Genomic DNA, 180199 nt, shown 5'->3' on the forward strand with positions numbered 1-180199 from the left:
GGCCAAGTCTGTAACCGGCAGCCATGATTTCTCCCTGTTCCTTTATGTTCGCTCGGCGGTGATACCTTGGAAGATCCGCGCCCGCATGTTCGCRCCGCTGGACAACGTCATCGAAGACCCGGCGACCGGCAGCGCATCGGCAGCCCTTTCCGCCTATCTCGTCTCGTTGCTGCCGGAAGCTGACATCAGCCAGCACGTAACGATCGAACAGGGCGTCGAAATGGGCCGGCGCAGCATCATCGAACTTGATGTCGTCAAGAGAGCCGGAACCGTCACCGACGTGACGATCTCCGGAAGCTGTGTGCCGGTCATGAAAGGCGAGATCATCCTGCGGGACTGAACCTGCCTATTGCACCAGGAAGTCGCGCGCTAGCAGTGCCACCGCCCAGATGGCAAAGGCAATCAGTGCGATCTTCCAGAAATCCATCCGGCGGCGCAGCCCCGGATAGCCGAGCAGCTTGATGATCTGGATTGCCATGGCAAGGATGAGCAGCAAAGCTATCAGCTTTGTCATGGCTTTATTTTTTCCATCTATCAGAATGTCACAGGACGGACATTTTTTCACGCGAACAGAGAATATCTACACGCCGTAAAGGCATTCCGGGGCACAATCAACATTCTTATGGACTGGGCGGATACAGGTCTCGCCTTATGTCCTTTTCAAAGCGAACACGCCGAGTCTGGGGATATGACAAGAAATCTGCTGTCCGTCGCTGYGCTGCTCTTTGGCACGCTCTTCCTCTTCATGGGCAATGGATTGCAGGGCATTCTGCTTCCCGTACGCGGAAATCTCGAAGGCTATGCAACGACCACGCTCGGCCTGCTCGGAACGTCATGGGCAGCGGGCTTTGTCATCGGCTGCCTTGTCGCCCCGAAGATGGTGCGCCGTGTCGGCCATGTCCGCGCCTTCTCCGGCTTTATCGCCATTATCGCCATCATAGCGCTGGTGAGTGGCATAGTCATCGATCCGGTCTGGTGGGTTATTCTGCGCGCCGTCACCGGCTTCTCAACCGCCGGCACCTCGATGATCATCGAAAGCTGGCTGAACGAGCGGGCGAGCAATGAAAGCCGCGGCGCGATCTTCTCGCTCTATATCGGCATCACCCTGCTCGGCGTCGTGGGTGGTCAGTTGATGATCCCGCTGGAAGACGTGCGCACGCCGGTACTCTTCATGATCTGCGGCATTTTCTACTGCATCGCCATGCTGCCGACGACGCTTTCGACCGCCGCTTCGCCACAGCCGCTGAAGGCAGTGAAACTCGACCTGCCGGCGCTCTATCGCAATTCGCCCGTCTCCTGCCTTGGCATCCTGCTCGTCGGCATCGCCAACGGCGCCTATGGTACGCTCGGCGCCGTCTTCGGCGCGGGTGCCGGCCTCTCCGATACCTCGATTGCGGTGATGATGAGTGCCACCATCTTTGCCGGCGCCATAATGCAGCTTCCGGCCGGGCGCCTCTCCGACCGCATCGACCGCCGTTACGTGCTGGCCGCCATGTCGGCCATCGCAGCCCTTGCCGGCCTGCTGATCTTCCTGCTGCACCCTTCCTCCCCCGCTTTTCTGATCGGCCTAGTCATTCTCTACGGCGCAGTCGCCAACACGCTCTATCCAATCGCGGTTGCCCACGCGAACGACTTTGCCTCATCGGAGGATTTCGTGAAGGTCTCGGGCGGCTTGCTGCTGCTTTACGGCATCGGCACCGTCATCGGCCCGACGATCGGCGGCCCGGTCATGTCCATCATCAGCCCGCATGCGCTCTTCCTGGTAACGGCGCTCGCCCACCTTCTGATCACCGCCTACGCCATCATCAGAAGCCGCATTCGCGCAGCCATTCCGGCGAGCGACCGCGACGCCTATACAACGATCCCGACAGCAACATCTCCCACGCTCACGCCACAAAGCATGTCGCTTGCCGATCGCGGCTCCAACAAGCCTCCCGAAAGCGGCGATCCTGCTGTAAAGTTCGGCTGACGAACTGAAGCGTGTCGCGCAAAACTGTGCAGCGGTTTTGCGATAGCGACATGCTTGAAACAGAAAGCGTGGAAGCGAATCCTGGAGATTGCAACACGGTTTAAAGGAGGAGCGACGATGAGCTTCATGGACGACGACAGACCGCAGAAGAAGATCGCACACGAGATCGGCTCCGATCTCTCCATGCTCTCGGTGGACGAGTTGAAGGCGCGCGTGGAACTCTTGAAAACCGAGATCGCGCGGCTTGAAGCCGAGGCCGCCAAGAAGGCGTCCGGCCGGATTGCCGCCGAAGGCCTTTTCCGATCATAAGACTGTGGACATGCAACTATTGCTTCGAAATTACTTTCGGTAAGTCTTAAATTGGGACGATATTAATAAAAAATTAAGCTTTATAAGATATTACTCATACCGTTCAGATCTTTCTGGACCTCAGACAGTTTTCCAAGCGGTGAATTGGTCTGATTTTTCTCCCTGTTTTACCTTGAGAGCCGCTTTTGCGGCTCTTCTTTTTGCGCTGCCCTACTCCTTTCCACGAAACTGTGGAGATTAACCTTTTCTTAAGAAACGGCTTGCGCATTTAGGTTAAAGCTACCATCTTGAAATCATAAAGACCGGCCTGGGARACTTTTCCACGGAAACCGGCGTTACCTGATAGTAGATGCGTGCAACAGGGATTCTTGAGATGTCGGAACTTGGATTGAATACGATCAGTTTTGCGGGTCGCGCTGCCGCATCCTCGCAGTTCAAGACGCTGTATGCCGAGGGAATGTCGCTCGTCGAAGAAACAGCATCCTACCTCGACGGCCAGGGCCGCGCAGCTGCCAAGGTGCTGCCGCGCATGGCCTCGGTCCTTTACGCTGCTGAATCGATGCGCCTGACCACGCGCCTCATGCAGATGGCATCCTGGCTGCTCCTGCAGCGCGCTGTCAACAATGGCGAAATGTCCCGCGATCAGGTTCTGACGGAAAAGAACAAGGTTCGCCTCGACGGCTTCAACGTTGACCGCAACGCACCGGGTTGGGGTGACCTGCCGGAATCTTTCCGCGACCTCGTTGAACGTTCGCTTCGCCTGCAGAACCGCATCGCTCTGCTCGACCGCGAAATCTATCGCCCGTCGGAAGCTGCGATCGTTCCCGACAACCAGAACAGCGTCCAGGCCCAGCTTTCCCTGCTGCAGACGGCCTTCGGCAACAACTGATCTGGCATCATAGAATTTTATGAAAACCGGTTGCGGCAACGCGGCCGGTTTTTTGTTTGCTCACCGGTATAGGCCCACAAAACAGAAAGCCCGGCACAAGACCGGGCTTTTGAATGTTCCGCGTAACCGGAAACGAATTAGAGGCCGAGGCCGCCGAAACGCTTGTTGAACTTCGAAACACGACCGCCGCGGTCCATCAGCTGCTGATTACCGCCGGTCCAGGCCGGATGCGACTTGGAGTCGATTTCGAGGTTCATGACAGCACCTTCCGAACCCCAGGTCGAGCGGGTTTCGTACTCGGTGCCATCGGTCATGACTACCTTGATGACGTGGTAGTCGGGATGGATGCCTTCCTTCATGACAATCTTCCTGCGATGCCGAGGTTCAATTTGCCGCAGACAGTTGCGGGGAAAGAACCGATTGAATAAATGAAGCCGCAGTCGTGAAGGCTACGGCTTCCCATTAGGATGCGGTGCCTATACATGAAGGGCGCCAGGATAACAAGGGCCAACGAAGCCGCAATACGCGGTCTTGACGGCGATCGGAGACGATTTGGCAGAGCAGGCAGAACTTGGGGAGAAGAAGTCGCGTTCGCTAAGACCGCTCGGCAGGCTGACACCCTATGTGGCACGTTATCGCGGCTTGGTCGCGGGCGCTCTGATCTCGCTGGCGCTCGCCGCCGTCACATCGCTTGCCATACCGCTTGCCGTGCGCCGCATGATCGACCACGGCTTTACCCAGGCCGATGGTACCTTCATCAACAGCTATTTTGCCATGCTGATGATGATGGCCATCGCACTCGCCGTCGCCAGCGCTCTTCGCTATTATTTCGTCATTACCATCGGCGAACGCATCGTTGCGGATCTCCGCCGCGATGTCTTTGCGCATGTCACACGGCTCTCACCTTCGTTCTTCGACGTCAACCAGTCGGGCGAGATCGTCTCGCGGCTGACGGCTGATACGACGCAGATCAAATCCGCCGTCGGCGCCACGGCTTCCGTGGCGCTCCGCAACCTGATCCTCTGCATCGRTGCGCTCGGCATGATGATCATCACCTCGCCGAAGCTCTCGAGCCTCGTCATCATCGCGATCCCGGTCATCGTCTTTCCGCTGGTCGCCGGCGGGCGATCGGTGCGCAAGCGCTCCCGCGCGGCGCAGGATACGCTGGCCGAAGCCTCTGCCTTCGCCAATGAGACGATCGCCGCAACCCGCACTGTACAGGCCTTCAACGCCGAGGTCGCGGCCGCCGATCGTTATGGCTCGGTAGTCGAATCCGCCTATCAGGCGGCACGTTCCGCCGTATCCTCCCGCGCCCTGCTGACAGGCATTGCCATCACCCTGATCTTCGGCAGCGTGGTCGCCGTTCTCTGGTTTGGAGCCCATAGCGTGCTCGCCGGCACGCTTTCGGCCGGCACGCTCGGCCAGTTCCTGCTCTATGCGGTTATCGCAGCCGGCTCGCTCGGCGCATTGTCGGAGGTCTGGGGGGAGCTTTCGCAGGCTGCGGGCGCGGCCGACCGGCTGACAGAACTTCTTGACGAGGTTTCGCCGATTGCCGCTCCCGCGAACCCACAGCCTCTCCCCTCGCCCGCCCAGGGGCGCGTGGAATTCGATGGCGTGCATTTCGCCTATCCGTCCCGCCCCGGCAGATCGGCGCTGCATGGCCTTGATCTCACAGTGCAGCCGGGGGAAACGGTCGCGATCGTCGGCGCATCCGGCGCCGGTAAAAGCACCGTCTTCTCTCTCCTGTTGCGCTTCTACGATCCGCAACAGGGTGGGGTAAAGATCGATGGCATCGACGCCCGCCAGGCAGATCCGGACGCATTGCGCCAGCGCATCGCCATCGTGCCGCAGGATGTCACCATCTTCGCAGCTTCGATCCACGATAATATCGCGTTCGGCTTTCAAGGCGCCACGCGCGACGAGGTGCGCGCTGCCGCAATGGCGGCCCAGGCCGATGAATTCATTAACAGGCTGGAAAAGGGTTACGACACTGAGGTCGGTGAACGCGGCATTACCCTGTCCGGCGGCCAGCGCCAGCGCATCGCTATTGCCCGCGCAATCCTGAAGAACGCACCCATCCTGCTTCTGGACGAGGCGACATCGGCCCTCGATGCCGAGAGCGAAACGCTGGTCCAGAGGGCCCTGGACGGGCTCATGCAGGGCCGCACTACGCTTGTCATCGCCCACCGCCTAGCCACAGTGTTGAAGGCTGACCGCATTCTCGTCATGGACCAGGGCCGCGTCGTCGAGGAAGGCACGCACCAGAGCCTGATCCGCCACGGCGGCATCTATGCGAAGCTCGCCCGGCTGCAATTCGATGCGGCCAACGAGGACGTATTGGCGGCCGCCAAATAAGCTGCCCCCATTGCATAGCGACTAAAGTCTGATCGGCACACTCCCCGCCAGCGGTTGCCTTTGCCGCAACCTGCCCTAACCTCCCTATGCCCAGGAGTGGGGTCTTTGCTGTTGAAATCTATGGGAGGGGATTCGAATGGCGCTTTCCAATATTGTCAGTCGCGCGAGCCTGGTGCTGGGCCTTGGTCTGCTGGCCGCTGCCGCAGGCACTGTCGCATCGGCCCAGAGCTTTCCGGATCGCTCGATCACCATGATCGTGCCCTTCGCCGCCGGTGGTTCGACTGATGTCGTCGCCCGCATCGTCGCGCAGAAAATGTCCGAAGACCTCGGCCAGCAGGTCATCGTGCAGAACGTTGCGGGTGCCGGCGGCAATCTCGGCGCTGACAACGTCGCGCGCGCCGAACCGGACGGCTATACGATCCTGATGGGCACCGTTGCGACCCACGCTCTCAATCCACTGATCCTGAAATCGACGCCCTATGATGCCGAGAAGGATTTCGCGCCGATCTCGTTGCTCGTGGTCGTTCCGAACGTGCTGGTCGTCAATCCGGAACTGCCCGCAAAGAATGTGCAGGAACTGATCGCGCTTCTGAAGGCCGATCCGGACAAATACAGCTATGCCTCATCCGGCAACGGCACGCCGCTGCATCTTTCCGGCGAACTCTTCAAGAGCATGGCCGGCGTAGACATGCAGCATATTCCCTATAAGGGAGCGGGACCGGCGCTGAATGACGTCATCGGCAATCAGGTGCCGATCATGTTCGACAACCTGCCCTCGTCGTCGAGCCACATCAAGGCCGGTACGCTGAGGGCCCTGGCCGTGACGACCGCCGAGCGCGCACCGTCTTTCCCCGATGTTCCGACCATCGCCGAATCCGGCATTCCCGGATATGAGACTTACACGTGGAATGCGCTGTTTGCGCCGGCCAAGACACCGGCCGATATTGTCAGCCGGCTCAACGCCTCGGCAAACAAGGCACTAATCGATCCGGCCGTTGCCGGGCGCATGAAGGAGTTCAGCGCAACGATCGTCGGCTCCACGCCGGAAGAACTCGGCGCCCATGTGAAGGCCGAGCTTGCGAAATGGAAACCGGTCGTCGACGGCGCCCATATCCAGATGGAGTGATTGCAACAAGAGCAGATAGCGTGCCGTTCTCCTCTCCTTCTCTTGCGCTCAATCCAACCGGCGGCAATTGGACGCCATGCAATTGAATTCTAATTAAGGTAGTGGAAAAGCTCGCAATTCTGGGCTAGCTTTCGAAAGGCTGATGCACGATTTCAGCTTACCAGGAGGGATCCATGTACAGATTTGAAGTTTACAAGGATAAGGCCGGTGAATTCCGCTTCCGCTTCAAGGCTTCGAACGGCGAGACCATGTTCTCGTCCGAAGGTTACAAGGCGAAAGCATCCGCAGTGAACGCCATCGAATCCATCAAGAAGAATTCGCCTGGCGCGGATGTGGTGGACCAGACAAAGGCGGAAGCTTGACCGGGAGCGGAGGCGGCATCAGTCGCCTCCAGCACTTCCCGCTCAGCGTATTTTTCGCGCACATTTCTCCTTGATCGATTTTTTTCGACCGCAATGTCGAAATGGGGACGACTGAGACCTCATTGTTTCGGAACGGCATGAGGCCGCGCCGCGGGAACATTGCAGCATGGGCAAATTCGGCCTTACATGCTGCTTGCCCGGTCAAACACCATCAGAGGATCAGGAGTTTCCGATGCAATATGCGCTTATCATCCGTGAATCCGCAGAAGATTTTGTCCGTCGCGGCGACCCCGCCTACCGCGACGGCTGGACGGCCTATACCAAAACATTGGTACAGGCCGGGATCTTGACCGCCGGTGCCGGCCTGACCCCGCCTGAGACAGGCACGATCGTGCGCCGCAAGGGCGAGGACCATGATGTGCAGGATGGTCCCTATCCGGAAGGCAAGGAACAACTCGGCGGCTTCTATGTGATCGAGGTGCCGGATCTCGATGCCGCGCTCGAATGGGCCACACGCGTTCCCGTTTCCGAACAAGGCTCGGTTGAAATACGGCCCCGGTTGCAGGTCGCGTGAGGCCGTTGTGATATCAGATTCGGATCGCGCCGCCGAAAAGGKGGCGCGCCACTCCTACGGCAAGCTCATCGCCTTTCTTGCCGCCCGCTCCCGCAACGTTCCGGCAGCGGAGGATGCCCTGTCCGATGCCCTGGCGGCCGCGTTGCGGGTCTGGCCGGAGCGTGGCGTTCCCGACAATCCCGAGGGCTGGCTGCTCACCGCAGCCCGTCGCAACCTCATGCAGGCTGCGCGCCATCGAACCGTGCGCGACAATGCCAGCGAGACCATTGCGCTGGCCTTCGAAGAAGCCGAGGAGCGTATGAATGATGCGCAAAACGCAGTCTTCCCCGATGAACGGCTGAAGCTTCTTTTTGCCTGTACGCACCCGGCAATCGACGGGTCCATCCACACACCCCTCATGCTTCAGACAGTGCTCGGTATTGACGCAAAGACGATCGCCCAAGCCTTTGTCGTCTCTCCGGATGCCATGAGCCAGCGTCTGGTGCGGGCCAAAATCAAGATTCGCGATGCCGGCATTCCCTTCGCCATTCCTGATCGGCATATCCTCCCGGAGCGACTGGCGGGTGTGCTTTCGGCAATCTATGCCGCCTATGGCTTGGGTTGGGACGGGCTCGATGGCGAGCAGGACAGTCGCATTGGCCTGACCGGCGAGGCGATCTGGCTTGGCCGTGCACTCATGACAATTCTGCCGGAAGAGCCGGAGGTCATGGGGTTACTCGCGCTGATGCTTTATTGCGAGTCAAGAAGACACGCGCGGCGTGATGCCGACGGCGTCTATAGACCGCTCGAGGAGCAGGATACCCGCCTCTGGAACGAGATCACGATGGCGGAAGCCGATACGCTGCTTCGCAAGGCCGGCGCTTTAGACCGCTTCGGTCCGTTTCAGTGCCAGGCGGCCATTCAATCCGTCCACGCCACACGCCGACGGACGGCGGCAACGGACTGGGAAGCTCTCGTCGCGCTCTATCGGGCGCTGATTGCCATGAAACCGACACTCGGCGCGAAGGTCAGCCACGCCGCCGTCATCGGCAGGGTCGAAGGCGCGGCCCCGGCCCTGGTTTTACTGGACAGGCTGGAGCAACGTGCCATTGCCAGCTACCAGCCCTATTGGGCGGTGCGCGCGCATCTGCTCTCCGAACTCGGTGAAAATGATGCCGCGATGGAAGCCTACAGGATCGCGATCGGCCTGAGCGACAGTCCCGCCGTCCGCACCTTCCTCACCGGCAGACTTCAGACCGTTATTTCTCGGTAAGCTTGAGCTCGATGCGGCGGTTCGTGGCACGCGCATCCGGCGTATCGCCGGGCGCAATAGGCTGGAACTCGCCGAAACCTGCGGCCACAAGCCGGTCGGCTGGCACGCCCTGCGCGATCAGGAACTTCACGACAGAGGTTGCGCGAGCCGACGAAAGCTCCCAGTTGTCGCGGTACCGGCCTGAGCCTGACAGCGCGACATTGTCCGTATGTCCGTCGACGCGCAGCACCCAGTTGATCTCAGGTGGAATTTCCTTGGCGAGGTCGAGCAAGGCGGCGGCAAGCTTTGCCATTTCCGTTTGGCCATCCGGATTGAGGTCGGCTCCGCCAGACGGAAACAGCACTTCCGACTGGAAGACGAAACGGTCACCGACGACGCGGATGTTTTCTCGGTCGGACAGAATTTCGCGCAGACGCCCGAAGAAGTCAGACCGGTAGCGGTTGAGTTCCTGCACGCGCGCGGCCAGCGCCACGTTCAGGCGACGGCCGAGATCGGCGATCTTTGTCTGCGAAGTTTGATCCTTCTGCTCGGAGGCTTGCAGCGCGGCCTCGACAGCAGCGATCTGGCTGCGCAGCGCGGCGATCTGCTGGTTGAGAAGATCGACCTGGCTGAGAGCGCGGTCGCTTACCTGCTTCTGCTCATCGAGAGCCTGCGTCAGCGTACCGATCTGCTGCTTTGCCACATCCTGGCCGCCGGTTCCGGCACTGAGCAGCGCCTGCAGCCGCGAGCGATCCCCCTCGGCTGATGCAAGTGAAGCCTGCAAATTGGCGACGGAATCCTGAAGGTCTTGATTGCTGCCTTTTTCAAGAGCCAGCAACTGCGTCAGCTCGTTGATCTGGCCGTTCAGGCGCGTCAGCACCTCGTCGCGGCCGCTGATTTCGCGGCTGAGAATGAATTGGCCGACGACGAAGACCGTGAGGATGAACATGATGGCGATGAGCAGCGTCGACAGCGCGTCGACGAAGCCCGGCCAGTAATCCACCGCACGTTGGTGGCGGCGGTTGCGGGCAAGAGGCATGGCTTACTTGCCCTCGCTTTTTTCGACCTGGCTGGACCGCTCACGCGCTCTCTCGCTGCCGCGGTCCTGCACGCCGATGCGCTCAGCCAGTCGGTCGAGCGTGCGGCGCATCGCCTTCGCCTCGTCCTGCTGCACCTCGATCCAGTCGCGCAGCATCTGCTGCTCGTTACGCATGTTCTTGACGAGGCCCTGAATGCCTTCGGCGAGGCTCGCCATGGCCGCGACCGACCGTTGGCTGGACGGGCCGTCCCCTTCGGCAACCTTGCGCAGATATTCCGACAGCGCCTTCATATCTTCCGACGAGCCGCCGGAAACTCCGTCGAATGCAGACACCGGAATGTCCGAGCCGACATCGGTAACCGAGGAGAGCCAGTTTTCCAGCTCCATGTAGAAACGGTTCTGCGCGCGGCCGGCCTGCAGATCGAGGAAGCCGAGGATCAGCGAACCCGAGAGGCCGAGAAGTGATGACGAGAAGGCCTGGCCCATGCCTGAAAGGGGCGTGGCAAGCCCTTCCTTGAGCGTCGAAAGCACATCACCCGTGCCGTTCGAGCCGGCATCGAGCGACTGGATGACCGAGCTGATCGATCCGATCGTGCCGATGAGACCCCAGAAGGTGCCGAGCAGGCCGAGGAAGACGAGCAGGCCTATGAGATAACGCGAAACGTCCCGCGATTCGTCGAGACGATTGGCGATCGAGTCCAGAATCGAGCGCAACGCCGTGGTCGACAATGCAACCGCGGACTTGCGATTGCCGATCAGCGCCCGCATCGGTGCAAGGAGCCGCGGATTGCGGTTCACCTTGTCGGCGCTGCCTGCTGCGCGAAAGGAATTGAACCAGCGCACTTCCGGGCGAAGCGACAGCACATGATTGAAAACGAGAATAATTCCAACAGCAAGAACGCCGACGATGAGACCGTTGAGGCCCGGATTATGCATGAAGGCGGTCTGTGTCTGCCGGAACAGGATCGCCGCTATGAAGCCCACGATGATAAGGAACAACACCATCGTCCAGAAGAACGACATGGGACTGGAGAGTTTGTAGGCGTAGCCACCGGCCGTCTTCTCAGTGGAGCCGAACTCGGCCGCATTCACATTTTCCATAGATTCCTGGGCCTCCGGACTCATCGCAGCCGGAGACTAGATCAACATTGCGCCGAATTGAAGTATGCGATGCCGAAAAGCGGGACTTTACAACAGGCTGTTTCCGACGCGCGTCAACGGGTCGGAACGGGCCGCTTGACGACTTCCGTCAGGGCCTTGTGGATGTGCTCATTGCCGGCGATGATCGCGCCGGTCTCGAGGATTGACGTGCCGCCATCCCAGTCGGTCGCAAAACCGCCCGCTTCGCGGATAAGCAGAATGCCGGCCGCCATGTCCCAGGGCAACAGCGCCGTTTCCCAGAACCCGTCAAAACGGCCGGCCGCCACATAGGCAAGATCGAGCGAGGCCGCACCCATGCGACGGATGCCGGCGACCTCGCCCATCACGTGGCGAAGCTCGATCAGGAATTTCCCGTGGTTGCTGCTGCCGAGATGCGGTCCACCGCAAGCGATGACGCTGTCGGAGAGCACCCGGCGCGAGGCGACCCGCAGCCGGCGATCGTTCAGGAATGCGCCACCGCCGCGCTCGGCGGTATAGAGCTCGTCCGTTGCCGGATTGAAGACCACGCCTGCGACGATCTCATTGTTGCGCTCGAGCGCGATGGAAACTGCAAAAGCGGGAATGCCGTGCAGGAAATTCGTCGTGCCGTCGAGCGGATCGACGATCCAGCGATGCGCGCCATCCGTGCCCTTGATCTCTTCGCTCTCCTCGCCGAGGAAACCATAGGTGGGACGAGCCTTGAGAAGCTCTTCCTTGACGATCTTCTCGGCCTTGCGATCCGCATTCGAGACGAAGTCGCCCGGTCCCTTCACGGACACCTGCAGGTTCTGCACTTCACCGAAATCACGCCCCAGCGACTTGCCTGCCTTGATGGCAGCCTGAACCATGACATTGAGAAGAGCTGAACGGGCCATGTGAACATTTTCCTTGGATAATACGGGACGCGCTGTCAGGGGCGGGGTATGTCCCTGAACGCCGGAAGCGACAGCGCTGCATAGATTGGCGGCCTCAAGACCACAAAATCACGGAAATTTCAAGGGGATTGCCGCATGGCAGGATTGCAGCATGCATAGTAGCCCAAAATAATTCTGGACAGATCAGTCTGGAAACCCTATTTAGCCCTTATGGCAAGACACAAGGAATTCGATCGCGACACCGCACTCAAGGCGGCCATTACCCTGTTTACCGAACACGGTTACGAGGGCACGTCGACGGATGCTTTGCTGTCGGCCATGAAGATCAGCCGCCAAAGCATGTATGACACGTTCGGCGACAAGCGCAGCCTCTATCTGGCAGCGCTCGACCGCTACAATCTCGACAGCGTCTCTCAACTCGTGGCCGATCTGCGCCGCGATACGACACCGTTGAAAGCCTTGGAAGAGACGCTCATTGCCTTCGCGTCCCGCCCCGAGACCGAAGCCGGTCGCGGCTGCCTCGGCGTCAGCGCCGTCTGCGAGTTCGGACGCACCGACAGTGCAGTCTCGGCACTGACCGACAAGGCATCACGCCTGCTTGCCGCCGCCATGCGGTCGATCCTGGAAGAAGGCAAGAAGCGGGGCGAAGTCGCCGATGATGTCGATACGACCGACGCCGTTCAATTTCTCGGCTCGACCTTGTCAGGCATGAAAGTCAGTGCCCGTAACGGCGCCTCCCCCGAAACGCTCCTCGGCATAGCGCGCCTCGCTGTTCGAAGCCTCCGCTAAAGCAACACCACTCCTAACCGCAATTTGGCGTGCTTAATTCTAGACTAAACAGTCCAAAAACAGAAAGGAAACTACAATGTCCCAGCCACTTTCCGGCAAGATCGCCCTCGTCACCGGCGGCTCACGCGGTATTGGCGCCGCAATCGTCCGCCGTCTCAGCAGCGACGGCGCGACCGTCGCCTTCACCTATTCGGCTTCCGGCGACAAGGCGAAGGCCATCGTTGCCGATATCGAAGCAAAGGGCGGCAAGGCGCTGGCCATCCAGGCGGACAGCGGTGATCCGAAAGCCGTTCAAAATGCGGTCGAACAGACCGTCTCGACATTCGGCGGCGTCGATATTCTCGTCAACAATGCGGGGATCCTGATGCTGAACCCGGTCGATGATTTTCCCCTCGAGGATTTCGACCGCATGTTCGCGGTTAATGTGCGCGCCGTCTTTGCCGGTACGCAGGCGGCCGCACGCCACATGAAAGCAGGCGCGCGCATCATCACCATCGGCAGCATCGTCGCCGAGCGAAGCGGTTTTCCGACCTCCTCGGTCTATTCCATGACCAAGGGCGCCGTCGCTGCCATGACGCGCGGCCTTGCCCGAGATCTCGGTCCGCGCGGCATCACCGTCAACAATATCCAGCCCGGCCCGACTGCGACCGATATGAATCCGAACGAGAAGAGCAACGAGATGCTGCAACAATTGATGGCGCTTGGCCGCCTTGGTGAAGACAAGGAAATCGCAAGTTTCGCCGCCTACCTGGCCAGCCCCGAAGCCTCTTTCATCACCGGCGCCAGCCTGACGATCGATGGCGGCTATCTCGCCTAACAGAAAGCAAATGGCGGCGCATCTGCGCCGCCATACAAGGGCTTCACGTTGGAAGCTCAGGACTTCTGCTGAGTGATCAACACTTCGCGGGCGATCTGGTCAAGCGGCAGAATACGGTCGACGCCGCCCTTGGCAATCGCTTCCTTCGGCATGCCAAAAACGACCGAGGTCGCTTCGTCCTGTGCGACGGTATAGGCGCCGGTCTGATGCATTTCCAGCATGCCGCGCGCACCATCATCTCCCATTCCTGTCATAATGATGCCCATCCCGTTCGAGCCGGCCGAACGGGCAGCGGAGCGGAAGAGCACATCGACGGACGGGCGGTGGCGGGAAACCAGTGGTCCGGATTTTACCGACACGTAATAGCGCGCACCCTGCCGCTCCAGCAGCATATGCTTGTCGCCGGGCGCGATCAGCACATGACCGCGCAGCACCGGATCGCCGTCGGCTGCTTCCTTGACTTCGACTTCGCAGAGACCGTTTAGGCGCTTGGCGAAAGCCGCTGTGAATTTTTCCGGCATGTGTTGGACGATCACCATGCCCGGCGCATTGGCCGGCAGCGCCTCCAGAAATTCGCGCAGGGCTTCCGTCCCGCCCGTCGAGGCGCCCACGCAAACGACCATTTCCGTCGTCTTTGCCATGGCCCGGCCGGTTGGCGGCGGCAGCATCGCATCGGCCGTCAGCTTCTTGGCCGGCCCTTCCGCCGAAGCCGAACGGACGCTGCCCGCAGCGCGGCGCACATTGGCAAGCCGCGCATGTGAAGCGCTCTTGACCACTTCACGGATACGCATCGCATCGTCGGCGAGACTGTCGGCTGCACCGATCTTCGATTTCAGGATGACATCGACAGCGCCGGCCTCCAGCGCCTGAAGCAACGTCTCCGAACCTGCTTCCGTCAGCGAGGAACACATGACGACGGGGATGGGCCGCTGTGACATGAGCTTGCGCAGAAACGTGATTCCATCCATGCGCGGCATCTCGACATCGAGCGTGATGACGTCGGGAATCTCTTCCTGGATCTTGCGCGCCGCCATGAACGGATCGGAGGCGACGCCCATGACCTCGATCTCCGGGTCTTCTTCCAGAACCCGTGTCAGCGTCTGCCGGACACTGGCAGAATCGTCGATGATGAGGACGCGGACTTTTTTGGCCATAGGATCCTCTCAGATGCGCTGGAACACCGTATTCGAAACCTGCTTCAAGGGAAGATCGAAGCCGGTGATCGATTCCGAGTGGCCGATAAACATGTAACCACCCTTCGCGAGGCAATCGCAGAGACGGGTGAGAACACCCGCCTGCGTCTGCTTGTCGAAGTAGATCAGCACGTTGCGGCAAAAGATCAGATGCATCATGTCACCAACAGGATATTTTTCGTCCATCAGGTTCATGCGGGCGAAGCCGACGCGGCTGCGCAGTTTCGGTGAGATGCGAACATCGCGTCGGCCCTGCTGCTTGGCCACCATGACATACTTCTTCTGCAGGTCGCGCGGCACCGGAGCGACCAGATCTTCCGCATAAATACCCCTGCGCGCGGTCTGCAGCACATCGGTGGAGAGATCGGTCGCCAACACGCTGTAGGAGAGATCGCTACGGCTCTCGACGAACTCCGCCAGCACCATCGCCATGGTGTAGGGCTCTGCGCCGGTCGAACATGCCGAACTCCATGTGCGAACGGTTCGCACGCCGCTGTCGGCAAGCGCCGGCAGGGCAACCGTCTGCATATATTCGAAATGCTTGGCTTCCCGGAAGAAGTCGGTCTTGTTGGTCGTCACGACGTCGATCAGATAGACGGTCTCCTGATCGAGCCCGCCGTCGTTGAACAGGAAATCGCAATAATCGTCGAAGCTCGAGTGACGCGTGGCGCGCAGACGGCGGCGCAGGCGGCCCTCCAGCATCGTCAGTTTCGTCGGCGGCATCTTGATGCCGCTATAGTCATAGATGAACCGTGCCAGCTTGTCGAAGTTACGCTTGCTGATCCTGTCACCCGGCAATTGGGTTTCTACCGCTGCCATACTCATAAAACGCGACGCTCCGGATAGGTATTAAGGCCTCAAGCGGCCGATTGCAGGACAGAGGCGTCTTCGCGCGACAGAAGCCGGGCAAGATCGACGATAACGACGAATCCGTTCTCACGGCGCACGACGCCAGCGATGTAGTCCGACCGCCAGCGCACGCCAATATCGGGCGCGGCTTCGATCTGGTCGCGGCGAAACGGCGTCACTTCGAAAACGCGGTCGGCGACGAGGCCGAGCGTCAGAAGACGGCTTTCCATCGGAACGTCGAGAACGAGCACGCGCGTATGTGACGTCGGCACGGTCTTCGACATGCCGAGCTTCAGGCGCAGATCGATCGTCGGCACACCCTGGCCGCGCACATCGCGCAGGCCGAGCAGATAGTCGGGGYCATTCGGAATCTTGAATGCTTCCGCATAGTCGAGGATTTCGCGCACCACCTCCACCGGAACGGCGAAGATCTCCTCGCCGAGGCTGAAGGTCACGAATTGAGCTTCCAGAGATGTTGTTGCCATGATCAACCGCTTTCCTTGGATTCGAGCGTCCCCATTATCGGGGACGCCTGTTAACAGATTGAAAGGACCCGAATGCTCAGGCGCTTTCTTTGAACTCGGCATCCCCGTCGTCGGGGCCACCCATGGAGAGGTCGAGGGCAAAGCCCTTCGCCCGGGCCTGCTGACCGGCGACCGAATTGGCAGCCCCGGTCTTCTTGGCGAGCGGCTTGCGGCCTCCGGTCGGAAGCGGCGTGCGCACCGTAACCTTGGCGGCTGGAGCGCGGGACAGGCGGTTCCCGGCCATATCCACCTTGAAGAAGGCGATCGAGGCCTGCAGTTCCTCAGCCTGCGTGGCGAGCTCTTCAGAGGTTGCCGACATCTCTTCGGAGGCACCCGCATTCTGCTGCGTCACCTTGTCGAGCTGCTGGATCGCTTCGTTGATCTGCGAGGCACCCACATCCTGCTCGCGGCAGGCCGAGCTGATCTCGGCGACGAGTTCCGCAGTCTTGCGGATATCCGGAACCAGGCGGCCAAGCATTTCACCTGCATCCTGTGCCGCCTTCACCGTATCGCCGGACATGGCAGAGATTTCAGCGGCGGCCGACTGGCTGCGTTCTGCAAGTTTGCGGACTTCCGAGGCGACGACCGCGAAGCCCTTGCCGTGTTCGCCGGCACGGGCAGCTTCGACGGCGGCGTTCAGAGCAAGCAGGTCCGTCTGGCGAGCGATTTCCTGAACGATGCCGATCTTCTCGGCGATCGTACGCATGGCAGCGACAGCACGGTTGACCGCTTCACCGGAATTCTCCGCATCCTTGGCGGACTGGCGAGCAATCTTCTCAGTCTGGGCAGCGTTGTCGGCGTTCTGTTTGATATTGGAAGCCATCTCTTCCATTGAGGAGGAGGCCTGCTCAGCGGAGGCTGCCTGTTCTGTCGCGCCTTGGGAAACCTGCTCGGAGCTCGCCGAGAGTTCCTGGCTGCCGGACGAGACGTTTTCCGCAGCGGCGATCGCATCGGCGACGACACCACGCAGGCGCTCCACCATCTGCTCCAGAGCGATACCGAGCGTATCCTTTTCGGAGAGAGGCTTCGGTGAGACAGTCAGGTCGCCGTTCGAGATCTGGTTGGCGATCTGTGCCGTGTTACGCAGGTTGCCGGTCATCCTCGTCATGGAATTGACCAGGTCGCGGATTTCGTCGTTGCTCTTGTGCTCGATGTCCTGTTCGAGATCGCCGATGCTGACGGCATCCGCAAGTTGAACCGCACGCTTGAGGCCACGGGAGATATTGAGCAGTATCCAGATGGCGGCAGCGGAGGATAAGATGATCAGACCGATCGTCATCATCACGAGCACGTTGCGCGACTGGGCATATTGGTCATTTGTGGCTGAGTCCGTCTCGGCCACATTGCCGGTCACCGTGTCGTTCAGCTTTTCGAGAATGCCGAGAAGCTGCGTCGTGACCTGCTGGCCCTCACCCATGGAAATGGTGCCAGCCTGGGTATTGGACTCATTGGTATTCTGCTTGGCGAGATCGGCAACACGGTCCTGCAGCGCCGTCCACCTGCTGTAGAGATCGCCGAACTGGGTCATGCCGTTGCGGATATCCGGATCGGGCGATGTCGCAAGACGGGCCTGCAGCGTCTTGATCTCATCGCGCTGCTGCGAGATTTCATCGACATAGCCGCCGATTTTGGTCGGATCCGTGTTGATGATCGCGTCCTTTTCGGAACGGATCGAGCGCATGACCGCATCGGAGAGATCACCGGAGTCGCGCAGGTTGGCGACCGGACCGGCAACCATGACGGAGATGTCGTCGTTGAGCGACGAAAGATTGTAGATCGACAGACCTGCCATGGCGCAGGTCAGGAGAACAATGAAACCGAAGACCAAGCCCAGTTTCAGTTTGATGGTGAAGCGCATTTGCGAACCTCTTTTAGAATGGCTGCGGCTGTGCCGCGAAACAGGGCCTCTGATAAAAACGCTTCATGCGTCACCGGGTAAATCCGGCACAGACCGGCTTGAACATCGCCGGATGTCGGAGGGGCCACGTTGGGTCGGCCCCTCCCTTGTCGAAGTCGGAAAGTCCTATGCGCTCTCGCGGAAATCGTCGTCCGCGGTATCCGGCCCGCCCATGGACATGTCCAGGGCGAAACCCTTGGCGCGGGCTTGCTGAGCGGCAACGCCGTTGGCAGGAGCCGCCTTACCCGCCGGCTTGCGGGCTGCTGATGGAGCCGGGCTGCGCGTGGTCACCTTGGCGGCCGGGGTACGGCCCTGGCGGCCACTCGTCGCCATTGCCTTGCCGCCCGCTGTATCAACCTTGAAGAAGGCAATCGATGTCTGCAGTTCCTCGGCCTGGGCGGCGAGCTCTTCGGAGGTCGCAGACATCTGCTCGGAAGCGCCCGCATTCTGCTGGGTGACCTTGTCGAGCTGCTGGATCGCTTCGTTGATCTGCGACGCACCGACATCCTGCTCACGGCATGCAGAGCTGATCTCCGCTACGAGTTCCGCAGTCTTTCTGATGTCAGGCACCAAACGGCCGAGCATGTCCCCGGCTTCCTGGGCAGCCGTGACGGTATCGATCGACATGGCGCTGATTTCCGCTGCCGCCGACTGGCTGCGCTCGGCAAGCTTGCGCACTTCCGAAGCGACGACTGCAAAACCTTTGCCGTGTTCGCCGGCACGCGCTGCTTCGACCGCAGCGTTGAGAGCAAGAAGGTCGGTCTGGCGGGCGATTTCCTGAACGATGCCGATCTTCTGGGCGATCGTACGCATGGCCTCGACAGCGCGGGAAACGGCACTCCCGCTCATCTCCGCATCCTTTGCGGATTGACGGGCGATCTTTTCCGTCTGAGCGGCATTATCGGCGTTCTGTTTGATATTGGCTGCCATCTCTTCCATCGAAGAGGAGGCTTCTTCGGCCGCCGAAGCCTGCTCAGTGGCGCCCTGCGATACCTGTTCGGAGCTCGCCGAAAGTTCCTGGCTTCCGGCCGAAACATTCTCGGCGGCCGCAATTGCGTCTGCGAYGACGTCGCGCAACCGTTCCACCATCTGCTCCAGCGCGGTGCCGAGTGTATCCTTGGCCGAGAGCGGCTTCGGAGAAACCGTCAGGTCGCCGGCAGCAATCTGCGTGRCAATGTCGGCAGTGATGCGAAGATTGGTGACCATGCTTTGCATCGCGATGCCGAGCGTATCCTTGGTCGAAAGCGGCTTGACGTCGACCGAGAGGTCGCCTTCTGCGATCTGGTTGGCAACGTCGGCAGTAGAGCGCAGGTTATTCACCATGCCGAGCATGGCAATGCCGAGCGTATCCTTGTCGGAAAGAGGCTTCGGTGTGACGCTGAGGTCACCGTTCGAAATCTCGTTTGCGATGCCAGCAGTATTACGCAGATTGTCCGTCATGACGTTGATCGTGTTCACCAGGTCCTTGATCTCGTCATTGCTCCTGATCTCAACCTTCTGGTTCAGATCGCCGATGGCGACCGCGCTGGCGACGTTCATGATCTTACGCAGGCCGCTGTTGATTCCGAGCGCGATCCACAGCGCGGCAGCGAAAGCGATGACGGAAGCGCCGACAGCCATGCCGATCAGCAGGTTTCTGGTATTGCCATAGAGGATTTCCGTATCGTCGTCGGCTTGGGTCATCGACTTCTGCTGAAGTGCGACGAGCGTCGTAAAGACATCTTCCAGTTCCGTGACGATGGCGCGGACCTCTCCGCCGGAATAAGCCGTGGCCGCTGCCCTGTCGCCACTTTCCTGGATGGAGGCAACTTTGTTGGAACCTTCCGCGAAACGTTTGCCCAGCTCGACCAGCCTGTCCCACGTGGGCTTGCCATCAGCAGTTGCGAGCTGTTGGCCGCCTGTCGCGAATGTGAGCATTTCATCCATGCTCTTCGCCGAGTTCTCGTAGTTCTTCCTGGCCGCTTCGGGATCCATTTCCAAAAGGGCGTTCTTCTGCCATCTGATGGCATTGAGCTCGGCAGCTTTTGCTTCCAGAGCCAATTCCAGTCTTTTTGATGGACCTGAGATCAGGTCGCCGACGGCGTCGTTCAGCGAGCTGAGGCTTATAATTCCAAAGACTGCACTACCTACCAACAACAGTATGACGAAGCCGAACGCGGCGGCGAGCTTGAGCTTGATCGTGATACGCATCGCAATACCCCTATTTGAAAGCGACGTAATAAACGTGGACCGATGGTTCCTGTTGCAGCGTCATGCAGCCAGGCATTCCGGTAGGAAAAGGCAGGTCGCACAAAGGTTTTGCGGCCTTGCGTCCGGCGTTCCTGGTCACCGGAAGCTTGTGCCAGGGGCTGCGTGCGCAACCCCTGGCGGGATAAAGCGCTCAGGCGCTTTCGCGGAAATCGTCATCTGCGGTGTCAGGACCACCCATCGACATATCCAGGGCAAAGCCCTTGGCGCGTGCCTGCTGACCGGCGACCGAATTGGCAGCCGTGGTCTTCTTGGCGACCGGCTTGCGACCTCCGGTCGGAGCCGGGCTGCGCACCGTGACCTTGGCGGCCGGCGTGCGGGACAGGCGGTTGCCGGCCATGTCCACCTTGAAGAAGGCGATCGAGGCCTGCAGTTCCTCAGCCTGGGTTGCCAGTTCTTCGGAGGTCGCCGACATTTCTTCCGAAGCACCCGCATTCTGCTGGGTCACCTTGTCCAGCTGCTGGATCGCTTCGTTGATCTGGGCAGCGCCGATATCCTGCTCGCGGCAGGCAGAACTGATTTCCGAAACCAGTTCGGCAGTCTTGCGGATATCCGGAACCAGGCGGCCGAGCATGTCGCCGGCGTCCTGAGCTGCTTTCACAGTGTCGCCGGACATCGCCGAGATTTCAGCCGCTGCCGACTGGCTGCGTTCTGCCAGCTTGCGAACTTCCGAGGCGACGACCGCGAAGCCCTTGCCGTGTTCACCGGCACGAGCAGCTTCGACGGCGGCATTAAGGGCAAGCAGGTCGGTCTGACGGGCGATTTCCTGAACGATGCCAATCTTCTCGGCGATCGTACGCATCGCAGCAACGGCACGGTTGACAGCGTCGCCAGAGGTCTCTGCATCCTTGGCGGACTGGCGGGCAATCTTCTCGGTCTGGGCGGCATTGTCGGCATTCTGCTTGATGTTGGAGGCCATCTGCTCCATCGAAGCGGAGGCTTCTTCAGCCGAAGCCGCCTGTTCAGTCGCACCCTGCGAGACCTGCTCGGAGCTGGCTGAAAGTTCCTGGCTGCCTGAAGAGACATTCTCGGCAGCCGCGATTGCGTCGGCCACGACACCACGCAGGCGCTCGACCATCTGTTCCAGGGCTATCCCGAGCGTATCCTTGTCGGACAGCGGCTTCGGAGAGACCGTCAGGTCGCCGTTCGAGATGAGGTCGGCCACTTCGGCCGTCGTGCGCAGGTTCGTCACCATGCTGCGCATCGCGATACCGAGAGCGTCCTTGTCCGACAGCGGCTTCGCATCAACGGACAGGTCGCCGGTGGCGATCTTGTCTGCGAGCTCGGCCGTATTCCGCAGATTGGCGGTCATGACGTTGACGGTGTCGATCAGATCCTTGATCTCGTCATTCGTCTTGACGGCGACATTCTGGTCGAGATCGCCGATCGAAACGGCCCTGGCGACCGTTGCAATCTTCTTCAGGCCGTTGTTGATGCCGAGCGTGATCCAGAGAGCCGCACCGAGCGCAATCAGCACGGCGATTCCCGAGGCAGTGCCGAGGATCAGTTTGGTGGAGTTATAGAGATCGTCGTTGGCTTGCTTGGTCGCCTTCATGCCCTTGCGCTGGATTTCGACGAGGGCCGCAATTGCTTCGCCCATGTCGTTCGTCATCTCGCGCAGTTCGCCAAGCGAGAGAGCTTGAGCGCCGGCCTGATCGCCCTTGGCGTCAAGCTGTTGCAGTTCAGCGGACTTTTCGCGGAATTTCGCGCCGAGGCTCTGCAGCTTTTCCCAATAGGGCTTGCCTTCCGGCGAGGCGATTGCGTACCCCTGACCCACGGTCTCAAGCATGGCCTGCAGCTTCTGATCGGCTTCCTTGTAGAAACCGTCGGTCGTCTGCGGATCAGTCGAAAGCAGAGCGTTCTTCTGCGCGCGAATAGCGTCGACTTCGGCCACATTGGCCGTGAGCGCGAGTTCGAGACGGCGCACGGAGCCGTCGATCATTGCACCGCTGGCGTCGTTCAGAGTGCCGAGACTCATGCTGCCGTAAACGGCAATACCGACCAGCAAAAGGGTCATCAGGCCGAAAGCAAGGCCCAGTTTCAGTTTGATCGTGAAGCGCATTTGAATACTTCCTTGAGCTAAATCGACAGATCCGGGGCATTGCGCGACGTCCGGGCATGGACCGTCATTCCGCCATTTACGGCGGCATGCATGCAGAATTATTCGGTTGCTGGAGATCATCGTCGCTTGTTCCGCATGCCCGTCATCACGGACCCTGCCGGAGCTCACGATCGGCCTTTAAAACCGCAGCGCGTCTGACTGCGGAAGATCCCACCTTTCGGAAGGACGCCCTGATGTTCCGCCTGCTCTTGAAGCCTGCAAGCGGACATCTGCCGATCGATACCAACGCATACACACGTTGGGCATTTCCTAAGCCGCGGGCCGGAGGTCCGCGGCGGTTCTCACATCAGCGAAGCGCTCAGGCGCTTTCGCGGAAGTCGTCGTCGCCCGCATCCGGGCCGCCCATCGACATATCCAGGGCAAAGCCCTTGGCACGTGCCTGCTGGGCGGAAACCGTATGGCCGTGATTATTACTATGCGTGGCCGGAGCCGGCTTGCGCGGGGCGGCGGCCGGAGCCTTGACCACCTTGGCAGTCGTCTTCGCAGCGGTCTTCTTTACGCCAGCACGGGTCGCACCTGCCGTATCGACCTTGAAGAAGGCGATCGAAGCCTGCAGTTCCTCGGCCTGTGCAGCAAGCTCTTCCGAGGTCGCCGACATTTCTTCCGAAGCCCCGGCATTCTGCTGGGTCACCTTGTCGAGCTGCTGGATCGCTTCGTTGATCTGCGAGGCACCGATATCCTGTTCGCGGCAGGCAGCGCTGATCTCGGAGACGAGTTCGGCGGTCTTGCGGATATCGGGCACCAGGCGGCCGAGCATTTCACCGGCATCCGCTGCCGCCTTGACGGTATCGCCCGACATCGAGCTGATCTCGGCAGCGGCAGACTGGCTGCGTTCTGCGAGCTTACGGACTTCCGAGGCGACGACCGCAAAACCCTTGCCATGCTCGCCGGCACGCGCTGCTTCGACCGCAGCGTTGAGAGCGAGGAGGTCGGTCTGGCGGGCGATTTCCTGAACGATGCCGATCTTCTGGGCGATCGTGCGCATCGCTTCGACCGCGCGTGTCACAGCCTCGCCGGACGCTTCCGCATCCTTGGCGGACTGGCGGGCGATCTTCTCGGTCTGGGCGGCATTGTCGGCATTCTGCTTGATGTTCGCAGCCATCTCTTCCATCGAAGCGGAGGCCTCTTCAGCGGAAGCCGCCTGTTCGGTCGCACCCTGCGAGACCTGCTCGGAGCTGGCCGACAGTTCCTGGCTGCCCGAAGAGACATTGTCGGCGGCAGACAGGGCGTCGGCGACGACACCACGCAGGCGCTCGATCATGACGTTGACGTTGCCGAGCAGTTCGCCGATTTCGTCATGCGAGGTAATTTCGGCCATCTTCGTCAGGTCGCCTTCGGCAACTTCGCGGACGACAGTGTTGGCACGGCTGAGACCCTTGCTGATGGTATTCGCGATCCAGAAGGCAGTGAAGGCAGCGATCAGCAGTGCCACAGCGGCAACCGCGATCATCATCGTGCGCGTCGTGCCATACTGCTGTTCGGCGCTGTCGTCTGCATCCTTCATGCGCTGTTTTTCGAGCGTCAGAATTTCATCGAGAGCGGAGTCGATATCGTTGGCTGCCTGGCGAGCCGTCGTGACCGAGATATTGTTGGCGGCGTCCATATTGCCGGCCTTCATGAAATCGCGAATCTGGTCGTCGGCCTGGTTGAAGGACTTGGAGAGTTCGGTAACACGATCCCAGCGTGATTTGCCTTCCTCGGTCGCAAGCTTCGTCACAGCGGCGAAGGCGTCGGCAAAATCCTTGCGGGCCTGGTTGCCCTTTTCGATTGCACCGGAAGCGTCATCGGCATTGCGCGCGGTCAGAAGGTTCTTCTGCTGGCGGATGGCTTCGAGTTGGGCGATATTGATCTGCTGCGCGAGGTCCAGGCGCGCGGCAGGACCGGCAAGAAGATTGCCGATCGTATCGTTCAGCGAACCGAGGCTGAAGATGCCGTAGCCGGCGGTACCTATCAGCATGAGAATGATAAAGGTGAACGCAGTCACCAACTTTGTCTTGATCGTCAATCGCATCGTCTTAACCCCTAATGATTGGCCCCCGGCTAGCTGACGGCCCCCGCCGTCTCATGCCTCGATGAGAAAATCGCCTGCAAATTCGGGAGGATGATGAATTCCCCGCCCCGCTTGACCAAGCAATTGATGTAATCCGCGCGCCAGCGCATACCCACGCTTGGCGGCGGTTCGCTGGCGCTTTTCGTCAGCGTCGTCACTTCGTTCACCTTGTCGGTACGCATTCCGACGAGCGTCTGCTCCCCCTGCAGATCGACCTCGATGACGACGATGCGGCTGTCGATCGTCGCTTCCGAGGCTTCCATCCCGAAAGCGAGGCGAAGATCGGCAAGCGGAATAACCTTGCCGCGGAAGTTGATGACGCTGGCGACGAAGGGCTGGCTGCCCGGCACCGCGGTCTCGGGAAGCAGATCCAGGATTTCCTGGACGATGACGGCTTCCAGTGCGAAGGTCTCGCCATTGAGATCGAAGGTCAGAACTTCGACTTCTTCGGCATAATTCCAGTGCTTGTCGAATTTTTCGGCTGTTGCTGCTGTGCTCATCCTGCCACGCGCAATTGCGCCTCCTGTTGCTGACCCGCGGCAACGAGGTGCCCGACGTCAAGAATGAGGGCGACGCTGCCGTCGCCGAGAATGGTGGCGCCAGAGAAGGTCGCCACGTCGTTGTGCAGTTTCGACATAGACTTGATGACCGTCTGGTGGTCGCCGATGATCTGGTCGACCACGAGGCCGACACGTTCGGTGCCTGTCGAAATGACGACCACCTTCTGATGGACGTCCGGCTTGGTGCCGGTGCGGAAGAGATCGCGCAGCCGCAGGAACGGCACCAGACTGTCGCGCAGCGAGATGAAGCTGCGCCCACGCGAGCGGAGGTCTTCTTCCAGCGACAGTTCGAGGCACTCCTCGACCGCCGAGAGCGGGATGACGTAACGCCCGGCGCCGACGCGCACCAGCAGACCGTCGATGATGGCGAGCGTCAGCGGAATGCGCAGCGAGACTTCCGAACCCTGCCCCGGCAGGCTGACGACCTCGATCGCTCCGCGCAGCGCTTCGACCGTCTTCTTGACGACATCCATGCCGACGCCGCGACCGGAGAGATTGGTGATCTGCGCGGCGGTGGAGAAGCCCGGCGCGAAGATGAGCTGCAGCAGTTCCTGATCGGAAAGTGGCTGGCCGGGCGCGATGAGGCCCGAGGATTCCGCCTTGGCGCGAACCCGCTCGCGGTTGATGCCGCGCCCGTCATCCTTGATGGAGATGATGACTTCACCGCCGGACTGGTGGGCAGACAGCGTCACGGTTCCGGCTTCCGTCTTACTGGCAGCAAGACGTTCGGCAGGCGGTTCGAGGCCGTGGTCGATCGAGTTGCGGACGAGGTGGACCAGCGGGTCGGCGAGGCGTTCGATGACGGTCTTGTCGACTTCGGTGGTCTCGCCTTCCGTGACGAGTTCGATGACCTTGCCGGTTTCGCGGGCGAGATCGTGGACGAGGCGGCGGAAGCGCGAGAAGAGCGTTCCGACCGGCACCATGCGCAGCACCATCATCGTGTCACGCAGTTCTCCGGAGAGGCGTTCGATTTCTTCCGAAACCGAGCGCAAGGCGATGTCCGAGCTGGAGCTTGCCAGCTGGCTGAGGCGCGACTGGGCGATGACGAGCTCGCCGACGCGGTCCATCAGCTCATCGAGACGTTCTGCCGGGACACGGACGTTTTCCTGCGCCTTTGCCTGGGCTGCGGCCTGGGCAGGCGCGGGCGTTTCGCGCTTTACCGGAACGGCCTCGACCGGGCGGAACTCCGAAGCAGCGGCTGGAGCCGGTGCAGCGAGTGCTGCGGCGACTGGAGCAGCAGCTACATCCTTTCCTGCCTCGGCCGGCGCGGCCTGCGGACCGGCGATTTCCTGAACGTCGAGCTGCATGTCATCCATGACGAAGATAAAAACGTCGTCGATGGCAGAACGGTCCTGCTCGCTCGTCAGAACAACATCCCATGAAACATAGAGTTCGGTCGGGACCAGATCATCGAGCGGCGGAATGCCTGATGTGTTTGCACGAACTGTGCATTCGCCGAGATCGCGCAGTTCATCGAGAAGGCCGAGCGGATTAGTGCCGTTCGCCATGGAATTCGCCGGTAGGCTGAAACGGATGCGCCAGGTCGTCGTCTTCTTGGCAGGAGCCGCGGCTGCGACAGCGGATGTTGCAGGCGCGGCAGCCTCCTTGGCCTCGGCCTTGCCGCCGACGGCCGCCTGGAGCTGGGCAAGCAGCTTGTGGCCGGTATCGCCGTGATCGGCATCGGGCTGTTCGACGAGCGCCCGCATGTGATCCTGCGCGGCAAGAACGGCGGCAACGAGCTCGGCGGTTGCCGGAACTTCACCCTTACGGACACGGTCGAAGGCCGTTTCGCAATGATGGGTGAAAGCGGCAAGCTGCTCGAAACCGAACATCGAGCCCGAGCCCTTCAATGTATGAAGGCCGCGGAACACCGCGTCGACGAGATCCTTGTTTTCGAGGTCGTGGTTAAGGTCGAGAAGGCCGGCTTCGATCGCCTCGAGGCATTCGGCCGCTTCGGTACGGAATACTGCGACTGGATCGAGCGAGCTCATCTGCCAAGCACCTTCTTCACGATCTTTACGAGATTTTCCGGATCGAACGGCTTGGTAAGCCAGCCGGTGGCACCCGCAGCCTTGGCACGCGCCTTCAGATCCGCATCGGATTCCGTCGTCAGGAAGATGATCGGCACACCGGCCTGGGCGGGCAGCTTCCTTAGTTCCTCGATCATCGTCAGCCCGTCCATGACCGGCATGTTGAGATCGGTGACGATCAGGTCGAAATTGCCGCTCTTGGCGGTTGCCAGGCCCTCGGCGCCATTGACGGCTTCGGTGACCGCGTAGCCTGCATTGGTCAGCGTAACCTTGGTGGTCAGCCGAATGCTGGCGGAATCGTCAACGGTCAGGATGTTTGCGCTCATAACGTCACCTCTTCATGCAACCAGAACTTCTTGTCTTCTTGATCGAAGGCCTCGGTAAATCCGGCGCGCTCAAGGACCTTGAGAAGCGAACCGCTGGCCGGAGCCGAAAGGGTAAAAGTCTTGCCTTTGGCCCTTGCCTGACGGCGGGCGGCTTCGATGAGCTGGAGAGAACTCAGATCCGCTTCCGTGTTTTCGGGAAGACTTAGAGTAATTGTATTATTGTCACGAAATTGATCAATAATCTTCGCGTATACTTCTGAAACATTACGGATGTTCAGAACTTCCGGAAGAGATATAGATTCACAATATTGCACCTGAGTATCCAACGCAGCCTCCAGGGTCGGAGAAATACTTAACGACCATAAAAGGATTCTCATGACAGCCTTAACAGCGCGTAAACGGCGGTTGTAGGAAGTGCAATTAACGCGAGTCCCGACTCCCTGAATTATCATCCAAGATAATTTATACTGAAGCCTTCTCATATTATAAAATACCATATAAAAACAGATAGATAGATAGATGTCCATGGAGGGCTTATCAATTCTTGCCGAATGCCTTCATAGGTTGTTAAGCACAACGTCTACGAGTCTGTGGCGTTTACCTGCCATTTCCATCCTGCGCGTAAAAATAGAGTCAAATTGCCTGTGTTTATAAGTAAAGGTACAAAAGTGACAAACGCGAYGGCATCGGCACAGACTGCGCTCTATGCATCAGGTTCGGATATAAGTCAGACTCTGGAATCGGCTCGTTCCCAGGTCGAGGAACGCTTCCTCGAAGGTGGCACCGTCCTGTTATCAGTCATGGATGTCMTCAATCGTCTTTTGACGTCGTTGGACCAGATCACCAGGGCACTGGACAACAATGAGGCGAGTGACACCAGCGCCGATCTCAATGCGACCGTCCAGAACCTGATCGAGCTTCCGGGGGCGGAACAAAACCGCCAGCAGGCACTGACGGCACTTGCCCAGACAGGTTCGGAACTGCACCGGCATGTCGCGGATATGCAGGAAACAATGCGTTATCTGCGCACCTTTGCGGTCACGGTGAAAATAACAGGCGCCGGCCTCGCCGAATTTGCGGGTTTCGCTCAGGAAATTCTCGAACGCATCTATTCAGGGACCGACGAAGTCAATCGCTTTGCCACCCATCTCGACAGTCTGCAGAAGGAGGTCAAGCTCGCCCTGTCCTTCGGCTATAATCTCGCCAAGAACTATGCCGATACCGTTCCCGCTGTCGCCAGGGCGCTCCAGGACGACGCAAAGAAGATTGCCGATCACCGCCAGAATCTCGGAGCGATCGCCCGCGACGTAGGTGCCATCGCCCGTGGTGTGCAGAGCAAGGTTGCATCCACGCTTTCTGCATTGCAGATCGGCGATATCACCCGTCAGCGCATCGAGCATGTACAAAGCACCTTTTCGCTGCTGCAGGATTTCTTCGCGAGCGAAGACGGCGCCAAACTTAATGCCGATGCACGCAAGCGCCTGATGAACGTCATCCATCACCTGACTGCTGCGCAGATGGCGGACATGTGCACGGATTTCCAGCGGGATTCCCGCAATGTCGTGCAGACCATCGCGAGCTTCAGCCAGGATACGCAGGGAATTCTGAGATTGCGCGACCAGATGAGCGGTCGGAGCGACGGCAGCGACGGCAGCGACGGCAATTTCATGCGTGCGCTGGAATCCAGCGTCTCGGCCGCCCACGAGATCGTCAAGCAGGTCGATGCCGCAAGCCGTCAGGCCGACCAGGTCAGCCAGTCGACGCTCGGCACCGCCGCGACGCTTCTGCACTCCATCGAGGCGATCCGCGCGGTCAAGATCGATATCCACTATATGGCGCTGAACACCAACCTGCGCTGCAGCCGCCTCGGCGAAGAAGGCAAGTCGATCAACGTTGTCACGGGCGAATTACGCATCTTTGCCGGCAAGCTCGATGATTCAGCCGATGCCATCGTCAACGGCCTGCCAGCGCTCGAAGCCTCGGCCGGACGCGTTGCTCCTGCAGGCAGTGCCAAGAACGGCGGCCTTGCCGAAAGCCTCACCTCGGCCGTCGGCACGATCCGCTCCGCCGCCAACCTGATGGAAGACGAGCTCAAGGTGCTTGCCGAACATGGCCGCGAGGTCGCGACCAAGATCAACCTGCTGATCGGCAAGCTCGATTTCCAGCACGATCTCGGCGACGTGCTCGCCCGCTGCGCCGACGTGCTGGAAACCGTGGCCGGCGACCAGATCGCCGATATCTCCGACATTGCCGAAGCGATCGCCCCGCTCGACCGCAAGATCTTCAAGCTCTACACCATGGTGCAGGAACGCAATGTCCATCGCGACATCATTCCCCCCACCGAGGAAACCGCGGCAGCCGCGCCTGTTGAGCCGCAAAAAGCCCAGAGCGACGAAGATCTGTTCGAGGACGCGCTTTTCTAAGGCAAGGCCCGCGCGTCAGTTGGTCCGGCGGAACTTGTTTGCCGCCTCGATCGCCGCCTTCTGCTGATCGTCCTCGATACCGAGGTAGAAATCCTCGAGCAGCGGATCGGTCAGGCCTGCCCGCCGCGACAACACGTACCATTTCGCAGCCTCGATCGGGTTGGGCGGCGTGCCCAGCGCATTGATGTAGAGATGTGCGAGCTTATTTTGTGCAACGACATTGCCGCGGTTGGCGGCAAGCTTCAGCCATTCGAAGCCGCGCACATAATCCTTCGGCCCGCCGATGCCGTTAACCAGCCAGATACCCATGTCGAGCTGCGCCGTATCGAACCCCGCGCGCGCAGCGCGCGCCAGCCACTCGCGGGCCAGAAGCTTCTTTTCGTCCGGCAGATCGGAAAGCTTCTGGTAGATCTGCGCGACTGCATATTGCGCATCGGCGACGCCCTGTTCTGCCGACTTCTCATAATAAGGCAAGGCGAGCTTCAGCCCCTTGTCGCCGGGATTGTCGGCAACGAGCGTCTGCGCCCAGTTGAATTCGGCAGACGGATTGCCCCCATCAGCCGCCTTGCGCATGAATTCGTCGGCCTTCGCCTTGTCGCGCGTGACGTTGTTGCCCTCCATGAGAAGCAGGGCATATTTAAACATGGCCGAGGGATCGCCGCCCTCGGCTGCCTTGCCGTACCAGAAGGCTGCGTTCTTCATGTCCCGCTTGACGCCGAGCCCCTGCGACAGGATTTCCGCGATCAAAGTCTGGGCAGCCGGATCGCCGAGCTGTGCCCGCGGCAGCGCCTTGTCCATGGCGGTCAGGTAATAGCCGCGCTGATAGGCGCCGAACGCCTCGTCGATCTGTCCCTTATATTCCTTTTCAGGCGGCAGGTCGGGTAGCTTCGCACCCATGCGATCAAAAACCCCGACGCCATCGGATGGAATGGTGCCGTCGGGCGGTTGCGGCCGGTCGGTGCGGAATGTCTGGCTCGGAGTTGCGGAGGGTTCGGTGATCGCTTCATTCGCCTGCGCCAGCACGAATTCCGGTTGGACCGCCAACAGGGCGGTCATGCAGAGGAGAGCGCATCTCGAAAGTCGGGCGGGGATCGGCATAAGCGCGATATCAATCCTCAAACCGTGGCGCTTTTTCGTCAAGCAACGCATTGATCTGAGCCACGATCGACCGCGCCTGTGCCGGCTCGGCAAACACGCCCATGTGCATCGCGACGAACTCTGCTCCGGTCTCGGCAACGGCAAGCGCGGAAGCAGGATCAGTGCCGCCCATCACGATGCACGGGATTTCGATCATCGAAGCCCACCACTCGGCAAGCGCCAGGTTCTTCGGATGCGCGTCCGGCTTGATGTCGCCGTCGAGCTTGCCAAAGAAGATGTAGTCTGGCCGTTCCTCGCCCACGGCCAGCGCCGTGTGCCGGTCGGCCGCATTGCCGCCGCCGACGATCAGCTTGTCTGCATAACGATCGATTGCATCGGCAATCTCGCTTGCCGGTCCGGTGATGTGCAAGCCATCGGCCTTCGAACGGCCGACCACGCGGCTGTCGCCGGCGATGAGAGCCGCAGCTCCCGCGTCCTGGATGATGGGTACGAGCTTCTCGGCATGTTTCTGGAAGCTGCCGTCATCCAGATCGTATTGCGGCAGAATGACGGACGCGATATCGCCACCGTCAAGCGCATCGGCGACGATTTTTGCCCGCTCATCGGCATCGGCGATGTCGGGTACAACAAGGACAAGGCGGYAGCGATTTTCCGGTTCGGTCATGAAGTCTTTCCATCTGCGGCGGTTTTTCCAGCTCTATGGCGGATCCGCACTCGTTTTGAGTGAGTAATTCCGATAGAGGGGGCTTGCAAGGGGAGGAGCTTCAAAAGCGTGCCGCAAGATCTGTCATTCTACTACGCCGCAATCCCGGCTGTCATCCTGATCGGGCTTGCCAAAGGCGGGATGGGCGACGCTTTGTCGCTGATCGGCCTTCCCTTTCTCGCCCTCGTCGTCGCACCTGTCGAAGCCGCCGCGATCCTGCTGCCCATCCTCGTCTTCATGGACATGATATCGCTGGTGATCTGGCGCCAGCATGGCGACTGGACGACGCTGAAGATCATGCTGCCGGGGGCTATCCTCGGCATCGCCTTCGGTTGGGCTACCTCCGCCCTCGTGCCCGGCTATGTGCTCCGGATTCTCATCGGTGCCGTCACGGTGGCCTTCTGCCTGCGTTACTTCTGGAACAATTTCGGCCCCGGCAAGGGAAAGATCATGCCGCCGCGTCTCCAGCGCCCGGTGCTGGCGAGCCTATGGGGTACGTTTTCCGGCTACGGCAGCTTCGTCGCCCATGCCGGCGGCGCGCCCTTCCAGATTTACGCCCTGCCGCTCAAACTGCCGCCGAGGGAGTTCATCGGCACGAGCGTGCGCTTCTTCGCAATTCTGAATGCCGTAAAACTCGTTCCCTATTTCGCGCTCGGCCAGCTCGACACCCGCAATCTCTTGGCTTCCGCAACGCTCCTGCCCTTCGCCCCTCTGGCAACGATTACCGGCGCGTGGTGTGTACGGCGCATGAAGCCGGAGATATTCTATCCCTTCATGTATGCCATGGCGCTGATCGCGGCTTTTCTGATCCTGCACGAAGGCATACTCGAATAGGTTTCCGTTCCATTGCGATGCACAATTTCCTTGCTGGAAAGGCCTGTTTGACGTAGCTTTTTGTCATGTCGAACGCGGACCCCTTCACTGCGATTGCCGATCCGAACCGGCGGTTTCTGCTGGAAGAATTGCGGCGCGCGCCAAAGACGGTCAATGAGCTCGCCGAGGGCCTGCCGATCAGCCGCCCTGCCGTGTCGCAACACCTGAAGGCACTGCTTGAAAGCAACCTCGTTTCCGTGACCTCGGAAGGCACGAAACGCATCTACACGGTCAATAACCGCGGCTTCGATAAGCTCAATCTCTGGCTGGATCAGTTCTGGGCCTGAAGGCACCTCTCGTGAAAACGCCAGCCCGATGCCGCATGCATGGGACTGGCGCTTGATCTCGGTTAATCACCGGGTCTTGCTTGATTGTCTGGAAAATTGCGGGGTTTCACCTTTTCTTGCGCAAGACTGATGTCCGGCGATCCTGGAAAGATCAATGGACGGATGACTTGAGACGCTCGATCTCGTCCTTAATACGCAGCTTACGGCGCTTGCATTCGGCAAGTTCAGTATCGGAAATAGAGGGAGATGTTCTCAGGACATGCAACTCTTCCTCGAGAGCAACATGCTTTTTCTGGAGCGATTCAAGATGAGCTTGAACAGTCATTTGACCCTTCCTTCCTCTTACCTCTCCCCAGCCATCCATCGCTGGAGATCCAAGGTGTCAACCAGCGGACTGTGACACATTTTTGAAGGCTTGTCGAAGGCCAAAAGATGGAGACTAAGCGGCAAATTCATGATCAACACTAACTTCCCGTTACCTCTATTTGGTGATAGGAGCTTGCGGAAATTATCGGCAGACCGGACAAGGTCCGAAGACGACTATGGGGAATATTAATGGCCGATCAGGAACAGGCGGAAATCAGGCTCATCGTGGCGCGTCTGCGTCAGGAGCACGAGGATTACGACGCCGCGATCAACGCCATGATTGAAACCGGCTGCGATGCCCTGCGCGTCCAGCGCATGAAGAAGAAGAAGCTGGTCATCAAGGACAAGCTCTCCAAGCTGGAAGACCAGATCATCCCTGATATCATCGCCTGAAGGAACGATTTTGACGATAACAGACAGACCGCCAGTCGCCATTATCATGGGTAGCCAGTCCGACTGGGAAACCATGAAGAATGCTGCCGATACGCTGGAGGCGCTGGAAATCGAGTATGAYGCGCGTATCATCTCGGCTCATCGCACACCCGACCGACTCGTAACCTTCGCCAAAGGCGCGCGTGCCGAGGGCTTCAAAGTCATTATCGCAGGTGCAGGCGGCGCGGCCCATCTTCCGGGCATGACGGCAGCCATGACGCCGCTGCCGGTCTTCGGTGTGCCGGTCCAGTCCAAGACAATGTCCGGTCAGGACAGCCTGCTTTCCATCGTACAGATGCCGGGCGGCATCCCCGTCGGCACGCTTGCCATCGGCAAGGCCGGCGCGATCAATGCGGCCCTTCTTGCCGCTGCCGTGCTTGCCCTCTCCGACGATGAAATCGCCGACCGCCTCGATGAATGGCGCGAGCGCCAGAGCGCCTCCGTCGCCGAATATCCGATGGACGATCTCTGATGGTGAGAACGATAGGCATTATCGGCGGCGGTCAGCTCGGCCGCATGCTTGCCATGGCCGCGGCCCGGCTGAATTTCCGCACGATCATCCTCGAGCCACAGGCCGACGGCCCCGCCGCTCAACTCGCCAACCGGCAGATTGTCGCCGCCTATGACGATGCGGCAGCCCTCGCCGAACTGGCCGAGCTCTGTGACGTCGTGACCTACGAATTCGAGAACGTGCCGGTTGCAGCTGCCGAAAAGCTGGCAAAGAGCGTGCCTGTCTATCCGCCGGCGAAAGCACTGGAAGCCGCGCAGGACCGTCTCGTCGAAAAACGCTTTATCAATGATTGCGGCATCCCGACCGCACGTTTCCATGCCATCGACAGCCAGGCCGATCTCGAATTGGCACTGAAGGATTTCGGCGGTCAGGGCGTGCTGAAGACCCGTCGTCTCGGTTATGACGGCAAGGGCCAGAAGGTATTTCGTTCCCCGGCCGACAGCTCTGACGGCGCTTACGCAGAGCTCGGCTCGGTGCCGCTCATCCTCGAGAGCTTCGTCGCGTTCGAACGCGAGGTCTCGATCATCGCCGCTCGCGCCACCGATGGCACCGTGCTCTGCTTCGATCCTGCCGAAAACGTCCACCGCAACGGCATCCTTCATACATCGACCATACCGGCGGCAATCTCGGCTGCCACCGCCGACGCGGCGCGCAAGGCTGCCGAACAGATTCTCGCCGCGCTCGATTATGTCGGCGTCATCGGCATCGAGTTCTTCGTGCTGGCCGATGGCAGCCTGATCGTCAACGAGATGGCGCCGCGCGTGCACAATTCCGGCCACTGGACGGAAGCTGCCTGCGTCGTCTCGCAATTCGAGCAGCATATCCGCGCCGTTGCCGGCCTGCCGCTCGGCAATCCCAGGCGGCATTCCGATTGTGTGATGCAGAACCTGATCGGTGATGATATCCTTGCAGTTCCGGACTGGCTGAAGCACGACGACACGCTGGTGCATCTCTACGGCAAGACCGAGTCGCGCCCTGGCCGGAAGATGGGTCATGTGACCACGCTGACGGGTAAAGCATCCGGAGCACTGCCCGGGATATCGCCTGAAAACCACGGAAAATAACCTTCACGTGGTTGACACAAGAAAGAGGCCGGGTTATCTGCTCCCCCACCTAAAGAGCGCGCCCAGCTGGCGCGCTTTTGATTGTTAAAAGACACGGGCGAATGTGAATTCCCCCAGAAACATCGCGGATCAGAAAAATGAAGATCAAGAATTCGCTCAAGTCGCTCAAGGCGCGTCATCGTGACAACCGTCTCGTTCGCCGCAAGGGCCGCATCTACATCATCAACAAGCAGAACCCGCGCTACAAGGCTCGTCAGGGCTGATTGCGCGTATCCGGTTTGCCTGCCCTCAGGCGGGCATATCGGTTGGTCGCTTCGGTGATCACGCCAAATTTGTTTGATCTTCTGCGATGGCGGGCTAATATGTCCGCCATGCGTTTTTTTGCTTTGACCTCAGCGGCGCTGCCGCTTGCCCTCACCCTGTTCGCTCCTGCTCTCCCCGCTATGGCTCAGCAGAAGAACGTTATCGTCGAACAGCCGGCCGATTCCGATTCGTCTCCAAAGCAGCGTCTTGACCGGCTCTATGGGCAGTTGAAGCGTGAGCGCGACCCCGACAAGGCAAGCGGCATCGCCAATCAGATCCGCATGGAATGGAACGATTCCAACAGCGCGACGATCAATCTCCTGATGCAATGGGCCGACAAGGCGATCGAGGAAAAGCGCAATCCGGCAGCGCTCGATTTTTTGGATGAAGCCATCGCCTTGAAACCGGCCTATGCCGAAAGCTGGAACCGGCGTGCAACGCTGAACTTCGTGCTCGGCAACTATCGCAAATCGATGGCCGACATCGAACAAGTGCTGAAGATCGAGCCCCGTCATTTCGGCGCCCTGTCGGGCATGGCGGCTATCCTCGCCACCACGGGCAATGACCAGATTACCCTCAAAGCCTGGGAGCGCGTCCTGGATGTCTACCCCGCCGATCGCACCGCGCAGGAGCAGATCGGCACGCTCTCGGAAAAGCTTGCCGGGAGCCGCACCTGACAAATCCGGCGCGCACTTGACGGCGTAAGAAGACGCACGATCTTAGCTCGATGATATGGTCACTGTGCGGTTGAAGCCATGCTTACCGAAGTCTCTGCCCTTCTCGCTCCCATCGCTGCGGCCATTGGCTATTCCTCCTACAAGGCCCGCCAGTTCGAACATGCCTGCCCCAATATCGGCGAACTGACCGATATTGGCGGCTATCGCATGAATGCCGTACATGTTCCGCGCCCCGACACCGCCGATCTACCGCCCCTGGTCTTCATTCATGGCGCAAGCGGCAACTTGCTGGATCAGACCGGCGCATTCCGCAAACCCCTCGAAGGCCGCGCCGAGATGCTCTTCGTCGATCGCCCCGGTCATGGCTATTCGGAACGCGGCGGGCCGGAAAATGCCCTGCCTTCAGGTCAGGCCGACGCCATCGCCAGCCTTATGGAAAAGCGAAGTGTCAAAAGAGCTGTTGTCATCGGCCATTCCTTCGGCGGCGCGATTGCCGCGGCGTTCGGCGTCCGGCACCCGGACAAGACGGCAGGTCTCCTGTTCCTGGCACCGGCCACCCATCCTTGGCCCGGCGGCATCGACTGGTATTATCACGTCGCCACTGCACCGATCATCGGCTGGCTGTTCAATCATGCGGTCGTCGTGCCTCTCGGCCTGCGGCGGCTGGAGCGCGGCACGGTGAACGTCTTCCGTCCCAATCCCCGGCCTGCCGACTACATAGCCAGAACCGGCCCGTCGCTGGTGCTGCGGCCACGCGCCTTTTACAACAATGCCGTCGACTTCAAACGGCTCCACGAATATCTGACGGCCAACGCGCAGCACTATTCCGAGATCGCCGCGCCGACGGTCATCATCACCGGCGACAAGGACGAGATCGTCTGGGAGCACCTGCATTCGCGGGGACTGGCGCGGGACATCAGGGGATCCGAACTCATCACGGTCAAAGGCGTCGGCCACAAGCCGGATTACCTTGCGACCGACGTCGCCATTGCCGCTTTGGAGAAGATTGCCGGCAGGCCGCGCGACCTTGCGGCATTCGCCCGCAAGGCGGAGGAGCGGATGGCCGGCTCTTCCATCGATCAAACCGTCGGAACGGTGCCGCCGTCGATCGTATATTCCGCACCATGAATGGAAGCGGCGCGGGGCGAGGCCAGGAAGGCAACGAGCTCCGCCACCTCTTCCGGGCGACCCGGCCGGCCGATCGATATGCCGCCGAGTGAATCCATCAGCAGTTTGCGACCGCCATCCTCGTCGGTGCCGGCCTCCTCGGCGATACGCCGGATCAGCGCCGTGGCGGCCGTGGTTTCGATGAAGCCAGGTGCTATGGCATTCACCCGAACGCCCTTCGGGCCAACCTCTTTCGACAATCCCTTGCTGTAATTCGACAATCCGGCCTTGGCCGCCGCGTAAGCGAGCGTCGCTTCATACAGGGGCAATCGTCTCTGGATCGAGGAGATATGAATGATGACGCCGTGGCCGCGCTCGATCATGCCGGGCAGAAATACCCGGTCGAGGCGTACCGGCGCCATCAGATTGGCATTCACGTCTGCCTGCCAGTGCTCATCCGTCAACGCGGCAAAACCGCCACTTGGTGCCGATGAACCACCGACATTGTTGACGAGAATATCGAGACCGTCGAAGGCCTCAAGCACCCTCGACGCGACTGCGTTCACGCCTTCCGCCGTGCTGATATCGGCCTGAACGAAGAGCGTCGGCACTTGACCCTCGGGGAGCGGCGAGCGTGCAGTCGTCGCGACCTTCGCGCCGCCTGCGGAAAGTCGCCGCACAATCGCTTCGCCCATGCCCTTCGTACCGCCGGTAACAAGAACACGCTTGCCGCTGAACTCGGTCGGGTCGAACGATAAAGCCGGTGCGACCATCATGGGTTGATCTCCAGATGCGTGATGGCGTCGCCGGAAAGCGTGAAGTGATAATATAGGGTGACAGGGCTGCCCGGAAAATTGCCGGCGACCAGCGCAGCTACAACCGGTTTATCAGCGTCGCCGGAAATCTCCCTGGGATCGACCGTCACACCATATTTGCGCGTCGTCTCCTCCATCCATTCGCGGATTTCGATATGACCGCGCCTGTCCTCGCCCTCATCGTGCACGATGGCATCTGCTGCAAAGCAGGCAAGCATGCTCTCGACATCCTTCTGATTCTTGGCGGCGTAATAGGCGGCCATCGGTTTCGGAAGCTCTATACTCATTCGGAAACTCCTGTTCGGTTGCTCCGCGAAAAGAATGGGCATAGGCTTACCAGATGACAAGAACCTACAAAAAAGTCAGGTACTTACCTGAAAGTAAGGTACTGCGATGACACCTTATTCCGCCGCAACCGGCGTCGAGAACGTATTGAAGATTCTGGAAGGGCGCTGGAAGCTCATCATTCTTTTCCACCTATTCGGCGGCAAGGTGCTGCGCTTTTCCGATCTCGAACGGGCCATACCTGCCATCTCGCAGAAGATGCTGATCCAACAACTTCGCCAGATGGAAAATGACGGCATCGTGCTGCGCATTGTCCATCATCAGGTGCCGCCCAAGGTGGAGTATCGCCTGACTGACTGGGGCCAGGCCCTTTGCCCTGCTTTGGACGCCCTTTTGAAATGGGCGGCCTTGAAGGACAAGGACCTGACCGGCATGGTCTTCATTCCTGAAGAAAGCCTCTGACTTCAACATTGCCGGCTGCAGCCGCGACGCCATATCTTTCCCATCGCCGTCCTTCGAGGGGAAATTCATGGACCGCCATCACAGACAATACATCGCCATTCTCGCCACCATCTCGCTTTGCCTCGCGCCATTGCCGGCCTTTGYCGCTTCGCCCGCGCCCGTCGAGGCTGAACATGGCATGGTCGTGACTGCCCAGCATCTGGCAACCGATGTCGGCGTCGACGTGCTCAAAAGCGGCGGCAATGCTGTCGATGCCGCGGTCGCGGTCGGTTATGCGCTTGCTGTCGTCTATCCGACGGCCGGCAATCTCGGTGGCGGCGGGTTCATGACGATCCGCCTGAAGGACGGACGCACGACCTTCCTCGATTTCCGCGAACGCGCACCACTCGCCGCTACCAAGACCATGTATCTCGATGCCAAGGGCGATATCGTTCCCCGCGCCAGCCTCGACGGCTATCTCGCCATCGGCACACCGGGTTCTGTCATGGGCTTCGAGACCGCACGCGAGAAATACGGCACGAAGCCCCGCGAGGAACTGATCGCGCCAGCCCTAAAATATGCGAAAGACGGCTTCGCGCTGGAACAGGGTGATACGGCAAGCTTTGCCGGCGGCGCCAAGCGGCTCGCCAAGGATGAAGAGGCCGCAAAAATATTCCTGAAGCCCGGCGGCAGCCCCTACTCACCCGGTGAAAAACTGGTGCAGCCGGACCTTGCCGCCGTCCTGCAGTCGATCTCCGAAAAAGGCAGCGACGCCTTCTATAGGGGCGCACCGGCCGATGCGATCGTCAAGGCGAGCCAGGCCAAGGGCGGCATCCTCGCCAAGGAAGATTTCGAGCAGTACAAGGTGCGGGAACTGAAGCCGATCGAATGCAATTACCGCGGCTATGACATCATTTCCTCGCCGCCGCCCTCCTCCGGCGGCGTCATCATCTGCGAGATCCTGAACGTCCTCGAAGGCTATCCGCTCTCTTATCTTGGCTATGGATCGGCCGAAGCCGTGCATATCATGGTCGAGGCCATGCGCTATGCCTATGTTGACCGCAACGCCGCGCTCGGCGATCCTGACTTCATCGACAATCCCGTCTCCAAGCTGCTGGACAAGAGCTACGCCAAGGAAATCCGCTCCAAAATCAATCCTTACAAGGCGGGTACTTCGGCCAATCTGAAGCCGCTCGGCGGCAAGGAAAGCACGGAGACGACGCATTATTCTGTTGTCGATGACGAGGGCAATGCCGTCGCCGTGACCTATACGCTGAACGGCTCCTTCGGCGCCGGCGTGGTCGCTCCCGGCACCGGGGTGCTGCTCAACAACGAGATGGACGACTTCACCTCCAAGCCCGGCGTCCCGAACCTCTATGGCCTTGTGCAGGGCGAGGCCAATGCCATCGCACCGAAGAAGACGCCGCTTTCTTCCATGAGCCCGACGATCGTCACCAAGGATGGCAAGCCCTTCATGGTGATCGGCAGCCCCGGCGGCTCGCGCATCATCACCATCACGCTGGAAGCGATCCTCAACGTTGTCGATTTCGGCATGGACATCAGTCAGGCGGTCAACGCCCCGCGCATCCATCACCAATGGCAGCCGGACACCGTCTACCTGGAGCCCTTTGCGCTCTCTCCGGATACCGAAAAGGCGCTTGCGGAGATGGGTTACAAGCTCGATGGCGGCAATGGTGCTCCGGTCTGGGGACAGGCCGCCGGCATTCTCGTTGGCGGCAAGAGCCTCGCGGCAATCGAGAAGGGCGGCGGCGCTCGCTATAATGGCGCAATGGACAACCGCGCGACCGAAGGCTCAGCCAACGGCTATTGAACAGCCGCCTCAGCGGATCCTGACCCGAACGAAATCGCCGTCGATCTCGACGCGCGGCATGGCACCCGGCACGCTCGGCTGCATGGCATCGACCCAGGAAGCCTTTGCCGTCACCTTGTAGTCCACAGGTACACTGTCTCCGAACCCGAGATAGGCGTCCAGTGCACGAGCGCGGATCGTTACGTTCTCGTCCGCTTCGACTCTGTCGAAATCAAGGGAAGCCCTGACCGCATCGGCGCGGATATCGACACTTCCGGCATGTCCATCGAGGGTGATATCTGCTGCCTTTCCGGCGATGACAAGGTCGGAGAAATGGCCATTGAGCTTGGCCGAGAAAGCATTCTGGTCGATCCTGAGGGCTGCACCCGCCGGCACGTTGGCATTGACCTCGATCATGCAATCGGACGGATCCAGCCAGGACGATGCGGCGATGTCGATATGCAATATCGTTCCTTCGACCCTCATATCGCTGTTGTCGCGGCAATCGGCAAAGTACCAGCTCGAATACCAGGATGAGAACCAGCCCTTCCGTCGCCCGCTGAGTGACGCGCCATAGGGCTGGTCACTTCGCGTGGTGATGTTGATCGAGCTTGCATCACCGCTGATGGCAACCGCCCGCACACCGGAAAGATCGGGAATYGCAGCCGTCGATACCTTGTCCGGCAGAGCGGAAACGGAGGCAGCCAGAAACACCGGCATCACAAGAAGAATGATCATCGAAATCCGTCCATGAATGAAGCCCTCCCGTCGAGGACACTTTCAGGATGGATTTTCTGGCATCATTTCGAGACCTCGATCACGATCCGGGTCGACCGCGAACGCAATCGGGTTCATTCTGAGGCCGATTGCTCCTATCCGGATATTACCGATGATCTTCGTTCCCCTACCCTTCGTCGTGGCTCTGCTGCTTGCCATCCTGCTGATCCGCATGCTGCGGCAGGGGGACGGATTGTTCGCCGAAAAGCGGCCTTTCCTGCTGCTGATCGGGTTCTACATCCTCCAATCCGTGATCATCGGCATCCGCTGGGGTTACGACATAATCGAGATCATGCCGTTGCAGTCGATGATGGCGACATTGATCGCGGCCCTCGCCTGGGTTTGCTTCAAGGGGCTCGCCATGGAAGAGCAGCCCACCCTTGCCAGTTTTTGGCCGCATCTTCTGCCGACGGCCGCAATCGCTATCTTCATCGCCCTCTATCCCGAACCGATCAGCCTTGCCATCATCCTGATCTTTCTCGGCTACGGCGCCGCCCTGCTCTGGCTTGCCCGACATGGCCCGGATGCGCTGGTATCCTCCCGCCTCGATGGCGCCGTGCTCTCCTACCGTTCGCTGCAGATCACCGGCTTTGCCCTCATCGCCTCAGCCATCACCGATGTCATCATCAGCTTCGACTTCACCAAGACCGGCGGCATCCATGCCGGCGCCATCGTCGCACTCGGCAACGTTATCGCGCTGCTGATCCTCGGCACCGCCGCTTCGGTGGCAAGCGGCGGCAGCAGTGTCGAAGCGACATCCGCCGAGCCGCCTCCACCGCCACCGGCAACGGAAGAAGACGGGGCCGTCGCCGATGCCCTCGATACGCTGATGCGCGTCCGTCAGCTCTATCGCGATCCCGATCTCAATCTGACCCGTATCGCCCGCAAGATGAACTTGCCCGCCCGGCGCGTCTCCACGGCCGTCAACCGCATCCACGGCATGAGCGTCTCGCAATATGTGAACGACTTCCGCATTCGCGCCGCCTGCGAGCAACTCATCGGCACCGATCATCCGATAACGCAGGTGATGTTCGACTCCGGCTTCATCAGCAAGTCCAACTTCAACCGCGAATTCGCGCGCATGAATGGCGAAAGCCCGTCCCAGTTCAGAAAACGGCGCGTCCCGCGGGAATCGGGTGGCGCGGCGTCCAATGTCATATTCATGTCACCGTGACAAAGTCGCCGTTCACAAGCAAAGATGCGCGCTCTATGCATGAGCGGCATTCAGCAAAAAGAGATTCCCATGGCTTCCATTGAAATGATCGTTGCCGCCCGGGCTCGCCTGCGCGGTCATGCGCGGCGCACGCCGCTTCTCTCCTCCCCCTTCCTCGATGAAATCGCCGGCCGGCGGCTGTTCGTGAAGGCCGAATGCCTGCAGCATTCCGGCTCCTTCAAGTTCCGCGGCGGCTGGTCCGCCGTCTCGGGCATCGATCCCGAACTGCGCAAGAAGGGCGTCATCGCCTTCTCCTCCGGCAATCATGCTCAGGGTGTGGCACTTGCCGCACGCATGCACGGTATCCCCAGCGTCATCATCATGCCGAGCGATGCGCCGAAGCTGAAGATTGCCAATACACGCGCCTTCGGCGCCGAAGTGGTGCTCTATGACCGCGCCAACGAAGACCGCGACGAGATCGGTGCGAGACTTTCGGCCGAACGCGGGCTGACGCTCATCAAGCCTTTCGACGAACCGCTGGTCATTGCCGGCCAGGGCACGACCGGGCTGGAAATCGCAGAACAAGCGGAGGAGGAAGGCGTCAGGAACGCTGAAGTCCTCGTTCCCTGCGGCGGCGGCGGCCTGAGTTCGGGCATCGCCCTGGCATTGGAAGCAAGTGCGCCGGGCTTCCGCGTCCGTCCCTGCGAACCAGAAAACTTCGACGACACCACGCGGTCGCTTGCATCGGGCAAGATCGAGCGCAACGCCACCTTGAGCGGGTCAATCTGCGACGCGATCATTACGCCACAGCCGGGCAATATCACCTTCCCGATCCTCAAGCGTCTGGCCGGACAGGGTGTCGTCGTGACCGACGATGAGGCATTGCGCGCCGTGGCCCTCGCCTTCACCCGCCTCAAGATCGTCGTCGAGCCGGGCGGGGCCGTTGCCCTTGCCGCAGCACTTTTCCATGGCGATCAACTGGATAGCGATACGACGATCGTTGTCACGTCAGGCGGCAATATCGACGCCGACGTCTTCACCACAGCGCTGGAACGCTTCGGCTAAGAGCCGATAACCGMCCGAAGACCCCGATCGCGATCGGTAACGACCTCAATCGTGATCGGGGTCTCGCTTACCTCGGAAATAGCGAAACCTCGTCTTGCCGTCATGTGGCGGTCTTCGTTCCGAGGTTTCCATGAGACATCTTCTCTCCCTGCTGCTGTCGGCCTGCATCCTCGCCACCAACACCCCGGCCCATGCGGCCGACACAATTGGCCTGTCCTTCCTCTCGGTCGCCGTGCCGGAACGCGGCGGTGTCATGGACGTCACGCTCTGGTATCCGGCGACGGCGGGCGGAACGCCTATCCTCATCGGCGACAGCCCGCTTTTCAAAGGCGAGGCAGCCCAGCACGACGCACCTCCCGCTGCGGGCAGTCACCCCTTGATCCTGTTTTCCCATGGCGGTCTGAAATCCGGACCGTTCATCGGCGCCTGGATGGCGTCGCGCCTCGCATCCAAAGGCTTCGTGGTGGCGATGATGCGCCAACCAGATCCGGAGACGATGACGAGCGAGGAGAGCCTCCACGAAATATGGCTGCGGCCTGCCGATCTCTCGGCGGCGCTGACGGCGATCGAGAAGAACGGCTCACTGCCTGTCCAGATAGACCGTAGCCGCGTCGGCGTGCTGGGCTTCCTTGTCGGCGGAACGTCTGCACTCTCCCTCGCAGGCGGTCGCCTCGATCCGGAAAGCTTCGCACGCTCCTGCGACAGCGACGGCACGGGCGTCGACTGCGCCGAATTCGCCGGCGCCGGCATTGATCTTCATTCCATCGATCCGCAAAATATCGCTCGCTCTCATCTCGATCAGCGGGTGAAGGCAGCTGTCATCGTTGATCCTGAATTCGGCGCGAATTTTGCACCCGACAGCCTCAAGCGCATATCGATCCCGGTGCGGCTCATCAATCTCGGCACACCGGCGAAGATCTGGCCTGGGCTGCGCGCATCGGGCCTGAAGAGCGCTATACCTGGCGCGCACTTCGATCTCGTCACCGATGCTTCGCAATACAGCGCCTTCAGCGAATGCAAGCCGTCGGGCGCCCCCATCCTTCGGGAAGAAGGCGAAGAGCCTCTCTGTGACGATCCCGAGAGAACGAGCCGGACGGTCATCCACGATCGCCTCGCAGAGAATGTCGCAGCGGCCTTCCGCGCGGATCTCCCCCAATAGAAAACATCGTCCGCAGCGACCTGCCGCGGACGATGTCGTTCCCGATCGATCGTCTTCAGGCGATCTTGTAGCGCGGAGCCGGAGCCGAACGCGACAGGTTCGGCATCAGCGCCTGGCGGGCCTGTTCATAGGCAGCAAGCAAGCCGGCATCTTCGAGCGCCGGGATCGTAGCAAATTCACCCTCGGCAAGACCTGCCAGCGAAGCATCGACCATGTTTTCCGCCGACATGACGATCTCGCCCGGCAGATGTTCAACCGGCGTGCCGGCGATGCCCCAGAATTCCGTGGCCGTAGCGCCCGGCAATACGGCCTGGACACGGATATTCTTGTCGGCAAGCTCATGCTTCAGCGACTGGCTGAAGGCCAGCACGAAGGCTTTCGTGCCACCATAGACACCGTTCAGGACCTCGGGCGCGATCGCCACGATCGAGGCGATGTTGATGATCGTCCCACCACCACGGGCAACGAGGCCTGGCGCGGCGGCATAGGTCAGCCGCGTCAGGGCGGTCACGTTGAGTTCGATCATCTCCTGCATCTTGTCGATGTCGGAGTTGAGCAACGGTGCGGTGCCGCCGAAGCCGGCATTGTTGACCAGCAGGGTGATGCTCTGATCTTCCTTCAGGACCTTCTCGACCTTCGCGAGATCATCCTTCTTGCCGAGATCGGCGGAAATCGTTTCGACCGTGCGGCCCGTTTCATCGGTCAGCCGGCTTGCCAGCGCCTTCAGCCGCTCAGTGTTGCGGGCGACGAGGATGAGGTTATAGCCCTGCTGTGCCAGCCGGTGCGCGTAAACAGCGCCGATGCCCGACGATGCGCCCGTAACCAACGCCGTACCCTTATGTTCATGTGCCATGATCGTTTCTCCGTCTCATGCGCCGGCCCGATTGCTTGCGCTTGAGGAGAGTTTTAGGCTCAATTGCGGATGACCCAAATGTCATATATACCACTTTTTAGGACATCCTCTTTTCAGGACATGATGACCATGCAGCAAATCGCTTTCCTGCTCTTTCCCGGCTTTCAGATCATGAGCCTTGCCGCAGTCTCGGCCTTCGAATTCGCCAATATCGAACTCGGCGAGAAGGCCTATGACATCCATTATCTCTCCGAGACCGGCGGCCCGATCGCCAATTCGCTCGGCATGGTCATGGAGACGGAGGCTTTTGGCGATCCCGGCTTCGATACGCTGATTGTCGCTGGCGCGCCTGATATCAAACTGCCTAACAAGGCTGAGGCGGATTTCATTCGCGCCGCACTTCCCGCCACCCGCCGCCTCGCCTCGATCTGCACCGGCGCCTTCCTGCTTGCCGATGCCGGCATTCTCGACGGCCGGCGTGCCACGACCCATTGGTATCTCGCCCGCGAGCTGCAGAATCGTTACCCCGAGATTCGGATGGAAGAAGACCGCATCTACATCATCGATGGTTCCGTCTGGACCTCGGCGGGCATGACGGCGGGTGTCGATCTGGCGCTCGCAATGGTCGAGAAGGATCATGGCCTGGAGATCGCCCGCGCCGTTGCCCGCAAGCTCGTCGTCTACCATCGCCGCGCCGGCGGTCAGTCGCAGTTTTCCGCCCTTTTGGAGCTGGAGCCGAAATCCGACCGTATCCAGAAGGCACTCGCCCATGCGCGCAGCAATCTGAAATCCACGCTCTCGGTGGAGGAACTGGCCGAGGCCGCGCATCTGAGCCCCCGTCAATTCAGCCGTGCCTTCCGCGCCGAAACGGGCCAATCACCGGCAAAAGCGGTCGAGAACCTGCGGCTGGAGGCGGCCCGCCTGATGATGGAACAAGGCCGCCATCCGATCGATACCGTCGCCCGCGAAACCGGCTTTGCCGATCGCGAGCGCATGCGTCGCGCCTTCCTGCGCGCCTTCGGCCAGCCGCCCCAGGCGATCCGCCGGGCAGCACAGCAAGAACTGCAGGCGTGATGTAATCGGCAAAATTGGATGTATCCTCTCCAGCCGCGACGAGGGTGGAGGAGGTGGCGGAGGTTAAATGCGTTTTTCCAAGAGTCGCCGTAAGCGTCGCTACACCAGCTCCATAAGTACCGGAATAAGTGGCTTCCGGCAGGTTTGCCCAAATAACCTCCGCCACCTCCTCCACCCAATTTAAATCAATATATATATCAACATGTTAAGCCGGAGGAGGCAACCTCCGCCGAACCTCCTCCATTAAAGGTGAACCTCCGCCACCAAGCCCCCGTTTGAGCACAAAATGGCGCCCTCTTCTTGTATCAGAGCATCTTGCGGCGGAGGTTCCCTGAAGTGGAGGAGGTTCCGATACGAAGCAACCTCCTCCACTCCTGTCGTGCCGCGCAAAGCTACGCAGCGTTTTACGACACGCCTCAACCTTGCTGGAGCGCCCTGCGGATGACGATTTCGACAGGCGAATAGGCGCCGTCCTCACGCACAAGCTTCAGCGGCTCCGCTGGCGAAAGACCGGGTTGGGCCATGAAGCGCGGCTCCTTGCCGCGATGCATCTGCGCCGCATGGATGAGGAACGGATGGCACAGATAAACCGTGCCCGCCTGCCCCGTCGCCAGAGCAAGCGGTCTGTCCTCGCCGACATGCTCCAGCCACAGATGCGCCATGCCCGCTTCGCCGGCCGGCTCCAGCATCCTTGCTACATCCTTATGCGATCCCACCCGGATCCGCGTCGGCGCGTCTTCTTCGCCGACATCCGAGAACAGGAACAGCATCAGGAGTGCCCGCCCGCGCGAGGTGATGTTCACCCGCCAGGCGGAAAAATCCCGCTGCTCATTCGGGTTGCCTTCATCTCCCGGAAAGCTCAGATCCACATGCCAGCCGGCATCACCCGGATCATCAGGATGCGGAAAACGAACCGGGAAACTGCCGAGGCCGTTGCGCGGCTCCCAGCGCCCCTTGCCGACGAGCTGATCGAAAGCCGAATGCAGCACAGGCGTGTTGACCGCTGTCTCGAACGGGCCGCCGCCATAGCCGGCAAGCCGGACGACCGGCTGCACCCAGCTTTTAGGATCCTCGGGGTCGAAGGGAATATCCCGCCACATGATGGCGCGGGCTTTCGCGGCCACGTCGCGGGGAAAAGCATCATCGATCCGCACGAAGCCGTCTTCGATGAACTGCTCGATCTGCTCGGCGCTGAGCGCCGGCGGGTAACCAGTAGATGTCATGAAATATCTCTCTATCGCCAAACCCTGCCGGCATTGTCCATTGGCCGGATGCGGGGTGGTTACAATCCAAGGCAACGCGCCAGCCAATCGGCTGGTGAAGCGGCCGCATCTTCCTTTGCCCGAAGGCAGAGCCTTAGAGGCTCAAGAAGAAGACCGTAGCGATGTTGAGAGCGATCATTTTCATAGTCACGAAAGGCTATCGGCTTCAGCAGGAAGCGTCAACACTTCACCCGACCCTTCGCAATCCTCTCTCATGATCGGACGGCATGGAAACATCCCTCACCGCTTCATGCACCGACTGTAGCACCAGCTCAGCCAGCCGCGCCGTTGCGGCATCGGGCTCGGCCTCTGCCCGATGCAAGACCAGCCCGAGTTTCGGCAATTCCGGCAGGCCCGCTTCGCCCGGTGCCAGCATCCGCACCTTGGCAGGCAGTCCGATCGGCGTACGCACGGTGATACCCAGTCCCGCCGCGGTCGCAGCCCAGAGACCGCCGAGGCTCGGACTGACGAAAGAGAGCCGCCAGGAAATGCCGGCTTCGTCCAGCACCTTCGTCGCGGCATTCCTGAGCAGGCAGGGCGCTTCGAGCGAAGCAAGCGGCATCGGCTCGCCACTTGCCCTCGTCCATGCCTGCAGGTCATTTGCCGGGCCGATCCAGCGCATCGGCACATCGGCGATATGCTCACAATGCGCGGTCAAGGTGCCGACGCTCCAGGCAAGCGCGAGATCGAGCTTGCCTGTCGTCACGCGTTCCAGAAGCTCGGCATTGCGCACCACGCGCGCTTCGATGCGCACCTTCGGGTGTGCCCGCGCGAAGCGTCCGAGCACCTCGGGAAGCAGGTTCTCGCCAAAGTCCTCCTGCAGGCCGAGCCGCACCCAGCCTTCCAGCTCGACACGCTGAACTGCCGCCACCGCCTCGTCATTCAGTTCCAGTAGCCGCCGGGCATAGGCAAGCATCGTCTCGCCGGCCTCCGTCAGCGCCAGCCCGCGTCCCGACTTGCGAAAGATCGGCGTGCCGGCCTGCTCCTCCAGCTTCTTGAGCTGCGCACTGACGGCGGATGTCGATCGTCCCAGCCGATCCGCCGCCCTGGCGAAATTGCCGAGATCCATGCCCGTCGCAAAGGTCCTCAGCACATCCAGATCGAAGGTAATCCGCCTCATCCAATGATCCCAATTTTCAGGATTATAAGTCCATAAAATTCTGATTTTCTGCATTATCGTGACGTGAGATGCTTTCTCTGTCAAGACACACAACAAGGAGGCTTCCAATGCCGTTCGCTCGCATCTCCCTTCTGAAAGGCAAGTCGCCGGATTATCTGCACGCCCTTTCGGACAGCATCCACAAGGCCATGGTCGAGACCTTCAATGTGCCGCCGGCCGACCGCTTCCAGATCATCCACCAGCACGAACCGGGCGAACTGATCTTCGATCGCAACTACCTCGCGGGTCCGCGCTCGGATGATTTCGTGCTGATTTCGATCACCACCGGCAAGCCGCGCACGACCGAGATGCGCAAGGCTCTCTTCCGCCGGGCAGTCGAACTGCTGCAGCAATCGCCCGGCCTGCGCCCGCAAGACGTGATGATCGTCATCTCGACCAGCGAACCGGACGAATGGTCCTTCGGCGACGGGCTGGCGCAGATGGCCGAATCTGGCTGGGAAGCGCGCGCATCAGGAGTTCCGGTATGAACGAGGCCAATCCCAAGACGATGACGATCCGCCGTCCCGGCAATGCCGTCCGTGCACCCGAGGGCATTTCGAATGCGCCCTTCTGGGTCGAAATGCTGCTCGACAGCCAGATCGATGGCGAAAACACTGCCATGCGCGCAACACTGGATCCTGCCACCGTCACGCATTGGCACACGCATCCGCGCGGCCAGCTTCTCTATGTTCTCTCCGGCGTCGGCTTTGTGCAGCGGGAGGGAAAAGCAATCGAGGAAGTCAGAACCGGCGACGCCATATGGTTTGCAGCCGGTGAGCTTCACTGGCATGGAGCGACACCCGACAGCCCCTTCAGCTACCTCAGTATCCAGGGCTTCGAGAAGGGCCGCTTCGTCGATTGGTCTGACAGAGCGGAACCTCAATCATGATGGCGATGCAATATTCCTTCACCCTGCCTGCCGACTACGATATGGAGATCATCGACCGCCGCATCCGCGACAAGGGTCCGGCGATGGACGGCTTCCAGCATCTCGGCTTCAAGGCCTTTCTGAGCGCCCGCCGCGGTGAATTCGGCAGTCCGGAAAATCTCTATGCGCCCTTTTATCTCTGGGATCAGCCGGAAGGCGCCAGTGATTTCATCTGCGGTCCCGGCTTTGCCGCGCTGACAGATGCCTTCGGCCGGCCGCGCATCCGCCACTGGATCGTTTGGCATGCGCATGTCCTGTCTGACCTTAGTCGCGCCCGTTTCGCCGATAGCGAATATCTCGCCATCGAAGCGAATGCCTGTCTGCCCGATCTCCGACAGCAGGAGATTGATCTGGCAAAGCAGGCAGCCCAGGGCAAACATATACTCGCCTGCATTACCGCCTTTGACCCGCGTGACTGGACGACAGTCCGTTTTGGCCTCTACGCGGAAGCACCGTCCGCGTCAGGCACCAACCAGATCTATCGCGTCGGTCACCTCTCTCGCGGCTAAGAGCAGCAAAGGCAGAATCGAAAAACAAAAAGCGCCCCTCTTTCAAGGAGCGCTTTGTATTCTCAGGCCTGTAAACGATCAGATGCCGCTCTGGCCGTCGGAGCCGATATAGGCAATGCGCAGCATGTTGGTCGCGCCAGGCGTGCCGAGCGGCACACCGGCAGAGATGATGATGCGATCACCCGGCTTGCCGAAACCTTCTGCCGCAACGATGCGGCAGGCGCGGTTGACCATGTCGTCGAGGTCGGTCGCATCATGCGTGACGACGCAATGCATGCCCCAGACGACGGACAGACGGCGCGCCGTCTTGATGATTGGCGACAGAGCGATGATCGGCACCTGCGGACGCTCGCGCGAGGCGCGCAGGCCGGTCGTGCCGGAAGAGGTATAACAGACGATAGCAGACAGCTTCAGCGTCTCGGCGATCTGGCGGGCGGCCAGCGAGATGGCGTCCGCACCGGTCGCTTCCGGTTGGGCGCGCTGCGCGTAAATGATGCCCGGATAGTGCGGATCCTTCTCCACCGTGCTGGCAATCGAGGCCATCATCGAGACGGCTTCGACCGGATAGGCGCCGGAAGCCGATTCTGCCGACAGCATGATTGCATCGGCGCCTTCGAAGACGGCGATCGAAACGTCCGAAACTTCGGCGCGCGTCGGAACCGGCGAGGAGATCATCGATTCCAGCATCTGCGTGGCGACGATGACCGGCTTGCCCGAACGGCGGCAGGACCGGATAAGCTGCTTCTGGATGCCCGGAACGGCCTCGAGCGGCATTTCGACGCCGAGGTCGCCGCGAGCGACCATCAGCGCGTCGGAAAGCTCGATGATTTCTTCGATACGCTCAAGAGCCTGCGGCTTCTCGATCTTCGACATGATGCCGACGCGGCCGCGGGCGATCTTGCGCACTTCGGCGAGGTCATCAGGGCGCTGGACGAAGGAAAGTGCCACCCAGTCGACATCGTCGGTCGCGAGAACGGCATCGAGGTCGACACGGTCCTTGTCGGTCAGCGCGCCCACGCCAAGCAGCGTGTCAGGCAGGCTGACGCCCTTGCGATCGGAAATGCTGGTACCGGCGACGACGGTCGTAACAATGCTCTTGCCGTCGCACTTTTCGGCGCGCAGCGCCAGCTTGCCGTCGTCGATCAGCAGGCGGTGGCCAGGCTGAACGGCTTCGAGAATTTCAGGATGCGGCAGGAACACGCGGGTGTTGTCGCCGGGGGTATCGTTGTTGTCGAGCGTGAATGTCTGGCCGGGCTTCAGCTCCACCTTCACATCGGCAAACTTGCCAACGCGAAGCTTCGGACCCTGCAGGTCGGCCAGAATGCCGATCGGCCGGCCCGAACGGGCTTCGACGGCACGGATGCGCTGTACAAGCGTGCGCATCACGTCATGGCTCGCATGGCTCATGTTGATGCGGAAGATATCCGCACCCGCCTGATGCAGCTTCTCGATCATCGATTCCTCGGAGGAGGCGGGGCCGAGGGTGGCGAGGATTTTAACTTTGCGGTTACGCTTCATCAATTCTGGCTTTCTTGCGTCCCTGGGGTGTCGGAGAGTTGAACCATCCAGCTTCCCTGGCGGCCCGTATCGTATTCCTTGAAACCCATTTTCTGATAACCGCGGGCATAGCAGTCCTGCACACCCGAGATCTTGAATTCATTTTCCGCTACGCACATCTGCACATCACCCGTCCATCGGCCTCCGCGGGCGGCGTCTTCTGCATAGAGGTAATAATAACGCGACTGCAGTTCTCCCTCGATCAACGTGGCGCAGGTCGTTGCCGGTACCTGCCACCATCCCTCCGTGATCCAGCCGTCTTTCGCGCGGTATCCGATCGCAACGCCAACCAGATTTTGCGTACCGTTGCATACACGGAAATCCGCGCGCGCGGCATCAGCGATGAAGAACGGCGAGACGGCTGCAAGAGCGAACAATGCGAGACGGACCAGCGGTCCGGACCGCGTGAGGAAACTTGGCGCGGCTTGGATCAACACGGCTCCCAAATAGCTCCACGGTTATTCGTTATCCGTGTCTTCTTGCGCCGCCGTCAAGCGAAAGTCAACGCAATGCTAATCGATTATATTTCCTTTCATAACCGCCCGTTGGGCGCATTTTGCCGCGCCAGCCCGCCTATCGCGCTTGAACCGACCGAAGGCGCATGCGATCACTGCCCGAAGACGAGAACTGACAATTGGCAATTTCCTGATGCACCGCTTCCAATCCTTCGAAATCCTACCCGGCCAACATGACAAAGGCATGGTGATCCTTGGAGATCATGCCATGAACCGCCTGCCCGAAGGATATGGCCGGCTCGGCCTGCCGGAAAGCGCCTTTGTCAGGCACATCGCCTACGACATCGGAATCGAAGGCCTCACGCGCCGGCTTTGCGCAAAACTGGGCGTCCCCGGTGTTCTCGGCGGTTTTTCGCGCCTGCTGATCGATCCGAACAGAGGCGAGGACGATCCGACCCTGATCATGAAGATCTCGGACGGCGCCATCATCCCCGGCAATCATCCGATCACCGAAGAGGAGTGGAATTACCGGATCGAGGCCTTCCACAGACCTTATCACAATGCAGTGTCGGAGACGATCGACAGGGTGGCGAATACGACCGGCAAAGCGCCGCTCGTACTCTCCTTGCACTCCTTTACACCCGCCTGGAAGGGCGTTCCCCGCCCTTGGCATGCAGCGGTACTTTGGGACAGCGACCGCCGCGCTGTGGCCCCGTTGCTTGAAAAACTACGGGCCGATCCCGATCTCGTCGTCGGTGACAACGACCCATATGATGGTGCGCTGAAGGGTGACACCATGTACCGCCATTGCATGATTACGGGCATTCCGCACGCGCTTCTGGAAGTACGCCAGGACCTCATCGGCGATGAGGCAGGCATCGAGGAATGGGCAGCGCGTCTGGCCCCTGTCTTTGCAGACATGAATGCCGAACCGGCCCTTCATGCATACAGCGTGCATGCTTCACGCACCGGCCCCTATTGACTGAAAGGACTTGGCCCATGACCACGCTCAGCAAGGAACAGCAGACGGAATTCGAGGCTGYCGCCTTCCGCCGCCTCGTTGCGCATCTTCGCGAACGCACCGATGTGCAGAACATCGACCTGATGAATCTTGCCGGCTTCTGCCGTAACTGTCTTTCCAATTGGTATCGGGAGGCTGCGGAGGCCGAAGGTGTCGCCGTCACCAAGGACGAATCGCGCGAGATCGTCTACGGCATGCCTTACGAAGACTGGAAGGACCTTCACCAGAAGGAGGCATCGCCTGTGCAAAAGGCAGCTTTTGAGGTGAACAACCCGCATAAATAGGCTTGTGGCCCGTCAAGAGGCTTGACCACGACGCCGCTTCGCGGCAGTCACGTGCATCCAAAATTAATCATCCCAATCAGGAGAATACGATGTCTGATGCTCATGGCGTCGCCCGCGACCAGCTTCGCGCTTTCATCGAGCGCATCGAACGACTGGAAGAAGAAAAGAAGACCATCGCCGACGACATCAAGGACGTCTACGGCGAAGCCAAGGGAACCGGCTTCGACACCAAGATTCTCAAGAAGGTCATCGCGCTGCGCAAGAAGGACGAGCAGGAGCGTATGGAAGAGGAAGCAATCCTCGACACCTACCTCGCCGCGCTCGGCATGATCGAAGCCCCGCCGGAAGGCTGAGGATAAAAAACTCCACCGCTCTTCATGAAAGCCGCCGTTTACGGCGGCTTTTCTTTTGGTCGGCAACAGTCTCCGCCAATTGTCGCCTTGCCTTCGTCCGCAAAGACAAAAGCCGCCGGACATTGCCCGGCGGCCCCATGCCTGTTCGGAATATAAACGCATCAGCGCGTGTTGAACTTGCGCACTTCCATGAAGTTGACAGCCGTGCCGCTGAAGCGGTCCGGATCGACAGAAGCCGTCTTCACGAAGCCTTCGGCATAGACCGCTGTCGGCTGGGCACGCAGCGTCTGACTGACGAAACGTGGTGCCTGCACCTTCTTGGAAGCCATTTCCAGGCGGGCGTTGGTGAGAGCCCACTGCGAGATCATCTTCTGCGTCAGCTTCGGCTCGGTGCGCATCGTCTGGCGGCTTTCGTCGGCAGCTGCCGCTTCCTGCTTCGTCGGACGACCGCCTTTGGCGGGCAGACCCTGTGCGATCGAGCTGTTGACGACAGCTGACTTCGGCGCTTGGACAGGCTCGGCGAAGCTTGCAGACTTGGTCATCGGCACAAGCGCTGCAAGCTGCAGCGGCGGCTTATCGAGAGCCGGCACCTTTGCAGGCGCAGCAGCGTTGATCGCCTGCTCCACGGTCTGTGGCTCCGAAGGCGCGTTCGCGGCTACCTGCGCTTCACCGGCCTCATCCTGCTGCTTTGCAAGCGCAGCCGCCATGGCAGGCGAAAGCGTATCCTGATCGGCCTCATCCCCTGCCGCTTCCGGATCGGCATTCTGTGCAGCGAGCAGGTTTTCGGCGACGGCTGGGCGTTCGGCCGGGGTCGGAACGCCTGTCGACATCAGGTTCGGATCGACGGAGGCGATCTGGGCATCACCTGGAGCGCGGCGCTGGCCGAGAAGAGAAGGAACCGGAATGCTGTAGGCGCTGAGGTCGGCGAAATGCTCAGGCTCCTGCGGCTGGCCTGCCGGCATGGCGGCAAGCGCCTGCTGGGCGGCATTAGCTGCAGACGGCGGCACCAAAGCATTCGCAACCTCGTTGCCTGCAAGCTGGTTGCTGAAAGCCGGACGAACCTGCGGCACGGGTGCATTCAGGCTTGCGACTTCGGTCTGTGGCTGCGGTTCTGCAGCCGGAACAGCCTCAGCCTTCGGCGGCGTGGCCTTGGCGACAGCCACCGGTGCGCTATCCTCCGAATTATCCTCTTCCTCGTCGGCGCCACCGCCAAACAGGACAGCAAACAGTGTCTTTTGCTTGCGAGGCTCTTCATCCGAAGCAGAACCGGAGGAGCTGGCCATCATGATCTGGCTGCCGTTCGCCACGCGGCGCTTATAATCGGCCATTGCCTGCTGGTAGCCCGGCAGCGGCTTACCGTCGRCTGGAATATGAATGGTGTTACCGTCAGGGAAGAGCCTGACCAATTCGTCGCGGCTCATGCGCGGCCAGGCGCGAACGCCGCCGACATCCATATGTACGAAGGGCGAACCGGACTTCGGATAGAAGCCGACACCGCCAACCTGCATCTTCATGCCGATACCGCGCAGCGTGGCGAGCCTCACGTCGGGAATGAAGAAGTCCATCGCCTTGCCGAGCATGTGCTGGCTCTTTTCGGCGACGCCGGAATTGCGCGAACGTCCACGCAGCATCTCATTGGTGCCTGGCGAACGGAAACCGCAGACGACGTTGATATAATCCCTGGAGCCCGACTGACGATAAACTTCCCAGATGAGATCGAAGAGACGCGGGTCCATCTTCGTCGGCTGATTCTTGCGCCAGTCGCGCAGGAAGCGGTTGAGCTGCTCAAGACCCTTCGGGTCGAACCTTCCGTTGCGCTTGTAGGTGATGACTGCCTTTTCGCCGGTATGGATGAAATAGAGCTTCAGACTGCGGGTGTCCCCGGCGGCCTGAGACGGTGTGCTTACGAATACCGGTGAGGAAACCGCGAGTGCAATCAGGGCGGCCGCTACCGTCCTAATTGCCTTTCCGCCAATCTTGGCGCACGACAAGCGCCAGCTCAAGCGCGAAGGCTTGGTATTCCCATTCAGATTCGGCAACTCGATCCCCGTCAGACAGTCAATGTCCCGTACTGCCTCAAATGGCTGTCAATTGCGGTCACACGATGGCAAAAATGCCACACATGATCAACCTTTTCTTTACATAGTGAACGGGCCGCTAACAAGTGGTTTATGGCGGGTAACCAAACGTGGTTGCCTTATTMTTAATAAAAACGCCTCTATGCCGCATCTTTCTGAGGATTATCGGGATCGATACCGTAATCCTTGAGCTTCCGATAAAGTGTGGATCGGCCAATACCTAGCTTTCTTGCCACTTGACTCATTTGTCCGCGATAAAACTTCAACGCGAAACGAATCAGTTCTTCCTCGACATCGGCAAGACGGCGCACATCTCCGGCCTGATTGACGCTCGGGATCGCGCTGTCGGAGGCCTCGGGCACGCGGCGCATCGTCTCGGCGACGGATACCGCCTGATAATCCTCGGGGAATTCGGCGTCCGGATCGAGATGCGAATTGTCGGCGACAAGTGCCAGGTGATCCACGACCTCGTAGTTCGGAAGCTGGGCGGCAATCTGCGGGAAGTCCGATTCGGTCAGCTCGGGACCCTCGGCAAGCACCACGGCGCGGAAGATCGCGTTCTCGAGCTGGCGGATATTGCCCGGCCAATCATAGGAGGTCAGCATCGCCAGCGTACCCGCATTGACCGTCATGCGGCGGCCGTTCTTCTGCTCGCTCGAGAAGCGGTCGGTGAAGACGCGGACCAGATTCGGAATATCTTCCTTGCGCTTGCGCAGTGCTGGAATGGTGATCGGGAAGACGTTCAGGCGGTAATAGAGGTCTTCGCGGAAGTGGCCGTTCTTGACCTCTTCGATAAGATCCTTGTTCGTCGCCGAGATGAGGCGGACATTGACCTTGTGCGCAGTGCGGGCGCCTACGGTTTCGATCTCGCCCTGCTGAACGGCCCGCAGCAGCTTGACCTGCACTTCGAGCGGCAGGTCGCCGATCTCATCGAGGAAAATGGTGCCGCCGTCGGCTTCCATAAATTTGCCGATATGCTTTTCGGTAGCACCTGTGAAGGCACCTTTTTCATGGCCGAAGAGAATGCTTTCGACGAGATTGTGCGGGATGGCGCCACAATTGACCGTGACGAACGGCTTGTTGGCCCTGTCTCCGGCCGACTGGATGGCGCGCGCCACCAATTCCTTGCCGACGCCCGATTCGCCTTCGAGCACGACCGGGATATTGGACTGCGAGGCGCGCTGCGCCAGATCGATGACGCGGATCATCGCCGGGCTTGCCGAAACGATGTCGTCGAAGCCGACGGAGCCGGCACGCGATCTGCGGCCGACACGGGCCTTCACCTCGCGTTGGTCGAGCTTCATCGCATTGGAAATGGATGTGTTGATGCGTTCCGGAGAGACCGGCTTGACGACGAAATCAAAGGCACCTGCGCGCATGGCCTGCACGACCGTCTCGATGCCACCCTGCCCGGTCTGGACGATGACCGGAATTTGCGTACCGAAATCATGCAGGGCTTCGAGGAATTCGAGGCCGGTCATTTCCGGCATCATCAGATCGAGCACGATGACATTGAAAAGGCCTGGATCGCGCTTCACCATCTCCAGCCCGATGCGGCCGTTCTCGGCCTGATGCACCACATGGCCGCTACGCTCGATCGCGTTCTTGAGCAGACGGCGCTGCACGGGATCGTCCTCGACCACGAGGATCTGCCCTGCTGCTTTGAGCTCATTGTAACCGGTCATTGTCGCCTCACTTCATGCGAAACCTTAGAGCGCACCCTGACAGAAAGGCTTGAACATCCAGTTTTGAGAAACAATTGCATTTTAACTGTTACGACAGGCCGTTTTCGTGCCGTAACAGGGCCTTTCGAGCGCTGGAAACCCCTTGATGCCGGGCCTTCCGGCACCCAGAGCGCCGCGCGTCCATTCGGACGCGCAAAGGACGCTCTGTCTTTTTGAAACTGCGCATCAGGCTTTCCGAAAATCGATTCCGATTTTCGGGCCGATGCTGTAGACAGTCAAACCTGTTATAAAAAGAGGAACCGTCCCATGAGACACACGCTTGCGCACGCCGATCTTCACCTTTCGGCAACGGCTCCCGCCGCAGCGGCAGCCCCGGCTCTGGGCGACCTTCCGACCTGGAAGCTGCAGGACCTCTACCCCTCGGCCATCTCCACCGCCTTCGTCGCCGATATGGAAAAGGCTGGCAAGGCCGCTTCCGCGTTCGAAGACAAATGGAAGGGCAAGCTTGCCGAGGCCGCCGTGAAGAAGGGCGAGGAAGGCATCGGCCAGGCGCTGAAGGAATATGAGGCGCTCGACGACATCATGGGCCGCCTCGGCTCCTTCGCCGGCCTCACCTATTTTTCTGATACCTCCAATCCGGCAAACGGAAAGCTCTACGGCGACGTTCAGACCAAACTGACAGAATATTCCGGCCGCCTGCTTTTCTTCGCGCTGGAGTTGAACCGCATCGACGATGCGGTGATCGATGCCTGCGTGGCGAACGATCCGCTTGCCGGCCATTACCGTCCCTGGCTGGTCGATCTGCGCAAGGACAAGCCCTATCAGCTCGAAGATAAGCTGGAGCAGCTTTTCCTCGAAAAGTCGATGACGAGTGCTGCCGCCTTTAATCGTCTCTTCGATGAAACGATGGCGGAACTGCGCTTCGAGATTGACGGGGAAAAGCTGCCGCTCGAAGTGGCGCTGAACATGCTGCAGGAAAAGGATCCCGAAGTACGCCGCAAGGCGGCGATGGCGCTCGCCGAAACCTTCAAGACCAATATCCGCATCTTCACGCTCATCACCAATACGCTCGCCAAGGACAAGGAAATCGCCGATCGCTGGCGCGGCTTCGAAGACATCGCCGATAGCCGCCATCTGGCAAACCGCGTCGAGCGCGAGGTGGTCGATGCTCTGGCCGCGGCCGTCAAGGAAGCCTATCCGCGCCTTTCGCATCGTTATTACAAAATGAAGGCCAAGTGGCTCGGCATGGAGCAGATGAATTTCTGGGATCGCAATGCGCCGCTTCCGGAAACTTCAAACGCCATCATCTCCTGGTCCGAAGCCAAGGACACGGTGCTTTCCGCCTACGGCAACTTCGCGCCGGAAATGGCTGATATCGCCAGGCGCTTCTTTGATGAACAGTGGATCGATGCGCCCGTTCGCCCCGGCAAAGCGCCGGGCGMCTTCGCCCATCCGACTGTGCCTTCCGCGCATCCCTACGTGCTCGTCAATTATATGGGCAAGCCGCGCGATGTCATGACGCTTGCCCACGAGCTCGGGCATGGCGTGCATCAGGTTCTTGCCGGTGCACAAGGCGCACTCATGTGCCAGACACCGCTGACGCTCGCCGAGACCGCTTCCGTCTTCGGTGAGATGCTGACCTTCCGCGCGCTGCTCAACCGCACGGCTGACAACCGCGAACGCAAGGCAATGCTCGCCCAGAAGGTCGAAGACATGATCAACACGGTCGTGCGCCAGATCGCCTTCTACGAATTCGAGCGCAAGGTCCATACTGCCCGCAAGGCCGGTGAACTGACCGCCGACGATATCGGTGAGCTCTGGCTTTCGATCCAGTCCGAAAGCCTCGGCCCGGCGATCAAGATCTCCGAGGGCTACGAGACCTATTGGGCCTATATCCCTCATTTCATTCATTCGCCCTTCTATGTCTATGCCTATGCCTTCGGCGACTGCCTGGTGAACTCGCTCTATGCCGTCTATCAGAAGGCGGAGAAGGGCTTTCAGGAGAAGTATTTCGAACTGCTGAGGGCCGGCGGCACCAAGCATCATGCCGAACTGCTGAAGCCCTTCGGCCTCGATGCGACAGATCCCTCCTTCTGGAGCAAGGGCCTGTCGATGATCGAAGGGCTGATCGACGAACTCGAGGCGTTGGACAAGGCATAAGGCTGCCCGAGCCCGCACCTCACTGGAAAGGCAATGGCAGCCTCCGAACCATTCATCCTGTTCCGGGACGATACGACCGGCGAAGTCATGCTCTTCGCCGGTCCGCAATGCATGATCGTTGCTCGCACGCACGCCGAATTCCTGCCGGCGCTGGAGCGGATGGAAGAAGCGCGCAGAGCCGGAAAATGGCTTGCCGGTTACATCGCCTATGAGGCTGGCCATCTCTTCGAAAGCAAGCTTGCCTCCTTCGCCGAAGAGAACCGGGAGACGCCCTTGCTGCTGTTCGGCGTCTTCGATGCGCCTCAGCCGGAAAGTCATCCACTCGCGACACCGCGACAGCGGCAGGAAAACGAGGAGTTCCTGACCGCGCCGAAGGCAGCCTGGAATTTCCATATATATAAAGAGCGTTTTGAACGCCTCCACCGCCACCTCCGCCTCGGCGATATCTATCAGGCCAATCTGACGATGCCGATCGAAGCCCGCTGGAACGGCGACCCGCTCGCCGCCTTCTGGTCACTGATCGACCGCCAGCCTGTCAAATACGGTGCGTTGGCCGATCTCGGCGGCCCCATCATTCTTTCCCGCTCGCCGGAACTGTTTTTCCGCATCGACGAAGATGGCTGGATCGAGACGCACCCGATGAAAGGCACGGCAAAGCGGGGTGCGACACCGGCCGAAGATGCCGAAATCGTCGAAGCCATGAAGGCCGACATCAAGACGCAAGCGGAAAACCGCATGATCGTCGACCTGTTACGCAACGATATCTCGCGCATCACCGAAGTCGGCACGCTCGATGTTCCCAAGCTCTTCGAGATCGAGACATATCCCACCGTCCACCAGATGGTGAGTCATGTGCAGGCAAAGCTCCTGCCCGATCTTTCCATACGCGACATATTCGCGGCGCTCTTTCCTTGCGGCTCGATTACCGGCGCGCCGAAGATCCGTGCCATCGAAATCCTCCACGATCTCGAAGACACGCCGCGCGATGCCTATTGCGGCGCGATCGGCATGATCTCGCCGGGTGGCGCCATGCGCTTCTCCGTCGCCATCCGCACCATGACGCTGTTCGATAGGGGCAAGGCGGTCTTCAACGTCGGCGGCGGCATCGTCTTCGATTCCACCGCTGAAGCAGAATATGAGGAATGTCTGCTCAAGGCCCGCTTCGCGGTCGGCGACCAATGGATCGCCCGATGACGGATTTCTCACTGATCGAAACGCTGCGCTGGCAACCGGATGAAGGCTTCATTCGCCTGCGCCTGCATCTCGCCCGCCTCTCTCGCTCCGCCCGCCGCATCGGCTTTCCCGAGCCGCTGGATGCGGCGGCCAAGTTGGAAGAAGCACTGAAGGACGAAAAGGGCCAGCGCCGCGTCAGGCTGACCTTCGATGGACAGGGGTGTATCGATATCACAACAGCTCCCTTCGCTCCGCTTCCGCCCGATGCCGTCTGGACCCTCCGTATCTCGAATACCCATCTCGATTCCGCCGACAAACTGCTGCGCATCAAAACCACGCGCCGCAGCATCTACGAGGCAGCACGCGCCGAATTCACACAGCAACAGGCGGACGAAGTCATCCTTCTCAACGAACGGCAGGAGGTCTGCGAAGGCACCATAACCTCCGTCTTCCTCGATGATGGCTCCGGCATTCTCCGCACCCCGCCGATCTCCTGCGGCCTGCTCGCCGGCGTGCTGCGCACCGAACTCATCTGCCAGCGCAAGGCGCGCGTCGGGCGCATCACGCTCGAGGAGCTACACAAGGGCAGGCTTTACGTCGGAAATTCGCTGCGCGGTTTGATCCGCGCCACTCTGCAAAAGGACTGAACATGTTTATCCTCGCCCTGACCTATGTGAAGCCGAACGAAGAGGCCGACAGGCATATGGAGCCGCATATGGCTTGGGTTAAGGAAGGATATGCCAAAGGCTGGTTCCTCGCCTCCGGCCGCAAGGTGCCGCGCACCGGCGGCGTCATTTTCGCTGTCGGTGACCGCGCCGAGATCGAAGCCTTTGTGGCGGTCGATCCCTTCACCATCTACGGCGTCGCCGAATACGACATCACCGAAGTTGCACTGACGACGGTGACGGACGGGCTGGAGGCTTTGAAGCGCTGATTCACGAACCGCGCCTTTTGCTCGTCAGGCTCAAAAAGGAGCGGCGATGAAACTTCCGACTTATACACCTTATGACGGCTCGGCACGGCCTTTCACCATCGGCCTGATGCCCCTCGATCCCCACCGCTGGATCGAGCCCGACGACGATCTGCAACGCTATCTCAAGGAAAAAGCTCGGCTGGCGGGCGAGCGATTCGACGACATTTTCGTCGCTGAAGAAAGAACGGAAACTGCCCAGCAGGAGGCGTTGGATCTTCTTCTCGCGCACCTTGGCGAGCGGCATCCGGCAATGCGCCGTCACGACACCTCGGCCCTACCGCCCCTCTTCAAGGCCGGTTCGCTCGTTCAGGATGATCTTGTCCTCATGCGCCGCAAGGCCGATGGCTGGCATCTCGTTGCCGCCCACGTCGCCTTTCCTTCTTCGTGGTCGCTGCGCGAAAAGTTCAGCCGCCCGATGCACGAGATCCATGCTGACGTACCGGACTTTAGCCAAGGCACACGCAATGCGGCGCTTATTACCCGCATCTTCGACAATCTGCGGGTTGACCAGCCGGTCGAGCGGTTGAACTGGTCGGTCAACACCACGGCCGATCTCTTCCTCCCCATCTCGAAACATCGCCGGCCGCCTTACACCGAAGCCTTCACGCTGGAGGAACGCTTCGTCCGCGTCGAACGCCAGACCCTGCGCAGGCTTGCCGTGTCAAGCGATATCCTTTTCACCATCCGCATCTATATCGATCCGGTTGCTGTCATTGCCCGCCATCCGCAGGCGCAGAAACTCGCAGCAAGTTTCGCCGATCAGCTGGAATTGCTCGATGATCAGCAGGCTGCCTACAAGGGCCTGACCGTGCAAAGTGCCGAGCTCGTGGGGAAATTGCGGGCGCTTTGTAGGTCCGATATTTGACCTTTGCAGGGGAACGCTCTTTATTGTGACGTCATTTTGTGATTAGAGCCGGTCACTTCGCGACCTTCGTCGCATTTTCACATGAATTCTTTAGGCTGAAAGCCTTCGTTCCCTTCCACAGGAGAAAAGAATGACGGAACAGAACTATCCGGTATATGGCGAAATTACCGGTCCGATCGTCATGATCGGCTTTGGCTCTATCGGCCGCGGCACGCTGCCCCTGATCGAGCGCCACTTCAAGTTCGACAAGAGCCGGATGGTTGTCATCGACCCGCGCACGGACGATGCCCACATTCTGGAAAAGCACGGCGTCAAGCACATCCAGGCGCACGTGACGAAGGACAATTACAAGGAACTGCTGAAGCCGCTCCTGACCGAAGGCGAAGGCCAGGGTTTCTGCGTCAACCTTTCGGTCGATACATCGTCGCTCGACATCATCAAGCTCTGCCGCAAGCTTGACGTGCTCTACATCGATACCGTCGTCGAGCCCTGGCTCGGCTTCTATTTCGACAAGGACATGAAGAACGAGGAGCGCACCAACTATGCGTTGCGCGAAACCGTTCGCAAGGAAAAGGCCAAGAACCCGGGCGGCACCACTGCCGTTTCCACCTGCGGCGCAAACCCGGGCATGGTGTCCTGGTTCGTCAAGCAGGCGCTGCTCAACCTCGCCAAGGATATCGGCCTGAAATTCGACGAGCCGGGCCAGGACGACCGCGAAGAATGGGCAAAGCTCATGAAGAAGGTCGGCGTCAAGGGCGTTCATATCGCCGAGCGCGATACGCAGCGCACCATCCATCCGAAGCCGCTCAACGTCTTCTGGAACACCTGGTCGGTCGAAGGCTTCATCTCTGAGGGCCTGCAGCCGGCAGAACTCGGCTGGGGCACCCATGAAAACTGGATGCCGAAGAACGCCAAGAAGCACAAGAAGGGCAACAAGGCCGCCATCTACCTCGAACAGCCCGGCGCCAACACCCGCGTTCGCACCTGGTGCCCGACGCCCGGCCCGCAATACGGCTTCCTCGTCACCCATAACGAGTCGATCTCGATCGCCGACTTCTTCACGGTCAGGGATAAGGACGGCGACGTCACCTATCGTCCGACCTGCCACTACGCCTATCATCCCGCCAACGACGCGGTTCTGTCGCTGCATGAGATGTTCGGCAACGGCGGCAAGGCACAGCCGGTTCTCCACGTTCTCGACGAGAACGAGCTGGTCGACGGTGTCGATGAGCTCGGTGTACTGCTCTACGGTCACGACAAGAACGCCTACTGGTACGGTTCGCGACTGTCGCTGGAAGAAACCCGCCGCATCGCCCCCTACCAGAACGCGACCGGCCTGCAGGTAACATCGGCCGTTCTCGCCGGCATGGTCTGGGCCATCGAAAACCCGAAGGCCGGCATCGTTGAAGCCGACGAGATGGATTACAAGCGCTGCCTCGAAGTGCAGCTGCCCTATCTCGGCCCGGTTGAAGGCCACTATACCGACTGGACCCCGCTCGACGGCCGTCCGGGCCTGTTCCCGGAAGACATCGACACCAAGGATCCGTGGCAGTTCAAGAACATCCTCGTTCGCTGAGCCCTGCCGTAACGCTGTCGAAAATGCCCGCTGCGAGGCGGGCATTTTTGTAACGCCTGCTGTCTAAATACCGGACGGGCTCTGCCGAAGGCTTGCCTTCGCGGAGGGTCCGCGCCATGTTTTTGGCGACTGTCGCGGATAGTTTCCGCTTAAATTCGCCGGGAGAAGCCTTATGAAAATCAGAACTGGTCTCGTTCTTGCGGTTGCATCGGCAGCTCTTGCCGCCTGCGTTTCCTCCGGCCCGCGCCCCCTCCCCGTGGCATCGGCACCCGCTCCTACCGGTGTCGAGGGAACCTGGGCCGATCCGAACGGTATCGTCTCCACCTTCCAGAGTGGTACCTTCACGACGCGCACGACCGACAGCAACCAGCTTCTGGCCTCCGGCACCTATATCAAGACGTCGCCGACGCTGGTGGAAATCAACATGACCTCGCTGGTTCGCAACACGCAGTCGAAGGTCAATTGCGCCCTCGTCACGACCGGCCAGCTGAACTGCACCTCGGATGCCGGCGCACAATTCGTCCTGACCCGCCGCAGTTAGAGCCTTTCCTGATATTGGCGGGCTTACGGCTTTTTTGCCAGCAGCCCTCTTGGAAAGCCCCATCCTCTTCACAGCTTCCCTCTTGCGGTTGATCCACGCAGGTGGAAACATCCGCGCGCCGGCATCGTCGGTGATGATCCACATGAGGGATGGCCAGGATCAGGGGTACAGATCCTGGCTTTAATCAGGAGAACAGGGATGACGAAGTCTTTCAGCTTCGGTCTTTTGACCGCGTCTATTCTGGCGCTGAGCACAAGCGCCGCATTTGCGGATTACGAACTCAATATTCTTCATATCAACGATTTCCACTCTCGCATCGAATCGATCAACAAGTTCGATTCCACGTGCTCTGCAGAGGACGAGGGCAAGAACGCGTGCTTCGGTGGCGCTGCACGCCTGAAGACAGCGATCGACCAGCGCCGTCAGGCCCTGACGGGCAAGAACGTGCTCCTGCTCAATGCCGGCGACAATTTCCAGGGCTCGCTGTTCTACACGACCTACAAGGGCGCGGCTGAAGCCGAAATGCTGAACCTCATGAAGTTCGACGCCATGACGGTCGGCAATCATGAATTCGACGACAGCGAGGATGGTCTCGCGACCTTCCTCGACAAGGTGCAATTCCCCGTCGTCACCGCCAACGTCAAGGCAAGTGCCGCCTCCAAGATCGGCGACCGCATCAAGCCTTCTCTCGTGCTCGATATCGCTGGTCAGAAGATCGGCATCGTCGGCGCCGTCACCAACGATACGCCGGAGCTTTCCTCGCCCGGCCCGAACGTGACGATTGCCGATGACGTCAAGAGCATCACTGCAGAGGTCGAGAAACTGAAGAGCGAAGGCGTCAACAAGATCATTGCGCTCACCCATGTCGGCTACCCGCGCGACCTTGCCTTGATTGCCAAGATCCCCGATGTCGACGTGGTCGTTGGCGGCCATTCGCACAGCCTGCTCTCGAACACCGACGCGAAGGCCGAAGGCCCCTATCCGACGTTGGTTGACAACCCCGGCGGCTACAAGGTGCCGGTGGTGCAGGCAGCCTCCTACAGCAAATATCTCGGCGATCTCGTCGTGAACTTCGATGACAACGGCGTCGTCAAGGACGCCAAGGGCGATCCGATCCTGATCGATTCCTCCTTCACGCCGGATCCGGCCGTCGCGGCGCGCATTGTCGAACTGGCAAAGCCGATCGACGACCTGCGCAAGAAGGTGATAGGCTCCTCCGAAAGCCCGATCGAGGGCAACAGCAAGGTCTGCCGCGTGAAGGAATGCTCGATGGGCAATCTGGTGGCCGATGCCATACTCGACCGCACCAAGAACCAGGCTGTCACCATTGCCATCCAGAACGGCGGCGGCCTGCGTGCCTCGATAGATGGCGGTGACGTCACCCAGGGCGAAGTCATCACCGTGCTGCCGTTCCAGAACACGCTCGCCACCTTCCAGCTGACTGGCGCCGATGTTGTCAAGGCGCTCGAAAACGGCGTCAGCCAGATCGACCAGGGCGCCGGTCGTTTCCCGCAAGTCGCCGGTCTGAAATTCACTTTCGACCAGTCGAAGCCGGTCGGCAGCCGCGTCAGCGACGTCCAGGTCAAGGACGGTGACAATTTCGTACCGATCGACAATGCCAAAACCTATGGCGTCGCCACCAACAACTTCATGCGCGCCGGCGGCGATGGATATGTCGCTTTCAAGGACGGCCAGAACGCCTATGACTTCGGCCCGGATCTGGCCGACGTGACCGCTGAATATCTCGCCGCCCACTCGCCCTATAAGCCCTATACGGACGGTCGCATCACGGAAATAGCCCAGGCTGCTCCTGCTCCATCCGCTCCGGCCCCATCAGCCGAGCCGGCTCCGGCGCCTACCGCTCCTGCACCTGCTACGGAACCCGCCCCGGCAACGCCTGCACCGGCAGCCGCTGCACCTGCCACGCCCTCGACCCACGTCATCGTTGCCGGCGATACTTTCTGGGATCTTGCCAAGTCCTTCTACGGCGACGGTGCCGAATGGCGCAAATTGTCGGAAGCCAATGGCAGCCCGAACCCCCGCCATCTGCGGATCGGCGAGGAAATCCAGGTTCCAGCCAAGTAAGACGATTTGTCCCGATCATGAGAGCCGGTCCGGGGTTCCCCGGGCCGGTTTTTCTTCTTATAGGGTGAACCGTGATCGGCTGGCTGCGTATGAGCCGGCGAGACACGAAAGCGCGTTGGGGCCAGAATGACAGATACTTCACTCCGCCCGGCGGACCATCCCGCCGTCAAATTCGGCAAGGTTGGCGTCCTGCTGGTCAATCTCGGCACGCCTGATGGCACCGATTATACGTCCATGCGCCGCTATCTGCGCGAATTCCTGACCGACAAGCGGGTCATCGAATGGTCGCCCTGGAAATGGTATCCGATCCTGTTCGGCATCGTGCTCAATACGCGCCCGCAGAAGGTCGGCAAGGCCTATGAGACGATCTGGAACAAGGAGCTGAATGAAAGCTGGCTGCGCACCTATACCCGCAATCAGTCTGATTTCATGGCCGACCGGCTGAAGGACCTGCCAAACGTCAAGGTGGACTGGGCGATGCGCTACGGTACCCCGTCGATTCCCTCGCGCATCGAAGCGCTGAAGGATGAAGGCTGCGACCGCATCCTGCTCTTCCCGCTCTATCCGCAATATGCCGCCGCCACCACGGCAACCGTCAACGACAAGGCCTTCCAGAAGCTGCTCACCATGCGTTGGCAACCGGCGCTGCGCACGGTGCCTGACTATCACGACGACGAGACCTATATCGAAGCGCTGGCGAAGTCGGTCGAACAACACCTGGCTACCCTCGACTGGAAGCCGGAAATGCTGCTCGCTTCCTTCCACGGCATCCCGCTTTCCTATTTCCAGCAGGGCGATCCCTATTACTGTCAGTGCCAAAAGACCGGCCGCCTGCTGCGCGAGCGTCTAGGTCTCACGAAGGAGAACTTCATGGTCACCTTCCAGTCCCGCTTCGGGCCGGAAGAATGGCTGCAGCCCTACACAGATAAGACCGTCGAGAAGCTGACGCAGGACGGCGTCAAGCGCATCGCAGTCATGAACCCCGGCTTCGTTTCCGACTGTCTGGAGACGCTGGAGGAGATTGCCGAACAGGCCGCACATTCTTTCAAGCACAATGGCGGCGAGCAGTTCGCGCATATTCCGTGCTTGAATGACGGAGAGGACGGCATGCAGGTGCTGGAAAAAGTCGTGCGCCGTGAGCTGCTGGGCTGGGCATGACAGACGCGGCGTCAGATTTTCTGGCGACCCGCAATAGATAAAGACGTCCCCCGCTCCAGATCTAAGGAAGGACCGAAGCCGACAACCGCAACTGCGGCGCGCAGGCTCTCGGTCTGCGGCTTTATTCATCTGGACGAATTTCATGATTTCGGGTTTTAGAAAATTGATTGTCCTCGCCTGCTTATTCGTCGTCGCAGGTGGCGGTTACCTCGCGTGGGAGCACTATCAGCGGGTCTATGCCAACGCCCCTCCCAAAGGCATCGTCGGTCAGGTCGCCTGTCAGCTTCGCCTCCGCGATGTCAAAACCAGCAATCTGAAGCCGGACGATCAGCCGTTCCTCACCAATTGCCTGATGGGCGGCTACATCACAAAGAGCGACCTCGATGATGCCGGCCTATCACCCTGATTTGACAGGCGGGACTGTCATTCCTTCCTTGCAAAGAACGTGCTAACTCACCACGTCAGATAGGTGGGCTTAGGGAGGAACATATGCTGCTGGGCGGCTTCGATATCGTCGTGATCGTATTGGTGATTTTCGTCATCATGGTGCTCTTTGCGGGCATCAAGACGGTTCCACAGGGTTATCGCTACACGATCGAGCGCTTCGGCCGCTATACCCGCACGCTGGAACCCGGCCTGAACCTGATCACCCCTTTCATCGAGCGCGTCGGCGCCAGGATGAACGTGATGGAGCAGGTGCTGAACGTGCCGACCCAGGAGGTGATCACCAAGGACAATGCCTCGGTCGCGGCCGATGCAGTCTCTTTCTACCAGGTGCTGAATGCCGCTCAGGCCGCCTATCAGGTTTCCAACTTGGAAAATGCGATCCTGAACCTCACCATGACCAATATTCGCTCAGTCATGGGCTCTATGGATCTCGACGAGCTGCTCTCCAATCGCGATGCGATCAACGACCGGCTGCTGCGCGTCGTGGACGAGGCCGTGCATCCTTGGGGCATCAAGGTCACCCGTGTCGAGATCAAGGATATCCAGCCGCCGCGCGACCTCGTCGACGCGATGGCCCGCCAGATGAAGGCCGAGCGCGAGAAGCGTGCCCAGGTGCTGGAAGCCGAAGGTTCGCGCAATGCGCAGATCCTGAGGGCCGAGGGCGCCAAGCAGTCCGCCATCCTTCAGGCCGAAGGCCAGCGCGAAGCCGCCTTCCGCAATGCCGAAGCTCGCGAGCGCTTGGCCGAAGCCGAAGCGAAGGCGACGAAGATGGTCTCGGAAGCAATCGCCGCGGGCGACATCCAGGCAATCAACTATTTCGTGGCACAGAAATACACCGAGGCCCTCACCTCGATCGGTTCGGCGCCCAATTCCAAGATCGTGATGATGCCGATGGAGGCGTCTTCCATCCTCGGCTCGCTCGGCGGCATCGGCGCGATTGCCCGGCAGGTCTTTGGCGAAGGCAACAATCCGCCGTCTGCGCCGCGTCCAAGCGCAGGTCCGGCACGCTCGACGCCGTCGGTCGGCCCGGCTCCGGCCAATCCCTTCAATCCCAATCCGGAGCGATAAGCCATGCTGGCGAAGATCGTCGGCGAACTTGGGCCGTGGAGCTGGTGGGTGGCAGGCCTCGTGCTACTTGCCGCCGAGCTGATCGTGCCGGGCTTCTTCCTTGTCTGGATCGGCCTCGCAGCTCTTGCCGTCGGCGTTTTGTCGCTGATCTTCTGGGATGCCGCTTTCTGGATCTGGGAGCTTCAGGCGATCCTATTCGCCGTTTTCGCGGTCGTCGCCACGCTCATCGGCCGGCGGCTCACGCTGCGCAACGACACGACGGATGAACCATTCCTCAACCAGCGTGGTGCGAGCCTCGTCGGCCGCACCGCGACGCTGCGCGAGCCGATCCGCGAAGGCCGCGGCCGCATTCGCCTCGATGACACGATGTGGCAGGTCATGGGGCCGGATCTTCCGGCCGGGACGCAGGTCAAAGTGGTTTCGAGTAACGGCCGCGACCTGACCGTCGAGCCGACCTGATCAGGCCACGCCGATCCGCAAGAGATCATGGAAGTGAACGAGCCCGATTGGACGCTGCTCGTCATCAACGACGATAAGTGCGCCAATCTTGTATTGCTCAAGCAGCGCCAGAGCTGCAGTCGCCAATATCGTCGGCCTTACGGTCTTCGGTGCGCGCGTCATGATGTCGTCGACCGTTAGCTGCGCAAGATTGCGGGTGAGGTTGCGCGACATGTCACCATCAGTGACGATGCCGCAAAGCCGGCCTTCGGCATCCAGCACGCCGACGCAGCCGAAATGCTTGTGCGACAGCACTCTGATTGCCTCCGGCACGGACGTGCCCTTCACCACCAGCGGCAAGCGCTCACCGGTATGCATGATGTCGGCAACGTGCATCAAGCTCGCACCGAGCTTGCCGCCGGGATGGAAGACATGAAAATCGGTCGCCGTGAAGCCGCGCGCATCAAGAAGTGCGATCGCCAGCGCATCGCCGAGCGCAAGCTGCATCATTGTCGATGTGGTCGGCGCCAGCCCGTTCGGACAGGCCTCTTCCTCGTTGGGGATCAGCAATGCGATATCTGCGGCCGTCGCCAGCGAGGACTGTGGGCTGCAGGTCATCGCGATCAGCGGAATGGAAAAACGCCGTGTATAGGAAATGATGCTCTTCAGTTCGGCACTCTCACCACCCTTGGAGATCGCAAGGACGACATCGTCGCCGGCGATCATGCCGAGGTCGCCGTGATTGGCTTCCGCCGCATGCACGAAAAAGGCCGGCGTACCTGTCGAAGCGAAAGTGGCAGCTATTTTGGTGCCGATATGGCCGCTCTTGCCGACGCCGGTCACAATCACGCGGCCAGAATTTTGGCCGATCATCTCGACCGCACGGGTAAAAGGTCCGGCCAGCCCATTATCAAAGGCAAGTTCGAGTGCCTCGAGGGCGCGTCTTTCGATGCTGATCGTGCGCTTGCCCGACTCCAGCACGCTGTTTTCGACGAGTTTCACGGCTCTCCTGATCATGGCAATGCGTTAGACCTTTTCACTTTACCTGTCCACCCGACAATGTTTCCGATGTATGAACACGCTGCCGGCAGTGCAACGAATGGTTAACCACAAGGCTTTACGCTTGGGTAAGACTTCGAAGCATTTCAGGCGCGGATTGAATGGGCCAGGGAAAACAGACGAGCAGTGTGACGCCGCTCCGCGCCATGAGCCGTGCCGTCTCCATCACGGCTGTCGGGCTGCTGGTCGCGCCCGCCGCTTTCGCGCAGCAGACGACGTATCAACAAGAATCGGGAAGCACGGCAAATTCCCGCACCGTCGCCACGCAACGTGTGGCCACGAACAATGCGGCGCAGGACTCCGGCGATACGGACGATGCCGCGACGGCGCCTGCCAATGCCCGGGATCAAGACACCGCGGCTGCACCCGCCCCGACGACGCAGCCCGACGACGAGACTACCGGCTCAATCCTCGATGAGGATATGCGCAAGCTGAACACCCGCGAACCGCGCCTGGACGAAACGCCGGCTCGCAGGGTGCCGGAGAGCATATCGACCGAACAGACGCCCGGTATCCCGATCGGCAGCTTCGTGCTGCGCCCAAGCGTCACCCAGACGATCAACAGCGAAACCACGAAAGACGGCGGCACGAAACAGAGCCGCGGTTTTCTCGAAACCGATATGGGCGCGACACTGACCTCCGATTGGAGTCGGCATCAGTTGACCGTCACCACCGAAGGCGCCTGGCAGAAGAACATCAGCGGTGAAGGAGAAGAACAGCCCTCCTTCAAGATCGATGGCGATCTGCGGCTGGACCTGCCGCGTGACACCGTCGCCCATATCACCAGCGGCTACAATTTCTATCGCGAGGATACGGACGATCCGGACGCGATCACCGACGCCGCCCAGCAGTCGGACGTACAGGAATTTACCGGCGGCGCTTCCATCGAGCACGACTTCGGGATCTTGCGCGGCACAGCCGCCGTTGCGCTCTCCCGCTCGATCTATTCGGATGCCGTGCTTTCCAACGGCACGACCGTTTCGCTGAGCGACCGCAACCAGACCACAGGCACGGTGCGCGGCCGCATCGGTTACGAACTCTCGCCGGCGCTCATTCCCTTCATCGAAGCGTCGGTCGGCAAGACCAACTATGATGATCGCATTGATTCTTCGGGCTACCAGCGTTCCGGAGATAGCTACGGCGCCAAGGGCGGCGTGCAGGTCGATATGGGTGAAAAGCTCAAGGGCGAGGTTGCAGTCGGTTATGCAATGGCGGATTTCGATGATAGCCGCCTGAAATCGATCGATACGGCCACGCTCGATGCCAGCCTGCTCTGGTCGCCGATCCGCGGAACGAATGTCAATATCGACCTCCAGACGAGCATCCAGCCTTCGACCGCAGCCGGCGAAAGCGGTTATGTTTCACATCAGCTGACGTCCACGGTCGATCATCAGTTGCGCGACAATCTGGTGGCGACGACCATCAGCGGCGTGACGCTGCGCGATTATCCGAGCGGTAGCACAATAAGTGACGAGACGGTTTACACCGCCTCGACAGGTCTTATCTGGAACATCAACCGCTACCTCGACTTCACCAGCACGCTTGGCTACGAGCTGACGACGCGCAAGGAAGGCGACGACTCGCGGCAATGGCGAGCCGGCGTCGGTGTCAAGGTGAAGCGCTGACGAGACTTACTTCAGGCCCGCGAGCAGTTCCCTGAAGCCGCCTTCGACGCTCGGACGGATATCCGCACGCTCGAGAGCAAAGGCAACGTTGGCGAGGATGAAGCCATCCTTGGCGCCGCAGTCGTAAGTCGCACCCTTGAAGTGGTAGCCTGCGAAATCCTGTTCCTTCAGCAGCTTCAGCATGCCGTCGGTGAGCTGGATTTCGTTGCCCGCGCCGCGTTCCTGAGTTTCCAGGATCTTGAAGACTTCCGGCTGCAGGATATAGCGGCCGTTGATGAAGAAGTTGGAAGGAGCCGTGCCCTTGGCCGGCTTTTCAACCATGCCAGTGATGCGGAAGCCCTCGCCGATCGCGTCGCCGACGCCGACAATGCCGTATTTGTGGGCCTGATCGGGAGCACATTCCTCGACAGCGATAATGTTGCCGCCGCTGTGCTCGTAGAGATCTATCATGCCCTTCATGCAGCCCTTTTCACCCTTCATGATCATGTCGGGCAGAAGCAGCGCGAAAGGTTCGTCGCCGACGATCTCGCGGGCGCACCACACGGCGTGGCCGAGGCCGAGCGGCTCCTGCTGACGGGTAAAGCTCACCGTGCCTGCCTTGGGAAGCTGCTGCTGCAACAGGGTGATTTCCGCCTTCTTGGCGCGCTCCTTGAGCGTCTGCTCAAGTTCGAAATGAATATCGAAGTAGTCTTCGATGACATGCTTGTTACGACCGGTAACAAAAACCAGATGTTCAATGCCCGCTTCAAGTGCTTCGTCGACAACGTACTGAATGATTGGCTTATCAACGACAGTCAGCATTTCCTTCGGAACCGCTTTGGTAGCCGGAAGGAACCGCGTTCCCAGTCCCGCGACTGGAAATACTGCCTTACGAACTTTCTTATGCTGAGCCACACCGATCTCCTGTTTTGACTATACCGCTTTTAACTAAACGCTATATCGATTTGAACTAGTATAGAATTGCTACGGTTTTGCAAATGATGACTGTTCCGGCCGCCTATGGTAAAGAATTTGTTGACTCCGTTCCTGTAATTTCGGCGTAGGGCGGACATGACGTACCGCCTTGGCTAAAACTGAAGATGACGGATACGATTGCCGATGACCCAGAAATACGCAAACTCCCTTCGTGGTCTTGCTCTCGCCATCGTTGTTGCAACCGCGGCTGGATTGGCCCCCAATAACGCAAAAGCCGATGCCCGGTTCCAGAAGTGGATCGCGGACTTCTCCCAAACTGCTGCTCAGAGTGGCATCAGTAAGGCAACGTACCAGAAAGCGTTTTCTGGGGTAAGCGAACCAGATCCGACAGTCCTCGAAAAGGCGACCTATCAGCCTGAATTCACATCGAAGATTTGGGACTATGTCGATTCCCGCGTCAACCCCTACACTGTGGAAATCGGCCGCAAGATGGCAGCCAAACACGCCAGGACGCTCGACGCCATCCAGCGCCGCTTCGGCGTCGACAAGTCGATTCTGCTGGCGATCTGGTCGATGGAATCAAATTATGGGGCAGTTCTCGCTAAAGATGAGCGCCTTCACTATGTGCCGCGGGCGCTGGCAACACTTGCCTATGCCGATCCAAAGCGCGGCAAATACGCCAAGAAGCAGTTGATCGCAGCCCTGAAGATCCTGCAGAACGGCGATGTTCCCGCCAAAGAGATGACCGGCTCCTGGGCCGGCGCCATGGGCCATACCCAGTTCATCCCGACAAGCTATCTTCTCTACGCGGTCGATGCGGATGGAAACGGCCATCGCGACATCTGGAATTCCGTGCCCGACGCGCTGGCGACGTCAGCGAATCTTCTGATGAAGAATGGCTGGGATGCCGGCCGAACCTGGGGTTACGAGGTCGCAGTACCGGCATCCGCTGCCCAGCAGGTCGGCAAGACCCGCACGCTCGCGCAGTGGGCGGCACTCGGCCTGAAGCGTCCGAACGGCAAGGCTTTCAAGGATGGTGATACCCGCGCCATGCTGAAGATGCCGGCTGGTGCGAATGGTCCGGGTTTCCTGATGACGGCCAACTTCTTCACCATCAAAAATTACAATGCCTCCGACAGCTATGCACTCGCCGTCGGCCTGCTTGCAGACCAGATTGCCGGCTTTGGCGGCATGCAGCAGCGCTGGCCGCGCCCGGAAGGCGCGCTCGATATTACCGAGAAGTTCGAATTGCAGACGCGCTTGAAGACACTTGGCTATTATAGCGGCGATGTCGACGGCAATTTCGGTTCCGGCTCCAAGGCGGCGATCGCTGCCGTGCAGGAGCGTATCGGCATGCAGGCGGATGGTGAGCCGTCGCTTTCGCTTCTGCACGCGTTGCGACGCTAGAAGCGGCGAAAGTCTGACCTAAATAGTATGGGTGGAGTGGACGGAAAGCCGGTGCCTATGCAAGATGCCCGGCAGATGCGGAACTGCCCCATGACAAGAAAAACTGACCCAACCCGACGGTTTCGCGGGCTTGCGCTTGCCGCGGCCGCGCTTTCTCTTTGCCTTGGCTCGATGGTGCCGGTGCACTATGCCGAGGCACAGGAGACGCGTTACCAGCGCCGCTCCATCCTCGATTTCTTTCTCGGTCGCCGTTACATCGATGATAATCCGCAACCGGAGATGCGTGACCAACCGCGGCGGCGACAGCAACAACGCAAGCGCCCGCCTGCACAAAAGGCTATGACGCCGACCCGCACCATGCCGGTAGCGCCCGCCGAACCCGTGGTTCAGAAGCTGGACGATGCCCAAAAAATCCTGATCGTCGGCGACTTTCTCGCCGGCGGCCTGGGTGACGGCCTCACCGCTGCCTTTGAGGCGTCGCCCGGCGTCGTGGTCGAAGCCCGCAGTAATGTCTCATCCGGCCTCGTGCGCGACGACTATTACAACTGGCCCGGCGAATTGCCGAAGATGATCGACGAGTTGAAGCCGGCAATGGTCGTCATCATGATCGGCGCGAATGACCGTCAACAGATGGTGACCGATGCCGGCAAGGAGAAATTCCGCACCGACGGCTGGTTCAGCGAATATCAGCGCCGTGTGCTCGCCTTCGGCAAGGAGATTACCGGCCGCAAGATTCCGCTGCTCTGGGTCGGACTTCCCGCCTTCGAATCCGATTCGATGACGGCCGATGCCGTGCAGATGAACCAGCTCTACCGCAATCAGGTGGAAAGCATCGGCGGCGAATTCGTCGATATCTGGGATGGCTTCGTGGATGAGAACGGCAAGTTCATCGTCACCGGTTCTGATGTTAACGGCCAGCAGGTACGTCTGCGCACTACCGACGGAATTAACCTGACACAGGCCGGCCGCCGCAAGCTCGCCTTCTACGTGGAAAAACCGGCGCGCCGCATTCTTGGCACCCAGGCAAGCCCCGATCTCGTGCGCCTCGACCCCGGCAACCTGCCGGCGCTGACGCTGCCGACCAATCCCGTCGAACACACGCAGCCGATCAGTCTGTCCGACCCGAACCTCGATGGCGGAGCAGAGCTGCTCGGTGCCGGCAAGACGCCGCCGGTGACACTGACGAAATCGCCGCGTGATCTTTTGGTCGAACAGGGAGAAATGGCGCCTGCGCCCGCAGGCCGTATCGACGACTATCGCATGCCGACGCTGAAGACGACGGCGGAAGTTTCCGTGAAATGAGAAGGGGCCGCTATAGCGTGTGGTGCGGCCCTCGCTCGATGGTCCGGATTTATTTGGCTGTCGCCTGCGGCCAGGTCAGATAGTAGAAGTCGGAGCCGATCTGGCCGAAATAGGCATTGCTGTTGTCGACCTTATCTACATAGTGACCGGCCTGCTTGACGAACGAAGCGTCGTCGCCCCGCTTCAGATGCGCATTGAGGAAGTCGTTCCAGCCACTGGCCTCGATATTGGTGCCGGTCTTGTTGTTCGTATTCGCTTCATCCGGACTTTCGACATTCCAGGCGGTTATGGAAACGCCCTGCGTCGGATCAACGATCGTCAGCGTGCCGTTCTCGAGAGCAGCCAGCATGTCATGCGCCGAGCCATCAGTGCCTTCCTGTTCGACCGCCTCCTCCAGCTGCTGCTTGAGCATCGCCATGAAGGAGGAACTCGTCACATCGGGATTTTCGCTGGCTGTGTCGGTTGTCTCGACCGGCTGGTCATTCTGCGCCGAAAGCGTGTCGAGCAGGCTTGCGAGCGCATTGTTGGAGAGGAGCGACGACGTATCCGGGTCCAAGCCGTAGCTGCTGAGGATAGTTGAGGCACTGGAGGGATCGGTAGCACTCTGACTGCTGTCGTCATCGGAATCCCGAAGATTCTTCAGGGCATATTGGGCTGAGACCAGCCGCGTACTGTCGATTGCGGAAACCATGGTTTGTCCTTTGTAATGGTCCGCGGCAACCATGTCCCTTGCGCCACGGCCAACAGTGAAACGCCTCACGACTGAACGGGCGGGGCAAGTCCGGCAGTCGCCGCAGACCGGTGCGGGCCTGCAAGCATCAGGAAGCTGCAGTTCGGGAATTGCACGAAGCTTGCCTGAAGCCCCGCCGCGTCAAGCGGTCGCACCACGAAAAACTCCGCCGGGATGCGGCGGAGTTTCTTAATCGATTAACTGTTCGAAGTGGATCAGCGCGGCAGAACCGTCGAGCCCATCAATGCTTCGTCGATGGCGCGGGCTGCCTGGCGGCCTTCACGGATTGCCCAGACCACCAGCGACTGACCGCGGCGCACATCGCCTGCCGTCCAGAACTTGTCGACAGAGGTCTTGTAATCGCGATCATTGGCGACAACGTTTGTCGAACCGCGCTTGTCGGTATTGAGCGTCAGCTTGCCGTCGAGTTCCTTCAGCACGCTATCGTTGAACGGGCCGCTGAAACCGATGGCGATGAAAGCCAGATCTGCCTTGATGATGAAGTCCGTTCCCGGAACCGGACGACGACGTTCATCGACCTCGCAGCACTTCACGCCCGTCAGCACGCCGTCTTCGCCGACGAATTCGAGCGTTGCGACCTGGAATTCCCGGATTGCGCCTTCGGCCTGCGAAGAAGAGGTGCGCATCTTCGTTGCCCAGAACGGCCAGACCGCAAGCTTGTCTTCCTTCTCCGGTGGCTGCGGGCGAATGTCGAGTTGGGTCACCTTGACCGCACCCTGACGAAAGGCCGTGCCGACGCAGTCGGATGCCGTATCGCCGCCGCCGACGACGACGATATGCTTGGCGCCGGCGAGAATAGGATCAGATGGCCAACCGGTGCTGTCGATGTTCTCACGGCCCACGCGCTTGTTCTGTTGCACGAGATAGGGCATCGCGTCATGGACGCCTGCAAGATCGGTGCCGGGAATGCCGGCTTCGCGCGGCGTCTCGGAGCCGCCGCAGTAAAGCACGGCATCATGATCCGCCAGCAACTGCTCGACTTTCACGTCGACGCCGACATTGACGCCGCAATGGAAGGTGACGCCTTCGCCCTTCATCTGCTCGACACGACGATCGATGAAGTTCTTCTCCATCTTGAAGTCCGGAATGCCGTAGCGCAGCAGGCCGCCTGGCTTCGTCTCGCGCTCATAGACATGCACATCATGGCCGGCGCGGCCGAGCTGCTGCGCCGCTGCCATGCCGGCCGGACCGGAACCGATGATCGCGACCTTCTTGCCGGTATGAATCGTCGCCGGCTGAGGACGGATGAAGCCGAGTTCATAGGCCTTGTCGGCGATCGCCTGCTCGACGGTCTTGATCGCGACCGGCGTATCCTCGAGGTTCAGCGTACAGGCCTCCTCGCACGGAGCGGGGCAGACGCGGCCGGTGAATTCCGGGAAGTTGTTGGTCGAATGCAGGTTCTGGATCGCCGCTTCCCAATTGTTGTTGTAGACGAGGTCGTTCCAGTCAGGAATCTGGTTATGCACCGGGCAGCCGGTCGGTCCGTGGCAATAGGGAATGCCACAGTCCATGCAACGGGCTGCCTGTTTCTGCACTTCCGGGTCCGACATCGGGATCGTGAATTCGCGGAAATGCCGGATGCGATCCGATGCGGGCTGATACTTCGCTACCTGCCGGTCGATTTCCAGAAACCCTGTTACCTTACCCATATTTTCGTCCCTTACCCTCATGACCGCCTCGCCCGCGGCCAGTTGTGTGTTCAGCCTCGATCGCGGAGGCAGGTTGTTTGTTTTGACCGTCATTCGAACATATCCCCTGATAGACATCCGCGCGGTTGCGCAAGCTTCAAGCTTGCAGCTGATCGTCGTTGAGTCATTGAGATATTTCAGTCACCCGCCACGCGCTTTTGAGGCGTGGCGGATTGTTCGGTGCAATTACTCGGCAGCGATGCCCATCCGGCTGCGCTCCATTTCCTCAAGTGCGCGGCGGTATTCGACCGGCATGACCTTGCGGAATTTCGGGCGATAGTCGGCCCAATGCTCAAGGATTTCCTTGGCGCGGGTGGAGCCCGTGTAGTGCAGATGGTTGGAGATGAGCTGGTAAAGGCGCTCCTCGTCGTGACGTGTCATGTCACCGGAGACGTCGACACGTCCCTTGTGCATGAGGTCGCCGCCGTGGTGGTGCAGCTTCTCCAGCATATCGTCCTCTTCCGGAACCGGCTCCAGCTCGACCATGGCCATGTTGCAGCGGCTGGCGAAATCGCCGGCTTCGTCAAGGACATAGGCCACACCGCCGGACATGCCGGCCGCAAAGTTGCGACCCGTAGCGCCGAGCACGACGACCACACCGCCCGTCATATATTCGCAGCCATGGTCGCCCACGCCTTCGACGACGGTAATCGCGCCGGAGTTACGAACCGCAAAACGCTCGCCCGCCACACCGCGGAAGTAGCACTCGCCTTCGGTCGCGCCGTAGAGCACGGTATTGCCGACGATGATCGAGTTCTCAGCCACGACCCTCGAATTCTCAGGCGGACGGATGATGATCTTGCCGCCTGACAGACCCTTGCCGACATAGTCGTTGCCGTCGCCGATCAGGTTGAAGGTGATGCCGCGCGCCAGGAAGGCGCCGAAGCTCTGACCTGCCGTGCCCCTGAGCGTGACGTTGATCGTGTCTTCCTTCAGGCCACGATGATTGTAGCGCTTGGCCACCTCGCCTGACAGCATGGCGCCGGCCGAACGGTCGACGTTCTTGATGCCGACCTCGAAAGCGACAGGCGTCTTCGAAGCAAGCGCAGGCTGGGCCTTCTCGATCATCTTGCGGTCGAGAATGTCGTCGATCGGGTGCTTCTGGCGCGTCGTCCAGTAGGTCTCTTCCTTCGGTGCGTCGACCTTGTGGAAGATCTTGGTGAAGTCGAGGCCCTTAGCCTTCCAATGCGCCAGCATCTCATCCTTCTCGAGCAATTCGGCAGCGCCGATAATGTCATCGAGCTTGGTGAAGCCGAGGGAGGCCAGAATTTCGCGCACTTCGTTGGCGACGAAGAAGAAGTAGTTGATGACGTGCTCAGGCGTACCCTTGAAGCGCTTGCGCAGGACGGGATCCTGCGTCGCCACACCGACAGGACAGGTGTTGAGGTGGCATTTGCGCATCATGATGCAGCCCGCGGCAATCAGCGGAGCCGTTGCAAAACCGAACTCGTCGGCACCGAGCAACGCGCCGATGATGACGTCGCGGCCGGTCTTCAGACCACCATCGACCTGCAGGGCGATGCGCGAACGCAGGCCGTTCAGCACCAGCGTCTGCTGGGTTTCCGCAAGACCTATTTCCCAAGGGCTGCCGGCATGTTTCAGCGAGGTAAGCGGCGAAGCGCCCGTACCGCCGTCGAAGCCGGATACCGTGATATGGTCTGCGCGCGCCTTGGCAACGCCAGCGGCAACCGTGCCGACGCCGACTTCCGAGACGAGCTTGACCGAGACATCCGAGGTCGGGTTGACGTTTTTCAGGTCGTAGATCAGCTGCGCCAGATCTTCGATCGAGTAGATGTCATGGTGCGGCGGCGGCGAAATCAGGCCGACGCCCGGCGTCGAGTGACGGGTCTTGGCAACGACCGCGTCTACCTTGTGGCCCGGCAACTGGCCGCCTTCGCCGGGCTTGGCGCCCTGCGCAACCTTGATCTGCAGCATGTCGGCATTGACGAGATATTCGGTCGTCACGCCGAAGCGGCCGGAGGCGATCTGCTTGATCGCCGAACGCTCTGGATTCGCCGAACCATCAGGCAAAGGCATGTAGCGGTCGCTTTCTTCACCGCCCTCGCCGGTGTTCGACTTGCCGCCGATCCGGTTCATGGCGATAGCCAGCGTCGTATGCGCCTCGCGGCTGATCGAGCCGAAGGACATGGCGCCGGTTGAGAAGCGCTTGACGATGTCGATCGCGGGCTCGACGCTATCGAGCGATATCGGCTTGCGACCCAGCGCCTCGGCGCTCTTGATCTTGAAGAGACCGCGGATCGTGTTCATACGCAGGGCCGAGTCATTCACCATATCGGCGAATTCGCGGTAACGGTCCTCGGCATTGCCGCGCACCGCATGCTGCAGGGCAGCGACGGCATCCGGCGTCCATGCGTGGCTTTCGCCCCGCATGCGGTAGGCATATTCGCCGCCAATATCGAGCGTGCTGGCCAGGAGCGGGTCACGTCCGAAGGCTGAATTATGGCGAGCCACGGTCTCGCGGGCGATCTCTTCGAGGTTCACGCCTTCGATGGTCGTTGCCGTGCCGAAGAAGTACTTGTCGACGAATTCCGACTGCAGGCCGATAGCATCGAAAATCTGCGCGCCGCAATAGGATTGGTAGGTCGAAATGCCCATCTTGGACATGACCTTGAGGATACCCTTACCGACCGCCTTGATATAGCGGTAGACGACTTCACTGGCGTCCACTTCCTTCGGGAATTCACCCTTGGCATGCATGTCGAGCAGCGTGTCGAAAGCGAGGTAGGGGTTGATCGCTTCCGCGCCGTAACCTGCCAACAGGCAGAAATGATGCACTTCGCGGGGCTCGCCGGTTTCGACGACAAGGCCGACTGAGGTACGCAGTCCCTTGCGGATCAGGTGATGATGCACGGCAGCGGTCGCCAGCAGCGCCGGGATGGCGATACGGTCCGGGCCGACCTGGCGGTCGGACAGCACGATGATGTTGTAGCCACCCTTGACCGCCGCTTCCGCGCGTTCGCAGAGGCGATCAAGCATTTCCGGCATTCCTTCAGCGCCGCGCTCCACATCATAGGTGAAGTCCAGTGTCTTGGTGTCGAAGCGGTCTTCCGTGTGGCCGATCGAGCGGATCTTTTCGAGATCGCCATTGGTCAGGATCGGCTGGCGCACCTCGAGGCGCTTGGCGTTCGCCATACCCTCGTGGTCGAGAATGTTCGGACGCGGCCCGATGAAGGAGACGAGGCTCATGACGAGCTCTTCGCGGATCGGGTCGATCGGCGGGTTCGTCACCTGCGCAAAGTTCTGCTTGAAGTAGGTGTAGAGCAGCTTCGACTTCTCGGACATGGCCGAAATCGGCGTATCAGTGCCCATCGAGCCGATCGCTTCCTGACCCGTCGTCGCCATCGGCGACATCAGGATCCTGGTATCCTCGGTCGTGTAGCCGAAGGCCTGCTGGCGGTCGAGCAACGAGACGTCGCGGCGCAGCGCGCGCGGCTCGACCGGCTTCAGGTCTTCGAGGATGAGCTGTGTACGGTTGAGCCAGCTGCGATAGGGATGCGCGTTTGCAAGCTGCGCCTTCACCTCGTCGTCGGAGATGATGCGGCCTTCTTCCATGTCGATCAGTAGCATCTTGCCCGGCTGCAGGCGCCACTTCTGGATGATGCTCTCTTCCGGAACCGGCAGCGTGCCGGCTTCAGAGGCGAGAATAACCCGGTCGTCATCGGTGACGAGATAGCGGGCCGGACGCAGGCCGTTGCGGTCGAGCGTCGCGCCGATCTGCTTGCCATCGGTGAAGGCAACGGCAGCCGGTCCATCCCACGGCTCCATGAGGGCGGCATGGTATTCGTAGAATGCCTTGCGCTCGGGCGACATGGACTGGTTGCCGGCCCAGGCCTCCGGGATGAGCATCATCACGGCATGGGACAACGAGTAGCCGCCGCGCAAAAGGAATTCGAGCGCGTTGTCGAAGCAGGCCGTGTCCGACTGGCCTTCATAAGAAATCGGCCAAAGCTTGGAGATGTCCTCGCCGAAGAGCGGAGAGGAGACAGAGGCCTGGCGTGCTGCCATCCAGTTGACGTTACCGCGCAGCGTGTTGATCTCGCCGTTATGTGCGACCATGCGGTACGGATGTGCGAGCTTCCAGGACGGGAAGGTGTTGGTCGAGAAACGCTGATGCACGAGGGCGACGGCGCTTTCGAAGCGCGGGTCCGACAGGTCCTTATAATAGGCGCCGACCTGGTAGGCCAGGAACATGCCCTTGTAGACAACGGTCGTGCTCGACAGCGACACCGGATAGAAGTTGCTCTCCTCGCCGTCGAACTCATCATAGATACGGTTGGAGATCACCTTGCGCAGGGTGAAGAGCCTGCGCTCGAACTCGTCGTTCGTCGCAGCATCCTTGCCCGCACCGATAAAGACTTGAACGTGATGCGGTTCAGTCGCGGCAATCGCCGGCGCCTTGGAGAGCGAGGAATTATCGACCGGTACGTCGCGGAAACCGATGAAGACCTGGCCTTCCTCGGTAATGACGTCCTTGATCACCTTCTTGAAATGCTCGATCTGCTTTTCATCGCGCGGCAGGAAGATATGGCCGACGCCATACTCGCCGGCCTTCGGCAGGGTGATGCCCTGCTGAGCCATTTCCTCGCGGAAAAAGCGGTCGGGAATCTGCACGAGAATGCCCGCGCCGTCGCCCATCAGCGGATCGGCGCCGACGGCACCGCGGTGCGTCAGGTTTTCGAGGATGAAGAGACCGTCCTTGATAATCTGGTGCGACTTCTGACCCTTCATATGCGCGACGAAGCCGACGCCRCAGGCGTCATGCTCATTGCGCGGATCGTAAAGCCCCTGTTTTTTCGGCAGGCCGGAGGCGGATTTACGCGTATTGGCCGTTGCGCGCACGTCTGCTGCTGCGAACTGGTCAATACCCGTGGATGGCGTCATCTTCGTCATCGTTTTTCCTCCTGTCGAAGCCCGCGGGGCTGCGGGCGGCTTTTTGTCGCGCTCCGCACCCTGAAGATAGGTCCGGCGCGTGACAGCGCTGTTGCATTGTGAAGATCCGATCGCAGACAACTGCTTCTCAAGGAAAGCAAACCGTCGCGTTCCGCGCCTGCCATTCGCCTCCGCGCGCCGCCATGTGAAGGCTTTGGCGCTCGAAAGAACTATAGCGTGAAAGCCGCTCTGTGCCAGGGCTTTCGGCGCCTCTTCGGCCGGGAAGGCCAAAATAGGACAGCAACCCTGTCCTAGTTCATCAGCTCAATGCCAGAAACAGTTCCTCTTCGCAAGAGTGTCCTCTTAAAAAAACGTCAATTTACGACGGAAGATTGCCAAATCAGCGAAAAGCGCGACATAAAATTACACAACACTGCATTATTTTGTTTATTGATTGCGCAGTTCAATTTCTGTGATGCATCCCGACTTCCGCCCTTGATCCTGTTAAGCTTTGGCGTAATGTCCCCGTCCGAACCTCCTGCCCCATCTTTCCAATGGTTTCTCCCATGTTTTTTGCTTCCGATAACTGGGCTGGCGCCCATAAATCCATTGCCGAGCGCCTGTTGGCTGAATCCCCCGGATACGCTGCCGCCTATGGCAATAGCGACCTCGACAAAAAGGTGGAAGCTCGCTTCTCTGAAATCTTCGAGCGTGAGGTCTCGGTCTTCTTCGTGGCGACAGGCACAGCCGCCAACTCGCTCTCGCTCGCGAGCGTACAGCGCCCCGGCGGCATCACTTTCTGCCATCAGGAAGCCCATGCGATCCAGGACGAATGCGGCGCCCCCGAGTTCTTCTCCGGTTCTTCTCGGCTGATGCCGGTCGCCGGCGATTTCGGCAAGATCGACCCGGCCGCACTCTCCGCAAAGATTGCCGCCTTCCCCGAGGATGCCGTCCATCACGGCCGCGCCAGCGCTGTTACCATTACCCAGGCGACCGAAATCGGCACTGTCTACTCGCTGCCGGAAATCGGCGAAATTTCCGCCATCGCCAGGAAGCGCAATCTGCCTCTGCACATGGATGGCGCCCGCTTCGCCAATGCGCTCGTCGCACTGAACGCAACGCCTGCCGAAATGACATGGAAACGTGGCGTCGACATCCTCTCCTTTGGCGGCACCAAGAACGGCTGCTGGTGCGCGGAAGCGATCGTCTTCTTCAATCCGGATCAGGCGAAGCAAATGCCCTTCATCCGCAAGCGCGCCGCCCAGCTCTTCTCCAAGTCGCGCTTCATCTCCGCCCAGTTCGATGCCTATTTCGAAAACGGCCTTTGGCTCGATCTCGCCCGCCACTCCAACGGCATGGCCGACGGTCTGCGCGCCGGTATCGGGGCCAGCAACTCGGCTCGGCTCGTTTGGCCGACCGCTTCAAACGAAGTTTTCGCAGTCATTCAGAAATCAGCAGCAAAGACGGCTGAGGACAAAGGCGCAAAATTCTACGAGTGGCCGATCCCGGCCGGCATGCCGGACCTCGCTTCGGAGAGCGAAACGCTGGTCCGTCTCGTCACCAGCTTTGCAACGACCGAAGCCGATGTCGACGGCTTCCTGAAGTGCCTCTCTGCCTGATTTCGCAACTGCCGGAACGCTTGTCCGAAAGAGCCTGTGTTCCGGCCGCTACTGCGGTCCGCGCCACCAGTGCGTTTTTGTCGTAGAGTTCTGATTTCGAAAAATAAAATCCCGCCCGCTCCGGCGGGATTTGATTGAAGGTGTTCAGGCCGACCGCAAACCCCTGACCTTCTTCAAAATATCATCGGAAAGTGCCGCCACGAGCGCCTGATCGGCCCCCTTTCGCGGTACGAGTACAAATTCCACATCCTCCAGCACCGGCAATCTGCCAGAGGCGATTTCCTTCAATCCCGCGGGCGCCATGCTGCGCGGCTGGACGAGCACTCCCATGCCGGCACGCGCAGCAGCCGTCAGCCCGCTCAAACTCCCGCAGGTGCAAACGATGCGCCAGGCTACGCCGTGACGGCCGAGTGCTTCCAGTGCAATGGCACGCGTGACGCTCGGCGGCGGGAAAGCGATCAAGGGAAGCGGACCGGATGCAAGTACATGCTCCGGATCACGCGCCAACCACACCAGCGGCTCGCGATAGACCAGCCGCCCGTGCACGTCACCAAGCCGCCGCTTGGCAAGTACGAGGTCGATCGCTTCCGCATCCTGCATTTCATAGAGCACGCCCGACAGCGCGACCGTCAATTCCAGATCGACCGAGGGATGTGAACGCACGAAGTCTTCCAGAACCGCCGGCAATTGGCTTGTCACGAAATCCTCGGAGACGCCCAACCGCAGGCGTCCGCGCAGGCTGCCGCTCCTGAACAGCGACTGTACCTGCCCTTCGATCGACAGCATGGCGCGGGCATGCGAAAGCAAGGCCTCGCCATCACCGGTCAGCACGACCTTGTGCGTATCGCGCTCCAGCAGCCGGCGCCCGAGCGAGGTTTCCAGCCTTTGTATGTGCTGACTGACTGTCGATTGTCCGAGCTCCAGCCTTTCGGCGGCAAGCGTGAAGCTGCCCATTTGCTCGACGGTGACGAAACTGCGAAGCTGCGAAAGGTCGAGCATGAGGATGATCCAGATTTGTAATAACTGTTATTCCTTGCATCCTGGATCATAATGAGCGACAAAACAATGACTCATTTATCCAGCGAGACTGTCATGCGCCGCTTTTTGCCCGATACCTTCACGATCCTGCTCGTCTGCACCGTCATACTCGCCTCGATCTTCCCGGCGAGCGGCACGTTCGCCGGCTGGTTTGGCGTGGCGACCGATTTCGCGATCGCGCTGCTGTTCTTCCTGCATGGCGCACGCCTCTCTCGTGATGTCGTCATCGCCGGCCTGCTGCATTGGCGTCTACATTTGATCATCCTGCTGACGACCTTCGGCATCTTCCCGATTCTTGGCCTGGCGATGGGCTTCATTCCGAATTCGATCCTGCCGCAGCCGCTTTATTTCGGCATTCTCTTCCTCTGCGTGCTGCCGTCGACGGTGCAGTCCTCGATCGCCTTCACCTCGATGGCCGGCGGCAACGTGCCGGCGGCGATCTGCTCGGCTTCGGCCTCCAACATCTTCGGCATGTTCCTGACGCCGCTGCTCGTCGGCCTGCTCTTCTCGGTCGGCGGCCATGGCGGCTTTTCCTTCGATGCACTCGAACAGATCCTGCTCCAGCTTCTGGCCCCCTTCGTCGTAGGCCAGATCCTCCAGCCCTGGATCGGCGAATGGATCCGCTCGAAGAAGAAGATTCTCATGCCCGTCGATCGCGGCTCCATCCTGATGGTCGTCTATCTGGCCTTCTCGACGGCGGTTGTCGAAGGACTGTGGCATACCTTCACGATAGCCGACATCGCCGCCGTCATCATCGCCGACATGGTGCTGCTGGCCGTCGTTTTGATCATCACCATGTATGGCAGCCGCTGGCTGGGCTTCAACAAGGCCGATGAAATCACCATCACCTTCTGCGGCTCGAAGAAGAGCCTCGCAAGCGGCGTTCCGATGGCAAACGTCATCTTCGCCGGCCAGTCGATTGGGGCAATCGTGCTGCCGCTGATGCTCTTCCATCAGATCCAGCTGATGGTCTGCGCCGTTATCGCCCAGAAATATGCAGCCGCTGCAGCGCGCCGGGCCACCGAAAAGCAGTTGGAAGAAGCCGCCAGCCCGGCCTGACCCCAGCCAAAGGCCTCCTCCAACAAACACAAAGACAAACAAAAACGGCGCCCTCTCGGGCGCCGTTCGCGTCTGATCCGTTAAATCGGATTAGCTGTTGACGACCTGCGCTTCGATGGCCTTCGGAGTATCGACCGGCTCAGCAGCAATAGCAATCTTGCGGGGCTTCAGAGCCTCCGGGATGCTCCGCAGAAGGTCGATGTGCAGGAGGCCGTTCTTCAGCGAAGCGGCGGTCACTTCGACATGATCGGCAAGCTGGAAGCGGCGCTCGAAGGCGCGCTTTGCGATGCCGCGATACAGGAACTCGCTACCATCGGCATTTTCTTCACGCTTTTCACCCTTCACGATGAGCGCGTGGGCATGCGATTCAATGGAGAGTTCGGTTTCATCAAAGCCGGCAACGGCCATCGTGATGCGATAGGTGTTCTCACCGGTCCGCTCGATATTGTACGGCGGATAACTCGGAACCTGCTCCGGCTGGGAGAGGCTGTCGAGCATGGTAAAGAGACGGTCGAAACCGACAGTGGAACGATAAAGGGGAGAGAAGTCTACGTGACGCATGATGTCCTCCTAGGGAAGCGACGTGTTGCGATATCATGCCCTGAAACCCCACTCTTGGCGGCTTCGGGACGGTTGCGCGGACCCTTCTGGCGTCCGCAAAGTTCAGATGGGGATGGCTTTCTGAGACTTCAAGGCCTTCTTCAAAGCACCCGCATTGCTCCGTGAACCCTGTATGAACGACGGGTTCGGCAAAGGTTCAGGCGCTGAGGTCCAGAGATAAAACATCGGGTGACACTAGCCCGAAGGTTGAAGTGTATCGTCCCTTCTTCTTCAGCCTAAATTCGGCCGGCCAAGGGCTCCCTCAGCTCCGCCGGCCTCTTTTCTTCAGGCATAAAGCTCTGCAAACTGATCCTGCGTCGCATCCAGCCTGTCAGCCGCGGCATCCTGATGACTGAGCATGAGAGCGCTGATGATGCGCGACAACGCGGCTGAATCGCTGCTCGAAAATATCGAAAAAGGACTGCCGCTCTCCTTGCCGCCGCTGTTTGAGGGCGGCACTTCGGCAACGATGGAACCGCCGCCCGGCAGCTTCGTGCTGATCGTGAACCCCGCTGCCGGAAAGGCGTCGCGGTTATCAATGATCATCTGCTCGAGCGCGAGAAACTGGCCATTTTCCGGTGAGATGCCGGAATTCTGCGGCATTGCCATGAGTGCAGCATATTCCCGCGCGAAAGCTGCCTGTGACTTCGGATTGTCGCTGAAAAGCTTCAGGATCGCCAGATGCGCTTCCGGCGGATCGATATCGAGATAATCCGACTGTAGATAGTCGAGAACGGACTCCGGCCGCTCCGGACCGGTTGATTGGCGGACGCCGGAATTGACAGACCCGACGGAAGAAACCGAATTCATGGCCAGCCTCCCGGCGCCCCAATCTTCAGTCATGAACGTGCGGATAACCGGCCTCATGCCGGAACAAATCTTTCGTTCGCACTAACCATAGCGTGTCTCTGCTTTCGCGAAGCTTGCCATATAGAAAGATCTTAATGTATTATAGTTAGCTTATATTAAGCGGCAATTTGGCGGTTGATTTTCCTGGCCCCTGCGGTATCCCCTAGTATATCTCTCACGCGAAGAAACATTCTGCCTATGGAACAGGTTCTTTACTCGACCCCAGACAATCCGACGCCGGAGAACCGCACCGAAGGTTTTTTCGAGACCCACGACGGCCATAGGTTGCGTTACGCCGTCTTCCGGTCGCAGACACCGATCGCCCATGGAACGGTGGTCCTCCTGCACGGGCGCAGCGAATGCATCGAAAAGTATTTCGAGACGATCCGCGATCTCACCGCCAAGGGCCTCTGGGTCGCGACCTTCGACCTGCGCGGCCAGGGCGGCTCGCCCAGGCTGATCAAGAAGCGCAACCATGGCCACATCCGCCGCTTTGCGGATTACGAGCGTGACCTCGATACCTTCCTCGAGAAGGTCGTGCTGCCGGATACGCGCCTGCCCTTCTATCTGCTTGCCCATTCCACCGGCGCGCTGATCGCCCTTTCCGCCGCCCCCTACCTTTCGACACGCATCGAGCGCATGGTGCTTTCGGCACCCTTCCTCGGCCTCAGCGGGCAATCTGCGTCTGAGGGTGTCATCCGGACGATTTCGGCCGCGCTCTGCGCCATCGGCCTCGGCGGCCTGCCGCTCGGAAAAATGAAGGAGCTGCAATTCCCCGATAATCTGCTTACGTCGGACGAAACGCGCTTCGAGCGCAACATTGCCGTGGTGAAGTCACATCCGGAACTTGCGCTGGGAGCGCCGACTGCGCGGTGGATGCATGAGTGCATGAAGGCGATCGATCGGGTGACGGAGCCCTACCATCTCTTTTCGATCACCATCCCCTCTGTCGTCATCGCACCGACACGCGATGGCCTGGTGCCTTATACGGCGCAGGAGCGGCTTTCGCGCTACTTCCGCGCCGGTCAGCTCGTGCCGATCAATGGCGCCCGCCACGAGATATTCCAGGAAAGGGATATGTATCGCACCGCAGCCCTTGCCGCCTTTAACGCCTTCATTCCCGGTAGCGATGCCGAAGCGACCGAGGAAGTGACGGCGATCGGCGTCTGAAGCTGCGATTTTACGCATGTCGTTATCGCAAGACCGCTGCACACTTTTGCGCGACATGCTTTAGCGCTGGAGAATGGCGATCGCCTCCTCGTAGACCGTCCTGCTGCCGGCAGCGATGATCGAGCCGCCGTTTTCCGGCCGCCCGCCATCCCAGGTGGTCATGATGCCGCCGGCGCCCTCGATAACGGGGATGATCCCGCCGACATCATAGGGCTTGAGGTTGTTTTCGATGACGAGATCGACATGGCCTGCCGCCAGCAGTGCGTAGGCGTAACAATCGCAGCCGTACCGGAAGAGCCGAACCTGGCTTTCGATCTCCCGATACTTCTCCATTTCCTCGCCAACGAAGAGATGCGGCGAGGTGGTGAAAAGGATGGCTTTGGACACCGTTCCGCAATCGCGTACCTGCAGCCGGCGCTCGCCTTCGGGCCCGCTATAAGTCGAACCATTCTCGTCGCCGAAATAACGCTCGCCGGTGAAGGGTTGTTCGATCATGCCGGCAACCGCCCGGCCGTTCTTCTGCAGGCCGATCAGCGTTCCCCAGACCGGGACGCCGGAGATGAAGGCGCGCGTGCCGTCGATCGGGTCGATCACCCACACATGTTCTCGGTCAAGGCCGACACTGCCGTGCTCTTCGCCCAAAATACCGTGTTCGGGGAAATGCGCCTCGATCAGCGCGCGAATGGCCGTCTCCGCCGCCCTGTCGCCTTCCGTGACGGGATCAAAACCCGATGACAGCTTGTTGGTCACATCGATGCTGGAGCGAAATCGCGGCAGGGTTTCCGCCTTGGCAGCTTCGGCGAGACGGTTGAAGAACGCACGGTCAGGAAGCATGGAGAAATCCATATAGCTGGCGGGAGATGGCGTTTTTCATAGCGAAAAACCGGTGGAATGCAAATGCAACAGGCAATTTCCGGTTGGCTGCCTAAAGATTTTGCAGCGCAATATATTGCTTGACATTTGTGCAATGCAGCAGTAGTTTCCGACCTACAGTCTTCTGACTGTAAATACCCTCCTTGGGTGTTTCCTCCCTAGACTTAGCCGCGCTGACAAAGCGCGGTTTTTTTTGATCTGAAAGCAGGAGTTACTCGGCTGCAAGCGCCCGGTGGTCGCCAGCGAACTTCTCGACATAGTCAGCCATCTGCTGCATGAAGGATGTAATCGCCGTTACGACGGTGGAAAAATCGGAACGCCTCTCCAATGTCACTTCGTCGACATAGATCGAGCGATTCACTTCGATCTGCAACGCATGAAGCCCGCGTGACGGGCGGCCGTAGTGCTCGGTGATGAAACCGCCGGCATAGGGTTTGTTGCGGATCGCCGCAAAACCCATTTCCTCAAGGATACCAATCGCCGTGCGCGACAGCTCAGCCGAAGCGCTGGTGCCGTAACGGTCGCCGATGATGAAATCGGGCCGCGCATTGCTGCCGGCAACGCGCACATTACCCGGCATGGAATGGCAGTCGATCAGAACACCGAAACCAAACTGCACATGCGTGCGCGCAATCAGCCGCCTCAGCGTCGAGTGATAGGGCTTGTAGACGCTTTCGACACGTTCCAGCCCTTCCTGAACGGGCAGCCGGCGTGCATAAATTTCCATATTCTCGGCCACGATGCGCGGGATGGTGCCGAGTCCACCCGCAACCCTTAGCGAGTTGATATTCGCATAGGGCGGCAGCAACCCGTCGAACATGCGCGGATCGAGTTCATAGGGCTCGCGATTGACGTCGAGATAGGCGCGCGGGAAATTCGCAAGCAACAGCGGCGCGCCGAGATCCACAGCCGCGCCGAACAACTCATCGACATAGTGGTCTTCGGAACGGCGTATCGAGATACCTTCCAGCCGGGACTGCGCGATGAATTCCGGTGGATAAATACGGCCGCTGTGAGGGGAGTTGTAGACGAAGGGAATGGTCTGCGACACGGGCTCATGCACTTCAAAAAGCTCGTATTCGCGTATTTCCGGCACTTTCTGCCCTCTTTACCATGTCATCAAGTGGCTGTGACGACCATGTTGCCAGTTGCCTGCCCTTAAGTCCATACTACATACAGGGGATAGCAGTCGCGGCTAGGGCGATTTCACCGGTTGTTTACCGGGCGAAGTCTAGTGTAGATGGCTGGTATCTCATAAAACATCAGTGATCAGCGGTCCGGATTAATGACTCAGAAGATACTTCTCGCCGAAGACGACAACGACATGCGCCGCTTCCTCGTGAAGGCGCTCGAAAAGGCCGGATACAAGGTCCTTTCCTACGACAACGGCGCTAGCGCTTATGACCGCCTGCGTGAGGAGCCCTTCTCGCTGTTGCTGACCGACATCGTCATGCCGGAAATGGACGGCATCGAGCTGGCACGCCGCGCGACCGAACTCGATCCGGACCTGAAGGTGATGTTCATCACCGGCTTTGCGGCCGTTGCATTGAACCCTGATTCGAAGGCGCCGAAGGATGCGAAGGTCCTTTCCAAGCCTTTCCACCTGCGCGATCTCGTGGACGAGGTCAACAAGATGCTTGCCGCATAAGGCTTCTTGGCGGCTCGTCACAAAACTTCAAAAAAGCCTATTGACGGCTCCGGAGGTTTTGTGATCTATGCGCCGCCATCGGATGGGCGTGTAGCTCAGCGGGAGAGCACTACGTTGACATCGTAGGGGTCACAGGTTCAATCCCTGTCACGCCCACCATCCTAATTTGCTGAAAAGCAAGGCCTTTCGAGAAATCGAGAGGCCTTTTTCATTTTGGCGATTTGCGGCTCGCAAATCATCTCACGCCTGCGCAGCATTGCAATTCAATCACAAAGCAGTCCTGCAGACTTCCCCCGAGGGAAGGCTTGACCAACCGGTTGCAATGTTGTTTCGCTCTCCCTCATTGGGGGTGCGCATGAAAATCACTGTTGGATTGATATTGCTGTTGGTGCTGAGCTCGAGCCCGGCTTCCGCAAAGGAAGATATGAAGTTCCGCACGCTGATGGAAAGCAAGCAGACGAGTGTCGTCGAAATGCTGATCGGCGCAGCTGGACTGACACTCTTATTTGTGAACGACGAACTCAAGGATGCAGGCCAACCGCGGCTATACTGCCCACCGCGGGACCGCGCGATTTCAAACGCCGAATATGTTGCCATTGTGAAGAAATATCTGGAAATGCACCCAGATACCGGCGAGGAAACATTCCAGGTTTATCCCTACGTCCTGCTCACGTCGCTCAAGCGAATGTATCCCTGCTGACAGGAGATAAGAGGTCGCACCGAAACCAAATTCAGACACAGAGCCGTGCCATGCGCGATAATGGACCTGAGGCACTGATTCGCCTCGTCAGGACATGGGGTTCGAATCGAAATGAAATTATCAGCGCTTGGCATCGCCGCCTTCTCCACTCTCGCTTTTGCGGCGGCAGCGCAGGGGGAGGACAATTTTCCGGGCGCGCCGGGCGTCATCGCACTCTCCGGTAAATGTCAGAAGCTCGTCGTCGCCAAATTCGATGCCACGAAGGGCTGCAAGGGAGAGCTTGCAAGCGTTACACTGGTCAACGGCACAGTGACCTTCATCTTCACCTCTGAAGGCAAGCTGCTGGGCTTCCAGGGCGATGGAAAGGGCATCAAGCCTGCATCCAATGGCAACGCCCGCCTGCCCCTCAGCCTCGTCACCACTGGCGTCGGCAACAAGATGACGGGTGAAGTGAAGGTTGCCGGCTTCTGCACCTTCGGCAACCCCTATGCCGGCAAGCCGATAGCCATCGAATGCACGGCGGAAAGCAAGGATTCGGCCTTTACGGGCAGCTTCCGCACCAGTGGCAAGGCGCCGGCACGGAAAAATGGTGGAAAATAAGAGATCGTTGGACTGACGGCCTCAGGCGCACCAGGAGCCTGAGGCAGATCCCGGCTTCCTCGCCAAGCCCTCGTTGATAAGGCGCATACCGAAGGAGCGTCCGTCGCGCGAAATGACGCGCGGTGCACCCCGGTCATCCGACTTGCCGGCGGCATCCATGTTGAACGGACCTGCATTCAGCAGCGCGAGCAGCCGTGATTTGGCGGCAAAGGCGATCTTCCGTTCGTCTTCGCAGCGCGCGCGGTCGACATCCGGGCTCACCATATCGGCGACGACGATCTTCTCACCCTTGTACCAGAAGGTGCCGGCATCGCCGACGCAGTTGATATGCTCGCCCTGCCCGCAATATCCGAAAGCAGCCTTGGCGGTTTCCGAAGCGGCCGGGGAAATGGAGGCTGGCACGATCTTCGCCGTCGGCACTGGAGCGGAGGAGGTGAAGGGGATTGCAGCGGGTGGCACAGGATCGTTTGTCTGCCGCGGCTTGGCGGCAGGTGCCGCAACGGCAACCTGCTTCGGCGCCTCCTTGGCTGCCTGCGGTTTGGCATCGGCCGTATCGCGGACGATTGCAGCCGGCGCCTTGCCGAGCATCGGGCGGATGTTATTCCAGTTGTCGTAGGCGGCAATAGTACCCACCGCAGCGAGGCCGATCACCATCCAAGGCAGAGCGCCGCCGGAGGATGCGGTGTTCTTTCTTCTTGCCGGCGCCTTGCGGCGGCCGCGTGTCGCTGTCTTGGCCATCGATCCGATTCCCTTGAATGGGCCGGATTATCGCTGCTCAATCCTTTCGGAAAGGTTGGCAAGGCATAGCCCAGGATCGGTTTCCCAAGCAGGAATCCACCGGAAACGAAAACGCCCGGCACCGGGCCGGGCGTATCATTCAAACTCTGCTATGTGCTCAGCAGCCTTGCGCTGCCGAAGGTACAACAGCGGGTTTTGCAGTTTGTCCACTCGGCGGCACGGATGGCGTTTGGCGCTTGCCGACATCGATCCGGCGTTCGGCCGCTTCGCGCACGGCCTGCCACTCATTTTCGTGCTGGATGAAGATATCGCGCGGCACAAGGTTGATCGTCATTCGTATCTCACTGGCTTGTCGGTTGCGGAACTGGTTTTCAGCGAACGGGCTTAGCGACGTTGGGATCGTCGCTCTTGATATCAGGCCCACCCCTGGAGAGGTCGCTGCCGGTCACGTGCGCCGGCACGTGAATGTCGTGGAGAACCCCCGGCGTCAACGTCAGATCCACCTGATGCGGAGGCAGAACCTGTGCCTTCTGCATACGGTTGGGTTTCGCCCGCTTCATGCGGTCGGAGGCTTCCGTGCGCTTATCGGGAACATGGGTCGAATTATGCATCATCGCCCTCCTTTAAGAGTATCTGAGATGTTTTCATCGGCTCAGCCAGATCGTAACGAGCGAGGGACCGCATGGTTCCAAAGAAATCGCCAACTCTGCTCGAACGGGCATCTTGACTGGCGCCGTAACATCACTACCTAGTGATGCACCCGCCGCCTCATCCAGACATCGGCTGCGGGGGAACCCTGGTGCCGGGCCCCTCTGGCGAGAGTTTTTACGGCGCTCTCGTGATGTCGGTACCGCCTGCAAATCAGCCGGCGGATTTTTCATCGATGAAAAAACTCACCATGCCAAACGCGCATGCCCTTGATGGTATGCGGTTTTCTGCTTTCACCATCTCTTCAGAAACGGTTTGCGGCTGCGAGGTGCAGCCATGAACCAGCTTCAATCCCAAAAATCCTCGCTCGGCTATTTCCGCTGGGCCTTTATCGTCACCGCGCTCGGCCTCGCGCTCGGCGCATTCCTCGGCTGGCAGTCGACAGGCACGCTGGGTGGCATGGCCACCATCTTCTTCATCTGCGCCGTGCTGGCCGTTCTGGAGATTTCGCTCTCCTTCGACAATGCCATCGTCAATGCCAACAAACTCAAGGAAATGACCCCTGTCTGGCAGCAGCGCTTCCTGACATGGGGTATCGTCATTGCCGTTTTCGGCATGCGCATCGTCTTTCCGCTGGCAATTGTCGCCATCGCGGCAAAGATAGGCCCATGGGAAGCACTCGTACTGGCGGCGCGTGAACCGGCCGAATATGCCCGCATCATGAACGACGCGCATCTGCCGATCGCAGCCTTCGGCGGCACCTTCCTGATGATGGTCGGCCTCTCCTACTTCTTCAACCAGGAGAAGGAAGTCCACTGGATCGGCTCGCTGGAGCGGATGATGGCGCGTTCGGCCGCCGTCAAGGGCATCGAGATCGCCTTCGTGCTCCTGCTCATCCTGCTGTTCTCCTATCTCCTGGAAGGCGAAGACGCGACCACCTTCGTCTACTGCGCCATCTACGGTCTCGTGACCTTCCTGGTGGTTGAAGTCATCGGCGGTCTTCTCGATGCTTCGCAGCGTGCGATGAGTGAGGCGGCAAAAGGCGGCCTCGGCGCTTTCATCTATTTGGAAGTTCTGGATGCCAGTTTCTCCTTCGACGGCGTCATCGGCGCTTTCGCGCTGACGCAGAACCTGTTCATCATCGCCATCGGCCTTGGCATCGGCGCCATGTACGTACGCTCCATGACGATCATGCTGGTGGAAAAGGGAACGCTTGCCGAATACCGCTATCTGGAACACGGCGCCTTCTACGCCATCCTGATCCTCTCGGTGATCATGTATGTGCAGACCTTGACGCACATTCCTGAAGTCATCACCGGTCTTGGCGGCGCGGCGCTCATCGGCATCTCGCTCTGGTCCTCGATCCGCTACAACAGGCAGGAACGTCAGAAAGAAGCTGATGTCCCCGAGCGGGAGCGCCTGCACGCCTGATAGTCAAAAAGCCGCGGCGGTCTGGCGCTGCGGCTCGCATAGTCTCAAAAAACAAAGCCCGCGACCAACGGTTGCGGGCTCATTCATTCAATAGATACTTTGATATTCAATCTATGCATTCGCCGCGTCTTACCGGATGACACGGCCGAAGCTTACCGGATCGATACCAAGCTCCTGCAGGTCACGGGCGCGCGGCTTGCGGCCACCTTCGACAGCGGCGCTGACTGCGTTCGCGGCACCGAGCGCTGCAAAGGCACGGGCCAGAAAACCATTGTGGATCGACTTTCTGAAAGCGGACATCTTCTTTTCCTCTCGCTCTTTGGTTGACCCCCTATAGATGGGGGAAGCTGCATGCACCTACAACGCGCAGGAAATCACCGCAGCTATGCAAAAAGCGCATATTTCTTTCGCCGGCGAAAGAACAGAACTCAGCGATGTGGAAAATTTCTTTTATAATTCCCACACTTACGGGGCATGGATTTCCAGATGCCGACAAAAAGTGACAAATCACAAAGAAAAGGCCGGCCATGTCGCCACGGCCGGCCTGAATTAGGGGTCAGGTTGTCTTTTTGGTTTAGTCTTCATTTGCCGCGAGCTGCGAGAGAACCTGGCCGCGGCCCCGCAATCTCAGGATCAGCGGAATCAGGAAGGCCGCAGCCGCGACGATCAGCAGTCCGCAGGCGATGGGTGACATGACGAGCGTGGTCACATCACCCTGGCTGATCGAGAGCGCTCTGCGAAGCTGCTGCTCTGCCAGAGGCCCAAGAATGAGGCCGACGACGGCAGGCGCGATCGGATAGCCGAAGATGCGCATGACATAGCCGAGCACACCGAAAGCGAGCAGCATGCCGAGTTCGAAAACCGACGGGTTTGCACCAATGGTGCCGAGTGTCGCAAACAGTAGGATGCCGGCATAAAGCCACGGCTTCGGAACCGTCAGCAGGCGAACCCAGAGGCCGATCATCGGTAGGTTCAGCACCAGGAGCATCGCATTGGCGATGAGCAGACTGGCGATGAGACCCCAGACGAGCTGCGGGTTGGTTGCAAAAAGCAGCGGACCCGGCTGCAGACCATATTGCTGGAAGCCGGCGAGCATGATCGCCGCCGTCGCAGACGTCGGCAGGCCGAGCGTCAGCAACGGCACCAGCGTGCCGGCGGCAGAGGCATTGTTGGCAGCCTCCGGACCGGCAACGCCTTCGATGGCGCCATGGCCGAACTCCTCGGGGTTCTTCGACAGCCGCTTTTCCGTGGCATAGGAGAGGAACGTGCCGATTTCCGCACCGCCCGCCGGCATGGCGCCGATGGGGAAGCCGATGAGCGTGCCGCGCAGCCACGGCTTCCAGGAACGCGCCCAGTCCTGTGCGTTCATCCAGAGCGAGCCACGGACCGCTTCCACCTTGTCCTCGCCGCGATTGCCCTGGGCGGCGATGTATAGCGTCTCGCCGATGGCAAACATCGCAACAGCCAGCGTCGTCACCTCAATACCGTCGAGCAGGTCGGGAATGCCGAAGGAAAGGCGAGCCTGGCCCGTCTGCTGGTCGATGCCGACCATGGCAAGCGCAAAGCCGATGAAGAGCGACGTGAGACCGCGTAGCGCCGAATCCCCGAAGGCCGAGGAGACGGTGACGAAGGCAAGCACCATCAGCGCGAAATATTCGCGCGGACCGAACACCAGCGCCAGCTTGACGATATAGGGTGCGATGAAGGCAAGGCCGAGCGTGGCAATGAGACCGGCCACGAAAGAACCGATGGCCGCCGTCGCCAGCGCCGGTCCGCCGCGGCCTGCACGCGCCATCTTGTTGCCCTCGAGCGCCGTGACGATCGAGGCGCTTTCGCCTGGCGTGTTCAGGAGGATAGAGGTGGTCGAGCCGCCATACATGCCACCGTAATAGATGCCGGCAAACATGATGAGTGAGCCGCCCGGATCGAGCTTATAGGTGGCGGGCAAGAGCAGCGCCACGGTCAGCGCCGGGCCGATACCCGGCAGTACGCCGACTGCTGTGCCAAGGGTCACGCCGATGAAGGCATAGAGCAGGTTGATCGGCTGCGCAGCAACCAGAATGCCCTGCCAGAGGAATTCGAATGTGCTCATGGTTTTATCCCAAGCGGCGGCTCCTGAGGGGGTACAGGACCGTCCGCGCAAAAAGCAAAGGAACTGATGGCGCCCTGCGCGAGGCGAGCGCTATCAGAAGAACAGGTGTTCGAGCGGACCTGCCGGCAGCGTAAGCTGCAGAAGCTGCGAGAAGATCGCCCAGACGATGAAGCTCATGATGATGCCGACCGGCAGCGAGAACCAGATCTGCCGCTTGCCGAAACCGCGCGCCGTCAGCGCAAAGAGCACGCCTGTCGCGATCGAGAAGCCGGCAATGCGCAGCAGCAGCATCTGCCCGGCAAGGCCCGCGATGACCCAGATGACAGGTGCCACTTCCTGATGCTCACGCTCTGGAAAGTCCCCGCGCCAGGCTTCGATCGCCGTCCAGATACCAAGACAGAAGAGGCCGAGAGCGACGACTTTCGGCACAGTCGACGGGCCGATGCGGTCATACTGCGCGATCGTCTTCAAATGCGAAGCATCCCAGAACACCACGACAGCGACGGCGATAAGGAAAACGGCAATGACCAGCGCCGCCCAATCAGGGCGGCGCGTCATTGGCGATGAGGTATCGGCCTCACTCATTGAACGAGACCAATATCTTTGAGAATGCCTTCGGTAGCGGAGACATCCTTTTCGAGCTGCGCCTTGAACTCGTCACCCGCGAGGTAGGTGTCGGCCCAGCCCTTGGTCTTCAGAGTTTCCTGCCAGGCGGCAGACTTGTGCAGCTTGTCGAAGTCAGAAGCGATCGAGGCGACTTCTTCATCGGTCAGGCCCGGAGCGGCAGCGACCATGCGCCAGTTCTGGATGGTCACGTCGGTACCGGCTTCCTTGAAGGTCGGGGCATCGACACCGGCGATACGGGCATCGCTGGAAACTCCGAGCAGGCGCAACGTGCCGGCCTTGACCTGCGATTCGAACTCGCTGTAGCTCGAAATGCCGGCCGTGACCTGGCCGCCGAGGATAGCAGCGAGTGCTTCGCCACCGCCCGAGAAGGCGACATAGTTGATCTTCGTCGGATCGACGCCGGAAGCCTTGGCGATCAGGCCAACGGCGATATGGTCCGTGCCGCCGGCAGAACCGCCGCCCCAGGAAACGGCGCCCGGATCAGCCTTCAGCTTGGTGACGAGATCGGCAAGTGTCTTGATATCCGACGCGGCCGGAACGACGACGGCTTCATATTCGCCGGTCAGACGGGCGATCGGCGTGACGTCCTTCAGCGTGACGACCGACTTGTTGGTCAGCAACGCGCCGACCATGACATAGCCGCCGACGATGAGAGCGTTCGGATTGCCCGCACTCTGGCTGCTGAACTGGGCAAGGCCGATAGAGCCGCCTGCGCCCGGTACGTTCTGAACCTGGACGCTTTTGGAAATGCCCTCCTGCTGCAGCACCGTCTGCAGCGAGCGGGCCGTCTGGTCCCAGCCGCCGCCGGGCGCTGCCGGAGCGATGATTGTGTAATCGGCCGCATAGGCCGGCAGCGCGATAGCCGCTGCCAAAAGAGTTGCGATGAAAGTGTGCTTCACGATGTGTCCTCCGTGCTGCGGCTGAGCGGACCGCCAGTGCTATTTTTGAAAATGAGGAGAGATCACCGATCGGTGGACGCAATTGTCCTGAYAGCGAGCGGAAGTCCTCCCGGAATTCTTCAACTCTCCGCCTCCACGGAAAGGAAGTAGCCCAAGCCATCATATGAAGCTGTCATTTAGCTGACATCATCAGGATATCCAGTGCAGCAGGACACTTTTTTGCCGTAATTCGGCTGCCTGCCCGCGAAAGGCGACCGGATTAATACATTGTCCGTACTGGACGCCCTCAGGAACTTGGCCGATACTCGGCCACGGAGGGCGATCCGATGGCAAATGGCGGTTACAACCAGTTTTGTCCGGTTTCCAAGGCGTGCGAGTTGCTTGAGCCGCGGTGGACCTTGCTGCTACTCTGCGAAATGTGGTCCGGCTCCACGCGGTTCAACGAGATCCGGCGCGGCGTGCCCGGAATGTCGCCAACCCTCATGGCAAAGCGGCTGCGTGACATGGAGGCAAACGGTCTCGTCACCCGCTCGGAAAACCGTACGACCGGCGAGATCGCCTACAAAACCACCGAGATTGCCAACGAGCTTGAGCCGATCGTGCACGCGCTCGGCACTTGGGCGCATCGCAATATCGACGCCAACGTAACGCTCGAAAAGCTCGATGCCCGCATTCTGATGTGGAACATGCGCCGCAAGGTCAATGCCGCCGCCCTGCCTTTGCGCAAGCGCAGCGTTATCCAGTTCACCTATCCCGAATTGCCGCGCGACGAACGGCATTACTGGCTGGTGGCGCGGCTGGGCACGCCCGTGGACCTCTGCCTCACGGATCCAGGTTACGATGTCGATCTCTTCGTCACCGCCGATTTGAAGGCGATGACCTCGGCCTGGATGGGGCATTCCAGTCTCGATATGGAGATCGCCGGGGAGCGCATCTCCTTCATCGGCGATACGTCACTTGCCGCAAGCATCGGAAACTGGATGGTGCGCAGCTCCTATGCAGCCGCCTGATCCATTTTTTGTACCGGTCCCGGTCCATTTTCTACACTAGGCCTATCGCACATCCCGAGGCACGATCTCGTGTGAGCCGACCYGAGACGCTTCCAGAAGCCGGTCGAACGCTGCGCATACACCTGAATATCATTGCAAAACCGGCGAGCGATCGCACCAACAGCCTGTGCTCGCCGACATGAGAGGAGACATGCCATGCAAACCACGCTCAATACCGCAACACAGCCCGCACCCGATTTCGCCGCGTTGAAGTCGCGCCAGCAGGTCGCCTGGGCATCCGGCGACTATTCCGTCATCGGCGCCCGGCTGCAGATCGTCGGTGAAAGCCTCTGCGAAGCCCTCGACCTGCGGTCCGGTGAAAAGGTGCTCGATATCGCCGCCGGCAACGGCAATGCCACACTTGCCGCCGCCAGGCGCTGGGCCGAGGTGACTTCGACCGACTACGTTCCGGAACTTCTGGAGCGCGGCCGAGAACGGGCGATGGCGAACGGCCTGGCGGTAGAGTTCCAGCAGGCCGACGCCGAAGCCCTGCCGTTCAAGGACGCAAGCTTCGATGTCGTGGTCTCCACCTTCGGCGTCATGTTCACACCGGATCAGGACAAGGCAGCAAGGGAGATGCTGCGCGTCTGCCGGCCGGGCGGGCGCATCGGCATGGCGAACTGGACGCCGGAGAGCTTCATCGGCCAGGTCTTCAAGACGATAGGCCAGCATATTCCGCCAATGCCGGGCGTCAGGTCGCCGGCCCTGTGGGGGACCAAGGCAAGGCTGGAAGAAATGTTCGGAGGCCAGGCCAGCATCGAGGCGACGTCGCTCATGTACAATTTCCGCTACCGCTCGCCCGAGCATTGGCTGGAAGTGTTCCGCACCTGGTATGGCCCTGTCCACAAAGCTTTTGAAGCTCTGCCAGAGCCCGGCAAGGTGGCGCTTGAGAAGGATTTTCTTGCGCTCATCGCCCGCTTCAACCGCGCCAAGGATGGCACCATGGTCGTGCCGGCTGAATATCTGGAAGTGGTGATACGCAAAGGCTGATTGCAGCTATTGCGGCCACATCGCTGCGAAAGGGCGAGGTTCGCCGGAAGCACCCTCGCCCTGATGCATTTCCGACCTAGAACTCGGACCATTCCCGCCTAACGGCGAGATTGGCGAGCGAGATTTTTACTGCGTCCGCAGCACCTCATTCCAGTGCGCAATCAGCCGTGCCCGCTTCACCTGATCGAGATAGACCATCAGACCCGGACTGACGGGCACCGGACGCAACTGTGCGCCAAGCAGTTCCTGCAACGTATTGGCGGTATTCTCACCGGCCACTTCCGGGCTGACGGCCGGGATCTGCAACTCGCGGGCCATGATCGTCTGGCCTTCCTTTGACATGAAGAAGGCGAGATAGCGCCGCCCCAGTTCCGGCTCGGCGGCTGCCTGCGGCACCAGGCCGATGCGCGACATTACAACCGTATAGTCTTTCGGCAGAACGATACCGACGTCAGGGTGACGCGAGGCCCAGTCGGCCGCATAGGAGCCGAGAATATTATAGCCGAGCACGAAGCGCCCGTCGGCCACCCGCTCCAGGATCGCCGAACTCGTGGAATAGAGCTTCACGCCCGCAGCCCCCATCGCCCCGATCACCGACCAGATATCGCCGAACTGTTCCTGATCGCGCGCCATGAACAAAAAGCCCACGCCGGAACGTTCGATGTCATAGGTGCCGATCCGCCCATAGACCTCGTTACCCTTGCGCTTCAGGTAATCGACGAATTCCGCCCGCGAACTCGGCACCGGCTCATGGATGAAACTCGGCTTGTGATAAACAAAAACCGCGGGTTCGAAGGTCAGCGCATAGGCGGTGTTGCGCCAGTTCGCCCATTTCGGCCATTGGGCGCTCATCGGCAGGTTGCTCACCTGCGCATAGCCGTCGTTCGAAAGCTTCACCTGCAGGTCCATCGCAGAGGAGAAGGCGAAGTCCGCAGTCTTATCGCCGGCATCCGTCTCTTTGACGATGCGGTCGTAGATGTCCCCGGTCAGCATGTCCTCATATTTGACCGCCACATCCGGATTGGCCTCCTGAAAGCCACGGATCATCGGCTGCGCCAATGGCTCGTCGAGCGAGGAATAGACAGTCAGCACCGGCGCATCGGAATTGCCCGACTTTGCCGGATAGAAGACCTGATCCGCGGCGGCAAGGCCGGGCACCAGGCACAGGAACAGAATGAAAAGGCTCCTCATCGCGCAAGAATGCCCGAGCTGCTCAGGCCAGACAAGGGTCGGCTTCCGGCGGGCGCTGCAGCCGGACTTCAAAGCTCGCGCTCGAAGAACATCAGGATCGGCTTCAGATCTTCAGGGATCTCGTAATAGGCGTCTCGCTCTTGAAAACCCAGGCGCCGATATAGCTTCTGCGCTGCGATCTGCCGACGGCCGGTATCGAGCCGCATCATCCTGTAGCCATCCTTCCTGGCCTGCGCGAGAGAAGCTTCGCAGAGCGCCAGCGCCGCGCCGCTGCCGCGTGCTGAATCGGAAACGAAGAGCCGTTTCATCTCCGAAATGCCCGGCGCGATCTCGTGCTGCATCACGCAGCCGACAATCTCTCCGCCGAGCCGCGCCAGGAAGATAGCGCCTTGTGGCCTTGCGTGGATTTTCGGCAGGTCGGCGAGCATCGCCTCGAACTTTTCCGGACTGTAATAAAGTTCGATCTGCGCCCGCTCATCCGAATAGTTGTCGTAAAGCCATTGTCGGAAGGCGCGACTGAGATGTCGAACGGCATCGATCTCTTCCGGGCTTTCCGCGAGCGCGACCGATACGTTCCCCATCTGCAAAGCCTCCACGACCCTCCCGCAGTCTATCATGACAGCTTTCACCTACCATCGGTATTCGGCGCGGAGTGAAACTGGTTTACGGCGTCGTGGCGACAGGGCTCGTGATGAACGGGAGCAAATACCATCCTCCGTTCACCAATTCCCAGAATCGCTGTGACATCAGATTGCCATCCCTGATAAACTCGCTGAAAAATCTGGGGAACATCCGTTGCGCATCCTGCTCACCGAAGACAATATTGCACTGGCCGACGGCCTGTCGGCGATCTTGCGCGGCACGGGCCATGCGGTGGATGTCGTCCATGACGGTGCCTCGGCCAATGCCGTCATCGCCGCGGAAAATTTCGATCTCGTCATTCTCGATCTGAACCTGCCGGAGATGGACGGGCTCGATGTGCTGCGCGCCATGCGCGCTCGCGGCAGCCGGGCTGCCGTGCTGATCCTGACAGCCCGCGGATCACCGGAAGAACGTGTGAAGGGGTTGGATCTCGGTGCGGACGACTATCTCATCAAACCCTTCGACATTGCCGAATTCGAGGCACGCGTCCGCGTGCTTCTTCGCCGTCAGGCCGGGCTGCACTCCTCGACGGTCAGTTTCGGATCGATCTCGCTCGACCTTAATTCCCGCGCCTTTTCCGCCGGCGCCATACCGCTCGATATTCCCGCTCGCGAGCTCGGTCTGCTCGAAATCCTCTTCATGCGCGCCGGCAAGGTCGTCGCCAAGGAAGCAATCATGCAATCGCTGACCGCTTTCGACGACGACATCTCCGCCAATGCCATCGAGCAATATGTCAGCCGCCTGCGAAAAAGGCTTTCGCCGCATGGCCTGACGGTCAAGACCGCCCGCGGCATCGGCTACTATCTCGACAAGCTGCCAGAGGCCTCATGACGGCTGCCTATTCACTCCGGCGCCGACTGCTTTTCTGGCTGCTTGTCTCGACCGCCGTCATCGGCACGCTGGCGCTTGCCGATACCTGGCGCGAGGCCGTGCAGACCTCGAACATCGTTTCCGACCGCGTGCTGGCGGGCTCCGCGCTGGCGATTGCCGAACGGGTCGTCGTTGCTGAAGACGGCACGCTCGAGGTCGACATTCCCTATGTCGCGCTGGAAATGCTGACTTCGGCAGCGCAGGACCGCGTCTTTTACCGCGTCGACGGCCCGCCCGGAAATTTCATCACCGGTTACCAGGCGCTGCCGGTATTGAAGGAAACGCAGGGCGATACGGCTGCCTTTGCCGACGACATCTTCCGCGGCGAGCCGATCCGCGTGGCGACGCTCGAACGATCCGCCTCGACCGGCATCCGCTCCGTGCCTTTCGTCGTCACCGTCGCCGAAACCACCATTGCCCGCCGTCAGCTTGCGCGGGCGATTCTCGTCCGCTCGGCGCTGCGTCTTGCCTTGATGATCGCTGGCGCTGCAATCATCGTCTGGATTTCCGTCACCGTGGCGCTGCGGCCGCTCTACAAGCTCGGCGATGCCATCGGCGAGCGCAACCCCGACGACCTGCATCCGATCGAGCAATCCGTTCCGAGCGAAGTGCAGCCGCTCGTCGACACCGTCAACTCCTTCATGGTGCGCCTGCAATCAGCGCTCGATGCGCTCCGCAATTTCACCGGCAATGCCAGCCACCAGCTCCGCACGCCGCTTGCCATCATCCGCACCCAACTTGCCCTCTCCGTCCGGGCCGGCTCTCTGGATGACGCGCAGCATGCTGCCCTCAAGGGCGATCAGGCGGTTGCCCACGCCGAGCGCATCCTTGCCCAGCTTCTGCTGATGGCCAAGATCGATGCCGCAACCGCCAAGGAAGCGCTGACGGTCTCGGCCATCGACCTCACCGCTATCGCCCAGGAAATCACCGGCGAGCAGATCCCCCGTGCCGCCGAAGCCGGCATCGATCTCGGCTTCGAGGGTGAAGGGCCGGCGATGATCCGCGCCGAACCACTGCTGATCGGCGAAATGCTGCGCAATCTCGCGGGCAATGCCATCGCCTATGCGGGCAAGGGCGCGGAAGTGACTGTCCGTATCATGGAGGATGCGGAAACGGTCAGGCTGGAAGTCGAGGATAACGGCCCGGGCATTCTGCCGGAAAAGCTGGAAGCGGTCAGAAAGCGCTTCTCCCGCGGCAATGAATCCGGTGCGCCCGGTGCCGGTCTCGGCCTGCCGATCGTCGAGGAAATCGCCAATCTTTTCAATGCGAGGCTCGTACTGATATCAGGCCGTGGCGGCAGGGGCCTCAAAGCTTCCGTGACATTCAACCGCGCAGCCTGAAAGCGGTCACCACGCTAACCTTTCCGCCTTGCATTCTTTCGCTGCATTGCACACACTGGCCATGGGAACAGCTAAGCCGATCAACGGCAAGCGGATAAAAGAGCAATATGTCGATCAAAGCCAGCATCTATCATCTGACGCATTATCAGTATGACAAACCGATCCGCCTCGGCCCTCAGATCATCCGCCTCAAGCCAGCCTCGCACTCGAAAACGCGGGTTTTGAGCCATTCTTTGAAGGTCACGCCGTCCAACCACTTCGTGAACCTGCAGCAGGACCCTTACGGCAATTATCTCGCCCGCTTCGTCTTCCCCGACCCGGTGACCGAATTCAAGATCGAGGTCGATCTCGTTGCCGACATGACCGTCTACAATCCCTTCGACTTCTTCGTCGAGGAGGAAGCGACGAAGTGGCCCTTCGACTATCCGGAAACGCTCCGCGAGGATCTCTCGATCTACATGATACCGGAGCCGGCCGGCCCGCGCCTGAAGGCGCTGCTGCCGACGCTCGACTGGTCGCCCGATCAGCCGACAGTCGACATGATCGTCGGCCTCAATGCCCGTCTGCAGCGGCAGATCGGTTACGTCATCCGCATGGAAGCCGGCGTCCAGACGCCGGAAGAGACGCTGGAAACCGCCAAGGGCTCCTGCCGCGACACCAGCTGGCTGCTCGTGCAGATCCTGCGCCATCTCGGGCTCGCTGCCCGCTTCGTCTCCGGCTACCTCATCCAGTTGGCGCCGGACCTGAAGGCGCTCGACGGCCCTTCCGGTACCAAGGTCGATTTCACTGATCTGCATGCCTGGGCGGAGGTCTATCTGCCCGGCGCCGGTTGGGTCGGTCTCGATCCCACCTCCGGGCTGCTGACCGGCGAAAGCCATATACCGCTCGCAGCCACACCGCATTACAGCAATGCGGCCCCGATCTCCGGCGGTTATTTCGGCGAGGCCGAAACCGAATTCGACTTCGATATGAAGGTCTCTCGGGTCGCCGAGCATCCGCGCATCACCAAACCCTTCTCGGATGAGAGCTGGGAGGAGCTCAACCAGCTCGGCGAGAAGGTCGACCGCGTCCTCGAAGCCGAGGATGTGCGCCTGACGATGGGCGGCGAGCCGACTTTCGTCTCCATCGACGATTTCCAATCCGAGGAGTGGAACACCGCGGCCGTCGGGCCGACCAAGCGCGAAAAGGCGGACAACCTGATCCGCCGGCTGCAGGAGCGCTTCGCGCCCGGTGGCTTCCTGCACTACGGCCAGGGCAAGTGGTATCCCGGCGAAAGCCTGCCGCGCTGGACCTTCTCCCTCTACTGGCGCCGTGACGGCAAGCCGATCTGGCAGAACCTCGATCTGATCGCCGCTGAAGGCAAGGATACCGGTGTCAAGGCGGAGGATGCCGAAAAGCTCCTGACGGCGATCGCCAGGGAACTGGCAATCAAGCCCGATATGGTGCAGCCGGCCTATGAGGATCCGGCAGACTGGATCATCAAGGAAGGCAGCCTTCCCGAAAACGTCGATCCGTCGAATTCGAAGCTGAAGGACCCCGAGGAGCGCAGCCGCATTGCCCGCGTCTTCGCCCGCGGCCTCACCGTGCCGACGGGGTATGTCCTCCCCGTTCAAGTGTGGAATGCCAAGGCCGCCGCAAGCCGCACCTGGGTCAGCGAAAAATGGCGCACGCGCCGCGGAAAGATTTTCCTTGTACCGGGTGACAGCCCGATCGGTTATCGCCTGCCACTCGGCACGCTGCCCTATGTCCCGCCAGCGCGCTACCCCTATATCCACCCCGCCGATCCGTCGATACCGCGCGCGCCGCTACCTGACGTCTTCGTGCCCGCCGGCCGCGCCATGCCCGAAGCCTCGTTCCAGGCGGAGGAGAGCCACGCTGTCCGCATAGAACAGACCCTTGGCGACATAGGCGGTGCCGTGCGCACTGCCCTGTCGGTCGAACCGCGCGAAGGCAGGCTCTGCGTCTTCATGCCGCCAGTCGAGCGCATCGAGGATTATCTGGAGCTGATCGCCGCTGCCGAAAACGCTGCTGCCGAACTCAAGCTCCCCGTACATATCGAAGGCTATCCGCCGCCGCAGGACGAGCGGATTAACGTCATCCGCGTCGCCCCCGATCCCGGCGTCATCGAAGTCAATATTCACCCGGCCTCCAACTGGCAGGATTGCGTCGACATCACCACGGCGATCTACGAGGAAGCGCGCGCCACCCGGCTCGGTGCCGACAAGTTCATGGTCGATGGTCGCCACACCGGCACCGGCGGCGGCAATCACGTCGTCGTCGGCGCCGCCAATCCGAACAACAGCCCCTTCCTGCGCCGCCCGGACCTGCTGAAAAGCATCATCCTCCATTGGCAGCGCCATCCCTCCCTCTCCTACCTCTTTTCCGGCATGTTCATCGGCCCGACCAGCCAGGCGCCGCGCATCGACGAGGCCCGCCACGACACTCTCTATGAACTGGAGATCGCCATGGCGCAGGTCGGAGCGCCGGGTCGTGGTCAACTGCCGCTGCCCTGGCTCACCGACCGACTGTTCCGAAATCTTTTGACCGATGTCACCGGCAACACTCACCGTGCCGAAATCTGCATCGACAAGCTGTTTTCGCCGGATGGCCCGACTGGACGGCTCGGCCTCATCGAGTTCCGCGGCTTTGAGATGCCGCCGAATGCTCGCATGTCGCTAGCCCAACAATTACTGGTACGCGCGCTGATCGCCCGCTTCTGGACGAACCCCGCCGATGGCAAGTTCGTCCGCTGGGGTACGACCCTGCATGACCGTTTCATGCTGCCGCATTTCGTCTGGACCGATTTCCTCGACGTCCTCGCAGACCTTCGCGAAAACGGCTTCGATGTCAGCCCCGAATGGTTCAAGGCGCAGCTTGAATTCCGCTTCCCCTTCTGCGGAGAGGTTGAATACGAGGGTTCGAAGCTGGAATTGCGCCAGGCGCTGGAGCCCTGGCACGTCATGGGCGAGGAAGGTGCGCCGGGCGGCACCGTCCGCTACGTCGATAGTTCCGTCGAGCGTCTGCAGGTTCGGCTCGAAACGAACAACGCCGCGCGCTACACCGTCACCTGCAACGGCCGCACCGTGCCGCTGGCGCCAACGGGGACATCAGGCGTGTCTGTCGCCGGTGTGCGCTTCAAGGCCTGGAAGCCGGCTTCCGGCCTGCACCCTGTGCTGCCGGTGAATACGCCTTTGACTTTTGATATTTATGATACATGGTCGAAACGTTCGATCGGCGGCTGCATCTATCACGTTGCCCATCCGGGCGGTCGGAACTATGAAACCTTCCCGGTCAACGGCAACGAGGCGGAAGCACGGCGGCTCGCCCGTTTCGAACCGTGGGGACATACGGCAGGCGGTTATATTCCGCGCGCCGAAACGCCTTCGCCTGAATTCCCGCTCACGCTGGATCTGAGGCGGCCGGTCGGAACTTGAAGAAGCTGGGTCTGATGGGCAAGAAGCCTGCACTGGAATTGAGGGACGAGATCGAGGAACGCGCCGGCGCGGATGCAGTCTTCGACTATGCGCCTCTGCCCGGCATTGCAGACGAGATGGTGGACAATAACGGGGCCATCCGTCCGGTCTGGCAGCGCTTCATGGCCCATATGAATGCCATGCCCGAAAAGGAACTGGCCGAGCGTTTCGCCCGCGCCGACCGTTATCTGCGCGACGCCGGTGTTTTCTATCGGGCCTACGGCGCCAAGGGCAGCGGCGAGCGCCCCTGGCCGATCTCCCATATTCCGGTGCTGATCGACGAGCGCGAATGGCAGGTTCTTTCGGCAGGCCTCGTCCAGCGTGCTGATCTCTTGGAAGCGACAATCGCCGATATCTACGGCGAAAACAGGCTTGTGGAGGAAGGCATTCTTCCACCCGCACTGATCGCCGCCAACCCGGAATTCCAGCGGCCGCTGGTCGGTGTAAAGCCTGCGACCGGTCACTACCTGCATTTCTGTGCCTTCGAGATCGGTCGAGGCCCTGACGGAAACTGGTGGGTACTGGCCGACCGCACGCAGGCTCCATCCGGCGCAGGCTTCGCGCTGGAGAGCCGCGTGGCAACCACCCGCGCCTTCTCCGATATCTACGCCGAAACGCCCGTTCATCGCCTTGCCTCCTTCTTCGGCGCCTTCCGCGATGCGTTGCAGGCGATGAAGCATTCCGGTGACGACCGCATCGCAGTCCTGACCCCCGGCCCGGCGAACGAAACCTACTACGAACATGCCTATATCGCCCGTTATCTCGGCTTCATGCTGCTGGAAGGCGAAGATCTTGTGGTGGTCAACAGGCGCATCATGGTGCGCACAGTCGCCGGCCTGAAGCCGATCGGCGTGCTCTGGCGGCGTCTCGATTCCGCTTATGCCGATCCCCTGGAGCTGAACCAGAACTCGCATATCGGCACGCCCGGTCTTGTGGAGGCCCTGCGTGCCGAAACCGTCACCATCGTGAACGCACTCGGCACCGGCGTTCTGGAAACGCGCGCCCTGCTCGCCTTCATGCCCGCCGTCTGTCGCTCGCTGCTGGGCGAAGATCTTCGCCTGCCATCCATCGCGACATGGTGGTGCGGTCAGAAGGAAGAGCGCGACCATGTGGCTGCAAATATCGAAAAGATGGTGATCGGCCCGGCCTATTCCCGCGCACCCTTCTTCGATGACGGCGGCGAATCCGTTCTCGGCTCTTCGCTGCGCGCCACCGCCAAGAACTCGATTGCGGACTGGCTGACGAGCGACGGCGCAAAACTCGTAGGTCAGGAAGTCGTCACCCTCTCGACCACGCCGGCCTGGATCGACGGCAAACTGACGCCGCGGCCGATGTCGCTGCGCGTCTTTGCCGCCCGCACCGCCAATGGTTGGCAGATCATGCCCGGCGGTTTTGCCCGCATCGGTTCGGGAGACGATGTCGCCGCCATAGCCATGCAGTCCGGCGGTGCGGCGGCTGATGTGTGGATCGTCAGCGACAAACCGGTCGAGCGCCACACGCTGCTGCCAGCCGAAGGTAGCTTCACCCGCAACATGCCGGGCAGCCTGCCGAGCCGCGCGGCCGACAACCTTTTCTGGCTGGGCCGCTATATCGAACGCGCCGAAGGGGCGCTGCGCATCCTGCGCGCCTGGCACGCCCGCTACGCCGAAGCCGCCGACCCGAACCAGCCGTTGCTCGCTGACGTCACCGAATATCTTGCCGCCGTCGATATCGACACCGGCGAACCCGTGCCGGAATCGCTGCTGCGCAATATCGACAGCGCCGTCTATTCAGCAAGCAACATCCGTGACCGCTTCTCGCCGGATGGCTGGCTGGCCTTGAATGACCTCGCCAAGACCGCCCGCCGCTTTCACTCGACCATTACATCAGGCGACGACGCCAGCCACGCGATGACCATTCTCTTGCGAAAGCTCGCGGGCTTTGCCGGTCTCGTGCATGAAAACATGTACCGCTTCACCGGCTGGCGCTTCCTCTCGCTAGGCCGATACATCGAACGCGGCCTGCACATGACGCGCCTTCTCGGCCACATGTCCGGCCCGGAAGCGCCCGATGGCGCACTCGACATGCTGCTGGAAATCGGCGACAGCGTCATGACCCACCGTCGCCGCTACAACGTCAACACGGCACGGCTGACGGTGACCGATCTGCTGGCRCTCGATCCGCTGAACCCGCGCTCGGTCCTCTTCCAGATGAACGAGATCCACCGAGAGGTCGAGCAGCTTCCGAATGCGTTTATGAACGGCCAGATGTCGCCCTTCTACCGCGAGGCGATGCGCCTGCATTCCGGCCTCGCCGTCATGACGCCGGAAACCATGGACGGTGATGTCTACCATCGGCTGGAGCGTGAGCTGGAACACCTCTCCGACCTTCTGGCGCAGACCTATCTCGGATGACGACCGTCCTCTACGATCTCACCCTGCATATGGGCTACAGCTATGACACGCCGGCATCCGGCGCGCGCCACATCATGCGCCTGATGCCGCTCTCGCTGCCAAACCGTCAGCGGCTTGTCGCAGGCTCGATCAGCGTCGCGCCCCAGCCGGACGAACAGTCGCATTTCATCGACTTCTTCCAGCATCCGGCGACATCTTTCCTGTTGCGCTCGCCGCATGAAAAGCTGGATATCCGCATGCAGGCCCGCGTACAGGTCGAAAGCCAGGCGATATCCGCAGACTTCTCACCGCTATTGGCCGAGCTGCCGGAGGAGGTTGCTGGAATCTGGTCGCTCGATCCGGAATCGCCTCACCATTTCCTTGGCGACAGCCCGCGCCTGACGGAGACCAAGGCGATCRCTGAATACGCCAAGACCTGCGTCCGACCCTCGCTGACGGTCATGCAGATCGCCTATGCGCTTTGCACCCGCATCAACAAGGATTTCACCTACGATCCGGAAGCGACGACCGTCGAGACGACGCCGCTCGAAGCGTTCGAGCTGAAGCGCGGCGTCTGCCAGGACTTTACCCATGTGATGATCCTTGCGCTGCGCAGCCTCGGCATCCCCGCCGGCTATGTCTCCGGCTTCCTGCGCACCATCCCGCCGCCCGGCAAGGAGCGCCTGGAGGGCGCCGATGCCATGCATGCCTGGGTACGCGTCTGGTGCGGCGAGACGGCCGGCTGGCTCGAGCTCGATCCCACCAACAACATTCCTGCCGGAACCGACCATATCGTCGTCGCATATGGTCGCGACTACGCTGATGTCGCTCCCGTTATCGGTGTACTCAAGAGTTATGGCAGCCAGCGTTCCGTGCAGGCCGTGGACGTGATTGCCCTGAAATAATCCCGAAATTGGAAAAAACAGCCAGTTGTCTAGAATTTTAGGTACTGGCTTTAGCGGCCATTAAAGTCATCCGGTCCATCAATTGCGCCTACTTAAGGCTCTTTTGAAATCGGTGGACATGATGAACACCCTGCATTCGCTTCTCGATCGGCTGCGGCGCGACCGCGGCGGCAATTTCGGCATTATGACGGCTATCTTGCTGCCTGTGCTTGTAGGCAGTGCCGGCTTCGCGATTGATACCATGAATATCATAGCCTCGCAGCGTCAGCTTCAGGAGGCAGCCGACTCGGGAGCACTTGCAACAGCGACCGCGCTTTCCTCCGGCAAGGTCACCACCGATGATCAGGCAAAGGCTTTGGCGAAGGATTTCGTCACCGGGCAGATGGCGAATTATGTCGACGAAGCCACGATCAGCGCGATCAAATCGTCAACCAGTGTAACCATCACGACGACCACTTCCGCAAACGGCAAAAGCTACGGGATTTCCGTCAATGCTTCCTATCCGCTAAGTCTTACGCCCTTCATGAATGTCCTGGGTTTCAAGACCAGCACCATCGCAGCGGCAAGCAAGACGACCAGCGGCATCAGCCAACAGCGCAGCGCCGTCTCAATGACCCTGGTCCTCGACGAATCCGGCTCAATGCTGGCAAATACAGGTACTCAGATTGTTCCAACCAAGAGTTGCCAGCAGTACAATTCCAGCGGCCAGTCGATCGGCACAAAGAGCCCCTGCTACGTCAAGAAGATTGACGCCTTGAAGACAGCAGCCAACCTGCTGCTCGACCAGTTGGACAAAGCTGATCCACAAGCGAAATACGTTCGCACAAATGCAATTGCATGGAGCGGCGCCGTTCAGGATTCGAACACGTTCGGCTGGGGTACCAACCGCACAAGAACAGAGGTCATCAATACGATGTCAGCGGGCGGCAATACCGAATCCGCGGCACCGATGCTGCAAGCCTATAACGACCTTAACAAGACGGACAGCGGCTCCGAATCCAAGATTCAAGCGAACGCAGGCAACACCAGTCTGACCAAATACATCGTATTCATGACGGATGGTGAAAACAACAAGGACCTGTCCGACACGAATACTTTAACGACATGCACCAATGCAAAAAATGCCGGGATAAAGATTTATTCGATAGCATTCATGGCCCCGACGCGGGGGCAGAGCTTACTGAGCAAATGCGCTAGCGGTCCGACATACTACTTTCAGGCGGAAAGCATGAACGACCTGACCTCCGCCTTCCAAGCGATCGGCCAAAGTGCCGCCGCCGACAAGACTCTGCTGACCCAGTAATCAGCGCAACTGCAGCGCAAACAAAAGCCGCTCCGGAACAAACGGGGCGGCTTTTCGTTTAAACTCAGTCCTGCCTATCAGATCGGGAAAACCGATTGAAATCAAGTCCCTTAGGCCTCGTGAATATGAAGGTTTCGCAAATTTTTCGTTTGGCCAATTCCCTTGTTGCAAGTGCTTCGTAACGGTGCATAAACTGCCCTGTCCGCATATATGACAAATCGATTGAATCAGGCGTATCTTACTGTAACCAAATCAAAATTGGCGAGACCTGAGAATGAATACTGTTTCGAAGCCGATCATCCCCGCACCCGCTCCGCGCAGTTCCCGGCCTGAAATCCTCGCTGAGGAAATCATCGAGCGTCTGACCTACCGCATCGGCAAGGACGCCAAGGTCGCCAAGCCTCACGACTGGCTGACGGCGACCATTCTCGTGGTGCGTGACCGCATCATCGACAAGTGGATGGAATCCACCCGCAAGGCTTATGAGACCGGCGCCAAGCGCGTCTATTACATGTCTCTCGAATTCCTGATCGGCCGCCTGATGCGCGATGCTGTATCCAACCTCAACCTCATGGAAGAGGTGAGTGATGCGCTCGCTTCGCTCGGTGTCGACATCAACGTCATCGCCGGGCTGGAGCCCGATGCCGCACTCGGCAACGGCGGTCTCGGCCGCCTCGCTGCCTGCTTCATGGAATCGATGGCGACCGTCGACGTGCCCGCCTATGGCTATGGCATCCGCTACGTCCACGGCCTCTTCCGTCAGCAGATGGCAGACGGCTGGCAGGTCGAACTGCCAGAAAACTGGCTCGCCCACGGCAATCCCTGGGAATTCGAACGCCGCGAGAGCGCCTACGAAATCGGCTTTGGCGGCTCGATCGAGGTCATCAGCGGCCATGACGAGCAACCGCGTTACGTCTGGAAGCCGGCCGAGCGTGTCATCGCCGCCGCCTTCGATACGCCGGTCGTCGGCTGGCGCGGCAAGCGCGTCAATACGCTCCGCCTGTGGTCGGCTCAGCCGATCGATCCGATCCTGCTCGATGCCTTCAACGCCGGTGACCATATCGGTGCGCTACGCGAGAGCAACAGGGCCGAGAGCCTGACGCGGGTTCTCTACCCGGCCGACGCAACGCCTGCCGGCCAGGAACTGCGCCTGCGCCAGGAGTATTTCTTCTCGTCCGCTTCCCTGCAGGACATCCTGCGCCGCCACCTGCAGCAGTATGACGACTTCACCTCTCTGCCGGACAAGGTCGCGATCCAGCTCAACGACACCCACCCGGCCGTTTCCGTCGCCGAACTCACACGCCTGCTTTGCGATGTGCATGGCCTGGATTTCGAACAGGCCTGGGATATCACCCGCCGCACCTTCTCTTACACCAACCACACGCTTCTTCCCGAAGCGCTGGAAAGCTGGCCGGTTCCGCTCTTCGAGCGCCTGTTGCCGCGCCATATGCAGATCATCTATGCGATCAACGCCAAGATACTGATCGAAGCGCGCAAGAGCCGTAATTTCTCCGACACGGAAATCCGTTCGATCTCGCTGATCGATGAAAGCGGCGACCGCCGCGTGCGCATGGGCAATCTCGCCTTCGTCGGCTCGTACTCGATCAACGGCGTGTCGGCACTGCACACGGACCTGATGAAGGTCACGGTCTTTGCAGACCTGCACAAGCTCTATCCCGACCGTATCAACAACAAGACCAACGGCATCACGCCGCGCCGCTGGTTGCAGCAGTGCAATCCCGGCCTGACGGGCCTGGTGCGCGAAGCGATCGGCGATGAATTCCTCGACGATGCCGAGAAGCTGCGCCCGCTTGACAAATTCGCCACCGACCCGAGCTTCCAGCAGAAATTCGCTGCCGTGAAGCGCGCGAACAAGGTGGCGCTCTCCAATCTCGTCGCCAGCCGCATGGGTGTGAAGCTCGATCCGTCGGCGATGTTCGACATTCAGATCAAGCGCATCCACGAATACAAGCGCCAACTTCTGAACATCGTCGAAGCCGTGGCACTTTACGATCAGATCCGTTCGCACCCCGAGCTGGATTGGGTGCCGCGCGTCAAGCTCTTCGCCGGCAAGGCTGCCCCGAGCTACTACAACGCCAAGCTCATCATCAAGCTTATCAACGACGTTGCCCGCACCATCAACAACGACCCATCGGTCCGCGGCCTGCTGAAGGTCGTCTTCGTGCCGAACTACAATGTCTCGCTTGCCGAAATCATGGTTCCGGCTGCCGACCTCTCCGAGCAGATCTCGACGGCCGGCATGGAAGCATCGGGCACCGGCAACATGAAGTTCGGCCTGAACGGCGCACTGACGATCGGCACGCTCGACGGTGCCAATGTCGAAATGCGCGACAATGTCGGCGAAGACAATATCGTCATCTTCGGCCTGCAGGCTGATGAAGTCGCCAAGATCCGCAGCGAGGGCCATAATCCTCGTGCGATCATCGAAGGCTCACGTGAGCTGGCACAGGCGCTGGCCGCCATCAGCTCGGGCGTCTTCTCTCCTGACGACCGCAACCGCTATACCGGCCTCATCGACGGTATCTACTCCCACGACTGGTTCATGGTCGCCGGCGATTTCGATGCCTATGCGGCCGCTCAGCGCGAGGTCGACCAGATCTGGACCAACCAGTCCTCCTGGTATGAGAAGACGATCAACAATACGGCGCGGATGGGCTGGTTCTCCTCCGACCGCACGATCAGACAATATGCCGACGAGATCTGGAGAGCTTGATGAAGCCGCCGAAAGCCACCCCTGAAGTGAAGCTTCCCTGGGAAATTTCGGCGGGCGAAATTGCGGCAATTCTCAACGGCTCGCATGCCGATCCCTTYGCCGTCCTGGGCGTACACCAGGCCGGCGAGGCCTTCATTACCAGGTGTTTCGTCCCCGGCGCAGAAGCCGTCACTGCAATGACGCTGGATGGGACGCCGATCGGCGAACTCAACCAGCTTCATCAAGACGGTATTTTCGGCGGCCAGGTATCGATCACCAAATTCCAGCCTGTGCGCTATCGCGCCCGGCGCGCCGACGCCGAATGGGCGGTGACCGACCCTTACAGCTTCGGCCCGGTGCTCGGCCCGATGGACGATTATTACGCCCGGCAGGGTTCGCACCTGCGGCTCTTCGACAAGATGGGCGCCCATCGCATCAAGCATGAAGGCGCGACCGGCATCCACTTTGCCGTATGGGCACCGAATGCGCAGCGCGTCTCGGTTGTCGGCGATTTCAACAATTGGGACGGACGACGCCACGTCATGCGCTTGCGTGCCGACAGCGGCATCTGGGAAATCTTCGCCCCCGATGTGCCGCTCGGTGTCCCCTACAAATTCGAGATCCGTGGCCAGGACGGCGTGCTGCTGCCATTGAAGGCTGACCCGTTTGCCCGCCGCAGCGAACTTCGCCCCAAAACGGCATCCGTGACGACCGCCGAACTTGTGCAGGAATGGCAGGACGAGCCGCATTTGAAACACTGGCGCGAAAGCGATATGCGCCGCCAGCCGATCAGCATCTATGAGGTTCACGCCGGCTCCTGGCAGCGTCGCCAGGATGGCTCCATGCTTTCATGGGATGAGCTTGCCTCGAGCCTCATCCCCTACTGCGTCGATATGGGCTTCACTCATATCGAGTTCCTGCCGATCACCGAGCACCCCTACGACCCCTCCTGGGGTTACCAGACGACCGGCCTCTATGCCCCGACTGCCCGCTTCGGCGAGCCGGAAGGCTTCGCCCGTTTCGTCAACGGCTGTCACAAGGTCGGCATCGGCGTCATCCTCGACTGGGTGCCGGCGCATTTCCCGACCGATGAACACGGCCTTGGCTGGTTCGACGGCACCGCGCTTTACGAACACGAAGACCCACGCAAGGGTTTTCACCCGGACTGGAACACGGCAATCTACAATTTTGGCCGCACTGAGGTCGTCTCCTACCTCGTCAACAACGCGCTGTACTGGGCCGAGAAATTCCATCTCGACGGCCTGCGCGTCGATGCGGTCGCGTCGATGCTCTATCTCGACTATTCGCGCAAGCACGGCGAATGGATCCCGAACGAGTATGGCGGCAACGAAAACCTCGAAGCCGTCCGCTTCCTGCAGAACCTCAACACCCGCATCTATGGCGAGCATCCGGGCGTCATGACCATCGCCGAGGAGTCGACTTCCTGGCCGAAGGTTTCCCAACCGGTCCACGAAGGCGGCCTCGGCTTCGGCTTCAAGTGGAACATGGGCTTCATGCACGACACGTTGAGCTACATGAGCCGCGAACCGGTGCACCGTAAGCACCACCACAATGAACTGACCTTCGGGCTGCTCTACGCTTATTCGGAAAATTTCGTCCTGCCGCTCTCCCATGACGAAGTCGTGCACGGCAAGGGTTCGCTGATCGCCAAGATGCCGGGTGACGATTGGCAGAAATTTGCCAATCTGCGCGCCTACTACGCCTTCATGTGGGGCTATCCCGGCAAGAAGCTGCTCTTCATGGGACAGGAATTCGCTCAGTGGGCCGAATGGAGCGAGAACAAGTCGCTCGACTGGAACCTCCTCCAGTACCGCATGCACGAAGGCATGCGTCGCCTGGTGCGTGATCTCAACTTCACCTATCGCAGCAAGGCCGCACTCCATGCGCGTGACTGCGAAGGCGACGGCTTCGAATGGCTGATCGCCGACGATTACGAGAACTCGGTCTTCGCCTGGCTGCGCAAAGCGCCTGGCCAGAAGCCCGTCGCCGTCATCACGAACTTCACGCCTGTCTATCGTGAGAACTATTCGATCCGGCTGCCTTCTGCCGGGCGCTGGCGGGAAATCCTCAATACCGATGCCGACATTTATGGCGGCAGCGGCAAGGGCAATGGCGGGCGCGTGCAAGCCGTCGATGCCGGCGGCGAGATAAGCTGCTCGATAACCCTGCCGCCGCTGGCGACAATCATGCTTGAACCCGAGAATTAGTGACTGGTGGGAGGAGAAAATGGTAGAAAAGCGCATTCAGCCACTTGCCCGCGATGCAATGGCCTATGTTCTCGCCGGCGGCAGGGGAAGCYGCCTCAAGGAACTGACTGACCGACGCGCAAAACCCGCCGTCTATTTCGGCGGCAAGGCACGCATCATCGATTTCGCACTGTCGAACGCTCTGAATTCCGGCATCCGCCGTATCGGCGTCGCTACCCAGTACAAGGCACATTCGCTGATCCGCCACATGCAGCGCGGTTGGAACTTCTTCCGGCCCGAGCGTAACGAGAGCTTCGACATTCTGCCCGCATCCCAGCGCGTTTCCGAAACGCAGTGGTATGAAGGYACCGCCGATGCCGTCTATCAGAACATCGACATCATCGAGGATTACGGCGTCGAATACATGGTCATCCTCGCTGGCGACCATATCTACAAGATGGACTATGAATACATGCTCCAGCAGCATGTCGATACCGGCGCGGACGTGACCATCGGCTGCCTTGAAGTACCGCGCATGGATGCGGTTGGTTTCGGTGTCATGCATGTTAATGAGAAGGACGAGATCTTCGCCTTCATCGAAAAGCCGGCAGATCCGCCTGGTATTCCGGACAAGCCGGATTTCGCTCTCGCCTCCATGGGCATTTATGTCTTCCGCACGAAGTTCCTGATCGATGCACTCCGCCGCGATGCCGCTGATCCGACTTCGAGCCGCGACTTCGGCAAAGATATCATCCCCTATATCGTCGAGCACGGTAAGGCGGTCGCCCACCGCTTCGCCAAGTCCTGCGTCCGCTCCGATTTCGAGCATGAGCCCTACTGGCGCGACGTCGGTACGATCGATGCGTATTGGCAGGCCAATATCGACCTGACGGCAATCGTTCCGGCCCTTGATATCTACGACAAATCCTGGCCGATCTGGACCTATGCCGAGATTACTCCGCCGGCGAAATTCGTTCATGACGATGAAGACCGCCGCGGTTCGGCAACGTCGTCTGTCGTTGCCGGCGACTGCATCATCTCGGGCGCAAGCCTCAACCGAAGCCTTCTCTTCACTGGAGTGCGGGCCAATTCCTTTTCCAAACTGGAAGGGGCGGTCATCCTGCCCAATGTGAAGATCGGTCGGCGCGCCCAGCTCAAAGACGTTGTGATCGATCATGGTGTCGTCATCCCGGAAGGTCTTGTCGTCGGCGAGGATCCGGAACTAGACGCCCGGCGTTTCAGACGGACCGAAAGCGGCATTTGCCTGATCACGCAACCGATGATCGACAAGCTGGATATCTGACTTATGAAAGTTCTTTCGGTTTCGTCCGAAGTCTTCCCTTTGATCAAGACAGGGGGCCTTGCCGATGTGGCAGGCGCCCTGCCAATAGCCCTCAAATCCTATGGCATTGAAACAAAAACCCTCATGCCCGGCTATCCCGCGGTCATGAAGGTTTTGCAGAATCCGGTCGTACGGCTGGAGTTCCCGGATCTGCTCGGCCAACCGGCAAGATTGCTTGAGGTGGAGCATCAGGGTCTCGATATCCTTGTGCTCGACGCGCCGGCTTACTATGACCGCCCGGGCGGCCCCTATCTCGATACGACCGGCAAGGATCACCCTGACAACTGGCGCCGCTTCGCCGCCCTTTCGCTGGCAGGCTCCGAGATCGCCGCCGGACTGCTGCCCGGCTGGCGGCCGGATCTGGTGCATGCCCATGACTGGCAGGCCGCCATGGTGCCTGTCTACATGCGCTATTACCCGACGCCCGAACTGCCGAGCATTCTGACGATCCACAACATCGCTTTCCAGGGCCAGTTCGGCGCCGATATTCTCCCCGGCCTGCGTCTGCCGCCCCATGCCTTTGCCACTGAGAGCATCGAATATTACGGCACTGTCGGTTTCCTCAAGGGTGGCCTGCAGACTGCTCATGCCATCACCACCGTCAGCCCCTCCTATGCGGAGGAAATCCTGACCCCGGAATTCGGCATGGGCCTGGAAGGCGTCATCGCCAGCCGCCGCGACGTGCTGCATGGTATCGTCAACGGCATCGACGCCGATATCTGGAACCCGGCGACCGATCCGGTGGTTCACACGCATTATGGCCCGACGACGCTGAAAAACCGCATCGAGAACCGTAGATCGATCGAGGAATTCTTCCATCTCGACCACGACAACGCGCCGATCTTCTGCGTCATCAGCCGCCTGACCTGGCAGAAGGGCATGGACCTCGTCGCAAGCGCTGCCGACGAGATCGTCGCGCTCGGCGGCAAGCTCGTCGTGCTCGGTTCCGGCGAGGTGGCACTGGAGGGCGCGCTGCTCGCCGCCGCCAACCGCAACCCCGGCCGCATCGGCGTTTCCATCGGGTACAACGAGCCGATGTCGCACCTGATGCAGGCCGGCTGCGACGCGATCATCATCCCCTCCCGCTTTGAGCCATGCGGTCTCACACAGCTTTACGGCCTGCGCTACGGCTGTGTGCCGATCGTCGCGCGCACCGGCGGTCTCAACGATACCGTGATCGATGCCAATCATGCCGCCCTTGCAGCAAAGGTGGCCACAGGCATACAATTCGCACCCGTAAACGAAGGAAGCATGCTACAGGCACTGCGCCGCGCCATGCACCTTTACGCGGATCAAAAAGTCTGGACCCAATTGCAAAAGCAGGGCATGAAGTCGGATGTCTCTTGGGAGAAGAGCGCCGAACGTTATGTTGCCCTGTATTCAAGCCTCGTCTCGAAAGGCATGAGCTAAAATGATTAAGTCTGTTCCCACCACGGCCTATCAGGACCAGAAACCCGGCACTTCAGGTCTGCGCAAGAAGGTTCCCGTCTTCCAGCAGCCTAACTATGCGGAGAATTTCATCCAGTCGATCTTCGATTCGCTGGAAGGCTATCAGGGCAAGTGCCTGGTCATCGGCGGCGACGGACGCTACTACAATCGCGAAGTCATCCAGAAGGCGATCAAGATGGCCGCCGCCAATGGCTTCGGTAAGGTCATGGTGGGCAAGGGCGGCATTCTTTCGACACCCGCAGCCTCTCACATCATCCGCAAGTACAAGGCCTTTGGTGGCATCATTCTCTCGGCCAGCCACAATCCCGGCGGCCCGACCGAAGACTTCGGCATCAAGTACAATGTCAACAATGGCGGTCCGGCGCCTGAGAAGATCACCGACGCGATCTATGCGCGCTCCAAGGTGATCGGAAGCTACAAGATCGCCGATTTCGCCGACGTGAATATCGACCGCATCGGCAAGGAAGAGCTGCCGGGCGGCACCATCCTCTCGGTCATCGACCCGGTCGAGGATTATGCCGCACTGATGGAAGAGCTCTTCGATTTCGGTGCGATCCGCAATCTGATCAGCCTTGGCTTCCGCATTGCCTTCGACGCCATGAGTGCCGTGACCGGTCCCTACGCCAAGGAAATCTTCGAGAACCGCCTCGGCGCTCCCTCCGGCTCCGTGCGTAATTTCATGCCGCTGCCGGATTTCGGCGGCCATCATCCGGACCCGAACCTCGTTCATGCGAAAGAACTCTATGACGAGATGATGGGTGAGGACGCGCCCGATTTCGGCGCTGCATCTGACGGCGACGGCGACCGCAACCTCATCATCGGCCGCGGCGTTTTCGTCACCCCTTCCGACAGCCTTGCAATCCTTGCCGCCAACGCCAACCTGGCGCCCGGCTATTCCGGCGGTCTTGCTGGTATTGCCCGCTCTATGCCGACATCAGGCGCGGCCGACCGCGTGGCTGAGAAGCGGGGCATCGGCCTCTACGAGACTCCGACCGGCTGGAAATTCTTCGGCAACCTGCTCGACGCCGGCATGGCGACGATCTGCGGCGAAGAAAGCGCCGGCACCGGCTCCAGCCACGTCCGCGAGAAGGACGGCCTCTGGGCTGTGCTGCTGTGGCTGAACGTGCTGGCCGTGCGCGGCGAAAGCGTGCAGGACATCGTTACCCAGCACTGGCAGACCTATGGCCGCAACTACTATTCCCGTCATGACTACGAAGGCGTCGATAGCGATGCCGCAAATGGCCTGGTCGACAATCTGCGCAACCAGCTTTCCACCCTGCCTGGCAAGACGTTTGGCGATCTGAAGGTCGAGAAGGCTGACGATTTCGCCTATCACGATCCGGTCGACAAGTCGGTCAGCGAGCATCAGGGCGTCCGCGTCCTGTTCGAAGGCGGCTCGCGCGTCGTCTTCCGCCTGTCGGGCACCGGCACGTCTGGCGCAACCCTGCGCGTCTATATCGAACGATACGAGCCGGATTCGACTCGCCACAATATCGAAACGCAGGAAGCGCTCGCCGATCTGATCGCGGCCGCCGAAAGCATCGCCAACATTCGTGAGCGCACGGGACGCAACGAGCCGACCGTGATCACCTGATCCCGGGGGGCACATGGGGGGTAACAGTTCCGCGCAGGGCGGTGCCATCGTCTTCGAGACCGGCGTTGAATTTTCTGTCTGGTCGCATCATGCAGCGCAGATCGATCTCTGCCTCTTCGATGACGACGGCAAGGAATATGCAAGGCTCCCCATGGCCCGCGACAGCGGCCATGTCTTCCGGCTTTTCGTCGACGGATTGAAGGAAGGTGCCCTCTATGGCTATCGCGCCGACGGCATTTACGCTCCGGACAACGGCCTTTGGTTCGACCCTTCCAAACTGCTGATCGATCCCTATGCCAAGGCGGTCGATGGGCCGTTTCACTACGACCCCCGCCTCGGAATCTTCGGCGAAGATACGCAGCACCTGATCCCGAAGTCGGTCGTCACCAAAGACGCGCCCGTCAAAATCCGAAAGCCGCTCTTCAAACCGGGCGGCTTTATTTACGAGGTGGYGGTCAAGCCCTTCACCATCCTCCATCCGGATGTGCCGGAAGCTGAGCGCGGCACGGTCGCCGCGCTTGCCCACCCCTCGGTCATTACTCACCTGAAACGCATCGGCGTCGATGCCGTCGAACTGATGCCGATCACCGCCTGGATCGACGAGCGCCATCTGCCGCCGCTCGGACTGACGAATGGCTGGGGCTACAATCCGGTCGCCTTCATGGCGCTCGATCCGCGTATCGTGCCCGGCGGCATCGCAGAGCTCAGCAACACGGTGGCGAAGCTGCATGACGAAGGCATCGCCGTCATCCTCGACCTCGTCTTCAACCATACCGGCGAAAGCGACCGCTACGGTACAACGCTGTCGCTGCGCGGCATCGATAATCTCAGCTACTACCGCCATGTTGTCGATCGGCCCTCCGTGCTCGTCAACGATACCGGCACCGGTAATACGATTGCCTGCGACCATCCTTACGTCCAGCGGCTCATCATCGACAGTCTGCGCCATTTCGTCCGCAATGCCGGCATCGATGGCTTCCGTTTCGATCTGGCTCCCGTTCTCGGCCGCACGGCAAACGGCTTCGACCGGAACGGTACGCTGGCTGCGTTCCTCGCCGACGATCTGCTCGCCGACCGCATCATGATCGCCGAACCCTGGGATATCGGCCCCGGCGGCTATCAGCTCGGCAACTTCCCTGCACCCTTCCAGGAATGGAACGACCGCGCCCGCGATGACATCAGGTGCTACTGGCGCGGCGATGGCTGGAAAACAGGTTCGCTCGCAACTGTGCTGGCCGGCTCGTCGAATATCTTCTCGGCCAATGGCGCGACAGCGACTCGCAGCGTCAACTTCCTCGCCGCCCATGACGGCTTTACCCTCATGGACCTCGTTTCATACAGCGGCAAGCACAACGATGCGAACGGCGAGAACAATCGCGACGGCCACGACGAGAACCATTCCTGGAACAATGGCGTCGAAGGCGAGACCGCCTATCCTGTCATCCGGGAGCGTCGCAAGGCTGATGTCATGGCGCTCATCTCTACGCTCTTTGCCAGCCGCGGCAGCATCATGCTGACGGCCGGCGACGAAGCCGGACGCACGCAACATGGCAATAACAACGCCTATTGCCAGGACAACGAGATCACGTGGGTTGACTGGAAACTGCTGGACGAAGACCTGGTCGCCCATACCGCCTTTGTCGCCGCGCTTCGCCGACGCTTCTCGGTCTTCTCCGACCTGAACTTCTTTTCCGGCAACGGCGATGTGGAATGGATTTCGCTTTCCGGCGAACCGATGACAACAGGCGAATGGGAAACGCCCTCGCTCTCCACTCTCGGCATGATGCTTGCGACCGGCGATCGCTCCTCCCGTAAGCAGACCCGCCTCGCCGTCCTGTTCAATCGCTCGGAACAACGTCAGCTGTTTATCCTCCCCTCAGTGGGCGAAGCAGCCTGGCGCCAGCTTCTGCCCGGCGAGACGCGGAAAGTCGGTACCCGTGCGACGGTAGAGCCACGTTCCGTCGCCTTTTTTGCGGAAAATTGATCTACACCACCAACCCGCGTGAATCGTTGTCGCAATCGTCATAAATGCACGATAAGGCTTGCGGCTGCGGCTTTTTACGAGGAATGCATGGTGATGGAAATTTCGCTCTCGGATATCCGGGGGCTGGTCGGCACGGAAACAGGATTGTCTGACTGGATTCTCGTCGATCAGAAGATGATTGACGCTTTTGCCGACGCAACCAGCGACCATCAGTTCATTCACGTCGATCCCGTTCGCGCAGCAGCCGAAAGCCCCTTCGGTGGGACGATCGCTCATGGCTTCCTGACACTCTCGCTGCTGTCGACGATGAACTACAACTGCTTGCCCAAAGTGCGCGAGCAGACCATGGGCATCAACTACGGCTTCGACAAAATCCGCTTCATGTCGCCGGTCAAGAGCGGCACTCGCATCCGCGGCCACTTCGTGCTCGCGGACGCCCGCTTCCGCGGCGCAGGTATGCTGATGACCAGCTATGATAGCTCGATCGAAATCGAGAATGAGAAGAAGCCGGCGCTGACCGCCCGCTGGATCACCATTATCCAGTTCGACCCGAAGGATCGTCCGGAAGACGCCTAAGGTTCTCTGCGGGCTTTAATGGCCCGCATCCTCGGCGCCTTCGGCCAGCAGCCCGAAAACATAGTCCGAAAACGACCGCCAGCACTCCACCCGGAACGTATCGTCCTCGGTGCGGAAGAGCACGATCTCGGCCTTGCCGAAGATCGTCCGCGAGCAGGCGCCCACCGGAAAAACCGCAAGTGAGAGGTCTTGCGGGCAACCGGCAGAAAGGGTCGCTTCCGCACCCGGTCCGGAAACGATGACACCGACGTTGCGGTGGGATACATCGACGGCCGAATGAAGAACGCCGACGCCGCTTAGAAGTGCCGGCAGATCAGCCCCGGCTTCCTCGATAACGAGCCATTCGTCCGGTCCGAGCCAGAGGGCCGAAAGCCCTTCCGAGCGACCGGAGGTCTTTGGCGTCGTGGGCAAGGCCAATCCCAGTGCGGAAGAGAGCGTCTGTACCGATTCAGCCGGCGCACGCAGCGCAAGGCGGCTTGCCACCGGCGCCACCGTCAGGCGCACCGTGGCCGAACCGGCAAGGAGGCCGGAGAGAGCCGGTTTGCGAATTGCGACCTCAGCCATGGATACGGCCTCCTTCCTTGTCAAAGAACACCATATCCGTCACCTCGACCGGGATGGTCCGATCCGGCATGGGCACATAGAGTGTTTCGCCCACCATGTTGCGTCCGCCTTCAACCAGCGCAAAGGCGATCGAGCGGCCGCAATTTTCAGACCAGTAGGCCGAGGTCACATGACCGAGCATCTTCATCGGCTTGGGCTGGTTCGGATTGGCGACGATCTGCGCACCCTCTTCGAGCACCAGCTTCGCATCCTTTGTCGCGAGACCGACGAGCTGCTTGCGGCCTTCCTTGACAAGATCCGGCCGCTTCAGGCCGCGAATGCCGACGAAATCCGCCTTCTTTTTTGAGACAGCCCAGGAAAGCCCGGCATCGTCGGGCGTCACTGTGCCGTCTGTATCCTGGCCGACGATGATGTAGCCCTTTTCGGCGCGCAGCACATGCATGGTTTCGGTGCCGTAGACACAGGCGCCGAGCGGCTCGGCATTGGCCCAGACCGCTTCCAGCACCGACTGGCCGTAATCGGCAGGCACATTGATTTCGAAGCCAGTCTCACCGGTGAAGGAGACGCGGAAGAGACGCGCCGGAACACCCGCCACCTTGCACTCGGCAACACTCATGTGCGGGAAAGCCTCGTTGGAAATATCGAGCCCTTCGACCAGTGGCGCCACGATCTCACGGGCCTTCGGCCCCTGCACGGCGATGACGGCCCATTGCTCGGTCACCGATGTCAGCCATACCTTCAGATGCGGGAATTCCGTCTGCAGATAATCTTCCATATGGTGGAGCACACGCGGCGCCCCGCCGGTTGTGGTCGTCACATGGAAACGGTCTTCCGTCAGACGGCCAACGACGCCGTCGTCATAGACGAAGCCATCCTCGCGCAGCATGATCCCGTAGCGGCATTTGCCAGGCTTTAGCGTATCCCAGGCATTCGTGTACATGAGGTTCATGAATTCGGCCGCATCCGGTCCGACGACCTCGATCTTGCCGAGCGTCGAAGCATCGAAAATACCCGCAACCTCGCGTGCCGTGCGGCATTCGCGGGAAACCGCCTGATGCATCGTCTCGCCGGCGCGCGGATAAAACCACGCGCGCTTCCAGTTGCCGACATCCTCGAAAACCGCGCCCCTGGCCTCTTCCCAAGCATGTAGCGGCGTCTTGCGCGTGGGGTCGAACAAGGCACCACGCGAATGCGCGATCAGCGCACCGTAGGTCACCGGCGTATAGGGCGCGCGGAAGGTGGTGAGACCGACCTGCGGAATATCCTTGCCGAGCGTTTCGGCGGCAATCGCCAGGCCATGCATGTTGGAAAGCTTGCCCTGATCGGAAGCCATGCCATTCGTCGTGAAGCGCTTGATATGCTCGATCGAATGCATGCCCTCGCGCACCGCGAGGCGGATATCCTTGGCGCAGACATCGTGCTGGAAGTCGATGAAGGCCTTGGCGTTCGTATCCGGTCCGGCGCCTTCGGCAGCACCGATCATGCCGCCCGTCCAGTCGAAAGCCTGCTCGACGGAAATCCCGATCTTGCTGCCGGCTTCTCTGCCGACGGCCCGTGCCATCAACTCGCCGGCGGCCAGCGATTCCTCGACGGTCTGCTGCAGGCCATCCGTGCCGTTGCAGGCGCCGACGGAAAGGCAGTCCTGCGCATAGGTACCAGGCAGGAAACGCTGCGTCTCGGCATCGAAGGCGACCTTGCCCCGCGACTGCGAGAAAAGGTGCACGGATGGCGTCCAGCCAGCGCAGACGAGCAGCGCGTCGACGGCGATCTTCCGCGGCGAACCGCCGCCATTGCGCGCGACCGTCATCGAAGAGATACGCAGCGCACCCGACGTGTTGACGACCGACTGACCGGTCAGCACATCGATGCCGAGCGTGCGGGCTTCGGCCAACACTGCTGCTCCCGGCGCCTGCCTGCTATCGACGATCGCGGCGATCGAAACACCCGCCCGCTTCAGGTCGAAGGCCACCTCGTAGGCTGAATCATGGGCTGTATAGATGCCGACCTTCTGGCCGACCGCAACGCCATAATGATTGAGATACATCCGCCCGGCCGACGCGAGCATGATGCCCGGCCGGTCGTTATTCGGAAACACCATATGCCGCTCGATCGCACCGGTCGCCAGGATGACGCGCCTGGCGCGGACCTGCCACAGCCGTTCGCGCGGCAGATCGCGGGCGGGGCGGGCAACATGATCGGTGACGCGTTCGACGAGGCCAATGAAATTGTGGTTGTAGTAGCCGAAGGCCGTTGTGCGGGTCAGGACCTGCACATTCTCCATGCCCGTCAGCCGCGCGAGGGTCTGCTGGACCCAGGCATAGCCGTCGAGCCCGTCCACCTTAACGCCGGTGTCGAAGCGCAGCGCGCCACCTGCTTCCGCCTGCTCGTCACAGAGGATGACTTTCGCGCCGGCCTCTGCGGCGGCCAGTGCTGCAGAAAGACCGGCAATGCCGGCGCCGGCGACCAGCACGTCGCAATGGGCGTAACGGCTGGCATAATGGTCAGGATCGTCTTCGGTCGGAGCGACGCCAAGGCCGGCAGCACGGCGGATCATCGGCTCGTACACGCGCTTCCATGCAACCCGCGGCCACATGAAGGTCTTGTAGTAGAAGCCCGCTGCAAAGAAAGGCGAGAACAGGTTATTGACCGCGCCGACATCGAAGGAAAGCGACGGCCAGCGGTTCTGCGACTTCACGATCATGCCGTCGAAGACTTCCTGCACGGTTGCCCTGACATTCGGTTGCTTGCGGGCGCTGTCGCGCGCGACATCGATCAGCGCGTTCGGCTCCTCGGCGCCAGCCGAAAGAATGCCGCGCGGGCGATGATATTTGAACGAACGGCCGACGAGATGCACACCATGGGCAATCAGGGCAGAGGCGACAGTATCGCCTTCGAGCGCCGTATAGCTCTTGCCGTCGAAGGTGAAACGCGCGGTCCTGGCGGGCGTCAGCCGGCCCTTGCCGACAATACGGTTCGCGCCGCTCATTGGGCCTCTCCTTCAACTGCTTCGTAGGTCTCGACCGGCGCATGCGGCTCGGCCGCAGTTCCGATGTCGGGCCTGGGTTCGCCGGCCCTGTAGGTCATGATGAACTTGTCGCTGATAGTATCGCGCGCCGCGTTGAAGAAGCGCCCGCAGCCGTGCATGTGCCGCCAGCGCTCGAAAATCAGGCCTTTCGGATTGTCGCGCAGGAAGAAATATTCCTCGAACTGCTCATCAGAGATTGAGGCTATATTGGCCGGCCGAACGATATGGGCGTCACCGGCACCACGAAACTCGAGCTCGGAGCGCTCTTCCTGACAGTAGGGGCAGTAAATCAGCAGCATGTCGTCCTCCTGTCAGTGCGCGACGGCGGCAGCGGCCGCCTCGTCGATCAGCCGGCCGGAACGGAAACGCTCCAGCGTCAGCCCAGCATTGAACTTGTGCGGCTCGTCGCGGGCGATCAGGTGCGCGAAGAGATTGGCCGAACCTGGTGTCGCCTTGAAGCCGCCAGTGCCCCAGCCGCAATTGACGTAAAGTCCGGGAACCGGTGTCTTCGACTGGATGGCCGAACGATCCGGCGTATTGTCGACGATCCCGCCCCATTGGCGCATCATCTTCACGCGGCGGAACATCGGGAAGAGCTCGCAGATGGCATCGAGTGTATGCGTGATGATCTGCAAGCCGCCGGTCTGCGAGTAGGAATTATACTGGTCCGTGCCCGCGCCGATGACGAGCTCGCCCTTGTCGGATTGCGAGATATAGGCATGCACCGTGTTCGACATGACGACGCAGGGGAAGATCGGCTTCAGCGGCTCTGACACCAGCGCCTGCAGCGGGCTCGATTGCAGCGGCACGCGCACATCCGCCATCCGCATGATTGTTGTCGTGTGGCCGGCAGCAGACACGCCGACCTTCTTTGCGCCGATGAAGCCCCTGTTGGTCTCGACACCGGTCACACGTCCATCAGCGCCGCGGCGGACGCCGGTGACTTCGCAATTCTGGATGATGTGGACGCCACGGTCGGACGCCGCACGCGCATAACCCCATGCAACAGCATCGTGACGCGCCGTACCGCCGCGGCGCTGCAGGGCTGCACCGTTGATCGGATAGCGCGCGGTCGCCGAAATATCGAGGGGCGGGCAATAGGCCTTGGCCTGCTCCGGCGTCAGCCACTCATTGTCGATGCCGTAAAGCCGGTTGGCATGAATATGCCGCTTGAAGCTTTGCGTGTCGTGCACGTTGTGTGAGAGCATCATCACGCCACGCGGCGAATACATGACATTGTAGTTGAGCTCCTGAGACAGCCCTTCCCAGAGCTTCATCGAGTGCTCGTAAATGTGCATGCTCTCTTCATAGAGATAGTTGGAGCGGATGATGGTGGTGTTGCGGCCGGTATTGCCGCCACCGAGCCAGCCCTTTTCCAGCACCGCCACGTTGGTGATGCCATGCTCCTTGGCGAGATAATAGGCCGCGCCCAGCCCGTGGCCGCCGCCGCCGATGATGATGACGTCATATTCGGATCGCGGCTCCGGCGAGGTCCACTGCTTTTCCCAGCCCCTGTGCCCGCGCAGAGCCTCCCGCGCTACGGCAAAAACCGAATATTTCCGCATCCGCCATCATCTCCTTCAGGCAACGGTATTTTCGTCGTGGCCATACAAATCGCAAATCGAATTGCGGCACAACGGTTCTTTTGCGACGTGAAAGAGCTTTTGTTTTGACACGACGACAGGTGCACCGCCTCCGTTTACGGCTGCCTCCCTTCGCAAATGCGGCATAACCCTTTTCTCACCCAACAGGGCAGGCAGAAGCGGCCGCCTGCAAATGCTAATATTCGGATATGTGGGGTGTCACATGTTGGGTTTGCGTAGCATAGGGATCGCGGGCTTGTGCTTCGCGCTGTTAAGCGCATGGCCTACGCTTGCCGCTGAACCTGTCGGCCAGGCAACCCTCATCAGAACCGAAGTGAGCGGACAGGGTGGCCCGATCATCGTCAACGACGTGGTCCACCGCGACGAGCGCATCCGCACCTCGCAATCAGGGCTAGGTCAGTTCATATTCCGCGACGGTACCAAGCTTGCCGTCGGCTGGGGCTCGTCTGTCGTCATCGACAAATATGTTTTCGACGATACCGATTCCGTCAAACGCCTCTCCATCAAGGCGGCCAAGGGCACATTCCGCTGGGTCAGCGGCAATTCGAAATCCTCCGCCTATCAGATCCAGACCCCGGCCGGCACGATCGGTGTACGCGGCACCGCCTTCGATTTCTATGTCGGCCCCGACGGCACGACAGCCGTGGTGTTGCTGAACGGCGCGGCCACCTTTTGCGGCCCCGGTGGCTGCCGGCAACTGCAGCAACGTTGCGATTGCGTCGTTGCCCGGCCGAACGGCAACATGACGGATACCCAGCCCGTCAACCGCACCGTGCTGCAGAGATTGGGCAACCAGCGCGCCCTCCCCTTCCTCTCCGGCAATCAGAGCCTGACGGGCGGCCTTGGCCTGCTCGGCGGCTGCCGGATGGCCTCGGTCGACCCTGAGCGCAAGGACCGGGTTCGCCCAGCACCGCTGTCACGGGATCCGGATCCGCCGCCCCCACGGCAACTACAAAAGCAGGATGATCCACCGAAGCAGCGGCCGGAAAAACCGAATAACGGCAAGCCCCACCACGACAAACCCCACCATGATGGGCCGAAACATGGCTGGCATGGCGAACACGACAAGCATGGCTGGAAGGATAAGCACGACAGAAACGATCGCCATGGCGATCATGGAAGGCCGGACCGGCACGATAGATCCGATCATGCAGATAGACATGACGCGCCCGACAGGCCCAGCCGTACAGAAAGGGCAGACAACCATCAGGACCGCAGCCATCAGGACGGGCCGGGCAGGCAGGAAAGAAGCGGCGGTGAAAACCCGACCGCCGGCGACGACAAGAGCGCTGGAAGAGACCGGGATCATGACCATGAGCGGAATCGCGGCTGGGGCGGAAATGGTGGCTGGAGCGGAAATGGCGGCAGGGACCGAAATGGCGGCGGGAACCGCAATCGCTGACTGACTATTCCCCTGCCTGCTTTTCCGGCAGGCCGATATCCTCCCGGAAATGATCGTTCCTGCCCGATATCCGTTCGTAGAACTCTGTGAGGCCGGGCAAGACTTGTACCCCGGCGAGCTTTGCAGCACCGATCAGCTTGCGGCTGTTCCTCGAACGCCCGCGCAAGGCGCTCATCACGTCCTCATGGACGAGATGCAGGGCACCGAATTCCGAGGAGGCAGCGACCTTCTTATCGCCGACCACTGCAAAGATCTGCGTTCGGCTGCTCTTTCCCTTGAGCGGAACAGCTCCTGCCTCCAGCAGCGCCGCTCCGCTCTGCATCCGCGCCGTGCTGTCGGAGATCAGGATATCGAAGCCGACGTCCTTGCAGCAGGATTCGAGGCGCGCCGCGACATTCACGGCGTCACCGACTGCCGAATAGTTGAAACGTGTCTTCGCGCCCATGTTGCCGACACAGGCAAGGCCTGTATGGATGCCGATGCCGATCCTCACCTGCTCAGCGCTGCCGAAACCGAAGGCATCACGGGCATTGAGCTCGGCGAGCGTCTCCCGCATGGCGAGTGCTGCCCGCAGCGCTTTTGCTGCATGATCGGAAACATCGACCGGCGCATTCCAGAACGCCATGATGGAATCGCCGATGAATTTATCGAGCGTTCCCTCGTTCCCCACGACGTGACGGCTCAGGGCATCAAGCAGCGTATTCAGGAACTGGACGACGGCGGTCGGCGTCAGCCTTTCACTGATTTCCGTGAAATTGCGCACGTCGACGAACATCATGGTGAGCTCGCGCTCGTCCCCACCAAGCTTCAGCGCGTCGGGCGTATGCTCGATCCGGTGGAGCAGCGAGGGCGAGAGGTAATGGCCGAAGGCGCGCCGCACTTCCCGCCGCTCCCTGTCTATGACGAGGATACGGAACGACGTCGCGGCAAAATGGGTGATGGAACCGCTGATAATAGGCGCCAGCGGATCAAACAGCAGACCGGCATAGAGAAAAGAAAACCACGAAGCAGCAAGCGCCATCGCGGTAATCGCCAGGCCGCAAACCAGCGCCACGGCAGGACTGACGAAGGTGGTGATGATGACGAGCAGGAAGCCGAGCACGGCAATGGAGAGGATCTCCAGCCCGTCGGCCCAGTCCGGCCGTGACAGATAGCGGCCCGAAAGGATCTGCTCGACAGTCTGCGCCTGTAGCGAAACACCCGGCACGTTTTCTCCGAGCGCGGTGGTGCGGATATCCTGCAGCCCGACCGCAGAAGTGCCGACGAATATGATGCTTCCTTCGATCTGAGCAGCGACATCGGAGGCCACGCCGCCGGTTGCAAGGACTTTTCGAGCCGAGACGTAGCGCTCTGCCCGGTTCGGCGTCACATAAAGCCAGATCTCTCCGGCAGCCGTCAGCGGAACGACGAAATCGCCAATCTTCGCCGAGGTGATGATCCCTGCCCGGTCGGGTGCGCCGGCCAGCACATAGGTCGAGGCACCCTGCGCCACCCTCAAAGCTTCGATCGCAAGATTGGGATAGAACTGTTCGCCATCGCTGAGGAACAGCGGCACCGCGCGGACCACCGATGACGGGCTGCCCGGATTGAGACTGACATGGCCAAGCCCCAAGGCATTCGCTTCCAGCCTCGGCCGGAGCGGCGTGGAAGCGTTCAGATGCGGAGGCGCCGACAGCGGACTTTCACCTGTAAAGGCAAAGCCGGCTTTTACCGGTGGCTTGTAGTTGCCCTCATTGGAAAGCCCGAAGCCGAGAACGACAGGCTTTCCTTCGATCGACTGGGCGAAGATCTCGTCATTATCAGGCAGTTGCGCGGCGAGCGATGGATCAACGCCCTCCACCTCCTGGATGACATTGCGCGGGGACATCCGGTCGGGCTCGGCAAAGATGACGTCGAAGGCGATGGCCGCCGCTCCCATGTCGGAGAGGCGCTCAACCAGCGCGGCCAGCCTGTCGCGCGGCCATGGCCACTGACCAAACTCCCGCAGGGAAGCCTCGTCGATATCAACCACTCGAACCGGCACCGCTTCGAAGCTGCGCGGCACAAGGCGCTGATACTCGTCGAAGGTAACGTCGCGGATCTGCTTCAGCACCGGTGGATCGCTTGCCCGGAACATCGTGAGCGCAGCCACAATGATCAGGCCGATCAGCACACCGATCTGCTGCAATCGCGTCATGCGTTCCCGACCTCCCCTCGGGCGGATCCAGGAGCCGTCCCGCCACAGGCAGGCTACGCCTGTTTGACACCAAAGGCCATTCGCTCACTCACAAGCTGAACAACAAAGCGGAATCCGGCTATCGGCATCGGTCAGGTTGTCGCTGAGATGCAACGGCAACACAGCGTGGAATTACTTCCAGATTTGGCCGTCGCTTTTAGCCCGACCTATACGCACCGGCCTTGCCGCGCCTGCGGCGAAATGTTCTTGTGTCTCAGGGGATTTAACAAATCTATCATTGTCGAGGGGATGAGCCATGGCAGATCCGCAAGGAGAGACCACGGCAAGAATTGCCGAAGATCCGGCTTTCAACGCGCGCAGAAGCGGCTACTGGCTGGTCGTCGTCGTGTTGGCGATGCTGGCCGGGCTGCCGCTTGCCGTCTGGCTCGATATCAGTGATCTCTCCGAAAGCGCTCTGCGCCGGCAGGCGCGGGACATGAGCTCGCTCGTCACGAGCATCCGCTCCTATTATTCGGCGAATGTCGTCGGCCGGGTGCTTGCCGCCCATCAGGCGGGCGACGTCAACGGCACCGTCGTCTCCCACAACTACGCCAATATTCCGGGCGCGATTCCGCTGCCGGCGACGCTTTCACTGGAACTCGGAGACGTTATCAAGGAGCAGCAGGCCAATATTACCTATCGCTTCCTCTCCGATCTGCCTTTCAGGAATCGTGCGCCTCACGATCTCGATAATTTCGAGAAGGCGTCGCTGACCTCCCTGCGCGCCAATTCCAGCCAGACGCTGACCGATCTGACACGCATCGGATTTACCGATACGCTGCGGCTCATCACACCCGTCATTATGGGCCAGGCCTGCGTCGCCTGTCACAATACCCACCCCGAAAGCCCGAAGAAGGACTGGAAGGTGGGCGATGTGCGCGGCATCCAGGAAGTCATTATCCGTCAGCCCTATGCGAGCAATATTCTCGCCTTCAAATATCTGCTTTGCTATTTCCTGTTCGTCGCCATTATCGGCATCAGCTTCATTGTCCTGCAGCGCCAGCAGACGCGCGTCATCCACAACGCCAACCGCGACCTGGAGGCGGCAAATGAGTTCCTCGCCAGCGTTTCGCTGAAGATTTCCCGTTACCTGTCGCCGCAGATCTACAAGGGCATCTTCAGCGGTCAGAAGGATGTGGTGGTCCACACCGAGCGCAAGCGATTGACGATCTTCTTCTCCGACATCAAGGATTTCACGGCGACGACCGAGCGCCTCCAGCCGGAAGCGCTGACGGAGATGCTGAACGAATATCTGACAGAAATGTCCACGATCGCTCTGAAGCACGGCGGCACGGTGGACAAGTTCATCGGCGACGCGATGCTGGTCTTCTTCGGCGATCCCGAAACCAGGGGGCCGGAAGAAGATGCCAAGGCTTGCCTGCGCATGGCAGTCGATATGCAGCGCAGGCTCGGCGAACTGAAGGACAGGTGGCGCAGAAACGGCACGGAAGAACCCTTCGTGGTGCGCATGGGGATCAACAGCGGCTACTGCAATGTCGGCAATTTCGGCAGCAACGACCGCATGGACTATACGATCATCGGCGCCGAAGCGAATCTGGCTGCGCGCCTGCAATCGATCGCCCAGGGCGGGGAGATCGTCATCAGCTACGAAACCTATGCGCTGGTGAAGGATATCGTCGATGCCCATCCCCTGCCGCCGATCACCATGAAGGGGATCCAGCGGGAGATCGTACCCTACGCCGTGGACGGGCTGATGCTCGGCGCCGATCACAAGAGCCGAGTTCTAAGCGAGCATTTGGCCGGTCTCGACCTGCATCTGGATATGGCGCGGCTCGAGCCTGCCGACCGGTCCCGCGTGATGGCAGCGCTGAAGGAGGCGATCGCCGCATTGGACGAAACCAAGCCCGAGACGGCGCGCTCCTAGCGCCGTGTAATCATGGGCGGTATTTTTCCGCCTACTCGCACGTGTGCCGTCTGGACTTCACTCACCCGATCTGCTATTTCGCGTAACCAATCGCAAGGCTTCGGCCGCGCGAACGTTATAGTTTTGCCCTGGGCGCTGCGCCGCCTTTCGGCATCAACCAAACCAAAGGAACGTGATTCTCGTGCAGGTACTTGTCCGCGATAACAATGTTGACCAGGCTCTCCGCGCTCTCAAGAAGAAGATGCAGCGCGAAGGCATTTTTCGCGAAATGAAGATGCGCGACTATTACGAAAAGCCGTCAGAGAAGCGTGCTCGCGAAAAGGCCGAGGCTGTTAGTCGTGTTCGCAAGCTGGCCCGCAAGCGCGCGCAGCGCGAAGGTCTGGTTGCACACTAAGGCGGTGCCGTCGTTTTTTCGACGTTTTCAGATGCATGTGTGGCGGGGGCGATAAGTTTCGCCGCCGCCTTTTTAATTTCTGCTGAAGATTACATATCCGCCTTGCTGGATATGCTGCATGGGGAAAGCGAGCCCGAATGGCTGTCATAACTTTGAATCCGTCCCGCTCGCGTTCGCAGAAATCGATCGTGTTAGCCTCGCTGGCGCTTGCCGCAGCGCTTGGCCTTGCCGGTTGTGAAACGACCAACACGTCGGACGCTGTGATCCGCATCGACAAGGCGCAGGGCTCGCAGGAGAACATCGCGTCGCTGACGGCCGTCATCAACGCCAATCCGCGCGATCCGGAAGGCTACAATGTCCGCGGTTCCGCTTATGGCCGCGGCGGCGAATTCCGCAAGGCGCTCGACGACTTCAACACCGCGCTGCAGATCAACCCGCGCTTTTTCCAAGCCTATGCCAACCGCGCGCTGGTCTACCGCAATATGGGCCAGCAGCAGCAGGCGATCGCCGATTACAACGCAGCCCTGCAGATCAATCAGAGCTATGACGTCGCCTATATCGGTCGCGGCAATGTCTACCGCATGGCTGGCCAGGACGATCAGGCCTTCAATGATTTCTCAAAAGCGATCCAGCTCGGCACGACGGATGGCCGCGCCTATCACAATCGCGGCCTGATCTATCAGAAGCGCAATCAGCAGGATAAGGCGATCGACGATTTCTCGAAGGCGATCTCGCTCTCGCCGAATTCGCCCGAGCCCTACAATGGCCGCGGCATTTCCTATATTGCTCTGAACGATAACGACAACGCCTTCGCCGACTTCAACCACGCGATCGAGCTCAACGGCAACCTCGCTGAATCATGGGCAAACCAAGCTCTCGTCTACGAGCGCCGCGGCGAGAAGGACAAGGCCATCCGCTCCTACCGCCATGCAGTCGGCCTAGATCCGAAATACCAGCCGGCCCGCGATGGGCTTGCCCGCGTCGGCGGCACCGCCGGCTGACGGATATCAGGAAGAGGTAGCGGCGATGACAGCGAAACCGCATGTGATCGTCGTCGGCGCCGGCATCGTCGGCGCCTCCATTGCCTGGCATCTCACACGCAAGGGTGCAGCAGTCACCGTCGTCGGCGAAGAACTCGGCGGTGTGGCGACACCCTGCTCCTTTGCCTGGATCAATGCGAGCTGGGGCAATCCCGAATTCTATTTCCATTTTCGCCGCAGGGCGATGGCCGAATGGAAGCGACTGGCACGGGAACTGCCCGGCTTGCCGCTTTCCTGGTGCGGTGGTCTCTGCTGGGATGCGCCGCCGGCCGATCTCGAGGCCTATGCCGAAGAGTATGGCCGTTGGGGCTATGGTATCAGCCGGCTAGGCCGTGAAGAAAGCGCGCTGCTCGAACCCGGCCTTAGCGAATATCCGGATTTCGCCCTCCATGTGGCAGAAGAAGGTGCGGTCGAGCCTGTTGCCGCTGCGCGCTTGCTGCTTGCGGACGCCGAAGCGCGCGGCGCGACGTTCGTTCATGCCACGGTCAACGGTCTGCTGCAGAGCGGCGGACAAATCGTCGGAGTTGTTACGTCAGCAGGCATGCACGAAGCCGATCATGTCGTGCTAGCTGCAGGCGCAGGCGCAGTTCCGATCGCTGCCTCGGCGGGAATCACATTGCCGCTCTCCACGCCCGCCGGCCTGATCGTGCACTCCCGTCCTGTCTCGAAACGCTTGAACGGCCTCGTCATGACACCGCGTCTGCATATGCGCCAGACGGCGGAAGGCCGTATCATCGCCGGCACGGATTTCGGTGACGGCGATCCCGGCAAAGACCATCAGGCAAGCGCTGCCGAACTCTTCGCCCGCGTCAAGGCGATGATCGCAGACAACGGCGATTTGACGTTCGATTTCTTTACTGTCGGCTATCGCCCGACACCGGCTGACGGCTTCCCCATCATCGGCAATGCAGGCCGGCCGGGTCTTTATTTCGCGGTGATGCACTCCGGTGTCACACTTGCTCCGCTTGCCGGCCTGCTTGTTGCAGACGAGCTTCTGTCAGGCAAGACTGACGAAAGCCTCATGCCCTTTCGGCTGCAGCGCTTCACCGACAGAAAATAGTCGAAAAAAATCGACGATTTTACACCTGACTATTTTAGTAGGTTGCAACCATATGCCTCGCCCCCTAACATGATCCTGCTTTGATAGCGGGCTATTGGGCGGTATGAATGTGAGGGGCGTTTACGAGCGATGCGGATTCTTGCTTTCGTAAGACCCTGCGAAACCGAGCTTCCTCTGCATCCAGCCCCGGCAGACCGGGGGCGGCATCGATGAAGTTTGCCGCCCGTCTTTTCCCGAAAGCTTCGATCGGAACGTATCTCGTCGCTATGGCCGTGGCGATTGCGCTACCGATCTTCGCCTTCGTTGCCCTTCTTCTCATGCAGTTGGAAGACAATCAGCGATCCACGCTCAAGCGCGAAACCGCGCAGGATGCGCTGGCCCTGTCACGCACCATCGATCGCCAGCTTCAGGATATGGCGACGACATTGCGGCTGCTGTCCTCCTCTCCCGAACTGGAGAGCGGCGACTATGAGTCTTTCTACAATCGTACGGAAACAGCACTGCGCGGCGATACGCTCTATGTGATCGCCGTCGACAGGACCGGGCAGCAATTTCTGAATACCCGTCGCGCCTTCGGCACGTCGCTCGGCAAGACGACGAACATCGCGGCTCTCGAGGCCGCCATGAAATCCGGCCGTATCGAAGCCTCCGACGTCTTCATGGGCGCAACGAGCGGCATGTGGGTCTACAACGTCACCCTGCCGCGTGACGAGGGTCCCGTCGCCGCATTGATCATCACGCAGAATGCCAACGACCTCGCAAAACTCGTCACGACCGAGGGCCTTGCCTCCGGCTGGTCGGCAGCGGTGATCGATCAGGGTGGTCACGTGGTAGCCAGCCGTGGCCCGGCCAACCTGCAGCCGGGCGAACCCTTCGACCCGCGCATTCTGCCCTCGCTCGTCGCTTCCAGCGGCGTTTTCGAAGACAGCGAGATTCTCCCGCATGCCCTGTTGGGCTATGCGCAGATTCCCGGCTGGTCCTGGAAGACCGTGGTGTGGGGGCCGATCGCCACCGCCCAGGCACCGATCCTCAGCACCTGGCGCTTCCTGCTGATCGGCGGGCTCGTGCTGTTTCTCGTTGCCGTACTCGCAACCTATGCCGTTGCCAGGCAGGTCCGCTCGACGATCCGCGAGATCGCCGACATGGCAAACCGGCTCGGCGACGGCCATATCGTCTCGCCGGTCGAAACCAGCGTCATCGAGGCCAACCAGGTGGCTATTGCGCTTTCGAACGCCTCTTTCGACCGGAGCCAGAGCGAAGACCGGCTGCGCTTCGTCATGCACGAACTTGTCCACCGGACCAAGAACCTGCTGACGCTTGTTCTCGCCATGATGCGCCAACTCTCCAAGCAGGCCGACAGCGTCGAGACATTCCGGCTAGCCGTCGCCCATCGCCTTGAAGGGCTCGTGCGCTCGATCGAGCTTTTGACTGGCGAACAGTGGTCCGGTGTCTCGCTGCATCGCGTCATCGACATCCACCTGCAGGCTTTCCCGCAAGCCCGCGAGCAGGTCGAAATCGAGGGCATGGATTTCATCCTCAAACCCGATGCCGTGCAGAATCTCGGCTTGGCGCTCCACGAGCTCGCCACCAATTCGGTGAAGTATGGCGCACTATCGATGCCGCAGGGCCGCGTGCGTTTCGATTGGCAGCCAGTGGAAGACAACATGCTGCGTTTCAGCTGGACTGAGAGCAACGGTCCGCCGGTCAAACCGCCGGCGCGCACCGGCTTCGGCACCACCGTCATCAAGGCTCATGCCGCCTCCGCTTTCCGGGGCAAGGTCGATATTGACTTCCGCCCCGAAGGTCTCGTCTGGATCCTTACAGCCCAGCGTCGGATGATGGAGCGCGAGTAGCGCAACCGGAACAATCACCGCAACCATCCGTTTCGAACAGGTCATTCAAAAGGAAAAAGACCATGTTCAAGCAAACCATGATTGCCGCGGCGGTCGTTTCGGCCGCAGCCTGCGCCGGTTCGGCTGCAGCAGCGGACTATATGTCGCTTGGCCGGCTCGTCTGCGGATCGGATGGCGGCCAGGGGCTGATCGTCACTTCCGAAAAGAACCTGATCTGCACCTATACGCCGGCTTCCGGCGGCCCCAAGGCGGTGTATGCCGGCAAGATCGAGAAATTCGGTATCGACATCGGCCAGACCGGCAAGAGTGTGATGATCTGGCAGGTGCTTGCCAAGACTGGCACCAATATGCCTGACTTCGCACTCGCCGGGGAATATTACGGCATCGGCGCAGATGCCAGCCTTGGTGCCGGCGGAGGTGCCAAGGTCATTGCCGGCGGCACCGACAAGGCCTTCATGCTGCAGCCGCTGAATCTGCAGGCCCAGGAGGGTCTTAACCTGGCAATCGGCGTCGAGAAGATGACGCTGGTGCCAGGCGAGATTTGACCGCTGTCGAGGATAAATGAAAAGCCCGCTGAAGCGGGCTTTTCGATCAATGGGCGATCGCCTTGTTTATTTCCTCGGTGACCTTCTTGGCGTCCCCAAGCAGCATCATCGTGCCGTCCTTGTAGAACAGCGTATTGTCGATACCGGCGTAACCGGAGCCGAGCGAGCGCTTGACGAACAAGCAGGTCTTGGCCTTGTCAACGTCGAGGATCGGCATGCCGTAGATCGGCGAAGTCTTGTCGTCGCGCGCCGCCGGGTTGGTGACATCGTTGGCGCCGATGACATAGGCCACATCGGCTTGGGCGAATTCCGAGTTGATGTCCTCGAGTTCGAAGACCTCGTCATAGGGCACGTTAGCCTCGGCAAGCAGCACGTTCATATGGCCGGGCATGCGGCCGGCGACCGGATGGATCGCGTATTTCACCTCGACGCCGTTCTTCTTGAGATTATCGGCGAGCTCGCGCAGCGCATGCTGGGCCTGGGCGACCGCCATGCCGTATCCCGGCACGATGATGACCTTCGAGGCATTCGCCATCAGATAGGCCGCGTCTTCGGCTGAACCGAGCTTCACCGTCTTGTCGGAATTGTCGGCGGCGCCAGCCGATGCCTCGCCGCCAAAACCGCCAAGAATGACAGAGATGAAGGAGCGATTCATACCCTTGCACATGATGTAGGAGAGGATCGCGCCTGAGGAACCGACCAGCGCGCCGGTGATGATCAGCGCCAGATTGCCAAGGGTGAAGCCGATGCCCGCCGCAGCCCAGCCCGAATAGGAGTTCAGCATCGAGACGACGACAGGCATATCGGCGCCGCCGATCGGCACGATCAGCAGGATGCCGAGTAACAACGAGAGCGCAACGACCGCCCAGAAATCCAGGTGGCTTTCAGTCACCGCCAGCCCGATGATGAAGAGCACGATCAGCACCAGCAGGGTTGCATTGATCACATGCCGGTAAGGCAGCAGGATCGGCTTGCCGGACATGCGCCCGTCGAGCTTCAGGAAGGCGATAATCGAACCGGTGAAGGTCAGCGCCCCGATCGCCACGCCGAGCGCCATCTCGATGCGTGCTTCGGTTTGGATCTGGCCGATCTCGCCGATGCCGAAGGAGGCGGGCGTATAGAGCGCGGAAGCCGCCACCAGCACGGCGGCAAGGCCGACCAGCGAATGGAAGCCGGCGACGAGTTGCGGCATCGAGGTCATCGGGATGGTTCGGGCAACATAGGCGCCGACGCTGCCGCCGATGGCAAGGCCGAGGATGATCAACACGAAGCCCCCAAAATTGGGCGTCGCCAGCACCAGCGTCGTGAGGATCGCAATCCCCATGCCGACCATGCCGTAGAGATTGCCTTTGCGGCTGGTGGCCGGATGCGAGAGCCCGCGCAGCGCCAGAACGAAAAGGACGCCGGAGACGAGATAGAGGAAGGCTGCAATATTGGTCATCGGCCCCTCACTTGTCCTTCTTGCGGTACATCGCCAGCATGCGCTGCGTGACGAGGAAGCCGCCGAAGATATTGACCGAGACGAGCACCAGCGCCACGAAACCGAAGCCGGTCGCAAGCCCGCTGGTCGAAATGCCGACGGCGAGCAGTGCACCGACGACGATGACCGAGGAGATCGCGTTGGTCACCGCCATCAGCGGCGTGTGCAGCGCMGGCGTCACCGACCAGACGACGTAATAGCCGACGAAGATCGACAAGACGAAGATCGCCAGCTGGAAGACGAAGGGATCGATCGCGCCGCCGGTTGCCGCACTTGCCGCTTCCGGAGCGTGGGCAGCTGCGGTGGCGACGGCGGTCACGGCGTCGTTCAGCTGTTGCAGCGCCTTGTCCATTGCTTCACTGGCCATCAGTTATCCCCCTTCTTGGCGCCGCCGAATGCCGGATGCACGACATCCCCCGCATAGGTCAGCATCGTCGCCTTGATGAGCTCGTCCTCGAGGTTGAGCACGACCGATTTCGTTTCCTTGTTCACCATCGTCTCGAGGAAGGTGACAAGGTTCTTGGCGTAAAGCGCTGAGGCGCTGGCCGCCACGCGGCCCGCCATGTTCGAGAAGCCGATCACCTTCACGCCTTCAACATCGGCGACCTGTCCTGCAGCCACACCCTCAATATTGCCGCCACGCTCGACTGCGAGATCGACAGCGACCGCACCAGGCTTCATCGAGGCCAGCATGGCGCGCGAGACAAGCCGCGGCGCTGGACGGCCGGGAATGAGTGCAGTCGTAATGACGATATCCTGCTTGGCGATGTGTTCGGCCACGAGTGCGGCCTGCTTCGCCTGATAGTCGGCCGACATTTCCTTGGCATAACCGCCTGCCGTTTCCGCCGCCTTGAACTCCTCGTCCTCGACGGCGATGAACTTGGCGCCGAGCGAGGYGACCTGCTCCTTGGCGGCCGGGCGAACGTCGGTTGCCGAGACCGCAGCACCGAGGCGCCGCGCCGTCGCGATCGCCTGCAGACCGGCGACGCCCGCCCCCATGACGAAGACCTTGGCGGCCAGCACGGTGCCGGCTGCCGTCATCATCATCGGCATGGCCCGGTCATAGACCGCCGCCGCCTCGATGACGGCCTGGTAGCCTGCGAGATTGGCCTGCGATGAAAGCACATCCATCGACTGCGCACGGGTGATGCGCGGCATCAGCTCCATGGCGAAAGCCGAAAGCCCGGCACTTGCCATCGCGGCGATCGCCTCGTCATTGCCGTAGGGATCCATGATGGCGATGACGACGGAACCGGTCTTATAGCCGGGAATCTCGCGTTCGCTCGGGCGGCGGACCTTCAGGATCACGTCGGCGGACGCTGCATCTGCGAAAGTGCCGATTGAGGCACCCACGGCCTCGAATTCACTGTCCGGAATACGAGAAAGCATTCCGGCGCCCGCTTCGACGATGACATCGAAGCCGAACGACTTCATCTTTTTCACGGCTTCGACAGACGCGGCAACGCGCGTCTCCCCATCCGTGATTTCCTTTGCTACGAAAACGATATTGGCCAACCGCCCCCTCCTCCGGGTCAGCTGGGCCGTGGCAGGCCGCTTGCCTGCACGGGCCAAGCATCTACATCACAAAGTTAGGAAGACCTTGTCTTCCTGCAGGCCGCGCTTAGCGGAGCAGAAAGATGCCGGCGACGAGAATGATGAGGAAGACGAGGATGCCGCCGAGGAAACCGGCGCCGCCGAAGAAACCGGCAGTCATGGCAAGCATCAGGGCGATCAGAATCATCGTGCCGTATTTCGTGCCGGCAATGAACATGTTGTAGGTCTTCTCATGTTCCTTGTAGTCCATCGGCGCGCCGGTCTCGACCGGTCCGGTATGATGTTCGGCCATGAATATCGTCTCCCTGAAATGCCTTAACGCTGCCTGATTCCCTCGCCTCAGCGAGGCAAATCCCCACCCGCAGGGATTACACAATGACGGGCGAAAGCGCAATGCATGAGAATGCCGCAGGAGTGCCTCGCAGTGACCTCATCCGGACGAAAAGACGACGTCAGCCGCCGGATGAAAGGAGGTCCCGCGACAGATGCGGTTTCGACTGTCGCCACCCCCATCTGCCCCAGCGGGCGTCGTCTCTCTATCGCGGAGAAAGGGAAATCACAGCGGCAAATCGGTGCCAAGTTCGCCTGGCGGCACAAAACGCGCCGTCGGAATGATGGTGAGCGGCGGCAGCGTGTCGTTCGGATTGCGCGAAAACATCATGCGCTGCTCGCTGGCGCCGGAGATAAAGAAGGGGTAACGCGTCAACAGCTTGCGCCCGACCTCGATCACATTCGTCGCCATCAGCGTCACGTCAACCCCGTAACTCTGCGCCAGTCGACCGGGCACAATGGTATCGGCATAGAAGACCCGCTTGTAGAAGGCGGCATGCGKGGGCCGGACGGACTGAATAACGCGGTCAGCCCGGAAATACGCTGCCGCAACGATGGCGGGTCTCAGCGTCAGATAGGGAACCCATGGCATGTTGGCGGTGATCTCCGGATCGGCCGCAAAACGCGCCGGGTCGATCAAGGTCAGCCCGGCGTCCAAAAGCTCATCCATCGCCTCGGGAAAAGCCTCGCCGGACCGGCTGATACKATGCTCCGGCGTCACATAGTGAATTCGGATCGTACTGACCAGTTCACCATAATAGTACAGACCGAAAATATAGGCATGGCTGTCGAAATCGACATCGTCCAATAGGCCTTCCGGGGCAAGCGACAGCGCGCCGTGGGCCTTGTAGGCCTTGTAGCGCAGCCGCTCCACCTCCTCCATGTCTTCGCTGCTTTCGACACGGCGATATTCGACATGATCCAGAATTTCCAGGATTTTACTGCTGAAATCGCCACGCGTAAAAAGTGTATCTGACATTTTTTCGATCCGCTCGTTAACGGATCATTAATCATACGCCGCCGATTTATAGGCAAGAAAATCTGAGAATTTGCGTTAAATTTAAATTATTAAGGTTAACGGCGCGCAAGATTTTCGGCTGGATAACAAGTCGCTTGCAGACGGCTCAGGCGACCTTGGTGCGACGGCGCTGGACGGTGCGGCGGCCGATACCCTCTTGCAGCAGCGTGATGTTCTGGGAAGGCACCGGCTGCGAGAAAACATAGCCCTGCACGAGATCGGCGCTGCGGTGCTTGTTGAGCAGCGCCAGTTGCTCCTCGGTCTCCACACCTTCGATCACGATCTTCAAACCCAGTTCGCGGGCGAGATTGACCGTGCCGCGCAAGAGCTTGAGGCGGCGCGCGTCCTCGGCGATGTTGCGCACGAAGGAGCGGTCGATCTTGACGATATCGAGCGGCAGCGTGTCGAGATAACTGAGGCTGGAGAAGCCGGTGCCGAAATCGTCGATGGCGATGGTGATGCCGCGGGACCTGAGTTCCGCCAGGATGGCGCGCACCGCCGCCGGTTCGTCGATCAGGCAGCTCTCGGTAACCTCGAGATGCAGCCGCGCCGCGGCGAGGCCGGAACGGGCAAGCGCATCGGCGACGACTGAAAGGATGTCAGCATCGCGCAGATCCCGTGCCGAAAGGTTGACCGAAACGGCGATATGTTCCGGCCAGGTCATGCATTCGCTGCAGGCCTTGAACAGCACGAAACGAGTGATGTCGGAGATGATGCCCATATCCTCGGCGAGCCGGATGAAGACGTCGGGTGGGATCGAGCCCCTCTCCGGATGCACCCAGCGCGCCAAGGCTTCGGCACATTCGATCCGCGAGCCGTCGGCCCGGAACATCGGCTGGAAGACGAGATGCAGCGCCTGCGCCGAGACCGCGTCGCGGAGATCCGCCTTCAGCTTCTGCTGCTCGATATAGCGGCCGTCCATTTCCCGCTCAAAGCCTGAGATGCCACCCTTGAAACGCGACTTGCTTTCGAACAGGGCAAGGTCCGCCTTGACGCTCCATTCGTCCATGGCGAACGAATCGCTTTCGAGGATCGCGTAGCCGGCGCTGAGCGAAACGAGAAAGGTTATTTCGTCGACCTCGTAGTGGCCCTGGATCGCGGCGTGAACGCGGCGGATTTCGCGGTCGAGCGAGGCCTGCTCCTTCGCACGCGGGAAGAACAAGATGAACTGATCTCCCATGAGCCGACCGAGAATGGCATTTCCGGAGGCCTGCTTGATGCGGGCGGTGATGGCGCAGAGCAGATGGTCGCCGGTGACATGACCGCGCATGTCGTTGACATGTTTGAACTCGTCGATATCGAGCACCATGAAGCCGAGCGGCCCGTTCTTCTTCGGATATTTGGCAAAATACTCCTGCACCAGCTGGCCGAAATATTCCCGGTTGGGCAGGCCGGTCAGCGCGTCGAAGCGCACCATATGCAGGATCTTCTGCTCCGCCTTCACCCGGCTCGACACGTCCTCGAAGATCAACACGGCGCCGCCATCGGCCCTGCGGCTGGCAGAGAATTCCAGTGACAGGCTCTCGGGAAAATGAATGAGCGTGCGCGACAGGCTGCCCTCGGCGACCTGGGTGAGCTGGCGCAGGATGAGCTCCGGCTGCGAGGCATCCATGAAGCTGTAGCGCGCGCCGTAGCGCAGCACGGTGCCGAGATCGCGGTCCTTCAGCCGGTCCGGCGCACCGATCTTCAGAAGCTCGCAGGCCTTGCGATTGACCACCTGGATCCGGTTTTCGGCATCGACCATGACGAGGCCGTGCGGCATGTTGTTTAGCGCCGTATCGAAACGGTCGGCAATGATGGTGATTTCACGGCGCGCAATCACGTTCTCATAGAGAAACTCGCGCACGCCATTCGCCATGGCCCGGGTCGTCAGCCAGAAAGGAATGAGGAAGATCGAAAGCAAGCCACGATAGAAATCCAGCGCTAGTAGGCTGCAGACGATCATCGGCAGGCAGCAGAAGAGCGTCTGGAGGTCGACTGCGAAGCGCGAGCCGTAGTTGCGGCCGACGACGGAAACCATGGTCGCCATGGTGACGGAAATGCAGGCAAGCTCCGCAAAGGAATCATGCACGACGAAGATGGCGTAGCCACTGGCGATGCCGAGGAGCGCGGTGGTGCAGGCTCCGCTGCCAACGAGAATCCGCTCCCAACGCTCGATTCCGGCGTGCGACAGGCTCTGCTTGTCGACACGATCGAACTGCCGGAAGATAACCATGCGAGCGCTGAAGACCAGAAGGAAGGCGACCGACAGCAGGATGTAGATGGAGTGCTGCGTCTTGGCAGCCACGGCAAGGCATGTCGCAACATGCACAATCACGCCAACGATAAGCGTCATGCGGTTCCCGGACAGGGAACTCACAAACGACAGATACACATCCTTAGGGACCCTGTTCGGGTTATGTGGCTTCATCCATACTTTCCCTGTGCGCGGGAAATGTAAACGGAACCCTTTAAAAATTGATTTCAAACGGTTCAAACATTTGGTCAATTTTTCTAAAACTATAGGATGAAGGGTACACTCAATACGGGATAATACAGCTTTCTCGCGAGGTTTTTGAAAAAATATCCGCCTCTGAGTTGCCTTTATTTTCCACGGGATCGCAGTCTTTAGCCGTATAAGACTATATTCCAAGGCGGCCCGTTTATCCTTCCAATTTCAAAAACCCTGGTCTACACCGGTTGCAGGGGAGAACTGCCGAAAACGGCGAGACAATAAGGGGAGGCGAATGTCGGTATTCCTGGCCGCCAGTCGGCTGATCGACTCGATCAGCGAGTTCATGGGAAAACTTTCCGAATATATGGTGCTGTTCTGCTGTCTGATCAGCGCCGGAAACGCCATCGTGCGCTACGCCTTCAACTACAGTTCGAACGGCTGGCTCGAGATCCAGTGGTATCTCTTCGCCTTCGTCKTGCTGCTCGGCGCCTCGCATGCGCTGCGCAACAACGAGCATGTCCGCGTCGACCTGATCTATGGCTCGGTTTCCGACAGGGCGAAGATCTGGATCGACATCGTTGGCCTCATCCTCTTCCTCATTCCCGTCTGCATCTTCCTCACCTGGGTCTCCTGGCCCTTCTTCGCGCTTTCCTACCGGCAGGGGGAAATATCGGGCAACGCCGGCGGGCTGATCCGCTGGCCCGTCAAGCTGGTCCTGGTCGCCGGTTTCGCGCTGCTCTCCCTTCAGGGCGTTTCCGAGCTGATTAAGCGGGTCGCAGCCGTTACCGGCCATATCAGCATCGACACGAAATACGAAAAGCCGCTGCAGTAACGCGCGCCTGGAGGAACGGATTTGTTTGATTTCGGCATCATTCCGCCGGCCATGTTCCTGGGCATGGTCATCTTCATGCTCTACGGCTTTCCGGTCGCCTTTTCGCTGGCCGCCGTCGGCCTGTTTTTCGGCATCATCGGCATCATCACCGGCCATTTCGACGAAGCCCTCCTGCAGGCGCTGCCGCTGCGCTTCTTCGGCATCGTCTCCAACGACCTCCTGCTCGCCATTCCCTTCTTCACCTTCATGGGTGCGATACTGGAGCGTTGCGGGCTGGCCGAGGATCTGCTCGAAGGCACCGGCAAACTCTTCGGTGGCATTCCGGGCGGCCTCGCCTATGCGGTCATCCTCGTCGGCGCCGTGCTTGGCGCGATCACCGGCACAGTGGCTGCCTCGGTCATCACCATGGGTGTGATTTCGCTGCCGATCATGCTGCGCTACGGCTACAATCCACGCCTTGCTACCGGCGTCATCGCCGCCTCCGGCACGATCACCCAGGTGATCCCGCCCTCGCTGGTACTCGTCGTTCTCGCCGACCAGCTCGGCAAATCGGTCGGTGACATGTATCGCGGCGCGATCGGCCCGTCGATCCTGCAGGTGGCGATCTTTGTCCTCTTCATCCTGGTGCTATCGATCGTCCGGCCAAAATCGATGCCGCCGCTGCCAAAGGAAGTGCGCGGCGACTTCAATTGGGCGCTGCTCGTGAAGGTGCTGATGGGCATGGTGCCCTCGATCGTGCTGATCTTCCTCGTGCTCGGCACGATTTTCATGGGTCTTGCGACGCCGACGGAAGCCGGCGCGCTCGGCGTCGTCGGCGCCATGGTGCTCGCGGCCATGAACCGGCGCCTCACCTGGCCGCTGGTCCGCGAGGCGATGGCATCGACCACGCACATCACCTCCATGGTTGTGATGATCCTTATCGGCTCCACCTGTTTCAGCCTGGTCTTCCAGGGCATGGACGGCTCGCGCTGGATCGAGCACATGCTATCGGGCATTCCCGGCGGCCCGGTCGGTTTCCTGATCTTCGTCAACATCTTCATCTTCGTGCTCGCCTTCTTCCTCGATTTCTTCGAGATCGCCTTTATCGTCATCCCGATGCTCGCCCCCGTCGCCTCCAATCTCGGCATCGACCTGATCTGGTTCGGCTTGCTGATCTGCGTCAACATGCAGACGAGCTTCATGCACCCGCCCTTCGGCTTCGCGCTCTTCTACCTGCGCTCGATCGCCGGCCGCGAGGTCAAGACCTCGGATATCTACATGGGTGCGCTTCCCTGGGTCGGGATGCAGCTGATCCTGGTGGCTATCGTGATCTTCTGGCCACAATCGGTGACCTACTGGCTGGACCATGGCCCGAAGGTCGACCCGAACTCGATCAAGATTGAAGTCCCGGGCTTCGGCGGTCAGCTCGGTCTGCCCCCGCTCGGCGGCAACAATGGCTCGCCGCAGATCCCGGGCCTGACCCTGCCGCCGCTGAATGGCCTGCCGGGAGCGCCGCCGGCGCCCGCCAAATAGCCAGCAAAAAGCAAAACCCCGGATCGAAATCCGGGGTTCTGGTATCGCGTTCGTGTAAACCACCAATGTCAGCGGCGGGGGCTCCTAGATCTTACCCGCGCGCTGTTGGATCATCATGAACGTATCGAATGTGTATTCCGAAAGCTGCATCCAGAGATAGGCGTCGCGCTTGAAGGCGGTCTGGTCCTCGTAGATCTTCTTGAAATACTGGTTCGTGCCTGAGATTTCGCTGTAGATACCGGTCGCGGCCTGGAAGCAGGCTTCCATGATCTCCTGGCTGAACGGCCGCAGCGTTGCGCCTTCCGCAACGAGCTGCTTCAACGCGCTCGGGTTCTTCGTGTCGTATTTTGCCAGCATATTGGTGTTGGCGAAAGCGCAGGCGTCGTTGAGCGCTGCCTGATAGTGCTTCGGCAGGCTGCTCCATTTATCGAGATTGAAGAAGGCATGCACCGTCGGGCCACCTTCCCACCAGCCCGGATAATAGTAGTACTTCGCCACCTTGTGGAAGCCGAGCTTCAGGTCGTCATAGGGGCCGACGAATTCTGCCGCGTCGATCGTTCCCTTTTCCAGCGCCGGGTAGATGTCGCCGCCGGCGATCTGCTGTGGGATGACGCCGACCTTCTCCATGACGCGGCCAGCGAGGCCGGCAATGCGCATCTTGACACCCTTGAGATCGTCGAGCGTGTTGATTTCCTTGCGGAACCAGCCGCCCATCTGCGCACCAGTATTGCCGGCCGGCAGGGCATACATGCCCTGTGTGGCATAGAATTCGTTCATCAGGGTATTGCCGTTGCCCTGGTAAAACCAGGCATTGGTCAGGCGGCTGTTCAGTCCGAACGGAATGGCCGTTCCGATGGCGTAGGTCGGGTCCTTGCCCACGAAATAATAGGAGGTGGTATGGGCTGCCTCGACCGTACCCGCCGCTACAGCATCAACGGCCTGCAGGCCGGGGACGATTTCACCGGCTGCGAAAGGCTGTATCGTGAAATTACCGTCAGTGGCAGCAGAAACATGCTTGGCGATATCGTCGGCGCCGCCATAGATCGTGTCCAGGCTCTTCGGAAACGACGAGGTCATACGCCAGGAAATCTTCGGGTTCTCCTGCGCAATTGCAGGCGCTGCCAGAGCACTTGCGGCAACGGCACCGGCGCCGGCTGTTCCCGCCTTTTTCATAAACGAACGACGATCCATCAAAAACCTCCCGTATAGATGGCACTGCGCGGTCAATCCTCACCCCTACCCGCAGTAATGGCAAAGCTAAGCATGGCGGAAGAAGCGTTTCAAGCTATAGTCTATTAGTCTTTGGGATCACGACCCTTCTGTGACACGGCCCACACATCCATCGGAATCAGCAGCTTAGCGCGTCTCATACCGGGCGCACTGCAGGAACCGCCGCAATTTGGCCGCCGCCCGCATCCAAGCGTTGACTTACCGGCCAGTCTGGCCGCAGAAACGTCCGATATTGTTTTTCCGAGGCGAAGATGACGAAACCGATCGTGGCCATTCCTGCCGATATCCGCACCCTCGACGGCGCAACCTGGCATGCCGTGCAGCATCAGTATCTGCGTGCGGCGCTGAACGCCGCCGGCGTGATGGCCTTCATCATTCCCGCTTTCGAGGAAGGCTATGACACGGATGCGATTCTGGATCGCGTCGACGGCGTGCTGGTTTCCGGCTCGGCCAGCAATGTACACCCCTCGCTCTACGGCATCGAAGCCAAGGAGGCGGATGGCCCCTTCGACCCCGCCCGCGACGCTACGAGCCTGCCGCTGATCCGCCGCGCAATCGACCGCGCCATCCCGCTTCTCGCCATCTGCCGCGGCATTCAGGAATTGAACGTCGCGCTCGGCGGGTCGCTCGCCAGTGAGATCCAGGAACAGCCCGGCATCTGGGACCACCGCAAACCCGATATCACCGATCGCGACGGCATGTATGCGATCCGTCAAAGCGTCTTCATCAAGGAAGGCTCGTGCATTGCCGGCATTATCGGCGCCGGCGAGATCCGCGTGAACTCCCTGCATCGGCAGGCGATCGCCAAGACCGCACCGCGTCTGCAGGTGGAGGCCGCGGCAGAGGACGGCACAATCGAGGCCGTCTCAGTCATCGATGCCAAGGCCTTCGCGGTCGGCGTGCAGTGGCACCCGGAATACTGGGCCGAGACCGACAAGCCCTCGAACAAGCTCTTTAGCGCTTTCGGCGATGCCGTCAGAGATTACGCCGCCAACAGGCTGCCATCGCTTTAGCCACAGGCAATAACCTGAAAACTGAAGGCCGCCGGTTCGCTCCGACGGCCTTCTTCATCTTTAGCGAAATAGCTCAGCGGCCGCCTTCGATCTTGCGGTGACGCTGATTGCTGCCGTTCACGCCATAGGGATATTGCCCCGGCATCGGCGCACTGACCTCGTTGAGCTTTGCCGTCTCGTCTGCCGAAAGCACGAATTGCGCAGCAGCGAGATTGTCGGCGAGTTGTTCGGACGTGCGGGCACCGAGAATGACCGAGGTTACAGCCGGACGCGCCGCCACCCAGGAAAGCGCCACCTGCGCCATGCTGACGCCGCGTGCCTTGGCGATCTCTTCCACTATGCTGATGATACCCCAGGTTCGTTCCTGCGCGTTGCGGGCAGCATAGGCCTCGCCGCCGCGATTGGGATTTTCGCCGAGGCGCGTTGCACCCGTCGGCGTCTCGTCGCGCTTGTACTTGCCGGTCAGCCAGCCGCCGCCGAGTGGAGACCAGGGCAGAAGGCCCATGCCGGCATCCTGGCAGGCATCGACGATCTCGAGTTCGATGTCGCGCATCAGCAGGTTATATTGCGGCTGCAGCGTTACCGGCCGCGTATAGCCCTGGGCCTTGGCGATTTCGGAAGCCTTGGCAATGTGCCAGCCGACATAATTCGAGAAGCCGTAATAGCCGATCTTGCCCGAGCGAACGGCATCATCGAGGAACCGAAGCGTCTCCTCGATCGGCGTCAGCGCATCCCATGCATGCATCTGGTAGAGATCGATATGCTCGACACCGAGGCGGCTGAGCGAGTCGTTCAAAGCCTGATTGAGATGACGGCGGGAAAGGCCGATATCGTTCGGCCCATCGCCCATCGGGAAGCGGCCCTTGGTGGCGATTACGGCCTGCTTTGCTTCTGCCGGGCGTGCCTTGAGCCAGCGGCCGATGATCTCCTCCGATGCGCCGGCGCTGTAGACGTCAGCCGTATCGATGAAATTGCCGCCCCAGGCAAAATAGTCGTCGAGCATCTTGAAGGAGGCCGCCTCATCGGACTCCTTCCCGAAGGTCATTGTGCCCAGGCAATATGCGGTGACGACGGCCCCGCTGGGACCGAGCTTGCGATAATCCATTTCTGCCTCCTTCCAGAGGCGCCGGCTGCCCGCACGAGAAATCGCCGGGCGGAGCAGACGCTCCCCGATCAAATCGCTATGTGTAAGCTTGAGACGGCGAAATGCCGCCGATGAAAATCACGGCCGCTGGGAATGAACGCGGCCGGAGCCAATCATAGCCAATCCTTCCCGGCCGACCAAGTAGGGAAACGGGAAAAAGTCCAAGGGCAAAATAGGAACAAGCAAAACACTCCCTCCGCCTTCACGGAAGGAGCGGGGAACGGCCTATTGCTTGACCGGCGTTTCCGCCACCGGCGTCACCGGCTTGCCCTGCTCGAACCACGAGATGAGGTTTTCCGCCACCAGATCCGCCATCGCATTACGTGTCGGTATCGAGGCCGAGCCGACATGCGGCACCAGCACCGTATTCGGCGCAGAAAGCAGACCGGCCGGCACATTCGGCTCATCATAGAAGACATCGAGGCCGGCACCACCAATGGTGCCTGCATCGAGCGCAGCAATCAGCGCATCCTCATCCATCGTCCAGCCGCGGCCGACATTGACGACGATGCCATCGGGGCCAAGCGCGGAAAGAACCTCCGCGTTGATCGTCCGGTGCGTCTGCGGCGTTTTCGGCACGATCGCAATCAGCGTATCGACGGCCTCGGCAAGCCCCTTCAGCGTCGGGTGATAATCATAAGGCGCATCGATGTGGCGCGAGCGGGTATGGTAGCTGATTTTCACCTTGAAGGGCTCCAGCCGCTTGGCAATTTCAAGGCCGATGCGGCCGAGACCGTAGAGGCCGACATGCCGGCCTTTCAGCGAAAAGCGCGTCAGCGGATAGGAAGCGCCCGGCTTCCAGTTACCATCCCTGAGCCAGTTCTCCGCCTTCGGCAGCTCGCGAATAGCGTTGAGCAGAAGCGCAATGGCTGTGTCGGCCACCTCGTCGTTCAGCACGTCAGGCGTATTGGTGACGATGATGCCCTTCGAGCCCGCAAGCTTTGCATCGATGCCGTCGTAGCCGACGCCGAAACTGGCGACGATCTCCAAATTCGGCAACTGCTCGAACCAGGCGGCTGGGAAAGCGCCGCTGAGCGCTACGCCGCGAATGCGTTTCGCCGTCTCGGCATCGAGCTTCAGCGTCTCGTCGCGCTCGACGGCCACCACCTCGAAACGATCCTTCAGCTGGGCGAGAACGCGATCATGCATCTTCCCGGGAACGAGAACGGCAATGCGGGACATAGCTTTTCCTCTTGGCTTCGGCGGTCAGGAACGCGGCCGATAAGGGCTGGTGGACTGGCGGATACGCATTTCCGGCTTGATGAGATGAATGCCATCAGGCTCATGACTGCCGGCAAGTCGATCAAGTAGGGCGCGGGCGGCAAGACGTCCAACTTCCGTCTGGCCGTTCCAGACGGTGGTCAGTGCCGGCGTGGCGATCGAAGCCTCCTCCAGATCGTCATAACCGGTCACCGAGATATCGCTGCCGGGCACGAGCCCGGCGCGGGCAATGCCGTTCATGAGGCCGATCGCGACCAGATCGTTCCAGCAGACGGCAGCACTCGGCTTTTGCGGCAGGGAAAGGAAATGCACCGCCGCCTCGAAACCGCCCTGTTTCGAGCGTGGGCCGGGAATGCGCAGGTTCGGATCGACCTCGATGCCGGCCTTGCGCAGCGCATTGACGTAGCCCTGATAGCGGTCGCGCCCGGTTGAGGTCTGATCGGTGCCGCCGATCATCGCAATCGTCCGGTGACCAAGGCCGATCAGGTGGTTGGTAGCAAGCGAAATGCCATAGCTGTCGTCACCGCGATAGGTCGGTACATCCTGGCTGTCCATGGAGCGCGCGACGAGAATGGCCGGCATGCCGTTTTCTTCCGCGAGCTGGATATCCTCCGGCGGTGTGCCGATCGCCGGGGACATGATGACCCCGTCACCGCCGAGCTGCAGCAGGGTTTCGATGAAGGTACGCTGCTTCTCGACGGAATCGTAATGGTTCGAGAGAATGAAGGTGTGGCGACTGCGGTCGAGTTCGCTTTCGATCGCCTTCAGGATTTCCCCGTAGAACGGGTTCATGATGTCATGCACGACAACGCCGATAATGCCGGAACGCGATGTGCGCAGGCTGGCGGCACGGCGATTGTAGATGTAACCGAGCGCGCGGGCCTGTTCCTTGATCTTTTCGCGGGTATTGCCCGCAACGAGCGGACTGTCGCGTAAGGCAAGGGAAACGGTCGCCGTTGATATGCCGAGCGTTTCTGCAATCGTCGAAAGCTTGATCTTCTGAACCACGTCTCCTCCTCCAGGCAACGCGTAAAGCCGGTTAAAGCTGCCGCAGTGCAGCGACAGCCTTAAAAAGTTTAATTAAAAGATTTAAGCGGCACAGGCAATTCGCCTTTGAGGAAATTTTCAGTCTTCCTCATCTTCATCCGCATGCATTGCCTCTGCCTGCAGATTGGCGTCGATTGCCTTGAGCAGGCGTACGAGATTGCGGATCTCCTTCTCGGAGAAATCCAGCGTCGCGAGCTTGTCGCAGGAGGAGGCGGCAAGTTCGATCCCCTGAACGCTTCCGCGGCCGAGATCGGTGAGATAGACCTTGGTGAGGCGGGCATCCTCGGCATCGGGCTTGCGCTCGAGGAAGCCCTGCGCCTCCATGCGGCCGATCGTACGGGTCATGGTGGGCGCCTTGACACCGAGCTTCTGGGCAAGCCCGCCGGCTGTCATGCCGTCGCTTTCGGTAAGGGAAATGATGACGCCGTCCTGGCCGGCATAGAGCCCGCTTTCGAGCAGGTTGCGCGAAAGGACCGTGCGCATGGAGCGCGCAGCCTGCGTCAAAGCCGGGGAAAGATCGACAAGCGTATACTCGGTCTGGTCCTTCTTTTTCTTGTGCTTCTTGCCGTCCTTATGCTTCTTGCCCATTGCCATCCCTTTGATCTTTAAGCACTGCCCAGGCTGCGTTATGACATTGCCCATCATCTCGTCATAAACAAGAGGCAAGGCCGATGTTGGTTCCGTCGTTCCGTTTCGAGGACAATGATCCCGCACTTGCCCCAGAGGCGCGGCATCAGTGGATTGCGCTGCTGCCGCTCGGCGCACATGAACAGCACGGTCCCCATCTGCCCTTCGAAACCGACACATTGATCGCGCAGGGCATTATCAACAGGCTCAAAACCGCCCTTCCGGCCGGTTTGCCCGTCACCGTACTCCCCATCGAATCGGTCGGCTACTCCTTAGAGCACATGGATGTTGAAGGAACGAAGACGCTCTCTTTCGAGACAGCCGTGAAGCGCTGGCTCGACATAGCGGAAAACCTCTCGAAGCTCGGTATCCGCAAGTTCGTGATGCTGAACGCCCATGGCGGCAACTCGCCACTGATGACCATCGTCGCCACGGAGGCGCGTGTGCGCTTCAACATGCTGGCTGTCGCCACGAGCTGGACCCGCTTCGGCCTGCCGGAGGGTGTGATCTTGCCTGATGAAAAGGCTGTAGACATTCACGGCGGAGATATCGAAACATCCGTCATGCTGGCGCTCTATCCGGACAGGGTGGATATGGAGAAAGCCGCAGATTTTCCTTCCAACCAGACAGAGTTCGCTCGGCGCTTCAAGCACCTGCGCGCTTATGGTCCGCATGCCTTCGGCTGGAAGATGTCCGATCTCAACCCGCAGGGCGTCGCAGGCAATGCGAAAAAGGCGACTGCGGAAAAGGGTGAGGCCCTGATCGCCCATGCCGTCAGCGGATTGGTGGAACTGCTGCTGGATGTCGATGCTTTCAACGCAGAAACGCTGCGATGAAGACGCGGCTTTGCACAGAAAGCAATGTGATCTTATAACATACAAAACCCTTTGAACTGCCGCTTCCAAGCGCCTATATGAAACCGACCCATTCTGGCTCCGGACTTTGCCGTCGGGGTCAATATCCTACTTTCGAGGTTCTCATGACCGACGCGATCCAGACACAGCAGAAGCCCATCCCCGTCACCGTGCTCACCGGTTATCTCGGTGCCGGCAAGACGACCCTGCTCAACCGCATCCTTTCCGAAAATCACGGCAAGAAATATGCTGTCATCGTCAACGAATTCGGCGAGATCGGCATCGATAACGACCTCATCGTCGAGTCCGATGAAGAAATCTACGAAATGAACAATGGCTGTGTGTGCTGCACTGTCCGCGGCGACCTCATCCGCGTCGTCGAAGGCCTGATGCGCCGCCCCGGCCGCTTTGATGGCATCATCGTCGAAACCACCGGCCTTGCCGATCCGGTTCCGGTTGCCCAGACCTTCTTCATGGATGACGACGTCCGCGCCAAGACCGAGCTCGATGCCGTCATCGCCCTAGTTGACGCCAAGCACCTGCCGCTGCGCCTGAAGGACAGCCGTGAGGCAGAAGACCAGATCGCGTTCGCCGACGTCGTCATCATCAACAAGACCGATCTCGTCACGCCGGAAGAACTGGCCCAGATCGAAGACATCGTGAACGCCATCAACCCGGCTGCTCGCGTCTATAAGACGAGCCGTTCCGGCGTTGATCTCGCTCGCGTTCTGGACCAGGGCGCCTTCAACCTTGAGCGCGCGCTGGAAAACGATCCGCATTTCCTCGAGCACGGCCATGACGATCATGTTTGCGGTCCGGATTGCGATCATGATCACCATGGTCATGACCATCATGATCATGACCATCACCACCATCATCATGGTGAGATGTCGGCAATCCATGACGTGACGGTGCAGTCCGTTTCGTTGCGGGGCGGCGAGATGAACCCCGAACGCTTTTTCCCCTGGATCCAGAAGATCACCCAGACGCAAGGCCCGAGCATTCTGCGCCTCAAGGGCATCATCGCCTTCAAGGGTGACGCCGAGCGTTATGTCGTCCAGGGCGTACATATGATCATCGAAGGCGACCATCAGCGCCCCTGGAAGGACGGCGAAAAGCATGAGAGCCGTCTCGTCTTCATCGGCCGCGACCTCGACCGCGCCAAGCTCGAAGAATCCTTCAAGGCGTGTGAGGCGACCGCCTGATGCCAACAGTTGCACCGCTTGATCTCGACGGCCACGTTCTGGCCGTCGAATTTTTAGGTGATGTCCCTTTCTTCGCGAATGCCGACGGTACCTTTCACCGGCTCGATGGCGGCGACAAGGTCATCGAAGCCCATCAGGGCATGCTGACGGCGATCCGCGATCCCTACAGTGAAAGCCTGATTTCGGGCGGCGAGGATGGCAAGGTGCTGCGCATTACTGCTGACGGCAGCGTCAGCGAAATTGCCTCAGCACCGCGCAAATGGATTTCGCAAGTCGCCGCCGGTCCGCAGGGCGCAATCGCCTATTCCCACGGCAAGAGCACGCTCGTGCGCCTCGCCGATGGCACGTCTAAGGAATTTCCCGAAGAGCGCACGGTCGAAGGCATCGCCTTCGCGCCCAAGGGCCTGCGTATTGCTGCCGCCCGTTATAACGGCGTATCGCTGCATTGGGTCGGCACGAGCGCCAAGCCTGTCGATCTCGAATGGAAGGGCGCTCATACCGGCGTCACCTTTTCGCCTGATGGCAACTTCCTCGTCACATCGATGCAGGAAAATGCGCTGCACGGCTGGAAACTCGACGTCAAGTCGGGCACTGAGGCCCGTCACATGCGCATGACCGGCTATCCTGCCAAGGTGAAGTCGCTCTCCTGGTCCGCCAAGGGCAAGTGGCTTGCCTCTTCGGGCGCGCCGGCCGCCATCGTCTGGCCCTTCCAGGGCAAGGACGGTCCGATGGGCAAGGCGCCGCTGGAGCTAGGCACCCGTGCCAACATCATGGCAACCGCGGTGAAATTCCACCCGGTTGAGGATATCCTCGCCATTGGATTCATTGATGGCATGATCCTTGCCGTTCGCCTCGCCGACAACAAGGAAGCGCTGCTGCGTCGCCCCGGCAAGGGGGCGATCACCGGTATGAGCTGGAGCAGGGACGGCAAGCTGCTCGCTTTTGCTTCCGAGACCGGCGATTGCGGTGTAGTAGATATTGCGGCCTGAGGAAAAACGGATGCCGATGACAAGGATAGCAGCACCAGAAGAGCGAACGGGCGGTAGCATGGGTTCTCCGTGGCCCACCATCCGTGCCGAAGCTATCGATCTGGCGGATCGCGAGCCGACTCTTCGTAAACTGCTTTCGACACAGATCATCCGCGCAGAAAATGATACCCATATCATCGCACATGTGATCTCGGCGCGCCTCTCGGTCGCGAAGGTCGATGCCGAAGACCTGTTCCAGCTGTTCTACGGCACATTGCAGGACCACCCCGATATCGGCGCCGCCATCGAAGCCGATCTTCTGGCCGTGCGCGAACGCGATCCCGCCTGCACCACCTATCTGCACGCATTGTTGAACCTGAAGGGCTTCCATGCCCTTCAGACACACCGTATTGCCCATGCCCTGTGGATGGCTGGCCGCGTAGAGATTGCAAGCTGGCTTTCCAATCTCGCCTCGCTGGTCTTCGGCCCGGATATCCATCCAGCGGCACGGATCGGTTCCTCGATCATGCTCGATCATGGGTCGGGCATCGTTATCGGCGAGACGGCCGTCATCGAAGATGAAGTCTCTATTCTGCAGAACGTCACGCTTGGCGGCACGGGCAAGGAGACAGGTGATCGCCACCCGAAGATCCGCCACGGCGTGATGATCGGCGCCGGTGCGAAGATCCTCGGCAATATCGAGATCGGCGCTTTCAGCAAGATCGCAGCCGGCAGTGTTGTGCTGAAAGCAGTTCCTGCTCATTGCACGGTTGCCGGTGTTCCGGCGGCTGTTGTGCGTATTCATCGCAATGATGAAATCCCGGCCGAAACGATGGATCAAAATATCTAGACTTAGGCCACCCGCTCAAGCCGCGTGCTGCTTTTCCCCTGACACTTCGACCCGGTTGCGGCCTTCGCGCTTCGAACGGTAGAGCGCCTCATCTGCCTTCTGCACGAGCCGCTCGAAATCCCCGCCCTCTTCCGTGCGTGTGGAAACGCCGATGCTGAGCGTCGGGAAGGTCGCCAGATCCGGCATCTGCATGACGGCTGCCACAAACGAAAGGCGAATGCGGTTTGCGATCTCTACTGCTTCTTCCCGATCGACATTGCGGAGCACCGCCAGGAATTCATCCCCGCCTTGCCGGGCAAGCAGGTCGCAGGGACGCATGATACCCTTCGACACTTTGGAGAAAAGTCGCAGGACCTCGTCGCCGGCGGCATGACCGTGCTGGTCGTTCAACTGCTTGAAATTGTCGATATCGATGATGAGAAGCGATACCGGCTGGCCGGCAAGCAACGGCACATACTGGGCAAGGCCGCTGCGGTTGAGCGTCCCGGTCAGCGCATCGTGATGCGCAAGCTCGATGAGCTGGTTCCGGCTCCTCTCCGCCGCCATCAGCACCATCGCCATGCTGCGAAGCATGATGAAAGCCACTGCCGACACCGCCATCCAGCTATGGATGATGCTGCCGCCAAAGGGATCCGGCCCGCCGATGTCTCCGGTTGCAGCAAGAAGGCTGCGAACCGCGAAGATCGCTGCGGTGACGACGTAAAGCCCCAGAAGAAGAGCCGCCGAATAAAGTTTCTCACGGCGGAGAATGCCCGCTGCTTCCCTGGCGATGGTGATATCGCAGAGGCAGCAGATCACCGAGACATAAAGGAGACGCTCAGATATCGCTGCGGGATCGCTGATGAAAAGGGCCACGGGCATGCTGCCGCAGATTATCACGAGCCAGGAATAGCGCCGGTCGATCGGACGCCCCGCAAAGGCGCGGACGGCAAAAAACATCAGCATATAGCCGACGATGGTCAGCACATTGCCCGCATCGATCGAGATATAATAGGGAACGAGATTGCGTAGCGCGACGAGGAAGGAACCGATACCGACCAGCAGGTTGCTGGCACCCCACCAGAGCGGCCAGCGCTCGAAGCGGCCCGTCGCATAGGCAGCGAACTGGAGCGCGCTCAAAACGATGCAGCTCACCGCTACGATGAAATAGATTGTCCGCAGATCCAGCAGCATCGAGCCTATCCTGAAGTCCCACGCGGCGGACCCTACAGGAAGCGATTTGCAGTTTGATTGGATGCTTCGCTAAAAATTTAGCGACATCTGGTTTTGTGCGTCAGGTGGACCGTACTGTCCCGATGATGTCAGCCAGCAGGCCGTGCAGCGAATCTCGGTAGCCGTCGCGGGCCGAAGGGCCGCTCTCCTGCGAGGTCATGACGACCGTGAGATCGAGCGACGGAACGATGTAGAGCATCTGTCCGCCATAGCCCCATGCGAAATGCACCTGCTCTCCGCCGATCTGTCGGGTGAACCAGCCATAGCCATATTCGTCACCGGAGAAACGCGAATTGGTGCGGTGCTGCCAGGACTGCGCCACCCAGTCCGCCGGAACCACCTGTTTGCCGTCGCCCGCGCGCCCGCCATTGCGATAAAGCTCGCCGAAGGCAAGCAGCGATCGGGCGCTCATCGCCATCTGGTTGCCACCGAGGTAGATGCCTTGCGGATCGCGCTCCCACGCACCGATCCGAAAGCCCTCGACGGGACCGAGCCATTCGCGCGCCAACGCCAGCGTCGACTTGCCGCCGACCTTGGTGAGAATGGCGGAAAGAAGATGTGTAGAGGCGGTGGAATAGAGCATCTCCCCGCCGGGCTGATCGACGAAAGGCTGTGAGAGCGCAAAACGCACCCAGTTGCGTGAGGAGACCCAGCGCCCGTAATTCGCCCCCGACATACGATCCAATCCCGCCTGCATGGAGAGCAGATTGCCGATCGTGATGTCGTTGAGGCGCGAATCCGGAAAAGCGGGCAGATCTGCCTTCAGGATCGGCGCGATCTTCTGATCCGGCCCTTCCAGCAAGCCCTTGCCGATAGCGATGCCGACCAGCGCCGACATGATCGATTTCGAAGCGGATTTGATGTTGGTCGATTCCAACGGGGTATGACCGCGATAGCCGCGCTCTGCCACCACACGCCCATCACGGGCGACGACGACCGTTTTCAGCGGCTTCATCTCGTCTCGACTTCCGACACTGTCCAGGAGAGTTGAGACGGTGCTCCCCTGCTGCTGGGCGACAGCGGAGACAGGGGCGAGCAGCAGAAGACAGAGAACAAGGCGCTTGATCATGGAGCAATGAGCTAGCGCAACTGCATGCCGAAATCAGCAGCGGAGATCAGTGATTCACGCGGACGTGAAACTTTATGATCCGCGCACAGGCCACTTGCAGTCCCGCAAAGCGGCACGACATACTGCACATGATCAGCCCATATGCGCATTTGGAGGAGACTGCATGGCCCGAGTGATCGTCATCGGAGCAACAGGACATGTCGGCACCTATCTCGTACCCCGCCTTGTCGAGGCCGGCCATGAGGTGGTGGCGATCAGCCGCGGCGCAGCCGCGCCCTACAAGGCACACGAAGCATGGAGCCGCGTCGACATCAGGCATATGGATCGGGCAGCGCTTGAGGCGGAAGGCCGGTTCGGCCATGAGATTCGCGCGTTGGGTGGCGAGATCGTCATCGACATGATCTGCTTCACGCCTGACAGTAACGAACAGCTCGTGACCGCCCTCGAAGGCCATGTCGGCCATTTTCTTCATACAGGCACGATCTGGACGCACGGTTTCTCCACCGTCGTGCCGACACCCGAAGAGGCACCGAAGAAGCCCTTCGGCGACTACGGCGTGAAGAAAGCAGCCATCGAAGCCTATCTGCTACGGATGGCGCGAGAGAGAAACTTTCCTGCGACCCTCATTCATCCCGGCCATATCGTCGGCCCCGGCTGGAACCCATTAAACCCGGCAGGCCACTTCAATCCCAATGTCTTCACGACGCTGGCGCGCGGCGAGACGCTGGCTCTACCGAATTTCGGCATGGAAACCGTGCACCACGTCCATGCCGACGACATTGCCGAGCTCTTCATGGCCGCCATCGCAAAGCCGCAGGCGGCGATCGGCGAGGCTTTCCACGCAGTGTCGGAAAAAGCGCTCACGCTACGGGGGTATGCGGAGGCGATGGCCGCGTGGTTCGGCAAGGAACCAAAACTGGAATTCCTCCCCTATGAAGCCTGGGCGGAAAAACAGAACCCGGAAGAGGCGAGAGCCACCTGGGAACATCTCGCCCGCAGCCCCAACTGTTCGATGGAAAAAGCCCGCCGGCTGCTCGGCTTCACCCCGTGGCACAGCTCGCTGCAAGCCGTGCAGGAAGCCGTCCGCTGGCTGATAGACAATGGCCGCGTCGAGGCTAAGGCTCCCTAAGCCACCAGTGATAGCACTTAAACAAAAAAAGCCCCTCCCGGAGATTGGGAGGGGCTTTGCCGGTCAGGCCGCCTTCCGGACCGGCGCGCCAGCCAGCATGCGTCCCGAAGGAACGATCATGCCGGCAGCGCCGCCAAGCCAGCCCTCAACGAGCTCCAGCGCCAGAAAGCGCGAGCGTTCGAAGGGACCGGGCATGACAAGGTGACGAGCCTTCTCGGCGAAAAAGCCGAAACGCTCGTAATAGTCCGCATCGCCGACGAGCAGGATCGCGCCGTGGCCGCGGTTTTTTGCTTCGAGGATCGCCGCACGCATCAGCGCCGAGCCGATGCCCTTGCCGCCATGCCTGCCGTCGACGGCAAGCGGGCCGAGCAGCAGGGCGTCGAGCGGCGTGCCCTCGTGGTTGATACCGGCTTCGACGTTCCACAGGCGCACCGTGCCTATGACACGACCGTCACGGTCACGCGCGACCAGCGCCAGGCCTTCGGCCGGAACGCGGTTACGGCGGATCATTTCCGACGACTTCTTGCGACGGTCCGGACCCATGACGCGATCGAGCAAGCTCTCGCGAGCGACGACGTCGGACGGATTTTCCGCGTCGATGGTGAAAGTAACAGGCGCAAAGAATGCGCGGACAGAATCAAGAACAGCGGCCATCTTGGCCTCCCGTACCCAATACCGTTATCAGCGGCGATGAAGAGGAATTGTGAAGATGCCGCCCCGGCTGGTTACGGGGCTGGCGAAGTCGGACCTTAGATGACGTAGGCCTTCAGCGGGTCGAAACCGTTGAAAGCGACCGCCGAGTAGGTCGTCGTGTAGGCCCCTGTGCCTTCGATCAGGACCTCGTCGCCAATCGTCAGGGTGATCGGCAGCGGATAAAGGTTCTTCTCGTACAGCACGTCGGCCGAATCGCAGGTCGGGCCGGCGATCACGCAGGGCTCCATCTCGTCGCCGTCGCGCTCGGTGCGGATCGGGTAGCGGATGGCCTCGTCCATGGTTTCGGCGAGACCGCCGAACTTGCCGATGTMGAGGAAGACCCAGCGGGCGTCGTCATTATCAGACTTCTTGGAAATCAGAACGACTTCAGCCTTGATGACGCCTGCATTGCCGACCATGCCGCGACCCGGCTCGATGATCGTCTGCGGGATCTGGTTGCCGAAATGCGTGCGCAGCGCCTGGTAGATCGACTTGCCGTAAGCTTCCGCGGACGGAACGTCGCGCAGATACTTGGTCGGGAAGCCGCCGCCCATATTGACCATCTGCAGGTGGATGCCCTGCTTGGCAAGCTGGACGAAGACGCGCTTGGCATCGGCAAGCGCCGAATCCCATGCATCGACCTTGGTCATCTGCGAGCCGACATGGAACGACACGCCGTAAGACTGCAGGCCGAGCTGATGAGCGTAGACGAGAACGTCGACGGCCATCTGCGGAACGCAGCCGAACTTGCGCGATAGCGGCCATTCAGCACCTTCGCCATCGGTCAGGACGCGGCAGAATACGCGGGCGCCCGGAGCTGCACGGGAAATCTTCTCAACTTCCTCGTGGCTGTCGACTGCGAAGAGGCTGACGCCGAGCGCATGCGCACGGGCAACGTCGCGTTCTTTCTTGATCGTGTTGCCGTAGGAAATGCGAGCTGCGGTCGCACCGGCCTCAAGCGCCATTTCGATTTCTGCGACGGACGCGCAATCGAAGTTGGAGCCGAGGCCTGCGAGCAGCTTCAGCACTTCCGGGGCCGGGTTAGCCTTGACGGCATAGTAGATGGCGCTGTCCGGCATGGCGTGACGGAAGGCATGAAAATTGTCGCTGATGACGTCGAGGTCAACCACGAGGCAGGGACCGTCGGGACGTCGGGTTGCGAGAAAGTCGCGGATGCGCTGGGTGGTCATATCGATTCCCTCTTCCAATTCCAGAGCTCCGGCATGAACCGGAGGACAAAGGGCATACAAGAACCGCTCAGGAACCAGCCGGTGGAGACCCCGGATCCTTGACGGCGCTTGATGCGCGAATAGTGAACCAACGCCGCGAATGCGGTATGGGTTCGGCTTTGTCTGCCATGGATTGGAGGGAATATCCCTGCCGCACTTCCGGCAATGAAGGTGTGCCTCTTCAGTAACCCCCGCTGATGGAAAGCAGGGAGAGAACAAAAAGGCCCGCACCGTCGTTGCTTCAGGCGTCCTCGCATTTTCCGGTTGGCCGGAATAGCGACTGGAGGGGTTAATTCCAGGTACCTTACCGATTTCCTCACCAATTCGAGGGTTCGGCGGACACCCATGGGCACGTGCGACTTTGGGCTGAGTGGGAAATAAGAATATTTGCCTTCACAATCAAGAGAAATTTTGCGCTCCGGCCCAAAAAAATAATTGAACGATGAAGGACAATTTGTTCAACCTCCTTCAACAGATTTGGAGGACCGCCCATGGACACCTTGACCCGCATACGCGCCTTCATCGATGTGGTGGAAGCAGAAGGCTTTTCCGCCGCTGCGCGGCGCACCGGCCGCTCCAAGGCACTGCTATCCAAATATGTGCGCGAACTGGAGGACGAACTCGGCGCGCTGCTGCTCAACCGTACCACCCGGCAGTTCTCCATGACCGAGGCCGGCCACACCTATTATCGCACCGCGTCCGATATCCTCAAGGAGATCGACAACCTTGCCGACCTTGTGCGCGAGAACAATGCGCAGCTGAAGGGCCGCTTGAAGGTCTCGGTGCCACGCACCTTCGTCGATGCCGATGTCGGTCAGTCGCTGATCGATTTCGCCAAGGAAAATCCAAACCTGCAGCTGGAGATCGCTGCCGACGACCGCTTCGTCGACCTGATCGAGGAAGGCTTCGACGTCGCGGTCCGCGTGACCAAACTCGAAGATTCCGGCATGATCGCCCGCAAGATCTCCGATTTCCGCGTCCATATCTGCGCCACGCCGGAATTCCTTGAACGCTACCCCAATATCGAGCACCCGACCGATATTTCCAACGTCCCCTTCATCGTCGACACCAATTCCCGCAGCCAGGCAAGCATCCGCTTCTACAATCCCGACAGCACCTCCTTTGCGGTCGCCGTTTCCGGCCCGATGGAAGTCAACAGCCCGCACGCGACCCTGCGCGCCGCGCTGTCAGGGATCGGCATTGCGCTCATTCCCGACTTCATCGCCCGCAAGCCGATAGAGGACGGCAGGCTGGTGACGCTGTTCAACGACTATATTCCGACCGATCGTGGCATCTACGCTGTCTATCCGCACCGGCGCTATCTGCCGGCAAAGGTCAGGATCTTCGTGGACTACCTCCACAACTGGTTCAAGAAACATCCCTGAGCGAGCGGGATGCGCGCCCAAGCGTCGTAGGGGCGGTCCCAATTCCGTCCCATTTTCTGGTGAGAAATCACCCCAACCGAACAGGGCAGCGGGTAAGCATGAAAAGATCGACACTTCTGACGGCCGGGCTTCTTTCGCTTGCCCCCGCCACCGCCTTCGCCCATCCGCATATTTTCGTGGAGGCGCGGCTGGAAGTTGTCGCCGCACCTGACGGCAGCATTCAGGAACTGCGCAATGTCTGGCGCTTCGACGAGGTCTTCTCTTCCTCGGTCGTCATGGACTTCGACAAGAACACCGATCTGAAGCTGGAACCGAACGAACTTGCCGAAGTCGGCAAAACCGTCCGGGATTCGCTTGCCGACTACGACTACTACATGAACATGACGATCAACGGGAAGAACATCACCGTCCAGAAGCCCGACATCATCCATGTCGATTATAAGGACGGCCAGCTCCTGATGTTCTTTGCCGTCAAGCCGGTGGAAAAGATGCCGCTGAAAGGCAAGCTGACCTTCGGCGTCTATGATCCGACGCTCTACACATCGATCGATTTCCCAACCGACAACGAACTTGCCATGGTCGGCGATGGCTTCAAGGCCTGCAAGCACGCGGTCGTGCGCCCCGACGCAGACGAAGTGATCTCGGAAAACAAGCAGTCGCTGACCGACGCTTTCTTCAACGATCCGACCGGCACCAATATGTCAAAACTGTTTGCCACCCGGCTGGAAATCACATGCTGACGAAACGCCTGCCCCTCGCCCTGCTCGCGCTTACTGTCATGGTCGCCGCCGCTCATGCGCAATCGCCGCTCGGCATCGGAACGGCGGAGCCGAGCTTCCAGCCGACGGGCGGGCCGCTGGCGCCTCTTTTTCTCTACGTGAATTACGAACAGCAGGCCTTCTATCGCGCCCTGACCGGTGCATTGAAGGACATGCGTCAGGACCCCTGGCAGCTTTCCTCGCTGATCGGCCTTTCATTCGCCTATGGCGTCTTCCATGCCGCCGGCCCCGGCCACGGCAAGGCCGTCATCTCCTCCTATATGATCGCCAACGAGATCGAACTCCGACGCGGCGTCGTCATTTCCTTCATCTCTGCCTTCGTGCAGGGCGTCATGGCGGTCATCCTGGTCGGCGGAGCATGGCTGGTGCTGCGCGGCACCGGCGTCACGCTGACCATGGCAACGCATGCGATGGAAATCGCCAGCTTCGTGATGGTCATCCTTTTTGGTGGCTGGCTGCTTTTCCGCAAGCTGCGCTCTATGGCTGGCAGCCTGCCGCGCCGTGAGCTGATGGCGACACCGGCCGGCCCGGTCAGCATGATGCTGGATTGGAAGGACAATGCCTCGGAGCGCCAGAGCGCGAATTTCAGCTTCAACGGCAAGGCCCAGGCCGTAGAACCCGGCCATAGCTACGTGCCCGGCATGGTCTGCGAGACCTGCGGCAATTCGCACCTGCCCGATCCATCGCTTGTCAGCGGTGACAAGTTCAGCATGCGCGAAGCCTGGTCGGCGGTTATCGCCGTGGGCTTACGCCCCTGCTCCGGCGCATTGCTGGTCATGACCTTCTCGCTGCTGAACGGGCTTTATCTCGGCGGTATACTCTCCGTCGTTGCCATGTCGCTCGGCACCGCGATTACGGTCGCGATCCTCGCCACCCTCGCCGTCACGGCCAAGAGCACGGCGGTGCGCCTCTCTGGCCGCGGCTCGTCCGCCTCCGTCTGGATCGGCAATACGATCGAGATATCAGGCGCTGTTCTCGTGATCCTGATGGGTGTGTTGCTGCTCGGAGCCTCCCTGCAGGGATAGGCTTCCGCTTATGGCTTATGGCTTCCTGCTGCGCTGATAGCGCGCCCGCAGCCAGAATATCCCGAAGAAGCACATCAGCAGGCAGACGCCGACGATGACCGCCAATGTCGGCGAGAAAGCGCCGATCCACAGCACGATGGTCGGCAGGAAATAGATCACCAGCCCGGCACAAACCAGAATGATAGCAGCGGCAATCGCCTGCGAACGGCTTTCCGGGCTCATGGATAGGGTCACTCCTCTTGTCCGGGAGTGGATAGGCCAGCCGCCCTCTAAAGGCAACTGGCCGCAGTGTCACTGAGCTCCGAGGGACCCCAAGATTACTGGGAGAGAGTGACCTTGGCGGAGGAGACCGTCGCTTCGATATGATCGACGAGCTGGTCGGGCAGACCGAGCCGGCCGGCAAGCAGGTCGAGATATCCGCGTTCTGCACGCGAATCCGGTTCGATCGTCAAGCGCGACGCCGTATAGAGTTCGACCTTCTGTTCCTCTGTCACCGCGGCTGCGACAAGCGCATCGATATCCGTCGGCTCCGAAAGCTCGCGCTCGATGAAGCTTGCGGCCTCGCCGCTGACATCGGCGGCCTTGACCTTGTCCATGATGAGCGTGCGTTCCGCATCGTCGATATGGCCATCGGCCTTGGCCGCAGCAATCATGGCGCGGATGAGGATGAGCACGAATTCATTGCTGGTCGCAGGTGAAGCCGAGCCGAAGCCGGATTCGGCAGGCGGTGGCAGGAGAACGGGATTGTTCGCCGTTGGCGCATCGGAGGGTGCTGCGGGCGCCTGTCCGGCCTGATAGTTCTTCCAGGCCTGGTAGCCGAGACCTGCGATGGCTGCGAGACCGCCGATAGCGACGGCATTGCCTGCAATGCTGCGGCCGGTCTTGGTGCCGAGAAGCGCGGCGGCAAGCGCGCCGGCCTTCAACGGATTGTCCTTGGCCACCTGGATCGCATCGCCTGCCCGGTCGCGCACGCTGCCGCCCACGCCCGGCACCTGCGATCCCAGAAACTGGTCCAGTAGTTTCTTCGCGTCGAACATGTCCTCATCTTCTCCCTGTTTTAAAGGCTGGAGGAGAACATAGGTTTGCGACTGCCGAAATACAAACGAGGGCGGTACAGCCACCCCCGTTCAAACCTGTCAGCTTTCAAAACCTGGGCTTTAAGAGCTCATCCCTTCAGCGCGAAAGCTTCGGAGGCGAGCTTGGTGATGCCTGCCCAGTCACCTGCGGCAACCAGCTCCTTCGGCGCAACCCACGAACCGCCGACGCAGATGACGTTCGGCAGCGAGAGATAGTCGTTGGCATTCTTCAGCGAGATGCCACCGGTCGGGCAGAAGAACGTCCCAGCAAGCGGCGAGGAAAGCGCCTTGAGATAGGCCGCACCGCCGGCCTGCTCGGCCGGAAAGAACTTCAACACCTGATAGCCTTCTTCGCGCAGCGCCATGACTTCGCTTGCGGTCGCAGCACCCGGAAGCAGCGGTACCGGAGAATCGGCTGCAGCATCCAGAAGCTCCTGGGTCGTGCCGGGGCTGACGATGAACTTGGAGCCAGCCTGTACGGCGGCCTCCCAATGGGCAGCGTTCAGAATGGTGCCGGCGCCGACTTCTGCGCCTTCTACTTCAGCAGCAACCGCGCGCACGGCATCCAGAGCAGCCGGGGTGCGCATGGTGATCTCGATGGCCTTCAAACCACCGGCAACGAGCGCGCGGGCGAGAGACACGGCCGACTTCGCGTCCTCGACGATCAGGACCGGAACGACGGGCTGGAGTTTCAGGATGGAAAGGAGTTTCTCTGTCTTCTCGCCCATGGCCGCAGTTCCCTTAAACGATTGAAATCGGCTTTCGAATAACGCTCTCACAAGGGCTTGTCGAGATAAAACCAGCCCGCGCGACAAGACGGGTATTAAATCGGTGGGAATTGGGCTAGGCTTTTGCGACCGTCACAAAAGGTTCATTCGTATGGCGAAAGAGATCGAGCGGAAGTTCCTCGTACGCAGCGATGCATGGCGCTCCGCAGTCCAGTCGAAATCGGTCCTGAAACAGGGCTATGTCGCCTCGATGGACGACCGCTCCGTACGCGTTCGCATACTTGATGAAAAGACTGCGCGGCTAACGCTGAAGATCGGCCGAAGCACACTCACCCGCGACGAATTCGAATATGAGATCCCCGTCTCCGACGCCGAGGAACTGCTGGAAAACGCCATCGGCATCGTCATCGAAAAGACGCGCCATCGCGTGCCCCATGAAGGTTTCGTCTGGGAAGTCGATGTTTTCGCCGGCGTCCATCGCGGCCTCATCATCGCCGAGGTCGAGATGCAGGCTGAGACCGACAGTCCCTCCCTGCCCGCTTGGCTCGGCCGCGAGGTGACGGGCGACTTCCGCTATTCCAATCAGGCGCTTGCCACAGAATTCGAGCACGACAGGCATGGGCTATCGCATACGGCCTGAGGCCGACTTTACCGACGAGTTCCGAGGCGTGGCCGAGGAGCAGCTCACGCGCGCCATCACCGTCCTGGAAGAGCGGCCGGAAGGCGCCCATGAGGCAATTCACGCCTTCCGCAAGAGCATCAAGCGGCTGCGCTCGCTCTATCGTCTGGTGTCCCGCGAAGTGCCGGAATTCCAGAAGCAGGAAAACGCCCGGCTGAGGGATACCGCAAGGTCGCTCTCTGCGATCCGCGATGCCGCAGCAATTGTCGATACCGCTCGCTACTTGCAGGACAATGCCCGCAACCCGGAAGAAGCCGAGGCGCTCGGCCGCATTGTCTCTATCCTGGAGGCGCGGCGCGACTGGATGTCGGAAGCCGAAAGCGGCCTCGAACAGCGGCTGCACGACGCTGCCCACGCCTTGCGGGAAGCGATCGCAGCGCTCGACGATGTCGCCTTCGACAAGAGCCATCGCAAGAATGCCCGCATGCTGGCAAAGAGCTGGCGCCGGACGGCATCGCGTGCGAGGGAGGCACTGGATGCCTGCCACGAGGATGCGGCGGCTGAAGACTTCCACGAACTGCGCAAGCGCACCTATGACTACCGCCTCTACCACGCGCTTTTGCGCGATCTCTGGCCGAGCGCGATGAAGGCCAAACGCGACTTCGCCAAGGAGCTTGTCGAGCGCCTGGGTCATATCAACGACCTCGCTGTGCTCTCGGATCTCGTGGAGGCGGAGCCGCAGCTCTTCACCCGCAATGACGATCTCGCCCATTTGCTGGACGCCGTCATCTTTCGCCAGCAGGAGGATCGCCGCGAGGCGCTGCTCAGCGCCGAAACGCTCTACGGCGACGATCCCGATGATGAAGCGCAGCGTCTGGAGCTACTCTGGGGCTCGCTCCGAAATTGATGCATTTGCCCATTGACCTCAACATCAGTTGAGGTCGTAGCCTCGGCCGGTCAATGAACCTTGCCGAGGAAAATATGTCTGCCGAAAATGCCGCGATGCCGCAAATCCAGGGCATCTACGAAACCCATCTCACCGTCGCCGATCTGAAGACCTCCATTCCCTTCTACCGCGATATTCTGGGCCTCGAATTCGCCGCCGAATTTCCCGAACGCCGCATCGCCTTCTTCTGGGTGAACGGCAAGAAGAACGCCATGCTCGGCCTCTGGGAAACCGGCACCAGCCCCTTGAAGATGCGCCTGCACATGGCCTTCCGCTTGTCGCAGGAGGAAATGATGCGGGCGCCGGCGCTGCTGATCGACAAGGGCCTGAAACTGCACGGCTTTCACGGCGAGCCGATCACCGAACCGATCGTCATCGGCTGGATGCCGGCGCTGTCGCTCTATTTCAACGATCCCGACGGACATTCGATCGAATTCCTGAGCGTGCTCGACGAGGAGCCGGATGCTGCGTTTGGCATGCGGTCCTACGCCGAATGGAAGGCGCGCGGATAGGCACAATCCGACAATGCCGTCCTTGCGTAATGTCATTGCGCAGGGACGGCATATTCTGTATTTCCACGCGCATGACCGACAATGCGACCCAAACAAGCCCCTTCCTGGTGGCAGCGCTCTATCATTTCGTATCCCTGCCGCGCTTCGAGAGCCTGCAGGCGCCGTTGCAGGCGCTGTGCGAGGAGAATGGCGTGAAGGGCACGCTTCTGCTCGCTCATGAGGGCATCAATGGCACGATTGCCGGACCGGATGCCGGCATCCATGCCGTCCTCTCCTTCCTGCGCGCGCAGCCGGAATTTGTTGCCCTGGAGCACAAGGAAAGCCGCGCGTCCAAAATGCCGTTCCTGCGCATGAAGGCGAAACTGAAGAAAGAAATCGTCACCATGGGCGTCGAGAATATCGACCCCAACAAGGTGGTCGGGACCTATGTCGATCCCAGTGACTGGAATGCACTGATCTCGGATCCCGACACAATAGTCATCGATACCCGCAACGACTACGAGACGGCGATCGGCATCTTCCGCGGGGCGCTTGACCCCCAGACCAAGACCTTCCGTGAGTTTCCAGACTGGGTGCACAACAATCCCGGCCTGCACAACAAGCCGAAGATTGCAATGTATTGCACCGGCGGCATTCGCTGCGAGAAGGCGACCGCCTTCATGAAGGAACAGGGCTTCGAAGAGGTCTATCACCTCAAGGGCGGCATCCTGAAATATCTTGAGGAAGTGCCGCAGGAAGAAAGCCTTTGGGAAGGGGCCTGCTTCGTCTTCGACGAGCGCGTTTCCGTCGAACACGGCCTGAAGGAAGGCGAGCACAAGCTCTGCCATGCCTGTCGCAACCCGATCACGGTAGAAGAGGTCACCTCGCCTCACTACGAGGAAGGCGTTTCCTGCAGCAACTGCTACCATACGCGCAGCGAAGAAGACCGTCTGCGCTATCGTCAGCGCCAGCACCAGATCGCACTCGCCAAGAAGCGCGGCCAAAAACATATCGGCACGTAGAGGAATTCCAGCAAAAGTGCGCAGCAGTTTTGCGTCCGGAATTGCTTGAGAGCTGAGAGATAGAGCGAAGCTCTACCCTGCGATTCGGCGCTGCGACCGGGTCTTGCGTCGCTCCTGCAGCAAGCCATTGATCTGATCGGCGGCCATCGGCTTGCCGAAGAAATAGCCCTGCAGGCTGTCGCAGCCGAAGAGACGCAGCGCAATTGCCTGCTCCTCCGTCTCGATGCCTTCGGCGGTGACGGGGATATCCAGTGCGCGGGCTAGTGCCACCGTCGCCTGCAGCATTTCCCGCTGCCGGCTGTCAGTGGTAACATCGATGACCAGCGAGCGGTCGATCTTGATGCGGTCGAAGCCGAACTGCCGGAGGTAGCCGATCGAAGAGAAGCCGGAGCCGAAATCGTCGAGCGCCACCTTGACGCCGAGCGACTTGAGGCGATCGATCGACTGGCGCGTGCGCTGCGGGTTTTGGATCATGTAGCCTTCAGTGATTTCAAGCGTAACGCGGCTTGCCTCGATCTCCGTCTGCTTCAGCACGTAGCGAACATAATCGGTGAAGGCCGGATTGCGGAACTGGCCCGGGGAAACGTTGACCGAGATCTTCAGCTCCGGCCACTGCTTAGCCGTTTCACAGGCCTTGCGCAGCACGAAAAGGCCAAGGGATTCGATGAGCCCGCTGGTTTCGGCAATGGGGATGAAGACTTCAGGCGAAACCGGGCCGTGGCCGGGCCGGTTCCAGCGTACCAGCGCTTCGACGCCATTCATCTCATGCGTCGCGGCGTCGACGAGCGGCTGATAGGCAAGCGTGAGATCGCCGCTTTCGATTGCCATGCGCAGGTCGAGCTCCAGCGCGTTGCGCTGCGCGCGATCGGTATCCATGGCCGGATCGTAGAGCGTCATGCGGGCGCGTCCGGCTTCCTTTGCCTTGTACATGGCAAGATCGGCGCGGCGTACCAGTTCTTCACGGTCGATCGAGCCGAGCGACGACATGGCGATGCCGATGCTGGCGCCAACCACGACGATCCGCCGGCCGACTTCGAGCGGCTCGGCAAGGAAATCGAGGATCTGCTCCGCCAGCTGCAGTGCGGCGGCGTTTTCCGCATCCGAAAGGAAAGCGATTGCGAATTCATCACCGCCGATGCGCGCGAGCACGGCATCATCAGGGATCAGCACGTCCAGCCCCGCCGCAACAGCACGGATCAGCTGGTCGCCAGTGCCATGGCCATAGCTGTCGTTGACTTCCTTGAAGCCGTCGAGGTCGAGATAGAGCAGCAGGACGTTCCGCTTCGTTTGTCGCGCTTCCACGACGAAACTGTCCATCGCGAGGCTCAAGCCATCGCGGTTGGAAAGACCGCTCAGACGATCGCGAAGCGCTTCCGCACGCGCACTGTTTTCCTCCGCCTTCAGGCGTCGCCCGGCCAGCCAGCCGATGATGAGCAGGACGACGAAGAACAGGCCGACAAGACCAAGCGCCTGAATGACCATGGGCCGAACCTGCGCATAACCGATATCGCCGGGCGAACGCGACACCCAGACAAGCTTGCCAAGAACCGCGCGAGCAGGGTCTGCGATTTCCACCGAATAGGACGAGGCAAAATCCGCTGGCACCAGCCGCAATCCGTTCAGCACGTAAGTGGTGCCGAGAGCAGATATTTTTGCATCATCGAGATGCCGGGCGAAAATCAGATAGCGATGTCGACCGGCAGGAATATCAAGCTCACCTGACTTCTCTCGCACAAGCGCGATACCGACGGCGGCAATGCCTCTGGCGGTCTTGATGAAACCGGTGGCTTCCGGCTTCTCGCCGGCATCAGGTCCACGAACCTTGTCCAGAAGCCGCCAAAGTGATGGGGAGAAGAAATCACTGACCGGCATCGGCATTGGCAAACCGTCCTGATAGGACATGACGGTCTCCTTCTGGTCGTCAATGACGATGGCCATATCGAAGAGAGAGCTATTGAGGGACATCTCGCCATAATTGCTGATCGTCCATGCCATGCCCTCCGGCTCGTAGACATTGGCAGCCGCGTCATCCCAGGCGGCGTAGTCATCAAGCGTAGCAGCAAGCTGGTTCTCGAAGGTCTTGACTGCGCCAACCGTCGTTTCACGCGAACGCTCGTCGTCTAGCACATTGGCATTTTCGGAAACACGCTCCAGCGCCGTCAGAACCATGATGGTGACAACAGCGACAATGATCGCAAAGGAAAAAAGCACGCCAGTAACCGTGGTATGGCGGCCCAAACCCGATCCGTTGCTTTTAGACCTCAAGACTGCCGGCAATTCATACAACTCCCCGTTCAATAAACCTTCGCAGTCAAGGGTCAAGAAACGCTTAAAATCATGAGAACTATCGAGAATCCGGCTCAGGATTTACTGGAATACCTCATATTTCCGCAGATTGACAACTAGTTTCCAATAATGGTAACTAGTTTCCGTAATTTCATATGGAGAACCGCAGATCTTGAAACGCACGATCGCAGCGGATTTGCTGACGGACATCATGCTTATGGTCTTCCGCATCAACGGACGACTGCTGGACGGCGGCGACCGGCTGGGCGCACCGCTGAACCTCACCAGCGCCCGCTGGCAGGTGCTCGGAGCAATTTCGCTGTCTCCCGGTCATGTCACGGTGCCCGCCATTGCCGAGATGATGGGCATGACCCGCCAGGGCGCCCAAAAGCAGGTGAACAAGCTGGAGGAAGACGGCTTCATCGAAAAGCGGCCCAACCCGCGCCATCAGCGCTCGCCCTTCTATGTGCTGACGCCGCAAGGCGCTGAGAGTTATGCGCGGATATCAGCGCTTCTTACCGGCTGGGTCAATGCGCTTGCCGGCGGGCTAAATGCAACGGAGCTGCGGGCGGCGCTCGATCTTCTGAACAGGTTCGACCAACGGCTGGCGCTGGACGCCACAAAAAGCGAGGAGCGGAAATGAAAACGATCATTCATGCCGGCGCGGGCGCAGTCGCCATGATCCTGATTGCGGGTTTTCTGACCGCAACACTGATCTCCGAACTTCTTCTGGATGCGACCGCTATTCTTGCCGTCAAGAAAGCGATCCTTGCCGGCCTCTGTCTGCTGATCCCGGCGCTCGCAATGTCAGGCGGCAGCGGCTTTTCACTTGCCCGCGACCGTCTTTCGCCGGCTATCGAAAGGAAGCGCAGACGGATGAAGATCATTGCAGCAAACGGGCTGCTGATCCTCCTGCCCCTGGCAGTCCTGCTTTACCTTCGCGCGACGGCAGGCCTGTTCGATATTCTCTTCTACGGAATGCAAACGCTGGAAGTGCTGGCCGGCTCCGTCCAGCTTGCGCTGCTCGCCCGGAATTTCCGCGACGGACGGAAAATGACGAGAGGAAAACGTCTCGCAGCAGCAAAGACGCTGAATGCGATCTGAAACGGCAGGGCATTGATGCCCCGCCGAAAATGTCTGCTAGAAATACCTGGCCTCAGACGGCCTTGTGATTACCCTTCGGGAACTGGCTGGCGAGTTCGCGATACCACTTGCCGCTCTTCTTGAGCGTGCGAACCTGCGTTTCGTAGTCGACATGGACGAGGCCGAAGCGCATGCGATAGCCTTCCGCCCATTCGAAATTGTCCATCAGGCTCCAGGCAAAGTAACCGCGCATCGGATAGCCGTCCTTGATGAGACCAGCAACGACATCGAGGTGATCGCTGACATAGTCGAGGCGCATCACGTCATCGACCTCACCATCGACCACATCGGTATTATCGCAGGCGCCGTTCTCGGTGATGTAGCATTCCGGCAGTTCGTAGCGGCGGTAGAGGTCCTCGACGAGCAGCTTGAGGCCCGGCGAATATACTTCCCAGCCGATATCCGTCTTCACGTCGCTTGCAGGAGGTGCTTCCACCGTCCAGGGGAAGTCGCCCTTGCGGCTGGCATCGTCGGCGACGCGCTCCGGCTTGTAGTAGTTCAGGCCCCACCAATCGAGCTTCTGGTTGATGATCTTGAGGTCACCGTCCTCGATGATGGGCATGCGATCGCCGAGTGCCTCGACGAATTCCCTGGGATATTCACCCTTGAAGACAGGGTCGAAGAAAGCGCCGTTATGAAACTGATGGGCGCGTTCGCCGGCAGCAAGATCGGCCGCATTGTCCGAACCGGGAATGATCGAGGAGGCATTGAGCACCAGACCGACAGGCACACCAGGCGCTTCAGAACGGATCGCCTCGACACCGAGACCATGCGCAAGGTTCATGTAGTGCATGGCATGAAGCGCGGCCTGCATGTTGCGCTCGCCCGGCGCATGAATGCCATAGAGATGGCTGAGCCAGACGATGCACCAAGGCTCGTTGAAGGTCGCGACGCTGTCGAGGCGGTCGCCAAGGCGGCTCATGACAGTCTTGGCATAACGCTGATAGGCGTAAGCCGTCGAACGCGCCGTCCAGCCGCCGTCACCGGCGAGCAGCAGCGGCAGGTCCCAGTGATAGAGCGTCGCGAAGGTCTTGATGCCGCGCGCCTTGCAGCCGTCGACGAGACGATCGTAGAAATCGAGGCCGGCCTCGTTCACCGGACCGGTGCCATCGGGGATGATGCGCGGCCAGGCGATCGAGAAACGATAGGCATCGACGCCCATGCTCTTGATGAGATCGAGGTCCTGGTCCAGCCGGTTATAGTGGTCGCAGGCGACATCGCCGTTATCACGGTTATGGACGCGGCCCGGCATGTTACAGAAGGCGTCCCAGATGGATGGCTTGCGGCCATCGGCTTTGCTGGCGCCTTCGATCTGGAAGGCAGCGGTGGCAACACCGAAGGTGAAATCGCCGGGGAAGCGGTCGGCAAGCGTTTTCGGATCGATCATCTGTGAATCCCATCTCTCAGTTATGGACTGACCGTTTGCGCGGGGTTTAGCCAAGCCTGATGGCAAAGTACAGGCCGGCGGAAAGAAAAACTGTAACGTTGCAGGAAGAAAGACAAGACGGCTGCGGGCCCACCAGCGGCCTCTCTCCCCAATCTCATAACGCCAATGTCAGCAGTCGTGATTTGCTGTCGCGACCGCGATCCTTACACCGGAAAGGGCATCACAATATGAAAGGAAACGAATGTTCTCTTCGATCCATTTGCTGCAGCCGCATTTCTTGAGCCTGCTGCGCATCGTCTCGTCACTTGTGCTTTTCAGCTACGGGACGCAAAAGATCCTGCTTTTCCCGGCTGCAGCAAGCGTGCCGCCCATCGGCTCGCTTTCGTGGGTTGCCGGCCTTATCGAACTCACGCTCGGCTTCCTGGTGCTCATCGGTTTCCAGACACGCATCGCAGCCTTCGTGCTTTCCGGCCTGATGGCATCAGCCTATTTCATCGGCCACGCATCGAAGAGCTTTTTCCC

169 protein-coding genes, 1 tRNA gene and 1 pseudogene are annotated in these 180199 nt (G+C 60.3%); 96 read left to right on the forward strand and 75 right to left on the reverse strand.

The features are described 5' to 3' along the window. Nucleotides 1–340: PhzF family phenazine biosynthesis isomerase (locus AC1D35_RS03820; protein ID WP_477938225.1), on the forward strand; the 340-nt coding region annotated here is incomplete at its 5' end. Between the two features lie 6 nt (nt 341–346). On the opposite strand, the gene AC1D35_RS03825 is transcribed toward AC1D35_RS03820, so the two are convergent. Next, complete coding sequence (locus tag AC1D35_RS03825) at nt 347–514, reverse strand: hypothetical protein (protein WP_477938226.1); 168 nt, start codon at nt 512–514, stop codon at nt 347–349. A 174-nt stretch (nt 515–688) separates the two neighbouring features. On the opposite strand from AC1D35_RS03825, the gene AC1D35_RS03830 reads away from it, so the two are divergent. The 3 genes from AC1D35_RS03830 to rcdA all read left to right on the forward strand — a co-directional run bounded on the left by AC1D35_RS03830 (nt 689) and on the right by rcdA (nt 3167). Further along, nucleotides 689–1969, forward strand: coding sequence for an MFS transporter (locus AC1D35_RS03830; protein ID WP_477938227.1), 1281 nt, complete (start codon nt 689–691; stop codon nt 1967–1969). A 117-nt stretch (nt 1970–2086) separates the two neighbouring features. Beyond that, nucleotides 2087–2278, forward strand: coding sequence for a DUF1192 domain-containing protein (locus AC1D35_RS03835; protein WP_113295352.1), 192 nt, complete (start codon nt 2087–2089; stop codon nt 2276–2278). A gap of 373 nt (nt 2279–2651) precedes the next feature. Beyond that, on the forward strand, nt 2652–3167 hold the full coding sequence (gene rcdA / locus AC1D35_RS03840) for a protease adaptor protein RcdA (protein ID WP_113310398.1): 516 nt from the start codon (nt 2652–2654) through the stop codon (nt 3165–3167). A 137-nt stretch (nt 3168–3304) separates the two neighbouring features. On the opposite strand, the gene rpmE is transcribed toward rcdA, so the two are convergent. Then, nucleotides 3305–3526 carry a 50S ribosomal protein L31 gene (gene rpmE, locus AC1D35_RS03845; protein ID WP_007826526.1) on the reverse strand — a complete coding sequence of 74 codons (222 nt, stop codon included), beginning with the start codon at nt 3524–3526 and terminating at the stop codon, nt 3305–3307. Between the two features lie 193 nt (nt 3527–3719). Between rpmE and AC1D35_RS03850 the strand changes: the two genes are divergently transcribed. The 5 genes from AC1D35_RS03850 to AC1D35_RS03870 all read left to right on the forward strand — a co-directional run bounded on the left by AC1D35_RS03850 (nt 3720) and on the right by AC1D35_RS03870 (nt 8836). After that, the gene (locus AC1D35_RS03850) at nt 3720–5522 is read left to right on the forward strand and encodes an ABC transporter transmembrane domain-containing protein (RefSeq protein ID WP_477938228.1); all 1803 of its coding nucleotides are present in this window, start codon (nt 3720–3722) and stop codon (nt 5520–5522) included. Nucleotides 5523–5658: 136 nt separating this feature from the next. Next, nucleotides 5659–6648, forward strand: coding sequence for a tripartite tricarboxylate transporter substrate binding protein (locus AC1D35_RS03855; RefSeq protein WP_113310272.1), 990 nt, complete (start codon nt 5659–5661; stop codon nt 6646–6648). A 173-nt stretch (nt 6649–6821) separates the two neighbouring features. After that, nucleotides 6822–7010, forward strand: a complete 189-nt coding sequence (locus AC1D35_RS03860; protein WP_113295350.1) for a YegP family protein — start codon at nt 6822–6824, stop codon at nt 7008–7010. A gap of 232 nt (nt 7011–7242) precedes the next feature. Continuing rightward, nucleotides 7243–7584 carry a YciI family protein gene (locus AC1D35_RS03865; RefSeq protein WP_113310273.1) on the forward strand — a complete coding sequence of 114 codons (342 nt, stop codon included), beginning with the start codon at nt 7243–7245 and terminating at the stop codon, nt 7582–7584. 7 nt (nt 7585–7591) lie between these two features. Continuing rightward, entirely contained in the window at nt 7592–8836 is a 1245-nt protein-coding gene (locus tag AC1D35_RS03870) for an RNA polymerase sigma factor (RefSeq protein WP_477938229.1), read from the forward strand. On the opposite strand, the gene AC1D35_RS03875 is transcribed toward AC1D35_RS03870, so the two are convergent. The 3 genes from AC1D35_RS03875 to AC1D35_RS03885 form a co-directional block, all read right to left on the reverse strand. Further along, entirely contained in the window at nt 8823–9854 is a 1032-nt protein-coding gene (locus AC1D35_RS03875; protein ID WP_113295347.1) for a peptidoglycan -binding protein, read from the reverse strand. The genes AC1D35_RS03870 and AC1D35_RS03875 overlap by 14 nt on opposite strands. Nucleotides 9855–9857: 3 nt before the next feature. Continuing rightward, nucleotides 9858–10955 (reverse strand): MotA/TolQ/ExbB proton channel family protein, encoded by a 1098-nt coding sequence (locus AC1D35_RS03880; RefSeq protein WP_113295346.1) that lies wholly within the window; start codon nt 10953–10955, stop codon nt 9858–9860. A 113-nt stretch (nt 10956–11068) separates the two neighbouring features. Next, nucleotides 11069–11869: an inositol monophosphatase family protein gene (locus AC1D35_RS03885; RefSeq protein ID WP_113295345.1), complete on the reverse strand. Its 801-nt coding sequence runs from the start codon at nt 11867–11869 to the stop codon at nt 11069–11071. Nucleotides 11870–12079: 210 nt separating this feature from the next. On the opposite strand from AC1D35_RS03885, the gene AC1D35_RS03890 reads away from it, so the two are divergent. Continuing rightward, entirely contained in the window at nt 12080–12658 is a 579-nt protein-coding gene (locus AC1D35_RS03890; RefSeq protein WP_113310275.1) for a TetR/AcrR family transcriptional regulator, read from the forward strand. A 76-nt stretch (nt 12659–12734) separates the two neighbouring features. After that, nucleotides 12735–13475 carry a 3-oxoacyl-ACP reductase family protein gene (locus AC1D35_RS03895; RefSeq protein WP_113310276.1) on the forward strand — a complete coding sequence of 247 codons (741 nt, stop codon included), beginning with the start codon at nt 12735–12737 and terminating at the stop codon, nt 13473–13475. A 56-nt stretch (nt 13476–13531) separates the two neighbouring features. On the opposite strand, the gene AC1D35_RS03900 is transcribed toward AC1D35_RS03895, so the two are convergent. From AC1D35_RS03900 to AC1D35_RS03950, 11 genes and pseudogenes are all read right to left on the reverse strand, one after another. Further along, nucleotides 13532–14629, reverse strand: coding sequence for a protein-glutamate methylesterase/protein-glutamine glutaminase (locus tag AC1D35_RS03900; RefSeq protein ID WP_113310277.1), 1098 nt, complete (start codon nt 14627–14629; stop codon nt 13532–13534). Nucleotides 14630–14638: 9 nt separating this feature from the next. Then, complete coding sequence (locus AC1D35_RS03905; protein WP_113296116.1) at nt 14639–15493, reverse strand: CheR family methyltransferase; 855 nt, start codon at nt 15491–15493, stop codon at nt 14639–14641. A 32-nt stretch (nt 15494–15525) separates the two neighbouring features. Further along, nucleotides 15526–16002: a chemotaxis protein CheW gene (locus AC1D35_RS03910; RefSeq protein WP_477938230.1), complete on the reverse strand. Its 477-nt coding sequence runs from the start codon at nt 16000–16002 to the stop codon at nt 15526–15528. 76 nt (nt 16003–16078) lie between these two features. Beyond that, a complete protein-coding gene (locus AC1D35_RS03915; protein WP_113310278.1) occupies nt 16079–17899 on the reverse strand; it encodes a methyl-accepting chemotaxis protein in 1821 nt (606 codons plus the stop codon). 165 nt (nt 17900–18064) lie between these two features. Continuing rightward, nucleotides 18065–19534, reverse strand: a pseudogene (locus AC1D35_RS03920) (methyl-accepting chemotaxis protein); the annotation flags it as partial. Between the two features lie 784 nt (nt 19535–20318). Beyond that, a complete protein-coding gene (locus tag AC1D35_RS03925) occupies nt 20319–22247 on the reverse strand; it encodes a methyl-accepting chemotaxis protein (protein ID WP_113310280.1) in 1929 nt (642 codons plus the stop codon). A 358-nt stretch (nt 22248–22605) separates the two neighbouring features. Further along, nucleotides 22606–24318 carry a methyl-accepting chemotaxis protein gene (locus AC1D35_RS03930; RefSeq protein WP_113296111.1) on the reverse strand — a complete coding sequence of 571 codons (1713 nt, stop codon included), beginning with the start codon at nt 24316–24318 and terminating at the stop codon, nt 22606–22608. A 29-nt stretch (nt 24319–24347) separates the two neighbouring features. Beyond that, nucleotides 24348–24857, reverse strand: coding sequence for a chemotaxis protein CheW (locus AC1D35_RS03935; protein WP_113310281.1), 510 nt, complete (start codon nt 24855–24857; stop codon nt 24348–24350). Further along, nucleotides 24854–26908: a chemotaxis protein CheA gene (locus AC1D35_RS03940; protein ID WP_113310282.1), complete on the reverse strand. Its 2055-nt coding sequence runs from the start codon at nt 26906–26908 to the stop codon at nt 24854–24856. The genes AC1D35_RS03935 and AC1D35_RS03940 overlap by 4 nt, the downstream gene beginning before the upstream one ends. After that, nucleotides 26905–27273: a response regulator gene (locus AC1D35_RS03945; protein ID WP_113296108.1), complete on the reverse strand. Its 369-nt coding sequence runs from the start codon at nt 27271–27273 to the stop codon at nt 26905–26907. The genes AC1D35_RS03940 and AC1D35_RS03945 overlap by 4 nt, the downstream gene beginning before the upstream one ends. Continuing rightward, a complete protein-coding gene (locus AC1D35_RS03950) occupies nt 27270–27599 on the reverse strand; it encodes an STAS domain-containing protein (protein ID WP_113310400.1) in 330 nt (109 codons plus the stop codon). Before AC1D35_RS03950 ends, AC1D35_RS03945 begins: the two co-directional genes overlap by 4 nt. A 342-nt stretch (nt 27600–27941) precedes the next feature. Here AC1D35_RS03950 and AC1D35_RS03955 point away from each other — a divergent pair, with 342 nt between their 5' ends. Beyond that, the gene (locus AC1D35_RS03955; protein ID WP_477938231.1) at nt 27942–29696 is read left to right on the forward strand and encodes a chemotaxis protein; all 1755 of its coding nucleotides are present in this window, start codon (nt 27942–27944) and stop codon (nt 29694–29696) included. 15 nt (nt 29697–29711) lie between these two features. On the opposite strand, the gene AC1D35_RS03960 is transcribed toward AC1D35_RS03955, so the two are convergent. Both AC1D35_RS03960 and AC1D35_RS03965 read right to left on the reverse strand, forming a co-directional pair. After that, the gene (locus AC1D35_RS03960; protein ID WP_113310284.1) at nt 29712–30794 is read right to left on the reverse strand and encodes a tetratricopeptide repeat protein; all 1083 of its coding nucleotides are present in this window, start codon (nt 30792–30794) and stop codon (nt 29712–29714) included. A 10-nt stretch (nt 30795–30804) separates the two neighbouring features. Beyond that, nucleotides 30805–31458, reverse strand: coding sequence for a thiamine phosphate synthase (locus AC1D35_RS03965; protein ID WP_477938232.1), 654 nt, complete (start codon nt 31456–31458; stop codon nt 30805–30807). Between the two features lie 108 nt (nt 31459–31566). Here AC1D35_RS03965 and AC1D35_RS03970 point away from each other — a divergent pair, with 108 nt between their 5' ends. After that, a complete protein-coding gene (locus tag AC1D35_RS03970) occupies nt 31567–32331 on the forward strand; it encodes a sulfite exporter TauE/SafE family protein (protein ID WP_113310285.1) in 765 nt (254 codons plus the stop codon). A 65-nt stretch (nt 32332–32396) separates the two neighbouring features. Further along, nucleotides 32397–32657, forward strand: coding sequence for an ArsR/SmtB family transcription factor (locus AC1D35_RS03975; protein ID WP_113296103.1), 261 nt, complete (start codon nt 32397–32399; stop codon nt 32655–32657). A 151-nt stretch (nt 32658–32808) separates the two neighbouring features. Here the strand turns inward: AC1D35_RS03975 and AC1D35_RS03980 are convergent, their stop codons facing one another. Continuing rightward, nucleotides 32809–32982, reverse strand: coding sequence for a DUF465 domain-containing protein (locus AC1D35_RS03980; RefSeq protein WP_113296102.1), 174 nt, complete (start codon nt 32980–32982; stop codon nt 32809–32811). Nucleotides 32983–33212: 230 nt separating this feature from the next. Between AC1D35_RS03980 and AC1D35_RS03985 the strand changes: the two genes are divergently transcribed. The 6 genes from AC1D35_RS03985 (at nt 33213) to AC1D35_RS04010 (ending at nt 37138) form a co-directional block, all read left to right on the forward strand. After that, complete coding sequence (locus tag AC1D35_RS03985) at nt 33213–33416, forward strand: DUF465 domain-containing protein (protein WP_113296101.1); 204 nt, start codon at nt 33213–33215, stop codon at nt 33414–33416. Nucleotides 33417–33432: 16 nt separating this feature from the next. Then, nucleotides 33433–33927, forward strand: coding sequence for a 5-(carboxyamino)imidazole ribonucleotide mutase (purE, locus tag AC1D35_RS03990; protein WP_113296137.1), 495 nt, complete (start codon nt 33433–33435; stop codon nt 33925–33927). After that, nucleotides 33924–35030, forward strand: coding sequence for a 5-(carboxyamino)imidazole ribonucleotide synthase (locus AC1D35_RS03995; protein ID WP_113310401.1), 1107 nt, complete (start codon nt 33924–33926; stop codon nt 35028–35030). Before purE ends, AC1D35_RS03995 begins: the two co-directional genes overlap by 4 nt. A gap of 137 nt (nt 35031–35167) precedes the next feature. Beyond that, the gene (gene ykgO / locus AC1D35_RS04000; protein WP_007826467.1) at nt 35168–35293 is read left to right on the forward strand and encodes a type B 50S ribosomal protein L36; all 126 of its coding nucleotides are present in this window, start codon (nt 35168–35170) and stop codon (nt 35291–35293) included. 99 nt (nt 35294–35392) lie between these two features. After that, complete coding sequence (locus AC1D35_RS04005) at nt 35393–36010, forward strand: histidine phosphatase family protein (RefSeq protein ID WP_113310286.1); 618 nt, start codon at nt 35393–35395, stop codon at nt 36008–36010. A 78-nt stretch (nt 36011–36088) separates the two neighbouring features. Further along, nucleotides 36089–37138, forward strand: coding sequence for an alpha/beta fold hydrolase (locus tag AC1D35_RS04010; RefSeq protein WP_113310287.1), 1050 nt, complete (start codon nt 36089–36091; stop codon nt 37136–37138). Here AC1D35_RS04010 and AC1D35_RS04015 read toward each other — a convergent pair. Further along, complete coding sequence (locus AC1D35_RS04015; protein ID WP_113310288.1) at nt 37090–37893, reverse strand: SDR family oxidoreductase; 804 nt, start codon at nt 37891–37893, stop codon at nt 37090–37092. The two genes, AC1D35_RS04010 and AC1D35_RS04015, sit on opposite strands and share 49 nt — an antisense overlap. After that, a complete protein-coding gene (locus tag AC1D35_RS04020) occupies nt 37890–38219 on the reverse strand; it encodes a nuclear transport factor 2 family protein (protein WP_113310289.1) in 330 nt (109 codons plus the stop codon). The genes AC1D35_RS04015 and AC1D35_RS04020 overlap by 4 nt, the downstream gene beginning before the upstream one ends. Before the next feature lie 106 nt (nt 38220–38325). Here AC1D35_RS04020 and AC1D35_RS04025 point away from each other — a divergent pair, with 106 nt between their 5' ends. Together AC1D35_RS04025 and ggt are read left to right on the forward strand one after the other, a co-directional pair. Continuing rightward, nucleotides 38326–38679 (forward strand): winged helix-turn-helix transcriptional regulator, encoded by a 354-nt coding sequence (locus AC1D35_RS04025; protein WP_113296096.1) that lies wholly within the window; start codon nt 38326–38328, stop codon nt 38677–38679. Nucleotides 38680–38746: 67 nt separating this feature from the next. Beyond that, nucleotides 38747–40489 carry a gamma-glutamyltransferase gene (gene ggt / locus AC1D35_RS04030; RefSeq protein WP_477938233.1) on the forward strand — a complete coding sequence of 581 codons (1743 nt, stop codon included), beginning with the start codon at nt 38747–38749 and terminating at the stop codon, nt 40487–40489. A gap of 9 nt (nt 40490–40498) precedes the next feature. Here ggt and AC1D35_RS04035 read toward each other — a convergent pair whose 3' ends face one another. Next, a complete protein-coding gene (locus AC1D35_RS04035; protein WP_113310290.1) occupies nt 40499–41206 on the reverse strand; it encodes a hypothetical protein in 708 nt (235 codons plus the stop codon). A gap of 151 nt (nt 41207–41357) precedes the next feature. Here AC1D35_RS04035 and AC1D35_RS04040 point away from each other — a divergent pair, with 151 nt between their 5' ends. From AC1D35_RS04040 to AC1D35_RS04050, 3 genes are all read left to right on the forward strand, one after another. Next, the gene (locus AC1D35_RS04040) at nt 41358–42419 is read left to right on the forward strand and encodes a helix-turn-helix domain-containing protein (RefSeq protein ID WP_113310291.1); all 1062 of its coding nucleotides are present in this window, start codon (nt 41358–41360) and stop codon (nt 42417–42419) included. Between the two features lie 69 nt (nt 42420–42488). After that, nucleotides 42489–43463, forward strand: a complete 975-nt coding sequence (locus AC1D35_RS04045; protein WP_113310292.1) for a threonine ammonia-lyase — start codon at nt 42489–42491, stop codon at nt 43461–43463. A gap of 130 nt (nt 43464–43593) precedes the next feature. Further along, nucleotides 43594–44622: an alpha/beta hydrolase family protein gene (locus AC1D35_RS04050; RefSeq protein WP_477851746.1), complete on the forward strand. Its 1029-nt coding sequence runs from the start codon at nt 43594–43596 to the stop codon at nt 44620–44622. A gap of 55 nt (nt 44623–44677) precedes the next feature. Here AC1D35_RS04050 and AC1D35_RS04055 read toward each other — a convergent pair whose 3' ends face one another. Next, nucleotides 44678–45475 (reverse strand): SDR family NAD(P)-dependent oxidoreductase, encoded by a 798-nt coding sequence (locus AC1D35_RS04055; protein WP_113310294.1) that lies wholly within the window; start codon nt 45473–45475, stop codon nt 44678–44680. A 129-nt stretch (nt 45476–45604) separates the two neighbouring features. Here AC1D35_RS04055 and AC1D35_RS04060 point away from each other — a divergent pair, with 129 nt between their 5' ends. After that, nucleotides 45605–46549: a GlxA family transcriptional regulator gene (locus tag AC1D35_RS04060; protein WP_113310402.1), complete on the forward strand. Its 945-nt coding sequence runs from the start codon at nt 45605–45607 to the stop codon at nt 46547–46549. A gap of 416 nt (nt 46550–46965) precedes the next feature. On the opposite strand, the gene AC1D35_RS04065 is transcribed toward AC1D35_RS04060, so the two are convergent. Together AC1D35_RS04065 and AC1D35_RS04070 are read right to left on the reverse strand one after the other, a co-directional pair. Continuing rightward, complete coding sequence (locus tag AC1D35_RS04065) at nt 46966–47772, reverse strand: phytanoyl-CoA dioxygenase family protein (RefSeq protein WP_113310295.1); 807 nt, start codon at nt 47770–47772, stop codon at nt 46966–46968. 226 nt (nt 47773–47998) lie between these two features. Then, complete coding sequence (locus AC1D35_RS04070) at nt 47999–48931, reverse strand: LysR substrate-binding domain-containing protein (protein WP_113310296.1); 933 nt, start codon at nt 48929–48931, stop codon at nt 47999–48001. Nucleotides 48932–49038: 107 nt separating this feature from the next. On the opposite strand from AC1D35_RS04070, the gene AC1D35_RS04075 reads away from it, so the two are divergent. From AC1D35_RS04075 to AC1D35_RS04085, 3 genes are read left to right on the forward strand one after another with little or no spacing between them, the layout of a single operon-like run. After that, nucleotides 49039–49458 carry a tautomerase family protein gene (locus AC1D35_RS04075; RefSeq protein ID WP_113310297.1) on the forward strand — a complete coding sequence of 140 codons (420 nt, stop codon included), beginning with the start codon at nt 49039–49041 and terminating at the stop codon, nt 49456–49458. Next, nucleotides 49455–49859: a cupin domain-containing protein gene (locus AC1D35_RS04080; protein WP_113310298.1), complete on the forward strand. Its 405-nt coding sequence runs from the start codon at nt 49455–49457 to the stop codon at nt 49857–49859. Before AC1D35_RS04075 ends, AC1D35_RS04080 begins: the two co-directional genes overlap by 4 nt. Next, entirely contained in the window at nt 49856–50407 is a 552-nt protein-coding gene (locus tag AC1D35_RS04085) for a DUF4865 family protein (RefSeq protein WP_113310299.1), read from the forward strand. Before AC1D35_RS04080 ends, AC1D35_RS04085 begins: the two co-directional genes overlap by 4 nt. A gap of 78 nt (nt 50408–50485) precedes the next feature. On the opposite strand, the gene pyk is transcribed toward AC1D35_RS04085, so the two are convergent. Then, nucleotides 50486–51925 (reverse strand): pyruvate kinase, encoded by a 1440-nt coding sequence (gene pyk / locus AC1D35_RS04090; RefSeq protein ID WP_113310300.1) that lies wholly within the window; start codon nt 51923–51925, stop codon nt 50486–50488. Beyond that, on the reverse strand, nt 51925–52398 hold the full coding sequence (locus AC1D35_RS04095) for a DUF1036 domain-containing protein (RefSeq protein WP_477832646.1): 474 nt from the start codon (nt 52396–52398) through the stop codon (nt 51925–51927). Before AC1D35_RS04095 ends, pyk begins: the two co-directional genes overlap by 1 nt. Before the next feature lie 214 nt (nt 52399–52612). On the opposite strand from AC1D35_RS04095, the gene AC1D35_RS04100 reads away from it, so the two are divergent. The 3 genes from AC1D35_RS04100 (at nt 52613) to AC1D35_RS04110 (ending at nt 54077) form a co-directional block, all read left to right on the forward strand. Continuing rightward, a complete protein-coding gene (locus tag AC1D35_RS04100; RefSeq protein WP_113310301.1) occupies nt 52613–53401 on the forward strand; it encodes an N-formylglutamate amidohydrolase in 789 nt (262 codons plus the stop codon). A 17-nt stretch (nt 53402–53418) separates the two neighbouring features. After that, nucleotides 53419–53724: a DUF1244 domain-containing protein gene (locus tag AC1D35_RS04105; protein ID WP_477938234.1), complete on the forward strand. Its 306-nt coding sequence runs from the start codon at nt 53419–53421 to the stop codon at nt 53722–53724. An 89-nt stretch (nt 53725–53813) separates the two neighbouring features. Further along, a complete protein-coding gene (locus AC1D35_RS04110; RefSeq protein WP_113296080.1) occupies nt 53814–54077 on the forward strand; it encodes a DUF2312 domain-containing protein in 264 nt (87 codons plus the stop codon). Between the two features lie 161 nt (nt 54078–54238). On the opposite strand, the gene AC1D35_RS04115 is transcribed toward AC1D35_RS04110, so the two are convergent. Then, nucleotides 54239–56116 carry a peptidoglycan L,D-endopeptidase MepK gene (locus AC1D35_RS04115; RefSeq protein WP_477938235.1) on the reverse strand — a complete coding sequence of 626 codons (1878 nt, stop codon included), beginning with the start codon at nt 56114–56116 and terminating at the stop codon, nt 54239–54241. A 179-nt stretch (nt 56117–56295) separates the two neighbouring features. Continuing rightward, on the reverse strand, nt 56296–57840 hold the full coding sequence (locus tag AC1D35_RS04120; protein WP_113296078.1) for a sigma-54-dependent transcriptional regulator: 1545 nt from the start codon (nt 57838–57840) through the stop codon (nt 56296–56298). A gap of 306 nt (nt 57841–58146) precedes the next feature. Here AC1D35_RS04120 and AC1D35_RS04125 point away from each other — a divergent pair, with 306 nt between their 5' ends. The 12 genes from AC1D35_RS04125 (at nt 58147) to AC1D35_RS04180 (ending at nt 70345) form a co-directional block, all read left to right on the forward strand. Further along, nucleotides 58147–60000, forward strand: a complete 1854-nt coding sequence (locus AC1D35_RS04125; RefSeq protein ID WP_477938236.1) for a M3 family oligoendopeptidase — start codon at nt 58147–58149, stop codon at nt 59998–60000. Between the two features lie 33 nt (nt 60001–60033). Beyond that, the gene (locus tag AC1D35_RS04130) at nt 60034–61194 is read left to right on the forward strand and encodes an aminodeoxychorismate synthase component I (RefSeq protein WP_113310304.1); all 1161 of its coding nucleotides are present in this window, start codon (nt 60034–60036) and stop codon (nt 61192–61194) included. Then, nucleotides 61191–61820 (forward strand): aminotransferase class IV family protein, encoded by a 630-nt coding sequence (locus AC1D35_RS04135; RefSeq protein WP_113296134.1) that lies wholly within the window; start codon nt 61191–61193, stop codon nt 61818–61820. Before AC1D35_RS04130 ends, AC1D35_RS04135 begins: the two co-directional genes overlap by 4 nt. Before the next feature lie 2 nt (nt 61821–61822). Next, the gene (locus AC1D35_RS04140) at nt 61823–62107 is read left to right on the forward strand and encodes a YciI family protein (protein WP_113310305.1); all 285 of its coding nucleotides are present in this window, start codon (nt 61823–61825) and stop codon (nt 62105–62107) included. A 46-nt stretch (nt 62108–62153) separates the two neighbouring features. After that, nucleotides 62154–63011: a heme-dependent oxidative N-demethylase family protein gene (locus AC1D35_RS04145; protein WP_113310306.1), complete on the forward strand. Its 858-nt coding sequence runs from the start codon at nt 62154–62156 to the stop codon at nt 63009–63011. Nucleotides 63012–63141: 130 nt separating this feature from the next. Then, entirely contained in the window at nt 63142–64587 is a 1446-nt protein-coding gene (locus tag AC1D35_RS04150) for a homospermidine synthase (RefSeq protein ID WP_113296073.1), read from the forward strand. Nucleotides 64588–64759: 172 nt separating this feature from the next. Then, nucleotides 64760–65128 (forward strand): outer membrane lipoprotein Omp10, encoded by a 369-nt coding sequence (omp10, locus tag AC1D35_RS04155; RefSeq protein WP_113296072.1) that lies wholly within the window; start codon nt 64760–64762, stop codon nt 65126–65128. Between the two features lie 198 nt (nt 65129–65326). Next, the gene (locus AC1D35_RS04160; RefSeq protein ID WP_113310307.1) at nt 65327–67213 is read left to right on the forward strand and encodes a 5'-nucleotidase C-terminal domain-containing protein; all 1887 of its coding nucleotides are present in this window, start codon (nt 65327–65329) and stop codon (nt 67211–67213) included. 126 nt (nt 67214–67339) lie between these two features. Further along, nucleotides 67340–68371, forward strand: a complete 1032-nt coding sequence (gene hemH / locus AC1D35_RS04165) for a ferrochelatase (RefSeq protein ID WP_477938237.1) — start codon at nt 67340–67342, stop codon at nt 68369–68371. Between the two features lie 142 nt (nt 68372–68513). Next, nucleotides 68514–68777: a hypothetical protein gene (locus AC1D35_RS04170; RefSeq protein WP_113296069.1), complete on the forward strand. Its 264-nt coding sequence runs from the start codon at nt 68514–68516 to the stop codon at nt 68775–68777. An 83-nt stretch (nt 68778–68860) separates the two neighbouring features. Next, on the forward strand, nt 68861–69886 hold the full coding sequence (locus AC1D35_RS04175) for an SPFH domain-containing protein (protein WP_113310309.1): 1026 nt from the start codon (nt 68861–68863) through the stop codon (nt 69884–69886). 3 nt (nt 69887–69889) lie between these two features. After that, nucleotides 69890–70345, forward strand: coding sequence for an NfeD family protein (locus AC1D35_RS04180; RefSeq protein ID WP_113310310.1), 456 nt, complete (start codon nt 69890–69892; stop codon nt 70343–70345). On the opposite strand, the gene AC1D35_RS04185 is transcribed toward AC1D35_RS04180, so the two are convergent. Beyond that, entirely contained in the window at nt 70346–71341 is a 996-nt protein-coding gene (locus AC1D35_RS04185; protein ID WP_113310311.1) for a KpsF/GutQ family sugar-phosphate isomerase, read from the reverse strand. A gap of 143 nt (nt 71342–71484) precedes the next feature. Here AC1D35_RS04185 and AC1D35_RS04190 point away from each other — a divergent pair, with 143 nt between their 5' ends. Beyond that, on the forward strand, nt 71485–73008 hold the full coding sequence (locus AC1D35_RS04190) for an outer membrane beta-barrel protein (protein ID WP_113310312.1): 1524 nt from the start codon (nt 71485–71487) through the stop codon (nt 73006–73008). A gap of 6 nt (nt 73009–73014) precedes the next feature. On the opposite strand, the gene galU is transcribed toward AC1D35_RS04190, so the two are convergent. Beyond that, on the reverse strand, nt 73015–73902 hold the full coding sequence (gene galU, locus AC1D35_RS04195; protein WP_113310313.1) for a UTP--glucose-1-phosphate uridylyltransferase GalU: 888 nt from the start codon (nt 73900–73902) through the stop codon (nt 73015–73017). 204 nt (nt 73903–74106) lie between these two features. Between galU and AC1D35_RS04200 the strand changes: the two genes are divergently transcribed. After that, nucleotides 74107–75330 (forward strand): lytic murein transglycosylase, encoded by a 1224-nt coding sequence (locus AC1D35_RS04200; protein WP_113310314.1) that lies wholly within the window; start codon nt 74107–74109, stop codon nt 75328–75330. Between the two features lie 90 nt (nt 75331–75420). Further along, a complete protein-coding gene (locus AC1D35_RS04205; RefSeq protein WP_113310403.1) occupies nt 75421–76632 on the forward strand; it encodes a DUF459 domain-containing protein in 1212 nt (403 codons plus the stop codon). Nucleotides 76633–76681: 49 nt separating this feature from the next. Here AC1D35_RS04205 and AC1D35_RS04210 read toward each other — a convergent pair whose 3' ends face one another. The 4 genes from AC1D35_RS04210 to gltB form a co-directional block, all read right to left on the reverse strand. Next, nucleotides 76682–77323: a hypothetical protein gene (locus tag AC1D35_RS04210; protein ID WP_113310404.1), complete on the reverse strand. Its 642-nt coding sequence runs from the start codon at nt 77321–77323 to the stop codon at nt 76682–76684. A gap of 65 nt (nt 77324–77388) precedes the next feature. Beyond that, nucleotides 77389–77520, reverse strand: coding sequence for a hypothetical protein (locus AC1D35_RS04215; RefSeq protein ID WP_477851754.1), 132 nt, complete (start codon nt 77518–77520; stop codon nt 77389–77391). A 57-nt stretch (nt 77521–77577) separates the two neighbouring features. Then, entirely contained in the window at nt 77578–79032 is a 1455-nt protein-coding gene (locus AC1D35_RS04220) for a glutamate synthase subunit beta (RefSeq protein ID WP_113296132.1), read from the reverse strand. A gap of 225 nt (nt 79033–79257) precedes the next feature. Beyond that, complete coding sequence (gltB, locus tag AC1D35_RS04225) at nt 79258–83982, reverse strand: glutamate synthase large subunit (RefSeq protein WP_113310315.1); 4725 nt, start codon at nt 83980–83982, stop codon at nt 79258–79260. A gap of 545 nt (nt 83983–84527) precedes the next feature. On the opposite strand from gltB, the gene AC1D35_RS04230 reads away from it, so the two are divergent. Further along, a complete protein-coding gene (locus AC1D35_RS04230; RefSeq protein ID WP_477938238.1) occupies nt 84528–85580 on the forward strand; it encodes a threonine aldolase family protein in 1053 nt (350 codons plus the stop codon). 144 nt (nt 85581–85724) lie between these two features. On the opposite strand, the gene AC1D35_RS04235 is transcribed toward AC1D35_RS04230, so the two are convergent. Then, on the reverse strand, nt 85725–86579 hold the full coding sequence (locus AC1D35_RS04235; RefSeq protein WP_113310317.1) for a LysR family transcriptional regulator: 855 nt from the start codon (nt 86577–86579) through the stop codon (nt 85725–85727). Between the two features lie 51 nt (nt 86580–86630). On the opposite strand from AC1D35_RS04235, the gene AC1D35_RS04240 reads away from it, so the two are divergent. Further along, entirely contained in the window at nt 86631–87677 is a 1047-nt protein-coding gene (locus AC1D35_RS04240; RefSeq protein ID WP_113310318.1) for a bile acid:sodium symporter family protein, read from the forward strand. A gap of 90 nt (nt 87678–87767) precedes the next feature. On the opposite strand, the gene AC1D35_RS04245 is transcribed toward AC1D35_RS04240, so the two are convergent. Next, entirely contained in the window at nt 87768–88238 is a 471-nt protein-coding gene (locus AC1D35_RS04245) for an Hsp20 family protein (RefSeq protein ID WP_113310319.1), read from the reverse strand. A 324-nt stretch (nt 88239–88562) separates the two neighbouring features. After that, entirely contained in the window at nt 88563–89087 is a 525-nt protein-coding gene (locus AC1D35_RS04250) for a hypothetical protein (RefSeq protein ID WP_113296056.1), read from the reverse strand. A 237-nt stretch (nt 89088–89324) separates the two neighbouring features. On the opposite strand from AC1D35_RS04250, the gene AC1D35_RS04255 reads away from it, so the two are divergent. After that, nucleotides 89325–90296, forward strand: coding sequence for an alpha/beta hydrolase (locus AC1D35_RS04255; RefSeq protein ID WP_113310320.1), 972 nt, complete (start codon nt 89325–89327; stop codon nt 90294–90296). Between the two features lie 60 nt (nt 90297–90356). Here the strand turns inward: AC1D35_RS04255 and hisN are convergent, their stop codons facing one another. Next, nucleotides 90357–91130, reverse strand: coding sequence for a histidinol-phosphatase (gene hisN / locus AC1D35_RS04260; protein WP_113310405.1), 774 nt, complete (start codon nt 91128–91130; stop codon nt 90357–90359). Between the two features lie 250 nt (nt 91131–91380). Then, complete coding sequence (locus AC1D35_RS04265) at nt 91381–92265, reverse strand: N-formylglutamate amidohydrolase (protein WP_113310321.1); 885 nt, start codon at nt 92263–92265, stop codon at nt 91381–91383. 189 nt (nt 92266–92454) lie between these two features. On the opposite strand from AC1D35_RS04265, the gene cpdR1 reads away from it, so the two are divergent. From cpdR1 to AC1D35_RS04285, 4 genes are all read left to right on the forward strand, one after another. After that, nucleotides 92455–92817 (forward strand): response regulator CpdR1, encoded by a 363-nt coding sequence (gene cpdR1, locus AC1D35_RS04270; RefSeq protein WP_003542883.1) that lies wholly within the window; start codon nt 92455–92457, stop codon nt 92815–92817. An 84-nt stretch (nt 92818–92901) separates the two neighbouring features. Beyond that, nucleotides 92902–92976 (forward strand) — tRNA-Val (locus AC1D35_RS04275). A 196-nt stretch (nt 92977–93172) separates the two neighbouring features. Then, complete coding sequence (locus tag AC1D35_RS04280; RefSeq protein WP_162747040.1) at nt 93173–93517, forward strand: Rap1a family protein; 345 nt, start codon at nt 93173–93175, stop codon at nt 93515–93517. Nucleotides 93518–93628: 111 nt separating this feature from the next. After that, nucleotides 93629–94117: a hypothetical protein gene (locus tag AC1D35_RS04285; protein WP_113310322.1), complete on the forward strand. Its 489-nt coding sequence runs from the start codon at nt 93629–93631 to the stop codon at nt 94115–94117. A gap of 21 nt (nt 94118–94138) precedes the next feature. Here AC1D35_RS04285 and AC1D35_RS04290 read toward each other — a convergent pair whose 3' ends face one another. The 4 genes from AC1D35_RS04290 to AC1D35_RS04305 form a co-directional block, all read right to left on the reverse strand. Then, nucleotides 94139–94855, reverse strand: coding sequence for a hypothetical protein (locus AC1D35_RS04290; RefSeq protein WP_113310323.1), 717 nt, complete (start codon nt 94853–94855; stop codon nt 94139–94141). Nucleotides 94856–95012: 157 nt separating this feature from the next. After that, entirely contained in the window at nt 95013–95189 is a 177-nt protein-coding gene (locus AC1D35_RS04295; protein ID WP_477832661.1) for a hypothetical protein, read from the reverse strand. A gap of 37 nt (nt 95190–95226) precedes the next feature. Continuing rightward, nucleotides 95227–95469 carry a hypothetical protein gene (locus AC1D35_RS04300; protein WP_113296050.1) on the reverse strand — a complete coding sequence of 81 codons (243 nt, stop codon included), beginning with the start codon at nt 95467–95469 and terminating at the stop codon, nt 95227–95229. Nucleotides 95470–95716: 247 nt separating this feature from the next. Then, nucleotides 95717–95854, reverse strand: a complete 138-nt coding sequence (locus tag AC1D35_RS04305) for a hypothetical protein (protein ID WP_162748555.1) — start codon at nt 95852–95854, stop codon at nt 95717–95719. Between AC1D35_RS04305 and AC1D35_RS04310 the strand changes: the two genes are divergently transcribed. Further along, on the forward strand, nt 95840–96934 hold the full coding sequence (locus AC1D35_RS04310; protein ID WP_113310324.1) for a DUF475 domain-containing protein: 1095 nt from the start codon (nt 95840–95842) through the stop codon (nt 96932–96934). The two genes, AC1D35_RS04305 and AC1D35_RS04310, sit on opposite strands and share 15 nt — an antisense overlap. 129 nt (nt 96935–97063) lie before the next feature. Here the strand turns inward: AC1D35_RS04310 and AC1D35_RS04315 are convergent, their stop codons facing one another. Beyond that, nucleotides 97064–97234 carry a hypothetical protein gene (locus AC1D35_RS04315; RefSeq protein ID WP_007822797.1) on the reverse strand — a complete coding sequence of 57 codons (171 nt, stop codon included), beginning with the start codon at nt 97232–97234 and terminating at the stop codon, nt 97064–97066. A 37-nt stretch (nt 97235–97271) separates the two neighbouring features. Between AC1D35_RS04315 and AC1D35_RS04320 the strand changes: the two genes are divergently transcribed. Then, a complete protein-coding gene (locus tag AC1D35_RS04320) occupies nt 97272–97487 on the forward strand; it encodes a hypothetical protein (protein WP_162748556.1) in 216 nt (71 codons plus the stop codon). A 21-nt stretch (nt 97488–97508) separates the two neighbouring features. Here AC1D35_RS04320 and AC1D35_RS04325 read toward each other — a convergent pair whose 3' ends face one another. From AC1D35_RS04325 to AC1D35_RS04335, 3 genes are all read right to left on the reverse strand, one after another. Then, a complete protein-coding gene (locus AC1D35_RS04325; RefSeq protein ID WP_113310325.1) occupies nt 97509–99026 on the reverse strand; it encodes a tripartite tricarboxylate transporter permease in 1518 nt (505 codons plus the stop codon). A 93-nt stretch (nt 99027–99119) separates the two neighbouring features. Further along, on the reverse strand, nt 99120–99611 hold the full coding sequence (locus AC1D35_RS04330) for a tripartite tricarboxylate transporter TctB family protein (RefSeq protein ID WP_113310326.1): 492 nt from the start codon (nt 99609–99611) through the stop codon (nt 99120–99122). Then, nucleotides 99608–100552: a Bug family tripartite tricarboxylate transporter substrate binding protein gene (locus AC1D35_RS04335; protein WP_113296046.1), complete on the reverse strand. Its 945-nt coding sequence runs from the start codon at nt 100550–100552 to the stop codon at nt 99608–99610. Before AC1D35_RS04335 ends, AC1D35_RS04330 begins: the two co-directional genes overlap by 4 nt. Before the next feature lie 326 nt (nt 100553–100878). On the opposite strand from AC1D35_RS04335, the gene AC1D35_RS04340 reads away from it, so the two are divergent. Together AC1D35_RS04340 and AC1D35_RS04345 are read left to right on the forward strand one after the other, a co-directional pair. Beyond that, the gene (locus tag AC1D35_RS04340) at nt 100879–101562 is read left to right on the forward strand and encodes a winged helix-turn-helix transcriptional regulator (protein ID WP_113296045.1); all 684 of its coding nucleotides are present in this window, start codon (nt 100879–100881) and stop codon (nt 101560–101562) included. A 195-nt stretch (nt 101563–101757) separates the two neighbouring features. Next, a complete protein-coding gene (locus AC1D35_RS04345; RefSeq protein ID WP_113296044.1) occupies nt 101758–102591 on the forward strand; it encodes a class I SAM-dependent methyltransferase in 834 nt (277 codons plus the stop codon). A gap of 126 nt (nt 102592–102717) precedes the next feature. Here the strand turns inward: AC1D35_RS04345 and AC1D35_RS04350 are convergent, their stop codons facing one another. Beyond that, entirely contained in the window at nt 102718–103782 is a 1065-nt protein-coding gene (locus AC1D35_RS04350; RefSeq protein ID WP_113310327.1) for an ABC transporter substrate-binding protein, read from the reverse strand. Between the two features lie 68 nt (nt 103783–103850). Then, entirely contained in the window at nt 103851–104363 is a 513-nt protein-coding gene (locus tag AC1D35_RS04355) for a GNAT family N-acetyltransferase (protein WP_113310328.1), read from the reverse strand. A 214-nt stretch (nt 104364–104577) separates the two neighbouring features. On the opposite strand from AC1D35_RS04355, the gene AC1D35_RS04360 reads away from it, so the two are divergent. The 13 genes from AC1D35_RS04360 (at nt 104578) to AC1D35_RS04420 (ending at nt 126552) form a co-directional block, all read left to right on the forward strand. Then, the gene (locus AC1D35_RS04360) at nt 104578–105255 is read left to right on the forward strand and encodes a response regulator transcription factor (RefSeq protein WP_113296043.1); all 678 of its coding nucleotides are present in this window, start codon (nt 104578–104580) and stop codon (nt 105253–105255) included. Then, nucleotides 105252–106634 carry a sensor histidine kinase gene (locus AC1D35_RS04365; RefSeq protein ID WP_113296042.1) on the forward strand — a complete coding sequence of 461 codons (1383 nt, stop codon included), beginning with the start codon at nt 105252–105254 and terminating at the stop codon, nt 106632–106634. The genes AC1D35_RS04360 and AC1D35_RS04365 overlap by 4 nt, the downstream gene beginning before the upstream one ends. Before the next feature lie 107 nt (nt 106635–106741). After that, nucleotides 106742–110068: a transglutaminase family protein gene (locus AC1D35_RS04370; RefSeq protein WP_113310329.1), complete on the forward strand. Its 3327-nt coding sequence runs from the start codon at nt 106742–106744 to the stop codon at nt 110066–110068. Nucleotides 110069–110082: 14 nt separating this feature from the next. Beyond that, nucleotides 110083–112500: a circularly permuted type 2 ATP-grasp protein gene (locus tag AC1D35_RS04375; protein WP_113296040.1), complete on the forward strand. Its 2418-nt coding sequence runs from the start codon at nt 110083–110085 to the stop codon at nt 112498–112500. Next, entirely contained in the window at nt 112497–113384 is an 888-nt protein-coding gene (locus tag AC1D35_RS04380) for a transglutaminase family protein (protein WP_477938239.1), read from the forward strand. The genes AC1D35_RS04375 and AC1D35_RS04380 overlap by 4 nt, the downstream gene beginning before the upstream one ends. A 118-nt stretch (nt 113385–113502) precedes the next feature. Next, complete coding sequence (locus AC1D35_RS04385; RefSeq protein ID WP_113310330.1) at nt 113503–114687, forward strand: TadE/TadG family type IV pilus assembly protein; 1185 nt, start codon at nt 113503–113505, stop codon at nt 114685–114687. A 274-nt stretch (nt 114688–114961) separates the two neighbouring features. Then, nucleotides 114962–117421 (forward strand): glycogen/starch/alpha-glucan phosphorylase, encoded by a 2460-nt coding sequence (locus tag AC1D35_RS04390; protein WP_113310331.1) that lies wholly within the window; start codon nt 114962–114964, stop codon nt 117419–117421. After that, the gene (gene glgB / locus AC1D35_RS04395; protein WP_113310332.1) at nt 117421–119628 is read left to right on the forward strand and encodes a 1,4-alpha-glucan branching protein GlgB; all 2208 of its coding nucleotides are present in this window, start codon (nt 117421–117423) and stop codon (nt 119626–119628) included. Before AC1D35_RS04390 ends, glgB begins: the two co-directional genes overlap by 1 nt. Nucleotides 119629–119647: 19 nt before the next feature. Next, entirely contained in the window at nt 119648–120910 is a 1263-nt protein-coding gene (gene glgC, locus AC1D35_RS04400) for a glucose-1-phosphate adenylyltransferase (protein WP_477938240.1), read from the forward strand. A gap of 3 nt (nt 120911–120913) precedes the next feature. Beyond that, a complete protein-coding gene (gene glgA / locus AC1D35_RS04405; RefSeq protein ID WP_113296035.1) occupies nt 120914–122359 on the forward strand; it encodes a glycogen synthase GlgA in 1446 nt (481 codons plus the stop codon). Nucleotide 122360: 1 nt separating this feature from the next. Then, nucleotides 122361–123992, forward strand: coding sequence for an alpha-D-glucose phosphate-specific phosphoglucomutase (locus AC1D35_RS04410; RefSeq protein ID WP_113310333.1), 1632 nt, complete (start codon nt 122361–122363; stop codon nt 123990–123992). A 13-nt stretch (nt 123993–124005) separates the two neighbouring features. Beyond that, nucleotides 124006–125976, forward strand: coding sequence for a glycogen debranching protein GlgX (gene glgX, locus AC1D35_RS04415; protein WP_477938241.1), 1971 nt, complete (start codon nt 124006–124008; stop codon nt 125974–125976). A gap of 87 nt (nt 125977–126063) precedes the next feature. Continuing rightward, nucleotides 126064–126552, forward strand: a complete 489-nt coding sequence (locus AC1D35_RS04420) for a MaoC family dehydratase (protein WP_113296032.1) — start codon at nt 126064–126066, stop codon at nt 126550–126552. 15 nt (nt 126553–126567) lie between these two features. Here the strand turns inward: AC1D35_RS04420 and AC1D35_RS04425 are convergent, their stop codons facing one another. The 4 genes from AC1D35_RS04425 to AC1D35_RS04440 are packed head-to-tail and all read right to left on the reverse strand — an operon-like array spanning nt 126568 to nt 131706. Beyond that, a complete protein-coding gene (locus tag AC1D35_RS04425) occupies nt 126568–127116 on the reverse strand; it encodes a sarcosine oxidase subunit gamma (RefSeq protein ID WP_113310335.1) in 549 nt (182 codons plus the stop codon). Then, complete coding sequence (locus AC1D35_RS04430; protein ID WP_113310336.1) at nt 127109–130102, reverse strand: sarcosine oxidase subunit alpha; 2994 nt, start codon at nt 130100–130102, stop codon at nt 127109–127111. The genes AC1D35_RS04425 and AC1D35_RS04430 overlap by 8 nt, the downstream gene beginning before the upstream one ends. Next, entirely contained in the window at nt 130099–130440 is a 342-nt protein-coding gene (locus AC1D35_RS04435) for a sarcosine oxidase subunit delta (RefSeq protein WP_113310337.1), read from the reverse strand. The genes AC1D35_RS04430 and AC1D35_RS04435 overlap by 4 nt, the downstream gene beginning before the upstream one ends. Before the next feature lie 12 nt (nt 130441–130452). Further along, the gene (locus AC1D35_RS04440; RefSeq protein ID WP_113310338.1) at nt 130453–131706 is read right to left on the reverse strand and encodes a sarcosine oxidase subunit beta family protein; all 1254 of its coding nucleotides are present in this window, start codon (nt 131704–131706) and stop codon (nt 130453–130455) included. A gap of 241 nt (nt 131707–131947) precedes the next feature. Between AC1D35_RS04440 and AC1D35_RS04445 the strand changes: the two genes are divergently transcribed. After that, the gene (locus AC1D35_RS04445) at nt 131948–133147 is read left to right on the forward strand and encodes a FecR domain-containing protein (protein WP_113310339.1); all 1200 of its coding nucleotides are present in this window, start codon (nt 131948–131950) and stop codon (nt 133145–133147) included. Between the two features lie 4 nt (nt 133148–133151). On the opposite strand, the gene AC1D35_RS04450 is transcribed toward AC1D35_RS04445, so the two are convergent. Continuing rightward, nucleotides 133152–135323: a CHASE2 domain-containing protein gene (locus AC1D35_RS04450; RefSeq protein ID WP_477938242.1), complete on the reverse strand. Its 2172-nt coding sequence runs from the start codon at nt 135321–135323 to the stop codon at nt 133152–133154. A 295-nt stretch (nt 135324–135618) separates the two neighbouring features. Here AC1D35_RS04450 and AC1D35_RS04455 point away from each other — a divergent pair, with 295 nt between their 5' ends. From AC1D35_RS04455 to AC1D35_RS04480, 6 genes are all read left to right on the forward strand, one after another. Further along, entirely contained in the window at nt 135619–137247 is a 1629-nt protein-coding gene (locus AC1D35_RS04455; protein WP_113310341.1) for an adenylate/guanylate cyclase domain-containing protein, read from the forward strand. Nucleotides 137248–137428: 181 nt separating this feature from the next. After that, nucleotides 137429–137641 carry a 30S ribosomal protein S21 gene (gene rpsU, locus AC1D35_RS04460; RefSeq protein WP_113296127.1) on the forward strand — a complete coding sequence of 71 codons (213 nt, stop codon included), beginning with the start codon at nt 137429–137431 and terminating at the stop codon, nt 137639–137641. 137 nt (nt 137642–137778) lie between these two features. After that, a complete protein-coding gene (locus AC1D35_RS04465; protein ID WP_113310342.1) occupies nt 137779–138642 on the forward strand; it encodes a tetratricopeptide repeat protein in 864 nt (287 codons plus the stop codon). A gap of 25 nt (nt 138643–138667) precedes the next feature. After that, the gene (locus tag AC1D35_RS04470; protein WP_113310406.1) at nt 138668–139741 is read left to right on the forward strand and encodes an FAD-dependent oxidoreductase; all 1074 of its coding nucleotides are present in this window, start codon (nt 138668–138670) and stop codon (nt 139739–139741) included. 209 nt (nt 139742–139950) lie between these two features. Continuing rightward, entirely contained in the window at nt 139951–141594 is a 1644-nt protein-coding gene (locus tag AC1D35_RS04475; RefSeq protein WP_113310343.1) for a sensor histidine kinase, read from the forward strand. 62 nt (nt 141595–141656) lie between these two features. Further along, nucleotides 141657–142139, forward strand: a complete 483-nt coding sequence (locus AC1D35_RS04480; RefSeq protein WP_113310344.1) for a DUF992 domain-containing protein — start codon at nt 141657–141659, stop codon at nt 142137–142139. 46 nt (nt 142140–142185) lie between these two features. Here AC1D35_RS04480 and AC1D35_RS04485 read toward each other — a convergent pair whose 3' ends face one another. The 6 genes from AC1D35_RS04485 to AC1D35_RS04510 all read right to left on the reverse strand — a co-directional run bounded on the left by AC1D35_RS04485 (nt 142186) and on the right by AC1D35_RS04510 (nt 148931). Beyond that, nucleotides 142186–143580 (reverse strand): NAD(P)(+) transhydrogenase (Re/Si-specific) subunit beta, encoded by a 1395-nt coding sequence (locus tag AC1D35_RS04485; protein ID WP_113310345.1) that lies wholly within the window; start codon nt 143578–143580, stop codon nt 142186–142188. A 7-nt stretch (nt 143581–143587) separates the two neighbouring features. Further along, a complete protein-coding gene (locus AC1D35_RS04490) occupies nt 143588–143986 on the reverse strand; it encodes a proton-translocating transhydrogenase family protein (protein ID WP_113296020.1) in 399 nt (132 codons plus the stop codon). Further along, a complete protein-coding gene (locus AC1D35_RS04495) occupies nt 143986–145134 on the reverse strand; it encodes a Re/Si-specific NAD(P)(+) transhydrogenase subunit alpha (RefSeq protein ID WP_477938243.1) in 1149 nt (382 codons plus the stop codon). Before AC1D35_RS04495 ends, AC1D35_RS04490 begins: the two co-directional genes overlap by 1 nt. Nucleotides 145135–145240: 106 nt before the next feature. Beyond that, the gene (locus tag AC1D35_RS04500; RefSeq protein ID WP_113296018.1) at nt 145241–145465 is read right to left on the reverse strand and encodes an aa3-type cytochrome c oxidase subunit IV; all 225 of its coding nucleotides are present in this window, start codon (nt 145463–145465) and stop codon (nt 145241–145243) included. 264 nt (nt 145466–145729) lie between these two features. Beyond that, nucleotides 145730–146482, reverse strand: coding sequence for an N-acyl amino acid synthase FeeM domain-containing protein (locus AC1D35_RS04505; protein ID WP_477938244.1), 753 nt, complete (start codon nt 146480–146482; stop codon nt 145730–145732). Nucleotides 146483–146627: 145 nt separating this feature from the next. Continuing rightward, nucleotides 146628–148931, reverse strand: a complete 2304-nt coding sequence (locus tag AC1D35_RS04510) for an EAL domain-containing protein (RefSeq protein ID WP_113296016.1) — start codon at nt 148929–148931, stop codon at nt 146628–146630. Between the two features lie 316 nt (nt 148932–149247). On the opposite strand from AC1D35_RS04510, the gene AC1D35_RS04515 reads away from it, so the two are divergent. Together AC1D35_RS04515 and AC1D35_RS04520 are read left to right on the forward strand one after the other, a co-directional pair. After that, nucleotides 149248–149787, forward strand: a complete 540-nt coding sequence (locus AC1D35_RS04515; RefSeq protein WP_477938245.1) for a TRAP transporter small permease subunit — start codon at nt 149248–149250, stop codon at nt 149785–149787. Between the two features lie 21 nt (nt 149788–149808). Next, a complete protein-coding gene (locus tag AC1D35_RS04520) occupies nt 149809–151299 on the forward strand; it encodes a TRAP transporter large permease (RefSeq protein WP_113310347.1) in 1491 nt (496 codons plus the stop codon). 84 nt (nt 151300–151383) lie between these two features. Here the strand turns inward: AC1D35_RS04520 and AC1D35_RS04525 are convergent, their stop codons facing one another. Next, entirely contained in the window at nt 151384–152490 is a 1107-nt protein-coding gene (locus AC1D35_RS04525) for a TRAP transporter substrate-binding protein (RefSeq protein ID WP_113310348.1), read from the reverse strand. Nucleotides 152491–152780: 290 nt separating this feature from the next. Here AC1D35_RS04525 and AC1D35_RS04530 point away from each other — a divergent pair, with 290 nt between their 5' ends. After that, entirely contained in the window at nt 152781–153542 is a 762-nt protein-coding gene (locus AC1D35_RS04530; protein ID WP_113310349.1) for a gamma-glutamyl-gamma-aminobutyrate hydrolase family protein, read from the forward strand. Between the two features lie 73 nt (nt 153543–153615). On the opposite strand, the gene AC1D35_RS04535 is transcribed toward AC1D35_RS04530, so the two are convergent. The 4 genes from AC1D35_RS04535 to AC1D35_RS04550 form a co-directional block, all read right to left on the reverse strand. Further along, complete coding sequence (locus AC1D35_RS04535) at nt 153616–154647, reverse strand: aldo/keto reductase (protein WP_113310350.1); 1032 nt, start codon at nt 154645–154647, stop codon at nt 153616–153618. Between the two features lie 264 nt (nt 154648–154911). Continuing rightward, the gene (locus tag AC1D35_RS04540) at nt 154912–155868 is read right to left on the reverse strand and encodes a 2-hydroxyacid dehydrogenase (protein WP_113310351.1); all 957 of its coding nucleotides are present in this window, start codon (nt 155866–155868) and stop codon (nt 154912–154914) included. Between the two features lie 24 nt (nt 155869–155892). Further along, nucleotides 155893–156915 (reverse strand): LacI family DNA-binding transcriptional regulator, encoded by a 1023-nt coding sequence (locus tag AC1D35_RS04545; protein WP_007817439.1) that lies wholly within the window; start codon nt 156913–156915, stop codon nt 155893–155895. Nucleotides 156916–157032: 117 nt separating this feature from the next. Further along, complete coding sequence (locus tag AC1D35_RS04550) at nt 157033–157542, reverse strand: MarR family transcriptional regulator (RefSeq protein ID WP_113310352.1); 510 nt, start codon at nt 157540–157542, stop codon at nt 157033–157035. Between the two features lie 83 nt (nt 157543–157625). On the opposite strand from AC1D35_RS04550, the gene AC1D35_RS04555 reads away from it, so the two are divergent. The 4 genes from AC1D35_RS04555 (at nt 157626) to cysE (ending at nt 161458) form a co-directional block, all read left to right on the forward strand. Then, nucleotides 157626–158417, forward strand: a complete 792-nt coding sequence (locus AC1D35_RS04555) for a creatininase family protein (RefSeq protein ID WP_113296008.1) — start codon at nt 157626–157628, stop codon at nt 158415–158417. Between the two features lie 143 nt (nt 158418–158560). After that, nucleotides 158561–159640, forward strand: coding sequence for a CobW family GTP-binding protein (locus tag AC1D35_RS04560; RefSeq protein ID WP_113296007.1), 1080 nt, complete (start codon nt 158561–158563; stop codon nt 159638–159640). Continuing rightward, nucleotides 159640–160629 (forward strand): WD40 repeat domain-containing protein, encoded by a 990-nt coding sequence (locus tag AC1D35_RS04565; protein WP_113296006.1) that lies wholly within the window; start codon nt 159640–159642, stop codon nt 160627–160629. Before AC1D35_RS04560 ends, AC1D35_RS04565 begins: the two co-directional genes overlap by 1 nt. Nucleotides 160630–160639: 10 nt before the next feature. Beyond that, nucleotides 160640–161458: a serine O-acetyltransferase gene (gene cysE / locus AC1D35_RS04570; RefSeq protein WP_477851766.1), complete on the forward strand. Its 819-nt coding sequence runs from the start codon at nt 160640–160642 to the stop codon at nt 161456–161458. A gap of 15 nt (nt 161459–161473) precedes the next feature. Here the strand turns inward: cysE and AC1D35_RS04575 are convergent, their stop codons facing one another. Together AC1D35_RS04575 and AC1D35_RS04580 are read right to left on the reverse strand one after the other, a co-directional pair. Beyond that, nucleotides 161474–162631: a GGDEF domain-containing protein gene (locus AC1D35_RS04575; protein WP_113310353.1), complete on the reverse strand. Its 1158-nt coding sequence runs from the start codon at nt 162629–162631 to the stop codon at nt 161474–161476. A 100-nt stretch (nt 162632–162731) separates the two neighbouring features. Further along, on the reverse strand, nt 162732–163739 hold the full coding sequence (locus AC1D35_RS04580; RefSeq protein WP_113310354.1) for a serine hydrolase domain-containing protein: 1008 nt from the start codon (nt 163737–163739) through the stop codon (nt 162732–162734). A 163-nt stretch (nt 163740–163902) separates the two neighbouring features. On the opposite strand from AC1D35_RS04580, the gene AC1D35_RS04585 reads away from it, so the two are divergent. Beyond that, a complete protein-coding gene (locus AC1D35_RS04585) occupies nt 163903–164868 on the forward strand; it encodes an NAD-dependent epimerase/dehydratase family protein (protein WP_477851768.1) in 966 nt (321 codons plus the stop codon). Nucleotides 164869–164931: 63 nt separating this feature from the next. Here the strand turns inward: AC1D35_RS04585 and AC1D35_RS04590 are convergent, their stop codons facing one another. Beyond that, nucleotides 164932–165522 carry a GNAT family N-acetyltransferase gene (locus tag AC1D35_RS04590; protein ID WP_477851770.1) on the reverse strand — a complete coding sequence of 197 codons (591 nt, stop codon included), beginning with the start codon at nt 165520–165522 and terminating at the stop codon, nt 164932–164934. Nucleotides 165523–165617: 95 nt separating this feature from the next. Continuing rightward, entirely contained in the window at nt 165618–166751 is a 1134-nt protein-coding gene (odc2, locus tag AC1D35_RS04595; protein WP_477938246.1) for an ornithine/lysine decarboxylase, read from the reverse strand. A 530-nt stretch (nt 166752–167281) separates the two neighbouring features. On the opposite strand from odc2, the gene AC1D35_RS04600 reads away from it, so the two are divergent. The 3 genes from AC1D35_RS04600 (at nt 167282) to AC1D35_RS04610 (ending at nt 169979) form a co-directional block, all read left to right on the forward strand. After that, the gene (locus AC1D35_RS04600; RefSeq protein WP_113296000.1) at nt 167282–168175 is read left to right on the forward strand and encodes a LysR family transcriptional regulator; all 894 of its coding nucleotides are present in this window, start codon (nt 167282–167284) and stop codon (nt 168173–168175) included. A 98-nt stretch (nt 168176–168273) separates the two neighbouring features. Next, entirely contained in the window at nt 168274–168915 is a 642-nt protein-coding gene (locus AC1D35_RS04605; protein WP_113295999.1) for a DUF1007 family protein, read from the forward strand. Continuing rightward, the gene (locus AC1D35_RS04610) at nt 168909–169979 is read left to right on the forward strand and encodes a nickel/cobalt transporter (protein WP_477851771.1); all 1071 of its coding nucleotides are present in this window, start codon (nt 168909–168911) and stop codon (nt 169977–169979) included. Before AC1D35_RS04605 ends, AC1D35_RS04610 begins: the two co-directional genes overlap by 7 nt. A gap of 15 nt (nt 169980–169994) precedes the next feature. On the opposite strand, the gene AC1D35_RS04615 is transcribed toward AC1D35_RS04610, so the two are convergent. The 3 genes from AC1D35_RS04615 to AC1D35_RS04625 form a co-directional block, all read right to left on the reverse strand. Further along, complete coding sequence (locus AC1D35_RS04615; protein ID WP_113295997.1) at nt 169995–170201, reverse strand: hypothetical protein; 207 nt, start codon at nt 170199–170201, stop codon at nt 169995–169997. Nucleotides 170202–170296: 95 nt separating this feature from the next. Then, a complete protein-coding gene (locus tag AC1D35_RS04620) occupies nt 170297–171016 on the reverse strand; it encodes a tellurite resistance TerB family protein (protein WP_477851772.1) in 720 nt (239 codons plus the stop codon). A 128-nt stretch (nt 171017–171144) separates the two neighbouring features. Next, on the reverse strand, nt 171145–171783 hold the full coding sequence (locus tag AC1D35_RS04625; RefSeq protein WP_113181532.1) for a 2-dehydro-3-deoxy-phosphogluconate aldolase: 639 nt from the start codon (nt 171781–171783) through the stop codon (nt 171145–171147). A gap of 151 nt (nt 171784–171934) precedes the next feature. Here AC1D35_RS04625 and AC1D35_RS04630 point away from each other — a divergent pair, with 151 nt between their 5' ends. From AC1D35_RS04630 to trhO, 4 genes are all read left to right on the forward strand, one after another. Further along, complete coding sequence (locus tag AC1D35_RS04630) at nt 171935–172423, forward strand: CYTH domain-containing protein (RefSeq protein ID WP_113295995.1); 489 nt, start codon at nt 171935–171937, stop codon at nt 172421–172423. Further along, a complete protein-coding gene (locus AC1D35_RS04635; RefSeq protein ID WP_477851774.1) occupies nt 172401–173309 on the forward strand; it encodes a CHAD domain-containing protein in 909 nt (302 codons plus the stop codon). The genes AC1D35_RS04630 and AC1D35_RS04635 overlap by 23 nt, the downstream gene beginning before the upstream one ends. A gap of 74 nt (nt 173310–173383) precedes the next feature. Next, nucleotides 173384–173860 (forward strand): VOC family protein, encoded by a 477-nt coding sequence (locus tag AC1D35_RS04640; RefSeq protein WP_477851775.1) that lies wholly within the window; start codon nt 173384–173386, stop codon nt 173858–173860. 71 nt (nt 173861–173931) lie between these two features. Further along, entirely contained in the window at nt 173932–174861 is a 930-nt protein-coding gene (gene trhO, locus AC1D35_RS04645) for an oxygen-dependent tRNA uridine(34) hydroxylase TrhO (RefSeq protein ID WP_113310409.1), read from the forward strand. Between the two features lie 72 nt (nt 174862–174933). Here the strand turns inward: trhO and AC1D35_RS04650 are convergent, their stop codons facing one another. Next, nucleotides 174934–177138 carry an EAL domain-containing protein gene (locus AC1D35_RS04650; protein WP_113310410.1) on the reverse strand — a complete coding sequence of 735 codons (2205 nt, stop codon included), beginning with the start codon at nt 177136–177138 and terminating at the stop codon, nt 174934–174936. 181 nt (nt 177139–177319) lie between these two features. Between AC1D35_RS04650 and AC1D35_RS04655 the strand changes: the two genes are divergently transcribed. After that, a complete protein-coding gene (locus AC1D35_RS04655; protein ID WP_113310360.1) occupies nt 177320–177790 on the forward strand; it encodes a MarR family transcriptional regulator in 471 nt (156 codons plus the stop codon). Beyond that, on the forward strand, nt 177787–178251 hold the full coding sequence (locus tag AC1D35_RS04660; protein ID WP_113310361.1) for a hypothetical protein: 465 nt from the start codon (nt 177787–177789) through the stop codon (nt 178249–178251). Before AC1D35_RS04655 ends, AC1D35_RS04660 begins: the two co-directional genes overlap by 4 nt. A 52-nt stretch (nt 178252–178303) precedes the next feature. On the opposite strand, the gene AC1D35_RS04665 is transcribed toward AC1D35_RS04660, so the two are convergent. Beyond that, nucleotides 178304–179677, reverse strand: coding sequence for a GH1 family beta-glucosidase (locus AC1D35_RS04665; protein ID WP_113310362.1), 1374 nt, complete (start codon nt 179675–179677; stop codon nt 178304–178306). Between the two features lie 241 nt (nt 179678–179918). On the opposite strand from AC1D35_RS04665, the gene AC1D35_RS04670 reads away from it, so the two are divergent. Further along, nucleotides 179919–180199 (forward strand): DoxX family protein (locus AC1D35_RS04670; protein ID WP_477938247.1); only part of this gene is annotated, 281 nt, incomplete at its 3' end.

The organism is Rhizobium sp. P1_E6 (genome assembly GCF_056405875.1).

Coding starts and splice junctions, on each gene's coding strand:
- AC1D35_RS03825 (WP_477938226.1), bottom strand. CDS start 514: ATGACAAAGCTGATAGCTTTGCTGCTCATCCTTGCCATGGCAATCCAG.
- AC1D35_RS03835 (WP_113295352.1), top strand. CDS start 2,087: ATGAGCTTCATGGACGACGACAGACCGCAGAAGAAGATCGCACACGAG.
- rcdA (WP_113310398.1), top strand. CDS start 2,652: ATGTCGGAACTTGGATTGAATACGATCAGTTTTGCGGGTCGCGCTGCC.
- rpmE (WP_007826526.1), bottom strand. CDS start 3,526: ATGAAGGAAGGCATCCATCCCGACTACCACGTCATCAAGGTAGTCATG.
- AC1D35_RS03855 (WP_113310272.1), top strand. CDS start 5,659: ATGGCGCTTTCCAATATTGTCAGTCGCGCGAGCCTGGTGCTGGGCCTT.
- AC1D35_RS03860 (WP_113295350.1), top strand. CDS start 6,822: ATGTACAGATTTGAAGTTTACAAGGATAAGGCCGGTGAATTCCGCTTC.
- AC1D35_RS03865 (WP_113310273.1), top strand. CDS start 7,243: ATGCAATATGCGCTTATCATCCGTGAATCCGCAGAAGATTTTGTCCGT.
- AC1D35_RS03875 (WP_113295347.1), bottom strand. CDS start 9,854: ATGCCTCTTGCCCGCAACCGCCGCCACCAACGTGCGGTGGATTACTGG.
- AC1D35_RS03880 (WP_113295346.1), bottom strand. CDS start 10,955: ATGGAAAATGTGAATGCGGCCGAGTTCGGCTCCACTGAGAAGACGGCC.
- AC1D35_RS03885 (WP_113295345.1), bottom strand. CDS start 11,869: ATGGCCCGTTCAGCTCTTCTCAATGTCATGGTTCAGGCTGCCATCAAG.
- AC1D35_RS03890 (WP_113310275.1), top strand. CDS start 12,080: ATGGCAAGACACAAGGAATTCGATCGCGACACCGCACTCAAGGCGGCC.
- AC1D35_RS03895 (WP_113310276.1), top strand. CDS start 12,735: ATGTCCCAGCCACTTTCCGGCAAGATCGCCCTCGTCACCGGCGGCTCA.
- AC1D35_RS03900 (WP_113310277.1), bottom strand. CDS start 14,629: ATGGCCAAAAAAGTCCGCGTCCTCATCATCGACGATTCTGCCAGTGTC.
- AC1D35_RS03905 (WP_113296116.1), bottom strand. CDS start 15,493: ATGAGTATGGCAGCGGTAGAAACCCAATTGCCGGGTGACAGGATCAGC.
- AC1D35_RS03915 (WP_113310278.1), bottom strand. CDS start 17,899: ATGCGCTTCACCATCAAACTGAAACTGGGCTTGGTCTTCGGTTTCATT.
- AC1D35_RS03925 (WP_113310280.1), bottom strand. CDS start 22,247: ATGCGCTTCACGATCAAACTGAAACTGGGCCTTGCTTTCGGCCTGATG.
- AC1D35_RS03930 (WP_113296111.1), bottom strand. CDS start 24,318: ATGCGATTGACGATCAAGACAAAGTTGGTGACTGCGTTCACCTTTATC.
- AC1D35_RS03935 (WP_113310281.1), bottom strand. CDS start 24,857: ATGAGCACAGCAGCAACAGCCGAAAAATTCGACAAGCACTGGAATTAT.
- AC1D35_RS03940 (WP_113310282.1), bottom strand. CDS start 26,908: ATGAGCTCGCTCGATCCAGTCGCAGTATTCCGTACCGAAGCGGCCGAA.
- AC1D35_RS03945 (WP_113296108.1), bottom strand. CDS start 27,273: ATGAGCGCAAACATCCTGACCGTTGACGATTCCGCCAGCATTCGGCTG.
- AC1D35_RS03960 (WP_113310284.1), bottom strand. CDS start 30,794: ATGCCGATCCCCGCCCGACTTTCGAGATGCGCTCTCCTCTGCATGACC.
- AC1D35_RS03975 (WP_113296103.1), top strand. CDS start 32,397: ATGTCGAACGCGGACCCCTTCACTGCGATTGCCGATCCGAACCGGCGG.
- AC1D35_RS03980 (WP_113296102.1), bottom strand. CDS start 32,982: ATGACTGTTCAAGCTCATCTTGAATCGCTCCAGAAAAAGCATGTTGCT.
- AC1D35_RS03985 (WP_113296101.1), top strand. CDS start 33,213: ATGGCCGATCAGGAACAGGCGGAAATCAGGCTCATCGTGGCGCGTCTG.
- ykgO (WP_007826467.1), top strand. CDS start 35,168: ATGAAGATCAAGAATTCGCTCAAGTCGCTCAAGGCGCGTCATCGTGAC.
- AC1D35_RS04005 (WP_113310286.1), top strand. CDS start 35,393: ATGTCCGCCATGCGTTTTTTTGCTTTGACCTCAGCGGCGCTGCCGCTT.
- AC1D35_RS04010 (WP_113310287.1), top strand. CDS start 36,089: ATGCTTACCGAAGTCTCTGCCCTTCTCGCTCCCATCGCTGCGGCCATT.
- AC1D35_RS04015 (WP_113310288.1), bottom strand. CDS start 37,893: ATGATGGTCGCACCGGCTTTATCGTTCGACCCGACCGAGTTCAGCGGC.
- AC1D35_RS04020 (WP_113310289.1), bottom strand. CDS start 38,219: ATGAGTATAGAGCTTCCGAAACCGATGGCCGCCTATTACGCCGCCAAG.
- AC1D35_RS04025 (WP_113296096.1), top strand. CDS start 38,326: ATGACACCTTATTCCGCCGCAACCGGCGTCGAGAACGTATTGAAGATT.
- AC1D35_RS04040 (WP_113310291.1), top strand. CDS start 41,358: ATGATCTTCGTTCCCCTACCCTTCGTCGTGGCTCTGCTGCTTGCCATC.
- AC1D35_RS04045 (WP_113310292.1), top strand. CDS start 42,489: ATGGCTTCCATTGAAATGATCGTTGCCGCCCGGGCTCGCCTGCGCGGT.
- AC1D35_RS04050 (WP_477851746.1), top strand. CDS start 43,594: ATGAGACATCTTCTCTCCCTGCTGCTGTCGGCCTGCATCCTCGCCACC.
- AC1D35_RS04055 (WP_113310294.1), bottom strand. CDS start 45,475: ATGGCACATGAACATAAGGGTACGGCGTTGGTTACGGGCGCATCGTCG.
- AC1D35_RS04060 (WP_113310402.1), top strand. CDS start 45,605: ATGCAGCAAATCGCTTTCCTGCTCTTTCCCGGCTTTCAGATCATGAGC.
- AC1D35_RS04065 (WP_113310295.1), bottom strand. CDS start 47,772: ATGACATCTACTGGTTACCCGCCGGCGCTCAGCGCCGAGCAGATCGAG.
- AC1D35_RS04070 (WP_113310296.1), bottom strand. CDS start 48,931: ATGAGGCGGATTACCTTCGATCTGGATGTGCTGAGGACCTTTGCGACG.
- AC1D35_RS04075 (WP_113310297.1), top strand. CDS start 49,039: ATGCCGTTCGCTCGCATCTCCCTTCTGAAAGGCAAGTCGCCGGATTAT.
- AC1D35_RS04080 (WP_113310298.1), top strand. CDS start 49,455: ATGAACGAGGCCAATCCCAAGACGATGACGATCCGCCGTCCCGGCAAT.
- AC1D35_RS04085 (WP_113310299.1), top strand. CDS start 49,856: ATGATGGCGATGCAATATTCCTTCACCCTGCCTGCCGACTACGATATG.
- pyk (WP_113310300.1), bottom strand. CDS start 51,925: ATGAAGCGTAACCGCAAAGTTAAAATCCTCGCCACCCTCGGCCCCGCC.
- AC1D35_RS04100 (WP_113310301.1), top strand. CDS start 52,613: ATGCACCGCTTCCAATCCTTCGAAATCCTACCCGGCCAACATGACAAA.
- AC1D35_RS04110 (WP_113296080.1), top strand. CDS start 53,814: ATGTCTGATGCTCATGGCGTCGCCCGCGACCAGCTTCGCGCTTTCATC.
- AC1D35_RS04120 (WP_113296078.1), bottom strand. CDS start 57,840: ATGACCGGTTACAATGAGCTCAAAGCAGCAGGGCAGATCCTCGTGGTC.
- AC1D35_RS04130 (WP_113310304.1), top strand. CDS start 60,034: ATGGCAGCCTCCGAACCATTCATCCTGTTCCGGGACGATACGACCGGC.
- AC1D35_RS04135 (WP_113296134.1), top strand. CDS start 61,191: ATGACGGATTTCTCACTGATCGAAACGCTGCGCTGGCAACCGGATGAA.
- AC1D35_RS04140 (WP_113310305.1), top strand. CDS start 61,823: ATGTTTATCCTCGCCCTGACCTATGTGAAGCCGAACGAAGAGGCCGAC.
- AC1D35_RS04145 (WP_113310306.1), top strand. CDS start 62,154: ATGAAACTTCCGACTTATACACCTTATGACGGCTCGGCACGGCCTTTC.
- AC1D35_RS04150 (WP_113296073.1), top strand. CDS start 63,142: ATGACGGAACAGAACTATCCGGTATATGGCGAAATTACCGGTCCGATC.
- omp10 (WP_113296072.1), top strand. CDS start 64,760: ATGAAAATCAGAACTGGTCTCGTTCTTGCGGTTGCATCGGCAGCTCTT.
- AC1D35_RS04160 (WP_113310307.1), top strand. CDS start 65,327: ATGACGAAGTCTTTCAGCTTCGGTCTTTTGACCGCGTCTATTCTGGCG.
- hemH (WP_477938237.1), top strand. CDS start 67,340: ATGACAGATACTTCACTCCGCCCGGCGGACCATCCCGCCGTCAAATTC.
- AC1D35_RS04170 (WP_113296069.1), top strand. CDS start 68,514: ATGATTTCGGGTTTTAGAAAATTGATTGTCCTCGCCTGCTTATTCGTC.
- AC1D35_RS04175 (WP_113310309.1), top strand. CDS start 68,861: ATGCTGCTGGGCGGCTTCGATATCGTCGTGATCGTATTGGTGATTTTC.
- AC1D35_RS04180 (WP_113310310.1), top strand. CDS start 69,890: ATGCTGGCGAAGATCGTCGGCGAACTTGGGCCGTGGAGCTGGTGGGTG.
- AC1D35_RS04185 (WP_113310311.1), bottom strand. CDS start 71,341: ATGATCAGGAGAGCCGTGAAACTCGTCGAAAACAGCGTGCTGGAGTCG.
- AC1D35_RS04190 (WP_113310312.1), top strand. CDS start 71,485: ATGGGCCAGGGAAAACAGACGAGCAGTGTGACGCCGCTCCGCGCCATG.
- AC1D35_RS04200 (WP_113310314.1), top strand. CDS start 74,107: ATGACCCAGAAATACGCAAACTCCCTTCGTGGTCTTGCTCTCGCCATC.
- AC1D35_RS04205 (WP_113310403.1), top strand. CDS start 75,421: ATGACAAGAAAAACTGACCCAACCCGACGGTTTCGCGGGCTTGCGCTT.
- AC1D35_RS04210 (WP_113310404.1), bottom strand. CDS start 77,323: ATGGTTTCCGCAATCGACAGTACGCGGCTGGTCTCAGCCCAATATGCC.
- AC1D35_RS04220 (WP_113296132.1), bottom strand. CDS start 79,032: ATGGGTAAGGTAACAGGGTTTCTGGAAATCGACCGGCAGGTAGCGAAG.
- AC1D35_RS04230 (WP_477938238.1), top strand. CDS start 84,528: ATGTTTTTTGCTTCCGATAACTGGGCTGGCGCCCATAAATCCATTGCC.
- AC1D35_RS04235 (WP_113310317.1), bottom strand. CDS start 86,579: ATGCTCGACCTTTCGCAGCTTCGCAGTTTCGTCACCGTCGAGCAAATG.
- AC1D35_RS04240 (WP_113310318.1), top strand. CDS start 86,631: ATGAGCGACAAAACAATGACTCATTTATCCAGCGAGACTGTCATGCGC.
- AC1D35_RS04245 (WP_113310319.1), bottom strand. CDS start 88,238: ATGCGTCACGTAGACTTCTCTCCCCTTTATCGTTCCACTGTCGGTTTC.
- AC1D35_RS04250 (WP_113296056.1), bottom strand. CDS start 89,087: ATGAATTCGGTTTCTTCCGTCGGGTCTGTCAATTCCGGCGTCCGCCAA.
- AC1D35_RS04255 (WP_113310320.1), top strand. CDS start 89,325: ATGGAACAGGTTCTTTACTCGACCCCAGACAATCCGACGCCGGAGAAC.
- hisN (WP_113310405.1), bottom strand. CDS start 91,130: ATGCTTCCTGACCGTGCGTTCTTCAACCGTCTCGCCGAAGCTGCCAAG.
- cpdR1 (WP_003542883.1), top strand. CDS start 92,455: ATGACTCAGAAGATACTTCTCGCCGAAGACGACAACGACATGCGCCGC.
- AC1D35_RS04280 (WP_162747040.1), top strand. CDS start 93,173: ATGAAAATCACTGTTGGATTGATATTGCTGTTGGTGCTGAGCTCGAGC.
- AC1D35_RS04285 (WP_113310322.1), top strand. CDS start 93,629: ATGAAATTATCAGCGCTTGGCATCGCCGCCTTCTCCACTCTCGCTTTT.
- AC1D35_RS04290 (WP_113310323.1), bottom strand. CDS start 94,855: ATGGCCAAGACAGCGACACGCGGCCGCCGCAAGGCGCCGGCAAGAAGA.
- AC1D35_RS04295 (WP_477832661.1), bottom strand. CDS start 95,189: ATGACGATCAACCTTGTGCCGCGCGATATCTTCATCCAGCACGAAAAT.
- AC1D35_RS04300 (WP_113296050.1), bottom strand. CDS start 95,469: ATGATGCATAATTCGACCCATGTTCCCGATAAGCGCACGGAAGCCTCC.
- AC1D35_RS04310 (WP_113310324.1), top strand. CDS start 95,840: ATGAACCAGCTTCAATCCCAAAAATCCTCGCTCGGCTATTTCCGCTGG.
- AC1D35_RS04315 (WP_007822797.1), bottom strand. CDS start 97,234: ATGTCCGCTTTCAGAAAGTCGATCCACAATGGTTTTCTGGCCCGTGCC.
- AC1D35_RS04320 (WP_162748556.1), top strand. CDS start 97,272: ATGGGGGAAGCTGCATGCACCTACAACGCGCAGGAAATCACCGCAGCT.
- AC1D35_RS04325 (WP_113310325.1), bottom strand. CDS start 99,026: ATGAGCACATTCGAATTCCTCTGGCAGGGCATTCTGGTTGCTGCGCAG.
- AC1D35_RS04330 (WP_113310326.1), bottom strand. CDS start 99,611: ATGAGTGAGGCCGATACCTCATCGCCAATGACGCGCCGCCCTGATTGG.
- AC1D35_RS04340 (WP_113296045.1), top strand. CDS start 100,879: ATGGCAAATGGCGGTTACAACCAGTTTTGTCCGGTTTCCAAGGCGTGC.
- AC1D35_RS04345 (WP_113296044.1), top strand. CDS start 101,758: ATGCAAACCACGCTCAATACCGCAACACAGCCCGCACCCGATTTCGCC.
- AC1D35_RS04350 (WP_113310327.1), bottom strand. CDS start 103,782: ATGAGGAGCCTTTTCATTCTGTTCCTGTGCCTGGTGCCCGGCCTTGCC.
- AC1D35_RS04355 (WP_113310328.1), bottom strand. CDS start 104,363: ATGGGGAACGTATCGGTCGCGCTCGCGGAAAGCCCGGAAGAGATCGAT.
- AC1D35_RS04365 (WP_113296042.1), top strand. CDS start 105,252: ATGACGGCTGCCTATTCACTCCGGCGCCGACTGCTTTTCTGGCTGCTT.
- AC1D35_RS04370 (WP_113310329.1), top strand. CDS start 106,742: ATGTCGATCAAAGCCAGCATCTATCATCTGACGCATTATCAGTATGAC.
- AC1D35_RS04385 (WP_113310330.1), top strand. CDS start 113,503: ATGATGAACACCCTGCATTCGCTTCTCGATCGGCTGCGGCGCGACCGC.
- AC1D35_RS04390 (WP_113310331.1), top strand. CDS start 114,962: ATGAATACTGTTTCGAAGCCGATCATCCCCGCACCCGCTCCGCGCAGT.
- glgA (WP_113296035.1), top strand. CDS start 120,914: ATGAAAGTTCTTTCGGTTTCGTCCGAAGTCTTCCCTTTGATCAAGACA.
- AC1D35_RS04410 (WP_113310333.1), top strand. CDS start 122,361: ATGATTAAGTCTGTTCCCACCACGGCCTATCAGGACCAGAAACCCGGC.
- AC1D35_RS04420 (WP_113296032.1), top strand. CDS start 126,064: ATGGTGATGGAAATTTCGCTCTCGGATATCCGGGGGCTGGTCGGCACG.
- AC1D35_RS04425 (WP_113310335.1), bottom strand. CDS start 127,116: ATGGCTGAGGTCGCAATTCGCAAACCGGCTCTCTCCGGCCTCCTTGCC.
- AC1D35_RS04430 (WP_113310336.1), bottom strand. CDS start 130,102: ATGAGCGGCGCGAACCGTATTGTCGGCAAGGGCCGGCTGACGCCCGCC.
- AC1D35_RS04435 (WP_113310337.1), bottom strand. CDS start 130,440: ATGCTGCTGATTTACTGCCCCTACTGTCAGGAAGAGCGCTCCGAGCTC.
- AC1D35_RS04440 (WP_113310338.1), bottom strand. CDS start 131,706: ATGCGGAAATATTCGGTTTTTGCCGTAGCGCGGGAGGCTCTGCGCGGG.
- AC1D35_RS04445 (WP_113310339.1), top strand. CDS start 131,948: ATGTTGGGTTTGCGTAGCATAGGGATCGCGGGCTTGTGCTTCGCGCTG.
- AC1D35_RS04450 (WP_477938242.1), bottom strand. CDS start 135,323: ATGACGCGATTGCAGCAGATCGGTGTGCTGATCGGCCTGATCATTGTG.
- AC1D35_RS04455 (WP_113310341.1), top strand. CDS start 135,619: ATGGCAGATCCGCAAGGAGAGACCACGGCAAGAATTGCCGAAGATCCG.
- AC1D35_RS04465 (WP_113310342.1), top strand. CDS start 137,779: ATGGCTGTCATAACTTTGAATCCGTCCCGCTCGCGTTCGCAGAAATCG.
- AC1D35_RS04470 (WP_113310406.1), top strand. CDS start 138,668: ATGACAGCGAAACCGCATGTGATCGTCGTCGGCGCCGGCATCGTCGGC.
- AC1D35_RS04475 (WP_113310343.1), top strand. CDS start 139,951: ATGAAGTTTGCCGCCCGTCTTTTCCCGAAAGCTTCGATCGGAACGTAT.
- AC1D35_RS04480 (WP_113310344.1), top strand. CDS start 141,657: ATGTTCAAGCAAACCATGATTGCCGCGGCGGTCGTTTCGGCCGCAGCC.
- AC1D35_RS04485 (WP_113310345.1), bottom strand. CDS start 143,580: ATGACCAATATTGCAGCCTTCCTCTATCTCGTCTCCGGCGTCCTTTTC.
- AC1D35_RS04500 (WP_113296018.1), bottom strand. CDS start 145,465: ATGGCCGAACATCATACCGGACCGGTCGAGACCGGCGCGCCGATGGAC.
- AC1D35_RS04510 (WP_113296016.1), bottom strand. CDS start 148,931: ATGAAGCCACATAACCCGAACAGGGTCCCTAAGGATGTGTATCTGTCG.
- AC1D35_RS04525 (WP_113310348.1), bottom strand. CDS start 152,490: ATGGATCGTCGTTCGTTTATGAAAAAGGCGGGAACAGCCGGCGCCGGT.
- AC1D35_RS04530 (WP_113310349.1), top strand. CDS start 152,781: ATGACGAAACCGATCGTGGCCATTCCTGCCGATATCCGCACCCTCGAC.
- AC1D35_RS04535 (WP_113310350.1), bottom strand. CDS start 154,647: ATGGATTATCGCAAGCTCGGTCCCAGCGGGGCCGTCGTCACCGCATAT.
- AC1D35_RS04540 (WP_113310351.1), bottom strand. CDS start 155,868: ATGTCCCGCATTGCCGTTCTCGTTCCCGGGAAGATGCATGATCGCGTT.
- AC1D35_RS04550 (WP_113310352.1), bottom strand. CDS start 157,542: ATGGGCAAGAAGCATAAGGACGGCAAGAAGCACAAGAAAAAGAAGGAC.
- AC1D35_RS04555 (WP_113296008.1), top strand. CDS start 157,626: ATGTTGGTTCCGTCGTTCCGTTTCGAGGACAATGATCCCGCACTTGCC.
- AC1D35_RS04560 (WP_113296007.1), top strand. CDS start 158,561: ATGACCGACGCGATCCAGACACAGCAGAAGCCCATCCCCGTCACCGTG.
- AC1D35_RS04565 (WP_113296006.1), top strand. CDS start 159,640: ATGCCAACAGTTGCACCGCTTGATCTCGACGGCCACGTTCTGGCCGTC.
- cysE (WP_477851766.1), top strand. CDS start 160,640: ATGCCGATGACAAGGATAGCAGCACCAGAAGAGCGAACGGGCGGTAGC.
- AC1D35_RS04575 (WP_113310353.1), bottom strand. CDS start 162,631: ATGCTGCTGGATCTGCGGACAATCTATTTCATCGTAGCGGTGAGCTGC.
- AC1D35_RS04580 (WP_113310354.1), bottom strand. CDS start 163,739: ATGATCAAGCGCCTTGTTCTCTGTCTTCTGCTGCTCGCCCCTGTCTCC.
- AC1D35_RS04585 (WP_477851768.1), top strand. CDS start 163,903: ATGGCCCGAGTGATCGTCATCGGAGCAACAGGACATGTCGGCACCTAT.
- AC1D35_RS04590 (WP_477851770.1), bottom strand. CDS start 165,522: ATGGCCGCTGTTCTTGATTCTGTCCGCGCATTCTTTGCGCCTGTTACT.
- AC1D35_RS04600 (WP_113296000.1), top strand. CDS start 167,282: ATGGACACCTTGACCCGCATACGCGCCTTCATCGATGTGGTGGAAGCA.
- AC1D35_RS04605 (WP_113295999.1), top strand. CDS start 168,274: ATGAAAAGATCGACACTTCTGACGGCCGGGCTTCTTTCGCTTGCCCCC.
- AC1D35_RS04610 (WP_477851771.1), top strand. CDS start 168,909: ATGCTGACGAAACGCCTGCCCCTCGCCCTGCTCGCGCTTACTGTCATG.
- AC1D35_RS04615 (WP_113295997.1), bottom strand. CDS start 170,201: ATGAGCCCGGAAAGCCGTTCGCAGGCGATTGCCGCTGCTATCATTCTG.
- AC1D35_RS04620 (WP_477851772.1), bottom strand. CDS start 171,016: ATGTTCGACGCGAAGAAACTACTGGACCAGTTTCTGGGATCGCAGGTG.
- AC1D35_RS04625 (WP_113181532.1), bottom strand. CDS start 171,783: ATGGGCGAGAAGACAGAGAAACTCCTTTCCATCCTGAAACTCCAGCCC.
- AC1D35_RS04630 (WP_113295995.1), top strand. CDS start 171,935: ATGGCGAAAGAGATCGAGCGGAAGTTCCTCGTACGCAGCGATGCATGG.
- AC1D35_RS04635 (WP_477851774.1), top strand. CDS start 172,401: ATGGGCTATCGCATACGGCCTGAGGCCGACTTTACCGACGAGTTCCGA.
- AC1D35_RS04640 (WP_477851775.1), top strand. CDS start 173,384: ATGTCTGCCGAAAATGCCGCGATGCCGCAAATCCAGGGCATCTACGAA.
- trhO (WP_113310409.1), top strand. CDS start 173,932: ATGACCGACAATGCGACCCAAACAAGCCCCTTCCTGGTGGCAGCGCTC.
- AC1D35_RS04660 (WP_113310361.1), top strand. CDS start 177,787: ATGAAAACGATCATTCATGCCGGCGCGGGCGCAGTCGCCATGATCCTG.
- AC1D35_RS04665 (WP_113310362.1), bottom strand. CDS start 179,677: ATGATCGATCCGAAAACGCTTGCCGACCGCTTCCCCGGCGATTTCACC.